Source organism: Nocardia sp. NRRL WC-3656 (genome assembly GCF_000720265.1).
GTDB lineage: Bacteria > Actinomycetota > Actinomycetes > Mycobacteriales > Mycobacteriaceae > Nocardia > Nocardia nova.
On the sequence record NZ_JOJF01000001.1, the window covers coordinates 284,609 to 514,060 of the forward strand.

Genomic DNA, 229,452 nt, shown 5'->3' on the forward strand with positions numbered 1-229,452 from the left:
GGGCGTCCAGCAATCTGGTCGATTCGGCGACGGACTCGTTCTCCGATCTCGGTCGTCGCGACGCCTACATCAGCCCCACCTCGCTGGCCGAATTCCCCACGGGTCCGATCCTTCCGCCGGATCTGAAGGAAACCGTGCGCCGGGTTCCCGGCGTCGCCGACGTGGGGTCGGCCCAGATGGCCTTCGCCACCGTCGGCAGCGATCGGGTGATGCTGCAGGCTTATCAGCCCAATATCCGGTCGTCGGTCCTCGCCGATCTGGGACCCGATGTGTTGCAACGGATGTCGACCGGCGAGGGCGTCGTGCTGTCGCGCGACGTGGCGCGCTCGCTGGATGTCGGCGAGGGCGCGCAGCTCGAGCTGCCCACGCCGACGGGCATCCATTCCGTGCGGGTCCTGCGGGTGATCCCGTACTTCTCGGCGCTGTCGGGCATCGTGCTGATGGATCTGGACGTCCTGCGGCAGTGGTACGACCGCCCGGGAGAGACGATCCTCGGCGTCAACTTCGCACCCGGCGTCGACAAAGCCCAGGTGATCGACGCGATCCGCGCGGTGGTGCCGCCCGCCCTGCACGTGGACGCCGGTGCTCAGGCGCTCGCGGCGGTATCTCGAGGGGTACAGCAGGGTACGTCGCTGTCCGGTTCGATTCTGTGGATCGTGGTGCTGGTTTCGACCGCGGCGCTGCTGAATACGCTGATGCTGTCGGTCCTGGAACGCCGCCGCGAACTCGGCGTGCTGCGCGCCATGGGCACCAGCCGCCGATTCCTGCTGCGCACGGTGCTGACCGAGGCCGCCGGCATCGGATTGGCCGGTGCCGCACTGGGTTTGGTGACCGGCGCGGCCGTGCAGTATCTGGCCACCGTGGCGATGGGTCACGCGATGACCATCGACGTGGTGTACCGCCCGAGCCCGATGTTGCTGGTCTACGCCGCCGCCGCGCTGGTCCTGGCCCTGCTCGGCTCGATTCCGCCGTCGCTGCGCGCGGCCCGCATGCCGATCGTCGAGGCCATCGCCGTCGACTGATCGTGTCAGGAGGGGAAGTCCCACGCGGCCGGGCGCGTGGGACTGCTCCGATTCCGGGTCGGCGCAGCGTCGTCGGCACCCTTACATAAACTGGTGGCCATGACTGCACCCACGGTGGACTTGATGGACTATGCCGACGTCATCGACCGGTACGAGCCGGTGCTGGGCATGGAGGTGCACGTCGAACTGGGCACCGAAACCAAGATGTTCTGCGGGTGCCCGACGGCCTTCGGTGCCGAGCCGAACACACAGGTCTGCCCGGTATGTCTGGGCCTGCCGGGTTCGCTGCCGGTGGTCAACCAGCAGGCCGTCGAGTCGGCGATCCGCATCGGCCTGGCGCTGAACTGCTCGATCACCCCGTGGGGCCGGTTCGCGCGCAAGAACTACTTCTACCCGGATCAGCCGAAGAACTACCAGATCAGCCAGTACGACGAGCCGATCGCCACCGACGGCTACCTCGATGTGGTGCTCGACGACGGCTCGGTCTTCCGGGTCGACATCGAACGTGCCCACATGGAGGAGGACACCGGTAAGTCCCTGCACGTGGGCGGCGCCACCGGCCGCATCCACGGCGCGAGCCATTCGCTGCTGGACTACAACCGGGCCGGCGTGCCGCTGATCGAGATCGTCACCAAGCCGATCACCGGCGCCGGTGAACGCGCCCCCGAGGTGGCCCGCGCCTACGTCACCGCACTGCGCGATCTGCTGAAGGCGCTCGACGTCTCCGACGTCAAGATGGAGCAGGGTTCGCTGCGCTGCGACGCCAACGTGTCACTGATGGCCAAGGGCGCCGAAGAATTCGGCACGCGCACCGAGACCAAGAACGTGAACTCGCTGCGCAGCGTCGAGGTCGCGGTGCGCTACGAGATGCGCCGCCAGGGCGCGGTGCTCAGCTCCGGCGGCACCGTGATCCAGGAGACCCGCCACTTCCACGAGGGCGACGGCTCCACCTCCCCGGGCCGCGTCAAGGAAACCGCCGAGGACTACCGCTACTTCCCGGAGCCGGACCTCGAGCCGATCGCGCCGGACGCCGACTGGGTCGAGAAGCTGCGCGGCACCATCCCCGAATACCCGTGGCTGCGCCGCGCCCGCATCCAGGCCGAATGGGGTCTGGCCGACGAGGTGTTCCGCGATCTGATCAACGCCGGTGCGCTGGATCTGATCATCGCCACCGTCGACGCCGGCACCACGGTCGACGCCGCCCGCGCCTGGTGGGTCAACTACCTCACCGAGCAGGCCAAGGAGCGCGAGGTGGCGCTCGAGGATCTGCCGATCACGCCGAAGCAGGTCGCCGAGGTGGTCGCGCTGGTCGACGCGAAGACCATCAACTCCAAGGTGGCCCGCCAGGTCGTCGACTTCGTGCTGGCCGGTGAGGGCGATCCGGGACAGATCGTCGAGGCCAAGGGGCTGGGCATGGTGTCCGACGACTCCGCCCTCCAGACCGAGGTCGACAAGGCCCTGGCCGCCAACCCGGACATCGCCGACAAGATCCGCTCCGGCAAGGTCCAGGCCGCAGGCAAGATCGTCGGCGACGTCATGAAGGCCACCCGGGGCCAGGCCGACGCCGCCCGCGTCCGCGAACTGGTGCTCGCCGCCTGCGGCGCCGCCTGAGTGTGACTGTGACGAATGCCCGGTCCGGTGGGACCGGGCATTCGTCTGTGCGCGCCTAGTCCGGACCGCCGCCCGCGCCGCCCTTGGGCGGTGGGATGCGCACGATGCGGTCGTCCAGCGGGCCCGCGGCGGCGGGTTTGTTGACCGTACCCACCCAGACATTGCCGTCGCCGCCCAGCGCGGCGCCCCCGAGCGAACCGTATTTGTCCTGCGCCACCATCGTCGGGGCGGTGGTCACCGCGTGCGTGGTCGGATCGGCGTCGGCGAAGGCCAGCGCCTTGGCGCCCGACATCGAGATCGCCACGCCGTCCACGGCGGCCGCGCAGCCGCCCGCACCCGGCTTGTCCGGCCAGGTCCATGCCGTGGCGACGGCGCCGTCGGGTCCTAGGCGCTGCAGCCGGTCCTCGGTGGCGGTGCGGTCGGTGAACCAGATGGTGTCCTTGTGGTCGGGGCACACCCCGCCCGCGGTGCCGATGCCGGACGCCACCACCTTCGGATTCGCGTTACCCGGCGCCGGATCGTCGATCTCGAGCAATTTGCCCGCCAGCGATCCGGGATCGTTCGCCGCACCCGGATTGCCGGCGTCGCCGGTCAGCACCGCCAGTTTGGTCGGTGAGACGAACGCGAGCGAGCCGTGGTTTCCGTTGGCGCCCTTGGGAATTCCGGTGAGAATCGGCTTCGGATCGCCGCCCGCGCCGATACGGACGACGCGATTGTCCGAGGCGGTGGTGATGTAGGCGTAGACCAGGCCGTCCTCGCCGTAACTCGGTGAGAGCGCGACATCGCTGAGCCCGCCGTCGCCGGCCGCGTCGACATCGACCCGGGTGACCTCGAGCGGCTGCGGTGGCGCCTGGCTCGGATCGACGGCGGTGACCTTCAGGATGCGGCCGGTGGTGCGTTCGGTGACCAGCGCCTGCTGCCCGTCCGGCAGGACCGTCAGCCCGCCGGTGGTGTCCAGGCACGACACCACGACCGCGGGATCGGGATCGATACACGGCCCGGTGGGGCGCTGCCCGGTCGGCGGCGGAGTCTTCGGTTCGCTGGTCGGGCCCTGCCCCTCGGGTTCGATGGTGGGCGCGGGAGTGAACGGTTTGGACGCGGAATCGTCGAAGCGAGCACAGCCGACCACCAGGCCGGCGGTGACGGCGAGGATCGACGCGACACGGCCGACGACAACCACACTCATTGCCCAAACGTTACGGAAATACCGCCGCGCGCGCTCGCAGGGGTCCGGACCACACCGCGCGGGCTGTCCCGGCGGCTACGGTTCGTGCTGGCGAGGCGCGCCGCGGGACCGGCCGGGCGGGGCTGACACGCCGGGAACAGACCACGCGCCCACGCGTTTGGCGTCATACTCTGTGCCCGTGACGGACAAGCCGAATCAAACACCGGAATCGAATCAGCCGTCGGGGCGGCCGTCGGGCTCCGGACCGACGGCGGGCAGCCCCTACGACAATCCGACCGGCGAATTCCCCTCGGTGAAACCCGCGGTGGGCAAGGATGTTCCGCGGACCGAAGACGATCTCGGCCTGGACCCGGACGTACCGTCCGCGGGTGCCGAGCACACCGGCGCCACGAAGAGGACGCAGCACACCGGCGCCGCAGCCGCCGGCGCTACCGCCGCGAGCGCAGCGCACCCCGGCACCGAGCACCCCGGTACCGAACATGCCGGCGCTGATCACCCCGGCACCGAACATCCCGGCACCGAGCATCCTGACACCGTGCCGCCCGGCGCCGAGCCCGCAGCCTCGGAAGCGCCCACCTACGCCTTCGCCACCATTCCGCCCGCGCGGGCCAACGGCGAAACCGAGCGGCTGCGTCGCCCGCGCGAATATCGCCGCGGCACACTGGATCTGGGTCTGCTGGGCCTGCGCCTGACCGTCGGCCTCACCTTCCTCTACCACGGCCTGCAGAAGCTGGCGGGCTGGTTCCACGGCCCCGGTCTGGACGGCACCCGGCACATGCTCGAGCAGGGCGGCTGGAAGCACATCGAGCTGTCCACCGCGATGCTCACCGTGTCCGAGGTCGGTGGCGGCGCGCTGATCATCCTCGGTCTGGCCACTCCGCTCGCGGCCGGCGCCGTCCTGGCCTCGATCTCGACCGCGTGGCTGTGGAAGCAGGGCATGGCTCCCGACTTCCAGTACCGCCCGGTCGAATTGGAGTCGATCCTCGCCGGCGCGGCGGCGTCGCTGATCCTCACCGGCCCCGGCCGCCTGTCGTTCGACCGCAACCGCGGCTGGGCCGTCCGCCCGTCGTGGGGTTCGTTCGTCTGCCTGGTCCTGGCGCTCGGGGCAGCGGCCGCTGGGTGGATTTTCCTGCACGGCGGCAACCCGTTCGTGGGAATCTTCTGAACCGTGCGTGATTCCGCAATACCGAGTTACCGAGCGATCGAACGCCTGATCGCCGACTACGCCCTCCTGGTCGACCAGGGCGATTTCGCAGGCGTCGGCGCCCTGTTCGCCACGGGCTCCTTCGGGTCCAGCGCCGGAATGATCGAGGGCAGTGCCGCCGTGGAAAAGATGCTGTCCGGCACCGTGATCCGCTACGACGACGGCACTCCCCGCACGAAACACCTGGTCACCAACCTGGTGATCGAGGTCGACGAGGCCGAGGACACCGCGACCGGCAGGTCGTACTTCACCGTCCTGCAGGCCACCCCCGACCTACCGCTGCAACCCATCGTCAGCGGCCGCTACGACGACCGCTTCCACCGCCCCGCCGGACAGTGGGCATTCGCACAACGTGCGGTCACCATGGACCTCATCGGCGACGTCAGCCACCACCTGCGCGGATAACTCCGCGCCCCATTGACGTTCGAACGGAAACGGCCGCTCCGATCGGAGCGGCCGTTCTCGTCTGCCGGCGTAGTTCAAAAGCTAGGGCACGCGGCGCACGGCGCCCTTGTCTGCGGAGGTCGCGAGTGCGGCGTACGCACGCAGCGCGGTGGTGATCGGCCGATCACGCTGGACCGGCTGCCACGGCCGCTCCCGCGCCTCCATCTTGGCGCGGCGCTCTGCGAGCACCTCGTCGTCGACCAGCAGTTCGAGCGCGCGGGTGTGCACGTCGATGCGGATGCGGTCGCCGTTCTCGATCAGGCCGATGGCGCCACCGCTGGCCGCCTCGGGGGAGATGTGCCCGATGGACAGGCCGGAGGTGCCGCCGGAGAAGCGGCCGTCGGTGATCAGCGCGCACACCTTGCCCAGGCCGAGGCCCTTGAGGAACGAGGTGGGGTGCAGCATCTCCTGCATACCGGGGCCGCCGGCGGGGCCCTCGTACCGGATCACGACGACGTCGCCGGGGGTGATCTTCTTGCCGAGGATCGCCGAGACCGCATCTTCCTGGGATTCCAGCACCACGGCCGGTCCTTCGAAGGTGAACAGGTCCTCGTCGATACCGGCGGTTTTCAGGATGGCGCCGTCCAGGGCGATATTGCCCCGCAGCACGCACAGCCCGCCCTCGACGGTGTAGGCGTGCGCGATATCGCGAATGCAGCCGCCCTCGGCGTCGGTGTCCAGCGAGGACCAGCGGTTCTCGGTGGAGAACGGCACGGTGGTCCGCACTCCGCCGGGCGCGGCGTGGAACAGTTCGATCGCTTCGTCGGAAGCCTTGCCGGAGCGGATGTCCCAGGTGTCGAGCCACTCGTCGAGGGTGGCGGTGTGCACGGTGGTCACATCGGTTTCCAGCAGTCCGCCGCGGCGCAGTTCGCCCAGGATGGCGGGAATGCCACCGGCGCGGTGCACATCTTCCATGTGGTAGTCGGAGTTGGGGGAGACCTTCGACAGGCAGGGCACCCGGCGGGAGATCTCGTCGATGGTGGTGAGGTCGAAATCGATCTCGCCTTCCTGGGCGGCGGCCAGGGTGTGCAGCACTGTATTGGTGGAACCGCCCATCGCGACGTCGAGGGCCATCGCGTTGCGGAAGGCCTTGGCGTTGGCCACGTTTCGCGGCAGGACGGATTCGTCGTCGTCGCGGTACCAGCGGTTGGCGATCTCGACGACGGTGCTGCCGGCCCGCTCGAACAGCGCGCGCCGCGCCGCGTGGGTGGCGAGGGTGGAACCGTTGCCTGGCAGCGCGAGGCCCAGTGCCTCGGTGAGGCAGTTCATCGAGTTCGCGGTGAACATGCCGGAACAGGAGCCGCAGGTCGGGCAGGCGCTGCGCTCGACCTCGCTCAGCCCCTCGTCGCTGACCTCGGTGGAGGCGCTGGCGGCGATCGCGGTGATCAGATCGGTCGGCGCCTGCGCCACACCGCCGACGACCACGGCCTTGCCTGCCTCCATCGGACCGCCGGAGACGAACACGGTCGGGATGTCGAGCCGCATGGCGGCATTCAGCATGCCGGGAGTGATCTTGTCGCAGTTGGAGATACACACCAGCGCGTCGGCGGTGTGCGCGTTGACCATGTATTCGACCGAGTCCGCGATGATTTCGCGGCTGGGCAGCGAGTAGAGCATACCGCCGTGACCCATCGCGATCCCGTCGTCGACGGCGATGGTGTGGAATTCGCGCGGCACACCACCGGCGGCGCGCACCGCGTCGGCGACGATCTCGCCGACATCCTTCAGATGCACGTGGCCGGGCACGAATTGGGTGTAGGAGTTCGCGATCGCGACGATCGGCTTACCGAAATCGGAGTCGGTCAGGCCGGTGGCCCGCCAGAGTGCGCGTGCGCCTGCGGCATTGCGTCCGGCGGTGGTGGTGCGTGAGCGAAGCGGTGGCATGAATTCGGTCCTCGGTGGTCGGCGCGGTGGCCGGAGCGGCTCTACTCGGGCAGGGCTCTGCTCGTCGGTGCTCATCGTCCGGTGGGTCGCCGGGGCCGGGGCCGAGGGCTGGTCGGCCGCCGTGCGGAGCGTCTCTTCGGCGAGTGGTGTCGTCGGCAGAGGTGTCTGTTCGCAAGAGCAGAGTGTCTGTTCGGCGCTTCAACGTTACTCCCGCCACCGGAGCGTGCTCACCGGAGGCGGGTGGTCGTGCGGCCGCGGGGTGGCGCGGCGGCACGACGCACGTCGAGCCGGTCCGAGCGGCCGTCACCGGGTGGGGTCTCGACCACGAACCCGCACCGCGACGCGATGATCGCGGCGACTGCGCCCCGAGTGGGGACGTAGTCAGGGCAGCATCGCGAAAGCGCGGATTTGTTCCCCGAGTTCGAGGTTGGGGGTGAGAGTGTGAAACATCCCACTCGAGGGAGGGGCCGCTCAGTCCTCCGTGGAGGTGTCCGGCTTGTCAGCGGCTTCGGTCGACGAGTTGTCCGCGGCGCCGGATTCGGTGGCCTCGCCGGTGCTCTGGCCGCTCGTCTCCTCCGTGTCCGCCGCGCTCTTCTCCGGCCCCGCGAACGGATCCGGAATCCGCCCGTCCGATGCCGCGACCAGATCCTTCAGCCGGTCGTAGCTCACCGCCGGCAGGGCCACCTCGGAGTCGTCGCTCAGATGCGCTCGCATCCAGCCGCGCTTGGGGATCCGCAGTCCCTGGATCTGCGACCAGTCGAGGTGCCGGGAGCCGAAGGTCGTGCGCAGGTCGAGTCCGCTCGCCGATACCGTGGTGCGGGACCGCTCCACCCACCACGCGACCGCGGCCGGGATGAGAAACAGGATCCACAGCACCGCGGGCCAGCCGAAGAACGGGAACGCCGCGCAGAACAGCAGAATGAACACCCCGAGGTGCGCGAGCCGGGGGATATGGATCACACGCCCCGTATCGGTTCCGCCCTCGGCGGTGTGGGACGATTGAGCTGGTGGCACGGACTGCTGCGGCGATGACACACCCCCATCCTCGCATCATGGTGAAGCGACACTCGAACCGCCCCGTCTCACATAATGAGACACCGCACGTCAAGTAATTTGACTCATCGACTCTCGCGCGCATACCGTCGAGCGCGTGAATCGAAACGAGCTTCTCGTAATCGGCCGGCGCGTCCAGCGCTGAGCCTGACGACTCGAGGTCGACTACGTCAGCTCGCAACTGCGACGCGCCACCCTCGCTCAGCCATCGGCTGACGGGGGCTTTTTTGTGTTCGGACAAGTTGTGTTCATGGCTTCGGAGGTCGCTCGAGCGCCGCGCAGGCGCCGCGTGACAGCGAAGCGGTGAACGACAAGCAGTAAGGAAAAAGACGGTGAGCGCACCAACTGCACGGCCCGGGCCCTCGGCCCGCAGGCCAGCGCCTTCGGCCTCCCAGCCGACCCCCGCGGCTGCCGCCGCGGCCGGAAACCGCCGCCAGGTCCCGCCCGAGAAGGTGACCGGCGCCCAGTCCGTCGTCCGCTCCCTCGAGGAGCTCGGCGTCGACACGGTATTCGGCATTCCGGGTGGTGCGATTCTCCCCGTCTACGACCCGCTCTTCGATTCCACCCGCGTGCGCCACGTCCTGGTCCGGCACGAGCAGGGCGCCGGTCACGCTGCGACCGGTTACGCCCAGGCCACCGGCAAGGTCGGTGTGTGTATGGCCACATCCGGTCCGGGTGCGACCAACCTGGTCACCCCGATCGCGGACGCGCAGATGGATTCGGTGCCGCTGGTGGCGATCACCGGACAGGTCGGCCGCGGCCTGATCGGTACCGACGCCTTCCAGGAAGCCGACATCTCCGGCATCACCATGGCGTGCACCAAGCACAACTTCCTGGTCAACGACGCCATCGACATTCCGCGCATCATCGCCGAGGCGTTCCACCTGGCCTCGTCGGGCCGTCCGGGCGCGGTGCTGGTCGACATCCCGAAGGATGTGCTGCAGGCGCAGACCACCTTCAGCTGGCCGCCGGAGATGCGGCTGCCCGGCTACCGTCCGGTGACCAAGCCGCACGGCAAGCAGGTGCGTGAGGCCGCGCGGATGATCGCCGAGGCCAAGGCGCCCGTGCTCTATGTCGGCGGCGGCGTGATCAAGGCCGATGCCTCGCCCGAGCTGCTGGAACTGGCCGAGCTCACCGGCATCCCGGTGGTCACCACCCTGATGGCGCGCGGCGCGTTCCCCGACAGCCACACCCTCAACATGGGTATGCCCGGTATGCACGGCACCGTGGGAGCCGTTGCGGCCCTGCAGAAGTCGGACCTGCTGATCACGCTGGGCGCCCGCTTCGACGACCGCGTCACCGGCCAGCTGGACTCCTTCGCCCCGCACGCGAAGGTGATCCACGCCGATATCGACCCCGCCGAGATCGGCAAGAATCGCCACGCGGATGTGCCGATCGTGGGTGACTGCCGCGAGGTCATCACCGAACTGATCGAGACCCTGAAGTCCGATCCGGCCTTCACCAACGCCGAGGCGCCGCTGCTGGACCTGGAGTCCTGGTGGACCTACCTCGACGGTGTGCGCAAGCAGTACCCGCTCGGCTACGGCCCCACCTCCGACGGCTCGCTGTCGCCGGAGTACGTCATCGAGACCCTGGGCCGACTGGCCGGGCCCGATGCCATCTATGTCGCCGGTGTCGGCCAGCACCAGATGTGGGCCGCGCAGTTCGTCAAGTACGAGAAGCCGCGCACCTGGCTGAACTCCGGTGGTCTGGGCACCATGGGCTACGCCGTGCCCGCGGCGATGGGCGCCAAGATGGGCGCGCCGGACAAAGAGGTGTGGGCGGTCGACGGTGACGGCTGCTTCCAGATGACCAACCAGGAGCTCGCGACCTGTGCCGTCGAGGGCGTGCCGATCAAGGTCGCGCTGATCAACAACGGCAACCTGGGCATGGTCCGGCAGTGGCAGACCCTGTTCTACGAGAAGCGCTACTCCAACACCGACCTGGGCACCCACACCCTGCGCATCCCCGATTTCGTGAAGCTCGCCGAAGCGCTGGGCTGCCACGGCATCCGGGTGGAGAAGGAAGAGGACGTCGAGGCCGCGATCCGCGAGGCGCAGTCGATCAACGACCGCCCCGTGGTGATCGACTTCATCGTCGGCAAGGACGCGCAGGTGTGGCCGATGGTCGCCGCCGGCACCTCCAACGACGAGATCATGGCAGCGCGCGGCATCCGCCCGCTGTTCGACGAGGACGAGCAGGCCTCCGAGCCGGCCGTCATCCATGAGGCCATGTCCCACGACAAGGCGACCCTGGCGGCGCACGAACGGGCCTCGCAGAAGGAGACCAACCTGTGAGCACGACCCATACCCTCAGCGTGCTGGTGGAGGACAAACCCGGCGTGCTGGCCCGGGTGGCGAGTCTGTTCTCCCGGCGTGGATTCAATATCGAATCCCTGGCCGTGGGTGGCACCGAAGTTCCGGACATCTCGCGGATGACCATCGTCGTCACCGTGGAGGATCTGCCGCTGGAACAGGTGACCAAGCAGCTCAACAAGTTGGTGAACGTCATCAAGATCGTGGAGCAGGACGCCGGCGCCTCGGTGGCCCGCGAGCTGATCCTGGTGAAGGTGCGCGCCGATGCCAGCGTGCGCACCCAGGTGATCGAATCGGCCAACCTGTTCCGGGCTAAGGTCATCGACGTGTCGCCCGACGCGCTGACCATCGAGGCGACCGGCACCCGGTCCAAGCTCGAGGCGCTGCTGCGGATGCTGGAACCGTACGGCATCCGTGAGATCGTGCAGTCCGGCGTGGTGGCCGTCGGCCGCGGGCCGAAGTCCATCACCGCGACCCGCTAACACTTATTCAGAAGAATCAACGAAGGGACACAACCACAGTGGCAGTCGAGATGTTCTACGACGACGACGCCGACCTGTCGATCATCCAGGGCCGCAAGGTCGCCGTGATCGGCTACGGCTCCCAGGGCCACGCACACTCGCTGAGCCTGCGTGACTCCGGCGTCGAGGTGCGCATCGGCCTCAAGGAAGGCTCCAAGTCGCGGGCCAAGGCCGAAGAGGCCGGCCTGACCGTCGGCACTCCCGCCGAGGTCTCGGAGTGGGCGGACGTCATCATGCTGCTCGCCCCCGACACCGCGCAGGCCAAGATCTTCACCGAGGACATCGAGCCGAACCTGAAGGACGGCGACGCCCTGTTCTTCGGCCACGGCCTCAACATCCACTTCGGCCTGATCAAGCCTCCGGCCAACGTGACCATCGGCATGGTCGCCCCCAAGGGCCCCGGCCACCTGGTGCGCCGCCAGTTCGTCGACGGCAAGGGCGTTCCGGCCTTGATCGCCATCGACCAGGACCCGAAGGGTGAGGGTCAGGTCCTGGCGCTGTCCTACGCCAAGGGCATCGGCGGCACCCGCGCCGGCGTCATCAAGACCACCTTCAAGGAGGAGACCGAGACCGACCTGTTCGGTGAGCAGGCCGTCCTCTGCGGTGGTACCGAAGAGCTGGTCAAGACCGGTTTCGAGGTTATGGTCGAGGCCGGCTACGCGCCGGAGATGGCCTACTTCGAGGTGCTGCACGAGCTGAAGCTGATCGTCGACCTGATGTACGAGGGCGGCATCGCCCGCATGAACTACTCGGTCTCCGACACCGCCGAGTTCGGTGGCTACCTGTCGGGCCCGCGGGTCATCGACGCCGACACCAAGGAGCGCATGAAGGCGATCCTGAAGGACATCCAGGACGGCACCTTCGTCAAGCGCCTGGTCGCCAACGTCGAGGGCGGCAACAAGGAGCTCGAGAGCCTGCGCAAGCAGAACGCCGAGCACCCGATCGAGGTCACCGGCAAGAAGCTGCGCGACCTGATGAGCTGGGTCGACCGGCCGATCACCGAAACCGCGTAAGGTTTCACACCCGAACGACCCGCTGGGCAGTGTGCCCGGCGGGTCGTCGTGTATGTAGGGCCGCTCGCCCGCGCCGGTTCCCGGTGCTGTCTCGGCGGTCGCTGCTAGCTCCCGGCGTCCACGGTGGCCGCTGCCGCCCACAACACCGGCGACTCCTCGACGGCGCCGGTCTCGCGCCAGGCGGTGAGCCGCTCCCGCTGCCAATTCGCCAGGGCGGCAACCGGTTCGGCCTGTTCGTGTGCGGCGTCGACCGCGCAGATGACATCCTGCAGCGGCGTCGCGGTGGCGCCGGCGAACCGTTCGAATGCCAGGTCGGTGGGCAGCGGCCAGCGGGTGGCGGTGACCAGTTCGGCGCCGCCGTGGATCATCGCGGCGACCAAGCCCAGTGCCTCGGTGAAGCGCAGGTCGCCGCCGCTCTCGCACGCGATCAGCGCGACTCGGCTCGGGATCGGCCAGAGTTGCGGTCCCGCAACGGGTTCGGGCTCGAGCGTATGAGTACCCAGCAGCAGATCCTTGGCCGACAGCGGGCGATGCGTGCGCAGCGGCCGGGCGAAACCGGTGGTGTCGGCGGTGCAGGCGAGGTGCAGTCCGGCGTTCTCGCTCAGACCGGATTCCGGACGTTCGGCGGTGACATGGCCGACATAGAGCAGCCGGGCGGCCCCGTTCCGCAGTAGCGCGCTCAGGCCGGCCCGGTCGAGATCGGTGCGCCGGAAGGCGCGCAGCGGGTCGTCGATCAGCGGTCGAAATCGCTGTCGCGCAACATATTCGGATACCCGCTCGGTGAGTGGCGAGCTGGAGTTCATCCGCCCGAGCACCGAACCGAGTTCGGAATCGGCCCGGAATCCGGGCACGCGCGGATCGAGCACCGCGACCACGGGCAGCGCATGGTCGTCGGCCCATCGGCGCGCGGTGCGGCCGGGCGCGTGGACGATGCTCGCCGGTGCGAGCAGGCTGAGATCCGCGATCTCGATCAGCCGCAGGGCCGGATCGGGGGCGATGATCTCCCACGGCAGCTGCGCGACCCGCGGTGACGGCTGCAGCCGGATATGCGGGCGGATTCCGCGCACGAGCAGGTCGTGCAGTTGGATCGCGAGCGCCTGCGGAAGCAGCGCACGGCTGAGTGCCTGCGCCAGTGCGTATTCCGATTCGCGATCGGCGAAAGCACCTGTGGTGAGCGCCTGTTCGAGTCCGCCGGGACGAGCGGGATCGGGCAGCGCCGCCGCGAGCCGGCGCACCGCGGCGTCGATGTCGGCGCCGGGCAGCATGGCCACACCCGCGCTCGCGGTATCCCCGAGCCAGCGCCAGGACATGTACAGATCGCCCGCATCGGCCATCCGCACGATCACCGTCGGTCGCGCACCGGGTGCCTCGTTCATATCGCCAGTACCCGATCGTCCCGGACGGTCCGGCCGTACCGGTGTTCGGCGGCGGTGATGTAGGTGTCCAAGGCGATGTGACCATCCGGGGACACCGACAGCCGTGGCGGTGGCGAGACGGGCAACCCGGCCGCGGCGGCAACCTGGGCCAGCGCCGAGCCCAGCTGCAGGGAACCGGCGCCGGAACCGTCGAGTGCGTCGCCGGGTGCCGGTATCGGGTCGAACGGAAGTCTCGGCGGTCCGCTGTCGGCGGCGGTATTGCTGTCGAAAGAAGTTCCAGCGCATACGGTTTCGACCAGATCGGCGATCAGCTCGCCGTTACCGCACAGGTAGGCGAAGCGGAACGCGAGTCGCACGGCGGGCGCGGCCATCTCACGGTTCCACCGCTCCCGCTGGGTTCCGTTGGTGAAGCTGTAGCGCACCGCGTCGATGGCGATGGCGGAGGTGACGGCCAGATCCCGAGCCAGGGCGAGTACCTCCGCGGGCGGCGGCGTGACCATATCGCCGATGAGCGATTCCCACAGCGCGGCATGCCAGTAGTCGACCCGCGCGCACTGCAGGCCGAGCCCGCGCACGGCGTAGATCTCGTACGCGGCCGCGAGCTGTGCTTGTCCCTCATCGACTCGGCCGTGCGCGAAATCCAATGTCGCCAAACGGATTCGAATGCCCGCGGTTTCGAGCGCGGCCCCGGATTGCTCGAACGATGTCAGCGCCCGGCGATACAGCTGTTCGACGTGGTCGAGGTCGCCGTGCCGTTCGGCGAGATAGCCCATCAGCTGCAGCCCCAGTCCGGCGCGGTAGCCGAGGCCGGCCCGTTCGACATACTGCTGGGCGGCACGAAGATGCGGCTCGGCGTCGTCGGGGCGGCCCAGCCGGGCGTACATCATCGCGAGCGTCTGCCGGGATTCGGCCGCCGCGTTCCCGTCGCCGGCCGCCTCGAATGCGGCGAGGGACTGGTGGGCGAAGTCGAGCCCGAGCTCGCCGCGACCGGATTCGAAGTGGGCGGCCGCGAGATTGCCGAGCGGGTAGCCGCGCAGCTGCGACGCGAAGCGCGTGGCGAACTCGAGTGATTCGGTGGCCAGCTCGATCGCCCGCGCCCACTGACTGCGATGCATCGCGACGGCGGTGAGCGAGACCATGCACGACACCTGCAACGTCGACAGTTCACGGTGGCCGGTGAGGAGGTCGCGCGCCTGTTCCAACGCCGTGTGCGCGGCGTCGAGATCACCCACGTGCTGCAGTGCCTGCGAATAGTTGACGAGCGTGGATGCGCGCTTTTCCGTCGCGTCGCCGGGGATTTCGGTGAGCGCGGCGCGGAATCCGGTGATGGCGCCCGCGTGGTCGCCGAGTTCGTCGCGCATACTCGCCGCATTGACCAGAGCGCTGACCCGGACGCCGCCGGTGGTGATGTGTGCGGCGTGCTCGAATATTCGCAGGGCCTCGGTAACCTCGCCGCGGGCGTAGGCTGCGGCGCCCTCGTGGAGCAGTTCGAGGCCGGGCGGGGGAGTGTCGGCCATCAGAAGTCCGTATCCGATGCGGCGGCCACGCGCTCGGCCTCGAGCAGCAGCCCGGACCGATCGGGCGAGCGCAATCGCGCCACGACGAATTCCCTGAGCCGCTGCCGCTGTGCCGGGCCGTACCCACTGTCCGCCGCGCCGATGGCAGGCCCGACGCCGGGCACGTAGATATCCACGCGCACAACATTGTCCGCGTCGATGGGCGCCCCACCGACCCAGGTATCACCGTTCGGCTGCAGCCCGAACTCTGTCGGCGCGGCGGTGGTCACCACGCGAGCCCGGGGCCACAGATGCCCGGGCAGAGCGACATCGAGGTCCGGCGCCGCCGCCGCGCGCACTTCGACCGACGTGCTGCCGGACTCTCTGGTCAGACGCCACGAGACGGCGAATTCCGAGGCATCCAGCACGCCGGGGGGACACCGGCGCCAATCCCAGCCCGAGGTGCCGGTGGCCAACACCAATCCGGTGCGCCCGGGACCGGCGGGACCGGCCGCCAAGGCATAGTCCTGCAGGCGCGCCGCAGTCGTATCGAACGGGGGAGCCACCGGCGACGGTTGTGCGTCGGCCCCGTCGACGATCGATTCGCAGACTTCGGTGAGAGACTCGATGTCCCCGCCGAGCACCTCGGAATCGAGTGCGGGGATGCCGTCGATGGTGGAGGCGGGCCACCAGTGCGCGGCCCAGTGCGCATAGCCGAGTTGCCGTGCGGCCTCGGCCAATTCGGGACGGGCGGGCGTCGCGAGCAGCTCTTCCGACCGGCCGTCGGCGACAGCGAGTGCCACCGGTTCGCCGTACACTGCCCACAGCCACTCCTGTGCGGCATCCGGATCGTGCAGCACCGCCGCCGGAACTGTCTGCTCGGACAGCAAACCCCACGACATTTGACCGCCGATCACCTCGAGAACCAGCGTATCGAGTCCGGGCATCGCGTCGTGGACGGTGGGAGCACCGGCCGGTGAGATGACGACGACCTCGTCGTCACTGTGCAGGAATACGTTCTCGGGCATCATCCCGCCCTCGATTCCAGCGAATCATCCATGTTTGCAAAGGAATTGGCGGTCAGTGCCTTCCGCACCCGGGCTCGGTGATCGAGGATGACCGAGCGTGCGACCCCGTCGAGCAGATCCCACAGCTCGGCTGTCTCCGGCGCGGTCGGTGACATGGATGCGCCGCGAACATCGCGGCCGTGCAGGCGAACCCACAGCCGCCGCAGATACGAACGCCAGGGACGGCGAAGCTCGGCCGCGATCACGGCGAGCGGATCGGACGGCTCCCCGGTGTCGTGCACGGCGAGGCGGCGTGCCTGCAGTACATACGCCTCGCGCCGCCACCTCCCGTTGATCGCCCGATGCGCGGCGGTGCTGCCGCGCAGGACAGAAATGCCTTGGCGTGCAGAATCTTTCGTCTCCATGTCGCCGCCGCTCGAGGCCACCGGCTCGCTATCGGGCGACCCACCGGTTCCGGTGACAGGCGCGAGCCCCCGTGCCAGTGCCACTCCCGCCGCGGCTGTCACCCGGAGTGATTCGTCGAGCAACGCCCACGGCGCGCAACTCCGGGCGATCTCCTCGGTCACCAGTTCCGGGATCGTAGGCAGGTCCGAGCGCTCGGTGGAGGCCTGCAACACCGTGAAGACACGTTCGTAGATGGTGCGGTCGAACGGCAGCGCCAGTGTCGCGGTCGATGCCCCGGTGCCGAGCGCGGGGGCGACCGGCAGGCGGTGCACGGTCAGGCCCAGCTCCTGTGCCGAGTCTTCGGAATCATTGTGCCACAGTGCAATTCCGGTGTGCGTCCCTGCTCGCTCCGTGATCAGGGTGCGCAGTTCCCGGGCGGCATCGTCGGCTCGGGCGGTGGCGCACGAATCGAGTAGTGCGGCGAGGGCGGTGGTGTGGTCGGCGATCGCGGGCGCGGAATGCGGTCGCCGGCGCCACGCGGTATCGATCAGCGCCGCGAGTTCGCCGGCCGTGGACCGATCGGTGAGATGGTCCTTCAACGCCTGCGTGGTGCGCCCGGCCGTGAGGTGATGGATGTCGTGCAATGTGGCTGTGGCGGTGGGCCGGTCGCGTACCGGATCCGGTGCCCCGGACACCGTCGCCAGTTCGAAACAGCGCTGGAAGTACAGGTCCTGCGGATTGCCGTCGGTGATGCGCAATGCCCGTCGGACCTGCTTGAGGAGGGTGAACCAGGCCGCGGTCGCGCGCAGGACATCGGCGGCGGCATGGACGCGGGCGGCGAGCAGCGTGGCGCCGTCCGCGGTGAGTATCGGCCCGGCGCAGGCGGGGTGCTGGACAGGCCGGATCACCAGCGGGTCGAGGATCAGTTTCACGGTGCGGCGCAACGGTGCGCCCTGGGCGCCGCTGAGCGCCTCGACGCCCTCGATACCGCGCCACACCCCGTCGAGCACCATGGCGCGCGGTCGTCGCATTCGGTCAGATTAACCGACCGCCGCTGCCGCTGCCCGGGCCCGAAACCTGGGATCGGTAGGCGGCGAACCGTTCCTACTTTGTGAACAACGGCCCGATCACAGGGCCGGACTCACCGAGAACGAAGGAACGAACACCATGCGTACCAAGCAGATCCGGATCGCCGCCGCCACCCTCGCCGCCGCCGGTCTCACCCTGGCCCTCGGCGCCTGCGGCGACGACTCCGGCACCGCCGCCCCGGCATCGACCACCGCGGCGCCCGCGACCCAGGCCCCCTCGGGCGGCAAGTCGGCGGCCCTCGTCGACGGCAAGGCGCTGAGCGCGAACTTCGACACCACCTGCGCCCAGCACGCCGGAACCCTCGCACTGGCACTGAACGATGCCGCCAACTCCACCTACGGCCGGCTGACCGTCAGCGCCACCCTGACCGCGGGCGGCGACACCGTGCAGGCCGTCGCCATCGGCGGCAGCAAGGGCGGCGCCTCCGGTATGCCGTATGCCGTCGGCTTCGGCAACGGCCAGCCCGGCGGCTCGGCCACCGTCAGCAAGGACGGCAAGACCTACAAGATCACCGGTGAGGGCGTCGCCGCCCCGGATATGACCAACCCGATGGCCGGCCCCGCCACCGCGAAGTTCGAGCTCACCTTCGCCTGCCCCACCATCGTCAACGGCTGAGCAGGAGAGGAATCGTCATGCGCACCACAGCACGAGCCGGGGCCGTCGCATTCGAGGTCTTCGCGGTCGGCGTCTACCTCTGGCACGGGCTCACCTATCGAGCCGACAGTCCGTGGGAACCGGGTTTCGCCGCTTGGCTCAACGGTTTTCTGGCACTGCCGATCATCGCGTTCACCACGGTGGTGATGGTCTTCGTGTTCACCGGCGAAGGCGTGCTGTCGGCGCTCACCGGCCGCAACAGCGCGGAGTTCCGCGATGGCCTGCTCGGACTGGGAACCGTCAAGTCGGTTCGCGAGACGGGGGTGAGCGTGAACGATCAGCCGCAGCTGCGCATCGAGTTCAGCGTCGAGGGCGCCCGGGGCGAGATCTTCGACTCGACCGCCAAGATGATCGTGCCCTTCGCCGAACTGGCCCTGCTGCGCCCCGGCGTCGTGCTTCCGGTGCGCTATCTGCCCGGACGGACCGACAAGGTGGAAGTCGACCGATCCGGCGACAGCGCCTCGGCGCAGCAGGCGATGAACGAATCGCTGATCCGCAAGGGCGTGACCACGCGGGCCAAGCTCGACATCGCCGGCCGCGGCGTCGCCGCGCAGGCGGTCGTGCAGTCGCTGTCGGTGCCCGGCGAAATCCGCAACGGTTACGCGAAAATCGACCTCGGCCTCGCGGTCACCCGCCCGGACGGCAGCACGTTCAGCACCCACGCGGAGAAGTTCCTTCCGCCGGCGAGCGTCTCGAATGTGCAGGTAGGGCGGATCGTGCAGGTGCACTACCTGCCGGAGAACGAGCAGGAGGTCGTCATCGCCATTCCGCTCAACGCATGACCCGCGCGGTGTGCCGCCCTTCGCAGAACCAGTGCTGCGGAGGGCGGCACGGTCGTGTCGGCGGCAAGCGGATCACGGTGGTCGCCAGATGGTTGCCACAAACGCGTTCCGGGGCAAAACTTGGTGGATGACGAATACGGTGGCCGGCCCGGTTCCCAGCGAATCCCTCTCCGTGGGACGTGCGGTACGAGCCGACGTCCCTCGCTCGTCGCTCGCCGAATTCCATCCGGCACCGGATCGCGATCCCGTCGCGATTCTGCAGCGGCAGGCGGAAACCCGGCTTCCGGACCTCGTCCCGATCCGCTATGCGCGCATGGCGGCCGGCGAGTTCCCGTTCCTGCGCGGCGCTCCCGCGATCATGGCGGCCGACCTGGCCACCACCCGCGACACCGGTCTGACCGTCCAGCTCTGCGGTGACGCGCACCTGTCCAACTTCGGGGTCTTCGCGTCACCAGAAAGATCACTGGTGTTCGACCTCAACGATTTCGACGAAACCCTGCCGGGGCCGTTCGAATGGGATGTGAAGCGCTTGGTCGCCAGCATCGCCGTGGCCGCCCGTGCCAACGGCTACGAGGACGGCGACGCCCGCGAACTCGCGCGCACCGCCGCATCGGCCTACCGGCAGTGCATGCGCCGCCTGGCCGGTCTCGATTCGCTCGAGGTGTGGTACGAACGGGTCGAGGCCGACACCTTGACCGATTTGGTACGAAACCCCAAGCAGCGCAAAGACGTAACGAAATCTCTCGATGCCGCTCGCAAACGCACCAGCTTGCAGGCGTTGCGCAAACTGACCGAGCCCGGTCCCGGCGGTGAGCCCCGTATCCGATTCCAGCCGCCGCTGCTGGTGGCCCTCGACCCGCCCGAGGCCGGCGCCGTCGACAAGGTCTTCGCCGCGTACTGCCGGACGCTGCCCGAGGAACGCCGCGTGCTGGTCAACCGCTATCGCATCGTGGATTTCGCGCGCAAGGTGGTCGGAGTCGGCAGCGTCGGGACCCGCTGCTACGTGCTGCTGCTGGTCGACCGCGATACCGGTGGACCGCTTTTTCTCCAGGTCAAAGAAGCGGAGTCATCCGTGCTGGCACCATATCTGGCGCCCAGCCCGTTCCACCAGGAAGGTCACCGGGTGGTCCACGGCCAGCGTCTGTTGCAGACCGCGAGCGATATCTTCCTCGGCTGGACCACCGGCCCCGGCGGCCGCTACTTCTACGTTCGGCAGTTGCGGGATATGAAAGGCAGCGCCGATATCGAGAACATGACCCGAACGGGCCTGCGCGACTACAGCGCCCTGTGCGGCTACACCCTCGCCCGGGCCCACGCCAGATCCGGCGACCGCATCGCGATCGCCGACTATCTCGGCGGGGGAGAGAGCTTCGATAAGGCGATGGGCGAATTCGCCCTCACCTATGCCGACCAGACCGCCGCCGACCATCGAGAACTGTTGCGCGCCATCGACTCCGGACGGGTGCAAGCAGCGGCGAACCCATATTGAGACTGCGCGCGCCCGGCTCCGTTGATCGAGGGTGGTTCGGGTCTCGGCGCGGCGGACGTACGCAGTCGGGGCGTGTTTCGCCTGGGAAGTCGGTTACTCGCCCGTATGGCATGCGGCCTCTACTGTGCTCCAGGACAACGGTGTCAGCGAATCGACCGCACGTCCCCCGAACGGAATTGTCGCTGTGCCCGACACACTCACCGCTACCGCGCCCGCCGCCCACTCGACCGGATCTCGCGCCGAGGTCATCCACCGCTTCCTGGTCAAGCCGACCGACGCCGGCATCGTCGGCACGGTGGACGGCGGCAAGCTTCTCGAATGGATCGACAAGGTCGCCTACGCGGGCGCTGCCCGGTGGAGCGGTCACTACTGCGTCACCGCCTACGTCGGCAATATCCACCTCGACCGTCCCATCGAGGTCGGCGAGTTGGTCGAACTGCACGCCAACCTGGTCCATACCGGCCGCACCAGCATGCACATCCTGGTCACCGTCTATTCGACCGACCCGACCCGCGTGAAGCCGGTCCAGAGCGCCCAGTGCCTGACGATCTTCGTCGCCGTCGACGACGAGCGACGCACCGTCGAAGTGCCGCAATGGAATCCGACGACCGCTCTGGAACTGCGTCGGCACCGGCAGGCGAAGGTCAGGATCGCCGTCCGTAAGGAAATCGAAGCCGCGATGGCCGCCCAGCGCTACACCGCCGAAGGGACAGCGCCCAGCGCGACCCTGCGCTTCCTCGCCGCCCCCTCCGACATCAACTGGGGCGGCAAGGTCCACGGCGGCCGCACCATGCAGTGGATCGACGAAGCGGCCTACGTCTGCGGCGCGAAGTGGGCCGGCCAGCACGTCCTCACCTCGTACTTCGGCGGCATCCGCTTCTACCGCCCGATCGTCATCGGCCACGCCGTCGAGGCGACGGCCCGGCTGATCCACACCGGACCCCGCAGCATGCACATCAGCGTGCACGTCACCTCCACCGATCCGCATTCCGGCGAACCGGAACTGGCGGCCCACGGACTGGCCGTGGTCGTGGCCCTGGACCCGGATGCCAAAGCGCGCTCGATCCGGCAGTGGATTCCGGCCTCCGACGAGGACGTCGCCCTGGACGCCCACGCCCGTCACCTGATCGGGTTGCGTTCGCTGGTCGAGGATTTCACGCCCGCAGACGCCGTTCCGGAAGACGCCGAGCCCAACCATTTCCGGATCGCGCCGAACTAGGACGGCGTCCGGAGGCCGTCCATCACGATGTCGAGCATGCGTCGGGTGCGGTCCTCCCACATGTCGTCGAGATCGATCCGCCACAGGAACCCGACCATGAGCAATACCTCGTCGGGCGTGACGTCGGGGCGCAGCGAACCGTTACGCACGCCTGCGTCGAGCAGCGACCTGATCGCGGCGACGACCGGTCCGTAACCTTCGTCGGCGAGTTCGGCGTGCATCGCGGTGTGGAGCGCGCCGGCGAGGCCGTGCTTGATGCGGCCGTATCGCGCGAGCCGGTCGAACCAGAGGCGCAGGGCAACTGCGGGCGGGTGATCGTCGAGAAGCTGTGGAGCGGCGTCGACGAGTTCTCGGACGTCGTTTCTGTGCACGGTCATGACGAGCGCTTCGCGGGTGGGAAAATGCCGATACAGCGTGCCTTGCCCGACGCCTGCGGCCTTCGCGATCGCGTGCATCGAAGCGTCGCCGTCGGCATCGAGCGCCGCTCGCGCGGCCTCGATGATCAGTGCGCGGTTGCGTTCGGCGTCCCGGCGTCCCGACCGCGCCGCGCGCACGGGAGATGCGTTGTGTGCCGCCTGTTCTGGTCGACTCGCCTTCGTCATCACCGCTCCGTCTGTTTCGGTAGCACCCTATATCGATTGCAAAACGGACAGTTGTCCGTTACATTTGAGGACAGTTCCGGACAATTGTCCGTTTTATCGTACCGGGAGGTCACATGACGGAACCGCACGCCGGCGGCGGCATCCAGGGCAAGATTGTCGCGATCACGGGAGCGAGCAGTGGGATCGGTGCGGCGATCGCCGAGTACTTGGCCGAACGGGGCGCGGCCGTCGTGCTCGGTGCGCGACGCCAGGACCGCCTCGCCGAAGTGGTCGCGCGCATCCAGGCGAGAGGCGGAATGGCATTCGGCCTCGGTGTGGATGTGCGTCGCAGGGAGGATCTCGCGCGGCTCGTCGCGGAGGCGCAACAGCGGTACGGGAGCCTCGACGTACTCGTCTCGAATGCCGGCAGCATGGCGATCTCCAAATTCGACGAGCTGCGACAGGACGACTGGGACGACATGGTCGCCACGAATCTGACCGGAGTGCTCAATGGGATCGGTGCGGCCCTGCCCGTGTTCCGTGCGCAGGGGGCGGGGCATTTCGTGCACATGGCGTCGACCTCGGCGCATCGGATCGTTCCCACGCAGGGCGTATACGCGGCGACGAAGACCGCGGTCCGCGTGCTGTCGGAGGCGTTGCGGCAGGAGGCCGGTCCCGGCCTGCGCGTCACAGTCGTGTCGCCGGGCATGACGAATACCGAAGGAGTGCGTTCGGGTTCGATCGACGACGAGTACGCCGCCCGGATTCAGGCAATCGCGCAGCCACCAGCCGCGATCGCGCGTGCGGTGGCGTTCGCGATCGAACAGCCCGCCGATGTGGATGTGGGGGAAGTGATCGTCCGCCCGACCGCGCAGAGTTAGCTACGCGATCACAGCGGCCCCCAAGCGAACTCGGTCCCCTCGCGAAACGCTCCGAACGATTCCGCGAGTTCTCCGGTGGCGCTGCACATCACCTGAGTCCGGTTCTCGATGTCGAGGGCGTGGCGCAGACTCGGCGCATCCACCGTCTGCCACATCGTCTCCTTGGTCATCCACACCGCGAGCGGGGAATGGGCGGCGATCTCCTCCGCCTTGGCGATCGCCCGGCCCAGTAGTTCGTCCTCGTCGACGACCTCGAGTACCAGCCCGATCCGCTCGGCCTCCTCGGCGTCGAAAACCCTTCCGGTGAGCAGCAATTCGGCCGACCGTGACGCGCCCACCAATCGCGGCAGGTGATAGCTGGTGCCCATATCGCAGGCCGAGATCCCGTGTCGGATGAACACCGCGCCGAAGCGGGCACTACGACTCGCGTACCGGATATCGCAGGCCAGCGCGAGCGCGAACCCACCACCGACCGCGGCCCCGTTCACCGCCGCGATCACCGGCTGCCGCAGCCGGTGGATCTTCTCGAACGCCGAGGCCATCAACTCCTGGCTCGCGTAGATCTGCGCGACCGGCGACTGCGCCGCACCCAGCAGCGCCGCGGTCGGACTCGCATCGGTGGCCGTGAAATCCTCCGGCTTCGACTTCAGATCCGCTCCGGAGGAGAACCCGCCTCCCGCACCGGTGATCACCAGCGCCCGCACCTCCGGCTTCCCGTTCACCTCGTCGAGCACCCGATGCAATTCGGCGACGGTCTGGTTGTCCAGCGCATTGCGCCGGTGCGGCCGGTCGATGGTCAACACCACGACGCCCGACGGCCGGTATTCGATATTCAGCGCGGCCATACCTGCCTCCTTCGCGTTCAGCGCGGAACGGTGCCACCGTCGATGACGAATGTCTGTCCCGTGATGAAACTGCCTGCGTCCGAACACAACAGCAGCGCGGGCCCGACCAGCTCGTCCGGCTCACCGAGCCGCCGCAGCAACGGCGCCGCGGCCATCGCGTCCACCACTTCCTGCGGATTGTTGCGGACCATATCGGTATCCACCGCACCCGGCGCGATGGCGTTCACCCGAATCCCGTCGGCGGCGAATTCGGCGGCCATCGAGCGAGTGAACGACAGCAACGCCGCCTTCCCCGCCGAGTACATCGCCAGCCCGCCGGAGAACCCGAACGCCCCGATCGACGCGAAGTTCAACACCGCCGCATGTTCGCTTTCCCGCAGATACGGCAGTGCGGCCTGCACCAGGAACAACGGCCCCTGCACATTCACCGCGAACGACTTGTCCACCGCCGCCTTCTGCATCACCGCCAACGGCTGAGCCAGCGCATTCGCGGCATTGTTGATCACGATGTCGACCCCGCCGAACCTCTCCACCGTCTGCGCGACCAACGCCTGCACCCCCTCGACCTCTCCCAGATGAGTCGGCACCCCGATAGCCTCGGCCCCCAACTCCCGCAACCGCTCCACCGCCTTCTCACAAGCCTCCGGCTTCCGACTGGCGACAACGACATTCGCCCCCGCACAAGCCAACCCCTCGGCCAGCGCGAGCCCGATACCCCGAGTACCGCCGGTGACGATCGCGGTCCGCCCGCTGAGGTCGAAGAGTTTCTGGAATGAGTCGCGGTCCACGGGATGAGCCTCTCTGCTGGTGTCGCTCTGCCGAGCAGAACTGACGACGGTCGCAGTCAGTTCTATCAGGCGAGTCGCGCGGCGTGTTCCGAACGGCGGGGCTCGCCGCGCGGGTCCTCGCCCCTGTCGCCCGTCCGAGGTTCCGTGCACCGTCGGCAGACCGACGTCGGGCGACTCGCTCCCGCGGAGTTGTCGGTGGGCTCCGCAATACTGATCGTGGGGAGAGGCGGGAGGACTCGACATGAACTTCGTGATTACGCTCGTGGCCTCGGCGATAGCGTCGGGAAGCTCTGAATATGTTGTGGCACAACAGGTCACGGACTCGTACAACGATTTGAAGCGGCTGATCATCGATAGGTATCCGGACGTCGACGTTTCGGCCCTGGAGCGGAAGCCGCATTCCGAAGCCAAGAAGGCGTCGCTGGCCGAGGATCTCGACGACGCCGGCGCGGCGGATGATCGTGCGTTGGAGGCAGCGGCCCTGCGCGTTCTGCGCGCGCTGCACAGGGTGGACGCGGCGCCACTGGAGCTTCCGGGCGCAGCGCCTGCCGGAGCGGAGAAGCCGACAGGATCCGATGCCGCTGCCCTGTTCGGCGGGGCCGTCGCCGCTGAAGACGCGGGGCGTACACAGGAGGCCGAAGCCCTGTACCGCCGCGCCGCAGACCTCGGCCACGTGACGGCGATGAACAATCTTGCCCTACTCCTGGAGGCGGAACGTCCGGAATGTGCCGAGGAGTGGTTCCGCAAGGCAGCCGACGCCGGACACACCGGCGCGATGACCACGCTGGGCGTTCTGCTGGAAAAGCGGGGACGGGTAGAGGAAGGCGAGGCCTGGTACCGCCGAGCTGCCGACACCGGCGAGCCCAACGCGATGTTCAACCTGGGGTTGCTTCTGGAAGACGCCGGCAAGTCCGAGCCGGCCGAGCTGTGGACCCGCCGCGCTGCCGACGCCGGCCATGCCACTGCGATGTTCAACCTGGGCGTGCTCGCGGATGACTCGGGCCGGACCGAAGAGGCAGAAGCCTGGTGGCGCAGGGCCGCCGCCGCCGGGCATCCCAAGACGATGTTCAACCTGGCGATCACGTCGGAGGAGGCGGGCAGGTCGGCGGACGCCGAAACCTGGTATCGGCGGGCCGGCGAAGCCGGGCATCCGGCCGCGATGTTCAACCTGGCCTGCACATGCGGCAGGCGGGTAGGCAACAGGAGGCCGAGACCTGGTATCGAAAGGCCGCTGATGCTGGGAACGTGGCCGCGATGTTCAACCTGGGCTTGTTACTCGAAGCTTTCGGCGAAGTGGGGGAGGCCGAGTCGTGGTACCGCAAAGCCGCCGAGGCGGGTGAAGCCGTTGCGATGACCAACCTGGGCGCACTGCTGATGGAATCGGGCCGGTCCGAGGAGGGCGAGTGGTGGTACCGCAAAGCCGCCGAGGCGGGACGTCCCGTCGCCATGTGCAACTTGGCGGTAGCGATGGAGAGGACGGGCCGTATGACGGAAGCCGAAACGTGGTACCGCAGCGCCGCCGAGTCCGGTCATCCCAGAGCGATGTTTCTCCTCGGCGGCATCCTCGAACAGCGAGGACGAACCGACGAGGCCGAAACATGGTGGCGCAGAGCGGCCGACGCCGGCCACCCCGGCGCAATGTCCGGTCTGGCCTACCTACTCGCGATGGCCGGCCGTGTCGACGCCGCCGAAACCTGGAGGCGCAGAGCCGCCGCCGCGGGCGAGCCCGGCGCTACTCCCATGCGGTGACGAGTCCCGTTCCTCTCGGCATCCCTGATCCGAACAGCAGTCCGGAGCGGCCGCCGCCTGGTCTACGGTGGATACCGGCCATTCCACTCGTCACCCGGGAGGTGTCTTGCGCTCCACCCGCATACTGCCGGTCCTGCTCGTCCTGGTAGCCGCGGCACTCCTGCTGCCCACGCGCGCAAGCGCCGACGCCGCCATCGACGACACCACCTCCCACCGCATCGACGAACTCGTCGCATTGCGCGCCGGCGTGACCGGAGCGAGCAAAGGCGAACTCCTCGACCTGCTGTCCCGACAATTCCTGGGCACCCCCTACGCCGCGAACACCCTCATCGGCTCCGCAACCCAGCCCGAACAACTCGTAGCCGACTTCCGCCAAGTGGACTGCTTCACCTTCCTCGACTACATAGAAGCCCTGAGCCGAACCACCGACCGAAACCGCTTCGAAGCCAACCTGATCGACACCCGCTACGCCGCCGCCCAAGTCGACTACACCCACCGCAAACACTTCTTCACCGACTGGGCGCAGGTCGCCGACGTCGCCGCCACCGACATCACCGGGAATCTGTCACCCGCCGCAATCACGGTCCCCAAACACCTCAACGCAGAGGGCGACGGAGCTGTCTACCTGCCAGGCATCCCAGTAGTCGACCGCGCCATCACCTACATCCCCAGCGCAGCGGTCGACGAGGGCGTCATCAGCGGGCTCCGAACCGGCGACTACATCGGCGCCTACGCCGACCAACCCGGCCTCGACGTCACCCACGTCGGAATCCTCATCAACACACCGACCGGCCCGGTCTTCCGAAACGCGTCCTCCCTCGCGGCCAACAACAAGGTGGTGGACACACCGCTGGGCGAGTATTTGCAAAGTGTTCCCGGGATAGTGGTGTTGCGCCCACGACCGGCGTAGATCGCCAACGGATCCGTTGGACGCAGTCAGTCCCACCAGTTGAAGATGGCTTGCCCGAGGGTATGCGGGTTCCAATACCGGACTTGTTCGAGTTCGGCTGGTCCCAGCTCCGAGAGATCGAAATCCGTTAGCAGCCGGCCCAATTCATGTCGTGACAACACCTCGAACCGGGAGAGGGACTTGAACGCGCCGGCAAGGTCCGGATCGTCGGCGAAGGTCAGCGTCAGCTCATAGGAAGGCATCGGCTCGGCGATCGCGACCAGCGGCGCATACATGTTGCATACTACGGTTCGTTCAGTACCCGAGTAGGCGATGGTGCACCGAAAGAAGTTGCCGGACAGGTTAGTCGACGGCGGAGGGGAGACGACCCCTCCGGCTATTCGTGCCACTGCGTAGCAAACATTGCGGAACTCGCTCTCGTCCAACCGATCGAACGGTGGTTCTCCGAGCTGCCGGAAGCCGGTTATTCCACGAGGTAGGCGCATCAGTACCGTCTTCCGCGGTACTATGCCGCCCGGAATGCCGCAAAGCGCTCGGCGAGGCGCTCTTTCGAGGGCCTTTCGTCTCGGTGGGCCGGAACTGTTAACGGCCGTCGGTGCATCTCCTGCAGCCCGTGCTTCAACATGGGGCCATCAGTTTCGTTCAGCAAGTCACTGTTGATGTGCACGAGGTAATCAGGTGATATACCGAGGTAGTTGACGTCATACGCTGCATGGTGAATCTTGCATAGAGTGAGTCCATTATCCACGGTGGCCGTCCCGTTAGGGTGGCCATCAGCAGTGATGTGGGCGGCGTCGAGCAGCTTGATCCTCTTGAGGCTGCACACAGCACATTGGTTTTTATATGCCGTCAGTACGCGGCTGCGGAACTCAGGTTGATGAAGCCGCTGCTTGGTTACTCTGTCTACATAACGGCGCTCGTCCGGCTTCAGGTCGAAGGGGTCATCGAATCGGCGAATTTCCTCGTCGATTGCGATCAGGAACCTCCTGTTCGGCCTGTCATCAGCAATGACATAAACAGGGAATACGGGCATGTACACGCTCGGACGGATCTTGCGGAAGAGAATGAGCGGCAAGCCGAGATCGAGCGCTCGGCGTAGCTTCGTGTTGTCGCCCTCCACTGCGTCTTGTTGGTAGTCGTACGAGAGCAGGGAGTCGCTGATCTCCTGGTCGGCGTATCGGCGGCCGGTAGGATCGGACACGATGGCAAGCGTCGCCAGGAGGTCCCTGGGATTCCAAATACCCTTTGCAACGTCGATTAGTCGCCGATGGCGGTCGCCAACCCAGAAGGAGTTCAACTCTTGGCGGGTGAATGCCCGATCTCCCCTAGCCTCGATGGCTTTGTTGAGGTGATCGAACACCATCTGGCGAAGTTGCCTTTCGACGTCGCTTGTCATGTGTGAAGTGTGCCATGTTCGGTTCGCCGGCGTTGGTCGTCGTTGGTCACGAGTCTGTTCCAGACCTGTTTGGGCACAGCGAATCTCGACGATTTGCTCTGTTGGACGTTACAAGACGACTCGTTGCTTGTTCCGTTCGTAGATGAGGACGTCGAACCGAGGTGCCGAAGGCCAGTCCGGCCTAAGTGCCCCAACCTTCTTCCAACCCCATCGCAGGTACGTCTCGTAAGCTCGGGTGTTGTCGGGGCGTACGAGCAAAGTTGCGCGGCCTTCGGCCCGATTGTGAAGAAGTTCATCGTGCAGGGAGCGGGCAATCCCCTTGCCCGTAAATCTCTTACGCACCATGAGCTCGCTCAACGCGAACGTCCGGCCACCGGTTTCGCAGGTAAAGGCCTCTGCATCGCCCTCGTCCAGTTGCAGTCCCGACCACCACTTGCTGTTGACTCCCAGCGGCCATCCCCACGCCTGGCCGACGGGTTCGTCGGCTGTACGCGCCATTACGAGTTCAAAGCCCGTTCGGCTCGGGTCGGTGTAGGTGTCGAAGCGGTGCATGAATGCTTCGGGCGCTTCGAATTCCTCGCCGGATTCGATGGCGTCGATGTAGGAATCACGGAAGATCTGCTCGACTTGGTCTCGGACCGCTCGTGCTTCGGCGGCCGTGTAGTGCTGGAAAGTCAGGCCGTCGATCGAAGGTGGGTCGACACTCATGAGACGCCTATCGCTTGGCGCTGAAGGCTGTCGTAGCGCTTGGCGAATTCGTCATCGGGGATGCTGTCTGTGATCGCGCGGACCGGGGCCAGCAGTCGTAGGGTGCGTGTGGAGGATACGGTGCTCTCCAATTCGGTCAGGACGGAAAGGCCGTGGGCCACGGCATTGTTGATGTCGCCTGTCCTGCCGAGTGCTGCGGCTAAACCCGCGCGGTAATTGGCGCGGTTGCGGATTCCGGTCTCCGCTGTGTCTTCGTCGGCGACCAGCAGGGCCAGTGCCTTCTCGGGCTCGCCGAGGTCGCCCAGCCCGCGGGATTCTTGTGACCGAATCTCGCTCGCGTTGACGAATCGTAGCCATCGCGGGCATTCGGAAAGTGGTTCGTGGGCGATGGCGGCGTCCAGTTCGCGCCACGCGGTCGCAACTGCACGATCGAATGCCACCTTGTCGCGCAGGATTGCGTGGGCCAGTGCTTCGCGGATCGCGATCAGGGCGTGAATTCGGCCGGGCGGTCGGCCACGGGTGAGTTGGCGTGCGCGCTCCAGATGGGCAAGTGCACGGTGCGGGCTGCCATCCCCGGTTCGGCTGAGTGCAATCGATTGATGTGCGGCGTTGAGGCATACGTGGACTGTCAGATCGTTGTCACCGGCCTGATTGGCCAGCGCGAACGCGTCGGCGTAGCACTGGCGGGCGAGTGGGTGGAGGTCGGCGTCATAGGCCATCCAACCGGTGATCGTTGCCAATTCGCCGGCAGCACTCATGAGCAGGCAGCCAGCCCGATCGGAAAAGGCGCCGGTTTCGAGCAGCCGCTTGGCGATCGCGAGGTCTCGGAGGCCGGTCATCACAAGAGGGGTGCCGCCGACAGCCTGCTCGCGCCGAGCGAGTTCAGTCACGCGTTCGGCCAAACGGCGGGCGTCGCCTACCCCCACAGTGTGGGAAAAGCGTGGCGTGTCGGCGGCTGCTGTCAGGGCAGCGACACCCATGAACACTCCGAATTCGCGCCGCTTCACCTCGTCCTCGATTCCGTAGGTGCTCAGCTCATCGTGCTCACCCAGGTTATCGGTTGTGCGGGTCGGAATCGCGGTGTCGCGAACACGATGCGGGACTTCGTCAGGTGCGACGGCGACGGTGAAGCGATCGCGTTGCTCATCGGTGAGCCGGGACAACTCCACATCCAGCGCTGCGGCCGAATCGCCGCGCACCGGACGCTCATGAGTTGCCCTCTCCCACTTGCGGATGGTCGGCGGTTGAAACCCCAGCCGTTCCGCGAACTGTTCCTGCGTAAGTCGAAGTGCGACTGTGCGAAGGGCACGTACCTCCGCGCCGGTCCATGTGCTGACGATCATCATTGCCCCCCCGATCGACACCCTCAACGGCCAGTAGCGGAAGCGTATTACTTCGGTGCGGTTCCATGCCTTCGGTTTGCGGCGTTTCTCCGTGAAGCTCGAATCGGCCCCGCCGCCGGGTCGATGTCCGGATATCTGTGACGCCATCCACGACCGGCGGTGATCCTCGGCGGCGGGTGCTTGCCAACGAAAACCGAAGGAGCCGAATGTATCTCATTGTGACCATGGGGAGGTCGGTATGACGCTTCCTACCGCTTATGTTGCGTCGGGTGAACTGCCGAAGGGGCCGCCTCGCGCTCTCGGTTATATCGACCGGACCTTGCCGGGATGGCCGGCGAATGAGCAGCTGGTGCTCGCGCATGCGGTGAAGTTGGGGTACGCCTTGGTGCGGGTGGTGTTTCGGACGGCTGGGGATATCGACGATCCGATCATGCGGCTGCTCGATCGGATCGGTGGGTACAACGTGGCGGCGGTTGTGGTTCCGAGCGTCGAGCATCTCGGGAAGCGGCTCCGAATTGTGTGCGCGGCATGCGATGTGGAGGCGGTCGAGCCGGAGGTTACCTACGCGAGGGCACGGCCCACGATTTCTTCGGAGCTGGCCTCGGCTCCGCGTGATCCGAGGGCCGAGTCTGGTGATTGAGATGTCGGGGTTGATCGCTTCGGTTGTGACCGTTGTCGGTGTGGCGGTGTTGGCGGTTGCCGGAGTTTCCTGTGCTTGGCCGGATGTCGGGGGCGATCGGAAGCTCGGCGAAGCAACTTGTCCCACTGTGAAAGCCATTGTGCGTCCTGACATCCTGTGTTTTTCGTTGTCGCACGATGCCCGGTCATCGGTGCCGACAGTGGTGGAGGCGCACGAGGATATGCAGCTGCACTTGGAATGTGATCCCGGCTTGTGCGCTGCGAAGGCGGTAGCGATGAGGACTCTCGTGGCCGCCGGGCGGGTGCGGCCGGACCGATCCCGGCGGCTGTGAGTCAGAGTTTTCGCGTACGGCGGTGCGCCCGGCCGGGGGCGGGTGTCAGGCCGCGCTGGTGTCGGGTGGGTGCGAACGCGACTGCAACCAGCGCTCGTGCTGTTCGCGTTCGCGTTGTCGGCGTTGCAGTCGTTTCCGTTCGTCGCGTAGGTGGATGCGCGTGAGTATCGCTGCCAGGAGTTCGTCGGGGTGGTGGCGGTGGTTGATGCAGGGTGTCCGACTGGGGTCGATGTGTTCGGGTGCGATCCAGGCGGTGCGGCCCGGGAACGGGGAAAGCTCGTTCTGTGCAACGGTTTTCCAGCCGCCGGGCCCGTCGTGGATCAGGGCGTGGCAGGCGTCGCAGGCCAGGACGAGGTTGGTGATATCGGTGGGGCCGCCTTTGGCGTAGTCGCGGATGTGGTGGGCGGCGCAGAGGCTTGCGGGGGCGTCGCAGCCGGGGCGGGAGCAGCCGCGCAGGGCGGCGATCAGCGCCAGGCGTTGAGTTGGGGAGGCGAGTCGTTTCATGCGGCCGAGGTGCAGGGGGAGTCCGGCGTGGTCGAAGACCGCCAGGTAGGGGCGGGATCGTTCGGCCAGTCGCAGCGCCTCGCGGATCGGCACGACGCCGCCGGTGGCTGTGGTCGCCGAGCCCGAATCCTTCTCCAGGTCTTCGAGTTTCATCGTCAGCACGGTGGTCACCGGCATGCCGCGGTGGCGACCGAGGTCTTCGGTGATCAGGCCCGAGCGCAGGATCGCTGTGAGTGCGTCGTGGTTGCGTTGGGCGGCGCTGCGGTGATCGGATCGCGCTGCCTCGGCAAGCATCGCCGGGTCGGCGGTGTCGATATCGACGGCGGGGCTGTTCGGGTCCTCCGGGTTGCAGACGCCGGGGCGGGCGTACTTCGCCAGGAGTGGGTCCAGCAGGGCACGCAGCACCGGGTCGATGTCACCGCGCACGGGGGACATGCCGTCCGGGCGTTGCCGGCCCACGACGATGCCTCGCATTCGTGCGCGGTCGTGGTCGGTGGTGAGGCGGCCGTCGGGGTCCAGGTGGGCCAGGATTCGGTCGCCGACCTTGCCGATGTCGTCCGGCGAGCCGGATCGCGCGAACTCCGCCAACAGGTGTTCTGCGGCTTCGCGATCCGCGTCGGCTACGCCTCGGGGCACTCGGTTCATGACCTGCGCGATCCCGCGCACGTGATCGGCGGAGACCTCACCGTGTGCCAAAGCTGCTGCGGTGCACGGCAATTGCGGGTCTCGCGCCTGGCCGTCGAGATCGTGGAAGGTTCCTACCCAGCGCACCGCGTTGACGCGGCTGCCGGCGTCGGCGCTGGATATCCGCAGCGTCTCCATCAGGAACCGCTTCACCGTCTTCGCGCCGGTCCGGGACGGCAGGGATCGCTCCTCGGCTTCGATCAGCAGGCGATGGTGCATCGCTGCCAGTCGGCGCGTGCAACTCTCCACATCCCGCATCGCCTGTATCAGTTGTTCATCCGACAGTGGTATCAGTGCTTGTTCGGACAGCTGGGAAACCGCAGCGAGCAGCGGTCTCGCGACCTGCTCGACGTCCTCCCCGGCGTTCGAATGCATGTTCGAATTCTATCAAGAAGGGGAGGGGTGTGCACCCCTTCGGTCTGTGTGGATTTCGGAACACATTCTGAACAAGTGACCGAAAGAGCTTGTGTCGCAGATGGATTCACACACGAAAAGGCGCAAGAGCTCGAAGTCATCGACAACGCTCAGTGCCCCCAACCCACGTCTCAGAGCGGAATAACCCGGCAGTCGTTGCCGCATTCGCCCTCGGCAGCCACCTGCCCGGGTGCGGCGACGCGGTGCAGGATCGCCCGCGTGGGCGCGATGACGAGCTGGTCGTCTTCCAGTGTGCCGAGACCGTCGACGATCAACGAGTAGCCCGTCGGTTCTCGCGGCGCCCACACCAGGCTGACCGCCGGGCGGGCCGCGACGTTGTCCCGGGTATGGCTGCCGGGCGCGGCCACGTGCAGTCGGCCGGAGTGTGGAACCGGATGCACCGGCACGACGCGGGGAAGGGAATTGTCGCCGATGGTGATGAGGTGGGCGAGGTCGTAGTCGGCAATTATCTGCGCGAGCTCATCCGATTTCACCTCGGGATTCATATGTCGAGCGTACTGCGGGAACGGGCGGCGAACCGCTCGGTGAAGCGGGCCAAGCTCTCACGCGAGCTGCGTCAACAGCACTACCCCGAGCGTGCACATCGTCCCCGCCACGAAGACGTCGAGCACTCGCCACGCCGCGGGCAGCGACAGCACCGGCGCGAGGAGCCGAGCCCCGTAGCCGAGCCCGGCGAACCACACTCCGCTCGCGACCATCGCGCCGACGCCGAAGGCCCACCGCAACGACCCGTGCCCGGCGGCGACCGAGCCGAGCAGCAGCACGGTGTCCAGGTAGACGTGCGGGTTGAGCCAGGTCAGGGCCAGGCAGACCAGGATCGCGGTGCGGAGGGATGCGGTGGCATCGCCGGTGGTCGCGAGGGCGGCGGTGGCGGGGCGCAGTGCGCGGCGAGCCGCGAGAGCGCCGCAGGCGATCAGGAAGCATCCGCCGGCGAGCCCGGCGACGGTCAGCACTGCCGGATACGCGCTGATCAGCGCACCGAGTCCGCCGACACCGCACATGATCAGAATGGCGTCGGAGACGACGCAGATGACGACCACGGCCGCCACGGCTTGCCTGCGGACGCCCTGGCGCAGGACGAACGCGTTCTGCGCGCCGATGGCGACGATCAGGGATAAGCCGGCACCGAATCCGGCGAGGGCCGCCGAGAAGATACCGCTGTTCACGTAGCCGACGGTATGGGTCTTGACGTAATCAGTACAGCTAAAGGTTCTTAACTATCATTAGCAACCGTGATGTCCGAACTTCCGGTCGATCAGGTCCGCACACTGCTCGCCGTCGTGGACGAAGGCACATTCGATGCCGCCGCGGCCGCGATGCATTTGACGCCCTCGGCGGTGAGTCAGCGGATCAAGGCGCTCGAACAGCGAACCGGCCGCGTGCTGCTGATGCGCACGAAACCGGTGCGGCCCACCGAATCCGGCCAGGCGGTCGTGCGTTTCGCGCGGCAACTGGCCGCCTTGCAGGACGCGGCGCAGCGAGAGTTGGGGATCGCCGGAGATGCCGAGTCCACCACGCTGTCCATCGCGGTCAACGCCGATTCACTGGCGACCTGGTTCCTGCCCGCCCTGTCGCAGGTGCCGCAGGATCCGCCGGTCTGCTTCGATCTGCATCGCGAGGACGAATCCCACACCGCCGCTCTGCTGCGGGAGGGCACGGTGATGGCGGCGGTGACCTCGCTGGCCGAACCGGTGACCGGATGTACGGCACGGCTGCTGGGTCTGGCGCGGTACCTGCCGGTCGCGAGCCCGGAATTCGTCGAGTGTCATATCGCAGCAGGGCCCCTGGAGCAGCGGCTTCCCGAGGCGCCGGTCATCGTTTTCGATCGCCGGGACGAGTTGCAGGATCGCTACGTCCGCACCGTCACCTCCGGCAAGGCGGGTGCGAGCCGGCTCCGGCATTACGTACCCACCTCGGAAGGCTTTCGCGACACCATCGTCGCGGGGCTCGGGTGGGGATTGGTCCCCGAAACGCACGCCGACCCACTGCTGCGTGCGGGCGCCTTGAGGAATTTCGCACCGGAGCAGTGGGTCGATGTGCCGCTCTACTGGCAGCAGTGGAAGTTGGACGTGCCGGCCCTCGCGCTGGTCGCGCAGACGATCGGCATGGCGGCGGCCGAATATCTTCGACAGTGAAAAGAATTCACCCGCAGGCGTGTTCGAAGCCGAGCCCGGGCGGCTTCGTCAGTCGATCAACTGCGGTGCCACCGTCCGCGAGCCGTCCGCGGCGAGAACGGCTTTCGGCGATGCCGAGGTGAGCAACGCGATTCCCGCCGCGAGCAACCAGATGATCGTGAACCCGGAAACCGTTGCGGTAGTGCCCCATCCGTTCGCCGCGTAGAAGTTCGCCGGAGTGTTCCCGAAGAACATCGACGGTGCGAACGCCACGTTCACCACTGCCAGGACCGCGGCCGACCGCCCCGCCCACGCGGGCAGAATCCGCGTGCGCAGAATCGTGACGGCGGCCGTGGTCATGAACAGGGCGGTCAGGAGCCGGCTGACCGTTCCGTACAGCACATAGGTGCCGGACACGGTGACGGTGGGATCGATCGGTTCGGTTGCCTGGATCGTGGCGCCGATCTCGAGGCCCATGGAGACGAAAGCGATCGTGGCCCAGATCAAACCGGCGGTCGAGGCCAGTGAGCCGAGCCATTCGTAGCGTCGATCGGCGGCTTTCGCCAGGTGGGCGAAGGTGGACATGAACACCACCACGCCGAGGAGTCCGACGAGGCCGATCAGGCCGCGGGTCAGGATGTTCCAGTCCGGGGGCGGGCCCTCGTAGACGAAGTAGAGCGGCAGTTCGACGAGCATGAGCGCGGCGCCGCAGACAGCGGCGATACCCGCCGTGCGGCGGAGGGTTTCGGTGTGCACGGATCGTCCTTCCGATCGGCGGCAATAGTAAGTATATGACTTATACTATATCGACCATACTAAACTCTGGAAGGATGATTATTCGACGACGGGATGTGTGCCGATGACCGATCGGGAGGTGCCCGACCATCTGGCCCGGCTGTGGCGGCTGCCGGCGGACACCAAACTCGGCCGTCCGGCCGCACTCGATGTGGACCGGGTAGTGGCGACGGCGGTCCACCTGGCCGACCGAGACGGTCTCGCCGCCGCGACGCTGCCGAAAATCGCTGCGGCTCTCGGTGTTACGCCGATGTCGCTCTACCGCCACATCGGATCGAAGGACGAACTGCTGGGCTTGATGTCCGATGCCGGAATGGGTGCGCCACCCGAATTGCCCAGCGGCTCATGGCGTTCGATGCTGCGCGCCTGGGCGTTCGCGCAACTCGAGCGGCACCGCGCCCGTCCCTGGCTCACCGAGCTGCCGATCACCGGACCGCCGAGTGGACCGAACACTGTGGCCTGGATGGACGCCGGGCTGCGCGCACTGCGCGACACCACGCTGGACTGGCCGGCGAAGGTCGGGGCGATCATGGTGGTCAGCGGATACGTCCGCGAGGCGTTCGTCACCGCCCGCCAACTCGAACACGCCATGGCGGCAGCCGATCTCGACCCGGCCGGCGCCTTGCACGACTACAGCCGTAATCTGCGCGCACTGGTGGATCGGGAGCGGCTGCCCGATATGGCCGCACTGCTGGACTCGGGACTGTTCGACGCCATCCAGCCCGCCGAGGCCGACCCCGCCTCCGACTTCACTTTCGGTCTCGACCTGGTCCTCGACGGTGTGGCGGCGACGATCGCCGCGAACAGCCGGTAACGACAAGCGGCCCGGCGCCGTAGGGGCGCCGGGCCGCGAATCAGCTGCCGATCAGCTGCTGCCGAACCATCCCGGCGGAACGACCTGACGGAAACCGTTCCAGCCGTTGCCGTGCCGGTCCCACGGGTTGCAGTCGTCGCCGCGGTGGTGGCGGTCCCAATCGCCGCGGTGGTCCCAGTCGCCGCGGTCGCCGCGGTCGCGGCCGTCCCACGGGCCGTGCCCGTGACCCGGATGTGCGATCTCGGTGGCCGCCGGGGCGCTCACGACCTCGGCCTGGGCCGGAATGGCAAGCGCGGCAAGCGGCGCGGCCACGATGGCGCCGGCAACGGCGATGCGCGCCGCCGTGCGCTTGGTGCGATGTTCGGTTCTGGCAATCACGGTGAATCCTTCCAATCAGTTACACCGCACGCAGTCTCTCGCAAATCGGACACCGCGTCACGGGTGGTGGTACGAGGTTCAGGGCGGAATCGGCCGCGAGGATGACGGGGACTCAGGGTTTACCCTCAGTCCTGCGATTCAGCTGCTGCCGAACCACCCCGGCGGGTAAACGGGCCTATACCAGGAGTAGTACGGCCGATACCACGAATTCCAGCCGTACAGATAGTCCAGCGGTATCGGATCGAACGGCGTCACTTCCGAGTAGTACCAGCCGACCGAACTCGGCTCGCTCACCGGCGCCTGCGCCGAACCCTGCCCGGCGGTCGCGGTGACCATGCCGATCAGAATCAAGCCCGCTATCGCCGTCCTCGCCAGGATTCGGCGTACCCGGACGGACGTGGCAGTCGCGAACACGACCAGCCCCTTTCAACTCGCTTGTCCCGCAACCTTCGCCGATTTCGGCGGGAACGTCACGGCCGCGATACGCCCAGGGCTGAGAAGAGACTCAGCTCACATCCCGCGCCTGGCCGTCCGGATTCGCGGGGTCGATGTGCCAGCTGCGGATCCGCCGCGGGTGAATGCGAATGATGGTGTGCGCGAACCAGTCCGGCGCCACCGGAGGCGTCTCGACATCGAGGATCTCGCCGACGCCACGGATCTCCACTCCACGCCCCCAGCCGGGCTTCACCTCGGCCGGATCGTCCGGCGTCATATCGTCGACGACCAGGCTCACATTCGGATTACCCCGCACATTGCGGTAGCGCTGCGCGCTCGGACTCGGTCCGCCGATATCGATCGTGCCGTCGTCGTTCACCCGAAATCCCACCGGAACCAACTGCGGCCGCCCGTCCGCCGTCACAGTGGCCAGCCGGCCCAGCGACTGGGAGGTCAGATAGGTGCGTTCGGCCGCGGTGAAAGTCATGCCGCCACGCTAAGAGCTCGAGTGCGGTTGAGGTCAAGGGGTGTGCGGGGTCGGCTGGTCGGCCACTTTCATGAGGTGAAAGTGGGTGACGTTGTCGCCTTGGCGGGCGGGGGACGCGGTGTAGCCGGGAAGGCGGCCGAGGCCGTCGTAGAGGCGTTCGCCGGCGCCGAGGAGAGTGGGGACGAGAGCCAGGTGGAGGTCGTCGACGAGTCCGGCCCGCAGGAAGCGGCGGACGGTCGCGGCTCCGCCGCCGAGGCGGACGTCCTTGCCTCCGGCGGCGGAGACGGCTCGTGCCAGCACGTTTTCGGGGGTGTCGTCGACGAAGTGGAAGGTGGTGCCGCCGTCCATCTCGAGCGCCGGGCGCGGGTGGTGGGTGAGGACGAAGACCGGGTGGTGATAGGGCGGGTTGGGCCCCCACCAGCCGGTCCAGGAATCATCGGGCCATTCCCCGCGAACGGGCCCGAACATGTTGCGGCCCATGATGGTCGCGCCGACATTAGCTTCACCGGCGGCGAGCTGTTCGTCGTCGATTCCGGTGCTGCCGCCGTCCTGGCCGATCATCCGCCGGCCGGTGCGGGTGACGAAAACCCATTCGTGCAGGCGTTCGCCGCCGACGCCGAGCGGATGATCCGGACCTTGGTCGAGACCCGCGACGTACCCGTCCAGTGAGATCGAGAGATTGTGGACACGGAGACGGGGCATGGCGGGTCCTCTCACGGAGTGCTTGCTGATTGCAATTGCTCTGTACTCTATCGCCGGTGCTTGTCAGCTGCAATCAGTTGTCAGGCCGTGTGCAAGCCCGCCGACCACGCGAATGCGGTCAGCGTGGGGTCGAGTGGCGCGGCGGTGAGCCGATTGCCCAGTGTGGACAGCGTGTAGGTGCCGATTCCCAGCACCACCTCGAGGGCCTGTTCGGTGGTGTAGCCGTGCGAAAGGAAATCGCTCGCTCGTTCGTCGGGGACGTTGCCGGCGGTTTCGACGACGGTGAGGGTGAACTCCTGGAGTGCGGCCAAGCGGGGATCGGGGAGGGGGCGCTGTTCGCGCAGCGCGGTGATCAGTTCCGGGTCGGCGCCGATCTCGGTCAGCTTCGCGGTGTGCATGGCGACGCACAGGTGACATTCGTTGCGCGTGGCCATGGTCATCACCAGCACCTCGCGCGACAGTTGGTCGAGGGTGCTGCCTTCGAAGAGCGCGTTGAGTTTCATGAAGCCGTCGAGCAGTCGTGGCGACGTCGCCATTTTCCCCACCGCGGCGGGGAGGTAGCCGAAGTGCGCGGCGGTCGCGGTCATCGTGCGACGGGCCTCGGTGGGTGCGGAGTCGAGGGTGTGGGTGGGGAAGTGCATGCGTCGATCCGTTCGAGTTAGACAACCAAGTTGTCTAAACAGTAAACCGGGTTGTCGAATTGAGCAAGCCTGGACGGCCGCCGGGGCGGAGCCGGTCAGCTCCCGAACCACCCCGCGACATCGAGCCGGAACGATTCCGGCGGGACCATGGTGCGCAACGCGGCCTCCATATCGCGCACGCGTTGGGCGCCCAGCTCGTGCACCCAGCGGCGTCGCAACCGCTCGAAGATCTCGGCCGACTGCCGCAGCGCGTCGATTCCGCGCGGGGTCAGGCAGACGATCTTGCGCCGGGCGTCGTCGGGATCCTCGACACGCTCGGCATAGCCCAGCGCGGTCAGCTTCTCGACCGTCTTGCCCGCCGCCTGCTTGGAGACGCCCAGCTTGCGGCCGATATCGCTGGCCGTCGCCCCGTGCACTCCGATCGCCTGCATCGCGAATCCGTGGGCCGGGCGCATATCGGGATGCCCCCGCTCCGCCAGCTCGGCATGCAATTCGTCGATGAGCGAGCGGAACCCGGCGAACAGCAGCAGCGGCAGCTCGAAGCCGGGGCTGTCGACCGGGGCCCTCCCGCGTTTTCCGACAACCATGTTGACGAGGGTAGTCGCCGTGGCGGAGGCCGACGCGAGGCGCCACCCGTGGGCGCGTGTCACCGGTCGCGGCCGGTCCGGTGGTGTTCAATACACCTGGAGTGCTCCGGAACGAGTACCCGCCTTGTTCTGCCGAATGCCCGGAGGCGCGATGACCACACGGCCACAGCGGATTCCCGCCCGCCCTCCCGCGCCGCGACATGCTCGCGGCCTCGCACGCCGGCTCGCGCCAGGGCTGGCTCTCACCGCGATCCTCGCGGCGTGCAGTGGACCTGGCGCCGATGTCTCCGAATCACACACTCCCGCAACGGTGTCGACGGCTCCGCTGAGCTCGGTCGCGGTGGTCACGCACGGCAGCCCCGGCGACGCGTTCTGGAATGTGGTGAAGAACGGCGCCGAGGCGGCCGGTAAGGATCTGGGCATCCGGGTCGAATACAACTCCTCGGGGGATCCGGGGGAGCAGGCCAAGCTGGTGGACAACGCGGTGGCCCAGCATGTGGACGGGTTGGTGGTGTCGATGGCCAATCCGCAGGCGCTGCGCCCGTCCGTCGAGCATGCCGCCGCGGCGGGAATTCCGGTCGTCACGATCAACTCCGGCGAAGCCGAGAGCGCGGCCGCCGGTGCGATCGGGCATGTCGGGCAGAGTGAGCGACAGGCCGGGACCGCCGCCGGCAAACGCCTGCGTGAGGCCGGCCGGACCAGGATGCTCTGCGTCATCCACGAGGCCGGCAATATCGGCGCCAACGACCGCTGCGCCGGCGCGATCGACGGATTCGGCGGAAATGCCACCACCTTGCAGGTCGACATCAACAATCCGGCCGATGCGCAGTCGCGGATCAAGGGAGCGTTGGAGGCCGACCACTCGATCGACGCGGTGCTGACCCTCAATTCGCAGATCGCCGCCCGCGCGGTCGACGGGGTTCGTGAATCCCATTCCCGCGCCGCCGTCGCCACCTTCGACCTGAATTCCGATGTGGTGAGCGCGATCCGGGCCGGCACCCTGCTGTTCGCGGTCGACCAGCAGCAGTACGAACAGGGGTATCTGCCGGTCGTGATGTTGCAGCTGTATCGGCGCAATCTCAACACGGTCGGTGGCGGGATGCCGGTGCAGACCGGACCCGCCTTCGTGGACAAGACCAACGTCGACGCCATCGCCGCCCTCGTGGCACAGGGCACGCGCTGAGCAGGGAGCTGTCATGACCGACACCGCAACGGTTTCCGAAGCCACCGCCCCCGCAGCGATCCGGCCGTCGCTGCTGAACCGGCTGATCGTCCGGCCCGAAATCGGCGCCGGTCTGGGCGCGCTGGTGGTATTCGTCTTCTTCGCCGTGATCACCGACCGGTTCCTCAGCCCTCTCGGGGTGGCCACCTGGCTCGACGACGCCTCGACGCTCGGCATCATGGCCGTCGCGGTGGCACTGCTGATGATCGGCGGCGAATTCGATCTGTCCGCCGGGGTGATGACCGCGTCGACGGCCTTGGTGACCGCCATGCTCGCCGTACACGCCGGATGGAATGTCTGGTTCGCGCTGGGTGTTTCGCTGATCTTCGCGCTCGCGGTCGGCGCGCTGAACGGGTGGGTGGTGATGCGCACCGGCCTGCCCAGTTTCATCGTCACCCTGGGTACCTTCCTGGCTCTGCAGGGCCTCAACCTCGGCGTGACACGGCTGGTCACGGGGACCGTGCAGGTGTCGGGCATCCGTTCGGCGCCCGGATACGCCTCGGCCGGATGGGTTTTCGCGGCGACGACGAATCTCGGTGACGCCCGCATCCAAGCGTCGGTGCTGTGGTGGATCGCCGTCACCGCGGTGGCGACGCTGGTGCTGGTGCGCACCCGCTTCGGCAACTGGATCTACGCGGTCGGCGGTTCGCTGCCCAGCGCTCGTGCCGTCGGTGTCCCGGCGGCGCGGACCAAGATCCTGCTGTTCATGGGCACCGCCTTCGCGGGCTGGATCGTCGGCTCCTGCAATCTGCTGCGATTCGCGAGTGTGCAGGCGAACCAGGGCGTGGGACTGGAATTCCAGTACATCATCGCCGCGGTCGTCGGCGGCTGCCTGCTCACCGGCGGATTCGGATCGGTGCTGGGCGCGGCCATCGGCGCGCTGATCTTCGGCATGGCCCGGCAGGGAATCGTGTTCGCGCGCTGGGACAGCGACTGGTTCATGCTCTTCCTCGGGGTGCTGCTGCTCGCCGCGGTTCTGGTCAACAACGCCTTCGCCAAGCGCGCGGAAAGGTTGCGCCGATGACTCCTCAGCACACGGCGGCGCAGACCACAGCCGCGCCGCTGATCGAGACGGTGAACATCGGGAAGAGCTACGGCGGCGTCGTCGCCCTTTCGGATATCTCGATGGTCGTACGCGCCGGGGAGGTCACGTGCGTACTCGGCGACAACGGCGCCGGGAAGTCGACCCTGATCAAAATCCTCGCCGGCGTTCATCGCCACGATGCCGGTGAGCTGCGCATCGACGGTGAGCCGACCCGGTTCTCCTCGCCACGCGAGGCATTGGACCGCGGTATCGCCACCGTCTACCAGGACCTGGCGGTCGTACCGCTGATGAGTGTGTGGCGCAATTTCGTCCTCGGCTCGGAACCGACCCGCGGCGCCGGGCCCCTTCGCCTGCTGGATCGAGCGACCGCGCGCGAGATCACGCGAACCGCGTTGTCGGACATGGGAATCGAAATTCGCGATCTCGAGCAGCCGGTCGGCACGCTGTCGGGCGGGCAGCGGCAGTGTGTGGCGATCGCCCGTGCGGTGCATTACGGCGCGAAGGTTCTCATCCTCGACGAACCGACCGCCGCGCTCGGCGTCAAACAATCCGGTGTGGTGCTGCGGTATGTCGCGCAGGCCCGTGATCGCGGCCTCGGAGTCGTGCTGATCACGCACAACCCGCATCACGCCTATCCGGTCGGCGACCGATTCCTGCTGCTGCGGCGCGGCCGCGCACTCGGCGGCTACGACAAGTCGCAGATCGACCTGCCGGAGCTGACCCGGCAGATGGCCGGCGGCGCGGAACTGGAAGCGCTGCAACATGAATTGCGTCGTCCGCTGCCGGAGTGAGCGGCGGGTCGGCGCGGCGGGCGCGAGCGCTGGACTGTCGGTGGGGGTCCGGTTACCCTCTGCCTGGCCCGACGTCGAGAAGTAAGTGAGAAGCGTAGTTGCACGGCACGGTGAAGTGGTTCGACAGTGAGAAAGGCTTCGGTTTCATAATCCCGGATGCCGGCGGGGCGGAAGTTTTCGTCGAATACACCGAGGTTCACGGCGACGGTTTCCGGCGATTGGTGCAGGGCCAGCGCGTCGAGTTCGACGTACGTCACACCAAGGCGGGCCCGGAAGCCGAGGGCGTCCGAATCGAGCCGATGCGCCGACTGTGGCCCGACCCACACGAACTGTGACCTGTCGGGCAGATCACTATTCCCGAAAACGGGTTAACGCGCCTTTATGGGCCCTCGATATGTTGATCGTCAGTTTGTACGACTGAATTGAAACAACGAAGAGGTATTTATGATCCCCGTTATCATCGACACCGGTAGTGCTGCTGTGAACGGCCTGTTCGACACCCTGGGTGCCGCCTTCCACGGCCTGGTCAACACCCTGTGGACCGGCTCTTTCGGTGGCTGATCACTGATTTCGGTCGCATGATGCGACCTCGGGTCGACCCCGGACCGCAGTTGTCCGGGGTCGACCCATTTCTGCGTCCGGACGACCGCACACGCACGATTCCCGCCGCTCGCCGCGACGCGACGAGCGCGGCCCGCCGCGCTATCACGGGACAATCACGGCATGCCCCAGGCGAAAAGGTGAATTTTCGCTTCGAGTGCGGTTTCCCTCCCCCGGGGTGACCACTGTGGTGGCGCGACGGCGCAGTCCGTGGCAGGCTTGATCACTGAGACCGGCCCGACCGTGAAGTTGGTCGGTTCGGCTCGTCTACAGAAGGTATGAAATGGCGCAAGGCGTAGTGAAGTGGTTCAACAGCGAGAAGGGCTTCGGGTTCATCGCTCAGGACGACGGTGGTCCCGATGTGTTCGTGCACTACTCGGCTGTGAGCGGTAGTGGATTCCGGTCCCTCGACGAGGGGCAGCGCGTGGAGTTCGAGATCGGCCAGGGCCAGAAGGGCCCGCAGGCCCAGAACGTAAGCGTTCTCTGATCGAGTCCGCTGACTGCGCGCCACTTTACGTAGCGTGAACTGTCCGCGACTTACACTGGGGCCCCGTATCTTTCGAGATGCGGGGCTCTTTCGCGTCCGGGGCCGGATGCGGTGTGGCCCGGGTTCGGCGGCGGTGTGAGGGCGGCTGCCTACCGGGCGGTACACCGGCGCCGAAGCGCGACCATTAAGCTGGTCCGCGGTAAATGCCGACCTCTTTCCCCAGGAGTGCCCCACAGTGAGCCAAAATGGCCGTCCTGTTGTTCTGATCGCCGACAAGCTCGCCCAGTCGACCGTCGATGCGCTCGGTGACGGTGTCGAGGTTCGCTGGGTCGACGGCCCCAATCGACCCGAGCTGCTGGCCGCCGTGCCCGAGGCCGACGCGCTGCTGGTCCGTTCGGCCACCACCGTCGACGCCGAGGTGCTCGAGGCCGGCAAGAACCTCAAGATCGTCGCCCGCGCCGGCGTCGGCCTCGACAATGTCGACGTGCCCGCGGCCACCGAGCGCGGTGTCATGGTCGTCAACGCGCCGACCTCCAACATCCACACCGCCGCCGAGCACGCCGTCACCCTGCTGCTGGCCGCCGCCCGCCAGATCCCGGCCGCCGACGCCACCCTGCGCGAGCACACCTGGCAGCGCAGCAAGTTCAACGGTGTCGAGATCTTCGGCAAGACCGTCGGCGTCATCGGCCTGGGCCGCATCGGCCAGCTGTTCGCGCAGCGCCTGGCCGCTTTCGAGACCAAGGTCATCGCGTACGACCCCTACACCTCCCCGGCCCGCGCCGCCCAGCTGGGCATCGAGCTGCTGAGCCTGGACGAGGTGCTCGAGCGCGCCGACTTCATCTCCATTCACCTGCCCAAGACCCCCGAGACCAAGGGCATGCTGAACAAGGAGACCCTGGCCAAGACCAAGAAGGGCGTCATCATCGTCAACGCCGCCCGCGGCGGTCTGATCGACGAGCAGGCCCTGGCCGACGCCATCACCTCCGGCCACGTGCGCGCCGCCGGCATCGACGTGTTCGAGACCGAGCCGTCGACCGACAGCCCGCTGTTCGAGCTGCCGCAGGTCGTCGTGACCCCGCACCTGGGCGCCTCCACCGCCGAGGCCCAGGACCGCGCCGGAACCGATGTCGCCAAGTCGGTGCAACTCGCCCTCGCCGGCGAGTTCGTGCCCGGTGCGGTGAACGTCGCCGGTGGCGCGGTCACCGAGATCGTCGCCCCCTGGCTGGACATCGTCCGCAAGCAGGGTGTGCTGCTGGGCGCTCTCGCCGACGAGCTGCCGGTCTCGCTCGAGATCCAGGTGCGCGGCGAGCTGTCCTCGGAAGAGGTTGCGGTGCTGGAACTCTCGGCGCTGCGCGGTGTGTTCTCCGCGCACGTCGAGGACGCGGTAACCTTCGTCAACGCCCCGTCGCTGGCCGCGGAGCGGGGTCTCGAGGCCTCCGTCACCACTCATAGCGAGAGCTCGACCCACCGCAGCGTGGTCGACCTGCGCGCCGTATTCGGCGACGGCCGCACCCTGAACGTCGCCGGTACCCTGACCGAGCCCGCTCAGGTCGAGAAGATCGTCAACATCAACGGCCGCAACTACGACATGCGCGCCGAGGGCCTCAACCTGGCGATCCTCAACTACGACGACCGCCCGGGTGCCCTGGGCAAGATCGGCACCAAGTTGGGCGAGGCGGCCATCGACATCAAGGCCGCTCAGCTGAGCCAGGACATCGACAAGGAAGGCGCGACGGTCATCCTGCGCGTCGAGGAGTCCGTCCCGGCCGAGGTGCAGTCCTCGATCGCCGAGGCCGTGGGTGCGGCGAAGGTCGTTCAGGTCGACCTGAGCTGAGCCGTTCCGGGCCGGAATCGGCTCGGCCGCAATACGTTACAGTGCGCGCGAATCCAACCGCCATGGTGCGGAGCGGGATTCGCGCGCATTGTGCGTTTCGGCCGATGTGACCGGTTGTGTGCCGGTGAGATTCGTGCTGGTGATTCGGGGGAGCCCGTGCCTGCCGATCTCACTCATTGGGAGCGGCTTGCCCTGGTTATCGGGGTGATTCGGGAGACCGATAGTGTGACGGTGTCGGCGATCCGGCCGGGCGCAACGCCGCCGATCGACCGCCCTTGGCTGATTCGGCCGCATACGTGTTGCGAGCCGCGAGCAGGAACGAACGGAGCGTTGTCATATGAAGCTGGCTGTCATCGCCGGTGACGGTATCGGGCCCGAGGTCATCGCCGAGGCGCTCAAGGTACTCGACGTGGTCGTGCCCGGGGTCGAGAAGACCGAGTACGACCTGGGCGCCAAGCGCTACCACGCGACCGGTGAGGTGCTGCCGGAGTCGGTGCTGCCGGAGCTGAAGCAGCACGACGCCATCCTGCTGGGCGCGATCGGTGATCCCTCGGTCCCCAGCGGCCTGCTCGAGCGCGGTCTGCTGCTGCACACCCGCTTCGCGCTCGACCACCACGTGAACCTGCGTCCGTCGAAGCTGTACCCGGGCGTCACCAGCCCGCTGTCCGGTGATCCGGAGATCGACTTCGTCGTCGTGCGTGAGGGCACCGAGGGTCCGTACACCGGTACCGGCGGCGCGATCCGCGTGAACACCCCGCACGAGGTGGCCACCGAGGTCTCCACCAACACCCGCTTCGGCATCGAGCGGGTGGTGCGCTACGCCTTCGACAAGGCTCAGCAGCGCCGCAAGCACCTGACGCTGGTCCACAAGACCAATGTGCTGAGCTTCGCCGGTTCGCTGTGGCAGCGCACCGTTACCGAGGTCGGCGCGGAGTACCCCGAGGTCGAGGTCGCCTATCAGCACATCGATGCCGCGACGATCCACATGGTCAACGATCCGGGCCGCTTCGATGTGATCGTCACCGACAACCTGTTCGGCGACATCATCACCGACCTCGCCGCGGCGGTGTCCGGTGGCATCGGCCTGGCCGCCTCGGGCAACATCGACGCCTCGGGCACCAACCCGAGCATGTTCGAACCGGTCCACGGCAGCGCACCCGATATCGCCGGCCAGTCCAAGGCCGACCCGACTGCCGCCATCCTCTCGGTTTCGCTGCTGCTGAACCACCTCGGCCGGTCCGAGGAAGCCGCCCGCATCGAAGCCGCGGTAGCCAAGGACCTCGCCGCCCGCACCGGCACCGCCTCCACGGTCGAAATCGGCGACCGCATCGCCGCATCCCTCTGAGCTTGTCCCGAACGATCCCCCTGTCGCGAAACGTATTGCGCGACAGGGGGATCTTTCGTAGCGGGATCCGCCGCGTTGCGGCCGGCTCGGTGCCGGGGAGCGACGGAGCAGCCGGAGGCGACCCCACTCCACCGCGGCGGTTCGGATCGTCGCGCTGGTTGCCGTCGACCGCCACCGGCTAGCATTGAGCGCAACTGATGCAGGCCATCGACGTGCGCAAAGACCTGGAGGCGGTATGACGGCGGAGCACATCGGGGGTGCCGTCGGATTCGGTCCGTACACCGTGCTCGACTTGCACGACCAACCGGAAGACGGCAAAGGGCTGGAACTCGAGGACGGGTGGTTGATCGAGGTGGCGGCGGGGGCTCGGCACAACTACATCAGCTGGAGGCTGGCTGGAATTCTGCGCAATAGTCTCAGCGAGGCGGATGTCTTCGTGTGTGACGGCGCGGAGTGGGAGATCAGCACCCCCAGTGGTGTGCGCAAGCCCGATGTGTTCGTCATTCCGCGTGAGGTGGCGCGTGCGGCGATCGTGGATGAAACGCCGAAGCTGATTCCTGGGACGGAGTTGCTGCTCGCCGCCGAAGTCGTGTCGCCCGGAAGCGGAAGCGAGCGCACCGATCGGGTGCGTAAGGTCCGCGAGTACGCAGCACTCGGGATCCCGCAGTATTGGATCATCGAGCATCAGCCGCATATTCGAATTCATCGCTCCGTACTCGGCGACGACGGCTACCAATGGGAGCCGACGGTCGCCGAGGGCAGCAGGTTCCTCGCTGATATCGAGGCGGACAACGTTTTTCGGGTCGAGTTCGATCCTGCCGCGCTGATCGAGTTCTGATCGGGCGGTCCGCATCAGAGCGCGGGCGTCGATCGAAACGGTTCGCCCTTGCCGTTCGGACCTCGCCTGTAAGCGATGACCGGACACGCTCAGGTTGTAGGTACAACCTCGAAAGTTGTTGGCGGCGTGACGTTTCCCCACGGCCGCACTCCGTACTGTGACGGAAAGGGGTGCGGCCGTGGGGAACCCGGATGTCAGCGGTTGCGGACGATCGGCACCACGGGGACGGCGGCTGCCGCGACGATCGCTGCGACCAGATAGGTCACCGGGAAGCCGGCGGCGGTGATGAGAGCGCCGAAAATCGGTGCGACAGCGGCGGATGCCAGGTTCTGGCCGGTGTTCTGGATGCCCAGGCCGCGGCCGCTCCAGTACGGGCCGGCGATTTCGGCGACGGCGGTGAACGCCAGGCCGTTGTCCGCGACGGTGATCACCGACGCGGCGAACAGGATCGGGATCGCCGCCCACCACCAGTGCAACCAGGCGGCACCGGCCAGGGCGGCCATCGAGACCACGGCCGCGATCGCCACGGTGTGCAACGGACGCAGGCGGCTGGCGACACGGTCGGACCATATACCGGCGCCGATGCGCCCGGCGGCGCCCAGAATCTGGGTGGCGGTGACGATCGCCCCGGCCACCGGTAGCGACAGCCCGGCATCGCGATGCAGCCACAGCAGGGCGAACGTCCACAGGGTGGCCTGCGGAACCACCAGCAGCACCGAGACCGCGTGGATGCGCCACAGCGTGGAATCACCCCGATACGGGTTGTCCGGATGCGCGCCGCTGCTCGCCGGGCGGGGCGGGTCGACGATTCCGATCAGACAGCCGATCGCCGCGACACCCGCCATCGCCGCCGGAACCAGAATCGCCGTGGAAAACCCGTGTGCGGCAGCGACAGCCGGTATCGACATCGCCGCGATCGCGACACCCAGCGGTTGTGCGGTCTGGCGGATACCCATCGCGAGCCCGCGCTGATCGACCGGGAACCAGCCGACGATCACCCGGCCGCTCGCGCCGTTGGTACTGGCAGCGCCCATACCGGCCAGAAACAGCAGCACGCCCAGGAAGCCGTAGTTCGTCACCGTCGCAGCAGCCACACCTGCCACACACATCACGACCGGACCGGCGACCAGGACGGTGCGCTCACCGACCCGGTCCACGATGTATCCCCAGGCGATCAGCGTGCACACCAGGCCGACCGTCGGCATCGCGACCAGCAGACCCGCTGTGGCCAAGGGCATTCCGCGATCGGTCAGCGCCGGCAACAGGAACGGGGTGCCGTGCACGATGACCGCGCTCGAGGACTGGGCGAAGACTCCGAGCGCGAGCATGGTCCACCGCCGGGTCGCGCGCACGTCTGTCACGGTGGTCATCGCCCTCACCTCGAATCTCATATGTTGGGATCAGAGTCTTACTCTGTGAACCGGCTCTTACCGTACACCCAGGATGCGGCGGGTAGGCAAGTCGAAATTCGTCACATGCGCCCGTCGCAGACCGGGTGGTCGGCCGCGTTCGGGCAGGTGGATAGACTCTTCGCCATGCGTCTAGGTCGTGTTGCCAGCCCCGATGGGGTCGCGTTCGTGAGTATCGAAACCGACGGTTCCGACGAGATCGCTCGTGAAATCGCCGAGCATCCGTTCGGTACCCCGACATTCACCGGCCGTACCTGGCCGCTGGCCGATGTGCGACTGCTGGCCCCCATTCTGGCCAGCAAGGTCGTGTGCGTCGGAAAGAACTACGCCGCGCACGCGGCGGAGATGGGCGGAGCGGCGCCGGAGGATCCTGTGATCTTCCTCAAGCCGAACACCTCCATCGTCGGGCCGAACCTGCCGATCCTGTTGCCGCCCAATTCCTCTCAGGTCGACTACGAGGGGGAGCTGGCGGTGGTGATCGGCCGCCCGTGCAAGGACGTGCCGGCCGCCCGGGCCGCCGACGTCATTCTCGGCTACACCGTCGCCAACGACGTGACCGCGCGTGACCAGCAGCGCCACGACGGACAGTGGACGCGCGCCAAAGGCTACGACACCTTCTGCCCGCTGGGACCGTGGATCGAAACCGAACTCGATCCGGGCGATCTCGAGATCACCACCGAACTCGACGGTGAGGTGCGCCAGCGCAGCCGGACTTCACTTCTGCTGCACGACATTCCGACGGTGATCGAGTGGGTCACCAAGGTGATGACCTTGCTGCCCGGCGATGTCATCCTCACCGGAACGCCGGAAGGTGTAGGACCGATGACGGATGGGCAAACCGTATCCGTGACGGTTCAGGGTATCGGCACCCTCACCAATCCTGTTGCCGCCAAACGTTGATCGAGAGAAGGAATATGACTGACGTACGGGTCCGATTCTGCCCGTCACCCACCGGCACACCGCATGTCGGCCTGATCCGGACCGCGCTGTTCAACTGGGCGTTCGCTCGCCACCACGGCGGCACCTTCGTCTTCCGTATCGAAGACACCGATGCCGCACGCGATTCCGAGGAGTCGTACCACGCGATTCTGGACGCGTTGCGGTGGCTCGGGCTGACGTGGGACGAGGGGCCGGAGGTCGGCGGGCCCTACGCTCCCTACCGTCAGTCGCAGCGGCGTGAGCTTCATCTCGATGTCGTCCAGAGGTTGCTGGCGGCCGGTGAGGCCTATGAATCCTTCTCCACCCCAGAGGAAGTCGAGGCCCGTCACCGGGCCGCCGGACGCGATCCGAAGCTCGGTTACGACAACTTCGACCGCGATCTGACCCCCGAGCAGATCGCCGCCTACAAGGCCGAGGGCCGCCCGGCGGTGGTGCGCCTGCGGATGCCCGGGCACGATCTGGTGTGGAACGATCTGGTTCGCGGGGAGATCACTGCCAAGGCCGGGACGGTGCCCGATTTCGCGTTGACCCGCGGCACCGGTGATCCGCTCTATACGCTGGTGAATCCCGTCGACGACGCGCTGATGAAAATCACACACGTGTTGCGCGGGGAAGACCTGCTTTCCTCCACTCCGCGCCAGTTGGCGTTGTATGCCGCATTGCAGCGGATCGGGGTGGCGGAGTTCACTCCGCAGTTCGGTCATCTGCCCTTCGTGATGGGCCAGGGCAACAAGAAGTTGTCCAAACGTGATCCGGAGTCGAATCTCTTCGCGCACCGGGATCGCGGGTTCATTCCTGAAGGTTTGCTGAATTACCTGGCTTTGCTCGGATGGAGCCTCGCCGAGGACCGCGATGTCTTCTCCATGGCGGAGATGGTCGATGCGTTCGAGATATCGAAAGTAAATTCGAACCCGGCCCGCTTCGACCAGAAGAAGGCGGATGCGATCAACGCCGAACACATTCGTTTGCTGGACACCGGGGATTTCGCCCGTAGGTTGCGGGAGTTCCTCACCGCGCACGGTCACATCGGCGCCGAAGTGGACGACCGAGTTTTCGCCGCGGCGGCGGAGTTGGTGCAGACCCGGATCGTGGTTCTCGGTGATGCGTGGGATCTATTGAAGTTTCTGTTCGTGCCGGCCGAGGAGTTTGCTGTCGACGAGGCCGCGGCGCAAAAGAATCTGGGGCCCGATGCGGCGCCGGTGTTGCAGGCCGCCGTGGCGGCGCTCGACGGTGTTTCCGAATGGACGCCGCCCGTGCTCGAGGAAGCGCTGAAAAAGGCTCTGGTGGACGATCTGGGGCTCAAACCGCGTAAGGCCTTCGGTCCCGTGCGGGTGGCGGTCACCGGCTCGCACATCAGCCCGCCGCTGTACGAATCGCTGGAACTGCTCGGCCGTGAGGTGACCATGCGGCGGCTGCGGGCGGCGCTGGCGTAGCCGGACCGGCCCCGGTGCCCGCCCAGTCGGGGGCCCGGGGCCGCGCAGGCCGTGAAAAACGGCTCTGACCAGACGATTTGTATAAATGCGGGAGGGGTTTGGTACTCTTCTTCTCGGCCCGGAACGAGGGCCTCGAACCGGCAGGGGAGAGGCTGAAAGCCCAGGTCATTGGGGTATGGTGTAATTGGCAACACAGCTGATTCTGGTTCAGCCATTCTAGGTTCGAGTCCTGGTACCCCAGCGGAGAATGTTGATTCGCTTCGTTCGGTCGAGTCGGAACAGCATCCCCGGCGATTTGGTCGCCGGGTCTCGGCCGGTTAAGCTTGCCGAGCCTCCTCGATCGAAAGATCCACGGAGTCTCCCTTCGGGGAAGTCCTCTGGCCCCGTCGTCTAGCGGCCTAGGACGCCGCCCTCTCAAGGCGGTAGCGCGGGTTCAAATCCCGTCGGGGCTACATTCGAAAGCCCTCCAGCGCGAGCTGGAGGGCTTTTCTCGTTCCGGGGGCAGATCAGTCCTGCACCGACCAGGTGGATCCGCCCGGCGGCATCGCGGGCATACCGAGCTTGCGGTGATCCCAGCTGCGCACCCGTTCCGGCACCACGCGGATCGCGACGCGCTTGTTGAGCATCGCCTCCACCATCGGGCGCAATTCCTCGGTGTAGGGGCCGGTGTAGCGCTCCCAGACGCTGACGCCGACCTTGAACAGCGCCTCCGGGTCCTCCACGATCTCCGCGCGGCCCTCGATCGACACCCCGCGCAGCTGATCGTAGGTGTCACCCGCCTCGACCAGCACGGTGACGCGGGGATCGCGCCGCAGATTCACCGCCTTCTGCGACTTACCCTTCGTCTCGAACCAGATTTCACCGTCGACCAGGCCGTACCACATCGCCGTGAGATGCGGCGTCCCGTTCTTGCCCAGGCTCGCCAGCGTCATGATGCGGCTGCGTTCCAGGAATTCGGTGATCTCCGTCTCGGACATCACGATCTGTGCGCGTTGGTTCACTCCCATGCGGTCACGATACTTTACGGCGTATGGTCAGGGTCACAGCTCGTGATCGGGATCAGAGTCGCTTGTGCAAGGCATCGGCGGCGGCGACGAGGTCGGCGGCCCAGCGCGCGCCCGGGCGCCGCCCCATGCGGTCGATCGGGCCGGATACCGAGACCGCGGCGATCACCTGGGACGACCCGTCGCGCACCGGCGCGGAGACGCTGGCCACACCCGCGGACCGTTCCGCGGCGCTCTGTGCCCAGCCGCGGCGGCGGACCTCGGCCAGGGCGCGCTCACCGAAGACCGCATCGGCCAGCACGCCTCGCTGCAGTTCCGGATCGGCCCAGGCCAGCAGGACCTTCGCGGCCGATCCGGCGGTCAGAGGCAGGCGGGCGCCGACCGGGACGGTGTCACGCAGGCCGGAGGTGGGCTCGAGCGCGGCCACGCAGATGCGGGAGTGCCCGTCGAGCCGGTAGAGCTGCACGCTCTCGCCGGTGATCTCGCGCAGCCGGGGCAGGATGACGGCGGCGGCGTCGAGCAGCGGATCCTCGGCGGTGGTGGCCAGTTCCGACAGCGCCGGGCCGGGCCGCCAGGAACCGGCGGCGTCGCGGGCCAGCATGCGATGGGTCTCCAGCCCCACGGCCAGCCGATGAGCGGTGGCCCGGGGCAGTCCGGTGCGGGTGCACAGCTCGTTGAGTCCACACGGTTGTTCGGCCACGGCGTAAAGCACGGCCATGGCTTTGTCGAGCACCCCGATACCGCTATGCTGTCTCATAGAACGATATTAGCGTCTCGCATAGTGAGATTGGCAAGTCCGATCGCACTCCGCGAGTACGCACCTCCGGTGGACCTTGGATAGGGGATCCACCTGCGAGTTCGCGACGGCGAAGCCGTCGCAGATAACACAGAGAGGTGGTTGTCATGGCCGAACGGCCACGCACGCTGGCGGAGAAGGTCTGGGATCAGCATGTCGTCGTACGGGGTGCGGGTGAGGGTGCGCAGCGCGAACCCGATCTCATCTACATCGATCTGCACCTGGTGCACGAGGTGACGAGCCCGCAGGCCTTCGACGGGCTGCGGGCGGCGGGTCGCCCGGTGCGCCGGCCGGATCTGACCATCGCGACCGAGGACCACAATGTGCCGACGGTCGATATCGATAAGCCGATCGCGGATCCGATCTCGCGCACCCAGGTGGAAACCCTGCGGCGTAATTGCGAGGAATTCGGCGTGCGGCTGTATCCGATGGGTGATATCGAACAGGGCATCGTGCACGTGGTCGGTCCGCAGCTGGGTTTGACGCAGCCGGGCATGACCGTGGTGTGTGGTGATTCGCACACCTCGACCCACGGCGCATTCGGCGCGCTGGCGATGGGTATCGGCACCAGCGAGGTCGAACATGTGATGGCGACGCAGACGTTGTCGCTGCGCCCGTTCAAGACCATGGCGATCAATATCGATGGCGAGTTGCCGCCCGGCGTGACGAGCAAGGACGTGATTCTGGCGGTCATCGCCAAGATCGGCACCGGCGGCGGGCAGGGGTATGTGCTCGAATACCGCGGCGAGGCCGTGCGCGCCATGTCCATGGAGGCGCGGATGACGATGTGCAACATGTCCATCGAGGCCGGCGCCCGGGCGGGCATGGTGGCCCCCGACGAGGTCACCTACGAATTCCTGAAGGGCCGCGAACATGCCCCCACAGGCGCGGACTGGGATGCGGCGGTGGCCGCGTGGGAGGCGCTGAAGACCGATCCGGACGCCACCTTCGACGCCGAGGTGCACCTGGACGCCTCGACGTTGACGCCGTTCGTCACCTGGGGCACCAACCCCGGTCAGGGCGCCCCGCTGGGCGATGTGGTGCCGAATCCGGAGGATTTCGCCGACGAAAACGAGCGATCGGCCGCCGAGAAGGCTCTGACTTACATGGATTTGGAGCCCGGAACTCCGCTTCGTGAGGTGCCGGTGGATACGGTTTTCGTGGGTTCGTGCACCAACGGCCGGATCGAGGATTTGCGGGCGGTGGCGGACGTTTTGAAGGGTCGCAAGGTCGCCGACAGCGTGCGGATGTTGATCGTTCCGGGCTCGATGCGGGTGCGCGCCCAGGCCGAATCCGAGGGTTTGGGCGACATTTTCACCGCGGCGGGCGCGGAATGGCGCCAGGCCGGCTGCTCGATGTGCCTGGGAATGAATCCGGATCAGCTTTCTCCCGGTCAGCGCTGTGCTTCGACATCGAACCGCAACTTCGAGGGACGCCAGGGTAAAGGCGGTCGTACGCATCTGGTTTCGCCGCAGGTCGCGGCCGCGACGGCGGTCCGGGGCCGGTTGTCGGCGCCGGCGGATCTGAACTGACCGGCCGGAATTCACCTCAGGACTACAGGAGCAACTATGGAACCGTTCAAGGTGCACAAGGGGATCGGCGTGCCGTTGCGCCGGTCGAATGTCGATACCGACCAGATCATCCCGGCGGTCTATCTGAAACGGGTGACCCGAACGGGATTCGAGGACGGTCTGTTCGCCGCCTGGCGTTCGGATCCGGGCTTCATTTTGAACACCAGCCCGTTCGACCGGGGAAGTGTGTTGGTCGCCGGACCGGATTTCGGTACGGGATCGTCGCGAGAGCATGCGGTTTGGGCATTGATGGACTACGGCTTCCGGGTGGTGATCTCTTCCCGCTTCGCCGACATCTTCCGGGGCAACGCCGGTAAGGGCGGCTTGGTGGCCGCGCAGATGTCACAACATGATGTCGAATTGCTCTGGAAGTTGATCGAAGAACATCCCGGCCTGGAATTGATCGTCGATCTCGAGGCACGCACTGTGGCCGCTGGAACCACCGTGTTGCCCTTCGATATTGACGACTACACCCGGTGGCGGCTGCTGGAAGGTCTGGACGACATCGGACTGACACTTCGCCAGGAAGAGGCCATCGAGCAGTTCGAAAAGGCAAGGCCGTCTTGGAAACCGATCACCATTCCAGCGGCTATTTCACGGGACTGAACAGTCTCGAGTGTTAGCTGAGAGCAACCAATCGAGGTTGCTGCGCGTGTGCCACGCCACATGAAATTTGGCGTGGCACATAGACTCTTGCCCATTCAGGGTTTACCGTGGTACCTAGTCGGTCCGACGACGGGCCATTAGTCTGCGGAGGATTCAATGAACAAGGCGGAACTGATCGATGTTCTGACCGAGAAGTTGGGTACTGACAGGCGCACGGCCACTGCGGCAGTCGAGCACATTGTCGACACGATCGTGCGTGCGGTGAACAAGGGTCAGAGCGTCACAATCACCGGATTCGGTGTATTCGAACAGCGCAAGCGGGCGGCACGGGTGGCGCGTAATCCCCGAACCGGCGAGACGGTGAAGGTGAAGCCCACTTCGGTGCCCGCGTTCCGCCCGGGTGCGCAGTTCAAGGCGATCATCTCGGGCAAGCAGAAGATCGCGGCGGCCGGTCCGGCCGTGAAACGCGGTGTGGCAGCGCCGGTGTCGGGTGCGGCGAAGAAGACCGCCGCCAAGAAGACCACGGCCAAGAAGACCGCCGCGAAGAAGACCACGGCCAAGAAGGCGGCCCCGGCCAAGAAGACGACCGCCAAGAAGACGGCCGCGAAGGCGCCTGCGAAGAAGGTGACCACGGCGAAGAAGACGGCTGCGGCCAAGACGGCTGCGGCCAAGAAGGCTCCGGCCAAGAAGACCACGGCCACCAAGGCGACAGCCAAGAAGACCGCGGCCAAGAAGACGACCGCGGCAAAGACCGCGGCCAAGAAGGCGCCTGCCAAGAAGACCGCTGCCAAGCGCACGGCAACCAAGCGCACCACGCGGCGATAGCGAGTGACGCGACGACAATGACCCCGGTCCTTTCGGTCCGGGGTCATTGCGTTTTCGGGTTCGACGCGTTTTCGGGTCGACCGTGTTTTCTCGGATTCAGTGGGTACGCAGGGACCGATCGAGATGATCGGCGGCGACCAGCCGTCCGTCGGCGATCGACAGCACCCAGACGCTGCCCTTGCGGTTCCGGGCCGGCGGCAGGGTGAGACCGTCGTCGTCCGCCCAGCGCTGCAGCAGATCCGGAATGACCTTGCCCTGACTGCACACGAGCGGAACGATGTCGGGCGAGACCAGTTCCCGCAGCCGGTCCACACCGTCCTGCGGTGCTGCGGCATAACCGCTTTCCGACAGCAGCGGCTCCGGGGTGATATCGAGGCCGAGGGCCTCGGCGACCGGCGCCACGGTCTGCACACAGCGCAGCGGAGGCGCCGAATGGACCGCTCCCGGCCCGAAGGCGAGCAGATTCGGCGTCAGCACCTCGACCTGTGCGCGACCGGCCTTTTCCAGTGGCCGTTGGTCGTCGGGACCGGTGAATCGGTCGCGGCGGCCCGCTTTCGCATGCCGCACCAGCACCAGGGTCGCGGTATCGGGCGGCAGACGCAGGAAATTGCGGATGATTCGGCGATCCATCGGGTAGGAGAGTTGGTCCATCACCTGGTCCACCCGGTGCCACCGCAGCTGGTCGACTTCGGAATTGGTGACGAACTCGCCGCCGACGGGTGTGGCCGCCCAATAGTCGACACGCTTGAGTTTGCGATGTCCGGGCACCGGGTATGTGACCCGACCGAGATAGCGCCCCAGACGGCAGTTCAGGCCGGTTTCTTCGGTCACTTCGCGCACGGCCGCGACCATTGCGGTTTCGCCCGGGTCGAGCTTTCCTTTGGGCAGCGACCAATCGTCGTATTTCGGCCGGTGTACGAGGGCCACCTCGACCGGTCCGCCGTCGCGGGGCCGCCGCCACACCACGGCGCCCGCGGCGATGATGTTGGCGGTCACCCGCGGATCCGAGATGGTGTCGCCCGAGCCGCTCTCACCTGTACCCACCTCGTCGTAGCTGATCGAACCGCCGGTGTCGCCGAGGCGATCGAGGGCGGTGCCGCCGTCGTCCGGGGACCGATCGAAATCTCGTGTCGCCGAGGATTTCACTGCTGATCCGGCCTCCGCAGTCGCATGAGGAACTCCTGATGGTCGCGCACCTGCACGCCGCGGCTGTCGGCGTCGGGGCTCGGCTGGGCCGCCCAGCTGCCGTCGGGCTGCAGCACCCAGCACCGGGTCGCGGGATCGAGTGCGGAATCGAACACCACCGCCAGCCGCTCGCGCAGCTTCGGATCCTTCACCTGCGCCATGACTTCCACGCGCCGGTCGAGATTGCGGTGCATCATGTCGGCACTGCCGATCCAGTACTCGTCCTGGGCCTGGAAATGCAGAATGCGCGAATGTTCCAGGAATCGGCCGAGAATCGAGCGCACCTCGATGTTGTCGCTCATCCCGGGCACACCGGGACGCAGCCCGCAGATGCCGCGCACCACGATCTGCACCGGAACCCCGGCCTGGGACGCGCGATAGAGCGCGTCGATGATCTGCTCGTCGACGATGGCGTTGGCCTTGAGGCGAATACGGGCCGGCACGCCCTGGGCGGCCAGCTCGGTCTCGCGGCGGATACGCTCCACGATGCCCGAGCGCACGCTGCTCGGCGCGACCAACAGGTTGCGGTAGTTGGCCTTTCGCGAATAGCCGGTCAGCGAGTTGAACAGGTCGGTCAGGTCGGCGCCGATCTCCGGTGCCGCGGTGAGGAGTCCGACGTCCTCGTAGAGCCGCGCGGTCTTCGGGTTGTAGTTGCCGGTCCCGATATGGCAGTAGCGACGGATGGTGGCACCCTCGCGGCGCACCACCAGACAGGTCTTGCAGTGCGTCTTCAGGCCGATGAGGCCGTAGACCACGTGCACGCCCGCCTGCTCCAGCGCGCGTGCCCATTTGATGTTGGCCTGTTCGTCGAAGCGGGCCTTGATCTCGACCAGCGCGACGACCTGTTTACCGGCCTCGGCGGCGTCGATGAGCGCGTTGACGATGGGAGAGTCGCCGGAGGTGCGGTAGAGGGTCTGCTTGATGGCCAGCACCTGCGGATCGGCCGCCGCCTGCTCGATGAAACGCTGCACGCTGGTGGAGAACGAATCGTAGGGGTGATGCACCAGCACGTCGCCCTCGCGCAGGGCGGCGAAAACGTTTCGCGGCGTTTCTCTTTCACCGAACGCGGGCGGTGTGGCCGGAACGTAGGGCGCGTCCTTGAGCAGCGGCCGGTCGACGCCGTAGACCTGCCACAGGCACGACAGGTCGAGCAGGCCGGGCACCTGGATCACGTCGCCGGGGTCGACGTCGAGTTCGCGCAGCAGCAACTCGAGCATGTGCTCGGTCATATCGTCGGAAACTTCCAGGCGCACCGGCGATCCGAAGCGGCGGCGGGCCAGTTCCCGTTCGAGGGCCTGCAGCAGATCCTCGTCGCGGTCCTCGTCGACCTCGAAGTCGGCGTTGCGGGTGATGCGGAACGAATGGTGTTCCACCACTTCCATTCCCGGGAAGAGCTGATCGAGGTGGGCGGCGATCAGATCTTCCATCGGCAGGAAGGCGGCCAGCCGGGGGACAGCGGTGATGTCGGAATCTCGGCGGGCGCCGGGGTTTTCGTTGAAGGTGCGGCGCACCCGGACGAAGCGGTCGACGTTGTCGGGCACCTTCACGCGGGCGAAATGTTCACCGCCGGTCTCGGAATCCTTCACCGTGACAGCCAGATTCAAACTCAGGCCGCTGATGTAGGGGAAGGGATGGGCGGGATCGACGGCGAGCGGGGTCAGCACCGGGAACACCTGGTCCAGGAAGTAGCCGGACAGCCGGCGGCGTTCGTCGTCGTCCAGATCGGCCCAGCCGATGATGGCGATACCCTCGTCGGCCAGTGCCGGGCGCACCTGGTCGAGGAAGACCCGCGCATGGCGTCCGGCCAGTTCCTGGGTGCGCTCGGCGATGAGGGTGAGTTGTTCGGTGGGGGACAGGCCGTCGGCGGAGCGGACCGAGAGTCCGGCCTCGGCGCGGCGTTTGAGGCCGGCCACCCGCACCATGTAGAACTCGTCGAGATTCGAGGAGAAGATGGCCAGGAATTTGGCGCGTTCCAGCAGCGGTTCCGAGGGGTCCTCGGCCAGGGCCAGCACGCGGGCGTTGAAATCCAGCCAGCTCAGTTCTCGATTGAGGTAGCGATCGGCGGGCAACTGTGCCGCGGCGGCCGGGGTGGGCGGTGGCGTGGCCGCCGGCGGGGCCGCCGGTAGCCGGGGCTGTTGCGGGACGGTCTCCGTTTCGCTCACGCTCACGATCATTCCTTACGGCTCGGGTGGTGTCGCGCCCGACACCACCGTTGTGCGGCCTCTCATCGAGGCCTGGCGATCATCTAGCACACATGTGACGGTGCGGCACACCTCCGAATGAGGTTCTCGTGAACACCTACCGGCCAGCCGATGTCGCGCACCAGCGCCGCGGTGGCCGTGCCGACCCCGAGCGACAGCGCGCGGTCGAGATCCTCGGCGGTGTCGACGTCCAGGCGCAGACCCGGCCAGTGCCCGCCCACCTCGACCGCACCCGATTCCCGGTGGCGGCGCGCGGAATCTGCTCCGAAGCGGGGCATCAGGGGCGCGGAATCGCCCGTCGCCGACGGTGCGAGCGAATCCGGCGCATGGGTGTGGCCCGCCGCGCGGACGAGCAGGGCCGCGGTGCCCCGGCCGGTGTGGTCGACGATCACGGAGCGGCCGCTGCCGGGGGCGGCGGCGAGCATCGATCGCAGCTCGTCGGCGTGCACGGCCGGCAGATCGGCTTGCAGCGCAAGCAGATCGACGGCGCCGTGGCGCTCGCGTACGGCGGCGGCGGCCGAGGCCAGTGCGGTGTTCAGGCCGTCGCTGTCCGCGAGCGGCCGTGCGGTATCGGCGGGCGCCGGTGTATCGGCGAGGGCCGGCGCGGACGGGTCCGGATGGACCGTCGCACCGAGCTCGCGCACGACCGTCGCGACGCGCTGGTCGGGTGTCACCACCGTGACCGAGCCCAGTCCGGCGGCCAGGGCGGCGGCGACCGTATCCGACAGCATGGCCAGCACCAGCCGCGAGCGTTCACCGGCCGGCAATCGGTCGGCGAGTCGGCTCTTGGCTCGGTCGAGGTGCTTGACCGCGATCACGGCGTGGACGGCATCCGGACGCATGCGTTCATGGTCGCACGTTCCGGGTGGTCGCAGGCTGCGAGCAGTGACCGATCGAACACGCGAACCCCCGAGTACCGGATACTCGCGCGGCGGCGAGTGGCATATTGAAACGATGACGAGGGCGGCAGTGATGGGTGCGGGATCCTGGGGTACCGCATTCGCGAAAGTGCTCAACGACGCGGGTACCGAGGTCACGATGTGGGCGCGACGGTCCGAGATCGCGAAGGCCGTGGCGACCGAACATCGCAATCCCGCCTACCTACCCGACGTGTGGCTCGACGGGATCGCGGCCACCGACGATTACCGGGTGGCCCTCGACCACGCCGACATCGTCGTGCTGGCGGTTCCGTCCCAGTCCTTGCGTCCCAATCTCGCGCACTGGCGCGCGGCGATCCGCTCCGATGCGACGCTACTGAGTCTGGCCAAGGGCATCGAGACCGGAACCCTGATGCGGATGAGTGAGGTCGTCGCGGAGGTGACCGGCGCGGATCCCGGGCGCATCGCGGTGCTGTCGGGCCCGAACCTGGCCCGCGAGATCGCCGCCGAACAGCCGGCCGCCTCCGTGGTCGCCTGCTCCGACGCCGCACGCGCGGAGGCGGTGCAGCATTCCTGCGCCACCGGCTATTTCCGGCCCTACACCAATACCGATGTGATCGGCTGCGAGATCGGCGGCGCGTGCAAGAACGTGATCGCATTGGCCTGCGGGATCGCCGCGGGCATGGGACTGGGCGACAACTCCGTCGCCAGTCTGATCACCCGCGGGCTCGCCGAGATCATTCGACTGGGTGTGGCCCTGGGTGCGAATCCGGTCACGTTCGCGGGTCTGGCCGGCGTCGGCGATCTGGTGGCAACCTGCACCTCGCCGCTGTCGCGCAACCGGTCCTTCGGCCATGTGCTGGGTACGGGCGGGTCGATGCGGGCCGCGCAGGACGCGACGCACGGGCAGGTCGCGGAGGGTGTGAAGTCGTGCACCTCGATCCGCGCGCTGGCCGAGACCCACCATGTGGAGATGCCGCTGACCACCGCGGTGCACCAGGTCTGTCACGAGGGGCTCTCGGTTTCCGATGCCGTCGGGCAATTACTCGGTCGGCGGATCAAACCGGAATGAATGATTTCGGTCCGGCCGGGGTACGGTTCGGACTATGACAAACCGGATCAGGGTTGCGGTGGTGTTCGGTGGCCGCAGCAACGAGCACGCGGTGTCGTGCGTTTCGGCCGGCATGGTGCTGACCAACCTGGATCCCGAACGCTACGAGGCGGTGCCCATCGGCATCACCCGCGAGGGCGCCTGGGTGCTCAGCGGCGCCGATGCGCGCGCACTCGCCATTCGCGAACGCGCGCTGCCCACGGTCGACTCGGCCGGTACCGTGCTGACCCTGGCCGCCGACCCGAGCCGCTCGGGCGCCCTGGTCGCGCTCGACGGCGCCGAAGCGGTGCTCGGCGTGGTCGACGTGGTGTTTCCGGTGCTGCACGGGCCGTGGGGTGAGGACGGCACCCTGCAGGGGCTGCTGGAGCTGGCGGGGGTGCCCTACGTCGGCCCCGGCGTGCTGGCCAGCGCCACCGGCATGGACAAGGAGTTCACCAAGAAACTGCTTGCCGCGGAAGGACTTCCGGTCGGCACGCAGGTGGTGTTGCGCCCCGGCACCGACACCGTGAGCGAGGCCGACCGGGACCGGCTCGGCCTGCCGGTGTTCGTCAAACCCGCGCGCGGGGGTTCCTCGATCGGCATCACCAAGGTCGAGGACTGGATCGATCTCGATTCGGCGATCGCCGCGGCACGTCTGCACGATCCGAAGGTGATCGTGGAAGCCGCCATCGTCGGCCGCGAAGTCGAGTGTGGCGTACTGGAATTCCCGGACGGCCGGGTGCAGGCCAGCGTGATCGCCGAGATCCGCATGCCGGGCGACGACGTTTCCGAGAGCGAAACCGCTTCCGGCACACCGCAATTCTACGATTTCGACACCAAATACCTCGACGACGTGTGCGAGTTCGATATTCCGGCCAAGCTGGACGACGATATGTCGCAACAGATCCGGGAGCTTTCGGTGCGGGCGTTCCGCGCGCTGGACTGCCAGGGGCTGGCTCGGGTCGACTTCTTCGTCACCGAGTCCGGACCGGTGATCAACGAGATCAACACCTTGCCCGGATTCACCTCGATCTCGATGTATCCGCGCATGTGGGATGCCACCGGAATCGACAATCGCACCCTGATCACCACGCTCATCGAGACGGCACTGACCCGGGGCACCGGACTGCGCTGAGCGGCGGCGCGGCCCGCGTAATCTGGGTGGGGTGATGCTCGCGATGACTCTGCCCGGGTTGGCGCTGCTGATCATCGCGGTCGCCTTCGCCGAGGTGGGCTACCGGAAGATGACCGGCCGCGCCGCGCTGCCGTGGATGCGGGATTCCACCGGGCCGAGTGCGGCGGGTATCGGATTCGAGCAGTTCGACGCGTTGTTCGACGCGGGCAAACGGCACGAATTCCAGGAGCGGCAGACGGTTCTCATGCACCGGGAGAATCCGGGGGACGGGACTCCCGGTGAGGCGGAGACAGATCTGAGCACCGGCCGGGCCCGCCTACCGCGCGCCTGATCCGCGTCACCGTCCGGTCCGCGTCCGGCCCAGCCGACCTGTGCGGCAACGGCTTTCAGTTCGGAACAGGGTTCGGATCGAGCGGCTTCGCCGGCACGGTCTTGGCGATCGTATTCGAAATCTCCTGCAGCGGAGAGGGTCCCGCCTTGGCGGGCATGGTCACGGCGATATAGGTGCCGCGGTCCACCGCGTACCAGGTGCCGGAGGTCACGCCGCTGGTCTGATCGCGCACCTCGAACCAGTTCACGCCGTTGACCACCTGCAGGGCGGACGCCTTGTCGAATTCCAGGGGCCGGTCCAGGCCGCAGCGCAGCACGATCGGATCGCCGCCGCCCGACAGCCGCCAGGCCGCGGTCGCGGGCGGAGCCGGTTGGGCGAGTTCGGATTTGGTGTAGTCGTCGCCGAGTGACTCCGGCAGTGCGGCCAGCAGAGCGGTGCAATCCTGGCTCGACGCGGCGGGCGCCGGTACCGAGCCCAGCGCCAGCGGCTCGCGACCGGCGGACTGCCGCGACATGGCCGCGATGACGAGGACGACGACGATCAGCGCCACCGGAAGTGCGACGGCGGTCGCGATCAGCGCCGGATGCAGTTGCGGGCCGGAGTCGTCGGAGGCCTGCTGGGCGGTGGATGCGGTGTCCGACGAGGCGTCGCGGTCCAAGTCGCCGCGATCGGTGGGTTCGGACTCTGCCGGCTGCGACTTCGAAGACTCGGCCTCATCCGCGTCCGTGCGGCCCGAGCCGTCGGCCGCATCGGACTCGGGGGTCTCGGGGGTCTCGGCCGCGGTCGGCGCGGAGTTCTCGGGCCGGTCGGTAGCGGGTTCCGGGTCGGCCGCGGCCGGAAGGCCGGGCTCGGACTCCGGTCGGTCGGGCTGCGGGGTGTCCGCTGTCGGCCGGTCCGTCTCGCTACTCATCCGGGATTCGTCTCCACTCGTGCCGGGTGGGCGTCGCGCCCGGCTGGTTGTCTGGAAATGCGTGTTCGAGGGTATCGAACGGCCGTCGGCGCGCTCCCGCGGCATCCGGGCGCCGCCGCGCCCGAGAGGAGGCCACAGCGGGCCGGTGCGGCTGCCCGGGCACAGGGTAGCGTCGGAGTGTGGTGTCCCCGGTGACGTGACCGGGTGTGAAGAAGGAGAGCGACATCACCGAGAGCGGCCCGCGCACCGTGCGCGACCTGGGCGAATTCGCATTGATCGAACGGATGAACGCCGGGCGTTCGTTCGGTGGCGGCGTCGAGCTGGGGCCCGGCGACGATGCGGCGGTGGTGGCGGCCCCGGCCGGGCGCTATGTGGTCAGTACCGACATGCTCGTACAGGATCGGCATTTCCGGCTGGACTGGTCGCGGCCGCAGGACATCGGGGCGAAGGCGATCGCGCAGAGTGCCGCCGACGTTGTCGCGATGGGTGCCGCGCCCAGCGCGTTCGTGGTGGCGCTGGGCTGTCCCGCCGAGACACCGGTGGCGTTCGTCGACGGGTTGGTCGACGGTATGTGGGCGGAGGCGCGGCGGGCCGGGGCCTCGATCGCCGGGGGCGATGTGGTGCGCAGCCCCCAGGTGGTGATCTCGGTGACCGCGTTCGGTGATCCGCGAGGCCGGACCGTGCTGCGCTCGGGGGCACGCGACGGCGATATCGTCGCGGTCGCCGGCCGGCTCGGCTGGTCGGCGGCCGGACTGGCGGCCCTGTCGGCCGGCGCCGAGCGGTTCGCCGATGTGATTGCCGCTCATCGGGTTCCGCGACCGCCGTACTCCGCCGTGCTGGAGTTGCCGGATGCCACCGAGATCACCGCGATGACCGATGTCTCCGACGGACTGCTCGCCGATCTGTCTCATATCGCCGAATCTTCCGGTGTGGCGGTCGATGTCGACTCGGCGGCCGTGGCGGATCCGGCGCTGTCGCCGGTCGCGGATGCGCTGCACGCCGATCCGCTCGGCTGGGTGCTCACCGGCGGTGAGGACCATGCCTTCGCCGCCACCTTCGGGGCCGGTACCGCGATCCCGCCGGGCTGGCGGGCGATCGGCCGGGTGTGCACCGGCTCCGGCGTTTTCGTCGACGGAGCGCGGTGGCCGGGGCCGCTGGGCTGGGAGTCGTTCGGAGGGGGCGAACAGCATGCGGCCCGATGATGCGACGGCGGGTGGGCGGCGTGACGACGCCGAGCCGCGGCGACTATCTTTTCCCGACATGGGCGCGAAACCACTGCCGCAGATCATCGATACGGGCTGGGCCGAGGCATTGGAACCGGTGGCCGACCGGATCGCCGAGATGGGCGAGTTCCTGCGGGCGGAAAATGCCGCTGGACGCGGATACTTCCCCAAGGGCGAGAACGTCTTACGCGCCTTCACCCGCCCCTTCGACAAGGTGCGCGTGCTGATCGTCGGACAGGACCCGTATCCGACCCCCGGTCATGCGATGGGCCTGAGTTTCTCGGTGGCGCCGGATGTTTCGCCGGTACCGCGCAGCCTGGCGAACATCTTCTCCGAGTATTCGCGCGATCTCGGCCATCCGACCCCGTCGTGCGGTGACCTCTCGCCGTGGTCGGATCAGGGTGTGCTGCTGCTGAACCGAGTGCTGACGGTCTCGCCCGGCCAGCCCGCATCGCATCGGGGCAAGGGCTGGGAAGCGGTGACCGAGCAGGCAATTCGCGCGCTCGTGGCCCGCGAGCAGCCGCTGGTGGCGATTCTGTGGGGCCGCGACGCCTCGACGTTGAAGCCGATGCTCGGCGATGTCCCGATCATCGAATCCGCCCATCCCTCACCGCTGTCGGCCTCGCGCGGTTTCTTCGGATCGAGGCCTTTCTCCCGCACCAACGAATTGCTCGGTACATTGGGGGCCGCCCCGGTCGATTGGCGCTTGCCCTGACCGTGGCGTAACAGTTCGAGCGAAACAGGAGCAGATGCATGCAGATCACATCCGTGCGCGGTGCCGTAGTCGCCGTCGCCGCCGGTGCGGCGGTCCTCGGCGCACCCGCGATAGCGCAGGCCGCGGGCCTGCCGCTGGAGCCGGCCACCCCGCAGGAAGAGGTCACCACCACTCAGCACGCGGGACCGGTGCTGGCCCTGTGGGATCCGCAGACAGGTTCGTCGTCGCTGTCGTCCAACGTCAATGCGCGCGGTCTGTGCATCTTCCAGAGCATCAGCGCGCAGGGCGGACTCGACTGCTTCAACGGCGCCCAGTAATCGGGCGGCGGGCGATCATCCGGATCTCGCTCGCCAGGGAGAACGGTTCGATTCGGCGGGCCTCGTCAGCGGCGAATCCGAACTTTCGATAGAAATTCCGGGCGCGTGGATTCTCCTCGAACACCCATAACGCGGTGTCGGTGTCGGGGAGGAGAATCGCACGCAGCAATTCCTGCGCGATGCCGGTGCCGTATCGGTCGGCCCGGACGTAGAGCGCATACAGTTCCCGATCGGCGACGCGCGGTTCGTCGCGAGGCGGGCCGGCGTGTGCGAATCCGAGGACGCGATCGCCGGGGGCGCGGGTGTCGTCGAGGGCCAGCACGATGGTGTGGGCCGTTCGGTCGGCCGCCGCGCTCTCGTCGATCGAGTCGATGAGCGCGGCCCACCGGGCGGCACGGCGGTCGATGTCGAAGGCGGCGAGCACGTGGTCGGGCACCAGGCCGCGATAAGCCTCCCGCCACGATTCGATATGGCAGACCGCCAGATCACGGGCGTATTCGGTGGACGCCGCCGCGATCCGCGGGCGGTGCGGGTTCACCATCGCGTCCCGCCGGGTGACGACATGACGCCGGGTGACCACATGACAACGCCCCGGTCACCCTGTGGGTGCGCCGGGGCGTCGAAGATGTCTACGCAGCTCAGCCGCGAACAACCTTTCCGGCCTTCAGGCAGGAGGTGCAGACGTTCATGCGGCGGGTGTTGCCGGGGGCAACCTGCGCACGAACGGTCTGGATGTTCGGGTTCCAGCGACGGTTGGTGCGCCGGTGCGAGTGCGAAACCGACTTACCGAAGCCGGGGCCCTTGGCGCAGACGTCGCAGACGGCAGCCATAGTCGCGAGCTCCTTCATGTCATGGGGGACCGCTGTCGGGGAGACAGCCTGTCCGGAAACTTTATCCTCAATGCCTACCAGCGCTACCGCCGGTCAACGCAACCGGGCAGCGGCCGCGTGAGGCAACCCTGCAAGAGTAGCGGCCGGTCGTATTCGATGTCCAATCGCCCCGGGGGGCGCCGCATGCGCCGATCCGCGGACGCGGCGCCGGCGCCGCCGGATCCCCGTCCTCACCGGGCTTCGCGTGTCGAGGCTGTCGGTGTGGACGACTACCCTGGCTGGCGGGTTCGACGGTGTGATCGCGGTGGCGGGAAGGACGGTGACGTGCGCGGGGTCCGGGAGAGGCTCGATGCGGCCGCACTGCGGCAGTGGGGCGCGCTGTGTGTGGAACACCTGCTCGCCCATCGCGAGGAGATCAACGCGCTGAACGTCTTCCCGGTGGCCGATTCCGACACCGGAACCAATCTACTCATCACCATGCGCGCCGCGCTCGCCGCGACGGAGATGCCCGACGACGCCGATCCGCCCGACGATGCCGCCGATCTGCTCGCTGCCACCGCCCGGGCCGCGACCGCCGCGGCGTGCGGGAATTCGGGCATCATCCTGTCGCAGGTCCTGCGAGGGCTGGCCGAATCGGCCGATCGGGACGGTCTCACCGCGGCCACGCTGCGTACCGCGTTGCGCCGGGCGGCGGTACTGGTCCGGGAATCGCTGAGCGAACCGGTCGAGGGCACCATGCTCACCGTGCTGGAGGCGGCGGCGGACCGCGCCGAGGACTGTGCGGAGGAGACGGTCGCCGCGGTGGCCGTGGCCGCCGCCGACGGCGCGGTGAAGGCGCTCGGCGAGACCCCGTCACAACTGGTGGTGTTGCGTGCGGCCGGTGTGGTCGATGCCGGGGCGCGCGGGCTGCTGGTCCTGCTGGACGCCCTCGTGGAGGTGTGTACCGGGAGCGCACCGGCGCGTCCGGTCTACCGAGTGACCGATTCCGCCCCCGCGCCGCGGGCCGCCGGGCCGGTGCGACGCGATGCTCCCGATGTCGATTCGCCGACCGCGCCGACGAACGACACTGCGGCGCAGACGGATTCGCCGGTTCGCCCCGAGACGATCCGGCCGGAGGCGCTCGCGGGCGACGGCTCCGTCGCGAGTCGCGGGGCACCGGCGGGTTTCGATCGCGCGCACATCACGAGTATGCGATCGCGAACCAACGATGCTGCGCTGTCGATGATCTCGCCGCAGAGTGAATCCGGCACGGAGGCCGTCCGGCACGCCGGGGCAGAGTCCGGCCGGCGAAATCGCGCGAGCGTGCCGCACTACGAGGTCATGTACCGGATCGGCGAGACCGATCCGGCGCGCATCGACCGGTTGCGTCGCGACCTTGCCGCGCTGGGAGATTCGGTGGTCGTCGTCGGCGACGGCGAGGGCAGCTGGTCGGCGCACGTGCATTGCGCCGATGCCGGCGCCGCGGTGGAGGCGGGCCTCGCCGCCGGCGCCCTGGGCAGTATTCGGATCGAGGGATTGTTCGGCACGTCCGTTGCCACGCAAGGACAGTCCGATCGAGGCATTCTCGCGATCGCCACCGGCGCCGGGGCGGTGCGGTTGTTCGAGGACTCCGGTGCCGTCGTGCTCACCGGTGCGGTGACCGCCGACCGGCTGCTGGCCGCCATCCGCGCGATGCCGCAGCGGGAGGTGCTCGTGCTGCCCAACGGGGCGCTGCCCGCGCCGGAGCTGGTGGCGCTCGGTATGGCCGCCCGGGACGGGTGGCGCGAGGTGATGATGCTGCCCAGCGGCTCCATGGTGCAGGGGCTGGCGGCCCTCGCCCTGCACGACAGCGGCAGCCTGGCCGTCGACGATGCGCTGACGATGTCGCAATCGGCGGCCAGCACCCGGTGGGGCGCGGTCCGCGTCGCCACCGAACGCGCGCTGACCATCGTCGGCACGTGCGAACAGGGCGACGGTCTCGGCCTGGTCGGCCACGACGTGGTCGTCATCGATCCGGACCTGCGCCGGGCCGCCCGCACCCTGCTCGATCGCATGCTCGGGCTGGGCGGGGAACTGGTGACGCTGCTGCTGGGCGCGCAGGCGCCCGCCGGATTGGCGGATGAACTCACCACACACATCACCACGGAATTTCCCGGCGTCGAAGTCGTCACCTACGACGGCGGACAGGCCGTGGACCTGGTCCAGATCGGGGTGGAGTAGATGGCGACACTGAGCGACCGGCTCGACCACGTGCTGGGGGTGAAGGCGGCCGAACCGCTGGCCGACGCCTTCGATATGCATATCGTCGAGGATCTGCTGCGCCACTATCCGCTGCGCTATGCCACCCAGGGGCAGCCGCTCACCGAGGAGGCCCCCGAGGAGGGCGCCCACATCACGGTGGTGGGCCGGGTGAGCAAGACCGAACTGCGGCCGATGCGGCAGCGCCGCGGCAAACTGCTCAAGGTGGAACTGGACACCGGCTCCGCGAAACCGGTGGAGATCACCTTTTTCAACGGCGACAAGGTGAGCTACCTCGTCAAACAGGGTGTCCGGGCCATGATGTCGGGCACTGTGCACTGGTGGCGGCCGGATCGCTGGAATCTGTCGCATCCGTCGTATCTGATCCTGCCCGAGACCGCCGAATCGGTGGACAGTCTGACCTCCGTGCGCGGCGGCGGCGCGCTGCGCGGTCTGGCGGAGAGCGCGAAAGGCGCCGGGGGAGTGGACATCTCGTTCTTCGAACGGGAGTACATTCCGGTGTATCCGGCGACCGCCAAGGTGCAGAGCTGGGACATCCTGGCGTGTGTGCGGCAGGTGCTCGACCAACTCGATCCGATCGACGATCCGCTGCCGCGGGATCTTCGCGAAGACCACGAACTGCTCCCCGTCTCGGATGCGCTGCGGCTGATCCATCTACCCGAACGGAAATCCGATATCGACCAGGCCCGGCAGCGGCTGCGTTTCGACGAGGCGCTGGCACTCCAGCTGGTACTGGCCCAACGCCGCCACGACGCGGCCGGGCGCACCGCGCGGCCGTGCCCGCCGCGTTCCGACGGCATCGCCGCCGAATTCGAACAGCGCCTGCCGTTCGAGCTGACGGCCGGCCAGAACAAGGTGATCGCCGAGATCTCCGGCGACCTCTCGCGCCCGCATCCCATGCACCGGCTGCTGCAGGGTGAGGTCGGTTCCGGTAAGACCATCGTCGCCCTGCACGCGATGCTGCAGGTGGTCGACGCCGGACTGCAGTGTGCGCTGCTGGCGCCGACGGAAGTCCTTGCCGCCCAGCACTATCGGTCGCTGCGGACCATGCTCGGCGATCTCGGTGCGGCGGGCGAACTGGGCGCCGCCGACCGGGCCACCAAGGTGGTGCTGCTGACCGGTTCGATGTCGGCGAGTGCGAAGAAGGCGGCACTGCTGGACGTGGTGACCGGGACGGCCGGCATCGTGATCGGCACACACGCGCTGATCCAGGACGCGGTCGAATTCTTCGACCTCGGCATGGTGATCGTCGACGAACAGCACCGCTTCGGCGTGGAGCAGCGAGATGCCTTGCGTGCCAAGGCGAAAGACGGCATCACCCCGCATCTGCTGGTGATGACCGCGACGCCGATTCCGCGCACCATCGCGATGACCACCCTCGGCGATCTGGAAACCTCCACCCTGACCGAGCTGCCGCGCGGGCGCTCACCGATCACCACCCGGGTAGTGCCCGCCCGGATGAAACCGGCGTGGGTCGAACGCGCCTGGGAACGGATCCGCGAGGAGGTGGCGGCGGGCCGGCAGGCGTATGTGGTGTGCTCCCGCATCGGCGACGAGGAGGACGACGGCGCAGCGAAGAAGGGCGCCAAGTCGAAAGGCAAGAGCCGGAAGCAAGCCGACGACGACACGGGCGAGGCGCCGACCACCCACGCCGCGATCGACGTGTTCGAGACGCTGCGCACCGGGCCGCTGGCCGACCTGCGGCTGGGCTTGTTGCACGGCCGGCTGCCGACCGACGACAAAGACCGCGTGATGCGCTCGTTCAACGACGGCGATATCGACGTGCTGGTCTGCACCACGGTCGTCGAGGTCGGCGTCGACGTGCCCAACGCGACCGTCATGGTCATCGTGGACGCCGATCGGTTCGGCGTCAGCCAGCTGCATCAGCTACGCGGCCGAGTCGGCCGGGGCAAACATCCGGGACTGTGCCTGCTCATCACCGAAACCTCGCCGATGGGCACGGCCATGGCGCGACTGGAGGCGGTGGCCGGCACGCTGGACGGCTTCGAACTGTCGGTACTCGATCTGCGACAGCGCCGGGAGGGCGATGTGCTGGGTTCCGCGCAGTCGGGTACCGCGCGCAGTTTGAAACTGCTCTCGCTGCTCGACGATCTCGACGTCATCACCACCGCCCAGGTGCTGGCGCGGGAGGTCGTGGACGCCGATCCGGGGCTGACCGACCATCCGGGCCTGGCGAATATGATGCATGCCGCCGTGGACTCCGAGCGACTGGAATATCTGGCGAAGTCCTGATCACCGGACCGCGGGCGGATACGGCAGATCGACGCTGGAGTTCTCGGTGACCGCCAGCGGGCGGCCGATCTGCGGGAACGCGCGCTGCGGACAGGCGGGCCGCTCGCACACCTTGCATCCGGCGCCGATCGGCACCGCGGCGGCCGGTTCGTCGAGTTGCAGGCCTTGCGAGTACACCAGCCGATCGGCGTATTCGATATCGCAGCCCAGCCCGACCGCGAATTCCTTGGTGGCGGTGCCGAAGCCGTGCGGACTGGGATAGGTCGTGCGCGCGATCCACAGATAGCGCCGGCCGTCCGGCATGGCCGCGACCTGCGTGAGGATCCGGCCGGGATGGGAAAACGCCTCGTGCACCACCCACAGCGGGCAACTGCCGCCCACCCGGGAGAAGTGAAACGCTGTGGCGGACTGGCGTTTCGAGATGTTGCCCGCGCGGTCGGTGCGGACGAAGAAGAACGGCACCCCGCGCTGTCCCTGCCGCTGCAGGGTGCTCAGCCGATGGCAGACCGTCTCGAAGCCGACCTCGAATCGCAGCGAGAGCAGGTCGATGTCGTAGGACAGTTCCTCGGCCGAGCGCAGGAACTTTCCGTACGGCAGCACCACCGCACCCGCGAAATAGTTGGCCAGTCCGACCCGGGCCAGGGCTCGCGATTCACCGACCAGCGACGGGGTGGCGTCGAGGACCTCGTCGAGCAGATCGCCGTGTAGCAGGAAGGCCAGTGTGGTGGCGATCTGGAATGCCCGCTGACCCGGGCGCAGCCGGCGCGCGAGGATGAGGGTGCGGGTCTCGGGGTCGTAGCGCCGTTTCGGGATGGCCGGGTCGGCGCCGTCGCCGCGGACCAGCACGGTGACACCGGCCCGCTCCTCGGCGACGCGGGCCAGTTGGCGATCGATCGATCCGATGGTCAGACCGCATTCGTCGAACAGCCGTTCGGCGGCCAGATCCAGCTGGGGAATGTGGTTGTGGTGGTCGTAGAAGAAATCGCGCACATCCTCGTATGGCATCGGGACACCGGGCGCACCGGTGGGGGTGGCGACCTTCGACGACAAGAGATCGAGCTGATCGGTGGTGGCGCGCAGGCGGCGATGCATGGCGACGATGGTCTTGGCGACCTCCGGTAGCCGGGTGGCGAGATCCTCGACCTCCGCGGCGGGTGGGGCGGTACCGCCGGCCGCTTCCACGAGCACCTCGTGCAGGTCCGAGACCAGCCGCGCGTCGGAGTCGGCGGCGAAGAACTGCACATCCAGATCGAAGGTTGAATTGAGTTTCAGGAGAACGGGAATCGTCAGAGGCCGCTGGTCACGTTCGAGCTGATTGAGATAGCTGGGCGAAAGCTCCAACGACTTGGCCAGGGCGGCCTGGGTCATCCGTCGTTCTTCGCGCAACCGCCGTAACCGGGCACCCGCATACATCTTGCGCACGCCGCAGATGCTACCTTCACGCCTTCGCAATCATTGCAATTTCGCTACTAGGCGCGCACAAAAATCTGCTGTTGCAAGGAGTTTTGATCAACTTCGATGATGCGTAGCGTGCGAAGTATGCGGCCGGATCCGGTAGGCCCGCGATAGCGGAAGTGCTGCTCGGCGGTGGTGAACTACCGGGTGGAAAAGGTTGCCGGAAAAGCTGCTGGGCCCCGAATTTTTCCGGCGGGCCGTCCGGTCGGCGACTCGCGTCCGGGCGAGTCGCCGACCGTGCGGCAGTAGCGCGTCACATTCGGCAGCACGCCACATGCAGCGGCGCGTCACTGCATCAGCGCACCAGCGCGGCCGCCTCGACCATATTGCGCAGCGACGCCTCCACCTCGGCGCGGCCGCGGGTTTTGAGGCCGCAGTCCGGATTCACCCACAACCGCTCCGCCGGAACGGCTTTCATCGCCTCACGCAGTGAATTCTCGATTTCGGCCACACTCGGAACCCGCGGTGAGTGGATGTCGTAGACACCGGGCCCGATACCGAGCGCGTACCCGGCGGCGGTGAGATCATCGAGGATCTCCATATGCGAGCGCGCCGCCTCCACCGACGTGACATCGGCGTCCAATGCCGCGATCGCGCCGATGATCTCGCCGAATTCGGAATAGCACAGATGAGTGTGGATCTGGGTGTCGTCGCGAACCCCGGCGGTGGCCAGGCGGAACGCGCCCACCGCCCAGTCCAGGTACGGCTGCTGATCACCGCGGCGCAGCGGCAGCAGCTCGCGCAGCGCGGGCTCGTCGACCTGGACGATACGGATTCCGGCGGCCTCCAGGTCCACCGTCTCGTCGCGAATGGCCAGCGCCACCTGCCGCGCGGTCTCGGCCAGTGGCTGATCGTCGCGCACGAACGACCACGCCAGAATCGTGACCGGGCCCGTGAGCATGCCCTTGACCGGCTTGCCGGTCAGCGATTGGGCGTAGGTGATCCACTCGACGGTCATCGGCGCGGTGCGAACGACATCGCCGTAGAGGATCGGCGGGCGCACGCAGCGGGTGCCGTAGGACTGCACCCAGCCGTTGTCGGTCGCGGCGAATCCTTCGAGTTGTTCGGCGAAGTACTGGACCATGTCGTTGCGCTCGGGTTCACCGTGCACGAGGACGTCGAGCCCCAGATTCTCCTGTAGCGCAATCACATCCGCGATCTCGGCGCGCATCCGCTCGCGATACTGCGCGTCGTCGATCGTGCCGGCGCGCAGCTCGGCGCGGGCGGTGCGGATCGCGGTGGTCTGCGGATAGGAGCCGATCGTGGTCGTGGGCAGCAGCGGCAGGCGCAGCTGTGCGCGCTGCAGCTCGCGACGGCGCTGCGCCGGTGCCCGCTGCGCCCGATCGTCGCCGAGGCCGGCGAGCCGGGCCCGCACGGCCGCGTTGTGCAGGCGCGGATCGCGGCGGCGGCTCTCGATCGCGGCGCGCGATGCGGCGAGCTCCGCGGCGACCGCGTCGGTGCCGGCGCCGACCGCGTGCGCCAATATCCGCACCTCGTCCATCTTCTCGGCGCCGAACGCCAGCCACGATCGCAACACCGGATCCAGGCCGGACTCCGCGGCCAGCGAATACGGCACATGCAGCAGCGAACTCGAGGTCGAGACCGCCAGCGCGCCGACCGAACCCAGCAGGGTCGCCAGCTCACTCAGCGCCGATTCCAGGTCCGTGCGCCAGATGTTGCGGCCGTCCACCACTCCGGCGACCACCAGCTTGTCCGCCAAGGCGGGAACCGCCGCGACCTCGGAAACGGTGGTGCCGGAACGGAAGTCCAGCGCCACGCCCTCGACCGGCGTGGCGGCCAGGGCGCTCAGTGCCGCGCCCGGGGAGCCGAAGTACGTGGACACCAGGATGCTCGGCCGGAGGTCCCCGGCGCTCACTTCGGCGTAGGTGGTGCGCACGGTGGCGAGCTCGGCCTCGGAGAGGTCACGCACCAGGGCCGGCTCGTCGATCTGGACCCAGGCGGCGCCCGCGTCGGCCAGCCGGTCCAGCAGCTCGCGGTAGAGCGGGATCAGCTCGGCCAGCCGGTCCATCGGCACGACGCCGTCGACACCCTTGGACAGGGCCAGGAAGGTCACCGGCCCGATCACCACCGGCCGTGCCGGGACGCCCAGCTCACGCGCCTCCCGCAGCTCGCCGAGCAGGGCCGACGGGTCGAGGGCGAACCGGGTGTCCGGGCCGATCTCCGGCACCAGATAGTGGTAGTTGGTGTCGAACCATTTGGTCATCTCCAGTGGTTCGATGCCCTCGGCGCCGCGCGCGGCCGCGAAATAGCGGTCCAGCGGATCGCCGAGGCCGGCGACCCGCGGCGGCAGCGCGCCGAGCATCGCCGCGGTATCGAGCATCTGGTCGTAGAACGAGAAGGTGCCCACCGGTACCGCGTCGAGTCCGGCGGCCTGCGCCGCCGACCAGCCCTGCGCGCGCAGCTGCCGGGCGACGCGCTCGAGTTCGGCGGCGTCGATCCGTCCGGCCCAGTAGCTTTCGACGGCACGTTTGAGTTCGCGCCGCGGCCCGATGCGCGGCAGGCCCAGAACCGTTGCGGTGAAGCGAGTATGCGTTGTGACAGTCACGGTGTTCTCCAAACTGGAAGCCACAGATCACCGCCGCACGACGGACGAAGCCCCGAAAAACACTGCCGCACCGGGGTATCCGGTGTGCCACGGGTCCGCCCACCCGATCCACGAGGCGGTGACCGCCGGATACGGCGTATCCGGCACAGCCGGCAGGTCTTCGGACTCACAGGCATCGGTCGTGCGGACCGGTCCGGAGAGGGCCCCGGATGTCGCCTACTGGCCGTCGCTTCCCGGAATGAATCCAGTGCTCATGACGGCGGTCGTTCCTGTTCACCGCTGCGGGACAGTCCCGGATTCTCACCGGGTTCCCTCTCGCCGGCCCGCGAGGACCGGTTTCGACGCTGCGCGCGACGCTCGGGGCTCCAACTCGTCGACGGCAGCGAACCAGCTGCGTTCCCGAGCGTAATCCACCGCGAGCGGCAGGGGAAACGCCGCCCGCCCGGCCGCATATGTTTCCGCTGGAAGAACACAACTTCGCAGACTCGCCGATCCGGTTTGTGAGGATGGCTGCGAAGCCGTATTCACTGTCCGGCCCCGCTCGCCGGGCAGGTACCTTTATCGAATGTTCTCCAAAGTGCTGGTCGCCAACCGCGGGGAAATCGCCATCCGTGCCTTCCGCGCCGCCTACGAACTCGGCATCGGCACCGTGGCGGTCTTTCCCTACGAAGATCGCAATTCGGTGCATCGCCTCAAGGCCGACGAGTCGTACCAGATCGGTGTCCCCGGACATCCGGTGCGCGCCTACCTCTCGATTCCCGAGATCATCAGCGCCGCCAAGTCCGCCGGCGCCGATGCGGTCTACCCCGGCTACGGCTTCCTGTCGGAGAATCCGGACCTCGCCGCGGCCTGTGCGGCCGAGGGCATCACCTTCATCGGCCCCTCGGCCGAGGTGCTCGAACTGACCGGTAACAAGGCGCGGGCCATCGCGGCGGCGAAGGCGGCCGGGCTCCCGGTGCTGAACTCCAGCGCCCCCTCGGCCGATGTCGAGGAGCTGCTGCGGGCCTCGGAGGAGATGGACTTCCCGGTGTTCGTGAAGGCCGTCGCCGGCGGTGGCGGTCGCGGTATGCGCCGGGTGGCGGATCGGGTGCAACTGCGCGAGGCGATCGAGGCCGCCATGCGCGAGGCGGAATCGGCGTTCGGAGACGCGACGGTCTTCCTCGAGCAGGCGGTGATCAACCCGCGGCATATCGAGGTGCAGATCCTGGCCGATCAGCACGGCAACGTCATGCATCTGTTCGAGCGCGACTGTTCGCTGCAGCGGCGGCATCAGAAGGTGATCGAGCTGGCGCCCGCGCCGAATCTGGAACCCGCACTGCGCGAACGTATTTGCGCCGACGCGGTGGCGTTCGCGCGCCAGATCGGGTACTCGTGCGCGGGCACCGTGGAGTTCCTGCTCGACGAGCGCGGCCATCACGTGTTCATCGAGATGAACCCGCGGATCCAGGTCGAGCACACGGTGACCGAGGAGATCACCGATGTGGATCTGGTGCAGTCGCAGTTGCGCATCGCGTCCGGCGAGTCGCTGGCGGATCTGGGGCTGAGTCAGGACAGCGTGTCGATTCACGGTGCCGCGCTGCAGTGCCGGATCACGACCGAGGATCCGGCCAACGGATTCCGTCCCGACACCGGCCGCATCACCGCCTACCGCTCGCCCGGCGGCGGTGGCATCCGGCTCGACGGCGGTGCGAATCTCGGCGCCGAGGTCGGCGCCCACTTCGACTCCATGCTGGTCAAGCTGACCTGTCGCGGCCGCGACTTCGGCGCGGCGGTGGCACGGGCCCGGCGCGCGGTGGCGGAATTCCGCATCCGCGGCGTGGCCACCAACATCCCGTTCCTGCAGGCCGTGCTCGACGATCCGGATTTCCGCGCCGGACGCATCACCACCTCGTTCATCGACGAGCGGCCCGAGCTGCTGACCCAGCGCGGTTCGGCCGACCGCGGCACCCGCATCCTGCGCTATCTGGCCGACGTGACGGTGAACAAGCCGCACGGTGAGCGGCCGACGGCGGTATATCCGCACGACAAGCTGCCGGCGATCGATCTGAGTGCGCCGCCGCCGGACGGCACCCGCCAGCGTCTGCTCGAACTGGGACCCGAGGGTTTCGCGCGGTGGTTGCGGGAGCGCGACGCGGTCGGCGTCACCGACACCACGTTCCGCGACGCCCATCAGTCGCTGCTCGCGACGCGGGTGCGCACGCGCGGACTGCTGACCGTCGCCGGGCACGTGGCGCGGATGACCCCGGAACTGCTCTCGGTCGAATGCTGGGGTGGCGCGACCTACGATGTGGCGCTGCGCTTCCTGTACGAGGACCCGTGGGAGCGGCTGGCCGCGCTGCGGGAGGCGATTCCGAACATCTGCTTGCAGATGCTGCTGCGCGGGCGCAACACCGTCGGGTACACACCGTATCCGGAGCAGGTGACGCGGGCGTTCGTGCGCGAGGCCACCGACACCGGTATCGACATCTTCCGGATCTTCGACGCACTGAACAATGTGGATCAGATGCGGCCGGCGATCGACGCGGTACGCGAGACCGGCACCGCGCTGGCCGAGGTCGCGATGTCCTATACCGGTGATCTGTCGAATCCGGGCGAGAACCTCTACACCCTCGACTACTACCTGAAGCTCGCCGAGCAGATCGTCGAGGCCGGCGCGCACGTGATCGGCATCAAGGACATGGCCGGGCTGCTGCGGGCGCCGGCCGCGCACACGCTGGTGACCGCGCTGCGCAGTAACTTCGACCTGCCGGTGCACGTGCACACCCACGACACTCCGGGCGGGCAGCTCGCCACCTACCTGGCCGCCTGGCAGGCCGGCGCGGACGCCGTGGACGGGGCGAGTGCGCCGATGGCAGGCACCACGAGCCAGCCCGCGCTCTCGGCGATCGTCGCCGCGGCCGCGCATTCGCCCTACGACACCGGGCTGAACCTCGATGCCGTGTGCGATCTCGAGCCGTACTGGGAGGCGCTGCGAAAGGTGTACGCGCCCTTCGAATCCGGGTTGCCGGGGCCGACGGGCCGGGTGTACCACCACGAGATCCCGGGTGGGCAGTTGTCGAATCTGCGGCAGCAGGCCATCGCACTCGGGCTGGGCGACCGGTTCGAAGAGGTCGAGGCGAAATACGCGGCCGCCGATCGGCTGCTGGGCCGGCTGGTGAAGGTCACCCCGTCCTCCAAGGTGGTCGGCGATCTGGCCCTGTCGCTGGTCGGATCGGGCGTGGACGTGGACGATTTCGCCACCGACCCCGCGCGCTACGACATCCCGGACTCGGTTATCGGTTTCCTGCGTGGCGAACTCGGTACCCCGGCGGGCGGCTGGCCCGAACCCTTCCGCAGCCGCGCCCTCGAAGGTCGCGGTCCGGCGAAGCCGGAAGTGCCGCTGACCACGGAAGACGCCGCGGCACTGGACGGTTCGTCACAGCAGCGCCGAGAGACGTTGAACCGGTTGCTGTTTCCCGCTCCGACCGCGGAATTCCTAGCGCATCGGGAGAAGTACGGCGACACCACCGGATTGTCGGCGAACCAGTTCTTCTACGGTCTGCGCCACGGTGAGGAACACCGCGTCGAACTGGAGAAGGGCGTCACTCTGCTCATCGGCCTCGAGGCGATCTCGGAGCCGGACGAGCGCGGCATGCGCACGGTGATGTGCATTCTCAACGGGCAGCTGCGTCCGGTACAGGTGCGCGACCGCTCGATCGCCAGCGAGGTTCCGGTGGCGGAGAAGGCCGACAAGAACAACGCCGGCCACATCGCCGCACCCTTCGCCGGTGTCGTCACCCTGACTGTCGGCGAGGGCGACACGGTCGCCGCCGGTGACACGGTCGGCACCATCGAGGCCATGAAGATGGAGGCCGCCATCACCGCATCCCGCGCGGGAGTCGTCGCCCGCGTGGCGATCGGCACGGTGCAGCAGGTGGAAGGCGGCGACCTGCTGGTGGAACTGCGCATGAACGAGACATCGGCCGAATGACGGTGCCGGTCAGCCACATTCGCGCGCGGGGCGAGGGCCGGCCGTGATCGGTCACGGACCGGCTCGCGCTTGCCCTCGGCTTGCCGTGGCGGAGGGATCGCGGTGACCCGGATCGTCGCGGGCACGGCCGGCGGTCGGCGGCTGCGGGTTCCGCCCGCGGGGACCAGGCCGACCTCGGACCGGGTGCGGGAAGCGCTGTTCAACGCGCTTTCCGCGCGCATGGATTTCGACGGCATCCGGGTACTCGACCTCTATGCCGGGTCCGGGGCCCTCGGTCTGGAGGCGCTGTCGCGCGGTGCGTCCCATGCGCTGCTGATCGAATCCGATCGCAAGGCGGCCGCGGTGATTCGCGGCAATATCGCGGATCTCGAGGTCCCGGGCGCCGAATTGCGCCCGGGCACAGTCGCTTCCGTCCTCGCGACGGCACCCGCCGAACCGTACGACCTGGTGCTGTCCGACCCGCCCTACGCAGTCGCCGACGCCGCTGTCGAGGCCGACCTGCGGGCGTTGTCGGCCAACGGCTGGCTGTACGGGGACGCGCTGATCGTCGTCGAGCGGTCGGCGCGATCAGCGGAAACGGCATGGCCCGCAGGTTATTCGGCGTTGAAGTCGCGCCGATACGGCGAAACTCGCGTCGATCTGGCGGAATACCACGGGTAATCCCCGACCCCGGGCTCGGTCGACGGTCGTTCCGCCGGCAAGGCCTGCCGCCGCGGTGGCTCCCGCCGCCGCGACGACCGACTCAGCCGCGGCGTTCGGCGATGCGGGCGAGCAGACGTTTGTGCACGGCCGGCGGCAACATGCCGGTGACGTCGCCGCCGAAGGTCGCCACCTCCTTGACCAGGGAGCTGGACAGGAAGCTCAGCGCCGGGTTGGTTGCCAGGAAGTAGGTGTCGACGCCCGAGAGGTGCTTGTTCATCTGGGCCATCTGCATCTCGTATCCGAGATCGGTGGCATCGCGCAGACCCTTGACCATGGCGGTGATGCCCTGTTCGCGAGCGAAATCGACCAGCAGCCCGTACCAGGACTCGATCCGTACGTTGGGCAGATCGGCGGTCGCCTCGCGCAACATCTCGATCCGCTCGTCGACGCTGAACATGCCCTGCTTGCTCTTGTTGATCATCACGGTCACGACGACCTCGTCGAACTGCGCGGCCGCGCGCGAGATGACGTCGATATGCCCGTTGGTCACCGGATCGAAGGACCCGGGGCACAGTGCTCCTGCCATGCAGCGACGCTAACAGGTCGGGGCGGGCCGAGCCGATCGTGGTCGTCACAGCGCACGCAGCCGCAGTGGCGTCGGCGCCGGGAGGGGCGCGGGGCGAATGTAACCGCGGGGGCGCTGCTCGCGGGCCCGGCTCAGCGCGGCGTGTACGTGCTCCGCGGTGCCGCCGGTACTCAAACCGCGCCAGGTGGTGCGGACCGGCTGAAATCCGTAGCGCCGCAACACCGCATCCGGCGGGCGGCGCGACGGGCCGCCATGGGCCCACGCTCTGCTCGGCCGGTTTCCGTCGACCTCGAGCACCACCCCGGTTCGGCCGAGATACAGGTCGGCCGTCCCCAGCACTCTCCCGTCCTCGGCATGGATCACTCCACCCGCGGCCGCCGGCGGGAAGCCGAGCAGCCGCAGCAGCACCCGGATCCGGGAGTGGTCGACTCCGGCGCTGCGCGGATCGAGGAAACCGATCACGTGCCGGGCGCCGTCGACGCCGCGCCGGCCCCGGGCACAGGCCAGTTCGCGTGCCAATGCCGGTGCGGTGATGCCGAATTCGCGAGCGAGGGCATCGCCGACGACGACCGCCGATTCGAACGGAAGGGTGCGGGCCAGATCGATGACCGTGCGGGCGGGACTGGTCACCAGCAGCCCGTGCCGTTCGGCCACTACGGTGACGGGTGCGCAATGCACCTGCAGATTCGGTTTGATGCGCCCGCCGTGGCGTCGATTGCGTGTCACGTGCACACGGTCCAGCAGTGCCGGCGACATCGGCGCACCCAGCATGACCGCCGCCGATTGGTGGCTCACCACGGCATCGGCCGCCATCTCCGGCAGCAGTGCCGCCACCGCCAGCCGGTGCCGTGCCACGCCGTCCAATTCCGCGAGTAGCGAGGCCTCGGCGTACGCCCCGCGCCGCACCCGCCGCCAACTCCCGATCGCGCACCGCCGCCGGATCTCGTCGTCGCCGACCCCCGCCGAGACCGCGTCTCGGCGCCGGTGCAGCCCGGCGACCCCGCCCTGCACCGTTGACCGGCTTGCGCGGCACAAGGTTTCGGCACGCGTGTCGCGGTGCGTCATTGCGGGTCCTGGTACGGCCGGGTTCGGCGCGGGTGCGGGAGAAGAGGACAGGGGACCGGTACCCGCGGGCGCGGGGAAGTGGCCGAGCGCAGACCCGCCCGCCAGATGGTGGGGCTTCCCGGACAGTGGTTCTCCGAACGGTGGTGCATTGCCGAACCTCCCACGATGAGAACTCGCAACGACGTTTGCTGAGTTAGGACGTGGGGTAAGGAGACTCGGTTCCTTGCACAGATGACCAGGTTGCAGCCGCACCCCGTGCAGGAATGCCCGGCGATCGGAACACCGCGATCAGAACAGTCAGAACACCCAGAGCCGCAGCGTGAGGAAGCGCAGGGTGCCGACTCCGGCGGTGATGCCGATGACGGCGATCGCCTCGGCGACGTCGTCGAGGCCGGGCGCCGCGATGTCGAGCACCGCCAGCGCCCCCGAGGTGATGGCGAGTCCGGCCAGCGCCAGTCCGCCGCCCTCGAGTTGGGCGGCGAGCCAGCCGACCCGGTCGGCGGCGTGGAAGGTGAGGCGGCGGTGCAGTTCGTTGGCGAGTGCCGTGCTGACGATGGATCCGGTCAGGTTGGCCAGCTGCGGCCCGCCGCTGTAGCAGGCCAAGAAGAGCAGGAAGTAGCCGATATTGCTGAAACCGCCGACCAGCGCGAACCGGACGAGTTGCGACAGCCAGTGGTCCCCGCGCAGGTAGTCGGCGAAGCGCGAGGCTAGGCGGCGGACAACGGGCGGGGACTGCTGCGGCTCCGGCGTCTCGGCCGGCAGTTCGCTGCGCACGATGGATACGCCCGGATCGGGCTGTGGGTTCACCCACATACCCGGAGGTGCCGGATAAAGGACAACCATGGTCGTTCCGATCGCACAGTGCCGGACTCCGAGGGCGACGGGTTCCGGCTGGTCTACCGCTCAGTAGAAAAAGATAGCACCAAGCGGAGAGATTTCCTCCACTTGATTTGTGTGGGATAGGAAACACCATCCGACACACCGAAGGTGATCTGGGCAGACACGCGGGATGCGGGCACACTGGGCCGAGAGCAGTAGTTCGGCACGAGAGTGGGGTCAGCAGGATGTATCGCGTATTCGAGGCACTCGACGAACTGGTCGCGATCGTCGAAGAGGCGCGGGGTATCCCGCCGACTCGCAATTGCATCGTGCCTCGCGGTGATGTGCTGGAACTGCTCGACGACGTGCGTGAGGCGCTGCCCGGCGAGCTCGACGACGCCCAGGACGTGCTCGACCACCGCGACAAGATCGTCTCCGATGCCCGCAATACCGCCGACGCGACGGTGACCGGCGCGAACGACCAGGCCGAACAGACCGTCGCCGGCGCCCGAGAGGAGGCCGACCGGCTGCTTGCCGACGCCAAGGCCCACGCCGACCGGATGGTCGCCGAGGCCCGCGCGCACGCCGATCACCTGGTCGCGACCGCACAGGCCGAGGCCGACCGCATAGTGAGCGACGGTAAGGCCGAGTACGAGGCGCTCACCGGCCGCGCCCGTACCGAATCGGAGCGGATGATCGCGGCGGGCCAGGCCTCCTACGACCGATCGGTGGCCGAGGGGCAGGCCGAACAGGAGCGCCTGGTCTCGCAGACCGAGGTGGTGCGGGCCGCGCACGCCGAATCCGCGCGCCTGATCGACGCCGCGCAGACCGAGGCCGACCGGCTGCGCGAGGAATGCGACCACTATGTCGATTCCCAGCTCGCCGATTTCGAGGAGACGCTGCACTCGACGCTGCGGACGGTGGGCCGTGGTCGTCAGCAATTGCGTTCGGGGACCGGCATTCCGGACTACGCCGCCGACTTCCGGCGCTGATCTGCCCGCGCTCGTTCCGGGATTTGGGGGGATCGGCGCAGTTCGCGTACTGTGGAGTGGTTGCCCAAACCCCCTCGAAACGTGAGTGAGTGTCCGATGTCCGCCCAGTCCGGTCCCGGTTCGCGTCGTCGTCAGACCGACGCGGATTTCGTGCTGGACACCCGCAGTCTGGGGCGCGCCCCGGGCTCGATCCGGCAGGTGCATCGGGTCGTCACCGCCGCCGAGAAGATCGGCTTGGACCTGATCGCGATCCCGGCCGGTGCCGAGATCGACCTCGATCTGACCCTGCAGGCGGTCTCGGAGGGTGTGCTGGTCACCGGTTCGGTGTCGGCGCCGATCGAGGGGGAGTGCTCGCGCTGCCTGGAGTCGTTCACCGACGATCTGGAACTCGAGATCACCGAACTGTTCGCCTATCCGGACAGCGCGACCGAGCAGACCACCGAGGAAGACGAGATCTACCGGCTCGTCGACGACATGATCGACATCGAGCCGGTGGTCACCGACGCCGTCGGTCTGGAATTGCCGCTGCAACCGCTGTGCGAACCCGATTGCGCCGGGCTGTGCCCGGAATGCGGTGTCCGGATGGCGATTGCGGGTCCGGATCACACGCATGAGATACTGGACCCTCGCTGGGCGGGGCTTGCGAAACTCGCGAGCGAAACCCCCAGCTCCGGCGTCTCCGACGCCCCATCAGACGTAGACCGATCGCTTGCCGACCGCCATGGTTCGGCAAGTTCGACGACAGAGGAGAAGTAGTCGTGGCCGTTCCGAAGCGCCGGATGTCTCGTGCCAACACCCACTCGCGGCGCAGCCAGTGGAAGGCCACCGCGCCGACCCTGATCACCTGCCCGAACCGGGCGTGCGGTCAGAAGACCCTCCCGCACATCGCGTGCCCGAACTGCGGTACCTACAAGGGCCGCCAGGTCACCTCGGCCATCTGATCTGCCGATCGGGTAGCCGCGAAGTGACCGCCGGTAAGGACGAAGCGGACGCACCCGCAGCGGGCGATACCGCTGACCACGCCAGCCTTCTGGAAGCGCTCGGCGTGGAGGTGCGCCCGGACCTGCTCCGGCTGGCGCTCACCCACCGTTCCTACGCCTACGAGAACGGTGGGTTGCCGACCAACGAACGCCTGGAATTCCTGGGCGATTCGGTTCTCGGTCTGAGCATCACCGAGCGCCTGTACCTCGAGCATCCGGAGAAATCCGAGGGCGAGCTCGCCAAACTGCGCGCCAGTGTGGTGAACATGCATGCCCTGGCCGAGGTCGCGCGCGGCCTGGGTGAGGGCGGCCTCGGCCGTCATCTGCTGCTCGGTAAGGGCGAGGAACTCACCGGCGGCCGGGACAAGGCGAGCATTCTCGCCGATGGGATGGAGTCGCTGCTGGGTGCGGTCCATCTGCAACACGGCATCGAGGTCGCGCGCGGAGTCGTGCTGCGGCTGTTCGCCGAACTGCTCGAACGCGGTCCCCGGATGGGCGCCGGCCTGGACTGGAAGACCAGTCTGCAGGAGCTCACCGCGGAACGCGGCATCGGCGTGCCCAGCTACGAGATCACCTCGACCGGTCCCGACCACGACAAGGAATTCACCGCCACCGCGGTGATCGGCGGCCAGGCCTACGGGCAGGGCGTCGGCCGGTCCAAGAAGGAAGCCGAGCAGAAGGCCGCGGGCGCTGCGTGGCAGGCGCTCACCGCGGACGGTTCCGCCGAAGCCGGTGACTGATGCCCGAACTGCCCGAGGTCGAGGTGGTCCGGCGCGGACTCGAGGAGCACGTCGTCGGCCACGTCGTGGAATCGGTCCTGGTCAAACATCCGCGGTCGGTGCGCCGCCACGAACTCGGCGGTGACGATCTGGCCGGCCGGATGGCGGGCCTGCGGATCGAATCCGCCCGCCGCCGCGGCAAATTCCTGTGGCTGACCTTCGACGACCCCGATGCCGCACTCGTCGTCCACCTGGGGATGAGCGGGCAGATGCTCGTACAGTCCGCGCAGGCGCCGCTGGAGAAGCACGCGCATATCGTCGCCGGACTCGACAACGGCACCCAGCTGCGGTTCATCGATCAGCGCACCTTCGGTGGCTGGGCGCTGAACCGGCTCATCGCTCTCGACGGTGAGGAACTGCCGGAATCGGTCGCCCACATCGCGCGCGATCCGCTCGACCCCCGTTTCGACACCGAGGCCGTGGTCGCGCGGATGCGGACCAAATCGTCCGAGATCAAGCGGGTGCTGCTGGATCAGACGGTGGTCTCGGGCATCGGCAACATCTACGCCGACGAGGCGTTGTGGCGAGCGCGCATCCACGGCGAACGCCCCGCCGCCGCGCTCACCCGGCCCGCGCTGCGGCGGCTGCTGAGCGAGGTGCAGGCGGTGATGGGTGCGGCCCTCGACGCCGGCGGCACCTCCTTCGACGCGCTGTATGTCAACGTCAACGGCAATTCCGGATACTTCGAGCGGTCGCTGGCCGCCTACGGCCGCGAGGACGAACCGTGCCGTCGCTGCGGCGCGCCGATCCGCCGCGAGAAGTTCATGAACCGCTCGTCGTACTCCTGTCCGCGCTGCCAGCCGAAGCCCCGGCGATAGCGGCGAGCACGCGCTAAATTTGCGGTGTGTCCGATAAAGCCACTTCGTACGAAGGGAGAGCGGATGCGCAAGCTCACCTACTTCGTGGCCTCGACCATCGACGGGTATATCGCCACCTCGGACGGATCGGTCGACTTCTTCCCGGTCGGCGGTGACCACGGCCCCGCCATCACCGCGCAGTATCCGGAGACGTTACCGACCAAGATCCGGGAATCGCTCGGGATCGACAGTCCGGGCGAAAGTTTCGACACCGTGATCATGGGACGCAAGACCCACGATTTCGGGGTGCGGACCGGCACGTCGAGCCCGTATTCACATCTGCGGCAGTTCGTCGTGTCGACCACCCTGCCCGGCGATCCGGATCCGGACGTCGAGCTGATCTCCTCCGACCCGCTGGGGCGCGTGCGCGGGCTCAAGCAGGAGAAGGGCTCGGGTATCTGGTTGTGCGGCGGCGGTGAACTGGCACAGGCGCTGCTGCCGGAGATCGACCAGATCTTCCTCAAGTTGTATCCGATCGTGCTGGGACACGGCCGGCCGCTGTTCGGCGCGGGACCGAGGCTGCCCGAGCCGGCGCTGTTCCGAGTGCTCACCGGCCGGGTGTTCGAGGACGGAGTGTCGTTCATCAAATACAGCCGGTTGCCCTAGTGGGCGGCCAGGTTCCGGATCCGGTGGCCGCGCTGCGCGAGATCGCGTTCTGGATGGAACGCGATCGCGCGCAGACCCATCGGGTCAAGGCCTACCGGCGGGCGGCCGATGTGGTGGCCGAGCTCTCGGACGCCGATTTCGAGCGTTACCGCGAATCCGGTGCCTGGCAGGAACTTTCGGGCATCGGCCCGAAGACCGCGGCGGTGATCGAACAGGCCTGCACCGGCGCCGTACCGCAGCGACTGGCCGAATTGCGTTCCGCCGCAAAGCCGATCGCGCCCGCCGGTGGCGAGGTCCGCGCATTGTTGCGGGGCGATCTGCACACCCACTCCGACTGGTCCGACGGCGGCAGCCCGATCGAGGAGATGATGCGCACCGCGCAGGCCCTGGGCCACGAATACTGTGCGCTGACCGATCATTCGCCGCGGTTGAAAGTCGCCAACGGACTCTCCGCGGAGCGGTTGCGCCGCCAGCTGGACGTGGTCGCCGAACTCAACGAGCGGCTCGCGCCGTTTCGCATTCTCACCGGTATCGAGGTCGACATCCTCGACGACGGCACCCTCGACCAGGAGGCCGAGCTGCTCGCTCGCCTGGATGTCGTTGTGGCCAGCGTGCATTCGAACCTCCGCGCCGACTCGGCGACCATGACCAAACGCATGGTGTACGCGGTGGCGAATCCGAACGTGGACATCCTCGGCCACTGCACCGGGCGGTTGGTCGCCGGTAATCGCGGTATCCGGCCGGAATCGTCGTTCGATGCCGAACTCGTCTTCGAGGCCTGCCGCCGTTACGGGACGGCCGTGGAAATCAACAGCCGTCCCGAACGGCTCGATCCACCGAGCCGGCTGCTGCGCCTGGCCGTGGAGAGGGGCTGCTATTTCAGCATCGATACCGATGCGCACGCCCCCGGGCAGCTGGACTGGCAGGGCTACGGCTGTGAACGTGCCGCGGCGAACGAGGTCCCAGCCGATCGCATCATCAACAGCCTGCCACTGGATGAACTTTTGGCGTTCACCGCGCGGTGACCCCTCACGGCGAACCGGGCCCGCTCAGAGGATCGCGAACGCGACGACCATGCCGATCGCCAGATGGGCGGCGGCCACCAGCAGCGACTGAATCTGGTAGCTGGACGATTTCAGCAGATCGCCGATGTGCAGGCCGACCAGCCATTCGAGCAGCCGGATGGAGACCACCTGCGCGATGATGCCCACCAGCCCGTAGATGCCGGTGGCGACCAGGCCCTCGACGAGCCGGCCGCCGGAGGAGTAGATCGCCAGCACCACGATCAACGCCATACTCACCATGCCCGCGGAGGCGATGACGACCGCGTTCGGATTACCGGCGGCGACCATCTTGCGCAGCGGTCCGGGCGTGGAACTGTCGATGGCCTGGAATCCGATCAGCATCAGGGCCAGACCCAGCACCGCGTACAGCGCGATCGCGCCGACGCCGTGCCCGACGGAGCTCCAATACCCTGATTCGAGCGCGAGGGTGGACGACACAGATTCCTCCGGTGATGTTGATCGAGTCGCTGAATGCTACTTGGTCGGAATGCGATGCGGAACGAAGGTGGAGCCGTCGTCGGTGATCAGGCCGGGGGATTCGCGGATGCCGAGACCGGCCGAGGTGTCGCCGACGATCCAGGCGCCCAGGACCGGCCGCAGGCCGTCGAAATCCGGTAGCGGATCGAGAAGTTGGTAGACGAACCCCTCCTCGCCGTACACGCCGCCGGTCGAGGTCTCCATCCCGGCGCCGACGATGGTCATATTGGCGCCCTCGCGGCCCAGCTTCGGTTTGCGGATGTACTCGGTGAGCTCGTGCGGATCGTCGAGATAGGCCGGCAGCAGATTCGGATGCCCGGGATACATCTCCCACAGCACCGCCAGCAGCGCCTTGTTGGACAGCAGTGTCTTCCAGAGGGGTTCGACCCAGGCGGTCTCGGGGATGGAGTCCACCACGCGCTTGCCGAAATCGTCGTCGAGCGCCCACTCCCACGGATACAGCTTGAAGATCGAACCGATCGGCGCCTCGGCCAGATCGACGAAACGCTCCAGCTCGGTATCGAATCCGATCTCCTCGATCGGCAGCGCGATGGTGTCGAAACCGGCCTCGGCGGCGGTCTCCTGCATATACGCGGTGGTCACGTTGTCCTCGCCGGAGGCGTCGGCCGAGGACCAGGTGAAGTGCAGCTGATTGGTGGGCAGCTGGTCGAGCAGCTCGCCCCAGCGCTCGACCAAGCGCTCGTGCAGCGAATTCCACTGGTCGTCGTCGGGGTAGAGGTCGGTGAGCCAGTGCCACTGCACGATGGCCGCTTCCAGCAGCGAGGTCGGCGTATCGGCGTTGTACTCCAGCAGTTTCGCCGGGCCGCGGCCGTCGTAGCGCAGATCGAAACGCCCGTAGACGTACGGGTCGCTGCGATGCCACGACTTCTTGATCGGCTCCCAACTCCATTCGGGCAGACCGAAATCGGCGAAGCGCTCGGTGAGCACGATCTGCTCGACCGCGTGCAGGCACATCGAATGCAGCACCTCGACCTGGGCCTCGAGCGCGAGGATCTCGTCGAGATCGAATTCGTAGTGCACCGATTCGTCCCAGTACGGGCGCGACTGTCCGTTCGCGTCGCGGCCGGGCGAGCCGAATACCAGCCCTTGATCGGCGATGATCTTCTGCCAGCCGGTACGTTGCCGGTTGCGCATCCGACGCATCTAGGAGCCTCCACTGGTGGAACCGGATTTACTGCCGAGACCGCCTCGTACGACGGTCCCGCTCTTGGTGCTGACGGTGGTCTTCTTCGGCGCGACCGTGCTGCCGCCGACGGGCGCGCGCCCCACGGTGTTGTTGCCGCCGTAGTAGTAGCGGTACTGGTGGCCGTTGTAGAGGAAGATGCCCGGCCCGAGGCCGCCGCCGCCGTAATAGCCGCCGGTACTCGCGTAGGACTGGGCGCGCACACAGTCGTCGTCGGGTACGACCTGCTGTTGCCCGTTGTCGTCGGTGATGCAGTAGGCGGTCACATTCGCGGGCCGGTGTGCGGCCTGGTAGGCGAGATATCCGGTGCCGACCACCGCGGCGATGCCGGCCACCGCCACGCCGCCGATGAGCAGCCGTTTGCGCTTGCGCCGCTTGGTTTCCGCGGCCTCCGCCGCGGCCCGCTCCGCCTCTTCGGCGCGTTTGCGGGCCTTGTCGCGTGCCCGCGCCTCGGCCACCGTCGGCGGGCGGGGCTGGGTGACGCCGGCCTCCTGCCGCTGCATACTCCCGCGCATGCGCCGGGGCCTGTCGGATTCGCCTGCGGCGCCGGAATTTTCACCCTCGGGATCGGCCGGCCCACCGGCGTCGGCGCCGAAAGCGTTGTCCGACAGCGGGTTCGGCACACCGGGGGTGGCCAGGCCGGGAATCGTCGAGGCCGGGTCGGGGAAGCCGGGCAGGATGGGCGTGCCGGGCAGAGTCGGCGCGGTCCGCGGATTCGGGAGGGTGGCGTCCGGTTCGCTCAGGCGTCTCGTCGGTTCCGCCTCGGATGCGCCGGTTTCGCGCTCGCCTTCGGGCCGCGCGCCGAAACGCACCGTCGGATCCGACTCGCCGGATTCCGTGCCGCCACCGGTGCTGTCTTCCCCCGCGGACGGGGTGTCGCGGGGGTCGTGCGAATCCCGATCCCCGGGTCCGCCGCCCGGCTCATGTGTTGCCAACGATCGACTCCTGTATCCCCGCCGCTACCGTTCCTCGAAGCCTGTGATTCCGCCGAGGGCGGCGCCCCAGTTTTCCACAACCAGGTCGACTCGACCAGGCGTGTCACCCGACCGCAACAATGCCAGCAAACGCTCGCACGCCGGTCGCGGGCCCTCGGCGACCACGTGCACGCGGCCGTCCCGGGTGTTGCGGGCGTGGCCCACCAAACCGAGCTCCAGCGCCCGCGCTCGCGTCCACCAGCGGAACCCGACGCCCTGCACCAGGCCGTGCACCCAGGCGCTGAGCCGGACGGGGTCGGGGCTCACGAGTCGATCTTGTCGATCTGGAACGTCAGATTCACCGTGGTGCCCGCCTTCAGCGTCCGTCCCACCGTGCACACCTTGTCGATGGCGCGCTGCACGGTGACCAGCAGGCGCTGGCGCCCGGCCTCGTCGAGTTCGGACAGGTCCAGTTCGACGATCTCGTTCAGTTCCGGATACACCTCGTTCTCGCGGTCGGCGTCGCCGGAGACGCGGATCGTGGTGTCGTAGGTCTCGCCCAGCCGGTTGGACAGCGGGAAGTCCGAACTCATCCCGGTGCAGGCGGCCAGCGCGATCTTCAGCAGCTCGCCCGGGGTGAAGACGCCCTCGACGCCGTCGGAGCCGATGAGCACCTCGGCTCCGCGCGAGCTGCGCCCGGTGTAGCGGCGGGTGCCGGTCCGCTCCACCCACAATTCGGTCACCGGCTTCGGCGCCTTGGCCTGCGGGGCGGCCGCGACGGTCGCGGGCTGCGCAGCGGCGGCGGTGGGTGCGGCGGAGTTGGCGGTCTGTTCGGACATACCGTCGATCCTGCCATCGTGCCCGGCATATCCGCACCGGACACCGGCTTTCACCACGGCGTGCGGAGGCCGTTGTGTCCGATATCACCGGTTCTGCCGGGCGTCGCCGGGCCCGGGTCAGGCTTGGAATCGGTACCCCATACCGGCCTCGGTGAGCAGATGTTTCGGCTGGGAAGGGTCGTCTTCGAGCTTGCGCCGCAGCTGCGCCAGATACACCCGGAGATAGTGGGTTTCGGTCGCATACGTCGGGCCCCACACCTCGCGCAGCAGTTCCCGGCGGCCCACCAGCTTGCCCTGATTACGCACCAGCATTTCCAGCACCCCCCATTCGGTGGGGGTGAGGTGGACATCGCGGCCGCCGCGGACGACCTTCTTCGCCGCGAGATCGACGGTGAACGAGGACGTTTCCACGATGGGCGCCGACTCCTCGGCCGTCGAGGCGGAACGCCGCACCGCCGCCCGCAGGCGGGCCAGCAGTTCGTCCATGCCGAACGGTTTGGTGACGTAGTCGTCGGCGCCGGTGTCGAGGGCCTGCACCTTGTCCGAGGAATCGGTGCGGGCGGACAGCACGATCACCGGCATCGAACTCCAGCCGCGAATTCCGGCCAGTACCTCGACCCCGTCGATATCGGGCAGGCCGAGATCCAGCACGACCACGTCGGGGTGTTTCTCCGCGGCCGCCCGCAGGGCCGCCGCGCCGGTGGCGGCGGTGATCACCTCGTAGCCGCGCACCGACAGATTGATCCGCAGCGCGCGCAGGATCTGCGGTTCGTCGTCGACGACCAGCACGCGGGTCGCGGCCGGCGGTCGTTCGGCCGATGTCACGACGCCTCCTGTGTCTTGCGGGACACCCGCACCCGGTCGGCGGCGCGAGCGGGCTGCGCAGTGTCGCTCACGACGCCTCCTGTGTCTTGCGGGACACCCGCGCCCGGTCGGCGGCGCGAGCGGGCTGCGCAGTGTCGCTCACGACGCCTCCTGTGTCTCTTCTGCCGGCAACTCGATCACCATGGTCAGCCCACCTCCCGGCGTCGGTTCGGCGTGTACGGTCCCGCCCATCGCCTCGACGAATCCGCGGACCACCGACAGGCCCAGGCCCACACCGGTCGAATTGTCGCGGTCGCCCAATCGCTGGAACGGCTCGAACATCTGGTCCTCTAGTCCGGTCGGAACGCCCGGACCGTAGTCGACCACTGTGATGGATACCCGGCCGCCGTCGCGTTCGGCGCCAACCCGCACCGGTGTGTCGGGGACCGCCGTTCCGGCCGGCGCCGAGTAGCGCAGCGCGTTGTCGATCAGATTGGCCAGCACCCGTTCCAGCAGGCCGCTGTCGGCATAGACCGACACCTCGCCGACCTCGACCTTCACCCGGTCCATCGCCGCCTGCCGCACGCCGCGGGTCCCCATCCCGACGCCGACGACCGCGCGGTTGACCACCTCCTCCAGGTAGACCTGTTTGAGGTTCGGTTCCACCGCGCCGGCCGCGAGCCGCGAGGAGTCGAGCAGATTGCCGACGAGCGCGGTGAGCTGATCGGTGGATTCCTCGATGGTTTCCAGCAATTCGGCGGTATCGGCGGGGGAGAACTGCACGTCCTCGCTGCGCAGACTCGATACCGCCGCCTTGGCCGCCGCCAGCGGCGTGCGCAGATCGTGGCTGACCGCCGACAGCAGCGCGCGGCGCAGCCGGTCGGCCGCCATCACACCGGCGGCCGCCTGGGCCTGGTCTGCGAGTTCACGCTGGCGCACGAGCCCGGCCGCCTGCCCGGCCACCGCAGCGAGCACCCGGCGGTCCCCGGGTGTCAGCGCGCGCCCGCTGAGCAGCAGCCAGTGTTCCTCGTCGCCGGCTCCGATCGCGGTATCGGCGGCGCCGGGTGTGCGCGCCGGATCGTCACCGACGCAGGCGATCACCTCGGCGTCGCTGACGAAACTCACCGCCCGCTGACGGTAGATCTCGCGGGCGCGCTCGAGCAGATCGGGCAGGTCGGCGCCGTGCAGGATCGCGCCGGCGAACAGGGTCAGCAACTCGGCTTCGCGCGAGGCCGTGCGTGCCTCGCGGGTGCGATTGGCCGAGATGTCGACCAGCGCCGCGACCGCCACGGCGACCCCCGCCATCACGACGATGGTGAGGAAATTGTTGGGTTCGGCAATGGTGAGGCTGTGGCGTGGGGTGGTGAAGAACCAGTTCAGCAGCAACCCGCCCAGCACCGCCGACAGTGCGGCCGGCGCGACACCGCCCAGCAGCGCGACCGCGATCACGCCGATGAAGTACATCGCGCTCTCACCGGCCAGATCCAGTCGCGAATCCAGCCACAGATAGCAGACCAGGGTGATCAGGGTGGGCACGACCAGCGCGGCCAGCCACGACACGGTCGGTCGCTGCTGCCGCAGCAGGGCCGACCAGCGCAGTCCCCGTTGCGCCTCCTCGTGGGTGACCATGTGGACGTCGATCGTTCCCGAGCGCTGCACCACGGTCGCGCCGATGCCCTGATCGAGAATCCGTGCCCACCGCGAGCGCCGGGAGGTGCCCACCACCAGCTGGGTGGCGTTGACCTGCCGGGCGAAATCCAGCAGGGCGTTGGGGACGTTCTCGCCGGTCACCGTGTGCAGGCTGGAACCGAGTCCGGCGGCGAGCTCGCGCAACCGGTGCAGCCGTTGCGCCGACACTCCGGCCAGCCCGTCGCCGCGCACCACGTGCACGACGATCAGCTCGGCACTGGATTTGGTGGCGATGCGGCTCGCGCGCCGCACGATCGTCTCCGATTCCGGCCCGCCGGTCACCGCGACGACCACGCGTTCGCGCGCCTCCCAGGTCGCGGTGATCTTGTGGTCGGCGCGGTATTTGGCCAGCGCGGCATCGACCTGATCGGCCAGCCACAACAGGGCCAGCTCGCGCAGCGCGGTGAGGTTGCCCGGCCGGAAGTAGTTGCGCAACGCCGCGTCGACCTTGTCGGCGGTGTAGACGTTGCCGTGAGAAAGCCTGCGCCGCAACGCCTCCGGGGTGATGTCGACCAATTCGACCTGGTCGGCGCCGCGTACCACCCAATCCGGGACGGTTTCGCGTTGCACCACGCCGGTGATCTGCTCGACGACGTCGTTGAGGCTGTCCAGATGCTGAACGTTGACCGTGGAGACGACATCGATACCGGCGTCGAGCAGTTCGTGGACGTCCTGCCAGCGCTTCTCGTTCTTCGATCCCGGCACGTTCGTATGCGCGAGTTCGTCCACCAGGGCCACGGCCGGCGCCCGCCGCAGCACCGCGTCGAGATCCAGCTCGGGCAGGGTCGTGCCGCGGTAGGTGCGCATCGCCGGCGGTATCCGCTCGATGCCCTCGAGCAGTTCCGCGGTCTTGCTGCGGCCGTGGGTCTCCACCACCGCGGCGACCACGTCGCGGCCACGGCTGAGCCGCCGATGCGCCTCGCCGAGCATCGCGTAGGTCTTTCCCACGCCGGGCGCGGCCCCGAGGTAGATGCGTAGTTGTCCGCGCTTCACAGGTCCATCATCGCGCGATTCGGACGACGTGGACGGCGCGAAACCCGGACGACCCGGGTGGTGCGCCCGCCGGCCACGCGCAAACCCAGCGCGCAGCTGACGAAGACGATGATCACCATCGCCGCGACCGCGAAATCCGGCACTGTCTTCTCCTCACGACCCGGTGATTGCCGATGTGCCGGTCGACTGGGCGAACCGGACAACACACTGTGCACCTGCGCGGGTGATCCTTCGCCGATCTTGACGCTTTCTTGACGGGGCCGGTGCCGACTTTGACGGCGCGTTCGCGGACGCCGGAGGGACGTAAGCACCTCGTCAAAGCCGTCGTCCGCGCCGCTAAGAAGCCGTCAAGGCCGTCGAGAACGGACCGTTCGAGACGCTTGACTCTCTGGCGGCGCATCCGCTCCGGATGCCGTCAACAGAGAGGTTTGCACTTATGTCTGTCGCGGTGTTCACCGTCGTGACCGTGGCGATCTTCGCCCTGCTCGGCCTGCTCCAACGGGGGGTGGAACGGCTGTGATCGAGAACATCGTCGGTCTGATCCTGGCGCTCGGCGTCGCCGTCTACATGATCGCGGCGCTGCTGTTCCCGGAAAGGTTCTAGGTGAGCACAACCACTGCCGGGGTCGTCTTCGTGGCGACCCTGATCATCGCGCTCGCGGCGGTCCACATCCCGCTCGGCGACTACATGTACCGGGTGTATTCGGGCACGAAACACTCGCGCGCCGAACGCATCCTCTATCGCGCCATCGGGGTCCAGCCCGGAGTGGAGCAGACCTGGGGCGTCTACGCCCGCAGCGTGCTGGCCTTCTCCGCGGTGAGCGTCTTGGCGCTGTTCTTCCTGCAGCTGATCCAGGGCCACCTGCCGTTGCATCTGCACGAGCCCGGGACCGAGATGACCGCGGCGCTGGCGTGGAATACCGCGATCAGCTTCGTCACCAACACCAACTGGCAGAACTACGCCGGTGAGTCGACGCAGGGGCATCTGGTCCAGATGGCGGGCCTGGCCGTGCAGAACTTCGTCTCGGCCGCGGTCGGGATGGCGGTCGCGGTCGCGCTGGTGCGCGGGTTCGCTCGCCGCCACACCGGCGACCTCGGCAACTTCTGGGTCGATCTCGTGCGCGGCACCCTCCGGATCCTGCTGCCCATCGCGTTCGTGTTCGCGGTCGTGCTCATCGCCGGTGGCGCGATCCAGAACTTCCACCTGCACGACCAGGTCGCGCAGACGATCACCGGTGCGACGCAGACGATTCCGGGCGGCCCGGTCGCCTCGCAGGAAAGCATCAAGGAGCTGGGCACCAACGGTGGCGGCTTCTTCAACGTCAACTCCGCGCACCCGTTCGAAAACCCGACGGCCTGGACCAACTGGGTCGAGATCTTCCTGATCCTGCTGATCGCCTTCTCGCTGCCGCGGACCTTCGGCCGCATGGTGGGCAGCACCAAGCAGGGTTTTGCGATCGCGTCGGTGATGGGCGTGCTCGCGCTGATCAGCGTGACGCTGACCAACTTCCTGCAGTTGCGCCATCACGGCACCGTGCCGACGGCGGTCGGCTCGGCGCTCGAGGGCGTCGAAACACGGTTCGGCGTAGCCGATTCCGCGACCTTCGCCGGGTCCACGACGCTGACCTCCACCGGTGCCGTCGACTCCGCCCACGATTCCTACACCAGCCTCGGCGGCATGATGACCATGGTGAACATGCAGCTGGGCGAGGTCGCGCCCGGCGGTGTCGGATCGGGTCTGTACGGGATGCTGATCCTGGCGGTGATCACCGTGTTCGTCGCCGGGCTGATGGTCGGGCGCACACCGGAATATCTCGGCAAGAAGATCACCCCGCGCGAAATCAAGTTCGCCGCATCGTATTTCCTGATCACACCGCTGATCGCGCTGGTGGGCACCGCGATCGCGATGGCGTTGCCGGGCGAGCGCGCGGCCATGGCGAATTCCGGTCCGCACGGCCTGTCGGAGGTGCTCTACGCCTTCACCTCGGCCGCCAACAACAACGGCTCGGCCTTCGCCGGGCTCAGCGGCAACACCGTCTGGTGGAATACCGCCCTCGGCCTGGCGATGGTGTTCGGCCGATTCGTTCCCATCATCCTGGTGCTCGCGCTGGCCGGATCGCTGGCCGGCCAGGGGCATACGCCCGAATCGATCGGCACGTTGCCGACGCACCGGCCGCAGTTCGTCGGCATGGTCGCCGGCGTGACGCTGATCCTGGTCGCCCTGACCTTTCTGCCCATGCTGGCGCTCGGGCCGCTCGCCGAAGGAATCCACTGACATGACCGCTCCGACAACCGATTCCGTGGCAACCTCGCGCGGCGCCGAACCTTCCTCGCGCAGGAAGTCTCGGGGCATGTTCGATCCGGCGCTGCCGGCGCGGTCGCTGCCCGAGGCCCTGCGCAAACTGGATCCGCGCACGCTGTGGCGCACTCCGGTGATGCTGATCGTGGAGATCGGCGCCCTGTGGTCCACGATCCTCGCCGTCGCCCACCCCACGGTCTTCGCGTGGGCGATCGTGATCTGGCTGTGGCTGACGGTGATCTTCGCCAACCTGGCCGAGGCCGTCGCCGAGGGCCGCGGTAAGGCACAGGCCGATACGCTGCGAAAAGCCAAGACCGACACCGTCGCCCGGCGGTTGGTGAACTGGCATCCGGGCGCCGAGGCGCCGGTCGAGGAACGGGTTCCCGCACCCGAACTGCGGCGCGGCGACTATGTCGTGGTCGAGGCCGGGCAGGTGGTGCCGGGTGACGGCGACGTCGTCGAGGGCATCGCCTCGGTCGACGAATCGGCGATCACCGGCGAATCCGCGCCGGTGATCCGCGAATCCGGCGGGGACCGGTCCGCGGTCACCGGCGGTACCACCGTGCTCTCGGACCGCATCGTCGTCGAGATCACCCAGGAGCCGGGCGGCAGTTTCATCGACAAGATGATCGCGCTGGTCGAGGGCGCCAGCCGGCAGAGGACACCCAACGAGATCGCGCTGAACATCCTGCTGGCCGCGTTGACGATCATCTTCGTGTTCGCGGTCGTGACGTTGCAGGCGCCGGCGATCTTCTCCAAGGCGAACAATCCGGGGGTCGGCGACAGCGCGGCGCTGAACGCGCACGGCATCACCGGCATCGTCATGGTGTCGCTGCTGGTCTGCCTGATTCCCACGACGATCGGCGCATTGCTGTCGGCGATCGGCATCGCGGGCATGGACCGCCTCGTTCAGCGCAATGTGCTGGCGATGTCGGGTCGCGCGGTCGAGGCCGCCGGCGATGTGAACACGCTGCTGCTCGACAAGACCGGCACCATCACCCTCGGCAACCGGCAGGCGTCGAGCTTCGTCGCCATGCCGGGCGTCACCGAGGACGAGATGGCCGACGCCGCACAGCTTTCCAGCCTTGCCGACGAAACACCCGAGGGCCGCTCGATCGTGGTGTTCGCGAAATCCGCATACGGCAAACGCGAACGCACCCCTGGTGAGCTCGCGGGCGCGAACTGGGTGGAGTTCACCGCCCAGACCCGGATGTCGGGCGTGGACCTGCGGGATGGACATCAGTTGCGCAAGGGCGCCGCGAGTGCGGTCACGGAATGGGTTCGGGTCCATGGTGGTTCGGTGCCGGAGGACGTCGGGCGGACCGTGGACGGCATCTCCGCCTCCGGCGGCACACCGCTGGTGGTCGGCGAATTGCTCGACGGGAAAGCCCGGCTGCTGGGTGTGGTCCATCTGAAGGATGTGGTGAAACAGGGCATGCGGGAGCGCTTCGACGAGATGCGCCGCATGGGGATTCGCACCGTGATGATCACCGGCGACAACCCGCTGACCGCCAAGGCGATCGCAGACGAGGCCGGAGTCGACGACTTCCTGGCCGAGGCCACTCCCGAGGACAAGCTGGCGCTGATCAAGAACGAACAGGCCGGCGGGCGCCTGGTCGCCATGACCGGCGACGGCACCAACGACGCTCCGGCGCTGGCGCAGGCCGATGTCGGCGTCGCGATGAACACCGGAACGTCGGCGGCCAAGGAAGCCGGCAACATGGTCGATCTGGATTCGGATCCGACCAAGTTGATCGAGATCGTCGAGATCGGCAAACAGTTGCTGATCACCAGGGGCGCGCTGACGACCTTCTCCATCGCCAACGACATCGCCAAGTACTTCGCGATCATTCCCGCACTGTTCGTGGCGTTGTTCCCCGGTCTGGATGTGCTCAACGTGATGCGGTTGCACAGTCCGCAGTCGGCGATCCTGTCCGCGGTGATCTTCAACGCGATCGTCATCGTGGCGCTGATCCCGCTGGCTCTGCGCGGCGTCGACTATCGCCCCTCGAGTGCGTCGAAACTGCTCAGCCGCAATCTCGCCATCTACGGGGCGGGCGGCATCGTCGCCCCGTTCATCGGCATCAAACTCATCGACCTTGTCGTCCGATTCCTGCCTGGGATGTCCTGATATGCCTTCGTTCTCGATGCGATACACCACCTGGTTCCGTCAGCATCTGGCCGCCGTGCGGGCGCTGCTCGTGCTGACGGTGATCACCGGAATCGCCTATCCGCTGGCCGTTTTCGCGGTCGCGCAGTTGCCGGGCCTGCACAACCGGGCCGAGGGTTCGCTCGTCCACCGCGACGGGAAGCTGGTGGGCAGCAGCCTCATCGGTCAGGCGTTCACCGACGGCAACGGCACGGCGCTGCCGCAGTACTTCCAGACCCGCCCGTCGAATTCCGCCCCGGCCGACGGCAGCCGCCCCGACGGCTACGACCCCACCAACACCGGCTTCGGCAACAAAGGTCCCGAGGACGTCGTCGACACCCTGGCCGCCGACCCGTCGCAGACGAAGACCGGTTTGCTGACCACGGTCTGCACGCGCAGCAAACAGGTCGGCGAGCGCGAGGGCGTTTCCGGGGCGCGACCGTTCTGCACACCCGGCGGGGTCGGTGCGGTGCTGGCGGTCTTCGGCCCCCGCGACAGCCACGGGCAGGTCACCGCCCCCACGAAGGTCGTCAGCGTGAACGAGGCGTGCCCGGCGACGCCGTTCCAGGACGCCTACCGCGGGGTCCGGGTGGACTGTGCCGAGCCCGGAACGGACTATTCGGCCGGGCTGATCGTCCCCGTCCGCGGTGATGCGCCGGCCGATACCCCGGTGCCCTCCGACGCGGTCACCGCGTCGGGGTCCGGGCTGGATCCGCACATCTCACCGCGCTACGCGCAGATCCAGAGCGCGCGGGTGGCGGCAGCGCGGGGTATCACGGCCGAACAGGTCGCCGCTGTGGTGGCGGCACATTCCGACGGTCGGGACCTGGGCTTCCTGGGAGAGCCCAGGGTCGACGTCCTCGGCCTGAATCTCGAGCTGGACCAGCGCTATCCGGTGCGGCGCTGAGGCTCGGCGCCCGCGAACACGACGTGCCGTGGCGATCGGGGCCGGTGGCGATCAGGAGTGCAGCGCGCTGCCGGCCACCCACTGATCCCACGGCACGATCCAGTCCCCGTTGTTCCACGACGGCAGCGGCGGGCCGCTGGTGTTGCGGACCTCGACCACGTCACCCGGAACCGCGAAGTTGTAGAACCAGCGAGCGTTGTCGAGGTTCAGGTTCAGACATCCGTGCGAGGTATCGGTATTGCCCTGCGCCCAGACCGTGGAGTCGAGCTGGTGCAGGTAGATCCCGTCGCCACTGATCTGGGTGGCCCAGCCGATCGCCTCCTTGTAACCCAGGCGCGAGTTCACCGGCAGGCCGTAGCTGGAGGAATCCATGATCACCGGATTGCCCTTGCCCATCACCGTGTAGATGCCCGCGGGGGTGTTGAAGTAGATCGTCTTGCCGCCGACCTGCTCGCTGCCGCCGCGGCCCATCGAGGTGGGCATGGTGCGGATCAGTTTGCCGTTCTCGAACACCTGCACTTCATGGGTGTTGTCGTCGGCGATGGAGACGTGCGAGTCGCCGATGGTGAAGCTGGTCTTGGAGTCCTCCTGGCCGAACAGGCCGGGACCCAACTGCGCGCCGAAGATGTTCGCCGCGACGGTGACCTTGGTGCCGGGCTGCCAGTACTGCTGCGGGCGCCAGTGCGCGTTCTTGTCGTCGAGCCAGTACCACGAACCCTGGACCTGCGGTTCGGTCGTGACAGAGAGCCGCTTCTCGGCCGCCGCACGGTCACCGACCGCCTCGTCGAAGTGGGCGACGATGACCGTGCCCACACCGTAGGTTCCGCCCTCGGCCAGCGGCTGTCCGCCGGTGGTGGTCAGATACGCCTTGACCTGGTTGCTGGGAGTGAGCGTGGTGAACGACGACGTCATCGGACCGCTGGGTCCGGTGACGGTGATGCCCTTGGCGGTCATGGTGTAGTTGTGCCCGTAGCCGAGCGGAACCTTCGGTTTCCACGCGGTCCGCTCCGGATTGAGCGTGCCGTCGACCTGTTTGCCTTCTTCGTTGGTCAACGTCACATCCGTGAGGATGCCGTCGGTTGCGCTCACCTCGATGGTGCCGAGCGGATCGACGTCGGCACTACCCGTGGCCGGGACCATCGCAATGGCCGGCGCGGCGGGCCCCGGGGTGCCCCGCGTCGGATTCGACGCGGGATCCGGGGATGACGAGCACGCGGCCATCAGCGTCGTCACCAGGGCGATAACCCCGAGCGCAACACTGAATCGGCAGCGGCGAGTGGACATGGTGTCTCCTGCGTTAGCCGTGCGCCTGGGCAAGCCCCCGCAGCGCACCAATCGCCTTACTGTCTCGGTACGTAGTTTACGGGGCTTTTTCAGGTGCTTGCACCTCGGTGGTGTTGCCCCGTGTTTACGCATCGTCGCGCCGGGTACTCCAGTTACTGTTGTGTGCCCAGTGGGCGCTCAGTGACCGATCGACCGGCGTGCCCGGCGTCGTGTGGTCCGCCACCGATGTCTGTTAGGGATGTGTGGTTATGAGAGAACGGTGCGAGACCACAGGCTGCGCGGCCGCTCGCACTGCTGAGGAACGGACGGGTCGGGGAACCACGCTCCGATGACGCGCAGCTGGACGAGGTGTGACGATGAGTGCAAATTTGATGATCGTAGAGGACGACGACCGGGTCCGCAGTGCGCTGCGGCTGGCCATGGAGGACGAGGGCTACGACGTCGCCGAGGCCGAGGAGGCCGAGGATGCGCTCGAACATCTGCGTGACAACGGCGCACCGGATGTGATGATCGTGGATCTGATGCTGGGGGAGATGGACGGATTCACCTGTATTCGTGAGATTCGTCGCGATCACGACGTGCCGATCATCGTGGTCAGCGCGCGTGACGACACTCACGACGTGGTGGCCGCCCTGGAGGCCGGCGCCGACGACTTCGTCACCAAGCCGTTCGAGATCAAGGAGATCACCGCCCGGATGCGGGCGCTGCGCCGCCGCGCCCAGCAAACCGTGGAGCCGCCGGCCCCGCAGGAGGTCGTGCTCGACGCCTATCCCGAAGCGCCGCTGGTGCTTTCGGCCGACGGCGGCACCGTGCACCGCGGCGACGAGGAGTTGCACCTCACCCTCACCGAATTCCGGCTGCTGTGCGAACTGGCCGAGACTCCCGGGCGGGTGCTGTCGCGCAGCGTTCTGCTCGAAAGGGTCTGGGACCGTGGGTTCTTCGGTGACGAGCGGATCGTGGACGTGCACGTCCGGCGGCTGCGGACCAAGATCGAGCGCGACCCGTCGGAGCCGGCGATCGTGGTAACCGTGCGCGGGCTCGGCTACCGCCTCGATGTGCAGCGCTAGATTTCCGCGCCTGCCCCGCCGCCAGATTCTGCGCGGTCGCGTGATCGTCGCTTTCACCGTCACGGGCCTGGTCTCGGCGTTGCTGGCGGTGCTGATCGCGAGGATCGACGGCGGCGGATGGGGCACCGCACTGGCCTGCGCGCTCGGCGGCACCGTGATCGGCGCGATCTTCGGAATCTGGCTGTCACACCGTTTGCTGGAACCGTTGCGCCAGGTCACCGGCACAGCGGCCAAGATCGCCTCCGGTGAGCTCGGCACCCGGTTGCCCGATACCGACGATCCCGATCTCGCCCCGACCGTGGACGCGTTCAACACCATGGTCGACTCGCTGCAGAACCGCATCGATCGCGAACGCCGGCTGGTCGGTGACGTGAGCCACGAACTTCGCACCCCGCTGACCACGCTCACCACCAGCGTCGGAGTGATGTCGCGCTACGAGGATCAACTGCCGGAACGGTCGCGGCGGGCGCTGGAGCTGGTCCGCGCCGAACTCGACCATCTGCGCAGACTGCTCGACGATCTGCTGGCGCTGGCCCGGGCCGAGGCGCGCATGCACGGCGCCGACGCCGAACCGCTGTCGGTGCGCGAACTGCTCACCCACACCCTCGCGGAAATGCATTATTCACCGGAACTGCTGACCGTCGCCGACGACGGAACCGTGACCGGGCGAAAGCTCGAACTCGAGCGTGCCCTGGTGAATTTGCTCGAGAATGCGCAACGGCACGGTGGCGGAGTGATCGCGGTGGGCGTCGCGCGCGCCGGCGACGAAATGGTGATCACGGTCGACGACGCCGGTCCGGGAGTCGCCCCGCAGGATCGGCAACGCATCTTCGAAAGATTCGTGACCGTCCGCCGCGGGAAACGGTCGGGCACCGGCATCGGATTGGCTTTGGTGGCCGAAACCGTGGCCGCCCACGGCGGCCGCGTGAAATGTGACGACCGTCCCGGCGGCGGGGCGCGATTCATGGTGTGGTTGCCCACCGTGACGAAATTCACCGATCATACTTCTGTAACACAACCGTAAAGTAGTCGCACGATAGACCTCAACGTTCGCGGGCAATTCTGAAGAGGTGATGCAGACCCGAACGCGGAGTATGTCGTTCAGTTCTCCGGCAACCGACGAGCGGAACGGCCGTCGGAACGTTTCGACCCAGACGCTGATTCGTCGGCCGCGGGTGGACGACGGAGCGCGGATGTGGCGAATCGCAGTGGATTCCCAAGTGCTCGACGCCAATTCGAGTTACGCGTATCTGCTCTGGAGTCGTGACTTCGCCTCGACCACCGTCGTGGCCGAAATCGACTCGGAGATAGCAGGATTCGTCACCGGATATCTGCGCCCGGAATCGCCGGACACACTGTTCATCTGGCAGGTAGCCGTCGATCACGCCTTCCGCGGCCGCGGAGTGGGCGTAGCAATGCTGGATCGGCTCGTCGAAGACGTTGCCGACCAAGGTGTTTCGAAGTTGGAGACAACCGTTTCGCCGGACAACGAAGCCTCGCTGGCAATGTTCGCGTCACTGGCCCGGCGCCGTGACGCGGAAATGACGCGAGAGACGTTGTTCGAGCCAGAAGATTTTCCGGACGGGCACGAATCAGAGGACCTGTACCGGATCGCGCCACTGCAGGGTGACGCAAAACGATAGGAAGGATCATCGATGACCACCGCTGAGATGACCGTTTTCGAATCGCTCGAATCGAATGTCCGTGGATATTGCCGTTCCTGGCCCACGCTGTTCGACACCGCCTCCGGCGCTTGGCTGCGCGACGGTAGCGGACGTGATTACCTCGATTTCTTCGCGGGCGCCGGAGCGCTCAACTACGGGCACAACAATCCCGTTCTCAAAGAAGCATTGATCGATTACATCGCCCGTGACGGAATTACGCACGGACTCGATATGTCGACCGTCGCGAAGCGTGAATTGCTGGAGACGATCAACAAGGTTCTGCTGGATCCGCGCGGCCTCGATTACAAGGTCCAGTTCCCCGGCCCCACCGGTGCGAACGCGGTGGAATCGGCGCTGAAACTGGCCCGCAAGGTGACCGGCCGCACGTCGATTCTGAATTTCACCAACGCATTCCACGGTATGACCCTCGGTGCGCTCTCGGTGACCGGTAACGCGACCAAGCGCGCGGGCGCCGGAGTACCGTTGAATCACGTGAATCCGATGCCCTACGACGGGTATCTGGACGGCACCGACGATCTGGCATGGATGGAGCGGGTCCTCGATGACAATTCCTCCGGTGTGGACAAGCCCGCGGCGGTGATCGTGGAAACCGTGCAGGGCGAGGGCGGCGTGAACGTCGCTCGGGCGCAGTGGCTTCGGCACCTGTCGGAGCTGTGCGCCGCGCGCGGAATTCTGCTCATCGTCGACGACGTCCAGATGGGCTGCGGCCGTACCGGTCCGTTCTTCTCCTTCGAGATCGCCGGCATCACCCCGGACATCGTCACGCTGTCGAAGTCGATCGGCGGCTACGGCCTGCCGCTGGCGCTGGTGCTGATGAAGCGCGAGTTGGACCAGTGGGCGCCCGGTGAGCACAACGGCACCTTCCGCGGCAACAACCCGGCGTTCGTGACCGCCCGCGTGGCGCTCGAGCACTACTGGACCGACGACCGTCTCGAGGCCTCCACCGCCGCCAAGGGCGAGAAGATCCGAAAGTCGTTCGAGGCGCTCTCGGAGAACTTCGAGGGTGTCTCGACCCGCGGACGCGGGCTGGTGCAGGGACTGGTGTTCGACGACGCCTCGGAGGCGGGCAAGGTCAGCAGCATCGCCTTCGAGGAGGGCCTGCTGGTGGAGACCTCCGGCGCCGAAGACCAGGTGGTCAAGCTGCTGCCGCCGCTGACCATTACCGACGACGAACTCGACCATGGCCTGGGCATCCTGGACCGGGCGGTCGACATGGCCCGAGGAGGCAACTGACCATGATCGTGCGTACCACTGCCGAGATCACCGGAACCGACCGCGACGTCGCGGCCGAGGACTGGCGGAGCAAGCGGATCATCCTCGGCGGCGACGGGGTGGGTTTCTCCTTCCACGAGACGACCATTCAGCCGAACACCGTGCACGAGTTCCACTACCAGAACCACGTCGAAGCGGTGTGGCTGGTGGAGGGCGAGGGCACGCTCACGGATCTGACCAACGACGTCACCTACGACCTGGCGCCGGGAACGATGTACCTGCTCAACGGGCACGAGCGGCATCGGGTCGAGACCCGCACGCTGATGCGGATGCTGTGTGTGTTCAATCCGCCGGTCACGGGCAAGGAAGTTCACGACGAGAACGGTGTCTACCCGTTGGTGGCCGTAGGCGAGTAGTGATGTAGTGAGGAGGACGACGCCGCGATGACGTTGGCGGAGAGTCGAATCGACCGCTATCGGACCAGAACGGCCGTAGCGGTACCGCCGGTGGAGCGCACCGACCCCACGGTGTGGGGCACGGTGACCTCGCCGGAGCTGCAGAATTTCGATGCCGATGGGTATGCGATCCTCGACGAATTGCTGACTCCGATGGAGGTGGCCGATATCGCCGCCGACATCGATCGGCTGGCCGCCGATCCGGTGTTGCGTGCCGACGAGCGGGTGATCATCGAGAAGAAGTCGAACAGCGTTCGCTCGATCTTCGAGGTGCACAAGATCAGCGCCGTGGTGGCGGAGCTGGTGCGCGACGAGCGGATCGTCGGGATGGCTCGCCAGATTCTCGGTTCCGAGGTCTACATCCACCAGAGCCGGGTCAACTACATGCCCGGATTCGAGGGTGCCGGTTTCTACTGGCATTCGGATTTCGAGACCTGGCACGCCGAGGACGGGATGCCCTCACCGCGCGCGGTGAGCCTGTCGATCGCGCTGACCGACAACTACCCGTTCAACGGCAGCCTGATGCTGCTGCCGGGCTCGCACCGGCTGTTCATGCCGTGGCAGGGTGAGACTCCCGACGAGCACTACCGGGAATCGTTGCGCGAGCAGCGGATCGGTGTGCCCGCGCAGGAGGATCTGGCCCAACTGGCCGACAAGTACGGCATCGCGCAGTTCACCGGCGCACGCGGTTCGGCGCTGCTGTTCGATTCCAACATCATGCACGGCTCCTCGAACAACATCACGCCGTTCCCGCGCTCGAACGTCTTCCTGGTGTTCAACAGCGTGGAGAACACCCTCGAAGAACCGTATTCGGCCGGGCATCCGCGGCCGACCTACATCGCCTCGCGCGATTTCACCCCCGTGCGCTGAGCGGGGGTGACCCGATCACGTCGGGACCGATGATTGGCACGGGTTCGCTCCCGACGGTGGCGGGGCGAGCCCGGCATCCCCGGCGCGTTTTCGGCCGGAATCCGGATCGGATTCCGGCCGAAAACATGTCCGGGGCGCGGCGGTATGGGACCGCGTCCCGGCGATCGTGCGCGCCGCTCAGGCCCGCGTCAGCGCGGCGTAGCGGGCGATGTGCTGGTCCGCCGAACCCCATTCGGTGCGAATCGCGGTGAGCCGCTTGAAGAAATGTCCGATCGCGAGTTCCTCGGTCATGCCCATCGCGCCGTGCAGTTGCACCGCGTGCTGGCCGATGAAGCCGGCGGCGCGGGCGACGGTGGCCTTGGCCGCGGCGGCGGCCCGGGCGCGGACCTTCGGTTCGGCGTCGAGCTTCAGCGTCACCAGATAGGTGGCGGCCACGGCCTGTTCCAGCTCCAGACGCATATCGACCATGCGGTGTTGCAGCACCTGGAAACTGGCGATCGGCACGCCGAACTGGCGGCGCTGCTTGCTGTATTCGACGGTGTCGGCGAGCACTCGCCGCATGCCGCCCACGGCCTCGGCGCAGATGGCGGCGATCGCCTCGTCGATCGCGCGCTCGACCGACGCGTCGGCCGTTCCCTCGCCGCCCAGCAACGCATCGGCGGGAACCCGGACGGCGTCGAGAACCAGATCTGCCGCACGGCGTTCGTCGATCGTGCGATACGGATGCTGCGTCAGACCGGCCGCATCGGCCGGCACCAGGAACAGCGACAGCCCCGCCGCGTCGGAGGTGCGTGCCGTCACCAGCAGGTGGGTGGCCAGCGGCGCAGTGGTCACGACCACCTTGGCGCCGTCGAGGACCCAGTCGTCGCCGCCGCGGCGGGCGGTCGTGGCGACGCGCGCGGGGTCGTAGCCGGAGTCGGTTTCCAGGGCGGCGAAGGCCGTGATCACGGAACCGTCGACGATGCCGCGCAACAGTTCCTCGGCCCGGGCACCACCCGCGCGGCGCAGCAGTCCGCCGCCCAGGACGGCGGTGTCGACGTAGGGTTCGACGACCAGGGCGCCGCCGAGCGCCTCGGCGATGATCATGGTCTCGATGGCGCCGCCGTCGAATCCGCCCACGCTCTCGGGCAGGGCGGCGCCCAGGATGCCGATCTCCTCGGCGAAGCCGCGCCAGATCTCGGGCTGGTGACCGGCGCCGACCCGTGCCGCGGCCCGGCTTTTCTCCAGATCGTAACGGGCGGCGAGAAATTCGGTGACCGTGTCACGGAGCAGTTGCTGTTCGGCAGTGAATTCGAAGTCCATCTCTCACAGTCCCAGGGTTGCCTTGGCGATGATGTTGCGCTGAATCTCGTTGCTGCCCGCGTAGATCGAGCCCGCGCGGTCGTTGAAGTACCGCAGCGGCGCGACGGCCTGCCACGGTTCGCCGCTGAGATATCCGTCGGCGGGAGCGACGAAGTCGGCGACCGGACCGCCCGGCATGGCCGCGTGCGGCTGATAGGCGCGCCCGCGCGGACCGGCGGCCTCGAGGGCCAATTCGGTGAGCCGCTGGCTCAGTTCGGTGCCCAGGATCTTGATCGTGGAGGCGGCCGGACCCGGATCCTTACCCCGCGAAATCGCCGACATCGTGCGGTATTCCAGGATCTCCAGCACGTCGGCGCGGATGCGCGCGTCGGCCAGTTTCGCCGCGAAGGCCGGTTCGTCGAGCAGACTGCCGCCGGCGAAGCCGGGCTGTCCGGCGGCGTGCTCGGCCAGCGATTCGGCCAGCACCTGCAGCGCCGGGCCGTAGGCCGAACCGCCGCGCTCGAAGTTCAGCAGGTGTTTGGCGACCGTCCAGCCCTCGTCGATGCGGCCGATGACGTTGGTCTTCGACACCCGCACCTGATCGAAGAACACCTGGTTCTGGACCTGCTCGCCCGAGGTCATGACCAGCGGCCGGATCTCGATGCCGGGGGTGTCCATCGGGATCAGCACGAAGGTGATGCCCTGCTGTTTGCGTTCCAGTTTCGAGGTGCGGACCAGGGCGAAGATCCAGTTCGCCTCGGTCGCGTGCGTGGTCCAGATCTTGGAACCGGTGCACACCAGATCGTCACCGTCGGACACCGCGGCCATGGTCAGCGAGGCCAGATCGGAACCGGCCTCCGGCTCGGAATAGCCCTGGCAGAAGAACACTTCGCCGGTGAGGATGCGCGGCAGGAAGTAGTCCTTCTGTTCGGGGGTGCCGAAGGCGATGATCGCGTGCGCGACCATCCGGATGCCCATGGGCGAGAGCGCGGGCGCGCCCGCGAGGGTGGATTCACGATCGAAGATGTAGTGCTGCGTCATGCTCCAGTCACAGCCGCCGTGGGCGACCGGCCAGGCCGGCGCGGCCCAGCCACGGGCGTGCAGGATGTGCTGCCACTGCATGCTGGCCTCGTGATCCGGGTACACGCTGGTGGCGAGCTGACCGGCGCGACGTAGTTCCGGGGTCAAATTCTCGTCCAGGAAGCGCCGCACCTCGTCGCGAAACGCCAGATCGGTGGGCGACCAGTCCAGATTCACGAAGAACTCCTTGTGCGATAAACGGGCCTCTACCTTCTCATTTACTCCGGGTCGAGCGCAAATGGTCGTTAACTTATTGCGATTGCGGGCGGTGTGCCGGGGCGGTGGCGGGCTGGTGGGCGACGGCGTGTCGGAACGCGAAACCCGTGCCGGGACTTGCGATCTTGCGCATGGTGTGAGGAAAGATGTGGGTCCATGTACGCATCTCGAGTACTTCGTCTGTTCGTGCGCGCCGTTCCGGCCGTGCTCGTCACGCTGATCGCCGCGGCCACCTTCGCGGTCGCCGGTGGCGTCGCCTCCGCTCAGCCGCTGCCGGGCGTGCCCGCGCTGCCCGGCGCCGTCACCCGACTGGTGATCGCCCCCGGCCAGAACAGCACCGGCGGTAGCGGCACCGTGGCCGAGGGCAAGTTGGACAACTACTCCATCGCGTCCGCGCAGGGGCAGAAGCTGATCTTCGACGTCACCTCGAACAACGGCAACGCCCGGGTGACCGTCGGCCCGCTGGTCGGCCCGATGGCCGCCACCGAGGTTCCGCACGCGGAGATCGTCGCCGACGGCCTCGACTACCAGATCACGGTCACCTCCGCCGACGGCTCGCCCAGCGACTACACGCTGACCGTCACCGCCGCCTGATTCCGGTCCCGATTCGGCGGATGCCGGGCGAACACGTTCGCCCGGCATCCGTCCGGCAACGCGGCCCGACCGGGTAGCCTGACCGACTGTGCACCTGAAGAGTCTGACGCTGAAGGGATTCAAATCCTTCGCGTCCGCGACGACGCTGCGGCTCGAGCCCGGCATCACCTGTGTGGTGGGGCCGAACGGGTCCGGTAAATCGAACGTCGTCGACGCGCTGACCTGGGTGATGGGGGAGCAGGGCGCCAAGGCGCTACGGGGCGGCAAGATGCAGGACGTCATCTTCGCCGGCACCGCCGGACGGGCGCCGCTGGGCCGCGCCGAAGTCACGCTGACCATCGACAATTCCGACGGCGCACTGCCCATCGACTACTCCGAGGTCTCGATCACCCGCCGAATGTTCCGCGACGGCGCCGGTGAATACGAGATCAACGGCAACTCCTGCCGGCTGATGGATGTCCAGGAACTGCTCTCGGACTCCGGCATCGGCCGGGAAATGCACGTCATCGTCGGCCAGGGCCAGCTGTCGGCCATTCTGGAATCGCGCCCCGAGGACCGCCGCGCCTTCATCGAAGAGGCCGCGGGCGTGCTCAAGCACCGCAAGCGCAAAGAGAAGGCGGTGCGCAAACTCGATGCGATGCAGGCCAATCTGGCCCGTCTGACCGACCTCACCACCGAACTGCGCCGTCAGCTCAAACCGCTGGGCCGCCAGGCCGAGGTGGCCCGGCGCGCGGCCACCGTTCAGGCCGAATTGCGCGATGCCCGGCTGCGGCTGGCCGCCGACGATCTGGTGGCGCGCCGGCGTGAACTGGAAAGTCAGCAGAGCAAGGAAGCCTTCGCCCGCGAGCAGCAGATCAACGTGCAGGCGGAACTGGATGCCGCCAATGCGGCGCTGGCGCAGCAGGAATTCCAGCTCTCGCGGCTCACTCCCGGCGCCGAGGCGGCCGCGCAGACCTGGTTCCAGCTCTCGGCGCTGGTGGAACGGGTCAACGCGACCATCCGGATCGCCCGGGACCGGGCTCGCAACCTCACCATCGAACAGCCCACCGGCACCGGCCGCGATCCCGAACAGCTCGAGGCCGAGGCGGATCGGGTGCAGGCCGAGGAGGCCGAACTGCTCGAGGCGGTCGAGGTGGCCACGGCGACCCTGGAGGCCGCTCGCGATCAGTTGCTCGATCGTGAGCAGGCCGCCAAGGCCGCCGAACAGGCCCACCTGGCCGCGGTGCGCGCCATCGCCGATCGGCGTGAGGGCCTGGCCCGCCTCGCCGGTCAGGTGGATACGCTGCGCCACCGCGCCCAATCGGCCGACGGCGATATCGCCCGGCTGTCGGAGTCGCTGGCCGCCGCCCGGCAGCGCGGGGATGCCGCCGAGGCCGAATTCGAGGCCGTGCAAGCCGAATTGAGCGAACTCGACGCCGGTGAGGAGGGGCTCGACGCCGCCTACGAACACGCCGCCCAGGCGCTGGAACTGGCCGATGCGCGGGTCACCGAACTGCGCGAACGCGACCGTGAGGCCGGAAAGAAGGTCGCCTCGCTGACCGCCCGCATCGATGCGCTGACCATGGGCCTGGCCCGCAAGGACGGTGGCGCCTGGCTGCTGGACAACCGCGCCGGCGGTTTGCAGGGCCGGCTGTCGGCGATGGTGCGGGTGCACAGCGGTTTCGAGGCCGCCGTGGCCGCCGCGCTCGGGCCGCTGGCCGATGCCATCGCCGCCGACGCGCACCCCACCGCGCAGGCGGCGGTGCGGGCGCTGAAGGAGGCCGACGGTGGCCGCGCGGCCGTTGTCTACGGCGGTGCGGCGCAACCCGGTGGCGAGATCGGTGCTCTGCCCGCGGGTGTGCGCCCGCTCGTCGAGGTGGTCGATTGTCCCGACCGGCTGCAGGGTGCGGTCGCGGCCCTCACCGCCGGCACCGTGGTCGTCGACGATCTGGCGCAGGCGGCCGAAGTCCTCTCCGCCCGGCCGGAATTGCGGGTGGTGACCCGCGACGGGGATCTGAGCGGTTCGGGCTGGGTGCTCGGCGGCTCGGACCGCGCGCCGAGCCAGATCGAGGTGCAGGCCGAGATCGATGCCGCCGCGGCCGAACTGGTGTCGTGGCAGCGGCAGGCCGAGGAGGTCGAGGCCGCGCTGTCGGGTGCCCTGGCCGAGCAGAGCGATCGCAAACAGGCCGTCGACCAGGCGTTGCTGGCCTTGCACGAATCCGATCAGGCGTTGGTCGCGATCTACGACCGGCTGGGCCGCCTCGGCGCGACGGCGCGCAGCGCCCAGTCCGAATACGAGCGGCTGCTGGCCCAGCGCGCCGAGGCCGAAACCGCGCGCGACCAGAATCTGACGGCCCTGGCCGAACTCGAGGGCCGGCTGCGTCATGCCGAATCCGAACAGTCCGATCTGGACTCCGATGCCGACGCGGGCACCGACACCGCCGGGCAGGAGCGTGAACAGGCCGCCGCGGCGCTGGCCGAGGCCCGTGCCATGGAGGTGGAGGCCCGGCTGTCGGTGCGCACCGCCGAGGAGCGCGCGGAATCGGTACGGGGCAAAGCGGATTCGCTGCGGCGTGCGGCCCGCGCCGAACGCGAGACCCGCGCCCGGGCCGAACGAGCCCAGGCCGCCCGCCGCCGTGCCGCCGAGGTGGCGGCGGTGGTCGCCGAATCGGCCGAGCGGATCGCCGCGGAGCTGGAAACCGTGGTGGGCGAAGCGGCCGCGCGGCGCGACGAGCTGGTTCGCCGACGCACCGAATGCGCCGGGCAGGTGGATCAGATCAAGGAGCGGGTGCGGGCGCTGACCACGCAACTGACGCAGCTGACCGATGCCGTGCATCGCGACGAGGTGGCGCGGGCCCAATCCGCGCTGCGCATCGAACAATTGGAGACCACCATCGCCGAGCAGTTCGGCATCGCGCTGGACGAACTCGTCGCCGAATACGGTCCGCACGTGCCGATGCCGCCGACCGCACTGGAGATGCAGGAGTACGAGCAGGCCCGCGAGCGCGGCGACCAGGTGAGCGCGCCGCAGGAAATGCCCTACGACCGCGCGACCCAGGAGCGCCGCGTCAAACGCGCCGAGAAGGATCTCGCCACCCTCGGCAAGGTGAATCCGCTGGCGCTGGAGGAGTTCGCGGCGCTGGAGGAGCGCTACAACTTCCTGTCGACCCAGCTCGAGGACGTCAAGAAGGCCCGTCAAGACCTGCTCGATGTGGTGGCCGAGGTCGACGCCCGCATCCTGCAGGTGTTCACCGAGGCCTACGAGGACGTGGAACGCGAATTCGTGCAGGTGTTCGGCCGCCTCTTCCCCGGCGGCGAGGGACGGCTGCTGCTGACCGACCCCAGCGATATGCTCACCACCGGCATCGAGGTGGAGGCCCGGCCGCCGGGCAAGAAGGTCAAGCGGCTCTCGCTGCTGTCCGGTGGCGAGAAATCCCTTGCCGCCGTGGCGTTTCTGGTGTCGATCTTCCGGGCCCGGCCTTCGCCGTTCTACGTGATGGACGAGGTCGAGGCGGCGCTGGACGACACCAACCTGCGCCGCCTCATCGGCCTGTTCGAACAGCTGCGGGAGAAGTCGCAGCTGATCGTCATCACCCACCAGAAGCCGACCATGGAAATCGCCGACGCGCTGTACGGGGTGAGCATGCGTGGCGACGGCATCACCCAGGTCATCTCGCAGCGGATGCGCGGGGAGAATCTGGTCGGCGCGACGACCTAGTCGCCCGCCGCGAACCGGGATTTCAGGACCGCGGCGCCGGTGCCGGCCAGCCACGTTTCCAGGCTCTGCAGCCCGGGGTGGATCGAGCGGATCTGCTCGATATCGGCATGCCAGCCGTGGCCTCGATGGGCCAGGCGCCAGGTGTTGCCGATCTGTTCACCCAGTGCGTCGGCTTCCGCCTCGGTGATTTCGCGATACCGCACCGGATATCCGGTCGCGCGGGAGATCAGTTCCGCGGCGGCAGTGGGGGCCACGGCGTCGCCGGCGAGTTCGAGTGTCCGGCCGGAGAATCGTCCGGGATCGGCGAAGGCCAGCGCGGCCACCGCGGCGATATCGTCCACCGTGATCATCTGGGCCGGCCGATCGGCCGGAAACAGGTGGACGTTCACGCCGTCGACGAAGCCGTCGAGCGGCATACCCTGCGCCAGGTAGTTCTCCATGAACCGGACCGGGCGCAGCACGGTGTAGCGCATGCCGCTGTCGGCCAGTGCCTGCTCGATCTGCCGCTTTCCGGAACTGCCCCAGGAGATCTCGTTGTCGAAGGAGGCCACGCCGGTGAACACGATGTGGTCGGTTCCGGCGTGCCGGGCGGCATCGATCACGGCGGCGCCGCGGGTCGCCTCCAGGTCGACATCCCAGCCGTCGGGCCCGAAGGCCGCCGGTGGCACGAGGAAGACGCCGCGAGTTCCGGTCACCGCCGCGGTCAGGGTGGCCGGGGCGTCGAAGTCGCCGACGGCCACCTGCGCGCCCAGTGCGGCGAGTTCGCGCGCTCCGGCGGCGGCCGGATCGCGGACCAGGATGCGGACCGGGACGTTGCGGGCGAGCAGCGCGCGGGCTGTCGCGCCGCCCTGTTTGCCGGTCGCGCCGGTGACGAGAACGAGGTTGTCGTGGACGGTCATGTCGGAGGAACCTTTCGATAGAATCGGGTTGGTCGACCCGTATTCGCACGATAGGAACAGCGTTGTCGTCTCCGCCATCCGCAGATGTGGGGTTTCGTTACGACCTGCGCGCACCGGCGCCAGGAGTACCGGGGACCCGAATCGACGCTCGCCGCAACCGCGCTCGCGTCCTCGCCGCCGCGCAACGAGCCTTCGCCGAATCCGGAACGTCGGTGTCGCTGGCCGAGATCGCCCGCCGCGCGGGTGTGGGGGCCGGGACCGTGCATCGCCATTTCCCGACCAAGACCGACCTGCTCGAGGCGGTGCTACAGCAACGGATCGATCGGCTCACCGCACGGGCGCTCGCACTGCGCGACGATCCGGATCCCGCGGCCGCCTTCCTGGGATTCTGCGCCGAGGTCGTCACCCGCACTCCGGGGAACAAGGCGATGTGCGATCTGCTCGACGCCGACGACGGCTGGCCACGGACGCTGCTGCGGGATGCGGGGGAGCGATTTCACCTGGCTCTCGGGCAGCTGCTGGAGGCGGCGCGGCGCTCGGGCGGGGTACGTGCCGACCTGACTCTCGCCGACGTGCTGGCCATCTTCACCGGATGTGTTGCCATGCAACGCGTCTCGAACACGCGGGACGAACTGTCCCGCCCCGCCGCCATGCTGCTGGCGGCGATGCGCACCGAACCGGCCGTAACGAAACCGGACAACTCTTCACTCGGGCGTAACGAAACAGCGGCGGACACCGCGAATCGTGACGGCCGCAGTTGTCCGATCTGCGGGGCGGAATTGGCGCATGCGGAGACCGGACGTCCGGCCCGGTACTGCTCGTCCGCGTGCCGGCAGAAGGCTCATCGGCTGCGCCGGGCGGCGCGTGCGACGGGAAGAAATCCAATAGCTGCCGAGTGATCCACGGCCTTGTGGATTCATTCCTCGAAGGAGAACCGGCCCTTACGCCTCGCTGCCCGGAATGTCGTGTGCCGTGCGCCGAGTGGACGACAGCCCGTCGAACACGATGGCGAGCACTCGGTCCACCGCTGCCGGATAGGACTCGCCCGGCTGGGCGTAGACCTGCAGGGTCATGATGAGACCGACTTCGTTGGAACCGATGTCGGTACGCAGGTCGCCGTCTTGCTGGGCGCGCCGAATCAGCGCGTCGATGCGATCCAGAACGGAGGCGCGCACCGCGCCCACCCGCGGATCGGTGCGGACCATCGCGTGGACGGCCGGTTCGATGGCCGCGGCCAGTGCGCCCAGGCGCAGCAGCGCGCACTCGCGCAGGAATCGGCACAACCCGGCCCATGCGGTCGCCTCCTGCGCACCGGCCGATTCGGCCATGCGGGCGAGGCGGTCCAGGTGTGCCTGCGCGGTGGCGACCGCCAGGGCGTCGCGGTCGGGAAACCGGCGATACAGCGTGCCGACTCCGACCCCGGCGCGATCGGCGATCAGCTTCATCGGCACATCGGTGCCGCGTTCGGCGAAGACGTCCAAGGCGGCGAGCAGGATGTGATCGCGATTGCTGCGCGCGTCGGCGCGCAGGGAATCCGGGTGGGTCGGCTCCGGGCCCATCGGCGGCTCCAGTCGTACGGCAACAAGTGGACGAATTACGTCCACTTAATCTACCATCGACCTAAGCGGACGAAATTCGTCCACTTGAGAGAGGTGACGACATGGTCGAGGTGCTCGTTTCCGGAGCCGGAATCGCGGGATCGACGCTGGCCTATTGGCTGAGCCGACACGGATTCGAGGTGACCGTCGTCGAGCGGGCCGCCGGATCGCGGTCCAGCGGTAATCCGGTCGATGTGCGCGGACCGGCGCTCGAGGTGGTGACCGCCATGGGCGTCCTGCCCGAATTGCGCGCGGCCGCAACGGATGTGGACCGGTTACGGTTCGTCGACGCGCGCGGCCGGCGCCGCGCATCCATGCGGGTGGGCGATCGAGACCGCGGGGAGGTGGAGCTCGCCCGCGCGGATCTGGCCACCATTCTCGCCGCCGCCTCCGGCGACCGCGTCCGGATGCGGTGGGGCGACGGTATTTCCGAGATCGAGCAGTCCGCCGCGGGGGTCACCGTCGGCTTCGAATCGGGGGAGCGAGCGCACTACGACTACGTGCTCGGCGCCGACGGACTGCATTCGGCGGTTCGGCGGCTGACCTTCGGCGACGACCGGGAATTCGTGCGGCACATGGGGATCTACATCGCCACTGTCCCCGTCACGCGGTCCGCGAGCGAGATCGAGGTGGTCATGTACAACTCGCCGGGCCGATCGATATCGGTCCATCCCGCGGGCGGCCGTCCGATCGCGGCCTTCATGTTCCGGCGGGCGCCGGTGGCCGGTCTGGACCACCGCGACAGCGAGGCGCAGCGTCGATTGCTGGTCGCGGAATTCGCGGGGCGGATGGGACCGTTCGAGGATGTGCTCGACGAGGTGCGCGCCGGCGGTGACCTCTACTTCGACGCCGTCAGCAAGGTATCGCTGCCGCGCTGGTCGCGGGGCCGGGTCACCCTCGTGGGAGACGCGGCCTCATGCCTGTCGCTGTTCGGCGACGGATCGAGCCTGGCCATCGCGGGTGCGCACACCCTGGCCGAGGAGCTCGCGACAGCGCCGCAGGACCCGGCCGCGGCATGGGGACGCTACGAGCAGCGGCATCGCGATCGGATCGGCGCGGCACATCGAGGGGTTCGATTCGCCTCGGCGCTGATGGTGCCGGGATCGCGTCCGGCGATCGGGCTTCGCAATACCGCGGTCCGCCTGTTCGCCGCCGCCTGACCCTCGCGCCGTGCGCCGAACCTCTCGGTCGCCGGACGCGCGATGCTCAGGCTCGATCGCCGGGCCGGTGAGCGATCACAGCAGATCGCTGACGTCGTCGGGGACGTCGACGGCGTATTTGCGCAAGGTTTCCATCGGCACGACCTCGAGCGCGTTCTCGTGGGTCGCGGCCAGAACGACCGGCGCGGCCACCCCGTCCTCGTGGGCGTGCAGCCACCGGACCGCGACCACACACCAGCGGTCGCCGGGTTGCAGTCCGGGGAAGTTGTTCTCCGGACGTGGGGTGAGCAGATCGTTGCCGATCGATTTCTGATGCTCCAGGAACTCCTGGGTCACGACGGTGCAGACGGTGTGGCTACCCAGATCCTCGGGGCCGGTGCTGCAGCAGCCGTCCCGGTAGAAGCCGGTGAGAGGATCGGTGCCACACTCCTCCAGCGGTCCCCCAAGCACATTTCGATCGGTCACGAGCCGATCCTATTGTCTCTGTGTCGGATTCGCCGCGCCTTGGGCGGTTGGTATCGGGACGGTTGCCGGTGATGCGTGGCCGGACGCCCTATCGTCCGACGTCGTCGGCGTGTCGGGGGGTTCGCGGATAGTTGCGCGGAGAGTGACGAATCACCCGTACCGCCGCAGGCGCAACACCTGCCTGCCGCCACGCGGGGGCGTTCGCGGGTTCTGACAGGATGGGAGCCGTGACTGCGCAAGCCTGGATTCTGATCGCCGCGATCGTCGCCGTACTACTGGTGGCGTTCGTTGCCGGATTCGTCCTGTACAAGCGCCGCCGAGTGAGCATCACCCCGGCGGAGGAACAGGACAAGCAGCTGACCGACCGGTCGGGTGGCTATACCGCAGCCGGTGGGTTCAACTTCAGTCAGGGCGGCGCGAGTTCGGGCACACTGACGCCACCGCGCCCCGAACCGGTCCCGATCGAACGCACCGACGACGAAGGTCAGCCGCACGTCGGCGACGACGCCGCCATCCCGCGCGACTCCGTGCGCCGGACCATCACCGACGTGCGGTTGCCCGAACCGGAGACCCTCGCCGACCGCCCGGCGGACGGGGCGAGCGCGACCGCGCCGACCGTCGAGCCGGAAACGACGGAAACACCCGGCGACGGCGTGGCCGCGCCCGAAGCACCGGCCGAGGCGGCTCCGGTGGAAGCCCCGGCCGAAGCTCCCGCCGCGCCGCCCTCGACCGACGGGGCAGCAGCCACGATCACGCCCGCACCCGTCGAGACGCCCGAGACCGCTCCGGCGGATTCGGCCCCGACCGCACTCGCCCCGACCGCGCCGGCGCCCATCGCACCGACACCCACAGCCCCGGCGCCCGAGCCAGCCGCGGTGGAGGAGATCGAACCCACCGCCGGGCGCCTCACCCGCCTGCGTGGGCGGCTGTCACGGTCGCAGAACGCGGTCGGCAAGAGTCTGCTCGGTCTGCTCGGCGGTGGCGACCTCGACGAGGACTCGTGGGAAGAGATCGAGGACACCCTGGTCATGGCCGACCTCGGCACCTCGGTCACGACGACCGTGGTCGAGCGACTGCGCGAGGAGTTGGCCGCGCGCAGCGTGCGCACCTCCGAACAGGCCCGGCAGGTGCTGCGGGATGTGCTGATCGAGGCCCTGCGCCCGGACCTGAATCGTTCGATCCGGGCGCTGCCGCATGCCGACCACCCGTCGATTCTGCTGGTCGTCGGCGTGAACGGCACCGGTAAGACCACCACTACCGGCAAATTGGCGCGCGTGCTCGTCGCCGACGGCCGTCGCGTACTGCTCGGCGCCGCCGACACCTTCCGCGCCGCCGCCGCCGACCAGCTCCAGACCTGGGGCGAACGCGTCGGCGCCGACACGGTGCGCGGCCGCGAGGGCGCGGATCCGGCATCGGTGGCCTTCGACGCGGTCAGCGCCGGTATCGAGGAGGGGGTCGACGCGGTCCTGGTCGACACCGCCGGCCGGCTGCACACCAAGACCGGTCTGATGGACGAGCTGGGCAAGGTCAAGCGCGTGGTGGAGAAGAAGGCCGCCGTCGACGAGGTCCTGCTCGTGCTCGACGCGACCGTCGGGCAGAACGGGCTCACCCAGGCCCGGGTCTTCGCGGAGGTCGTCGACATCACCGGCGTGGTGCTCACCAAACTCGACGGCACCGCCAAGGGCGGCATCGTCTTCCAGGTGCAGCACGAGCTCGGTGTGCCGGTGAAACTGGTCGGACTCGGCGAGGGCGCCGACGATCTGGCCCCCTTCGAACCGTCCGCATTCGTCGACGCCCTCCTCGGGTAGCGGCGAGTAGCAAACCGGCAGTTCCTCCTCATTTCGACACGGTCCTCACAGTGCGCCGACATGCGCTGTGTGCGCGCCGAAACCTGGTAGCAACACGGGAAGCTGATCCGTTCACGCATGCGAAACATCGCGGCGGCACGGATGAAACACCCGATCGCGACCCTTCTGTGCAGGCTCGTTTGCCGCAGTTCGGCCGGGCCCGAGATGAGGAGGAACAAGGTGGCGTATCCCTTGCTCGGTGTGCCCGACACCGGCGACACCGCGTGGATGCTGGCGAGCTCCGCGCTCGTTTTGTTGATGACCCCGGGGCTGGCGTTCTTCTACGGCGGCATGGTCCGCTCGAAGAACGTGCTCAACATGATCATGATGAGCATCAGCGCGATGGGCATCGTCGGCGTGCTGTGGTCGCTCTACGGCTTTTCCGAGGCATTCGGTGACAACAAACTAGGCCTGATCGGCAACCCTGCCCAGTTCTTCGGGCTCAAGGGCCTGATCGGCACCAACGCCGTCAAGGCCAGCCCGGCAGACCCGTCGACCGGTGCGTCCGCGGTGGATCAGGTGAACATTCCGCTGGCCGGCACCATCCCGATGACGGTGTTCGTGGCCTTCCAGTTGATGTTCGCCATCATCACCGTGGCTCTGATCTCGGGTGCGGTCGCCGACCGCATGAAGTTCCGCGCGTGGGTGGTCTTCGCGATCGCGTGGTCGACCATCGTCTACTTCCCGGTCGCGCACTGGGTCTTCGACTTCGACGTCAAGGACGCCGCGGGCAACATCGTCCACCACGGCGGCTGGATCGCGAACAAGCTGCAGGCCATCGACTTCGCCGGTGGTACCGCGGTGCACATCAACGCCGGTGCTGCGGGCCTGGCGCTGTGCCTGGTGCTCGGCAAGCGCAAGGGCTGGCCGAAGACGCCGATGCGCCCGCACAACCTGCCCTTCGTCATGCTCGGCGCCGGTCTGCTGTGGTTCGGCTGGTTCGGCTTCAACGCCGGTTCCTCGGTGAGCTCCAACGGCCTGGCCGGTTCCACCTTCCTGACCACCACCTTCGCCACCTGCGCCGCGATGCTCGGCTGGCTGGTCGTGGAGAAGTTCCGCGACGGCAAGCCCACCAGCCTCGGCGCCGCCTCGGGCATCGTCGCGGGTCTGGTCGCGATCACCCCGTCCTGCTCGTCGGTGAACGTGCTGGGCGCGCTGGTGATCGGCGCGGTGGCCGGCGTGCTGTGCGCGCTGGCGGTCGGCCTGAAGTTCAAGCTCGGCTTCGACGACTCGCTCGACGTGGTCGGTGTGCACCTGGTCGGCGGTGTGGTCGGTACGCTGCTGATCGGTCTGTTCCTCGCCCCGGAATCGGGCGCGGCCTCCGGCGGCGCGAAGGGCTTGTTCTACGGCGGTGGTTTCGACCAGCTCGGCAAGCAGGCCGTCGGTGCCTTCACCGTGCTGGCGTTCTCCTTCGTCGTCTCGCTGATTCTGGGTCTGATCATCAAGTACACGATCGGCATTCGTGCTTCCGAGGAAGACGAGTTCAAGGGTATGGACGAGTCGGAGCACGCGGAGACGTCATACGATTTCGCTGCTGTGGGTGGCACGGCACGTACCGCCGTCAAGGAGGCATGACGCAATGAAACTGATCACTGCAATCGTCAAACCGTTCACACTCGAGGACGTCAAGTCCGGGCTCGAGCAGGCCGGTGTGCTGGGAATGACGGTCAGCGAAGTCCAGGGGTACGGCCGCCAGAAGGGGCACACCGAGGTTTACCGCGGCGCGGAATACTCGGTCGATTTCGTGCCGAAGGTACGGGTCGAGGTCGTCGTGGACGACGCCTCGGTCGAGAAGGTCGTCGAGGTGATCGTCGAGGCCGCGCGCACCGGAAAGATCGGTGACGGCAAGGTCTGGGTGACCCCCGTCGAATCGGTGATCCGGGTCCGAACCGGTGAACGCGGTGCCGACGCACTATAGGAGATGAACGATTCGGGCAGCCCCGCTCCCTGGCACCGGCCGGGGACGGGGCTGCCCGCATGAACGGGTGGTGGTTGCGGGTATGAGTGCAGACGAATTGTCCCAGGGCGCCAAGGATCTGGTGGCCGCACGAGATCAACTGCTCGACGGTGGTGATGCCCGGCGGCCCAGGCTGAGCGCCGAGGCGCTGCGGCAGGCGCTGGTCGACCTGCACGAGCTGTGGTTGACCACGAAGGGCGCGGAGCTGGGCATCACTGCCGACAGCGGGCTGGCCGTGGTGGCGGTCGGCGGACTGGGACGGCGCGAGATGCTGCCGTATTCCGATCTGGATCTGATGCTGCTGCACGACGACGTGGACCCGGCGCGGGTCGCCGAGGTGGCCGACCGGCTCTGGTATCCGCTGTGGGACGCCCACATCAAGCTCGACCACAGCGTGCGGACCGTGCCGCAGGCGCTGCGGGTGGCCGCCGACGATCTCACCGCCGCGCTGGGCATGCTCGATGCCCGCCACATCGTCGGCGACGCGGAGTTGAGCAATCTGCTCATCGGTGGCGTGCGCCGCGAATGGCGGACCGGAATCCGTTCCCGCTTCGGCGAATTGGTGGAACAGACGCAGGCGCGGTGGAAGCGCAACGGTGAGATCGCGCACCGGGCCGAACCCGACCTCAAGAACGGGCGCGGCGGATTGCGCGATATCCAGCTGCTCGACGCGCTGGCCATCGCCCAGCTGACCGACGCCATGCCCGGCCTGGGACCCGACGTTCCCGGCGGTGGTCTCGAGGTCGCCCATCGCCGGTTGCTCGACGTGCGTACCGAACTGCACCGGGTGGCCGGGCGTTCCCGTGATCAGCTGCGCGCCCAGGACGCGGACGAAATCGGCGCCGCCCTGCGCATCGGCGATCGATTCGATCTGGCGCGCACGCTCAGCGATGCGGCGCGCACGGTCGTCTATTCGGTCGACGTCGGCCTGCGCACCGCGGCCAACGCGCTGCCGCGCCGCGGTCTGGCCCGATTGCGGCGCCTGCCCGTGCGCCGCCCGCTCGACGAGGGCGTGGTCGAACATGCCGGTGAGGTGGTGCTGGCCCGCGACGCCCGGCCGCAGCGCGATCCCGGCCTGATCCTGCGGGTCGCCGCCGCCTCGGCGCGCACCGGCCTGCCGATGTCGGCGACCACCCTCAACCGCCTCTCCGAGGATGCCCCCGAGCTGCGCGAGCCGTGGCCGCGGGAGGCGCTCAACGACCTGCTGGTGCTGCTCGGCGCGGGCCGCGGGGCCATCGACGCGGTCGAGGCCCTGGATCGAACCGGCTTGTGGGGCAGGCTGTTTCCGGAATGGGGGGCAGTGCGCGATCTGCCGCCCCGCGATGCCGTGCACACCTGGACCGTCGACCGCCACCTGGTCGAGACCGTCGCCTACGCCGGTGCGCTGAGCACCCGGGTCGCCCGGCCGGACCTGCTGCTGCTCGGAGCGTTGCTGCACGATATCGGCAAGGGCCGCACCGAGGATCACAGCGTGGTGGGTGCCGAACTGGCCGACCGGATCGGTCAGCGGCTGGGCCTGTGGCCCGACGATGTCCACAGCCTGGCGACGATCGTGCGGCATCATCTGCTGCTGCCGCAGACCGCGACCCGGCGCGATCTCGACGATCCGGCGACCGCCGCCGGTGTGGTCGAGGCGCTGGGCGGTGACCGGCAGCTGCTGGATCTGCTGCACACCCTCGCCGAGGCCGATTCGCTGGCGACCGGTCCGGGCGTGTGGGGGGAGTGGAAGGCCTCCCTGATCGCGGAACTGGTGCGCCGCGGCCACGCCGCGATGGCGGGAGAGCCCGCACCACAACGGGTTTCGCCGACGCCGGCGGTGGTCGACGCGGCCGTGCTGGACAGGGCCGCGGCCGGTGGTGTGCACGTGGAACTGACTCCCGGCGACGGACGCTACATTCACCACGTGACGGTCGTCGCCCCCGATACTCCCGGTCTGCTCTCGGAGGCGGCCGGGGTGCTCGCCCTGCATTCCCTGCGGGTGCTGTCCGCGACGCTGGCGGCCTCGGGTGACACCGCGATCGACACCTTCGTTGTGACACCGACCTTCGGCAATCCGCCCGACGCCGGACTGCTGCGCCAGGAGCTGATCCGCGCGATCAACGGCGATCTGAAGCTGGCCTCCGTGCTCGCGGACAAGGAGCGCGACGCGGCGGCCCGAACCAGTCCGTACGCCCAGGCCGAGCCGAGGGTGATCTGGATCGAGGTCGACCGGCCCGGTGAGGTGGTGCTCGAACTGCGTGCCGAGGACCGCATCGGCCTGCTCAGCCGGTTGGCCGCGGCATTGGCCGCCCAGGGCGCGGATGTGCGGTGGGCGAAGGCCGACACGATGGGCTCGGTGGTGGTCGACTCGTTCGGCCTCGGTCTGGGCGAAGACGACACCCCGCTGCGTCGCCGTGCCATCGAGGCGGCACTGCTGGGGGTCGTCCCGCATCAGGAGCCGAAGAAACCGAGCGAAACGGACACCGCCACCGGTGCCGGTTAGGTTTACCAACCTTCGCCCGGTTATCGGGGCAACCTGGTCGTTTGGTCCGTAATGCGGTAACCAGATCGTTGCGGCAACCTCTGCTGGATGTGATGTCCGCCACTCTACGATCGGTGTAGATCGTGAAGTTGATCGTGATCGCAAGCTGTTCGAGCTGTTGCTGTACCTGTCCGGCGAGTTGGGTGCGTTGAGGGGAGCAGGTCGATGGCAAACGAAGTCGTGTCCTCATCCATGATCACCAGCGATTCGACCCACCACATCGCTCGCTGTGTCGGCGGCGACCACTGGGTGGTGTCCTGGCTTCCGGGCCGCACGCTGACCGGCGGGCAGGCGGTGGCGGCCATGAAGCTGGCCGGCGCGCTCGTCGACGGCGCACCCGGTGACGCCGACTGGGCGACCCTGGACGCCATGGCACTGCCACTGGGTCTGACCGGCCGTGAGGCCGTCTATCTGGTGGCCTACGAACAGCACGAATTCAGCCGGGCCCCGCGGCCGCGGCACAGCGCGCTGTCCTGACCGCAGGGCCGGTGACGAGCCCGCCGCCCGGCCGGCGGCAGGGCTTCGACTAGGGCGAATCCACCGATCGCGGAGTTGCCCGTACCCTGGTAACCCGAGTGACGTCCCTCGACGAGACCAGGAGCGCGATCGGTGTTCGAATCCCTTTCCGACCGGTTGACCGGTGCCCTGAAGGATCTGCGTGGCAAGGGGCGTCTGTCACCGGCCGATATCGACGCGACCGCGCGCGAGATCCGGCTCGCCCTGCTCGAGGCCGACGTGGCGCTGCCGGTCGTTCGGGAGTTCATCGCCCGCGTCAAGGAACGCGCCAAGGGCGCCGAGGTGTCGGCCGCGCTGAACCCCGCGCAGCAGGTTGTGAAGATCGTCAACGAGGAATTGATCGGCATCCTCGGTGGCGAGACCCGGCGCCTGCAGTTCGCGAAGAACCCGCCCACGGTCGTCATGCTCGCCGGCCTGCAGGGTGCCGGTAAGACCACACTCGCGGGCAAGCTCGCGAAATGGCTGAAGGGCCAAGGGCATACGCCTTTGCTGGTGGCCTGTGACCTGCAGCGGCCGGGTGCCGTCACCCAGCTGCAGGTGGTCGGCGAACGAGCCGGTGTGCCGGTGTTCGCCCCGCATCCGGGCACCTCGATCGGTGGCGGCGACAACGCCCTGGGCGTCACCGCCGCCGACCCGATCCGCGTCGCCGAGGCCGGTGTCGAGGAAGCGAAGCAGAAGCACTACGACATCGTCATCGTCGACACCGCGGGCCGCCTCGGTATCGACGAGGAGTTGATGCGCCAGGCCGCCGGCATCCGCGACGCGGTGCACCCGGACGAGACGCTGTTCGTCCTCGACGCCATGATCGGCCAGGACGCGGTCAGTACGGCGGAGGCCTTCCGCGACGGTGTCGGTTTCACCGGCGTCGTGCTCACCAAACTCGACGGTGACGCCCGCGGTGGCGCCGCGCTGTCGGTCCGCGAGGTCACCGGCGTCCCGATCCTGTTCGCCTCGACCGGTGAGAAGCTCGAGGACTTCGACGTCTTCCACCCCGACCGCATGTCGAGCCGCATTCTCGGCATGGGCGATCTGCTCACCCTGATCGAGCAGGCCGAACAGGTCTACGACCAGCAGCAGGCCGAGGAGGCCGCCCGCAAGATCGGCTCCGGCGAGCTCACCCTCGAGGACTTCCTCGACCAGATGCTGGCCATCCGCAAGATGGGCCCGATCGGCAACCTGCTCGGCATGCTGCCGGGCGCCGGCCAGATGAAGGATGTGCTGGCCCAGGTCGACGACAAACAGCTCGACCGGGTGCAGGCCATCATCCGCGGTATGACCCCCGCCGAGCGGGCCAACCCCAAGATCATCAACGCCTCCCGCCGCCTGCGCATCGCCAACGGTTCCGGCGTCACCGTCTCCGACGTGAACCAGCTGGTCGACCGCTTCTTCGAAGCCCGCAAGATGATGGCTGCGATGGGCCGGCAGATGGGCCTGCCGGGGTCGCGGCGAAACGCCAAGGGCAAGAAGGGGAAGAAGGGCAAGAAGGGCGGACGCGGCCCGACTCCGCCGAAGGGCATGCGCGGAGGATTCCCGGGCATGCCGGGTATGCCGGGCGGAATGCCGGGGATGCCCGCCGCGGGGATGCCGGATCTGTCCAATATGCCCAAGGGTCTGGACGAACTGCCGCCGGGGCTGGAGGGTTTCGACCTGTCCAAGCTGAAGTTCCCCAAGAACTGAGCCCTATCGACCCGCTCCACTCGCCGCGGCGTGACGCCGCGGCGAGCCGGATGTCATAGTGCGTGCCGGAGGAAGTCGCGGATGTATGCCGCTATCTCGTCGCCGTGTGTCTCCAGTGCGAAATGTCCGGCGTCGAGCAGATGCAGCTCGGCATTCGGTAGATCACGCAGGTAGGCCTCTGCCCCGGCGGCACCGAACACCTCGTCGTTACGGCCCCAGGTGATGAGGGTCGGAGGCTGGTGGGTGCGAAAGTACTGCTGATAGGCGGGATACCCGTCCAGATTGAACTGGTAATCCCAGAACAACTGCAGCTGAATCGCGTCGTTGCCGGGCCTATCCAGCTTGGCCTGGTCGAGTTGCCAGGCTTCCGGAGCCAGCCGGTCCATCCGGTCGGCGGGTACGCCGTGGGTGTACTGCCATTGAGTCCACTTGGGCTCCAACAGTTCTCGGACCGCCGCTTCGTTGGCTGCCCGGTCCTTCGCATGGGCGAACAGGACATCCCAGAACGGGGTGAAGCCTTCGAGGTACGCGTTGCCGCTCTGTGAGATCAGCGCCGTCACCCGCTCTGGATTGCGGCTTGCGATCCGCAGCCCGATCGGGGCGCCGTAATCCTGGATGTAGAGCGAGAAGCGCCGCACGCCCAGCTGATCGAGTAGCTCTTCGGTGATGTCGGCGAGCTGGTCGAAGCTGTAGTCGAATTCGTCGACGCCCGGCGCGGCCGAGTTGCCGAACCCGATGAAGTCCGGCGCCACGAGGTGGAACTCGTCGGACAGCTCGGATATGAGGTGGCGGAACATGTGCGAGCTGGACGGGAAGCCGTGCAGCAGCACGAGGGTCGGACGGTCCGGATTTCCGGCTTCCCGATAGAACACCTCGAGTCCACGGACCGTGGTCGTGTGCTGTCGGGTGGCGAAGGCGGACATGGTGATTCCTTTCGATCGGAGGATCTGTCACCGCGAGAACGATCGTTCTCAGCGGACTTCGGTAGCATAGGAGAACGATGGTTCTCACGCAAGGGAGACGGTTGTGCAGGGTGAAGCGGATGCCGCGCGGGTCCTCGACGCGGCCGACCGGCTGTTCAACGAACGCGGAATTCAGGGCGTCGGTATGGACGCGATCCGAGATGCTGCGGATGTGCCGCTGAAACGGCTCTACCGCGACTTTCCGTCGAAGTCCGATCTCGTGCACGCGGTCTTGACGCGGCGCGACAACGACGTGCGCACCGCGCTCGCGCAGTACGTCGACGACAACGCGAGCACTCCCCGGGAACGGGTGCTCGCGGTGTTCGACTTCCTGTACGAGTGGTTCAGCGCGCCCGATTTCCGCGGCTGCCTGTTCATCAATACGGTGGGGGAACTGGGCGGCACGTCCGATGAGGTCGGCCGGATCGCCGCCCGGCACAAGCGTGCGGTGCGTGACTATCTGGCTGATCTCGTGACCGACTGTGCGCTGCCCGAATCCGTGGCCGACCAGTTGCTGATCATCGCCAACGGCGCGATGGTCACGGCCGCGATGCACGACGACCCCGAGGTGGCGCGACAGGCGCGAGCCGTCGCCGACATCCTGCTGCGCGCCGCCCGCCCCGTCGGCGAACGAGGCGACGACTATCGCCGATCGGCCTCGCCGCGGAAGTCCCGGTAGGTTGGGATCGGGCGGCGATCGGCTTCCGGCGATGTGGTGAGGAGCGATATGCGGATGCATCTGCGTGGGGTGGTCCTTCCCGGCGACGAGGTGCGCGACCTCTGGGTCCGCGACGGGGTGATCTCCTTCGAACCGGTGCGTGACGCCGAAACCGTGTGTGACACAGGGTGGATCGTGCCGGGGCTGGTCGACGCGCACTGCCACGTCGGCATTCGCTACGGCGGCGGGCACGAGGATCGCGAGGGCGCGATCGCGCAGGCGGAGGTGGAACGGGATGCGGGTGCGCTGCTGCTGCGCGATGCCGGATCCCCCATCGACACCCGCTTCATCGACGATCATCACGAACTGCCGAAGATCATCCGGGCCGGCCGCCACATCGCCCGTCCCAAGCGGTATATCCGCGAACTGGGCATCGAACTGGACGACGAGCGCGACCTGCCCGATATCGTCGCCGAACAGGCCCGCTTCGGCGACGGCTGGGTCAAGATCGTCGGCGACTGGATCGATCGGGCCGCCGGTGATCTGCGGCCGTTGTGGAGCGACGCGATCCTGAAGGAGGCCATCGACGCCGCGCACCGGGAGGGAGCCCGCGTCACCGCGCACGTCTTCGGCGAAGACGCGCTACCCGGCCTGATCAACGCCGGAATCGACTGCCTCGAGCACGGCACCGGACTCACCGACGACACCATCGAGATGATGGCCGAACACGGCACCGCTCTGGTGCCCACGCTGGTGAATATCGACACCTTCCCCGACATCGCCGACAGTGCGACCAAATTCCCGGTCTACGCCGCCCATATGCGCGATCTGCACCGCCGGGTCCGCGACACCGTCGCCGACGCCCACGCGGCGGGGGTGCCGATCTACACCGGCACCGACGCCGGCGGTTCGATCCGGCACGGCCGCATCGCCGACGAGATAGACGCGCTGGCCGGTGCCGGGCTGTCGCGTCACGAGGCGCTGGCCGCGGCCTCGTGGCGGGCCCGGGAGTGGCTCGGCCGACCGGGTATCGAGGACGGCGCACCGGCCGATTTCGTCGTCTACCGCACCGATCCGCGGTCGAGTCGCGATCCGCTCGACGCCCCGGCCTACGTCGTCCTGCGCGGGCGGGTGTACCCGGGCCGGGATCCGGTCACCGGACACCGGTAGGGCCGTCGGGGCGACGAACGGCCCGGCAACGGTGCTGGTCACCGACCTGCGCGTGCTCGGGGAAACGGCCCGCTCGATTCGGGGCGATTTCTCCGGGCGCGGGCGCGTCTGGCACAATGAACGACCGTCCTCGTCGACGACCGCGACTCGCTCGCGGTTCCGTATTCGGGGACAGTGTCAGCCCGTCTCCGGTTACGTACCGCGCGGCGGTCACACACTCAACGCAAAACCGGGTCCGCACCCCGTGCGGGCTGCTGAATTGCGCCGTGACCACTCAGGCTGCCCTCGGGCGGCCGCCATCGAAAGGCATTGATACAGCCATGGCTGTCAAGATCAAGCTGACCCGTCTGGGCAAGATCCGCAACCCCCAGTACCGCATCGTCGTCGCCGATGCGCGCACCCGCCGCGACGGCCGCGCCATCGAGAACGTCGGCAAGTACCACCCGAAGGAAGAGCCCTCGCTGATCGAGGTCGACTCCGAGCGCGTGCAGTACTGGCTGGGCGTCGGCGCGCAGCCGACCGAGCCGGTCAAGCGTCTGCTGGAGATCACCGGCGACTGGCAGAAGTTCAAGGGCCTGCCGGGCGCCGAGGGCACCCTGAAGGTCAAGGCCGCCAAGCCGAGCAAGCTGGACCTGTTCAACGCTGCCCTGGCCGCCGCCGACAGCGAGCCGGTCGCCGAGGCCGTCACCCCCAAGAAGAAGAAGTCCAAGGCCGCCGAGGGTGAGGCCGAGGCCGCGACCGAGGCTGCCGAGTAATGAGTGCGGTCGTCGCCGATGCCGTCGAGCACCTGGTGCGCGGCATCGTCGCCAATCCGGACGACGTGCGCGTCGATCTGATCACCAACCGGCGTGGACGCACCGTCGAGGTCCACGTTCACCCCGATGATCTGGGCAAGGTGATCGGCCGCGGCGGTCGTACCGCGACCGCGCTGCGCACCCTGGTCGCGGGCATCGGTGGCCGCGGTATCCGGGTCGACGTGGTCGATACCGATCAGTAGATGGAACTGGTAGTCGGGCGGGTCGCCAAATCGCACGGTGTGCGCGGCGAACTCGTGGTCGAGGTACGTACCGACGAACCCGAACTCCGCTTCGCTCCCGGCGCCCGCCTGCGTGGCCGGGCGCCGAGAAGCGAAGCGGTGGACATATTCACGGTGGAGTCGGCCCGAGAGCATTCGGGCCGGCTTCTCGTTCGTCTCGAGGGCGTCGGCGACCGTACCGCCGCGGATGCGTTGCGCGGCACTCTGTTTCTCGTCGATACCGCGGAACTTCCGCCGTCGGAGGATCCCGACGAGTTCTACGACCACGAACTCGAAGGCCTGAGCGTGCGGCTCGCGGACGGCACCGAGATCGGCACCGTGAACGAGGTCTTGCATTCGGCCGCAGGCGAACTGCTGTCGATCCGGGCCGGTGCGGGCGCCGGCGGGCGTGCCGGCCGGGAAATCCTGGTGCCCTTCGTGACCGCGATCGTGCCGACCGTGTCGATCGCCGAGGGCCTGATCGTGATCGACCCACCCGAAGGCCTGCTGGACGAGGAGTAGCGATGGGCACCGGAGCCGACGATCCCGCGCAGCGCTCGTCAGCTCTGCGCATCGACGTCGTCACCATCTTCCCCGAATATCTCGAGCCGCTGCGGACGGCGTTGCTGGGCAAGGCGATCGAGAAGGGCATCGTCGAGCTCGGCGTGCACAATCTGCGGCGCTGGACCCACGACGTGCACCAGTCGGTCGACGACGCTCCCTACGGGGGCGGGCCGGGCATGGTCATGAAACCCGTCGTCTGGGGTGACGCGCTCGACGAGGTGTGCCCGGACGAGGCATTGCTCGTCGTGCCGACCCCGGCCGGAGTGCCGTTCACCCAGGAAACCGCCCAGCGCTGGTCCGCCGAATCGCATCTGGTCTTCGCCTGCGGCCGCTACGAGGGGATCGATCAGCGCGTCTTCGACGATGCCGCCCGCCGGGTCCGGGTGGAAGAGGTCAGCATCGGCGACTACGTCCTGATCGGCGGGGAAGCCGCCGTGCTGGTGATGGCCGAGGCGGTGGTGCGCCTGATCCCCGGCGTCCTGGGCAATCAGGCCTCCCACCAACAGGATTCGTTCTCCGACGGGCTGCTCGAAGGCCCCAGCTACACCCGGCCGGTGAGCTGGCGCGGACTCGATGTGCCCGAGATTCTGCTCTCGGGCAATCACGCGCGCATCGACGCGTGGCGCCGTGAACAGTCACTGCGGCGCACCCGGGAGCGCCGCCCGGATCTGCTGCCGCCGGAGTAGCCGAAAACTCTGCGCGACAGGACTTCACCGGTCGAGGCGTCGCATTCGCCGTGTCGCCGCATCGCGTGCCGGACGTGGCCGACGCGCCCGTGACGGGGTGCGGATGTGTGGTCGCCGGGGTTGCCGAGTTCGTCGCCAGTCACAAGGTCGGCGAGGCTGTGGCCAGCCGGTTTTCGGCCATTTCCGTTCGCGGCGCGCCGGCACCGGGTGCGGCTGCGTGCGCACCGGGCGCTCCACCTGGTCCGCTGTCGGAGGCCGACGGTAGTGTCAGCCAGCGTGACGACAGCCTCCGAACCCGTCAGCACCGAAGCAACCACCGGCACGGAAGCCGCCGCCCCTGGAAAGGTCCGCCTGGCCAGTGTCGGCAGGCGGATCGCCGAGGAGCTCTCGGTCCGTGACGAACAGGTCCGTGCCGCCGTAGAGCTGCTCGACGGCGGGTCGACCGTGCCGTTCATCGCCCGCTACCGCAAGGAGGTGACCGGCGGGCTCGACGACGCGCAGCTGCGGCAACTGGAGGAGCGGCTGCACTACCTGCGCGAACTCGACGAGCGCCGGAACTCGATCCTGGAATCCATTCGCGGACAGGGCAAGTTGGATGCCGCGCTGGAACAGCAGATCATGCTCGCGGAGACCAAGGCCCGCCTCGAGGACATCTACCTGCCCTACAAGCCGAAGCGGCGCACCAAGGCGCAGATCGCCCGCGAGGCCGGGCACGAACCGGTCGCGGACGCCCTCATCGGCGACCCCACCACCGATCCGTCCGGCTACACCGCCGAACAGCTCGACGGTGCCCGCGCGATTCTGGTCGAGCGATTCGCCGAAGACGCCGACCTCGTCGGTGAACTGCGCGAATTGATGTGGGAGCGCGGCCAGGTCACCTCGCGGGTCCGGACCGGCAAGGAAGAGGCCGGGGCCAAATTCGCCGACTACTTCGAGTTCAGCGAACCGTTCGCCAAACTGCCCTCGCACCGCATCCTGGCGCTGCTGCGCGGTGAGAAGGAAGACGTGCTGAGCCTGTCGCTCGAATCCGATACCGAGGAACCGGAGCCGGGGCAGCGCACCATCTACGAGGGCCGGATCGCGCACAAGTTCGGCATCGCCGACCAGGGGCGTCCGGCCGACACCTGGCTGCTCGACACCGTGCGCTGGGCGTGGCGGACCAAACTGCAGGTCAGCCTCGGCATCGATATCCGGATGCGGTTGCGGCAGTCCGCCGAGAAGGACGCCGTCGACATCTTCGCCGCCAATCTGCGTGACCTGCTGCTCGCCGCACCCGCCGGCACCCGCACCACCATGGGCCTGGACCCGGGCTACCGCACCGGCGTGAAGGTGGCCGTGGTGGACGGCACCGGCAAGGTGGTGGCCACCGAGACGATCTATCCGCACAAACCGCAGGGCCAGACGGAGAAGTCGCTGGCGGTGCTCGGGGCGCTGGTGGCGCGGTTCGACGTGGAGCTCATCGCGATCGGCAACGGCACCGCTTCCCGGGAGACCGATGCCCTTGCCGTGGAACTGATTTCGCGGATCGGTGCGACGCCCGGCGCGCGGAAGCCGACCAAGATCGTGGTCTCGGAAGCGGGCGCCTCGGTGTATTCCGCCTCCGCGTACGCCTCGCAGGAACTGCCGGAACTGGACGTCTCGCTGCGCGGCGCGGTTTCGATCGCACGGCGGCTGCAGGATCCGCTGGCCGAACTGGTGAAGATCGAGCCGAAGTCCATCGGCGTCGGTCAGTACCAGCACGACGTCTCCGAGACCCTGCTGGCCCGGTCGCTGGGCGCGGTGGTCGAGGACGCGGTGAACGCGGTCGGTGTCGACGTCAACACCGCCTCCGTGCCACTGCTTTCCCGTGTCTCCGGCATCGCCTCCTCGGTCGCGGAATCGATTGTCGCGCATCGCGATCAGAACGGCCCGTTCCGCAGCCGCACCGCGCTGCTGGAGGTGCCGCGGCTGGGCCCCAAGGCATTCGAACAGTGCGCGGGCTTCCTGCGCATCCGCGGCGGCGACGACCCGCTGGACTCCTCGGCCGTGCACCCCGAGGCCTATCCCGTGGTGCGCCGGATCCTGGAGGCGACCGGACGCGACGTGCCCGGCCTGATCGGCAACACCTCGGCCCTGCGGGCACTGCGGCCGGGCGAATTCACCGACGAGAAATTCGGTGTGCCGACCGTCACCGACATCATCGCCGAACTCGAGAAGCCCGGCCGTGACCCGCGCCCGGAATTCAAGACCGCCGAATTCGCCGCCGGCGTGGAAAAGGTCGCCGACCTCGAACCCGGCATGGTGCTCGAAGGTGTGGTGACGAACGTGGCCGCCTTCGGCGCCTTCGTCGATGTGGGTGTCCATCAGGACGGTCTCGTCCACGTCTCGGCCATGTCGCATTCGTTCGTCCGCGATCCCCGCGAGATCGTGAAATCCGGTGACGTCGTGAAGGTGAAGGTGCTGGAGGTCGACGTCGCCCGCCAGCGCATCGGTCTGAGCCTGCGTCTGGACGACGAGCCCGGCGCGGGCAAAGCCGAGAAGGGCGGCGCGGGCCAGCGCGGCGGGCAGAACCGGGGTGGTCAGCCGCGCGGCGGCCAGGGCAATCAGGGCCGCGGCGGCCAGGATCGCGGTGGCCAGGATCGCGGCGGACAGAACCGTGGCGGCGGCCAGAACAAGGGGCAGGGCCGCAATCAGCAGCGTCGCAGCGCGCCCGAACCGTCGGGCTCGATGGCGGATGCGCTGCGCCGCGCCGGTTTCGGGCGGTAAGCCTCGGCGGCCGCCGCATTCGGGTTTGCCCCGACTGCGGCGGCCGGGTACGGGACAATGGAGTCGCGGGGCCAGGTCTCGATGATCGGCCTCGCGGGGCATCACTACCCCGACCCCGGTTCCGAATGAGGGGACGACGGCTGTGCGGCGCTGGTTCGACGACGCGATCCTCGCGGAGGGACGCCTGCCGTTGCTGTGCTTCCTGCTCGGCTTCATCGTCGGATTCCTGCTGATCCGGCTCAGTGTGCGGATGATTCGCAAGCAGGTGCGCTGGTGGCCGGGCAACCTGCGCGCCGGCAACGTGCACATTCACCACATGGTGTTCGGTGTGGTGCTGGTTCTGGCGTCGGGACTGGGATTGGTCGCGACCTACAACAGCGGGGTCGGCACGATCTCCGCGCTCGCCTCGACCTTCGGTGTCGGCGCGGCGCTGGTGCTCGACGAATTCGCGCTGATCTATTACCTGCGCGATGTGTACTGGGAGGAACAGGGACGCACCTCCGTCGATGCGGTGTTCGTCGCGGTCGCGGTCACCGGGTTGCTGTTGCTCGGCTTCCACCCGCTGTGGCTGCTCGACGTCAACGACATCCGGCACGACAACAGTGTCGCGGGACGCAGTTTCCTCGGCATCTTCGCGCTGGTGAATCTGGTGCTGGCCGCGATCGTCATCGCCAAGGGCAAGATCTGGACCGGATTGTTCGGCATGTTCTTCCTGCCGCTGCTGGTCGTGGGCGCACTGCGGCTGAGCCGGCCGGGTGCGCCGTGGGCGCGCTGGCGCTACGGCGAGCGCCGCCGCCTGATGTACCGGGCGGTGGTGCGCGAACGCCGGTACCGGCGGCCGGTGATCCGGGCCAAGATCTTCGTGCAGGATCTGGTTGCCGGCAAACCCGATGTCGCGCACGTCCGCAGTGCGGCCGAGGAAGAATTGGCGCGTACCGTGGTCCCCGCTCCGCCCGCCCACCTGCGGACCAGAGCGATGCGGGCCACCATGCACGACGGACCGGACCGCACCGGCCCTGCCGACACGCCGCCACCGGTGGATACGCCGGGACCGGCCGACGCGGGCGACCTGACGGCGGCCCACCCTCAGCACACCGGACATTGACGCCGGGACGACGCGGATCCCGGGGGCGATTTTTCCCGCAGCGGCCTGATCTGGCACAATGCTCAGGTTGCTCTGGGCGCATTCGACCCGGCGCACCGCCCAATATCCGGAGCACGAACCGGCCGAGCAGTTGCCGCCAGGTTCCTCTGTTCACGCGAACTTCCAAAAGGACGGAAATGAACACCCTCGACTTCGTCGACGAAAAGTCGCTGCGCACCGATATCCCGGACTTCCGCCCGGGTGACACGGTGAACGTGCACGTGAAGGTTATCGAAGGTAACAAGGAACGCATCCAGGTCTTCAAGGGTGCGGTCATCCGCCGCCAGGGCGGCGGCATCCGCGAGACCTTCACCGTGCGCAAGGTGTCGTTCGGCGTGGGTGTCGAGCGCACCTTCCCGGTACACAGCCCCAACATCGACCACATCGATGTGGTGACCCGCGGTGACGTCCGCCGGGCCAAGCTGTACTACCTGCGCGATCTGCGCGGCAAGGCCGCCAAGATCAAGGAGAAGCGCTGAACATCAGGGCTCTGCCCGTTCACGCCCGCCCCCGGTCCTCGCGACCGGGGGTTTTCCTTTTATCGGGCGGGATATGCCCGCCTTCTCGGCACGCAGGGTGCGCCGGGGCGACGACGAACATGGCTGCGGGATAACCTGTTCGGCGTGGCAGACGAAAGCGAGTCGGTGGCGGTGCCCGGAGCCGATGACAAACGTGCCGGTGGCGAACGCAAAGACGAGTCCGCATCGCGCAGTCGGCGCGGCAGGCGCAAGCGGAAGCAGCGGCCCTTCTGGCAGGAACTGCCGATCCTGATCGTCATCGCCGCCGTGATCGCGGCGCTGGTGGTGAATTTCATCGGCCGGCCGTATGTGATCCCGTCACAGTCGATGGAACCGACGCTGCACGGCTGCACCGGCTGCACGGGCGACCGGATCTATGTCGAGAAGCTGAGCTACGACTTCGGTGATCCCAAGCCCGGCGACGTCGTGGTATTCGTCGGCCCGAGCGGTTCGTGGAACAAGTCCTACCACTCCAACCGCTCCAGCAATGTCGTCGTGCGCGGCGTGCAGAACTTCTTCTCGTTCTTCGGACTGGTGCCGCCGGATGAGAACGACTTGGTCAAGCGCGTGATCGCGACCGGCGGCCAGACCGTGCAGTGCTGCGATGCGCAGGGCCGGGTGATGGTCGACGGTAAACCGCTCGACGAGCCGTACGCGCACTACATCTACCCCTATCAGCCGGGGCTGGCCTATGCGACCAAGGTGGCCGGCGGGCTGTCGATCGACCCGCGTGGCCGCGAATTCGGCCCGGTGAAGGTGCCCGAAGGCAATCTGTGGGTGATGGGTGACAACCGCAACGAATCCGCGGACTCGCGCGCCCATGTCGACGACGAGTACTCCGGCACCGTGCCGATCGACGATGTGCGCGGTAAGGCGGTGTTCAAGATCTGGCCGCCGAGCCGGATCGGCCCGGTCCGGTCACAGAATCCGCAGACGAACTGAGGCGCGCGGCGCGAGATAATCGAGTCACGGGATAGTCGAACGGTAGGTGCAGTGGCGGAGACATCGCGACGCACGACGCGCAACGGTAAGGGCGGCAAGATCATCCGGCCGGTGGTTCGCACAGGAGACTGGCCGCCGCGAGTGGTGATGCGGCGAGCCGGTGGCCTGCGCACGCTGGAAGCGGCGCTGATCCGCAGTGGTCTCGGTCCGGTCGCCGGTGTCGACGAGGTGGGCCGGGGGTGCTGCGCCGGTCCGCTCGTGGTCGCGGCCTGTCTGCTCGCGCCCAAGGCCTACGATTCCCTTGCGGGACTGGACGATTCGAAGAAGCTGACCGAGGCCGTGCGCGAGCAGCTGTATCCGGTGATCGTGCGCCGGGCGCTGGCCTGGAAGGTCGTGGTGATTCCCGCGTGGGAGATCGACGTGATCGGCATCCATGTCGCCAATATCGAGGGCATGCGCCGGGCGGTGGCGGGGCTGGAGGTGCGGCCCGGCTACGTACTCACCGACGGCTTCCGGGTGCCCGGTATCAGCGTCCCGTCGCTGCCGGTGATCGGTGGTGACGCGGCGGCGGCCTGTATCGCCGCGGCCAGCATTCTCGCCAAGGTGACGCGCGACCGCATCATGGTCGAGATGGACCGTGACCTGCCCGGATACGGCTTCGCCGCGCACAAGGGCTACAACACGCCCGAGCATTTGGCGGCGCTGGAGCGGCTCGGGCCCAGTGACGAACACCGCCGGTCGTGGCGCAACGTCCGGGGCACCGAGGCCGCGGAGACCGGGCGGGTGGCTGCCGATACCGCCCATGCGGGATGATGTGAGCACGCTACACGCGTTCGTGGCGATAGAGGAGGATATTCCACCCGATGAGCAAGCGGAGCGAGGCATGAGCGCCGAGGACCTCGAGAAGTACGAAACCGAGATGGAACTCTCGCTGTATCGCGAGTACAAGGACATCGTCGGTCAATTTTCGTACGTCGTCGAGACCGAACGCCGCTTCTATCTGGCCAATTCTGTCGAGTTGCGCCCGCAGAACGCCGAAGGTGAGGTGTATTTCGAGGTGCGGATGTCGGATGCGTGGGTGTGGGATATGTATCGGCCCGCCCGCTTCGTCAAACACGTCCGCGTGATCACGTTCAAGGACGTGAACATCGAGGAACTGGAGAAGCCGGACCTGCGCCTCCCCGAATAGCGCGCCGGCAGCGAGAGCGGGCCCGACCTGGGGAGATCGGTCGCCGGCCCGGCTGGTGATCCACAGCCCGGGGTTCATCCACAGGCTTTCTGTTTCCGCAGGTGAGACCGGTGGACCGTAGTTTCGCCGACGGCATGCTGAGCGGGTGGCACACAATCTGGCGCTCGGCGCCCACGGAGAAGAACTGGCCGCGCAGTTCCTGCAGGGGGCCGGGATGCGGATCGTCGAACGAAATTGGCGGTGTCGCTACGGCGAATTGGATCTCATCGCCCGGGAAGCGGACACCACGGCCTTCGTCGAGGTCAAGACTCGTTCCGGGCTGGGGTTCGGCACACCGGCCGAGTCGGTGACCTTCGCCAAACAGCAGCGTATTCGCCGGCTCGCGTTGCTGTGGCTGGCCGAACAGAGCGGACCGTGGCGGCGGGTCCGCTTCGATGTGGTGTCGGTCTTACTGCTCCCCGGCCGGGACCCGCGGATAGAGCACGTCCGGGCGGCGTTCTGATGGCCCTGGGACGCGCTCATTCGGTGGCCGTGACCGGGGTGGACGGACAACTCGTCGAGATCGAAGCCGATATCGGGCAGGGATTGCCGTCGGTCCATCTGGTCGGGCGCCCGGACACCACCTTGCAGGAATCGCGGGACCGGGTCCGGGCCGCGGTCGCGAACTCGGGGGAGAAGTGGCCCGACGGCCGCGTCATTCTCGCCCTGTCGCCCGCCACGTTGCCGAAGGTCGGCAGCGTGTACGACCTGGCATTGGCCGCGGCCGTGCTGCACGCCGGTGATTCGGTACCGGGGTCGAAGCTCGCCGGTACGGTGCTGCTCGGCGAACTGGCCCTCGACGGCCGCGTACGGCGGGTGCGTGGCATCCTTCCCGCGGTGCTGGCGGCGCGGACCGCCGGTCGCAGGACCGTTGTGGTGCCCGAGTCGGTGCTCGGTGAGGCCGGGCTGGTGGACGGGATCACCGTGCTCGGGGCGCCGACACTGCGCGCGCTGATCGACTGGTTGCGTGGTGAGGGCGAACTGTCGGCGCCGGACGGTAGCTACACCGCCCCGCGGCGAAGTATCGGCGATCTCAACGAGGTGGTCGGACAGGACGAGGCTCGCTGGGCATTGGAGGTGGCCGCGGCCGGCGGCCACCATCTGTTGCTGACCGGCCCGCCCGGCATCGGCAAAACCATGTTGGCGCAACGTCTTCCAGGGCTGTTGCCGGCGTTGACGGAATCCGAGTCGCTGGAGGTCACCGCCATCCATTCGGTGGCCGGGACGCTGTCGGACGATCATCCGCTCATCACGACGGCACCGTTCGTGGCACCGCACCATTCGACCTCCGTATCGGCGATGGTCGGTGGTGGTTCCGGATCCGCACGGCCGGGTGCCGTCAGCCGGGCGCATCGCGGCGTCCTCTTCCTCGACGAATGCGCCGAAATCGGCACCAAGGTGCTGGAGGCGTTGCGAACCCCGTTGGAGGAGGGCGAGGTTCGCATCGCCCGCCGGGACGGCGTGGCGCGATACCCGGCGCGTTTCCAGCTCATCCTGGCGGCGAATCCGTGTCCGTGCGCTCCGGCCCGCGACGTCGACTGCATCTGTGCACCGCTGGCCCGCCGCAGGTATCTGGGCAAACTGTCCGGCCCGCTCATGGATCGCATCGACATCTGGGTCCAGATGCATGCGCACGCCGCCGGGACGTTCACTCCCTCCGCCGCCGAATCCAGTGTGGTCGTGCGGGAACGGGTCGAGCTGGCGCGCCGGGCCGCGGCGCTGCGCTGGTCCGAGTACGGGTGGACCGTCAACGCCGAGGTACCGGGACATGTGCTGCGCCAGCGCTTCCGGCTGCCGGCCGACGCGTTGGCGCCGGTGGAGAGCGCGCTGCGCCAGGGCCGGATGTCCGCCCGGGGTGCGGACCGGGCGATCCGAGTCGCCTGGACCGTCTGCGACCTACACGGGGGAGAAGTGCCGTCGGCGCAGGACGTGCTGCAGGCGTTGAACTTTCGGCAACGCGGCGTGTCCTGAAGCGTCGAGAGTTGCCTGTCGACGCTCATCGTATGGGCGTGGGCGTGGGCGTGGGCGTGGGCGTGGGCGTGGGCGTGGACGTGGGCGTGGGTACGGATGACCGAATGCGCAGTTAGGGAGGGAATTGATGATCCGTAGATCGATGTGCCGCGTGGGGACCGTGGTCGCCGAACGCGATAGGAGTCGGGAACGAGCGGAGAGCCACAGCGTGTTTCGCAGGTCGGGCGACGACACGACCGCGACGCGGGCCTGTCCGGTTCCGCGACACCACCCGCGACATGCGGGCCGCTTCCGCGGCGAGGCGGAGGTGTGGCGGTGACCGGTCACAGCGTCGGCGGGGGCGGCGATTCGTGTGGTGGTGTCGCGTCCCTGGTGACCGTCGACGCGGACGAACAACGGCTGGCATGGGTCTATCTGTCCCGTGTGGTGGAGGGCCCGTGTCCGGCGTTGTCGGCGCTCATCGCACGAGTCGGCGTGGTGGAGGCCGCGCGTGCGGTGCGGGAATGCGATCTGCCCGCATCGCTGCGCGGTCCGACCGAACGCCGGCGCGAGATCGACCGTGCCGAACGCGATCTCGAGCTGATGGCGCGCATCGGCGGACGGGTGATCACGCCGGACGATCCGGAGTGGCCGCAGTGGCGCCTGCTGGGCCTGACGCAACTCGACCCGGCCCGCGACGCCGACGCCGCGGTGCCGCTGGTGCTGTGGGCCCGCGGTCCGTTGTCGCTGCAGCAGTACACCGAACAGGCCATCGCCGTGGTCGGCGCTCGCTGCTCCTCGGGATACGGCGAACAGGTCACCGCCGAACTCGCGGGCGAACTGGCCGCGCACGGCTGGACGATCGTGTCCGGTGCCGCTTTCGGCATCGACGGGATGGCGCATCGCGCGGCGCTGGCCGTAGGTGGCAACACGATCGCCGTGCTGGCCTGCGGGATCGACCGGCCCTATCCCGCTCAGCACGAACGCCTCCTGGCCGAGATCGCCGAAACGGGTGTGGTGGTGAGCGAATATCCGCCCGGCGCAGCCGCTCACAAACACCGGTTCCTGGCTCGGAACCGCTTGATCGCCGCCCTGTCCGACGGGGTGCTGGTGGTCGAGGCGGGCATGCGCAGCGGCGCGCGCAATACCGCGAAGTGGGCGCGGCGCCTGGGCCGTCCGGCCCTCGCGGTGCCGGGGCCGATCACCGCCGCGGCGTCGGTCGGCTGCCACCGCATGATCCGTGACCGGGAAGCGATTCTCGTCACTCGGGTCGACGAAATCCACGACGAGGTCGGACCGCTGCGACTGTCACTGCCGGGGAGCAGCGAAGCCGGCGCCGATCTGGCCGGGGACGAGGCGGCCGTCTTCGCCGAACTGCCGGTGGCCGGTTCGCGACTGCCGAAACAGATCGCCGACGAGAGCGGCCTCGCCATCCACGCGGTGCGCGCGGCACTGGTTGCCCTCGAGGTCGCCGGGTTGGTCGGGTCGGACAGTTCGGGCTGGTTCCGCACCGCGCGAAAGGAGGCGTGAACGGCGAAGATGACGTGCGCGCTCCGCGGTGATCTGCGGGTCCTTCCGCACTGCTGTCGGCGCGGTGGCTTGCGCGCGGGCCGGGCACCGGTGAACGTGGAGAAATGGACGGATTACCGGGCGATCTCGTGGATCTGCTCGAGCAGTACGAACGGCATCTGCTGCTGGGACGCAACCGGTCCGCGCACACGGTGCGGGCCTATCTCGGGGATGCGCGATCCCTGTTGGAGCATCTGTGTGCCCGGTCGCCCGATGCCGCGGTGGGAGAGATCGATCTGCCGCTGTTGCGATCGTGGCTGGCCGAACAATCGGCCGGGGGCGCCGCCCGGACCACCATGGCGCGGCGTGCCTCGGCGGCGCGGACGTTCACCGCCTGGCTGACCCACACCGGCCGCCTCGCGGCCGATCCCGGTCCACGGCTGGGCTCGGCCCGTGCGCACCGGGTGCTGCCCGCCGTGCTGGGCAAGGATCAGGCCGATGCGGCCATGAACGCCGCGGAATCCGGTGCGGCGCAGCGTGACCCGATGGCTCTGCGGGATCGTCTCGTCGTGGAGATGTTGTACGCCACCGGAATCCGGGTCAGCGAACTGTGCGGACTCGACATCGATGACGTGGACCGGGGCAGGAGGCTGGTCCGGGTATTGGGCAAAGGCAACAAGGAGCGCTCGGTGCCGTTCGGCCTGCCCGCCGACCGGGCACTGGAGAATTGGCTGAACTTCGGGCGCCCGCACCTGGCCACCGCCGAATCCGGGCGAGCGCTGCTGCTCGGCCGGCGGGGGCGCCGGCTGAACCAGCGCCAGGCCAGAACCGTTGTCCACGAAGTCGTTTCGGCCGTACCGGGAGCGCCGGACCTGGGTCCGCACGGCCTGCGCCACACCGCCGCGACCCATCTGCTGGAAGGCGGGGCCGACCTGCGCGTGGTCCAGGAACTGCTCGGTCACGCCAGTATGGCGACCACCCAGCTCTATACCCACGTCTCGATCGAACGGCTGAAGCGGGTGCACGACCAAGCCCATCCCCGCGCCTGAGGGGCGGAATCGCCGAGGCAGCGGCGCGGCGCGACCGTGGCCTCGTCGTAGGGTGGCCATGTCCCGACCGCAGGGTGGCCGTGTTCCGCTGAGCCGCCGGGCCGGAACACGTTGTCATGCAAGATACTGCGGTGTCGCACGCCGATGTGACGTCCTTATCGCCGATCCGACGATCGCCGGGCATGCCCGCCGGGCCGATAACGGAAGTCGTCTACGGCCGGATGGCGTCGATGTAGCGGCCCGCGATGTAGTGCTGCACCGCGCGGACCACGGGGCCGCCGAGTTTCGTGTACCAGGCGGCGGGACGCGAGAAGGCGGCCACGACGCCGTAGACCGTCTCGTCGGCGGGGTCGTATTCCACCGCGAAGAGTTCCTCGCCGATTTCCGGGTGGCCCGGCAGGGTGCCGTAGGCGAAGCCGCGGCGGGTCGGCTCGTCGACGACGTAGATCACCCGGCAGGGCGCCGTGATGCCGATACCGGCGATGCCCAGGCGCACCGTCAGAGCCGTTCCCGGTTCGGCGGCCGGGGTATCGGCGTGTTCGAAAATGCCGGTGCCGCGCTGCATGTGGTAGGCCAGGATCTGATCGCCGGCGGATTCGAACAGCGCCCGCCCGCTGCCGATGCGACGGCGCAGCCGGAAGTGGTGATAGCCGGGCGGGAATTCTCCGGCGGTCGCTCCGACTTCCGGATAGGTGAACGGCTCGGCGGCCGGGGAATTCGCCATAACACCATCCTTACCCGCAGCGCAGTGCCGCGACAGGGCGCATCGAAGCGAGATCGTCCCCTCGACATCATCGCCGATATACTTCGAGCTATCGGAGATAAGTCGTGCTACCCTTCCTTAGGTAACCCTAATATCGGAGGAATCGCACTGTGGCTCGTACTCGTACCAAACTGTCCTTCGAGGTCAGGCGCACGCGACGCCTGACCGACCACATGATCCGGGTGTATCTGGGCGGCCCGGGTTTCACCGGTTTCCAGCCCAACGGATTCACCGACGCCTACGTCAAACTGCTGTTCCCCGGCCCGGACGGCGAGACGACGCGCACCTACACCGTGAGCGCCGTCGACCCCGAGGCCGAGGAGATCGCGATCGATTTCGTCTACCACGGTGACGAGGGGGTCGCCGGGCCGTGGGCGGCCGCGGCTCGACCGGGCGACCGCATCGAACTCTTCGGGCCGGGCGGTGCGTATTCCCCCAAGCCGGAGGCGGATTGGCATCTGCTGGCCGGTGACGAGGCGGCTCTGCCCGCCATCGCCGCGGCGTGTGCCGCGCTGCCGTCCGACGCCCTCGGCCGGGTATTCGTCGAAATCGCCGGTTCCGCAGAAGAATTGGATTTTCCGCGCCCCGCCGCGGTCGAACTCGCGTGGGTACATCGTGGTGATCGCGCCCCCGGCGAAGCGCTGGCCGCCGCGGTCCGTGCCGAGCCCTGGCGCGAAGGCCGCGTGCACGTCTTCATCCACGGCGAGGCCGACAAGGTCATGCACGATCTGCGGCGCTACGTCCGCACCGAGCGCGGGGTGCCGGCCGATTGGGCCTCGATCTCCGGATACTGGCGACGCGGGCGCACCGAGGAGGGCTTCCGGCAGTGGAAACGTGAACTGTCCGAACAGGAATCCGCCGCCGAGGCCGTTCGCTAGGTCGGCGCGGGCCTCCGAGGGCGCCGGCGGTCGCACCGGTTTCAGGCGCACGGGAGCGTGGCGCACCAGGCCGAGCGGGTCGAGATAGTCACGGCCACGCCGCAGACCCCAATGCAGACAGACGCCGGGACAACCGGCATGTCCGGATTGCAGCGTCCCCAGCACCGCCCCGCGCTCGACCCGGCGACCGACCGGCACGCCCGCTCGCACCGGTTCGTAGGTCGTGCGCAGTCCGCCCGGATGGTCGACCGAGACGACCGGTCTGCCACCCACCTCACCCGCGAAGACGACGATTCCGGCACCGGCGGCGAGTACCGGCTGCCCGTCGGCACCGGCGAGATCCACTCCGCGGTGGCCCGGTAGCCAGTCGTGCGGCGGTTTGTCGAAGCCGCGCACGACCGCCGGGCGCGGCTCCAGCGGCCAGCCGAATCCGGCCGGGGGCGCGGCGGACGCGTTCGCACCGCCGCAGCTCACGGTCATCATCACCACTCCCGGAAGAAATCTCGACAACCAGCGCATGCGTCCCACCCTCGCCGCAACCGACGGGCATGGAAAGATCGGTCTCGGCGTGTGTGGACAACTCGCAAGCATGTGAACAGGGCGCGTTCCCGGTGGGACGCCGCGGTGGTCGCTCGAGCCCGCCGGACTCGCCCGAGGAAGGTGCAGTCGATGGTCGCGTGTCGTGATTCCGCCGAATCGGTCACGGCCGTCCCGAGAACCTCTGCAGCGCATGTTGTTTCGTTCGGCAGCCGGGTGATCGGCCCGTCCGTGACCGACAGTCGCCCGGCCGCCTCCTCCGTAGACCGCGTTCGCCGGTGGTTCGGATCATGAGCGCCGAGACGCCCGACTCCGCCCCGGCCACACCGCCGGACCCGCGCACCGCGGACTCGAACCCGCCCGGTGCGCCCGCCGCCGCATCGTCGGCGCCCCACTCCGCCCGCGCGGGCACGGACACCGGCGGCGAATCGGCTGCGTCCGACGCGACCGAGGGCCCCGAACTCGACTATCGCTTCACCCTCGCCGGTGAACGCACCTTCCTGGCCTGGATCCGCACGGCCCTCGGCCTGCTCGCCGGTGGGGTCGCGGTGCACGAGTTGGTGCAGCCGTTCGGGCATCACGACATCCGATCGGCGCTGGCGATCAGCTGCATCGTGCTGGCGGCCGTGATCGCACTCGGCGCCCTCGGTCGCTGGCGGATGGTGGGGGCGGCGATGCGGGAGGGCCGTCCGCTCCCGCACACGGTGATGGTGCCGATTCTGGCGATCGGTATCGCCGTGATCGCCGTGCTGGCCGGCATCGGACTGCTGCTGTCATGACCTCGATCCCGCCGGATCGCCCGCCCGCCGTGCAGGCCGATCGCGGTTTGCAGGCCGAGCGGACGGCGTTGTCGTGGTGGCGCACCGCCGTGGGGGCCATGGCCAACGCGCTGCTGTTCCTGCACGTGGCCTTGACCAGCGGCGACCGTGCGGCCCTCGTGCTCGCGCTGGTGGCGATCGGTGCGCTGGGCGTGGTGGCCACCGTCTGCGTGGCGCGCAGCCGGACCCTGCACACTCATGCGTGGGGAAGCTGGAGCGACGGACGCGTCGCGATGTCGACCACGAGCGTGGCGATCTGCGTGGTGGCGCTGGCTGCGCTCGTCGTGGCGTTGCTGGAGTCGATGCCCGGTTGGCAACTGTGAGCTGATCTGCGGATCGGCGGGTTGCCCGGCGTCCGCTGAGCCCGCCCGCGAAACCGGGCGCTGACCACCCCGTTTATGTTCTCACCTGCGCTGGTCGTAGACTGGCCACGCGGTTCGCTGTACGCGGATCGACTTCGCGCGTCCGATCACGATGCCGTCGGCTGGTCCTCCCGAAAATTCTTCCGGAAGGTCCGGCGGCCACGGACGCCAGGGCAGAGACCGACCCTCGGTTTCTGCGTCAACCGGCACAGGAAAGGCGGATACGCGGCTATGGCTGTCGTAACCATGAAGCAGCTGCTCGACAGCGGCGCACACTTCGGTCACCAGACCCGGCGGTGGAACCCGAAGATGAAGCGGTTCATCTTCACCGACCGCAACGGCATCTACATCATCGACCTGCAGCAGACGCTGACCTACATCGACAAGGCCTACGAGTTCGTCAAGGAGACCGTCGCCCACGGTGGCACCGTTCTCTTCGTCGGCACCAAGAAGCAGGCTCAGGAGTCGATCGCGGCCGAGGCGACTCGCGTCGGGATGCCCTACGTCAACCAGCGCTGGCTGGGTGGCATGCTCACCAACTTCTCCACCGTGCACAAGCGGCTGCAGCGCCTGAAGGAACTCGAGGCGATGGAGCAGACCGGTGGTTTCGAGGGCCGCACCAAGAAGGAAATCTTGATGCTGACCCGCGAGAAGAACAAGCTGGAGCGCACCCTCGGCGGTATCCGCGATATGGCCAAGGTGCCCTCGGCCATCTGGGTCGTCGACACCAACAAGGAGCACATCGCCGTCGGTGAGGCTCGCAAGCTGAACATCCCGGTCATCGCGATCCTGGACACCAACTGCGACCCCGACCTGGTCGACTACCCGATTCCGGGTAACGACGACGCGATCCGCTCGGCCGCGCTGCTCACGAAGGTCGTCGCTTCCGCGGTCGCCGAGGGCGTGCAGGCCCGTGCCTCCCGCGCCTCGGGCGATGTGAAGCCCGAAGCCGGCGCCGGCGAGCCGCTCGCCGAGTGGGAGCAGGAACTGCTGGCGCAGGCGACCCCGGCCGCCGAGGGCGGCGAGGCTGCCGCCGAGGCTCCGGTCGAGACCGCCGCCGAGGCGGAGCTGAAGGAAGAACCGGCCACCAAGACCCCGGCCGACTTCTGATCCGGCGCGGTTCCCACCGCGATTGTCTGTTCACCTTGCCGGCCCTTCCTGTTCGGAAGCGGTCGGCATGGTGGTGCTAGAGACCTGACAACTTTCGTAAATCTTCGAGGAGGCTCGCCACGATGGCGAACTACACCGCCCAGGATGTGAAGCGGCTCCGCGAGCTCACCGGCTCCGGAATGATGGACTGCAAGAAGGCTTTGGAAGAGACTTCGGGCGATTTCGATAAAGCCGTCGAGGTTCTGCGGATCAAGGGCGCCAAGGATGTCGGCAAGCGCGCCGAGCGCGCCACGGCCGAGGGTCTGGTCGCCGCGCAGAACGGCGTGATGATCGAGCTCAACTCCGAGACCGACTTCGTCGCCAAGAACGACGAGTTCCAGAACACCGCCGGCGACATCGTCGACGCCGCCGCCAAGGTGCGCCCGGCCGATCTGGAGGCGCTCAAGGCCGTCGACGTCAACGGCAAGACCGCCGACCAGGTCGTGCAGGAGCTGGCCGCCAAGATCGGCGAGAAGCTCGAGCTGCGTCGCGTCGTGTCCTTCGAGGGCCCGGTCGCGACCTACCTGCACAAGCGGTCCTCGGACCTGCCGCCGGCCGTCGGCGTGCTGGTCGAGTACCAGGGTGAGGGCGACGCCGCCGCCGAGGTCGCTCGCGCCGCCGCGATGCAGATCGCCGCGCTGAAGGCCAAGTACCTGACCCGCGAGGACGTCCCGGCCGAGGTCGTCGCCAAGGAGCGCGAGATCGCCGAGGCGACCGCCAAGGAAGAGGGCAAGCCGGAGGCCGCGCTGCCGAAGATCGTCGAGGGCCGGGTGAACGGCTTCTACAAGGACGTCGTCCTGCTGGAGCAGTCGTCGGTCACCGACAGCAAGAAGACCGTCAAGCAGCTGCTGGACGAGGCCGGTGTCACCGTCACCCGCTTCGCCCGCTTCGAGGTCGGTCAGGCCTGATACACCGCAAAGGCCCCCGGTGCGACGAATTCCGTTGCGCCGGGGGCCTTTCGGTATCGATCAGCCACCGGTGCCGCAGTGGCCCGTTCCCGGCATGATGCAGTCGCTGCTCCCGGTGATGGCCCAGTTCGCCAGGAGCGGTATGACGGGGAGCAGGCTGATGATCGGCGTGCTGTTGTCCACGCTGCCGAACGCTGCCGCGGTGCTGCCGGTCGGGATCGGTTCGGTGAAACTGGTCGGCGTCGCAGAACCGGGGTTGTCCGGCGCCGCCGTGGCCTCCGGTGTCAGCGGAACGACCGCCGCCGTGGCGGGAGAGATGACGGCGAGGGGTGCGGCGCCGAGCAACGCTGCGGCGCAGAGAAAGTGAACCGTCCGGCGGGTGATCTTCATGCGGCCGCACCTTATTTGAAACAACAACGTTTCGTAGTGGGATCCGGGAATTGCGGCGTATTCGAGGGTCGGCTCACCGGCGCGACCTCGCGTGGTGCAGGATGGATGCAGCGTGTTACCGTCCCGCGCGAACAATCGCGCCCGGGAGGGTAATTTCCCGTGCGTGCGCTCGCTCGACTGCCGAGGACTAGGAGACCGATGACGGACCCGGATACGGCGCCCGACCGCAAGGGCTATCGCCGAGTACTCCTCAAATTGGGTGGGGAGATGTTCGGCGGCGGCGAGGTCGGGCTCGACCCGGATGTGGTCCAGACCGTAGCCGAGCAGATCGCCGAGGTCGTCTCGACCGGCGTGCAGGTGGCGGTGGTCATCGGTGGCGGCAACTTCTTCCGCGGCGCCGAACTCGAGGAGCGCGGCATGGAGCGGGCCCGCTCCGATTACATGGGTATGCTCGGCACCGTGATGAACAGCCTTGCGCTGCAAGACTTTCTGCAGAAGCAGGGTGTCGACACCCGGGTGCAGACGGCCATCACCATGGGGCAGGTCGCGGAGCCGTATCTGCCCCTGCGGGCGAAGCGGCACCTCGAGAAGGGCCGCGTGGTGATCTTCGGGGCCGGTATGGGCATGCCGTACTTCTCCACCGACACCACCGCGGCGCAGCGCGCGCTCGAGATCGGCGCCGAGGTGGTGCTGATGGCCAAGGCCGTCGACGGCGTCTTCACCGCCGACCCCAAGGTCGAGGCGGAGGCGATCATGTTCTCCGAGATCACCCACAAGGAAGTCCTCGAGCGCGGACTCAAGGTGGCCGATGCGACCGCGTTCAGTTTGTGTATGGACAACCAGATGCCGATGCTGGTGTTCAATTTGTTGATCAAGGGCAATATCGCCCGCGCGGTGGCCGGTGAGAAAATCGGCACACTGGTTCGGTCCTGAACCCTGCGGGGATCGGTCCTCGCGAATTCCGGGCCCCGAAACGATGCTGTGGAGGAAACGGTCGTGATTGATGAAGCGCTCTTCGACGCCGAGGAGAAGATGGAAAAGGCTGTCTCGGTGGCGAAGGACGACCTCGGAGGTATTCGGACCGGCCGCGCCAACCCGGGCATGTTCAACCGGGTCGTGGTCGACTACTACGGCTCGCCGACGCCGATCACCCAGATGGCCAGCATCAACGTGCCCGAACCGCGCATGGTCGTCATCAAGCCCTACGAGCAGGGGCAGTTGCAGACGATCGAAACCGCGATCCGCAATTCGGATCTGGGCGTGAATCCGACCAACGACGGCACAATCATTCGCGTGATGATTCCGCAGCTGACCGAGGAGCGGCGGCGGGAATTGGTGAAGCAGGCGAAATCCAAGGGTGAGGACGCCAAGATCGCCATTCGCAATGTGCGGCGCAAGTCGATGGACGAGCTGAACCGCATCCAGAAGGACGGCGAGGCCGGTGAGGACGAGGTCGGTCGCGCCGAGAAGGAACTGGACAAGACCACCCAGAAGTACGTGGCCCAGATCGACGAGCTGGTCAAGCACAAGGAATCGGAACTGCTCGAGGTGTGAGACTCGGCCCGGCGCGACGATGCGGCACGGGCCCGGGGACGGAGTGGACGAATAAGTGAGCGACGGGACAATCGTGGCCGAAGACGCCGCAGCCGGCGAGACGATGCCGGTGAGCGACCCGGCCGGTGCAACACCGGCTCCCGACACGCCCTCGGCGCAGCCGAGCGGTAAGCCCTCACGCGCCGGTCGCAACTTACCGGCCGCGCTGGCGGTCGGTGTCGGCCTCGGCGCATCGCTGATCGCGATCCTGCTGTTCGTTCCGAAGGTTCTGATCGGAGTCATCGCGGTCGCGATGGCGATCGCCACCTGGGAGGTCGCCAAGCGGCTGCGCGAGGCCGATGTCCTGGTGCCGCGGGTGCCGCTGATCGTCGGCGGGCAGGCGATGATCTGGCTGGCCTGGCCCTACGGCCCCCAGGGCGTGGCGGGTGCGTTCGCGGCGACCGCGCTGGTGTGCATGGTCTGGCGGCTGTTCGACCACGGTCTGCAGGCCACGCCGCGAAACTTCCTGCGCGACACCGCGATCACGGTGTTCGTGGCGTCCTGGATCCCGCTGCTGGCCTCGTTCGCGGTGTTGATGCTGCAACAGGACGACGGCAATCTCCGGGTGCTGACCTTCATGATCCTGGTGGTCTGCTCCGATGTCGGCGGTTACGTGGCCGGGGTGCTGTTCGGCCGCCATCCGATGGTGCCGGCCATCAGCCCGAAGAAGTCGTGGGAGGGTTTCGCCGGATCGCTGGTGTTCTGCATCATCGGCGGGCTGCTCACGGTGACGCTGCTGCTGCAGGCCAATTCGATGATCGGCGTGCTGCTGGGCATCGCGGTCGTGCTCGTGGCGACCTGCGGGGATCTGATCGAATCGCAGATCAAGCGCGAGTTGGGCATCAAGGACATGGGCACGCTGCTGCCCGGACACGGCGGCATCATGGATCGCCTCGACTCGATGCTGCCCTCGGCGTTCGTCTCCTGGCTGGTGCTGACCGCCCTGCTCTGAGACCCTGCCTGCTCCGGGTTCAGCGCCGCTTCGCCGCGCGCCGCAACTGCATGATCCGCCAGCCGCCGGCCAGCGCCATCACCAGCGCTCCGGCGATCACCGACAGCAGCAGCGTGACGCCGAGCGGCAGGTTGAACTGCCAGAAGAACAGGTGGATCCGCACCTGATCGAGGTTCTGCAGGATGAAGATCAACAGCAGAACCCCGATGACCGCCGCCGCCACCAGCGCCACCCAGGTGTAGCCCGCGCGGGTTTTCAGGGCTCGGTTGCGCCGCACGGGTGCGGTCGAGGGCGGAGTGTCGACGCGCGGGGGATCGGTGTGCGGGACCGGATCCGGTCCGTGGCTCGGTACTGCGTCGCTGGTCATATTTCGATCATTCCCGATCGCTATGGCGGATATGCGTATCTCCGGAATACCCGTTCGGCCGCGCCGTAACTGTGATCGGGTTATCCCTGCCCGCAGGCGGCGGGCCGGTACCGGCAATGCGACACTGGAAGGGTTATGACTACCTCCCTGCCGCTCGTTTTCGATGCCCCGCGCCGTGGAATGCCGCCGCGGCATCTCGCCGACCTCGATTCGGCCCAGCGGCGGCAGGCGGTGGAGGAGCTCGGACTGCCGAAGTTCCGGGCCGATCAGATCGCCCGGCAGTACTACGCGCGGTTGCAGGCCGATCCGCGGCAGATGACCGATCTGCCCGAGCCGATGCGGGAGAAGATCGCGGAGGCGCTGTTCCCGCCGCTGCTCAGCGAGGTGCGGCAGGTGGTGTGCGACGAGGGCACCACCCGCAAGACCCTGTGGCGCGCCGGTGACGGCACCCTGCTCGAGAGCGTGCTGATGCGCTATCCCGACCGCAACACGCTGTGCATCTCCAGTCAGGCCGGCTGCGGTATGGCCTGCCCGTTCTGCGCGACCGGCCAGGGCGGACTGAACCGCAACCTCTCGACCGCCGAAATCGTCGACCAGGTGCGCGCGGCCGCCGCGGCGTTGCGTGACGGCGAGGTGGCCGGTGGTGTCGGCCGGCTGTCGAACATCGTGTTCATGGGGATGGGTGAGCCGCTCGCCAACTACAAGCGCGTGGTGGCGGCGGTCCGGCGAATCACCTCGCCCGCCCCGGACGGCCTGGGTATCTCGCAGCGCAACGTGGTCGTGTCGACCGTCGGCCTGGCGCCCGCGATCCGCAAACTGGCCGACGAGGGCCTGTCGGTGACGCTGGCCGTCTCCCTGCACACACCGGACGACGAATTGCGAGATACGTTGGTGCCGGTCAACAATCGCTGGTCGGTCGCCGAAGTACTCGACGCCGCACGGTATTACGCCGACAAGACCGGCCGCCGGGTCTCGGTCGAATACGCACTGATCCGCGATATCAACGACCAGCCGTGGCGCGCCGACATGCTGGGCTCGAAACTGCACAAGGCACTCGGCTCCCGCGTCCACGTCAACCTCATCCCGCTCAACCCGACCCCGGGCTCCAAATGGGACGCGTCGCCGAAACCCGTCGAGCGGGAATTCGTGCGGCGAGTGGAGGCACAGGGTGTGCCCTGCACGGTGCGCGATACCCGGGGGCAGGAGATCGCCGCGGCCTGCGGGCAATTGGCGGCCGAGGGTTAACTCGGTGCGCTGTCGGTCGAGCCGGTAGCGCCGCTTCCGGATCGCAGGGCGAACACGCCGAGACCCGCGAGCACCATCGATGCCCCCACCACCCACAGCCCCGCGCGCTGGGTTCCCGTGAGGTCGGCCAGCCAGCCGGTGAGATACGGCGCCGCGAACCCGCTGACATTGCCGAGCGAATTGATCAGGGCGATCCCACCGGCCGCGGCAGCTCCGGACAGGAATGCGCTCGGCAGGGCCCAGAAGGTGGGCAGCGCGGCGAGCACACCGACGGCGCAGACGGTGACCGCGGACATCGCCGCGAACGGATTGTCCAGGTACAACGCGACCGGAATGGCGAGGCCGCCGATGATCGCGGGCAGGGCGACGTGCCGGCGGCGTTCGCCGGTGCGATCGCCGTGGCGGCCCCACCACACCATCGCGACCGCGCCGATCACATAGGGCACAGCGGTGATCAGGCCACGCTGCACCACCGAATAGTGCGTCCCGTACTGCTGCTGGAATCCGGCCACGATGGTGGGCAGGAAGAAGCCGAGGGCGTAGAGCCCGTAGACGATGCCCGCGTAGATCGCGGCCAGTCCGAGTATGCGCGGATGGGTCAGAGATCGGCGCACCGTCCAGTGTTCGGTGCGCTGAACCGAGCGCTGCTCCTCCGCGAGTTCGGTTGCCAGCCAGCTCCTTTCCTCGGCCGACAACCATCGGGCCTGCTCCGGCCGATCGGTGAGGTAGAACCAGGTCGCCGCCGCCAGCAGCAAGGCCGGCAGGCCCTGCACGAGGAACATGAACCGCCAGCCGCTGAGCCCGAAGACGTTGTCCCCGTACTCGATGAGCAGGCTCGACAGTGTGGATCCCAGAGCGGTCGACAGCGGCACCGCGGTCATGAACAGGGCGACGATGCGGGCCCGGTCGCGCTGGGGGAACCAGAAGGTCAGATACAGCAGAATGCCCGGGAAGAATCCGGCCTCCGCCACGCCCAGCAGGAAGCGCAGCACGATGAGGACCGTCTCGTTGGGCACGAACGTCATCGCGGTGGCGACGATGCCCCAGGTGAGCATGATGCGGGCGATCCAGCGCCGCGCACCGAACCGGTGCAGCGCCAGGTTGCTCGGCACTTCCAGCACGAGATAGCCGAGAAAGAAGATGCCCGAGGCGAATCCGAACGCGGTCTCCGACATGCCGAGGTCGGTCTTCATCCCACTGGGCCCGGCGAACCCCACGTTCACCCGATCCAGGTAATTGACGAAGTACAGCAGGCACAGAAACGGCACCAGCCGAATCGTCACCTTGCGTACGGTCGCGGTGGCGACGTCGGCAGGGGCGATCATCATCCGTACTCTGCGCATTCGCGGCCGGCCAGTCAAATCGGGTTCGCGGGCGCGCTCGCCGCTCAGCTCAGCAAAGCTCGTGCGTACCAATCCTTCTCGTCACGCACCCCGGGCAGGGCGAAGAAATAGCCGCCGCCGAAGGGCTGGACGTAGTCGGTGAGAGGCTCGTTGATCAGCCGGGTCTGGATGGCCTCGAACTGGCGGGCGACGTCCTGCTGGAAGCAGGTGAAGATGTGGCCCGAGGCCATGTTGCCGTTGCGCTCCACGCCGAGGTCGTAGTTGTAGGAACGGCGGACCAGCTGCTGGCGTGCGGTTTCCGGAGTGCGCGGATTGGCCAGCCGGATATGGGAATCCAGGGGGATGACCGAACCCTCGGGGTCGGCGGCGTAGTCGGGGGTGTCGAATTCCTGATTGCCGTCGAGCGGGGCGCCGGAGTCGCGGCGGCGTCCGAACATGTTCTCCTGCTCGTTGATCGAGACCCGGTCCCAGAATTCGACGAGCATGCGGATCAGCCGGACCACCTGGTAGGTGCCGCCTCGGGTCCATTCGGGTTCGCCGCCGCCGTCGGTCCAGATGAGCGATTCGGCGTCGGCGCCGGTCGGGTTGGCCGTTCCGTCCTTGAAGCCCAACAGGTTCCGGCCGGTGCCGGAGGGGCGCGGCGGGGAGTTGTAGCCGTCGATCTTCCAGCGCAGCTGCAGTGCGCCGCGGGTCTGGCGGGTGATGTCGCGCAGCGCGTGATGGACGGTGTCGGGGTGATGCGCGCACAGCTGGATCAGCAGGTCGCCGTGCATCCAGGCCGGATCCGGGGTGTCGTTGGGGAAGGTCCGCATCGGCGTGAGCTTGGCGGGTTTGGCCGCTGCCAGCCCGAAGCGGCCATCGAACAGGCTCGCGCCCACACCGGTGGTGACGGTGAGCCCGTCGGCGATGACCTCCGGCCCGAGCACCGCGCTGTCGGAGGGAGGCTGGCCGAGCCCGAGGTCGGTCGGGGCGCCGCCGGCGGTGAGAAAGCGGGCGCGTGCGGTGAGGGTTTTCATCGCCTCCACCAGTTCCGCGCGGTGGGTGGTGGTGACGTCGAAGGCAGCGAAGCAGGCGGCATTCTGTTTCGCCGACGGGCCCGGGGTGAGGATGCCGGACTGGTGTTCACCGTGGAAGGGGTAGCTCGCCTCGGCCTTCGGGGTGCCCACGGTGGCGGCGTCGGCGTCCTTGCGGGCGCCCTCGGCGAGGATGCCCGCGGTCAGCGCGGTTCCGGCGGCACCGGCGGCAGCGCCGGAGAGGAAGCGGCGGCGGCTGACGTTCATCGTGAAGCCTTACTGGTCGGTCGGTGGTTCGGCATGTCAGTGGGAGATCGGCACTTCGAGCAATCGCGGCACCTTGGCGAGTTCCTCGAGGGCGGCGCCGAGGCGCGCGTTGACGGCTTGCCGGGCGGCCGGCGGGGTCCGGTCCGGCGACTGCCAGTGCCCGTGGTCCTGGGTGGCGAGCAGGGCGGCCTGCAAGTCGTCGAGGCGGGTGCGCAGGGTGGCGCGCAGTTGTGGCGCCCGCGGGTCGATCAGCGGTCCGAGCTGATCGAGGACCGCGCGAGTCACGTCGATATCGGCGAGCGTCATCGGATACGCGGCGCCCGCGCCTTGGTCGTCGATGCCCGAAATATGGTCGCGCAGGGCGTCTTCCAGGATTTCGTGCCCGCGCAGCGGGAGTTTCTTCGGATCGCCGGCGAGATCGTCGCTGCCGAGATTCTTGCGGATGTTCGCGATATCGCCACCGAGCCGATCGACCACCGGCAGCAGCTGATCCGGCCGCTGGCCGTGCCACAGGCCGTATTCCAGCCGGTGCAGACCGGTGAATCCGGGATCGTTCACCCCACCCGGCAGGCCGTCGGGCAGACCCGAGACCGCGGTGCCGGCGTCACCGAAGCTGTTGTAGGAGGCGCCGACCCGTTCCCATTCCAGCTGGGCGTTGAGCCAATCCGCTTGTGCCGCAGCGATATTACCGCCGCGCAGATCGTTGCCGATCGCGGTGACGGCGCCGGAGAGGCGGGTCAGCACGCCGGCGGCATACGCCTGATAGGCGTCGTTGGGTCCGCGCAGATCGTCCTCGGTGACGCGTTTGACGGCCGGCGGGGTCTCGCCCGCCTCACCGCTGACCTGCACTGCCGCCGACGAGGTCACCGGCTTACCGGACATCAGGCATTGCATGGTGTAGCTGCCGCTGCTCAAGGTCGCCGTCAGATTGGCGGTCGTGGCCGGGCCGATCGTCTCGATCTCGCCGACGACGGCGCCGCCGGAGTTGACCAGGTTGATCTCCCCGGCCTTGGACGTCTTGTTCTGCACTTCGAATGTCTGCGTCCCAGCCCGCCCGGACTTCCATTCCGGGGCGCACGAACTGTCGGTGACCGACACCGCCTGCGCCTTACCGGAGCCGCTCGACGGCAGCAGCGCGATCGCCACCCCGGCGGCCACCGCGGGAACCACCACCAGCACCGCACCGACGAGCAACGGCCGCGGTCCGGCGATTCGCTCCCACCAGTCGGGCGTGTGCTCGGAGTCGGCTGGAGCCGATGCCGACGTTGTCGCTGCCGCCGGGAGAGGCGCCGACGCTGTGTTTCGCGGACCCTGGCCGGTCGCCCCGGTGGCCGGTGTGCCCCCGCCACTCGCCGTGGCGGTAGCCGTCACGGGCGCCGCGGCCGCCGGCTGCGCCGCCTTCGCCGGGGCCTTCGCGGGCGCCTGGCGTCCCGCTCGGACGAACAGCGGGATCACCACCGCCAGGTAGACCACCCACGCCACGACCTGCAACACGGTCATCCGCGGCGTCAGTTCGGTGATGCCGGTGATGATCGAGACCCACCAGGAGTTCGGGTCGATATGCGCCGACAGGTCGAACGCGACCCAGTGGCGGCCGGGCAGAATTCCGGCGTCCTGCAGATCGCCGAGGCCGTAGGACAGCACGCCGGCGGCGATCACGATCAGCGCGAGCGCGGTGCGGTTGAAGAACACGCCGAGGTTGAGTTTCACCGACTGCCGATACAGCAGCCAGCACAGCACCACCGCGGCGGTGAATCCGAGCGCGGCGCCGATCAGCGGCGCGACGGTGGTGCCGGAGGCCTTCACCGCGGTCCACACGAACAGCGTCGACTCCAGGCCTTCGCGCCCGACGGCCATGAAGGCCGTGATGGCCAGCGCTCCCGCGCCGATCGCGGTCGCGCGGGCGACCTCACCGCGAAGCTGGCCCGACAGCGACGCGGCGGTACGCCGCATCCAGAAGACCATGGCCGTCACCAGGGCGACCGCGATCACACTCAGGGTGCCGCCGACGATTTCCTGGCCGGAGTTGGAGAGCACGCTCGTCGAGTAGGTGAGCACCGCCGCGAAGCTGGCCGCCACCGATACCGCGCCGAGCAGGCCGAGCCAGACCGGGGTCGAGGAGACCGGGCGCTGCGGGGTCGACGTTTTGCGCACGGCAGCCAGCAGGATCGTCACCACGAGTCCCGCCTCGAGACCCTCCCGCAGGCAGATCAGTAGATTCGGTACAGCCTCGGCCCAGCTCACCGTCCAAAGGTAAGGCATACCTATACCGCAGGTCCAATCCTGCATGCCTGTAGCGAGTAACCCGTTACCGCAGATGGGGTGGTATGCGAGTAATGTCCGGATTTGCTGGCGCTATCCCTCCGGCGCATCCTCGACCAGTGTCAGCGCCTCCTCGAGCAGCGCCTCCACGATCATCGATTCCGGCACCGTCCGCACCACCTCGCCGCGGACGAAGATCTGACCCTTGTGATTGCCCGCCGAAACCCCGATATCGGCTTCCCGCGACTCGCCCGGACCGTTGACGATGCAACCCATCACCGCGACGCGCAGCGGCGCCGGGAAATCCCGGAAGGCCGCCTCGACCTTCTTCGTGAGCTCGAAGACGTCGACCTGGCAGCGGCCGCAGGTCGGGCAGGACACGATGTCGAGGGTGCGGGGGCGCAGTCCGAGCCCGGCCAGGATGTGGTGACCGACCTTGACCTCCTCGACCGGCGGCGCGGACAGCGAGACCCGGATCGTGTCGCCGATCCCCTCGGACAGCAGGATCCCGAACGCGGTGGCCGATTTCGCGGTGCCCTGCAGCGGCGGACCCGCCTCGGTGACCCCGAGATGCAGCGGATAGTCGCAGCGCTGGGCGAGCAGCCGGTAGGCCTGGATCATCGTCAGCGGATCGTTGTGTTTCACCGAGATCTTCAGATCGGCGAAACCGTGCTCCTCGAACAGCCTCGCCTCCCACAGCGCCGATTCGACCAGTGCGGAGGCCGTGGCGCGACCGCCGTGCCGGTCCAGGATGCGCCGATCGAGGGAACCTGCGTTGACGCCGATGCGGATCGGCACCCCCGCCGCACCCGCCGCGGCGGCGATCTCGCGGACCTTGTCGTCGAAGGTGCGGATATTGCCCGGATTCACCCGCACGCCGGCACAACCGGCATCGATGGCGCCGAAGACGTAGCGCGGATTGAAGTGGATGTCGGCGATCACCGGGATGGCCGAGCGGCGGGCGATCGTCGGCAGTGCCGCGCAATCGTCCTGGGTGGGCACCGCCACGCGGACGATATCGCAACCGGCAGCGGTCAATTCGGCGATCTGGCGCAGCGTCGCCTCGACATCGGCGGTGACGGTGGTGGTCATCGACTGCACCGAAATGGGTGCGCCGCCGCCCACCGGCACCGAGCCGACCTGGATGCGCCGGCTCTCCCGGCGCGGTCGCAGCGTCGGAGTCGCGGGCTCGGACAGGAATACGGCGGTCATCGGATCCTCTCGGTCGCGGGTAACCATTCCGCGCAGGCCGCGGCGATGCCCTCGCCGGTGAGTCCGTACTCGGCCAGGATGCTGTCGCGGGAGGCGTGGGGGATGAATGCGGTGGGCAGGCCGAGCGCGCGAACAGGGGCGGCGTCGGGGTCGCGGGCGATCGCGTGGACCAGGTGGGAGCCGATCCCGCCGGCGGCGATACCGTCTTCCACACAGACGGTGAGCCGATGCCGTGCCGCGATCGCCGGCAGCCCCGGATTGATCGGCCACACCCAGCGCGGGTCGATGACGGTAGCGCCGAAACCGCCGTCGGCCAGCAGCTCCGCCGCGCGCAGGCACGGCCCGGTCATCGGGCCGACCGCCACCAGCAGAATATCGAGCGGACTGCGCGGCCCGCGGTACAGAATGTCCATCCCGTCCATCCGTGCCAATGGCGAAATATCTTCTCCGGCAGTGGCTTTCGGATAACGCACGGTGGTGGGCCCGGCCGTGGCGACGGCTTCGCGCAGGAGTTCGCGGACCCGGTCGGGATCGCGTGGACACGCGATCCGCATCCCCGGTACGCAGGTGAGCAGCGCCAGATCCCACATCCCGTGATGGCTGGGGCCGTCCGGACCGGTGACGCCGGCGCGGTCCAAGGCCAGTGTGACCGGCAGTTCGTGCAGCGCGATATCGAGCAGTACCTGATCGATCGCGCGGTTGAGAAAGGTCGAGTACACCGCCACCACCGGATGCATACCGGCCGCCGCCAAGCCCGCGGCGGAGGCCAGCAGGTGCTGTTCGGCGATCCCGGAATCGAACACCCGCTCCGGTGCGCTCCGGGAGAATTCGCCGAGTCCGGTGGGCAACCGCATCGCCGCGGTCATGGCGACCACCTCCGGATGGTCGCGGGCGATGGCGGCCAGTTCCGATTCGACGATATCGGTCCAGGTGGGGGCGGGCTGTGTGCGCGGCACACCGGTGACCGGATCGATCACCCCGCACGCGTGCATGCGGTCGGCCTCGTCCGCCTCGGCCGGGCCGAAGCCGCGGCCTTTCACCGTCACCGCGTGCACGACAACCGGTTTGGCGAGTTCGGCGGCCTTGTGCAGGGCCGTGCACAGTGCGCCGATGTCGTGGCCGTCCACCGGGCCCAGATAGGTGAAACCCAAGGCGTCGAACAGATTTCCGGAGACGGTGTCGCCGTCGCGCAGTCCGGTGAGATGCCCGGCCAGTGCGCCGACGGTCGGATCGTAGGAGCGCCCGTTGTCGTTGAGCACCACCACGACCGGGCGCCCGCCCGCGCCCAGATTGTTCAGGCCTTCCCAGGCCACACCGCCGGTCAGCGCGCCGTCGCCGATCACCGCCACCACCCGGCGCTCGTGTTCGCCGCGCAGCTGGAAGGCCTTGGCGATGCCGTCGGCCCACGCCAGGCTGACCGAGGCGTGGGAATTCTCCACCCAGTCGTGCGCGGATTCGGTGCGGTTCGGATACCCCGCGATCCCACCGGCCTGCCGCAGTGTGTCGAAGGTGTGCGACCGCCCGGTGAGCAACTTGTGCGCATAACTCTGATGTCCGGTGTCGAAGACGAGAACATCGGTGGGCGAACGGAAGACGCGATGCAGCGCGATGGTCAGCTCCACCGTCCCCAAGCTGGCGCCGAGATGCCCGCCGGTTCCGGTGACGGTCTCGACGAGGCGATCGCGTAACCGCTGCGCCAGCGCGGGCAGTTCGTCGTCGGACAACGCGGCCAGGGAGTCGGGTCCGGTGAGGGCGGCGAGCGGGTCCGGCCCGCGCGGCGAGGGTTTCATGCGTGGCTCACCTTCCGGTGTGGGAATTCGACCCGGTGTCGATTCGGCTCAGCTGACGGCGGCGCGGATCGTCTCCTTCAGCGAACCCAGGGTCGCGACCACCGCGGTCGGCTCGTAGCCACAGTGCGCCATGCAATTCGAGCAGCGCGGATCGTTGCCGCGGCCGAAGGCGTTCCAGTCGGTGTCGTCGATCAATTCCCGATAGGTGGCGACATAACCGTCGTCGAGCAGATAGCAAGGCCGCTGCCATCCCTTGAGCGAATACGACGGAATCGCCCAGGCGGTGCAATCGAAGTCGACCTTGCCCTCCAGGAAATCCAGGTACAGCGGAGAATGATTCAACCGCCACTTCTTGCGGCGCCCGTCGGCGAACGCCTTCGCGAACAGCTGATGGGTTTGCTTCACCCCGAGCCAATGCTCCTGATCGGGGGCCTTCTCGTAGGCGTAACCGGGCGCGATCTGCATGTGGTCGATCTCGAGTTCGTCGTTGAGATAGTCCAGGACGTCGATCACGTCCTGTGGCGAATCCAGATCGAAGAAGGTGGTATTCGTCATCACCCGGAATCCGGCGGCCTTGGCCTCGCGGATCGCCGCGACGGCCTGATCGAAGACGCCGTCCTTGCAGACCGAGGCGTCGTGGCGTTCGCGCAGACCATCCAGATGCACCATCCACGCGAAATTGCGGTGCGGGGTGAACTTGTGCAGATGTTTGGGCAGCAGTACCGCGTTCGTGCACAAAAAGACGATCTTGTTACGGTCCAGCAGTTGCCGCACGATCTCGTCGATCTGCGGATGCATCAGCGGTTCGCCACCGGCGATCGAGACCATCGGGGCGCCACATTCCTCGATAGCGCCGACCGCCTGTTCGACCGGCATGCGCTGTTTGAGCAGCGTATGCGGATGCTGAATCTTGCCGCAGCCCGCGCATTTCAGATTGCAGGCGAACAACGGCTCCAATTCGACCAGGATGGGGAACTTCTCGCGGCGCAACAGCTTCTGTTTTGCGAGATACGCTCCCAGACGTACGGATTGACGGAATGGCATGGCCATTCAGCTCACCTCCCGAGGCAGGTTGAATCGAATACTCTCTTCGGTCACGGTGGTGTGGCGGACCCGGAGGGCGCCGAGCCCGGACAGGGCCTCGACCAGGTCGTCCACCAGATGCGGCGGTGCCGACGCGCCGGCGGTGACGCCGATGCGGCGGGTGCCGGCCAGCCAGTCCAATTCGACCTCGCCGGCGTCCTCCACCAGATGTGCCGCCACACCCTCGGCCGCGGCGACCTCGGCCAGCCGCAGCGAATTGGAGGAGTTACGCGAACCCAGCACGAGCACCAGGTCCGATTCCCGGGCCACCGCCCGCACCGCCTCCTGGCGGTTGGTGGTGGCATAACAGATGTCGTCCTTGCGCGGCCCGCTCAATGCCGGAAACCGTTGCCGCAGAACATCGGCCGTGGCCTCGGCCTCCGCGACGGCCAGGGTGGTCTGCGTGACGTAGGCGACCCGATCGGGATCCGGTGGCGACACCCGGGCGGCCGCTTCCGGATCGGCGACCACGATCACATTGCCGGGCGCCTCGCCGCGGGTGCCCACCACCTCCTCATGGTCGGCGTGACCGATCAGGAAGACGGTCTTGTCGGCGGCGGCGAAGGTGCGCACCTCCGCGTGCACCTTCGACACCAGCGGACAGGTGCCGTCGACCACGCGCAGGCGGCGGCGTTCGGCCTGGCGGCGGACGTCCGGGGTCACGCCGTGCGCGGCGAGCACGACCACCGCGCCTTCGGGCACATGATCGAGCTCCTCGACGAAAACCGCTCCGCGCCCGGCCAACTCGCGCACCACATGGCTGTTGTGCACGATCTGACGCCGCACGTACACCGGTGCGCCGAAGCGGAGCAACGCCTGCTCGACGATCTCGATCGCCCGCTCGACCCCGGCGCAGAACGAGCGCGGCCCGGCGAGCAGGATCTCGCGCTCGCCAGTCGCCGCCGACCATCGGTCCAGCGCCGGCGTCGCCGCCCGCAGCGAACGCAGTGCCCGTATTCCGCGCCACATCGTGCCGGGGCGCAGCAGCGGCGCGTCGGGTGTGTCGACGATCGCCCGGAGCGCGACGGCCTGCCCGTCGGGGGCATCGGCGGCGAGGAACGCGGTTTCGGTGTCGACCGCGAGCGCACCGGTCTCCGCCAGTTCGGCGCGCGCCCGGCCGGTGACCACGTGCTCGGCGGAATACACCGGCCCGAGCTGTGCGGGCAGCCCCAGGCGCAGCAGTTCACCGTGCAGCAATACCGCTGCGGGACTGGGTAATTCGGTACCGTTGCGCCGGATCTCGCTGGCCACCACGAGATCGCCGGGGCGCAGCTCCGTGGTCAGCGCACCCGCGACTCCCGCCACCGCGACCGGTCCCGCCGCCGCGGCGTCGTAGCGCCGCCGCGGACCGCGCCCGGTGTGCACCACGGGCGCCGTGGCGGCGCCGCGCAACGCGGCCCACTCCGAACGCAACGGGGCACAGACGGTTCCGGGGCGGGGCATGTCGTCAGCTCCCGTCTCGCTCGGCGGTGGCCGTTCGCCGCCGCAGGTACCGCCCCAACGCCCAGACCGGGAACACCAAGCGGTACAGGTGGTAGTTGATGTAGAAATCGCCGGGGAAGCCGGTGCCGGTGAACAGGTCCTCGTCCCAGCCGCCGTCGGGTCGCTGCGTGCGCACCAGCCAGTCGATGCCGCGGCGCACGGCGGGGGAGTCGTGTTCCTCGGCGGCCAGTAGGGCCAGCAGGGCCCACGCGGTCTGCGAGGCGGTGGAGTCGCCGCGGCCGACCCATTCCGGGTCCCGATAGGAGCGCAGATCCTCACCCCATCCGCCGTCGGCGTTCTGATGGGCCTCCAGCCAGCGCACCGCCGCCCGGATCGCCGTCGACCGCGGACTCGTACCCGCCGCGACCAGCGCCGGAACCGCCGCGCCCGTGCCGTAGACGTGGTTGGCGCCCCAGCGTCCGAACCAGGAACCGTCGGGCTCCTGATGGTCGAGCAGCCAGCGCACACCGCGGCGGCATGCGCGATCACCGCCGCGGCCGAGGACCGCCAGCATCTCCACCACGTGCGCGGTCACATCGGCCGAAGGCGGATCGGTGACGGCGCCGAAATCGCAGAACGGCAGTTTCGTCGGCAGGATCGAGGTGTTGTCGGCGTCGAAGGCGCCCCACCCGCCGTCGGCGGACTGCATGCCGACCGTCCAGCGCACCGCGCGCTGGATCGCCGCATCCAGCCGCGGGCGATCCGGATGCGAAACCTGATGCAGCGCAATGACGATCTCGGCGGTGTCGTCGGTGTCGGGGTAGACGTCGTTGGCGAATTCGAAGGCCCAGCCCCCGGGTTCCAGATGTGGCCGGCGCACCTGCCAGTCGCCGCCGGCGGCGATCTGCTCACCCAGCAGCCAGTCGGTGGCCCGCAGCACCGCCGGATCGTCGGGCGCCACCCCGCCGTCCAGCAGCGCGGCCGTCGCCAGCGCGGTATCCCACACCGGTGACTGACAGGCCTCGAGCCGCCGAACCTCACCGTCCGGGGTTTGTTCGCGGACGACGAATCCGTCCAGGCCCGCGATGCCCGCCCGCATCGCCGGATGATCGAGCGGATAGCCCAGCAGGTGCAGTGCCAGCAGCGAATACACCCACGGCGGCTGAATTCCGCCCCAGCCGCCGTCGGCCTCCTGGCGGGCCAGAATCCACTCCGCGGCGTGCCGCATCGCCACATCGCGCAGCGGATTCAACGGCAGCCGCGCGTAGGCGTGCAGCACCGTGTCCACGCGCTGGAACACTCCGGCGAGGGAGGTGATCGGCGCGCGGCGGGCCGGGGCCGCGCCGGTACGCAATTCGTCGATGCCGAACGGCAGCGGGCGGCACGGCCGCAGCGTGGCGACCACGGTCAACGGCACCACGGTCTGGCGGGCCCAGCATCCCCAGTCGTAGATGTTGAGCGGGAACCAGGACGGGAACAGCACGAGTTCGGGTGGCAGATTCGGCAGATCGTCCCAGGACCACAAGCCGAACAGCGCCAACCAGATTCGGGTGAAGACCCGCGACGCCTCGATCCCGCCTTCGGCACGCACGAATGCGGCCGCGGCGCGCATATGCGGCGCGGCCGGGTCGTCACCGGCGAGTCGCAACGCCACCCACGCCTCGGCGGTGGTCGACAGATCGCCGGGGCCGCCGTGGAAGGTCGCCCAGGTTCCGTCGGCGCGCTGCTGTGATCGGATCCAGCGTGCCGCCGGCTCGGTCACCTCCGGGGTGGAGATGCCGAGGAACTCCCGCAGTAGCAGGTCTTCGGCGTCCATCGTCACGTTGGTCGCCAATTCGCCCTTCCACCAGCCCTGTTCGTGCTGGGACGAGCGCAGCAGCCGCACCGCCGCGTCGGTGGCCGCGCGGACCGCGCTCAGTTCGTCGGCGCCGCGCGCCGGATCGACCGCTGCCCGCCGGTTCGCTGCCGCATTGCCGGTTTGGGTGACTGTCATTCCTATGCACTCCGTTCCACGATGAAATCCGCCAGGTCACAGAGCTCCCGGCGGTATTCGGGGGTGATGGTGACCGCGGCGAGAGCCTGCTGGGCGGTGCGCACCCGCCGCCGGGCTTCGGCGCGGGCCCAGCGCCGGCCACCGGCGGTCTCGACCATGTCGGCGGCGGCCCGCAGATCGTTCTCGCTCGGTTCGCCCGATTGGGCGAGCCACTGCGCCAGCGCCTGACCGGCCGGGCGGCCGGATTCCACGCTCCAGGTGACCGGCAGCGACTTCTTGCGCGAACGCAGATCCGAGAACACCGGTTTGCCGGTCACTGCCGGATCGCCCCAGATGCCGAGCAGATCGTCGACGAGCTGGAAGGCCAGACCGATGTTGTCGCCGTAGGTGCGCAGCGCCCCGACCGTCGCCGGCGGCGCCCCGGCCAGCACCCCGCCGACCGCGGCACTCGCCGAGAGCAGCGCCGCGGTCTTGCCCATGGCCATGCGGATACATTCGGCGAGGGTCACGTCGTTGCGGTGTTCGAAGTCGACGTCGGCGGCCTGGCCGATGATCAGATCCTGGGTCGCCTTCCCGACCAGCCGGGCCGCCGCCACCGCGTGCGGTGAGCCGGAATCGAGCAGCACCTCGTGCGACAGCGAGAGCATCGCGTCGCCGGCCAGCACGGCGACCGGATCGCCCCACACCGCCCAGACCGTGGGCCGATGCCGGCGGGTGGCGTCGCGATCCATCAGGTCGTCGTGCACGAGCGAGAAGTTGTGCACGAGTTCGACCGCCACCGCGCCCGGAATCCCGCAGAGCTCGTCGCCGCCGGCGGCGTGGGCGGCGAGCATGGTCAGCCGCGACCGCACCGATTTTCCGCTGTCGGCGACGGCCGGACGGCCGCGTTCGTCGCAGAAACCGAGGTGATAGGCGACCACCGGCCGGATCGCGTCGTCGAGCCGTCCGACGGCGTCCGACAGCGCCGACCGGACGGCCTGGCCGTCGGCGTCGACCGTGGACAGGATGGTTACCGTCATCTGATCACCTCCGATATCCGCGTGCGGGGTTCGGGCATACCGGTGCGCTCGGCGGCACCGGCGCGGGGCCGAAGCCCCGACGGATGCGAAATGATCTCGGCCGCAGCGGATTCCCCGCTGCGCACGGCGCCCTCCATGGTCGCGGGCCAGCCGGTGTCGGTCCACGCTCCGGCCAGCGCCAGGCCGGGCAACGCGGTGGCCGCGGGCGGCCGCAGCCGCGCGCTGCCCGGTGCGGGCCGGAACGTCGCATGGCGTTCGCGAGTGACGAAGAAGTCGACCACCTGCGCCGTGCGGGCGGCGGGCAGCAACTGTTCGAGGGCGGGCAGGAATTCCCGGCGCAGCTCGGCGACGGGGCGATCGACGAATGCGTCGGCGGCGGAGACGGAGACGGCCAGATATTGCGCGCCGGTGGGAAACCGGGCAGGTGCCACCGATGTGCTCGGTGCGGCTGCCGCGACCGGCGCCGAACTGTCTTGTGGCCCGTCGGTGACGTCCGATCTCCGGCGACCCGCCGCCGCGCGCAAGCCCGAGGCTTCGGTGCGGTCGAAAACCCACTGCACGACCGAGCCGACCCCCGCTCGCAGGGGTTCGTTCATCACCGGCCGGTCGTAGACCACGTGGATGTTGACGATCGGCGAACTGCCCAGGCCCACAGCCCAATTCGCGGGCAGATCCACCGCGTCGGCGGGCAACAGCGCCTGAGCCGCGGCAGGGGGCACGGCCGAGACGACGGCGTCGGCGGCGCAGTCGCCGTCCCGGGTGCACACCGCCCACCCGTTCGCTACTCGCCGGACGGCCGTGACTCGCTCGTGGACGACCGTAACCCCGGCCGCGGTGAGGGCGGTCAGCGCGGCCTCACCGTGCAACTGCCGCAACGGGATCCGCGACCACCCGGTATCGGCGGCATCGGCATCGGTGAGCAGGCCGATCCGGAAGACGGTCGCGGCCAACGCCAGCGATACGTCGTCGGCGCGCGCGTTGAGCGTGGCGATGCCGACCAGGTCCCACAGACTGTCCACGGCGTCGCGATCCTGGCCGTGCGCACGCAACCAGTCCCCGAAACTGGTGGTGTCCGTCCGTGGATCGGCGGGATCGACCGCCCGCAGAGCAAGTGCGGCCCGGACGAACCGCACGCGCGCGCCCTGCGACAACCACGGATAGCGCAGCAGCGCCCAGCTCAGATGCAACGGTGCCGGCAACGGCAGCCGCCGCAACCTGCCCGCGCGGCCACCGCCGGAGACGGGGATGTCCAAGCGCGGTTGCAGGTGCACCGCATCCCGCATGCCGAGCCGATCCAGCAGTGCGAGATAGCGGTCGCAGCACCGCAGGAAGACGTGTTGTCCGTTGTCGATCCACAGATCGCCACGGGGAAACGAATGCGTCAGCCCGCCCAGCCAGGGCCGGGATTCGTACAGCCGCACCGCATATCCGGCGTCCGCGCAGCGCAGGGCCGCGGTGATCCCCGCGAGCCCGCCGCCCACCACGGCCACCCGCGCCGTCATCGCGGTCCCCACCCGAATGCCGTCATCGAGTACTGCAGCAGGGCGCCGGAGGCGACGCGGGTCTTCTCCCGTGCGCTCAACGACAGCCGCCGGTCGTAGACGGCCACCGGATTGGCGCGGATGCGCTCGTTGAGCCGCCGGTAGATGCCCGCCATCGCCGCGCAGCAGGCGGCACTGCGGCCGTCCAGATGCGGAATCAACCGCAGTCCCAGGCAATACCAGTTCTCGGCGCGCTCGGCGCCGGCGCGGATCAGCGCGGCCAGTCCGCCGTTGGGATCGTCGAGCGCTCCACCGGCGTCGAGTTCGAGCCGGACGCCGAAGCGCAGCAGCTCGTCCCGGGGCAGATAGACCCGACCGTTGCCGAGGTCCTCGCGGATATCACGCAGAATGTTGGTCTGCTGCAACGCGATTCCCAGCTGATCGGCATACAGCGGCGCGCACGGATCACCGCCGGAGCCGAAGATCGACAGGCACAGGCGGCCCACCGCCCCGGCCACGCACCGGCAGTAGTGGGTCAACTCGTCGAAGTCGGTGTAGGTGACGCTGTCGACATCGGCCTGCACGCCGTCGATCAGTTCGCCGAACGCGCCCAGCGGCACCGGATAGCGCCGCGCGGTGTCGGCGACGGCGAACAGCACCGGATCATCGGTGCCGGCGCCGCCGGTGACCTTGTCCAATTCCTTGCGCAACAGGGTCAGCGCCTCGGTTTTGGCGGCCGGTTCGCCCTGCTCGTCGCCGATATCGTCGATGCGGCGGGCCAGCGCGTAGAGCGCGCACAGCGCCGTGCGCTTCTCCGGGGGCAGCAGCCGGATGCCGTAGTAGAAGTTCTTGGCCTCGGTGCGGGTGATCCGTTCACAGGTCTCGTAGGCCGCCGCGGTGGTCGGCCCGGTCGCGATGATGCTCACTGCGGCACCACCGTGGCCTTGCCGAGCAGCGTGACCATCGAGGCCACGGTGTCGACGTGGCGGGGCCGCACCGGCTGGGTCCACACGTCGCCCTCGGCCGCGCGCAGCGCCTTCGCGGTCGCGCATCCGCCCGCGAGATATCCCGCGACCGCGAGCCGGGCCCATCCGGTGAGCCGGGCGACCAGCGGAGCTCCTTCGCCGAGCATCGCTTCGCAGCGTTCGACCTGGGTCAGGACCACCGCCCGGCACGCCGGATCACCCGGTCCGCCGGTGGCCAGCGCCGCTTCCGGCACCCCGGCCGCGGCCAGATCGTCCTGCGGCAGGTAGATGCGTCCGGCCGCGTGGTCCTCGGCCACGTCCTGGCAGTGCTCGAGCACCTGCAGTGCCGAACACACCCGATCCGACAGTGCCAGCGTGTCCGGCGTGGACTGGTCGAAGACCGCAAGGACCAGGCGGCCCACCGGATTCGCCGACAGCCGGCAGTAGCCCAGTAGATCCTCGAAGGTGGCGTAGCGGCCGACGCGTTGATCGAGCAGATTGGCCTCGATCAGCTCCTGGAACGCCTCCTGCGGCAGATCGCACGCCGCCACGGTGGGGGCGAGCATCTGAAGCACCGGATCGTCGGGCGTGCGACCCTGATAGAGACCGGCGAGGTCGGCACGCAGCGTCAGCAGTTGCGACACACGATCGCCGGGGGCTTCGTCGCCGACCTGGTCGATTAACCTGGTGGCTGCGTAGACCGCGTGCAGGTGTCGGCGTGGCTCGCGCGGCAACCACCGCAGCGCGACGGGAAAGTTCTCTTCCTTTTCACGGGCCCGCAGCCAGCGGGCCGGGGCTGTCGCTGCGTCCATGATTCGATGGTGAACGCAACACAGGGCTCAAATCTTCAACCGTCGAGGTGATTCCGGTTGGTGTTTTTTGTATCCGGAAGATAATCGAGTCGGAAAGGACTCGAATGAGCGATTCCCATAATGAAATTCCGATAACACCGGAGGCATTGGAGCAGCTTTCGGAGGAACTCGACGCTAGAATGCCCGATCTCCTGGACGAGGTCCGTGATCTGCTCGCCGCGGAGTGGCCCGACTACGCGCGCTATCTCGACGACCATCGCCCCGAGGTCGCCGAGGTCGGGGTGTTGTTCGTCCATCGGCTCCTGGACCTGGCCGAACACGGCCCCCGCACAGGCGATTCCGCTGGTGAGGGCGTCACGCCGCCGACGCAGCTGGTCTTCGAACAGGTGGGCCGCCAGCAACTGCACGACGGTGCGGACCTGTCCGATCTGCTCGGCGCCTACCAGGTCGGCGCCCGCGCGGCCTGGCATCACGTCGCGGAAACGGCGCTGAAACTCGATCTCGGACCGGAGGTGCTCGCGGTGCTGGCGGAGGCCGTTTTCGCCTTCGTCGACGAATTCTCCGCGGCCTCCGCGCACGGTTATGTGCTCGAACAGTCCGCCTCCAGCGCGACCCGGGAACGGCACCGCGAGGAATTGGCGGAAATGTTGCTTTCCGGTCGTTCCGACACGGTCGGAATCCGCTTGGCCGCCGAACGCGCGGGCTGGCAGCTGCCCCCCGAGGTCGCGGTAGTGCTCGCCGATCCGGCCGACGCGCGCTCCTGCGGCGTGGTGGAACATCTCGGCGGTCACTGCCTGCCGATCCGGCGTGACGACGCGGTCGGGGCGATCGTGCCCAGTCCGATGCTGGGCGGGCGGATCACCCGGCTGATCGCCGCGCTGCGGGGTTGTAACGCGGTGATCGGTCATCCGCTCACCTTGGACCTACTGCCGACCGGTATGCGGATCGCCCGCACCGCGCTGCGGTTGCGCAAGGCCGGCGTGCTGTCCGGCTCGCCGGTGGTGGTCGCCGACGAACTCGACACCATCATCGCCAACCGCGACGAATGGCTGCTGGAAACGCTGCGTGCCCAAGTGCTGCAACCACTTCGGGAACTGCCCGACGGTAAGCGCGACCGGCTGGTCGAAACGCTGCGCAGCTGGCTCTGGAACATGGGCGACCGGCACGCGGTCGCCGACGATCTGCACATTCACCCGCAGACCGTGCGCTACCGCATGGACCGGCTGCACGACCTGCTCGGCGAGCGCCTGGATTCGCCGCGCGAGCGGGCCCGGATGTATCTGGCGCTGGTCTGGGATCAGCCGCACGGACGCGCCGGTTGAGTCGGCGATATCGGCGATATCCGCGAGATCTCAGCCGACCAGCGCGTGCGTCACGGCATAGCCGAGCAGCGCGGCGCCGAGTCCGGCGATCACGCTGATCACCACGTTCATCGCGGCGTAGAACACGGAGCGTTGCTCGAGCAGCCGGACGGTCTCGTAACCGAAGGTGCTGTAGGTGGTGAGCGCCCCGCAGAATCCGGTGCCCGCGAACGCCAGCACCGGACTGCCGGCCGCACCGCCGGTGAGCGCGCCCAGAATCAGGCAGCCGACGATGTTGACCGTGAGCGTGCCCCAGGGGAACAGACTGTCGTGGCGTGCCTGCACGAACCGATCGGTGAGGTAGCGGGCCGGGGCGCCGAGCACCGCACCGGCGAAGACCAGGACGACGGTCATCGTGCCTCTCCTCGAATCACCTTGCGGAGCAGCGTCATTCGCGCCAGCGTCACCCCGGCGAGGACCGCGAGCAGCGCGCTCAGCAGGGTAGCGGCCAGATACACGAACGCCGTCACGGCCGAACCGGGTTGCAGCAGATTACGGATTTCGACGGCGTAGGTGGAGAAGGTGGTGAACCCGCCCAGAAATCCGACCCCGAGGAACGGCCGCACCAGTCGATGCGCCGACCAGACCTCGGTGATCAGCACCATCAGCACGCCGATCGCGAGGCAGCCGAGCACATTCTCGGTGAAGGTGCCCCACGGGAACTGCCCGGGGCGTGTCGGCAGGAGCTGGGTGAGGCCGTAGCGGGCCAGACCGCCCAATCCGCCACCCAGCCCGATCACCGCCAGCACCGCGCCGTGTTCGCGCAGCAGTTCGCCGCGTTGCGACGGGACGTGCAGATCGATATCGGGATCGACGGGCCGGTCGGCGGATTCGCCGGGCCGGGGCTCCTCACGGCGTAGCTCGGTCAACGACGGACTCCTACTCGAACACGAACATGGTGGTACCTCGAGTAGGGACTGTTGGCGATCGTCCGATCACGGTTGCTCCGGCCGCTGCGCCGAAGTGGCGAGCCCCACCGCCACGTCGGACAGAATAGCGAATGCCGCCCGACGGTTACCGGGGCTGTGCGCGGCCTCACCGAGAACTTCCTTCGCGATGCTCACACCCGGGATGCCGGTGCCGTCGAGGCGTCGGCGACCAGCGGCGCCAGTGCGGAGGACCGCATGCGCGTCACCACCGCCGTGGCGGGGCGGGCCAGCAGCAGACTGACTGCCGCGGCGACCGGAATGGCCAGGATCGCCGACGCCACGACGTCGTGCGGGTAATGACCGCCGACATAGACCCGGCTGAAGGCCAGCACGATCGCGAAGACGGCAGTGATCCAGCCCAGCCGCCGATTCAGCAGATACAGCGCCGCGACGGTCGCCGCGGCGGTGGTGGTGTGACCGCTGGGAAACGAGTAGTCGCTCGGCACCGGACAGGTTTCGATGATGTAGGCGGTCGGCACGCCCCGGCACGGGCGCGGTTCGGCGACGATCACCTTCACCACCTCGGCGACCAGATAGGCGACCACCACGCTGACCGGAGCCAGCAGCGCCAGCGCCATCGACCGGTCGTCGCGGCGCCGGGCCTTCCACCAGCCGATCACCATCAGCACCGCGAACACCGCCAAACCGGCGTCGGTCCACCAGAGCATCGCGTCGTTGAGCCACCGGGTGTGGTCGGCGAAATCGGTGACGGTGGTGAACAGCGGCCGATCGAATCCGGGGCCGCCGGATGCCATCGGGGCCGGGGAGGGGGTCGTCAACGCATATCCGATCTGGTCTGCCCGGGACGCCGGGGGAGGATGGGAAACGTACTGCGATCATTTCTACCGTGTTCGCCCGGTGGGCACGGTTTCGACCACTGCCGTCGAACTCCGCGTCACCTGGATCGCGTATCGGGTCGCCGCGGTTCGCGGTGGATGCCGGACCGGCCCGCCCGGTGCCATACGCTGACCGCATGACCGACTCTGCTCCCGCCGCGCTGCGCATCGGCTACGTCCCGGGCGTCACCGTCGCCAAGTGGGCGCGGGTGTGGGCCGAACGGTTCCCCGACGCCCCGCTCGAGTTGATCGCCGTGCCGCAGGCGCAGCAGCGCGACGCCCTGGCGCAGGGACGGGTCGACATGTGCTTCGTCCGGTTACCGATCGATCGGGACGGGCTGCACGCGATTCCGCTCTACCACGAGGTCGCCGTGGCGGTGGTGCAGAAGGATCATCCGATCGGGCTGTTCGACGAGGTGAGCCTGGCCGACCTGGAGGGCGAGCGGATGCAGGACGCGACCGATCTCGACGCGGTGGGCGACACCGTCGAATTGGTGGCCGCGGTCGGCGGGGCGGCGGTGGTGCCGCAGTCGCTGGCACGGCTGCATCACCGCCGCGACCTGATCTATCGTCCGCTCACCGATGTCGATCCGACCCAGGTCGCACTGTCGTGGCCGGTCGAGGACGCGGTCGAACTCGCCGAGGAATTCATCGGCGTCGTGCGCGGCCGCACGGCACGCAGTTCCCGGACCGCCGGTGAACGCGATCGGCGCGGCCGGCAGGATTCCGGTGCGCGCGCCGAAGGCGTTGCGGCACAGCGCGGTAGGGGCCGGGGCGACGGTGGTGCGAAACCGGCCGCACGCCGGGGCGGCGCGGCGAAGCCGGGACGGGCGGGCAAGACCGGCGGCCCGCGGAAACGACGCGGCCGCTGAGGTCAGCACCTCAGCGGCCGGTCGAATGATGCGCTACGCGACGGTGATTCAGCGCGGCTTGCGCCGGATGATCGAATCGCGGATCAAGATGCCCGCCAGCGCGACGGCGAAACCGATCAGGAAGATGTATCCGGTGTAGCCGGTGCCCGAGGTGTGGCCCTGCTGGTTCTCGAACAGCATGGCCAGCAGGATCAGGAAGACGACCCATCCGGCGATACGGAAGGTGCGCCGCGATTCACCACTCCAGCCCCAGGCGGCGGAGGGAACCTCGGCGGGATCGACCTTGGTGACGACGCCGGCGCTCTTGGCGGGTTCCAGTTCCGTGGCGGCCACGTTCGCTCCCATCATTTCCGTGTTCGCTGCGGTTCGGGTGCGCGGAGTGCACCGTGAGGTCCGCAGGTCGTGAAGGTGACTGTCGAGAATATGTTTGCATACGACCGGGCGTCGTAGCCAGCGGGGTGACGTGCGCGGCGATTCACCGTGGACAATGAGTGCGTGTCCGACATCGTGAAAGTTCTGCTGCTGGGCAGCACCGGCTCCATCGGCACCCAGGCATTGGAGGTCGTCGCCGCCAATCCGGACCGATTCCAGGTGGTCGGACTGGCCGCGCGCGGCGGCAATACCGACCTGCTGGCCGAGCAGATCCGCGCCACCGGTACCGACAACGTGGCCGTCGCCGATCCGGCCGCCGCCGCGAAACTCGGTGTGGGCCTGGCCGGTCCGGACGCGGTGACCGAACTCGTGCGCCGCACCGACGCCGACGTGGTGCTCAACGCCCTGGTCGGCGCGCTCGGGCTGCGGCCGACGCTCGCGACTCTGGAATCGGGGCGGCGCCTGGCCCTGGCGAACAAGGAATCACTGGTGGCGGGCGGCAGTCTGGTGACCCGGGCCGCCACTCCCGGGCAGATCGTCCCGGTCGACTCCGAACACTCGGCGATGGCGCAGTGCCTGCGCGGCGGGCGCGCCGACGAGGTCGCGCGGCTGGTGCTCACCGCCTCCGGCGGCCCGTTCCGGGGCTGGACCGCCGAGATGCTGGAATCGGTGGGCCCCGACGAAGCCAAGGCTCATCCCACCTGGTCGATGGGTTTGATGAACACCCTCAATTCGGCCACGCTGGTGAACAAGGGCCTCGAACTGATCGAGGCGCACATGCTGTTCGGCATCGACTACGACAAGATCGACGTCACGGTGCATCCGCAGTCGATCGTGCATTCGATGGCGACCTTCACCGACGGTTCCACCCTCGCCCAGGCCAGCCCGCCCGATATGAAGCTGCCGATCGCACTGGCCCTGGGCTGGCCCGACCGGGTGCCGGGCACCCTCGCCCCGATCGACTTCGGCACCGCGTTCACCTGGGAATTCGAACCGGTCGACAACGAGGTCTTCCCCGCGGTCGAGCTGGCTCGCGCGGCGGGTAAGGCCGGTGGCAGCGTCACCGCGGTGTACAACGCCGCCAACGAGATCGCGGTGCAGGCATTCCTCGACGGTGCGCTGCGATTCCCGGATATCGTGCGCACGATCGCGCGGGTCGTCGAGTCGGCCGACCGCTGGGCCGCAGAACCCAGTACCTTGGACGAGGTGCTCGCGGCGGATGCGTGGGCGCGACAGCGTGCGCGCACGCTCGTGAGCAACTGATTCAGGAGGGTTCCATACCGCATGGGCTTCGCGATCGGATTCGTGCTGTTCGCCCTCGGCATCACGGTATCGGTGGCGCTACACGAATGTGGCCACATGTGGGCGGCTCAGGCCACCGGCATGCAGGTGCGCCGCTACTTCGTCGGCTTCGGGCCGAAGGTGTTCTCGTTCCGCCGCGGTGAGACCGAATACGGCCTCAAGGCGCTGCCGCTGGGCGGTTTCTGCGATATCGCGGGGATGACCGCGCTGGACGAGGTTCCACCCGAGGACCTGCATCGCGCGATGTACCGGCAGGCCACCTGGAAGCGGCTGGTGGTGATGTTCGGCGGCATCGCGATGAACTTCATCCTGGGCTTCCTGCTGATCATGCTGCTCGCGGTGGCCTGGGGGCTGCCGCGGCTGGATTCGCCGCCGGCCACCCAGATCTACCCGGCCGGCTGCGTGCCCGCGCAGAACCCCGACGGCTCGATGCAGAAGTGCACCGGCCCCGGCCCGGCCGAACGCGCCGGTCTGAAGCGCGGCGATCTGGTGACCGCGATCGACGGTAAGCCCGTCAAGACCTGGAACGACTTCCGCTCGATCACCGAGAAGGCCAACGGCCCGGTCGTCTACACGGTGAAACGCGACGATCAGACCCTGCAGATTCCGGTGACCCCGGAGCGGGTGGCGACCTATCCGCTGAAGTCCACCGACAGTTCCGAGCGCGTCACCACGCCGGTGTACGTGAGCAAAGTCGGTGTGGCACAGGATGTGTACAGCCCGGTCAAATACAACGTGATCGCGGCGGTTCCGGCGTCAGCGGCCTTCACCGGCGATATGTTCGGCCGTACGTTCGCTTCGCTCGCGCAGATGCCGGGCAAGGTGGTCAGTCTGTGGCATGCCGTGACCGGCGGCCAGCGCGACGCCGACACACCGGTGAGCGTCTACGGCGCCAGCAAGATCGGCGGTGAGACGGCCGAACACGGATACTGGAACATGTTCGTGCTGGTGCTGGCCAGCCTGAACTTCTTCCTCGGCGCGTTCAACCTGCTGCCCCTGCTCCCGCTGGACGGCGGCCACATCGCGGTGGTGATCTTCGAGAAGCTGCGCAACATGTGGCGCAACCGCAAGGGCCTGCCCAACGGCGCTCCGGTCGACTACCTGAAACTGCTGCCCGCCACCTACGTGGTGGTGGTGATCGGCGGGGCATACATGATCCTCACCCTGGTCGCCGACATCGTGAACCCGATCAAGCTGTTCCCGTAGCGGATTCGGCGCGCGCGCGACCGAGCGCCAGGTCGCGCAGGCGTAGCCAGTCCAGAGCGGCTGCGGCAGGGCGGGTTCCGGGGCGGTTACGCGGTACGCGCACGCGCAGCGCGCCGGGTTCCACGACGCATCGCACCGGTGTGTCGAGGAGCAGCGATTCCCCGTCGACGCCGACGGGGATCGGTGAGCTCTCGGCCTCGACGACGACTTCGGATGCGGTCTGCTGGATCAGTCCGTGGCTGTGTTTGCGACGGATCAGACCCAATGCCGCGCGGGTATCGGAGACCGAGACCGTGACCGCCCCGAGCACGCCGCGGTCGAGGCGGTCGCGGCGGCTCAGCCCGGCGAGATCGCTGGTGCCGTAGGGGTTGTTGCTCACCAGCACCGCCTGCGGGCCGGTGACCGTGGTGGCGCCGATACGCGCGACCAGCGGGGTCCCGCTGTGGCCGGCGAGCAGATCGGGGAGCAGGCGCAGGACGGTCGCGGTCTTGTCGTCGCGATAGGCGGGGCTGCGCACGATCTCGGCGTAGACGCCGAACGAGGCGTTGTTGACGAACGGCCGGCCGTTGATCCGGCCGAGGTCGACGCGCATCTCCACGCCGTCGTGCAAGGCGTCGAGCCCGGTCGCCGGATCGGTGCGGTCGAGCCCGAGGTCCAGCGCGAAATGATTGCGCGTGCCCGCGCTGAGCACGAGGAACGGCAGGTCGTGCGCGGCGGCGACCCCGGCCACGAGCGCTTGGGTCCCGTCGCCGCCCGCGACGCCCAGCAGGTCCGCGCCTCGTTCGACGGCCTCCTGAGCCAGGGCTGCGACATCGACGCGCCCCTCCATCAGCACAACCTCTGCGCCCAGCTCTTCGGCGCGGCGCCGCAGATCGAACTTCGCGACTTTCCCTCCCCCGGAGCGGGGATTCATGATCAGGAACGGTCGTCGCGGTGGCGGCGCGGAGTATTCGATCGCCGTCGTGTGGGAGTCACCCGGCCGTAGCGCGGCGCGAGCACAGAACATGGACGCGAAGGCCAGCGCGCCCGCCACCAGGACGACCCACAGCAGGCCGGTGCGCACGAACATGACGAGAACCACGATCGGCGCCGCCACCGCCACGATCGCCGACACCCACCGAATGGCCCCACGGTCGCTCACGAACCAGTACAGCGCGGCCACCGTCACCACCACCCCGCCCGCACCGACGATCAGCAGCGCGAGGGTGCCCAGCACGTCGGCGAACACGACCGGCACCACGACGGCCGCACCGGCGAAGACGAATGCTGTTCGCGCCCAGCGTGATCGGCCGCGCAGCGTGCGACCGCCGTTGTTCGCGGCGTCGCCGGATCGGCGGTGCGAGGGTGGCTCTTCGGCGTAGATGTTGTTCATGGCAGGCCTCGTCCCGGGCGCTCAGGTATCGGTCGTGTGATCGGATCGGTGCTGGAAGGCATCGACCGCGGCGTCGACGGTGGGGTAGAAGTGCGTCGCGTCGAACCGGTCGCCGACGCCGAAGCGGATGATCGTGTCCTTGATCGGCCCTTTCATCTCCGCGAAGGCCAGCCGGATCCCGCGGCCCTCGAGGTACCGGTCGAGATCGACGAGTTCGTCGACGGCCGTGGTGTCGAGGCCGGTGATCGGTTCGGCGGCGACGACCACCCATTCGACCGGGTACGGAGCCCGCGCGACGAGCGAGCGCACGTAGTCGTCGAAGATCTGGCCGTTGGCGAAGAACAGGGGCGCGTCGAAACGCACCAGCACCAGGCCGGGGAAGCGGTGTCCCTCGGGGTGGCGTTCGATGTCGTGGAAACCCGGCCGGTCCGCGGTGGCGACGAGTTCGGTGCGGTACGGCTGCCAGGCCCGCGCGACCACCGCGACGAACGACAGCCCGATCGCGACCAGAATGCCCTGCAGGACGCCCACCAGCGCGACGCCCAGGAACGCGGCCACGGCGAGGCCGAATTCGACCGTGCTCATCCGCCACATCCGGACCAGGCCGCGAACATCGATCAACGCGGTGGCCGCGACGATCACCACCGCCGCGAGCGTCGCGTCGGGAAGGTAGGCCGTGAGTCCGGGGGCGATGAGGACGAACAGCAACACCGCGGCCGCCCCGACCACACCCGCCAATTGCGTATGCGCACCGTTCTGTTCGGCGACGGGAGTGCGAGAGCCGCTGGCGGACACGGGAAATCCGCCGAACAGCCCGCCGGCCACGTTGGCGACCCCGATCGCTTTCATTTCCGTACTGCCGTCGACGTCCTCGCCGTGGCGCGAGGCGAACGTGCGCGACAGGACGCCGCTGTCGGCGAAGGCGATCAGCGCGATACCCGCCGCGGGCCCGATCAGGTGAGCGATCTCGTGCCGGCCGACCCCGCCGACCGAGGGCAGCGGCAGACCCTCGGGCAACGCGCCGACCATCCCGATCTCGTCGGTGAGCCCGGCGGCCGCGGAGATCACGATGCCGGCGACGACCGCGACGAGCACACCGGGCACGATCGGCAGCCACATCCGGAAGATCACGATGACGGCGAGTGATCCGATGCCGACGGCCGCTGCGACCGGGTCGATGCCGGAGTGGAAGACCGCCCGGACGATGGCCGCGATCTCGGCGAGCAGACCGGTCTCCTCGACCGAGAATCCCAGCAGTTTGGGCACCTGCCCGACGACGACGATCAGCGCGATGGCATTCAGATATCCCAGCCGGATGGGTTTGGACAGCAGTTCGGTGACGAATCCGAGGTGCAGGAAACCGCCGACGAGCAGGATGAGGCCGACGAGTACGGCCAGTACGCCCGCCAGTGCGAGGGCGCTGCCGGGATCACCGGCGGCCGCCAGCGGCAGCACCGCCGCCGCGATCAGCGGCGCCAGCGACGAGTCGGGGCCGAGGACGAGGATGCGCGACGGGCCGACCACGGCGTAGGCGAGCAGCGGAACGATGGTCGCGTACAGGCCGGCGTAGGCGGGCAGCCCGGCGGCTTCGGCGTAGCCCATGCCCGCGGGAATCAGGAGCGCGGTGAGGACGAGGCCCGCGGTCACATCCGCGCGCAGCCAGTCGCGGTGATATCCACGCGCGGTCGCGATTCCGGGCAGCCGGCCGATACTGTCTCGCCAGCCCACGGCCGCGCCTCAGTGAGCCCGGGCGCGCAGCGGCGTCACCGCGGCCGCAGTGTCGAGCGGAATTTGCGGTGCGCTGTGGCGGATGCGCCTGCGCCGCAGCGCCTTCTCCGCCTCGATCGCGATCGGGATCAGCACCGACCAGCCGAGACAGGCCAGCCACTGGCCACCCGTCAGCGATGTCGTCATCAGCAGATCCTGCAGGAAACCCAATTCCACGGCAAGCACGGTGACGACGACCGGGATCGACAAGATCTTCAGCGCACCGAGAATCGGTGCGCTGAAACCGGATTCGGGATCCCGGCGCATTGCGAGCCCGGCGAGGACCGAACCCAGGGACAGCACCACGAAGGTCGTCGTCATCGGCACCGCGGCGGTGTCCGTGCTCATCTCGCCGGGAGCCAGCAGCATGGCGGCAAGGGCGACCGCGAACTGCAGCACACCGTAGGCCAGCCACTGCGCGAACGCGGTCCGGTTGGCGATCGGCATCGTCGGATCGCGCGGCGGCTTGTTCATCAGATTCGCCGGCGGCGGGTCGGTCATGATGACGGCGACCGGGAACAGCGTGATGAAGAAGTGCTGGAACAGCACCATCAGCGGGGTCAGCGCGACGCCGTGGTTGATGTCGAAGATGCTGGCTACCAAGAACAGCAACACCAGGGAGAACAGTTTCGACATCTGATACCGGATGTAGGACACTATCTTGTCGTAAATGGCCCGGCCGAGGCGGATCGCGGTGATCAGCGTCCCGAAGTTGCCGTCGGTGAGCACCATCTTGCCGGCCTGTTTGGTGACCTCGCTGCCCGAACCCATCGCGACGCCGATATCGGCCTTCTTCAACGCGGCCGCATCGTTGACCGCGTCACCGGTCATCGCTACCACCGCGCCGCCGCGCTGCATCACGCCGGCCAGTCGCAGCTTGTCCTCGGGGGTCACGCGGCCGAACACGTGCAGATTCGGCAGCGCCTCGGCCAGCTGCTCATCGGTCATGGCTTGCAGTTCCGCGCCGCCGACCGCCCCCGGCCCCAGCCCGAGTTCGGCTCCGATCGCGGCGGCGGTGATCGCGTGGTCGCCGGTGATCATGCGCACGTCGATCCCTGCCTCGTGGGCGATGCGCACCGAATCGACCGCCTCGGGCCGCAGCGGGTCGATGATGCCCACCATGCCGACGAAGGTGAGATCTTCGACCAGCGACATGGGATCGGCCCGCGCGGCGTCCACCTGGCCGTCGAGGATCCGGACGGCGAAGGCGAGAACGCGCAGACCCAGCTCCGACATGGTGTGCATCGCGGCGGTGATCTCGGCGCGCGCCTCGTCGATCGGCACCTCGATGCGGCCGGGGCGGTAGGCGCTCGCGCAGCGGGCCAGGACCATATCCGGTGCGCCCTTGACCAATTCGACGAATCGAGTCCGATCGTCGACGCGCAGATGGTGGAAGGTGGCCATGAATTTGTAGGCCGAGTCGAAGGGCACCGCGGCGATGCGCGGGTAGGCGCGGCGGGTGAGCGGAGCGTCGATGCCGAGCTTGGCCGCCAGTACCACCAGCGCCGCCTCGGTCGGATCGCCGACCACCTCTCCGGTGTCGGACACGGTGGCGTCGCTGTCCAGGCACAGACCATAGGCGAGCAGGCTGAAATCCGGGACGCCCTCGCCGGCGGCCTCGGTGACCGTTCCGTATGTGCTGTAGCCCTCGCCGGTCACGCCGTACCAGCGGCAGTGGAAGAACAGCGATCGGACCGTCATCTGGTTCATGGTCAGGGTGCCGGTCTTGTCCGAGTTGATCGCGCTGGTCGCGCCCAGCGTCTCGACATCGGTGAGGTTCTTGACCACGGCCTTGGCGTCGGCGAGGCGGCGTGCGCCGTAGGCCAGCATCGCCTGGACGAAGGTCGGCAGCCCGGTGGGAATCGCGGAGACGCCCATTGAAATGCCCAGCAGCAGTACCGCTGTCACATCCTGGCCGCGCAGCGCGCCGATCACCACGATGATCGCCACCGCCGTCCACGCGATCACCCCGAGCAGCTTCGTCAGCGAATCCAGCTCCCGCTGCAGCGGTGATCTCGACGGTGGGACCGCCGACAGCATGGACGCGATCCGGCCCATCTCGGTGTTCATCCCGGTTTCGGTGACCACCATGGTGGCGGTCCCCCGGGTGACCGAGGTGTTCTGATAGACCATGTCGCCGCGGTCGCCGAGCGGCACGTCCGCGGCGGCGAGAGTGCCGGGATCCTTGGCCACGGGGGCGCTTTCACCGGTGAGCGCCGCCTCCTGGGTCTCCAGCGTCGCGGAGGTGACGAGTCGGCCGTCGGCGGGGACGATATCGCCCGCTTCGAGCTGGACGATATCGCCGGGCACCAGCTCGAGCGCGTCGAGCTGGGTCAGCACTCCGTCGCGTACCACCCGCGCCTGCGGCGACTGCATCTTCGCCAGCGCGTCCACGCTCGCGCGCGCCACGAGTTCCTGCCGCGTGCCGAGTACGACGTTGAGCACGACCAGCACCCCGACCACGACGGCCGTCGGAATCTCGCCGATGACGACGCTGACCACCACCACCGCGACCAGCATCAGGTTCATCGGATCGCGGAGCTGTCGCAGCGCGGCGGTCCACGGCGCCGGTGCGGGCTCGGCGGCTATCTCGTTGGGGCCGTAGCGTTTACGCCGCTGCTCGGCCGAGGCGGTGGTGAGTCCGGCGTGCCGGTCCGAGGACAGCGCGGCCACCACCGCGTCGGCGTCGCGGGCGTGCCAATCGGCAGGTTCGGGTGCCGGTGCACCGGCGGACGGATTCCGGGGCACCGCTTGTGTGTCCGCCATAACGCTCGTCCTCTCCCTCGGCTCGCAACTCTCAGTACGGCGTCGGAATCCAGTGCAGCGGCTGCGGTGGGACGCGATAGCCGTTCGCGCTCTGCCGATCCGGTAGCACGACCTGCGGCCGATCGAGCGGCTCGTAGTCGATCCGGCCGAGGAGGTGACTGATGATGTTGAGCCGGCCGCGCTTCTTGTCGTCGGTGGCCGCGATATACCAGGGCGCCCAGCCGGTGTCGGTGAAGTGGAACATCTCGTCCCGTGCCCGCGAATAGTCGTACCAGCGGCTGTAGGAGCGCAGATCCAGATCCGACAGTTTCCAGATCTTGCGGGGGTCGTCGATGCGGCTCTGCAGCCGCCGTGTCTGCTCGTCCTGACCGACCTCCAGCCAGTACTTCAGCATGATGACGCCCGAGTCGACGATCTCGCGTTCCACCGTCGGAATCAGCTCGAGGAAGTGCCGGGCCTGCTCGTCGGTGCAGAAACCCATCACCCGTTCGACGCCGGCCCGGTTGTACCAGCTGCGGTCGAAGATGACGACCTCGCCGGCGGCCGGCAGATGCGGCAGATAGCGCTGGATGTACATCTGCGACTTCTCCCGCTCGGTGGGGGCGGGCAGGGCGACGACCCGGAACACCCGCGGGCTCACGCGCGCGGTGATGGCCTTGATGACTCCGCCCTTACCGGCCGTGTCGCGGCCCTCGAAGACGAGGCAGATCCGCGCGCCGGAGTCCTTCACCCACTCCTGCAGGGCGACCAGTTCGGCCTGCAGCGGCCGCAGTAGCCGCCGGTACTCCTTGTTCGACATCGGCTTGTTCGATATCGGCTCGTTCGACCTCGCCGCCGCGGATTCCTGCGCGCCGGACAGCTCCGCCGAGCTTCGCGGCGGACGGTGGGAACGCTCGGTGAGCGTGTTCCCCGGGTTGTCGGCCCGGCGCTTGCCGTGGCGGGACTTCTTCCCCACGTACTCGTCTCCTCAGACGACCGTCACTGCGCGCGTGCCGCGCGGACGGGTGCGAGACGTGGGTGCCGGTGTTCCTGCGCCCCGGATGCTGATCGCTTGCCGGGCTGCCTTCTCGACGAGTAGAGGGACGAAGTCGTGTACTCGCGCATCGGAGAAGCGCTTGTGGATGTCGCGCACGATGAGTTCTATGTCGCCGGGCGGGACGGACGGGTGACGCGCGATCATTCGCTCGATGACTTGTTCGACCTGAATCAATTCCTCATCGCCGGTCATCGGTCTATCGTCTGCCCGGCGGCGATGGTCGTCAAGGCACGAATCGGGCGCGAAATTCGACGGCGCCTTGCTCTTTCGTGATTCGTCATATCCGCCTCCAGTGGCCGTTCCCCTGTCGCGCCGTCTGATCTGCGGTGTTCGTCTTGAAATGCAGTGTTCGTGGCGATCGGACGCGGCCGACGCGGATCGGAGTAAAGGGTTCGCGTCCGGTGGCGATCGGCGAATCGTGATCGGATTTCGGCTACTTCGATCGGGTACGACGAAACGGAAAACAATCGACCGCATTAGGCGCGATCGCAATTCGAGAACGAATATCTGAAACGAGGTGACATTCGCCTCTGGCGCCGCCCGGACACTGATGTCCGTCGCTCCGGGTGGCGGTGGCGTTCGGCGAATCTCGCGGGTCCGCGCAACGCGAATCATCAATTAGCGATGAAGTTGCCGATGGTCGTCTTCGTGGGCTGGTTCGATGCTGCCACCCGGCGCTCCCCGCCCGCTGTGCCCTGGCGCTTCCCTAGCCGCGAGCGACGGTGTCGCGCAACAAGGTTCGGCACAGATGGTCGGCGCGGCGGGTGGTTTCCGGCTGGCGGTACTTCGGTGCGAGCGCGAGAACCTGGGCGCAAGCGGTGTCGAGGGAGATGCGATGGCCCACCGACACGTATACCGGTTTGATCCCGGGCTGGGTGCGCAGCGCCCGGCCGACCACCTCGCCGTCCACCGTGATGTCGGATACCGAACCCCGCGCGGCAGCGGGCTCGTCGCATCGACCCCACACCGTCTTGGCGACGCCGATCGACGGCAGGCCGGTCAGCACCCCCAGATGGCACGCCAGCCCGAAGCGCCGCGGGTGGGCGATGCCCTGGCCGTCGCAGATCAGCAGGTCGGGCGTGGTCTCGAGGCGTTCCAGCGCGGCCAGGGTGGTCGGCAGTTCCCGGAACGCGAGCAGGCCGGGCACGTACGGAAACCGCGTCGTGCCGCGGGCGACGGCGGTGTCGACGGTCGCCATCGTGTCGATATCGAGGACCACGACGGCGGCGACGACCGCGCCGGACTCGTCGTAGGCCGAATCCAGGCCCGCGACGGTGCGAAAGCGCGGCGGCCGCGGGTCGTGGGTGAGCACCGAATCGCGCAATCGTTCCTGCAGTGCCGCAGCCCCTTCCGGGTCGGCGGGCAGGTCGGGAGTCATCGCCAGGCGCACGGTCAGCGCCGCCCGACACGCGGTCGCGGGATGTACATCCGGTGAATCCTCCTGAACGCGACGGTGCTTGCCGGTCTTCGGCTCGTCCACGGTAACCACCTCGGCATCCGAGCGGAAAAACACGGATGACCGGGCATACCGGGTGTGCCGGGCAGCTCGGCCCGGCGACGGTACGGTCCTGGTCACAGTCGTTCGGCGGTGGTGGCGGACCGTGAGTGCGTCGTTCACCGGCCGGGGTGTCGGTGCTCTCACAGGTCGCTCTCATACCGCCCGCACTAGACTCGGCAACGAACGGGTGCACCAGACGCAGACGAAAGTAGGCAGCCGAACGTGAGCACAGCCATCACCCTGGGGATGCCGGCCGCACCGGCGGCGGTCCTCGCACCGCGGCGTAAGACGCGACAGCTGATGGTGGGCACGGTGGGAGTGGGCAGTGATCACCCCATCTCCGTCCAGTCGATGACCACGACCAAGACCCACGACGTGAACGCCACGCTGCAGCAGATCGCGGAACTGACCGCCTCGGGCTGTGACATCGTGCGCGTGGCCTGCCCGCGGCAGGAGGACGCCGACGCGCTGCCGATGATCGCGAAGAAGTCGCAGATCCCGGTGATCGCGGACATCCACTTCCAGCCCCGCTACATCTTCGCCGCGATCGACGCCGGCTGTGCCGCCGTGCGCGTCAATCCGGGCAACATCAAGGAGTTCGACGGCCGGGTCAAGGAGGTCGCCAAGGCCGCCGGTGCCGCCGGGATCCCGATCCGGATCGGCGTGAACGCGGGCTCGCTGGACAAGCGCATGCTCGAGAAATACGGCAAGGCCACCCCCGAGGCGCTGGTGGAGTCGGCGCTGTGGGAGGCGAGCCTGTTCGAGGAGCACGGCTTCGGCGATATCAAGATCTCGGTCAAGCACAACGATCCGGTGGTCATGGTCGAGGCCTACCGGCAGCTGGCCGCACAGTGCGACTACCCGCTGCACCTGGGCGTCACCGAGGCCGGGCCGGCCTTCCAGGGCACGATCAAATCGGCGGTGGCCTTCGGCGCCCTGCTCAGCGAGGGCATCGGCGACACCATCCGGGTCTCGCTGTCCGCGCCGCCCGCCGAGGAGGTCAAGGTCGGCGGGCAGATCCTGCAGTCGCTGAATCTGCGTCCGCGCAAACTCGAGATCGTGTCCTGCCCGTCCTGCGGACGTGCGCAGGTCGACGTCTACTCCCTCGCCAACGCGGTCACCGCGGGTCTGGAGGGTCTAGAGGTGCCGCTGCGGGTGGCGGTCATGGGCTGTGTGGTCAACGGCCCCGGTGAGGCTCGTGAGGCCGATCTGGGGGTCGCCTCCGGCAACGGCAAGGGCCAGATCTTCGTGAAGGGCGAGGTCATCAAGACCGTGCCGGAACACCAGATCGTGGAGACGCTGATCGAAGAGGCCATGCGCATCGCCGACGAGATGGGTACCGACGCCGAGAACGGCGAGCCCGTCGTGACCGTCGGCTGACCGCCGGACGCGGACAGGGGAGCGGGCGTGTTGCGCGCCGGGCGCATTCTGCCCTTGGAGCCGAGCAAAGCCCCCGCACGCAGGCGTCGTTCATGGCAGGCTGGGAGCGTGCGGAGTGTGCTGGAACCGTCGCGCCGGTCACGGATTTCCGGTGCTCGTCAGCTCGCGGATCGCGATCTGGCGCAGGTGCTGGAAGTGCTGGACACCGATCCGGTGGCCGGGTGCATGGTTGCCGCGCGTCTGCAGGAATACGGCCTGGACAACCGCGGCGGCGGGGAACTGTGGACGCGGGGCACCCCGGCGGATTCGCTGTGTTTCTCCGGCGCCAATCTGGTGCCGTTGCGCGGAACGACCGACGATTTGCGGGCCTTCGCCGACCGCGCGGCCCGGTGGCCGCGGGTGTGCTCCTCGGTGGTGGGCCGCCAGGAATTGGCACTGCCGCTGTGGGAGACGCTGGAACAGCGGTGGGGTCCGCCGCGTGAGATCCGCGCCGATCAGCCGCTGCTGGCCCTCGACGGCCGCGCCCACGCCATCCCCGATCCGAAGGTGCGTCGCGTGCGCAGCGACGAGCTGGAACGGTATCTGGTCGCCGCGGTCGCGATGTTCACCGAGGAGATCGGCGTCGATCCGCGGGCCGGCGACGGCGGGCGCGGATACCGGCGTCGGGTGGCGAGCCTCATCGAGACGGGCCGCGCGTGGGCGCGCTTCGAGGACGGCCAGGTCGTCTATAAGGCCGAGGTCGGGGCGATGTCGCGGCGGACCGGTCAGATCCAGGGCGTGTGGGTCCATCCGCAGTGGCGGGGTCGCGGTCTCGGCACCGCGGGGACGGCCGCGGTCGCCGACGCGGTGGTCGCGGCCGGGCGCACCGCGAGCCTGTACGTGAACTCCTACAACGAGGTCGCCCGCCGCGCATACGCCAAGGTCGGCTTCCATCAGGTCGCGACATTCGCGACGATCCTCGTGGACTGAGCGCGCGGGTTTCCTCGCTTACCGTGCAAAACCAGTGTGTCGCAACGTTTACCAGCGACCGGCTGGCTACCATCGGTGGCAATGTGGAAGTCGAGATGTGCGCCGCGCGCACTGGTGCTGGGTGCGGCCGCCGCCGTCGTGGTGACGGCGAGCGCGTGTTCGTCCGGACCGCAGGGTCCGGTCGCCGCCGCCGACTCCTTCCTGTCCGCCTTCGCCCGGCAGGACGCGGCGCACGCCGCCGATCTGACCACGCAGCCCGAGAAGGCCTCGGCGGCATTGGCTTCGGCGTGGCAGAACCTGCAGGCGCAGCACCTGACCGCGCACACCGGATCCGCGCGCGTCACCGGCGACACCGCCACCGTCGACTACACCTACGAGTGGACCCTGCCGAAGGACCGCGCCTGGAGCTACTCCGGCCAGTTGCAGATGGGGCGCAGCGGCGGGCAGTGGAAGGTGCGCTGGAGCGCCTCGGACATCCATCCGAAACTGGGTGACACCCAAAGCCTGCACCTGCGCACCACTCCGGCTCCGAGGGCCCGGGTCAACGAACGATCCGGCAGCGACGTCCTGGTTCCGGGTGTGGTGCACCGGATTTCGTTCGCGGTGTCCGACGCCCCGGATCCGGGCTATGTGGCCGGAGCGCTGTCGGCCGCGCTGAAACAGTTCGACGACACCCTGACCACCGACGCGATCCTGGCCGCCGCCCGGAAACAACACGGTCCCACTCTCGTCCTGGGCCTCAGCGATTGGGAATTCGACCAGGTCAGCGGACAGTTGCTGGGCCTGCCCGGGGTGACCACCGACCGGCAGTGGGATCTGCTTCCCACCGACCGGCATTTCGCGCCCGATCTGACGACGCAGATCCGCAAGACCGTCATCGACGAGGTCGACGGCAAGGCGGGCTGGAGCGTGGTCACCGTCAATGCCGACGGCGTCGATACCGATGTACTGAAAGAGGTTGCGCCGCAACCGGCCCCGTCGTTCTCGCTGAGTATCGACCGCACCGTGCAGAACGCCGCGCAGCGGGCCGTCGACCCGCGCCGCGAGCAGACCATGATGGTGGTGATCCAGCCCTCCACCGGAGCGATCCTCGCGGTGGCGCAGAACGAGGCCGCCGACACCGACGGGCCGGTCGCGACGACCGGGCTGTATCCGCCCGGCTCCACCTTCAAGACCGTCACCGCCGCCGCCGCGATGACCGCGGACATCGCGAATCCGGATACCGTCGTGCCGTGTCCGAGCCGAATCGTGGTGGGGGAGCGCACAATTCCCAACTACGATCTGTTCTCCCTCGGCGATGTGCCGATGTCGACGGCGTACGAGCGGTCCTGCAATACGGCCTTCGCGAAATTGGCCAGCGAACTGCCCGGTGCGGCCCTGACCGACGCGGCGGCGCGGATGGGGGTGGGCCCGGACTACACCGTGGCCGGGTTGCCGACCGTGTCGGGTTCGGTGCCGCGCGCCGACGACGAGGTGGTTCGCACCGAGGACGGGATCGGCCAGGGCAGGGTGGTGGTCAGTCCGTTCGGCATGGCGCTGGTGGCGGCGACGGTCGCGCACGGGTCGGCGCCGACGCCGTATCTGATCTCCGGGCACGAGACGGCCGTCCACGGTGATCGGCCGAGCCTGTCGCCGCAGGTGGTGGAGGGCCTGCAGGCGATGATGCGCAAGGTGGTCACCGGTGGTACCGCCGAGCGGATCGCCGATCAGGGCGAGGTGTTCGGCAAGACCGGTGAGGCGGAGGTCGACGGCGGATCGCATTCGTGGTTCATCGGCTATCGCGGCGATCTGGCGTGGGCGACGCTGCTGGTCCGCGGCGGGAGTTCGGACAACGCGGTCGCGGTGACCAGGGATATGCTGGCGGCTCTGCCGCCGGGGAGTGCCTGAGCCGGGTGTGTGCGCGCCGCGCGGACGAAGATTCCGGCGAGCCCCCCGAATACACGTGACCGGACGCTCGGTGGCGTCCGGTCACGGGGGTGAAAGCGGTGACGTTCGTGTGCCGTTTATTGTCCCTGCACCTCCGTTCCACCGACGGTGGCCGAGGTCGCGTGCTCGGTCGGGGGTGACGCCCCGGCCGAACCGTCTCCCAGAATCTCCACGGCCCCGGTCCCGGCGAGGATCATCCCCGCGGTGATCAGCGTGAGCGTCGAACGCTTCATGGTCTTCTCCCTTATCGGTGAGTGAGAGCCACTGGCATCGAACCATCGGTTCGCCGACTATTAGCCGACCCGGAAAACCGTAAACCGGAGAACCGCGCGCCGACAACCCCCTGCGCCGGAACGTGCAGCGGAAAAGGCTATGAAAAGCCTGGTTATACCGTCAATCTTTAATGCTGTTCAGCTCGGCGCAAGCTGGCTGACAGATGGTGTTGAATCGGTTGCCCGACGGCCGCCATTCGCAGCTTGTAGTCGATCGTGTCCCCGGACAGATGTATCGAGCGGCCCAGCGCGGTGACCGATTTCGCCGTACTAGAGGTGCCGATATGAGTGGAATCGAGTTCGAGCCGCAGTCCGTCCTCGGCGACCGCGATGCGCCCCTCGCAGATCTCGGTGATGCCGGTGGGGTGCGCCAGGATCAGCTCCACCCGGTCCGCGCCGGTCGCGCGCAGGTAGCCGGTTTCGGCGTGCAGCGAGCGGCCGTCGCCGGCGTGGCGGGTGCGCTGCCGATAGGTGAGGAACGGCCGGCCGACGTGGCCGAACCGGATCTCCTCGTGATAGTCGAACGGCTCGATGGTCGGATACTCCCCGTGGCCGGAGCCCCGCCAGGTGCCCAGCAGCGGAGCCAGATGGGCGATATCCGGATGGGGCGCGACGGCGGGTTGGGGTTCGAGCACGGCGCACAGCATAGTTCCCCGCGGCGCCGAGGGGGGGACGACCACGCGGCAGAGTCCGGTTCGTCCGGGACGAGACGGGGTAAGCCGCGACATACACCGCGAATCGGGCCCGGCTCGCGCCGAGATCGCGCCGCGGCGGCCCGGTGTCTGGTGTGATGGACGGATGCCGACCGCGTGCGAACGGAGCGGGCGATGACAGTGCGAATTCAGCCGGTGCCGCGGCGGGGCACGCATGCCGTGCTGCGCGGCTGGTGGCTGCCGTGCTGGGTGCTGACCCGCCGCCAGATCCGGCCCTCGCTGCGCAACGGCGAGGTACTCACCGCCGTGCTGGCGCCGACGGTGTTCACCCTCGGCTTCTACGTACCGCTGAATCGGGTGATGAGTTTCGCCGGGCACGGCGCGAGCAGCTACGCCCAGTTCCTGATGCCGATGATCGTCATGCAGGCGGTGTCGTTCTGCGCGACCGCGGCCGCGATGCGCGCGGCGGTCGACGCCCGCGACGGCCTCGACGCCCGGCTGGCGACCATGCCGATTCCGCCGATCGCGCCGCTGGTCGCCCGCACCGCCGCCACCGTATACCGCATCACGATCGCCTTGGTGGCGGCGCTGCTGGCCGCGCACGTGATCGGCTTCCGGTTCGGCGGAAGCTTCTGGGAAACAGTCGGCTTCGTCCTGTTCGCGGTGTCGGTCGGGCTGATGCTGGGACTGTTCGGCGATCTGCTGGGGGCGTTGTCGAAATCGCCGGAGGCCACCACCCAGGTGCTGATGCTGCCGCAGTTGATTCTCGGCATGGTGTCCACCGGGTTCGCGCCGGCCTCCCAATTCCCGCCGTGGATCCAGGGTTTCGCGCGGAATCAGCCGGTGTCGCAATTCGTCGACGCGATGCGGGCGCTCGCGGGTGACCAGCCGGGTTTCGCGACAGCGGTGGACCGGTCGACGATCGGACCGGGTGTGGTGTGGACGGCCGCCGGGCTGCTGGTCTTCGGCGGCGGTTCGGTGGTGCTGGCCGTGCGGCGGCAGCGATGACGCGGGCGGACACCGCGGTGCGCGAACTGGCGACCGTGCAGGTGGATACCGAGCGGTGGCGATATCTGCTGCCGCAGACCCTGGTGCAGACCGGCCGGCTGTTGCGGCGCTGGCGCCGCGATCCGCTCACGACGGCACAGATCCTGGTCTTCCCGGCGCTGCTGCTGGTGATGCTGAATACGGTGCTCGGCCGGCAGATCTCCGCGTTCTCCGGCGTCGACGCGCTCTATGGTTCGGTGCCGATGGTGACCGTGGTGTCGGTGATGTCGGGATCGCTGGCCGGGGCGGTGACGCTGGGCCGCGAACGGGATGCGGGTCTGCTGGGCCGCTTCTGGGCGCTGCCGGTCCATCGCGCCTCGGGGCTGCTGTCGCGGCTGCTCGCCGAGGTCGCCCGGATCGTGCTGTGCACGGTGGTGCTGTTCGCGGTGGGTATGGCGCTCGGTTTCCGGTTCCATCGTCCCGCCGCCGCGCTCACGGTGCTCGGCGTGCCGCTGCTCTACGGACTGGGATTCGCCACGATGGTGACGGCGGTGGCGGTGTATTCGGCGAAGACGTTCGTGGTGGAGGCCATTTCGCTCGGCTCGTCGCTGCTGATGTTCTTCAGCACCGGATTCGTTCCGCTGGAGGCCTATCCCGACTGGGCGCAGCCGATCGTGGAACATCAGCCGATGTCCACGGCGATCGACTCGATGCGCGCGCTGGCGCTCGGCGAGCCGGCGCGCGGGCCGCTGTGGGCGACGGTGGGATGGTCGGTCGGTGCGATGGTCGTCTTCGCCGTGCCGGCGGCGGTCGGATTCCGGCGCGCCAGCCGGCAGTGACCGGCGCCGCGCCGGCATCGCTCAGCGCAGGCCCTCGGCGATCTCGTTGATCATCTCCGCGGAGTCGCGCGGACTCAGGGCCATCGCGCGGAGCTGGTCGAACATCACGCCGAAGCGGCGAATCTCGTTGTGGCCCTCCAAAATATCGTCGCCGGCGATCCCCTCGACGTAGACCAGTTCGGGGTCGGCCGGATCGGGGAAGTCGAGGACGACGAAGGAGCCGACCATCGCCGGATGCGCACCCGCGCCGAACGGCAGCACCTGCAGGATGACATTGCGCTTGTCGGTGTCCTCGGTGAGCCGCAGCAACTGTTCGCGCATCACCTCGGGCCCGCCTACCACCCGCCGGATCGCGGCCTCGTCGAGGACCACCCACAACTCCAGGGGATTTCCGTCGCGGGTCAGCACCTTCGAGCGCTCCACCCGGGCCCGCAGGCGCTGTTCGATCACCGACGTCTCGACCTTGGGCATCGCGGTATCCAGGACCGCCCACGCGTAGCGCTCGGTCTGCAACAGGCCGGGGATGAACGAGGTCTGGAACAGTCGCGCCGACAGCGCCTCGGTCTCGAAATTGATGTAGGCGGCGTAGACCTCCGAGACGGCCGCCTCGAACGGACGCGACATGCCCGGTTTCTGCGCTTCCATGAGCAACTGCACCGCGTCGGAGCGTTGCGGTTCGCCGATGCCGTACAGGTCGAGCATCGCGGTGAGGGTGCGCCGCTGCGGGCGCGCCTGCGCGGTTTCGATCCGGTAGAGCGTGGTGACGTTGATGCCGGTGCGGGCGCTGACCACCTCCTTGCTGATCCCCGCATGCTCACGCATCTCCGACAGCAGTGCGGCCAACCGCCGCAACTGAACCGTCAGCACCGTGCGTTTACCTGCCATCGCGCGCGTACTCCTTGTGAGTTTCGGGACGCTCGAGCACGTTCCACGGATTCGGGAACGGTCGGGCGAGCATACCGCCCGTTCCGCGGGTTCCGGCGCGGTCGTTCCCACCCGGGAATATCCACGATTGCCCGGGGATTGCAGCAGGAGAACACGGGTGGAACGGAGGTCGATCGCCATGGCGCCGACAGCAGCGGAGGCGGTGCGGATCGTACGGTCCGACCAGCGATACGGCTGGCGGAACGAATGGCTCGATTCCCGGCAGTCGTTTCCCGCGACCGGAAATTTCGATCTCGCCGCCCATGCGCACGGAATGTTGCTGGTGCACAACGAGGATGTCGTCGAGGCCGGTGCCGGTTTCGACACCCATCAGCATCTGAATACCGAGATCGTGACCTGGGTGCTGGAAGGCACTGTGATGCACCAGGATTCGGAGGGACACTCGGGTCTGATCCGGCCGGGCCTGGCCCAGCGCATGAGCGCGGGAACCGGAATCCTGCATTCCGAACGCAACGGTGCGGGGTACGGCGAGCGAGCGAACCTGCACGTGGTGCAGATGTGGATACCGCCGGACGAGGCCGGTCGCGCGCCGGGTTATCAGGAATCCGACGTCGAGGCCGACCTGTCACGCAACGACCTGGTCACCGTCGCATCCGGAATACCTCGCCATCGCGCGGAGACGGCGATCACCCTCGGCAACCGCTACGCGGCCTTCCATGTCGCACGGCTGGACCCGGGCCGTTCGGTGCTGGTGCCGCAGGCGCCGTTCGGCCATGTCTTCGTGGCCCGCGGAACAGTCGTCTTCGAGGGCCCGGACGAGCAGACCGCCCTGTCTGCCGGCGATGCGGTACGCACCACGGGCACCGGCGGGCAGCGCATCACGGCCGTGGCGCCGAGTGAGGTGCTGATCTGGGAGATGCACGCGAGTACGAGCTGATCCGGCCGGACCGGCTCAGCCGCCTGCGGTGATCGAATGCTCCTCGGCGAAGGCCTTCCGGCAGCCCGGCGCGCAGAAGGCGTAGTCGACACCGTCGTGCGTCAGGGTGAAGCGCACGGTCGCCCACTCCACGGTCATACCGCACACCGGATCGATCACATGGCCGTCGGGCACGTCCCGGTGATCCTCGGCCGGGTGGTAGTCCTGGGTGATCAGCCGGGTGATCTCGGTTCCGGAGGTCGCATGTCCCAGCGTGCCGACATTGCCCTCGCGCAGGCCGATGATCTGCACCAGACAATGCGGGTCCCGGGACAGCCGGTCCGGATCCGGTTCGGTCGCGGCGACGGCCTCGGTGATCGCCGCGATCAGGTGCGCGCCGAATCCTTCCGTGTTGCTCCAGGACCCGGGTACCGTCACGCGGGCCAGATAGCGCGGTGCGGTCGAGGGATCGGGACCGCCGGTCGCCCATACCTCCGGCGTGTGGATCAGCACGTGGGTCAACTCCCGGGCGCGAGCGAGGACCTGCTCGGGTGCGGATTCGCCGGTGGTCAGGGCGTGCAGGATGCGTTCGGCCAGGGCGGCGCGGCGCTCGCGCGTCGGTGTGGCTCCGGAGACGAACAGTTCGATGGTCATCATGAGTGGAACTCCTTTGCGTAGGAGAGCAATTCGTCGACCGACCACTGGTCGTCGGCGTGTGAGCCGTAATGGGCGGCGGCGATGGAGCCGTCGGAGGCGATGAGGAAGTCGGCGGGCAGGCCGAGGCGGCCGCCCTGCGGCGTGCCGCGGGGCGTGGGTTGTTCGCCGCGTGCCATCGGGCCGACGGCGCTGCCGACCGCCAGCGCGATACCCGGCCACGCCCGCGGATGCAGCAGTGCGCGAGGTGCGGATTCCACACCGAATTCGCGATACAGCGCCTTGCCCGGATCGGCGATCAGCTCCAGCGGGATATCGGCGGCGTAGTCGGTCAATTCGTCCGCCGGGGAATGGAATACGGCGACCTCGCGGATGCCGGCGGCGGCGATCTCGGCGTGCCGGGTGATGAAGGTGCGCAGATGCCGATGACAGATGGGACATCCGGCGAACCGGCGGAATTGCAGGTGGATCAGGCGGTCGGGATCCGGGACGGGAATCTCGGTGCCGGTGACCGCGGTCAGGGTCCGGCTAGCGACGGTGGTGGGTGCCGACATGAATGCTCCTCGCTACGTAGGTGTACCTCGTACGCCTACGACCAGTATGCGCGTATCTTGTACGCTGTCAATCCGTGCCCCGTCCTCGCTCGCTGACCACCGCGGACCTGTCGGCGGCGGCCCTGGCGGTCATCGACCGCGCGGGTCTGCCCGGGCTGACCATGCGTGCGGTGGCCGCCGAATTGGGCATGGCCACCATGGCGCTGTACCGCTACGTCGCCGACCGTGAGGCCCTCGAAGTGCTGATCGTCGATCGAGTGCTCGGTGAGATCGACGTGTCCACCCCCGTCGACGCGCCGTGGCGGGCACAACTGGCGCTACTGCTCGAGCGGATGCGGGCGGCGGTCGCGGCGCACCCGGCCACGGCTCCGCTGGTGCCGCGGCATCGGCACGCGAGTCCGGTCGCACTGCGCTGGATGGACGCCACCCTCGCCGCCCTCACCGCCGGCGGCTTCACGGGGCGGGAGCGAGTGATAGCTCAGCGGACGCTGGTGGCCTTCCTGCTCGGCTGTCTGGAGAACGAACACTATGCGGCGATCGGCGGGGCGGGTACCGCGGCGATCGCGACGCTGCCCTCGGCCGACTATCCCTACCTCATCGAAACCGCCACGCAGGCCCGGGAAATCTCGGCCGAGGAGGAATTTCGAGAAGGTATGGAGATCGTTTTGCGTGGTTTGTCGCCGCACTGAGCGGGCCGCGGGAGCTCGCCGACGCGCCGTCGCGGGTTCCGGCCACCCACGGCAGTCCCGTGAAATGATTGCCGGCACAGTCGTTCTCGAGACATCACCGCACGTCGCAGGCGTATCCTTGTTCGGGAAGACTGTGACCACACCGTGATTCCGGCAATGCAGACGCAATCTTGCGTTCTTGCATATGCAAGAGCAGAATCCGATCTACCCTTAGATTCGCCACATTCGATCCGAACTACGGACGAGCGAAATCCGGAGATCAGTGATGACGGTGCGACGATGACGACTTCGATTGCCAGTGCGTTACCAGCAGCCCCGCAATTGTTGTGCGCCTTCCAAGGTCGGCGATTCCAGGACCGCGAACTGTTGCGATCCGCCCGGGCGCTGGCCGAGCTGCACACCCGGCGCGCGCAGATCGCCGACCCGATTCTCATCGCGGAAATCGACTGCCGCCGCGGTGAACTCATCGACGACATCAACGAATGGGTCGAACGCGAACTGCCGGGCTATCGCACCGGCGTCGCGCTGCGCACCGATGTCCTCGGGCCGATGGTCGACCGCATGGCCGGCAGCTGGGTCGCCGCCAACCGCGCCATCGACCGCGACGGCGCCCGCAGCGACACCACCCATAAGCACTGGTACCACCTCGCCGAACTGGTCGACGGCTACACCGACCTCGTCAGCGGCGTCGCCACGCCGCCCGCCCGGTAACCGCAGCGCACAGCGGGCGTCGCCGCCGTGGCAGCCTCCGGGGGCGGATAGTCTGAATGCATGTCTGTGCGCACCCGCAAGCCGCTCGTCCCCGGAACGCTCTCGCCCGTCCGCGAGGTGCCGCGCTCGATCGAGCGGCCGGAGTACGCCTGGAAGAAGACCGTCAACGAGGGTCGCGAGCCGTGGGTGCAGACGCCGGAGACCATCGAGAAGATGCGGCTGGCGAGCAAACTGGCCGCCCAGGCGCTGCAGGAGGCCGGTAGAGCCGTCGCCCCGGGCGTCACCACCGATCACCTCGACGCGGTCGTGCACGAATATCTCTGCGACCACGGCGCCTACCCGTCGACGCTGGGTTACAAGGGCTTCCCCAAATCCTGCTGCACCTCGCTGAACGAGGTGATCTGCCACGGCATTCCGGACTCCACCGTGATCGAGGACGGCGACATCGTCAATATCGACGTCACGGCCTACATCAACGGTGTGCACGGCGATACCAACGCCACCTTCCTCGCCGGTGACGTCGACGACGAGGCCCGGCTGCTGGTGGAGCGCACCCACGAGGCCACCATGCGGGCGATCAAGGCGGTGCGCCCGGGGCGGGCGCTGAACGTGATCGGGCGCGTCATCGAGTCGTATGCGAACCGTTTCGGCTACGGCGTGGTCCGCGACTTCACCGGCCACGGCGTGGGCCCCACCTTCCATAGCGGCCTGGTGATCCTGCACTACGACCAGCCCGCCATCGAGTCGGTCATCGAGCCGGGCATGACCTTCACCATCGAGCCGATGATCAACCTCGGCGGCATCGATTACGAGATCTGGGACGACGGCTGGACCGTGGTCACCAAGGACCGCAAGTGGACCGCGCAATTCGAGCACACGCTGGTCGTGACCGAGGAAGGCGCCGAAATCCTCACGCTCCCATGACATGCGCGGGTGTGGCCGTCGCGGTGATGCGGTGAACGGCGCGCTGTTGGTCGCCGGCACCACCTCCGATGCCGGCAAAAGCGTGGTGGTGGCGGGGATCTGCCGCATGCTGGCGCGGCGCGGCGTGCGGGTGGCGCCGTTCAAGGCGCAGAACATGTCCAACAATTCGGTCGTCACCCTGGACGGGGGCGAGATCGGCCGGGCACAGGCATTGCAGGCGCGCGCCTGCGGACTCGAACCCAGCGTGCGGTTCAATCCGGTCCTGCTCAAACCCGGCAGCGATCGCCGCTCGCAACTGGTGGTGCGGGGCCTCGCCGTCGACACCGTGGGGGCCCGCGACTATTTCCGGCACCGGCGTCGGTTGCGCGAGGTCGTCGCCGGGGAACTGGCCGCCCTGCGCGCCGACTTCGATGTCGTGATCTGCGAGGGTGCCGGCTCGCCCGCCGAGATCAATTTGCGCGCAACGGATCTGGCGAATATGGGTCTCGCGCGCGCGGCGGAGCTGCCGGTACTGCTGGTGGGCGATATCGACCGCGGCGGGGTGCTGGCCCATCTGTTCGGCACCGTGGCTATTCTCGACCCCGAGGATCAGCAGCTGATCTCGGGCTACATCGTCAACAAGTTCCGCGGCGACGTGGAGTTGCTGCGCCCGGGCCTGGAGCAGCTGACCGCGCTCACCGGCCGCCCGACGCTCGGTGTCCTGCCCTTCAGCGACGAGCTGTGGATCGACGCGGAGGACTCTCTGGGCACCGTCGCCGACGCCCCCGTCGGCCGGCCTCGCCCGCCGGTGGGCACCGAATGGCTGACCGTCGGCGCGATCCGGCTGCCGCGCATCTCCAATTCCACCGATATCGAGGCCCTGGCGTGTGAGCCGGGGGTTTCGGTGCGCTGGGTGAGCGATCCGTCGCGCTTGGCCGGAATCGACCTCGTCGTCGTGCCCGGCAGCAAATCCACGGTCTCGGACCTGAACTGGTTGCGCCGCAGCGGAATCGCCGATGCCGTGTGCGCCCACGCCGCGGCGGGCAAGCCGGTCCTCGGGATCTGCGGCGGATACCAGATGCTGGGTCGCCGCATCGACGACGAGGTCGAGTCCTCGGCCGGGCAGGTCGCGGGCCTCGGGCTGCTCGACCTCGATATCGAGTTCGCCGAACCCAAGGTATTGCGCCGCAGCGCCGGCCAGGGCGCGACCACCGGCGCCGCGGTGGCCGGAATGTCCTTGTCGGGCTACGAGATTCACCACGGCCGCGTCCGGCGCAGCGGCGATCCGGCCTGGGTCGAGGTAGCCGGAGCCGCTTCGGACGACGACCGCGGCGGCGTCGCCGAAGGCAGTGTGCGCGGTGCCGTACGGGGCACTCACCTGCACGGACTGCTCGAATCCGACGAGTTCCGCCGCGCCTGGCTGCGCGAGGCCGCCGAGCAGGCCGGGCGCACCGGATTCGTCGTCGCGCCGGACACGAGTGTGGAGGCGGTGCGGACCGCGCAATTGGACCTGCTCGCCGACCTCATCGAGAAACACCTCGACGTCGCGGCTCTCGAGCGGCTGATCAGCGGCGGGGCGCCCCCGGGTCTGCCCTCGGTGACCGTGGGCCGCTGAGCACGGCCGCCGGGTGTGCCCGCGGGCCGGATCCGGGGCCCGCGCCACCCACCTCACAGCGCTGCGATCCGAGTCATCACCGGCCGGGAACGTGGCCGAGGACATGGCGTGCGCCCGCCCGCCCCCGTGTAGCGTGGATCGGCATGGAGACCCGGCAAATCGCGGTCGGTGACCGCGCCTGGACCGTACGAGTCGGCGGGCCGGAGTCCAGGCATACGGTGCTGCTGCTACCCGACGCCGGAGCTCCGGCCGACGTCTACGACCAGGTGTGCGAGCGACTGCACAATTCCGATCTGCGCACCATCACGGTGGAGTCGATCGACGGCCTGGACAAGGCCGCGGTGTATGCGATCCTCGACGATCTCGGCGTGGCCTGGGCCAACCTGGCCGGGTACGGCGCGGGTGCGGAACTGGCCTGGCAGCTGGGCGCGCGCGGCTTCGGCCGCTTCGTCGGACTGGTGGTGGCCGGGCGGCCGCATCCGGCCGTCGCCGTGGACGGGACCGCCGTCGATGCCACCTGCCCCGCCGTGGAGCTGCCCACCACCGTCATCGCCACCGAGGACCTGCCGCGCGCGGTCGCCGATTCCTGCGGTCGCCACGTCTTCGGCGAATTCCGCGTCACCCAGGTCGACACCGCCGACGTGCCGATCAAGGCCGATCACGAATTCGCCACCGAGATCGTGCTGCGCTCCGGTCTGTGGTGACCGCCGGCCCGCGATAGGGCACGTGTCCAATGTGCTGGTTGCCGGCGCGACACTGCCGACGGACGCCCCGAATTCGAATGCGGTTCTCGCCCAGCCACGCTGGGATCGGTCGCTATGGGTGATCATTCCCTCAACGAAGCCGACTTGCTGGACAGCATGGAACGAAACCTGGCGGAACATGCCTGTCACCTGCACCGGAGTATGGCTGGTGCGACCGTCACAGAGGCTGGTGACCTCCTGGTCGCGGACAGCGGCCTGGACGACGACACTTTCAACATCGTTGCTGCGGCCCGCTTCACCGCCGCCGACGCTACGGTACGTATCACCGAGACCGCTGGGACGCTGGCTCGCACCGGCCGTCGTTTCTCCTGGTGGGTGGGACCCGCCTCGACACCACCGGACCTCACCACTCGCCTGACGGCGGCCGGGCTGCCGGCATCCGAACGCGAGACGGCGATGTGGGCCGAATTGGACGACTCCCTGCCATCGCCTGCCGCCCAGGGACTGGACATCCAGAGGGTCTCCACGCGCGAACAGCTCGCTGACTACACCACGGTTCTCGCCGCGAACTGGGACCCGCCCGCCGAAACCGTCCGCCGCTTTTTCGCCAAGGCCGCTCCGCAGGCACTGGCCGCGCAATGCCCGGCCCAGTACCTGATCGGCTATGTGGAGAACCGTCCGGTCTGCTCCGCCGAAGTGTTTCACCACGCAGGAGTCGCCGGCGTCTACAACATCTCCACCCTGGCCGCCCACCGCCGCCGCGGCTACGGCGGTGCCATCACGCTCGCGGCACTCCGCACGGCCCGCGACCGAGACCAGCGCATCGCAGTCCTGCAGGCATCAGCCGACGGTGAGCCCGTCTACCACCGCCTGGGGTTCCGCTCCTGCGGCCAGTTCACTGAACACGCCTTCAACCCCTGAGCCCCAAGGTCCACTTTCGACACACAGCCCAGCACCCCCGCAGCGATGCCGCCGGTACGGCGCGCATCGGCGAACACTCTGCGCGGCAACGTGATTCAGTGTGCGCCGCGGAAATCCCGCAACCAGCCCAGCCAGGCATCCAGTTCGGTGAACGCGTGCGCGCGCACCTCCGGCGCCGACAGGAACACGTCGTGGCGGGCGCCCTCGATCGGCACGATGTTCGTGCGGCCGCCGAGACATCCCGACCAGCGCTGAATCTGGCGAACGTCGAGCACCACATCCGACACATCGGCGGCGGGGCCGTACTCGCGCATGAACTTCGTCACCTTCGAACGCAGGATCAGCGCCGGAACGCCGACGTCGAGCCCGCGATGCAGCTCCGCGTGACCCCCGCGGATGGCGCGCAACCAGCCCAGATGGACCGGGAACCCGCCCAGCGGCTTCCAATCCAGGTTGTAATCCCATTCGCCGGAGACGCTGGTGTGCAGGCTGTCGCCGTAGGTGCTCAGCTCACCGCCGGGCAGGCGCGTCATCGCGCGCAACCGGCCGACACCGCCGATCACGGCGGTGCCGATGTGGCGGTAGTAAGCCGGGCCCTGCAGATCGAACCACGGGCTGTTGAGCACGAGGCCGGTGATGTCCTGGGCGGCGGCGTCGCGGCGGTTCAGCCACAGCGGCAGCACGAGACCGCCGGTGGAGTGAGCCATCAGCAGCACCGGCAACCCGGTCTCCTCGCGCACGATCTCGACCGCGCGGTCCAGTTCCGCGTCGTAGAGCCGCAGGTCGCTGACGTAGTGCGCGGTCTGCCCGGGGCGCCGGGAGCGCCCGCACTTGCGCAGGTCGAGGGCGTAGAAGCGGTAGCCGCGCGCACTCATGTGCTCGGCGAGGTGCTTCTGGAAGAAGTAGTCGGTGAAACCGTGCACGTACAGCACGGCGCCCGCGGCCGGCTCGGCGATGTCGGGCTCGTGGCGGACCAGGGTGGCCTCGACGACCCCCTCACCGTCGGGATCGGGGCCGAGTGGGATGGTCAGCTGCCGATATCCCTCGCCCAGGACATCGGGCTGCCAGGCGTGGGTGGTCGACGGGGCCAGCGGCGTCTCGTTCGTCACAGCTTCACGATATTCGACCCGCTCAGGGGCCTGCACGGCGAGCCGTTCCGACGGTGCGTGTGTGAGGGTTTCGGAAACGGGCATGGTGAGGGGCAGAATCAAGTTGAAGTGAACGGCGGGTAACCTCATTACCCGCCCACCAAGTGCCCGCGCTGGACAAGGAAGTCGATCACCCCGTGCCGAACGCTGCGATGACTGAAAAGACCGATGTAGTCCTCATCGGTGCCGGCATCATGAGTGCCACCCTGGGTGCACTGCTTCGCCAGTTGCAGCCCGACTGGTCGATCACCATGTTCGAGCGGCTGGACGCGGCCGCGCCCGAGAGCAGCGACCCGTGGAACAACGCGGGCACCGGCCACTCGGCGCTGTGCGAGCTGAACTACACGCCGCAGGCCGCCGACGGTTCGGTCGACATCACCAAGGCGATCGATATCAACGAGCGCTTCCAGGTGTCGCGCCAGTTCTGGGCCTACGGCGCCGAGAACGGCGTGCTCGCCGACCCCTCGGGCTTCATCAATCCCATTCCGCACGTGAGCTTCTGCCACGGCGCCGACGGCGTGGAGTATCTGCGCAAGCGCCACGCGGCGCTGGCCCGGCACCCGCTGTTCGAGGGCATGGAATTCATCGACAGCCCGGACGAGTTCACCCGCCGCCTGCCGCTGATGGCCCGGGGTCGCGACTTCTCCGAGCCGGTCGCGCTGAACTGGACCCAGACCGGTACCGATATCGACTTCGGATCGCTGACCAAGCAGCTGCTGGCCTACCTCGGTTCCTCGGGCGTGGAGATCGCGTTCGGCAACGAGGTGCGCAACCTGTCCAAGCAGTCCGACGGCAGCTGGACGGTCAAGGTCCGCAACACCCGCACCCGCACCTCCCGCACGATCAACGCCAAATTCGTCTTCGTCGGCGCGGGCGGGTATGCGCTGCCGCTGCTGCAGAAGGCCGGCATCAAGGAGATCCAGGGCTTCGCCGGGTTCCCGGTCAGCGGCCAGTTCCTGCGCTGCACCAACCCCGAGCTCATCGCCAAGCACGACGCCAAGGTCTACGGCAAGGCCGCCGTCGGCGCGCCGCCGATGTCGGTGCCGCACTTGGACACTCGGGTCATCAACGGCAAGCCGGGCCTGCTGTTCGGTCCCTATGCCGGCTGGACCCCGAAGTTCCTCAAGGACGGCAAGTTCAGCGACCTGTTCAAGTCGGTGCGGGCCGGCAACGTCACCCCGATGCTGGGTGTCGGCGTCACCGAACTCGGCCTGGTCAAGTACCTGGTCAGCGAACTGCTGAAGTCGCCGTCGGGCAAGGTGAACACCATGGAGGAGTTCATCCCGCGCGCCGACGGCCACGACTGGGAGCTGATCACCGCCGGTCAGCGCGTGCAGATCATCCGGCGCAAGGGCGTCGGCGGCGTGCTGGAGCTCGGCACCGCGGTGATCACCGCCGGTGACGGGTCCATCGCCGGACTGCTCGGCGCCTCGCCCGGCGCCTCCACCTGTGTCAGCGCGATGATCGACGTGTTGCAGCGCTGCTTCCCGAGCGAATACGCCGACTGGACACCGAAACTCAAGGAAATGGTGCCGTCGCTGGGTGTGAAGCTGTCGGAGAACCAAGCGCTGTTCCACGAGGTGTGGGACTGGTCCACCAAGGCACTTCATCTCAACGGCAGCGGCCGGGTCGACAACACGCCGATCGCCGCAGGGGTCGCGCACAGCTGAAACATGTGATAGCAAGACGCGATGATGTCAACGGTTGCGCTCAAACGGTCGTGGGCCGCGGATCTCGATACCGCGACGCTGTACAAGCTGTTGAAACTGCGCGTCGAAGTGTTCGTCGTGGAGCAGAAATGCGCTTATCCGGAACTGGACGGGCTCGATCTGCTCCCCGAGACACGCCACTTCTGGCTCGACGACGAGGGTGAGATCATCTGCACCCTGCGGCTGCTGGAGGAGCACAACAACGGCGTGAAGTCGTTCCGCATCGGCCGGTTGTGCACCACTCCCGAGGCGCGCGGTCACGGCTACACCACCCGGGTCCTGCAGGCCGCCATCGCCGAAGCCGGTTCGGCGACAGTGCGTTTGAACGCCCAGACCTATCTGGTCGACCTCTACACCAAGCACGGGTTCAAGCCCGACGGCGAGGAGTACGAGGAGGACGGAATCGCGCACATCCCCATGCGCCGGGGCTGAGTGGCGAATCCACCACGGAGATTTCGGCCCCGTACCCCTTCGTCGGGTGCGGGGCCCTCTCGTGTCGCGGGAAAGTCAGTCGCGCAACGGCTTCGGCGCCGGATCGCTGTCCGCGCCACACAATTCGCGGGCGAGCATCGTGGCGCCGGCGACCGCGCCCGGCATGAGGACCACGGCCACGAACGGCACGAGGAATGCGGCCGCCAGCGGAATGCCGAAGCCCCACACGAGCATTCGATGTGACCGCAGCATCGTGAGATGTTCGCGCAGCTCGATTCCGCGGCGCAGCATCGCGACCGCGGTCAGTTCCTGGGCCAGGAAGAACCCGGCCACGCAGACTCCGAGTACCGGGACCACCGTCTGTCCCACGACCGGCAGGAATCCGGTGCAGAACAGCACCACACCCCACACCGCCGCCCGGATCAGAATGCGCACCCCGTCGCGGACCCCGAGCCACACCTCGCGCCACAGCGGCAGTCCCGATTCCGGCGCCCGGCCGTCGGCCGACAGCGACCGATCCACCCGTTCCGACAGGGCCTCGTAGAACGGCTGCCCGATCACCAGCGTCACCGCGGTGAAGGTGATCACCGCCAGGAACATCCCGAGCAGCACCAGCAGCACGGCGAGGCCGCCGCGCAGCAGTCCGGGCCACGGCGACGTCCAGTGCGCCGCGAACGGCGTCGCCCACGCCACCAGATCCCCCGCGAACCACACCAGCGCCACCAGCAATCCCAGATACAGCGCCATCGAGATCGCCCCCGGCAGCAACCCCAGCCCCAGCTCCCGCCGATGCGCCGCAGCCCACCGCTGCCCCCGCACCAGATATCCGAAGCCCCGCACCACATCCCGCACCCGCCCAGCGTATTCGGCGGGTGGGCAGCGGGAGGTTCCGGTGCTCGCGGACGACACCGCCGAGACCTTGGCCGCGCGGGTGCTCGAGGCCGAGCATGTGGTGTTGCCACTGGTGGTGCGGCAGATCGCGGCGGGGCGGCGGCTGTAGCGCGACAGGGCAGCCCGGTGCGGGGGCGGAATGGGGCGCGCATACAGTGGGGGCGTGTCCGATTTCCGAGGTGAATCCGCATCGGCCGTGTCCGCGCATCGTGACGGTGAGGCGGGGTTTCCGTTCTCGGCGGTGGTGGGGCAGGAGCAGCTGCAGCTGGCGCTGATTCTGTGCGCCGTGCATCCGGGGATCGGCGGGGTACTGGTGCGCGGGGAGAAGGGGACCGCGAAATCGACCGTGGTGCGAGCGCTGGCGCAGCTGTTGCCGCCGGTGACCGACGAGGGTGGGCCGCGGCCGGCCCGGCTGGTGGAGTTGCCGGTGGGTGCGACCGAGGACCGGGTCGTGGGATCGCTGGATCTGGAGCGGGTGCTGCGTGACGGGGAGCAGGCGTTCCGGCCGGGACTGCTGGCGGCGGCGCATCACGGTGTGCTGTACGTCGACGAAGTGAACCTCCTGCACGACCATCTGGTCGACGTCCTGCTCGACGCGGCGGCGATGGGGCGGGTGCATATCGAACGCGATGGCGTGTCGCATTCGCATCCGGCCCGGTTCGTCCTGGTCGGCACCATGAATCCGGAGGAGGGCGAACTCCGCCCGCAGCTGCTGGACCGGTTCGGCCTCACCGTCGACGTCGCGGCTTCGCGCGATGTGGACGTGCGGATGGCGGTGGTGCGCCGCCGGCTCGACTACGAGGCCGATCCCGACGGCTTCGCCGCCGCCTACGCCGCGGCCGATCGCGATGTCGCCGAGCGCATTCTCGCTGCCCGCGAACGCCTCGCCGAGGTGGCGCTCGACGATATCGAACTGCGCCGGATCGCCGCGCTGTGCGCCTCCTTCGACGTCGACGGCATGCGCGCGGATCTGGTGGTGGCGCGGACCGCGACGGCCCACGCCGCCTGGCGCGGAAGTGACTGCGTGACAGCCGAAGACGTGCGGATCGCCGCGGAACTGGCGCTGCCGCACCGCCGCCGGCGCGATCCGTTCGACGAACCGGGCATCACCGACGAACAACTCGACGACGCCATGCGGGAAGCCGAACAGGAGGCCGAGCGGGCCCGCTCCGAGCAGAGCCGTGCGGAGAACGAATCTGCGAGCGGCGCAGCCGATTCGGAGAACGACCCCGAGCATGAGTTCGAGGGCGATACGGACACCGACGGAGGCCCCGAGAACAACGGTTCCGACGGCGGCCCCGACGACCAGGGCCCCGACGACGACGGCCCGGACTCACCGGGCGGCGGCCCGCGCGGTGGCGCCCGCGAGGGCAGTGCGGGGGCGCCGGCGAAATCCGCTGCCCGCCCGCCGCACTGGGAGATACCGGGGGTCGGGGAGGGTGCTCCCGGGCGCCGATCACGCGCCCACACCCGGCACGGCCGGGTGGTGCGATCGGTCACCGACACCTCCGCGGGCCTGCATCTGCTGGGCACGCTGTTCGCCGCCGCGCCGCATCAGCATGCCCGCGGCCGCGTCGAGGGCCCGCTGACACTGGAGGCCACCGATCTGCGTGGCGCGTATCGCGAAGGGCGCGAAGGCAATCTGGTGGTGTTCGTCGTCGACGCGTCCGGATCGATGGCCGCCCGCGACCGCCTCTCGGCCGTCACCGGAGCGGTGGTCGCTCTGCTGCGCGACGCCTATCAGCGCCGCGACAAGGTCGCCGTGATCACCGTGCGCGGCAGCGAGGCCGAACTGGTGCTGCCGCCGACCTCCTCGGTGGATATCGCGGTGCGCCGCCTCGCCGGCCTGCGCACCGGCGGCAAAACCCCACTGGCACAAGGATTGCTGAAGGCGCGCGAGGTGGTGGCCCGCGAACACGTCCGCGATCCGCAGCGCCGCGCGATGGTCGTGCTGCTCACCGACGGCCGCGCCACCGGCGGTGTCGACCCGATCCCGCGGGCCCGTGCGGCCGCCCGCCTGCTGGCCCGCGACGGCGTGGCCGGCGTGGTCGTGGACTGTGAACGCGGCATGGTCCGGCTGGGTCTGGCCGCCGAGTTCGCCAGGGAGCTGCGCGCCACCTACCTGCGCCTCGGCGAGCTCACCGGCGATTCGGTCGCCGCCGCGGTGAAGTCCGGATTGCCGCATCACCTGGCGGCGTGAACGTTCGTGCCACCATCGGCGACCGTTCCGATCGTGGCACGGCTGGACCCGCGCGGCCGGGCGGGTGCGCGGATGTGGGAATGTGATGCGTAGGTGCTCGACCAGGAGGATGCAGCGATGCCGAAGGGCGTTCCGGAGACGATTCCCGACGACGGGCTGACCACTCGCCAGCGGCGTAATCAGCCGGTGCTCGCCGTGCACACCGGGCCTGGCAAGGGGAAGTCGACCGCGGCGTTCGGGATGGCGCTGCGGGCCTGGAACCAGGGTTTCGATATCGCGGTCTTCCAGTTCGTGAAGAGCGCGAAGTGGAAGGTCGGCGAGGAGGCCGCCTTCCGCACCCTGGGCCGGCTGCACGAGGAGACCGGCACCGGCGGCCCGGTGGAATGGCACAAGATGGGCGAGGGCTGGTCGTGGACCCGCAAACAGGGCAGCGAGGACGATCATGCCGCGGCGGCGCTGGCCGGCTGGCGGGAGATCGCGCGCCGGCTGGCCGCCGAACAGCACCGCTTCTACGTGCTCGACGAGTTCACCTATCCGTTGAAATGGGGGTGGGTGGACGTCGACGAGGTGGTCGAGACGCTGCGGAACCGGCCCGGCAATCAGCACGTGGTGATCACCGGCCGCGACGCACCGCAGGCGCTGGTCGACGCGGCGGATCTGGTCACGGAGATGAGCAAGGTGAAACATCCGATGGACGCCGGGCGCAAGGGTCAGCGAGGTATCGAGTGGTGACGGCGGCCGGCCGATGACCACTCCGGCCGTGGTGATCGCCGCGCCCGCCTCGGGCAGCGGAAAGACCACGCTGGCAACCGGTTTGATCGGAGCGCTGCGCCGCGCCGGACATCGCGTCGCGCCGTTCAAGGTGGGGCCCGACTACATCGATCCGGGCTATCACGGCTTGGCGGCCGGGCGGCCGGGCCGCAACCTGGATCCGGTGCTCGTCGGTGCCGAGCGGGTGGTGCCGCTGTACCGGCACGGCAGCGCGGGTTGCGATGTGGCCGTGGTCGAGGGCGTGATGGGCCTGTTCGACGGCCGGATCGACGCCGAGAACCCCGCCCCCATTGCCGAGGGCTCGACCGCGCAGGTCGCCGCGCTGCTCGGCGCTCCGGTGCTGCTGGTCGTCGACGCGCGCGGCCACAGTCAGAGCCTGGCCGCCCTGCTGCACGGTTTCGCGACCTACGACAGCGGTATCCGGCTCGGCGGCGTGATTCTCAACCGGGTCGGCAGTCCGCGCCACGAACAGGTGCTGCGCGGCGCCTGCGCCCGGGTCGGCCTTCCGGTGCTGGGCGCACTGCCGCGAGTGGACGAATTATCGGTTCCCGCACGGCATCTCGGGCTCGTCCCGGCGGTCGAGCACGGCTCCGCGGCGCATGCGGCGGTCGAGGCCATGACCGAACTGGTCGGCGCGCACATCGATGTGGGCGCGGTCGCGCGACTGGCCGCCGCCGACGTGGACGGGCCCGCGTGGGATCCGATCGGCGAAGTCGCGGCGGCGGCCCCGCACCCACAGTGGCGGGGTCCCGGCGTGAGCCGGACCGCCCTCGACGGCCCGGAGCCGGGCGAAGACACCGGCCCCGCCGGAGCCGCGCTGTCCCTTGACAGCACGGCGCCTACCGTCGGCAGGTCTGACAGCTCGGCGCCTGCGATCGGCACGTCGCGGATCTCGGCGGAGACGGCGGGGCAACAACAGTCCGGCGAGCCGGAGACGCCGATACCGATGTCCGCCTCGGGCAGCGGAGTGCGAGAGCCCGCGCCGATCATCGCGATGGCCGGCGGTCCGGCGTTCACCTTCGGCTACGCCGAACATCGGGAATTGCTGGTGGCGGCCGGAGCGCGGGTGGCGGTCTTCGATCCGTTGCACGAGCAATTGCCCCCGGGGACAGCCGGTTTGGTCCTGCCCGGTGGCTTCCCGGAGGAGCATGCCGCCGATCTGGCCGCGAATACGCCACTGCTGACCGCGGTCGCCGAGGCCGCCGCCCGAGGCATGCCGATTCATGCCGAATGCGCGGGCCTGCTCTATCTGACCCGCTCGCTGGACGGGCACCGCATGGCCGGAGTCCTCGATGCGACCGCCGAATTCGGACCGCGCCTGACCCTCGGCTACCGGGATGCGGTGGCGTTGGCCGATTCGGTGCTGTGGCGCACGGGAGAACGCGTGCGCGGCCACGAATTCCACCGCACCCGCTTGGTCAGCACGGGATCGCACCCATCCGCCTGGGGATGGCGCACCGACGACGCCGCGGTCCGGGAAGGTGCGGTGGCCCTCCAGGTGCATGCGTCCTATCTGCACACTCATTCCGCCGGGAACCCCACGGCCACAGTCCGTTTCGTCGCGATGTGCGAACAGTTCGACGCGGCGCACGCCGGCGTGTGACGGCGATGGGCGAGCTCCCGTCGGAACGAGCCGCCGGCGGACCGCTGTATCCGGCGTCGCGGCGTGCCGGGCGGGTCGACGATCATCTGCGGCGGCCGGGCGAGGAGGCCCCGATGAGCGAGGCGGTGGTCGTGGGCTTGGGGGCGCGGCCGGATCCCACGGCGGAAGCCATTGTGGCGGCAGTGCGGGAAGTAGTGGGGAACAGCGCGATTCGATGTCTTGCGACGATCGATCGGCGGGCCGAGGAGCCGGGAACCGTCATGGCCGCCGCCGCATTCGGGGTGCCGGTGATCGGATTCGGTGCGGACGAACTGGCCCGGGTCGACGTCCCCCATCCGGGTCACCGCGCGGCGGTCGCGATCGGCACGCCCAGTGTCGCCGAAGCGGCCGCGCTTCTCGGCTGGCGGCGCTGGGGAGGGCGCGGACGGCTGATCGTGCCCAAGACGGTCGTCGGCACGATCACGGTCGCTGTTGCCGAGCAAGCGTGAACACGGGCCCGGCCGTTGCGGCCCGGCGAGCAGGATCCGACGACGCTCGGCCGAATCCGCAAAGGTGCGGATTCGGCCGAGTGGTCGCGAAAGCTGTTGTCCGGCTGTGCGTTACACGCAGGCGCCGCCGAGGGTCGCCGTCGTGACGATGGTGTATCCGGCGACCGGTGACAGTTCCGGCAGGCCGTCGTAGTACACCGCGCTGACGACGTGCTCGCCCGGCCGGTCGGGCACCCAGCCGATGCTGGCGACCCCGTTGACCACCGGCGCGGTGCCGACGATATTGCCGCTGATCCCGGAGAGGTGACTGAAGAAGTCGACGTTGCCGTGGGTGACGGGGCTGCCGTCGGGATTGCGCACCGTCGCCACCGCGTTCTGGGCGCAGCCCACCAGCGCGCCGCTGACCGGGCTCAGCGCCGACCCGGACATCGATACCGAGATCGTGGGCGCCACCGTCGCACCGGCCGGGGCCGCTCCTACGACCGGAAGCAGCGCGCCCATCAGCGCACCGGCGGCCAGGGCCAACCCGGCACGCGTACGTGCGGGCCACGCCCGCCCGGAAGACAGCGCCGGGCCCGGGAAAACCTGGGAGGAACCACGCGAAACACGGAATCCGCTCATCGTGCCTGCCTCTCGCTGTGCCGTCCCGGGCCGACGGCCCGGCGTCGATCCGTCGGAGGGTACCTGAGATCCAGCTCACATCGGATACGCCACGCGGAGCCGCCCCGACATTGCGGTACGCGGAGCGGGCGCGAGTTACGGCGCGACCGAGGTCCAATCGGCGAAGCCGGTGGGGTCGTGGCGGCCGAGGCTGCCGTGTTCGAACAGTCCCCAGCCCTCGGCGTCGCCGCACCGTGCCTGTCCGACGTGGTCGATCACACCCCACGGGATGCGCCCGGCCACCGCCGGATCCGTCAGGTCGTAGCTGCTGCTCGACGACCAGTCGCGGCCCTTCCACTGGCCGTGCAGCCAATCCGGATCGCCGCCGTAGCCGCAGCCGATATGCAGCGGAATGCAGGTGTGGGCGCGCACTTCCACGGTGAGCGGCGAGCCGTCGCCGGCGGTCATATCGAGCCGCGCGGACACCGGAATGCGTGTGCCGGAACGGTATTCGATGTGCATGCGGGGCCAGCCGAGCTGTTCGACCCGCCCGTCCGGCCACACCCGCACGGCATCGTTGAGGGTGCGGAAGCCGTCCGGATTCTCCTGCACGATCACCACGATCGCGAAGTCGTCGAAGCGCAGCGGAACATACAGCCACCAGAATCCGGCCGCCGGTTCGCTCGCATCGCGCCCGGGTGGTTCGGTCTCACCGACCGGCCGGATACCCCAGGACCGGTCGCGGGTCCCCATCCAGACGTCGGGGTCCACGGCGATGTCGTCGCCGTCGACCTGCAGGGTCCCCGACCAGGAGCCGACCTGGGCGAACCGGGAGGCGTCGATGATCGGCCGGCTGCCGGTGTGGATGAGATGCGGCTGCTCCTGGACGGCGGGGAACGAACCGTCCCAGGTGAGGTCGAAGGACAGGTCGTCGTGTTCGCAGATCGCCCGGACGCGCCGCAGCGGTTCGATCACCTCGATGCGATAGCCGCCGACGCTCATGTTCAGGTCCCGCGGCGGCAGCGCGTCCGAGAACCGGACCGTCCGCAGGACATCGCCCCGGCGCACCGCGGCGTACGCGTCGATCACGCCGAGATTCGGATAGACGCCGAAGCCGGTGACCAGCATCGTGCCGCCGCTGCGGTCGTGAGCGTTGAAGTAGCTGCGATCGTAGAAGTTACGGTCGGTGGTGGCCGCGCGCGCCAGCGACAGCGGCGTCTGGTGCACCGGATATTCGTCCAGCGGAACCGGCGCCTGCTGAGCCGGATGTCCGTCGATGCCTGTCATCGGTCTCCTCGATCCCACTGGTAGGTGCCGTCGAGCAGGGCCTCGAGGGCCGCTCGGTGCATCACGTAGTCGTCCCGGTCGTCGGTGTCGGTGTCCTCGCCGAAGTGGATCATCCGCCGTTTGATGCGCGCCATCACGATGCCGTGCCGCACCGCGGCGTAGACCAGGTACCACTCCAGATCCCGCAGGCGGTGGCCGGTGAGGTCCTCGTAGCGCGCGACCACGTCGTCGCGGCGCAGATAGTCCGGCAGGCCGGGCTGGTCGAAGCGGGTGGCGATGTCCTGGAAGAAGCGATGGATGAAGATCAGCCACGCCACGTCGAGTTCCCGCGGGCCGAGCGTGGCCATCTCCCAGTCCAGGACCGCGACCGGGTCGAATTCGTCGAAGATGATGTTGCCCGGCCGGGCATCGCCCCAGTTCAGCACGTCGGGCCCCGGATCGGCGGGCCAGTGCTGTTCGAGCCAGTCGAAACCGCGCTCCAGCAACGGGATTCGATAGCCGTCGTCGGCGAGCGCCCACCGGTACCAGTGGCGCTGGGCGTCGAAATGCCGGCGCAGCGACGAGCCCGCGCCGGCCAGGGCGGGGAATGTCGCGGCCGGGTCGGCGATGGCGTGGACCCTCGCGATGATGTCGACCGTGGCGTGGGTGATCCGCATCCGCTGCTGTGGCGTGGCGTCGAAGACCCAGCCGACGAACACGTACGGCGGATTGTCCTCCGGAATCCGCCCGTTGATCCGCTCCATCACGAAAAACGGTGTGCCGAGCACGGATTCGTCCGGTTCGAACCAGCACAGTCGCGGCACCGGCACATCGCTGTGCGCGCCGACACCGGCCATCACCGCGTACTGGGTGTCGAGGTCGTAGGTCTCGAAGACCGGGAACGAGCCCTCCTCGGGTGGCATCCGTGCGACGTAGGAGCCGGTCTCCGTGCGGCCGTCGCGCTCCCAGCTCGCCTCGAACATCACCGAGGAGCTGGACATGCCGCCCGCCTGCGGCCGCGACAGCCCCGTGACCACCGGCGCGGTGGTGCCGCTGAGCTTGCCGGCCAGCCACCGGGTGAGTCGCTCGGCGAGGTCGTCGAGATCGCGAGCGCTGGTGGTCAGTTGCCGCCGCTGCCCGGGGTCGGTATCGGATTCGCCCGACATTGCGGACCTCCTGACGGGATGAAAATGTCTGTGCGCCAACTCTTTACGCACCGGCACGGCGATATCCGGCCCGGTGCGGGCGGCGTGTGGATGAAATGTAACGCGTTCTAATGCGCGGTGGCGCGAAATCGGCGGCGAATTTTTCGCCGTTCCGCTGACCGGGACCCGGTTTGCCCGCAGTGCGCGCGAACGGTGCGGGGACCACCGACCCTGACATTCGTGCTGCCACGTACGCCGCGCGGAGTATCGCCGAATCGGGGTCCGGCCCTGAGGACTTTCGCCGCAGGCCCTCGTAACGTCGGGCACCGATCCGCGCACCCCGGCCGCTTCGGCGCCGGCGGCACTGCTTGTGCGCCGGAGCATTCGGGGAGAGGAGTGGGTAGTGAGTGTCATGGTGGCGCAGGCCGAACCGCCGCAGCTGGAGCACGAATCCGAGACGGCGGCGGGCTGGAAACCGCTCACCCGGGTGGCCTTTCGGTTCACGTTCCTGTACTTCGGGTTGTTCTGCCTGATCTATCCGCAGATCGTCTTCGCCTTCACCGGCTGGCTCGGCCGCTGGCTCGACGCCGACGCGGTGCTGTGGCAACCACGCTTGCTGCGCCCGGTGCTCGAGTGGGTGGGGCGCACGGTCTTCGGAGTGCATCCGGTGCTGAGTCCCAACGGCAGCGGTGATCAGACGATTCTGTGGGTGCTGGTGTTCTGCATCCTGGTCGTCGCCGTCGCGGGCACCCTGATCTGGACGCTGCTGGACCGCCGTCGCACCTATTACCGGCGCCTGGCCGGCTGGTTCCTGCTGTTCCTCCGGTTGTGTGTGGCCGGTCAGATGCTCAACTACGGGTTCGCCAAGGTCATCCCCACCCAGATGCCCGAACCGATGCTGTCGACGTTGCTCGAGCCGTACGGCAATCTGACCCCGATGGAGGTGCTGTGGAATCAGGTCGGAATGAGCCCGGCCTACGAGATCCTGCTCGGTTCCGCGGAATTGCTGGCCGGGATACTGCTGTTCGTTCCGCGCACGGCGACGGTGGGCGCGATGCTGACGCTGGTGAGCATGGCGCAGGTCTTCGTGCTCAACATGACCTTCGATGTGCCGGTCAAGATCCTGTCCGGACATCTGATGCTGATGTCGATGGTGTTGCTCGCGCCGCAGGCGCGGCGGCTACTGGATGTGCTGGTACTCGATCGTCCGGTCGCACGCTCGACGGCGCCGTACCCGTTCCGCACCCGCCGGGCACGATGGATCGCGGCGCTGGTGCAGGTCGGCATCGGGGTCTGGGTGGCGGTGGCCCTGACCCACGTGAGCCTGCAGTTGTGGGACGAGGGTCCGGGCCGGACGAAACCGCCGCTGTACGGCATCTGGCAGGTCGACGAATTCAGTCGCGACGGGCAGCCGGTTCCGCCGCTGCTCACGGACCCGGACCGGTGGCAGCGCGCGGTATTCGACCTCGCCGGCGTCATGCAGTATCAGCGGATGGACGGGACGCTGGTGCCCATGCAGGTGCGGGTCGACACCGGCGCACATCGTCTGGACCTGCATGCCGTGCCCGCCACCGCGGGGCACTCCGTGACCGCCGGCGGCTTCGCGTACGACCAGCAGGGCCCGGACCGGCTGCGGTTCACCGGAGATCTGGACGGACATCCGGTGACGGTGAGCTTCCGGCGTCAGGACCCGGACACCTTCCCGCAGCGCAGCCGCGGCTTCCACTGGATCCAGGACGCGCCCGGGGAGTAAGGTCAGCCGGCCGCCGCGCCGATCTGGTTGGCCCAGTGCGGATTCGGGGCGTAGAACTCCCCGGTGCCGGGGGCGAAGGCGGCCGCCGCCCCGGCGCATCCCCACAGCCGGGCCACCAGCCACGCGGTCGGATAGCCGAGGTAGCCGTACACGCCGTCGGTACACGGCGACGAGGCCCGGACGCAGTCCGGTTGCCCTTGGACATCGTTGTGATTGGGGCCGACCAAGGTGCCCCACACCTTCGTCACCGATGCCGGGGTGGCCTCGTAGTAGTCCTGGTTGGACTGCAGGCCCGGAAGTGCCCACAGCTTCTGCGAGGGGGAGATCAGCGCGTCGTCGGAGCCGTTGACGAAGAACACCGAACCGCCGCCGAGGCGGCGAGTGTCGGTGCAGCTCAATCTGTTCGAGCAGAACGACTGGGCGGGCAACTCGATCGGCACGGCGGTGCGAATCAGCCCGCCGGAATCGATCATCGCGTTGAGCACCCCGGTGGCACCTTGGGAATGACCGACGGCGCCGATCGCCGAGGTGTCGAGCCGATCGTGGAACACGCTCGCCGGATCGGCGGCCCGCTCGACGAGGTATCGCGCCGCCCCGGCGATGTCGACGCCCGTGCCGGTACTGCGATTCTCGGTCGCGATCACCACGAACCCCCACGAGGCCAGATGCCGCAGCAGATGGGCGTACTGGCGAGGTTGGGCGGCCGTGCCGTTACCCCAGGTGATGATCGGATGACGAGGGCCACGCGCGGCCACATCGGTCGGATACCAGATGTCGTAGGCGGCGCCGGTGCTGTCGCAGCAACCGAATTCGTAGTGCTCGGTGACCTGCCACGGGCCGGGCTCCAGGTAGCGGGCCTCGGTCGGGCCGCTCGCGCGGTAGGGGTCGGCCGCGTACGCGGTGGCGGCCACCGCGGCGGCGACCGCGACCGTCACCAGCACCGTCAGAACCTGCAGCACGGCTCGTCGCATGTTCGCAGCATAGAACCGTGCCGAACACACCGTGACGGAACGACGGCCGGTGGGAATGAGTGTGCGTGGCAGCGGGTTGTGCCGTGTCATGGGTGTAGAACTCTCCGACGACCTGAAGAAGATCCTCGACGACACAAAGGTTTTCGCCACGCTCGCGACGATCGGCCGCGACGGGCAGCCGCATCTGACCGTCACCTGGCTGCTGCGGGAGGGGGAGGAGTTGGTGTACTCCACCACCGTGTCGCGTCAGCAGTACAAGAACGTGGTGCGCGACCCGCGGGTGACGATCATGATCAACCCGCCGGACAATCCGTACGTCTATGCCGAGATCCGCGGCACCGCCACCGTCGTCCCCGATCCGGAGAAGGCCCGCCCGATCGGCTGTCGGTGAAATACACCGGCCTGCCCTATATCGAATTCAATCCCGCCTCCGTCGACGACGCCGAGCGAGTGGTCGTGCGGGTGACGCCGGAACGGATCAACGGCAGGCTCTGATGCGACCGAATTCACCTCGTGTGATTTTGTGAGATGAGTCTCGACTGTGATACGGCGAGCGTTGCAGAGCCGGTGTAACCCCTGCAGGATGGCGGGAGCGGCAGCTTCCGTCGCGCCAACTTCGCAGGTAGAGGGAGTTTCTCTTGGCTTCGTCAGGTCGCAGACAGAGTAGACGCACAACGCGCCGGTCCGGGATGCGCGCGGCAGCCGCGGGTGCCGCCGCACTGGCGTTGCTCACCGGCACGGGTGCCGGTGTCGCCGCCGCCCGGCCGGTCGGCGCGTTCGACGTCGGCGGGGCGATCGAGAAGGAATACGACCGCGCCGGCGGCGGCGCCTTCTTCGGCAACCCGACCGGACCGGAGTCCGACGCCAACGGCGGCAAATTCCAGGTCTTCGACCGCGGCTGCTCGATCTACTGGTCCGTGGGTACCGACGCCCATGCGATCTGCGGCCTGATCCGCGACAAATGGGGTTCGATGGGCTGGGAGAACAGCGCCCTCGGCTTCCCGCTCACCGACGAGGCCCAGGCCGGCAAGGACGGCAAGGCCCGCTTCAACCAGTTCCCCGGCGGCGTGATCTTCTGGTCGGCGAGTACCGGCGCGCACCCGGTCTGGGGTTCGATCCTCGGCATCTGGAACGGCAACAACGCCGACCGCGGCCGTTACGGCCTGCCCACCAGCGACGAATACGACTACAACGGCGGCAAGGCCCAGGATTTCCAGGGCGGCCGGATCACCTGGAAGCCCTGATCTTCCGGGCCTGCGGCGTCGCGACGGGTGATTGCGGAGTTCACCCGGCGACGCCGTAGGCTGAAACCTTGTGCCGAATACGACAGACGACCAGCAATCCGGTGACCCGAACTATGTCGTCGGGCTCGATCTGGCCGGCCGCCGCGTCGTCGTCGTGGGTGGCGGCTCGGTAGCCCAGCGCCGGCTCGGACTGCTCATCGCGAGCGGAGCCGATATCGAGGTGATCAGCCGGACGGTCACTCCCGCGGTGGAGGCGATGGCCACCTCCGGTCAATTGCGCATCTCCCAGCGGGCCTACGCCGACGGTGATCTCGACGGCGCCTGGTACGCGATCGCCTGCACCGACGAGCCCGAGACCAATGCTGCCGTGGTCGAAGAGGCCACCCGCCGCCGCATCTTCTGCGTGCGCGCCGACAATGCCCGGCTGGGCACTGCCGTGACTCCGGCCAGCGCCCGTTACGACGGGCTGACGCTCGCGGTGCTGGCCAGTGGACGGCACCGTCGTTCGGCCGCGGTGCGGACCGCGCTGCTGGAAGCCCTGCAATCGGGCGTGGTCATCGACGACTCCGAGCCCGTGGCGCCGGGTGTCGCGCTGGTCGGCGGCGGCCCGGGCGACCCCGATCTGATCACCGTGCGTGGCCGCCGGCTGCTGGCCCGCGCCGATCTGGTCGTCGCCGACCGGCTGGCGCCGCCGGAACTGCTGGCCGAACTCGGACCGCATGTGGAGGTCGTCGACGCGGCGAAGATCCCGTACGGCCGGGCGATGGCGCAGGAGGCGATCAACACCGCCCTCGTCGAGGGTGCCAAGGCGGGCAAATTCGTGGTCCGGCTCAAGGGCGGCGACCCGTACGTATTCGGCCGCGGCTACGAGGAACTCGAGGCGTGCGTGGACGCCGGGGTCCCGGTGACCGTGGTTCCCGGTGTCACCTCCGCGATCTCGGTGCCGGCGCTGGCCGGCATTCCGGTGACCCACCGCGGTGTCACCCACGAATTTGTGGTGGTGAGTGGGCACATTCCGCCCGATCACCCGGATTCGCTGGTGGACTGGCCGGCCCTGGCCCGGTTGCGCGGCACCCTCGTGCTGCTGATGGGGGTGGAACGCATCGAGAAGTTCGCCGCCGCACTCGTCGACGGTGGCCGCGCCGCCGATACGCCCGTCACCGTCGTGCAGGAGGGCAGCCTGCGCACGCAGCGGATCGTGCGCGCGGATCTGTCCACGGTCGCCGAACGCGTCCGCGCCGAGGGCATCCGGCCGCCGGCGATCATCGTCGTCGGCCCGACCGCGGGCTTCACCGCGGGCGCGCCGGATACCGTCGAGGCCGGTTAGGCCCGCGGTGCGTGCCCGGGACAGGGGCACAGCCCGCTGGGGCGACCCGCGGAAAGCGCGAGTACGCGTTGGGCTGGCCGGTGCCGATATCCGTTACAGTGAGTCACTGTGCTCGATAACCCCGCTGCGACGATGCAATATCCGGTGACGAAGCGGGCCTTCGGGCTGCCGATCCTGGTCCTGTCCGGCCTGCAGTTGATGGTCGTGCTGGACGGCACGGTCGTGATCCTGGCGCTGCCGGCCCTGCAACGTCACCTGGGCCTGACCAGTTCGGGCAGTGCGTGGACGGTGACCGCCTACGGGCTCACCTACGGCGGGCTGATGCTGCTCGGTGGGCGCCTCGGCGACTCGTTCGGTCGCAAAAAGATGCTGCTGCTCGGTGTTTCGTTCTTCACCCTCGCCTCACTGCTGTGTGGGCTGGCGCAGAACGAGGCCATGTTGATCGGCGCGCGGGCCCTGCAGGGCACCGGCGCCGCGATCGCCGCACCCGTGGCGATGGCGCTGGTTGTCAGTACCTTCGCGCCCGGACCGCCCCGCAATCAGGCGATCGCCATCTTCGGGTCGATGATGGGCGTGGGTTCGGTCGGCGGTCTCGTCGTCGGTGGCGCCCTCGCCGAATGGAACTGGCGGCTGATCTTCCTGATCAACGTGCCGATCGGACTGTTGATCATCCTGGGCGCGGCGTTCCAGCTGCACGATTCGACCCACCATCGACTGCCCCTGGACGTGCGCGGCGCCTTCCTCGGCACCCTGGGCTGCGTCGGTGTGGTGTTCGGCGCGACCGAGGGCCCCGATCTCGGCTGGACCAGCCCGTACGTCATCGGCGCGCTGATCGCCGGATTGCTGCTGCTGGTCGCGTTCGTGCTGGCCGAACGGTCCGCCGTCAATCCGCTGCTGCCGCTCACCCTCTTCCGCGATCGTGACCGCTCGATCACGTTCATCGCCCTGCTGCTGGGCTCCGGCGTCCTCGGCGCGATGACCTATTTCGTCGCGCAGTTCCTGCAGAACGTCGTCGGCTACAGCCCGCTCGTCGCCGGTCTGGCCTCGATCCCGTTCACGATCGGCGCCGGCATCGGCACCGGCGTGGCGTCCAAGGCCGCGTTGGTGATCCGGCCGCGGTGGTTGCTCGCCGGTGCGGCGGCCGTGCTGGCTGGGGCCCTGTTCTTCGGCTCCACCCTGGATCGCTACGTCGAATATCTGCCGACGCTGCTGGTGCTGCTGGCGGTGGTCGGTATGGCGATCGGTTTCGTGATCGTGGTCGGGCCGCTGTGCCTGCTGGTGGGCGTACCGGTGAACGAGGTCGGCCCGCTGTCGGCGATCGGCCAGATGATCCTCACCCTCGGCACCCCGTTCGCGGTCGGCCTGCTGACGCCGCTGGCGGCCTCGCGCACGCTCTCACTCGGCGGCCGGACCGATCGGACCTCGAATCTGACGCCCACCGAGGTGGCGGCGCTGTCCAGCGGTTACACCTTCGTGTTGCTCATCTGCGCGATCGGTGCCGTGATCATCGGGCTGCTGGTGCTCACTCTGCGTTACACCCCGCAACAACTCGCGCAAGCTCAGCACGCACAGGAGGAAGCGCAGCAGGTGTAGCCGTCTCGGCGGCGCGCGCGTCTCAGCGGCGATCGAACTGTTCCAGTAATTCGGTCCTGCCGAAGACGGTCGCCGATTCCCGAGCCGACGGTGTGCCCGCGTCCGGATCGGCTCCGGCCGCCAGCAGGGCCTTCAGGATGTCGTCCTCGCCTTTGAACACCGCTCCCGCGGCCGGGGTCTGGCCGCGGTCGTTGGCGCGATCGGGATCCGCGCCGCGTTCGAGCAGTGCGGTCACCGCCGCCTGCTGCCCGTGGTAGGCAGCCAGCATCAGCAAGGTGTCGCCCTTGTCGTTGCACAGATTCACCGGGACGCCCGCGTCGATATACGCCGCGAGCGTCGCGGCCTCGCCCGTGCGGGCCAGCTCGAAGAGCTTGGTCGCCAGTTCGACCAGGTCCGGATCCACACCGTCGGTAGCCACGGGCCATTACTACCACGGCGGGGCGACGGTCCGGCGAAACGGCGACCTGCCTTTCGATCGGCTCGGCGCGCGGTGCGCGATCAGTTGTAGGAGCGCGCGACCCCGTCGAGAAGGTGTTCCAGGGTGTCGTAGGTCGGAGTGTCGACGACGTCGACGACATCCGGGGCGACCGGAATGTGGTGTTCGGCGGTGACGGCGCTGAACTGGGACGGATCGGCGGTACGGAAGCCGTGCTCGGCGGCCAGGCGCTGCAGTTCGGGATCGGTGCTCAGCAGCTGTCCGACCCGGTCGCCGGTGGCGGTCAGCGGGACCAGCGTGTGCCGGGACAGGACCGTCGGAGACGGGTACAGCATCACCGCGTCGGCGGGCAGCTTGCCGGCGACGGCGGCCTCCACGAATTGCGATTCGTAGCCCCACACCATGGGCGTGGGACCCATTCCGGCAGTGAGGTATTCGCCGAACGGACCCGCGCTGGAATTCTCGGTGTACCCCTGTTTGGTGAACAGCCGCGACACCTTCGACAGCACGAAATTCTCGGCGGCCGGACCCTGCACGATCGCGTCGTCGTTGGCGACGTAGGCGGCCACCGCCAGATACATCGCCGCCGAATTGGAGGTCCGCGGATCGGTGGTCGAGATCAACACGTTCTTGCGCACCGGATAGGAGGTGTTGGCCTCCAGCTGATCCCACTGGGTGCCCTGCTGCGTGAGATCGAGATACCGCCGCATATCGAAGGCGGGCACAGTCCCTGGACGAGCGATTCCCGCGCGTGCGAGCAGGTCCACGATCGGCCGGAAACTGGCGACCACCATCGGCGAGGAGAACGGCGTGTATTTCGCGGTGATCCCGCGTTCGCGCTGAATTCGTTCGGCGGCAAGGCTGCTCGACGGAAAGGCGAAGTCGTCACCGTCCAGCTTCACCGACGTCGCGATCTGCCGCGATCCGGCCGGGTCCACCTCCAGCCGAATTCCTTTGCGCGCCAGTGCGTCCACCACGCGGGGATCGGTGAAGAAGCCCATCTTCTCCGACCCGACCACGCCGTGCGCGGTGATCAGCGCGGGAGCCGGGGCGGGGGAGCCGCTGTCGCCGCCGCGAAAGCCGAAGGCCACAACGAGCACGACGACTACGACGACCACCGCGGCGGCTACGGCCAGGACCCGTGGCTGTCGCAATACGGTTACCAGGCCCGCTGTGCGCGCTCCACTGGAGGCCGGGCTCGTCGCGGCCGCGTGCTCCGGTTCCGGTTCTGCTGCAGCGTCACTCGCGGACGGTGTGGCGGCCACGGTCTGAGGTTTCGTCGGTTCGACGGGGGAGTGGCCGGGTGCGACGGCGACATCGGACGTCGCGGAAAGCGCCGGCGAGGCGAGGTCTTTCCGCTCGTCCGCCGTGGACTCGACCGCAGCCTCATCGGCTACGGCGGGAAGCGAATCGTTTTGGTCTGTACTGCTTTCGATGACGTCGGCATCGGGCAGGTCGGGGTCCGGGTCGCCGCTGTGTGCGATGTCGCCGGGGCGCGGCGAATCCGCCTCGCCGGGTGCGGGTTCCGACGCGTCGGCGTCTTGCGCGACGGTTTCGGTCGCCGATTCCGCGACGGCGCTCGGGACGTGATCGACGGGCGCGGGCATGTCATCGGCAGACGCGGCGTCGGCGGGCGCGGAGGTCGCATCGGCGGGCGCGGGCACGTCATCGGCGGGCGCGGGCGCGGCGTCGGTAGGCGCGACTTCGGTGGGCGCGGCGTCGGTGGCGTCCTCCTCGATCGAGGGCGCCGACACCCGCTCCGGAACAACCGGCGCATCCGCGTAGTCGAGTTCGTGCGAACGGTCGTCGGCCCTGGGCTGCGGTGGGGTGTGCTGCAATTCGCGGCGCACGATGCGTTCCACCAGAATCGGCACGAAATCGCGGACGGCGTGGCCGTCGAAGCGACGGCGCACCTGGCCGACCATTTCCTCTACCAATTCCGGGGAATGGCTGCTGCCGTAATGGCCGACCAGCCGATCGGTCAACTGACGCAGTGCCTTTTCTTCACGGTCGGTGGCGTCACCCACGCCGAACTCCTCGCCCAATCGCATCCCAACGGCAGCGGTCGGCCGGCCGCGCCGGAAATTACGATAGCGAGCCGGAATGCCCGTTCCGTGCCACCGTGTTTCGGCCCGATGACGGTGAAATGCGCTGGTGGAGGGGCATTTTCCGGCGATTGTTCCCGTGGCTGGGCAGGCGCTATTCGGCTCGAATTACGTCGGCGGTCACCGAGAATTCACTCACGTGAGGACCAGCAGTTCGCTCGACGACGCGATTTCCACACGCAGCCCGGCCTTTTCGGCGATCCGCGCCAGTGCGCGGATATCGCCGGGCTCGGCGCGAGTCGACACCAGGGCCCGCGCCAGCAGCCCCTTGTGATGTTTGTTGAAATGGCTCACCACCGTGCGGCTGCCGTCCGGGCGTTCGGTCAGTACGGTCGCGGTCACCGCGCCGGGCAGCCGCCCCAATTGCTGATAGGTGCCCGAACGCAGGTCGACGACCAGCTGACCGGCCGTCGCCTCCCGCAATGCCGGGGCCAGCACCGGTTTCCACAACGACGCCAGCGTCGGCAGGCCCGGCAGTTTCGAACCGCCCGACAGCCGATACCCCGGAATCGCATCCCCCGCGCGCACGATCCCGAACAGCGCCGAGCCGATTGCCAGCCGCGCCTCGGCGCGAGCGCGCTGCGTCTTGGTCAGCGAACCGGCGTCGAGCGCGTCGTAGAGCACTCCGGTGTAGCGCCGCAGCGCCGGTGCGGTCGCGGCGGTCCGCAGCGTCGCGTTGCGGGCGAGCGCGGTCTGCAAACCTTCCGCGCCCGCGCCGGTCGCCTTTCCCAGCCCCAATGCCACCCGTGCCGCCTCAGGGTCCGCGGACAATTCGATCAGCTCGGTGATCAGCTTGTCCCGCACTGCGGTGAGCTGCGGTAACCATAGGGAATCCAGATCGAGCGGACCGAGATTTCCGCCGTCGGACTTGGTTTCGGAAGGAGGCAGAATCACCAGCACGAGCCGATACGGTAATGCCCTGCAGGCATCCACGCAGCAGCGGCTAGTCTGTGCATCCGTGATCACCCGTCTCTCGCACCTGTTCCTGCGCACCCTGCGCGACGATCCCGCCGACGCCGAGGTGCCCAGCCACAAACTTCTGGTCCGCGCCGGATATGTGCGCCGGATCGCGCCGGGCGTCTATTCGTGGTTGCCGCTGGGTTTGAAGGTGCTGCGCAAGATCGAGGACGTGGTGCGCCAGGAGATGGACGCGATCGGCGGCCAGGAGATTTCGCTGCCCGCGCTGCTGCCGCGCGAGCCGTACGAAACCACCCACCGCTGGACCGAATACGGCGACAGCCTTTTCCGCCTGCAGGACCGTAAGGGAGCCGACATGCTGCTCGGACCCACCCACGAGGAATTGTTCGCCCTGACGGTCAAGGGTGAATACAACTCCTACAAGGATCTGCCGGTCACGCTCTACCAGATTCAGACCAAATACCGCGACGAGGAACGGCCGCGCGCCGGAATTCTGCGCGGACGCGAATTCGTCATGAAGGACTCGTACTCCTTCGATCTGGACGAGGACGGCCTGAAGGCCAGCTATGCCGCACACCGCCAGGCATATCAGCGGATGTTCGCCCGGCTCGGGATCGAATACGTGATCGTCGCCGCCACCTCCGGCGCGATGGGCGGCAGCGCCTCGGAAGAATTCCTGGCCAGCAGCCCGATCGGCGAGGACACCTACGTGACCTGCCGCGAATCGGGATACGCGGCCAATGTGGAGGCCGTGGTGACGCCCGCGCCGCCGGAGATCCCGATCGAGGGGCAGCCGGCCGCCGTCGTGCACGACACCCCGGGCACGCCGACCATCGCGTCCCTGGTCGACTGGGCCAACGACGCCGGTATCGCCGAACAGTACGGCCGCCCGGTGACCGCCGCCGACACGCTCAAGAACGTCATGGTGAAGCTGCGCCACCCCGACGGCAAGTCCGAGATCGTCGGCATCGGCGTGCCCGGTGACCGCGAGGTCGACGCCAAGCGGCTGGGCGCGAGCCTCGAACCGGCCGAGGTGGAGTTGCTCACCGACGAGGACTTCGCCGCCAATCCGTTCCTGGTGAAGGGTTACATCGGCCCGAAGGCGCTGCTGGACAACGGTATTCGCTATCTCGTCGACCCGCGCGTGGTGACCGGCACGTCGTGGATCACCGGCGCCGACGCCTCCGGCAAACATGTCGTGGGACTCGTCGCGGGCCGCGATTTCACCCCCGACGGCACGATCGAGGCCGCCGAGGTGCGCGACGGCGACCCCTCGCCCGACGGTCGCGGTGTGCTGCAGTCGGCGCGCGGTATCGAGATCGCCCACATCTTCCAGCTCGGCTACAAGTACACCGACGCCTTCGAGGTGGATGTGCTCGGTGAGAACGGCAAACCGGTCCGGCTCGTCCAGGGTTCCTACGGGGTCGGCGTCTCCCGGATGGTCGCGGTGATCGCGGAGCAGATGCACGACGAGAAGGGGCTGCGCTGGCCGGCCGAGGTCGCCCCCTTCGATGTGCACGTCGTCATCGCCAACAAGGACGAGGCGGCCCGCACCGGAGCCGAGGAGGTCGTCGCCGGTCTGGACGCCCAGGGCGTGGACGTCCTGTTCGACGACCGCACCGCCTCACCCGGCGTCAAGTTCAAGGATGCCGAATTGCTCGGCATGCCTTGGGTTCTCGTCATCGGCCGGGGCTGGGCCGACGGCAAGGTGGAGCTGCGTAACCGCTTCACCGGCGAATCCGAGGACATCCCGGCGGACGCGGCCGTCGATACTGTGCTCGCGAAGATTCGCGGCTGATCGCCCGAGTGCACCCGGTCGCTGCGACCGGGTGCATCCGGCCGGCGACCCGCGCTACGGGCAACGGAAGGCAGGAGCTAGCGGTGTTCAGGCCGCCGCTCGTGCTCAGGGCTGGCCCGGGAACGGTGTGGTCGCGGGATTCACGCCCAGAATCGACTGCCAGGTGGCCAAGCGGACGGCGCATTCGGTGAGGGCCTCGATGCCGATGCGGCGGCGATCCGGGGTGGTGGAGTGTTCCACGACCGCGCGCCAGGCCACCGCCGTGTCGGTCTCCACGGTGACGGCGAGTTTGGCCGCGGGGATGGGATCGTCGACCGGAAACGGCGGGGTGTAGGCGGCGGCGGGCGCCGGAACACTCGCACCGGCCTCCTTCAGTGCGTCGACGGTGGCGTCGCGGCGGGCACGGTGGGCCGCGGTGAACTCGGCGACGACCTTCGCGCGCTCCGGGGACGCGTAGGCCGCGATGAGGCCGTAGGCGTAGACCGCGGTGTATTCGGCGTTCAGCGCGTCGAGCAGCGCCTGCTGATCGGTACTCACGCTGTGTCCTTTCTGGGGTGTGCGGGGCGCTGCGTGGTGACGCTGCGCTGCCGCCTGCGCGCCTGACCGCTCACGCCAGCACCACCGCCACGTGGGCGCCGCAGCAGGCGCTGATCGAGGCGAGCAGACCGGCGCGATATCCGGACAGGGTCGCGGCCAGCTCGGCCGCGGAGTGCTGGGAGTCCGTCAGCCGGGCCCGCAGCGCGGCGACGCTCGGCGGCGGGGTGGGGGCGGGCGGTTCGGCGACGGGGGGCGTCGCGGACTTCGGCTTGGTGCCGTCGCCGTATACGCCTACCGCGCGGTCGATTTCGGTGCGCAGCGCATCGGCGTGCTGGGCACGCTGGGCGGCGACGACGGTCAGCGCGGCGGTGTGCTCCGGTGCGGCGGCGATGGCCGCCTTCGCCCACACGGCGTCCGTACGCGCCGATTCCTCCTGCGACACAAGCACATCCGGTATCGACGGCTTGTCGTCCGAACAGGCCGCGACCGCACTCACGGCGACGAGCGCGACCACGCCACCTCCGGCCGAGCGCAACAGCGAGCGGCGGTCGAGGCGTGGGGGAACGGTCCGATCCGGCGGCACCGGAATCACATCGAGACGGCTGGGCACGCCTACATCGTGCCAGTGATCATCACGCGCCCCCGCGCCCAGCCCGCCGACATGCCTCGCTCGCGCTCGTTCGCGGCCGGGCCGGTCGTCCGTCCGCCCTGCTGAGCCAGGGTGCCACCGGCGGTGCACGCCCGCGCGTCGCCGGCGGACCCGCCGAGGGATGCTGCCGGACGGACGCGCTGGGGCGCGGCGGCCGCTCCGTTCCGGCGCACCCGAGACCGTCCGGCGGACCGTGGGCGCGCAGCAGAACCCGACCCGGGCCGACTCGACCGGGTTGGCTGGTCCTTTACACTCTTGCAGCGCGTTACGCTAGACCTCCGGCGGAACAATCCGCGGGACATGCGCGCCGACCATGCCGTACCAGGACCAATACCGCGTCACAACTGAACCAGGAGCCGCCCCATATGCCGATGCCGACCGAGGAAAGGGTGAGCCAGCTCGTTGCTGGGCTCGTCGAACGCCGAGGGCTCGACCTCGAGGGCGTGCACATCACGGCCGCGGGCGGGCCGCAGGCGCGGGTGACGGTGACCGTCGACGGCGACGAGACCGTCGATCTGGACACGATCGCGGACGTCAGTTCCGAGATCTCGGAAGTGCTCGACGACACCGCCGATCTCGGCGAAACCCCCTATCTGCTGGAAGTCACCACTCCGGGTGTCGACCGCCCGCTGACGGCCCCGCGCCACTGGCGACGGGCTCGCGGCCGCAAGGTGCGGGTGCGGATGCGGCCGGGCGCGCAGGCCCCCGAGGGCGCGTCCACCTTCGACGCCCGCGTCGGCGCGAGCACCGACACCGACGTGGCCCTGGTGCTGGGCGGTAAGCGCGCGCCCCACCGGGTGAGCGTGGCGCTGGCGGATATCGAATCCGCGGTCGTCCAGGTGGAGTTCTCCCCACCCGGTGCGGCGGAAATGGAACTGGCCGGGGGCGTGGCCGCGGGCCGCCCGGAACCGGGCGCCACCGATCAGGCCGTCGATCCGGCCGCATCCGCCGCCGGGGGAGAACACGCCGCCAGGGGAGAACACACAGAAGTTGCGCCGACCGAAGGGATCGTGGAATGAACATCGAAATCGAAGCCCTGCGTGCGATCGTCGCCGATAAGGGAATCTCGATGGAGACAGTGCTCTCCGCGATCGAGTCGGCTCTGCTGACCGCCTATCGGCACACCGAGGGCCACGAGCCCAACGCACGCATCGACATCAACCAGAAGACCGGCGTGGTGCGGGTGATGGCCACCGAGACCGATGCCGACGGCAACGTCGTCTCCGAATGGGACGACACCCCGGAAGGCTTCGGCCGCATCGCCGCCACCACCGCCCGCCAGGTGGTGCTGCAGCGCCTGCGCGACGCCGAGAACGAGAAATCCTTCGGTGAGTTCTCGACCCACGAGGGCGATATCGTCGGCGGCGTCGTCCAGCGCGATGCCCGGATGAACGCCCGCGGCACGGTCGTGGTGCGCATCGGCAGCGAGGTTAACGGCGCCGAGGGCCTGATCCCGCCGGCCGAGCAGGTACCCGGCGAGACCTACGAGCACGGCGATCGCATCAAGTGCTACGTCTACGGCGTCTCCCGGGGCGCGCGCGGTCCGCAGATCACGCTCTCGCGCACCCACCCGAATCTGGTGCGCCGGCTGTTCGCGCTCGAGGTGCCCGAGATCGCCGACGGTTCGGTGGAGATCGTCGCGGTGGCCCGCGAGGCCGGCCACCGCTCCAAGATCGCGGTGCGCTCCACGGTGCCCGGGGTGAACGCCAAGGGCGCGTGCATCGGCCCGATGGGCCAGCGCGTGCGCAACGTGATGAGCGAGCTGGCGGGCGAGAAGATCGACATCATCGACTGGGCCGAGGATCCGGCCGCCTTCGTCGGGAATGCACTGAGCCCGTCGAAGGTTGTCTCGGTCACGATCGTCGATCCGGAGGCCCGTGCCGCCCGGGTCGTGGTCCCCGATTTCCAGCTGTCGCTGGCGATCGGCAAGGAAGGTCAGAACGCCCGGTTGGCCGCGCGATTGACCGGTTGGCGCATCGATATCCGCTCCGACGCCGCCCCCGACGTGGCCGGATCGCAGCGGCCGCACGCCCAGCACGGGTAGGCCGCGGCGAGACGGCAGCGCGAGTGCGGGGGTCAACGAGGGGCTGGATGCGGAGATCGGGACATGGCAGCGGTACAGTGGACACAGGCTCAGCGCGAGTCTTCGGTATCCGCACTTTCCGCCCAGGTCGGTGCTCGGGTGAGAACCCGAACTCCCGGCCCGGTCCGGACCTGTGTCGGATGCCGGAAACGCGAGCTGGCCGCCGATCTGTTGCGGGTCGTGGCGCAATCGCCCGGCAGCGCTCCCGACAGGGACGCCGTCGTCGCGATCGTTCCCGATCCGCGGCGCAGACTTCCCGGGAGGGGTGCCTGGTTGCACCCCGTTTCGGCTTGTCTGAGCATGGCAGAGCGGCGCCGAGCGTTCGGCAGAGCGCTACGAGTGTCCGGAAAACTGGATATCTCAGCCCTGGAGCACTACGTCGAGAACAGGCACGAGCACTCATGAGCACACCGTGAAGTACCAACGATGAACGGCCATCGAAGATAACCCGAGGTCGTGCGGGCGTCCTGACCCCTGAACGGGGAGCAAGAGACTGTCGCGCTCGACCTCTCAGTGAGGAGAGCAGTGGCAGGCAAGGCCCGCGTGCACGAGTTGGCTAAAGAACTCGGTGTCACGAGCAAAGAACTACTCGCAACGCTCAAGGAGCAGGGCGAGTTCGTGAAGTCGGCGTCGTCGACGGTGGAGGCACCCGTCGCACGCCGGCTGCGGGAGTCGTTCGCGGCGAAGTCCGCCCCGTCCAACGGCTCCGCGAAATCCTCCGCGAAACCCGGTCCCGCCCAGGCACGTCCGGCCGCCAAGCCGGCCGGTGGCGCGACCCCGGGTCCGCGTCCCGGCCCGCGTCCGGCTCCGGCTGCGGCGCA

General features: G+C 68.3%; 218 protein-coding genes, 2 tRNA genes, 2 pseudogenes and 1 riboswitch (2 of these 223 only partly in view). Of the genes and pseudogenes, 127 read left to right on the top strand and 95 right to left on the bottom strand.

What is annotated here, in order from left to right; genetic code table 11:
- Together IG65_RS0101370 and gatB are read left to right on the top strand one after the other, a co-directional pair.
- On the top strand, positions 1-1,022 hold the 3' end of the coding sequence (locus IG65_RS0101370; RefSeq protein ID WP_030512945.1) for an FtsX-like permease family protein. The gene continues 1,471 nt to the left of window position 1, outside the view; 1,022 of the gene's 2,493 nt are visible here — the last part of the coding sequence; its start codon lies off the left edge, out of view; its stop codon occupies positions 1,020-1,022.
- Positions 1,023-1,121: 99 nt separating this feature from the next.
- Positions 1,122-2,633, top strand: coding sequence for an Asp-tRNA(Asn)/Glu-tRNA(Gln) amidotransferase subunit GatB (gene gatB, locus IG65_RS0101375; RefSeq protein WP_030512946.1), 1,512 nt, complete (start codon positions 1,122-1,124; stop codon positions 2,631-2,633).
- A 55-nt stretch (positions 2,634-2,688) separates the two neighbouring features.
- On the opposite strand, the gene IG65_RS0101380 is transcribed toward gatB, so the two are convergent.
- Complete coding sequence (locus IG65_RS0101380) at positions 2,689-3,819, bottom strand: sorbosone dehydrogenase family protein (RefSeq protein ID WP_030512947.1); 1,131 nt, start codon at positions 3,817-3,819, stop codon at positions 2,689-2,691.
- Positions 3,820-3,997: 178 nt separating this feature from the next.
- Between IG65_RS0101380 and IG65_RS0101385 the strand changes: the two genes are divergently transcribed.
- Complete coding sequence (locus tag IG65_RS0101385) at positions 3,998-4,984, top strand: DoxX family protein (RefSeq protein WP_030512948.1); 987 nt, start codon at positions 3,998-4,000, stop codon at positions 4,982-4,984.
- Positions 4,985-4,987: 3 nt separating this feature from the next.
- A complete protein-coding gene (locus IG65_RS0101390) occupies positions 4,988-5,428 on the top strand; it encodes a nuclear transport factor 2 family protein (RefSeq protein ID WP_081879182.1) in 441 nt (146 codons plus the stop codon).
- 81 nt (positions 5,429-5,509) lie between these two features.
- Here the strand turns inward: IG65_RS0101390 and ilvD are convergent, their stop codons facing one another.
- Entirely contained in the window at positions 5,510-7,351 is a 1,842-nt protein-coding gene (gene ilvD / locus IG65_RS0101395) for a dihydroxy-acid dehydratase (protein ID WP_030512950.1), read from the bottom strand.
- A 471-nt stretch (positions 7,352-7,822) separates the two neighbouring features.
- A complete protein-coding gene (locus IG65_RS34255) occupies positions 7,823-8,386 on the bottom strand; it encodes a PH domain-containing protein (RefSeq protein ID WP_030512951.1) in 564 nt (187 codons plus the stop codon).
- 350 nt (positions 8,387-8,736) lie between these two features.
- Between IG65_RS34255 and IG65_RS0101405 the strand changes: the two genes are divergently transcribed.
- From IG65_RS0101405 to ilvC, 3 genes are read left to right on the top strand one after another with little or no spacing between them, the layout of a single operon-like run.
- Entirely contained in the window at positions 8,737-10,701 is a 1,965-nt protein-coding gene (locus IG65_RS0101405; RefSeq protein ID WP_030512952.1) for an acetolactate synthase large subunit, read from the top strand.
- On the top strand, positions 10,698-11,201 hold the full coding sequence (gene ilvN / locus IG65_RS0101410; protein WP_030512953.1) for an acetolactate synthase small subunit: 504 nt from the start codon (positions 10,698-10,700) through the stop codon (positions 11,199-11,201). The genes IG65_RS0101405 and ilvN overlap by 4 nt, the downstream gene beginning before the upstream one ends.
- 50 nt (positions 11,202-11,251) lie before the next feature.
- A complete protein-coding gene (ilvC, locus tag IG65_RS0101415; protein WP_030512954.1) occupies positions 11,252-12,253 on the top strand; it encodes a ketol-acid reductoisomerase in 1,002 nt (333 codons plus the stop codon).
- Positions 12,254-12,357: 104 nt separating this feature from the next.
- On the opposite strand, the gene IG65_RS0101420 is transcribed toward ilvC, so the two are convergent.
- From IG65_RS0101420 to IG65_RS0101435, 4 genes are read right to left on the bottom strand one after another with little or no spacing between them, the layout of a single operon-like run.
- On the bottom strand, positions 12,358-13,629 hold the full coding sequence (locus IG65_RS0101420; protein ID WP_030512955.1) for a CHAT domain-containing protein: 1,272 nt from the start codon (positions 13,627-13,629) through the stop codon (positions 12,358-12,360).
- A complete protein-coding gene (locus IG65_RS0101425) occupies positions 13,626-15,146 on the bottom strand; it encodes a lipopolysaccharide assembly protein LapB (RefSeq protein WP_030512956.1) in 1,521 nt (506 codons plus the stop codon). Before IG65_RS0101425 ends, IG65_RS0101420 begins: the two co-directional genes overlap by 4 nt.
- The gene (locus tag IG65_RS0101430) at positions 15,146-16,153 is read right to left on the bottom strand and encodes a hypothetical protein (protein ID WP_051755110.1); all 1,008 of its coding nucleotides are present in this window, start codon (positions 16,151-16,153) and stop codon (positions 15,146-15,148) included. The genes IG65_RS0101425 and IG65_RS0101430 overlap by 1 nt, the downstream gene beginning before the upstream one ends.
- Positions 16,153-17,550: a hypothetical protein gene (locus IG65_RS0101435; RefSeq protein WP_030512958.1), complete on the bottom strand. Its 1,398-nt coding sequence runs from the start codon at positions 17,548-17,550 to the stop codon at positions 16,153-16,155. The genes IG65_RS0101430 and IG65_RS0101435 overlap by 1 nt, the downstream gene beginning before the upstream one ends.
- A 154-nt stretch (positions 17,551-17,704) precedes the next feature.
- On the opposite strand from IG65_RS0101435, the gene IG65_RS0101440 reads away from it, so the two are divergent.
- The 4 genes from IG65_RS0101440 (at position 17,705) to IG65_RS0101455 (ending at position 21,770) form a co-directional block, all read left to right on the top strand.
- Entirely contained in the window at positions 17,705-18,241 is a 537-nt protein-coding gene (locus tag IG65_RS0101440; RefSeq protein ID WP_030512959.1) for a lipoprotein LpqH, read from the top strand.
- 17 nt (positions 18,242-18,258) lie between these two features.
- Positions 18,259-19,062 carry a hypothetical protein gene (locus IG65_RS0101445; protein ID WP_030512960.1) on the top strand — a complete coding sequence of 268 codons (804 nt, stop codon included), beginning with the start codon at positions 18,259-18,261 and terminating at the stop codon, positions 19,060-19,062.
- A 127-nt stretch (positions 19,063-19,189) separates the two neighbouring features.
- Complete coding sequence (locus IG65_RS0101450) at positions 19,190-20,551, top strand: DUF2252 domain-containing protein (RefSeq protein WP_030512961.1); 1,362 nt, start codon at positions 19,190-19,192, stop codon at positions 20,549-20,551.
- A 247-nt stretch (positions 20,552-20,798) separates the two neighbouring features.
- On the top strand, positions 20,799-21,770 hold the full coding sequence (locus IG65_RS0101455) for an acyl-CoA thioesterase (RefSeq protein ID WP_081879218.1): 972 nt from the start codon (positions 20,799-20,801) through the stop codon (positions 21,768-21,770).
- Here the strand turns inward: IG65_RS0101455 and IG65_RS0101460 are convergent.
- Entirely contained in the window at positions 21,767-22,324 is a 558-nt protein-coding gene (locus IG65_RS0101460; RefSeq protein WP_030512963.1) for a TetR/AcrR family transcriptional regulator, read from the bottom strand. The genes IG65_RS0101455 and IG65_RS0101460 overlap by 4 nt on opposite strands.
- Before the next feature lie 161 nt (positions 22,325-22,485).
- Here IG65_RS0101460 and IG65_RS0101465 point away from each other — a divergent pair, with 161 nt between their 5' ends.
- Complete coding sequence (locus tag IG65_RS0101465) at positions 22,486-23,232, top strand: SDR family oxidoreductase (RefSeq protein ID WP_030512964.1); 747 nt, start codon at positions 22,486-22,488, stop codon at positions 23,230-23,232.
- Between the two features lie 8 nt (positions 23,233-23,240).
- Here the strand turns inward: IG65_RS0101465 and IG65_RS0101470 are convergent, their stop codons facing one another.
- Positions 23,241-24,077, bottom strand: coding sequence for an enoyl-CoA hydratase/isomerase family protein (locus tag IG65_RS0101470; protein ID WP_030512965.1), 837 nt, complete (start codon positions 24,075-24,077; stop codon positions 23,241-23,243).
- A gap of 17 nt (positions 24,078-24,094) precedes the next feature.
- Entirely contained in the window at positions 24,095-24,865 is a 771-nt protein-coding gene (locus IG65_RS0101475; RefSeq protein ID WP_030512966.1) for an SDR family NAD(P)-dependent oxidoreductase, read from the bottom strand.
- 241 nt (positions 24,866-25,106) lie between these two features.
- Here IG65_RS0101475 and IG65_RS38855 point away from each other — a divergent pair, with 241 nt between their 5' ends.
- From IG65_RS38855 to IG65_RS0101490, 3 genes are all read left to right on the top strand, one after another.
- Positions 25,107-26,219, top strand: a complete 1,113-nt coding sequence (locus IG65_RS38855; RefSeq protein ID WP_051755112.1) for a tetratricopeptide repeat protein — start codon at positions 25,107-25,109, stop codon at positions 26,217-26,219.
- Complete coding sequence (locus tag IG65_RS0101485) at positions 26,111-26,614, top strand: tetratricopeptide repeat protein (RefSeq protein ID WP_231509003.1); 504 nt, start codon at positions 26,111-26,113, stop codon at positions 26,612-26,614. The genes IG65_RS38855 and IG65_RS0101485 overlap by 109 nt, the downstream gene beginning before the upstream one ends.
- A gap of 106 nt (positions 26,615-26,720) precedes the next feature.
- Positions 26,721-27,524: a DUF1460 domain-containing protein gene (locus IG65_RS0101490; RefSeq protein ID WP_036522702.1), complete on the top strand. Its 804-nt coding sequence runs from the start codon at positions 26,721-26,723 to the stop codon at positions 27,522-27,524.
- Positions 27,525-27,550: 26 nt separating this feature from the next.
- Here IG65_RS0101490 and IG65_RS34260 read toward each other — a convergent pair whose 3' ends face one another.
- The 4 genes from IG65_RS34260 to IG65_RS0101510 all read right to left on the bottom strand — a co-directional run bounded on the left by IG65_RS34260 (position 27,551) and on the right by IG65_RS0101510 (position 30,974).
- The gene (locus IG65_RS34260; protein ID WP_036522704.1) at positions 27,551-27,799 is read right to left on the bottom strand and encodes a hypothetical protein; all 249 of its coding nucleotides are present in this window, start codon (positions 27,797-27,799) and stop codon (positions 27,551-27,553) included.
- Between the two features lie 230 nt (positions 27,800-28,029).
- A complete protein-coding gene (locus IG65_RS0101500; protein WP_030512970.1) occupies positions 28,030-28,920 on the bottom strand; it encodes an HNH endonuclease in 891 nt (296 codons plus the stop codon).
- Between the two features lie 108 nt (positions 28,921-29,028).
- Positions 29,029-29,628, bottom strand: a complete 600-nt coding sequence (locus IG65_RS34265; protein ID WP_036522706.1) for a GNAT family N-acetyltransferase — start codon at positions 29,626-29,628, stop codon at positions 29,029-29,031.
- Entirely contained in the window at positions 29,625-30,974 is a 1,350-nt protein-coding gene (locus IG65_RS0101510; protein WP_197039763.1) for a helix-turn-helix transcriptional regulator, read from the bottom strand. Before IG65_RS0101510 ends, IG65_RS34265 begins: the two co-directional genes overlap by 4 nt.
- 235 nt (positions 30,975-31,209) lie before the next feature.
- Here IG65_RS0101510 and IG65_RS0101515 point away from each other — a divergent pair, with 235 nt between their 5' ends.
- Complete coding sequence (locus IG65_RS0101515) at positions 31,210-31,611, top strand: hypothetical protein (RefSeq protein ID WP_156055454.1); 402 nt, start codon at positions 31,210-31,212, stop codon at positions 31,609-31,611.
- Between the two features lie 376 nt (positions 31,612-31,987).
- Here IG65_RS0101515 and IG65_RS0101525 read toward each other — a convergent pair whose 3' ends face one another.
- The 3 genes from IG65_RS0101525 to IG65_RS0101535 form a co-directional block, all read right to left on the bottom strand.
- Entirely contained in the window at positions 31,988-33,505 is a 1,518-nt protein-coding gene (locus IG65_RS0101525; RefSeq protein ID WP_051755116.1) for an HNH endonuclease signature motif containing protein, read from the bottom strand.
- 170 nt (positions 33,506-33,675) lie between these two features.
- Positions 33,676-34,050 carry a hypothetical protein gene (locus IG65_RS0101530; protein ID WP_030512975.1) on the bottom strand — a complete coding sequence of 125 codons (375 nt, stop codon included), beginning with the start codon at positions 34,048-34,050 and terminating at the stop codon, positions 33,676-33,678.
- A gap of 57 nt (positions 34,051-34,107) precedes the next feature.
- On the bottom strand, positions 34,108-34,731 hold the full coding sequence (locus IG65_RS0101535) for a LysE/ArgO family amino acid transporter (RefSeq protein ID WP_030512976.1): 624 nt from the start codon (positions 34,729-34,731) through the stop codon (positions 34,108-34,110).
- Positions 34,732-34,800: 69 nt separating this feature from the next.
- Here IG65_RS0101535 and IG65_RS0101540 point away from each other — a divergent pair, with 69 nt between their 5' ends.
- Positions 34,801-35,700 (top strand): LysR family transcriptional regulator ArgP, encoded by a 900-nt coding sequence (locus IG65_RS0101540; protein ID WP_030512977.1) that lies wholly within the window; start codon positions 34,801-34,803, stop codon positions 35,698-35,700.
- A gap of 48 nt (positions 35,701-35,748) precedes the next feature.
- Here IG65_RS0101540 and IG65_RS0101545 read toward each other — a convergent pair whose 3' ends face one another.
- Complete coding sequence (locus IG65_RS0101545; RefSeq protein ID WP_030512978.1) at positions 35,749-36,435, bottom strand: hypothetical protein; 687 nt, start codon at positions 36,433-36,435, stop codon at positions 35,749-35,751.
- A 103-nt stretch (positions 36,436-36,538) separates the two neighbouring features.
- Here IG65_RS0101545 and IG65_RS0101550 point away from each other — a divergent pair, with 103 nt between their 5' ends.
- Positions 36,539-37,288: a TetR/AcrR family transcriptional regulator gene (locus IG65_RS0101550; protein ID WP_030512979.1), complete on the top strand. Its 750-nt coding sequence runs from the start codon at positions 36,539-36,541 to the stop codon at positions 37,286-37,288.
- A 51-nt stretch (positions 37,289-37,339) separates the two neighbouring features.
- Here the strand turns inward: IG65_RS0101550 and IG65_RS0101555 are convergent, their stop codons facing one another.
- The 6 genes from IG65_RS0101555 to IG65_RS0101580 form a co-directional block, all read right to left on the bottom strand.
- Positions 37,340-37,666: a hypothetical protein gene (locus IG65_RS0101555; RefSeq protein WP_156055455.1), complete on the bottom strand. Its 327-nt coding sequence runs from the start codon at positions 37,664-37,666 to the stop codon at positions 37,340-37,342.
- A 138-nt stretch (positions 37,667-37,804) separates the two neighbouring features.
- Positions 37,805-38,080: a hypothetical protein gene (locus tag IG65_RS0101560; protein ID WP_156055456.1), complete on the bottom strand. Its 276-nt coding sequence runs from the start codon at positions 38,078-38,080 to the stop codon at positions 37,805-37,807.
- A 91-nt stretch (positions 38,081-38,171) separates the two neighbouring features.
- Positions 38,172-38,588, bottom strand: coding sequence for a PPOX class F420-dependent oxidoreductase (locus tag IG65_RS0101565; protein WP_030512982.1), 417 nt, complete (start codon positions 38,586-38,588; stop codon positions 38,172-38,174).
- Between the two features lie 33 nt (positions 38,589-38,621).
- Entirely contained in the window at positions 38,622-39,290 is a 669-nt protein-coding gene (locus tag IG65_RS0101570; RefSeq protein ID WP_030512983.1) for a dihydrofolate reductase family protein, read from the bottom strand.
- A gap of 80 nt (positions 39,291-39,370) precedes the next feature.
- Complete coding sequence (locus tag IG65_RS0101575; protein WP_030512984.1) at positions 39,371-39,931, bottom strand: carboxymuconolactone decarboxylase family protein; 561 nt, start codon at positions 39,929-39,931, stop codon at positions 39,371-39,373.
- A 95-nt stretch (positions 39,932-40,026) separates the two neighbouring features.
- Positions 40,027-40,518 (bottom strand): MarR family winged helix-turn-helix transcriptional regulator, encoded by a 492-nt coding sequence (locus tag IG65_RS0101580; RefSeq protein ID WP_030512985.1) that lies wholly within the window; start codon positions 40,516-40,518, stop codon positions 40,027-40,029.
- 310 nt (positions 40,519-40,828) lie between these two features.
- Between IG65_RS0101580 and IG65_RS0101585 the strand changes: the two genes are divergently transcribed.
- The 8 genes from IG65_RS0101585 to IG65_RS0101630 all read left to right on the top strand — a co-directional run bounded on the left by IG65_RS0101585 (position 40,829) and on the right by IG65_RS0101630 (position 48,680).
- The gene (locus IG65_RS0101585) at positions 40,829-41,701 is read left to right on the top strand and encodes a sugar ABC transporter substrate-binding protein (protein WP_231509004.1); all 873 of its coding nucleotides are present in this window, start codon (positions 40,829-40,831) and stop codon (positions 41,699-41,701) included.
- 13 nt (positions 41,702-41,714) lie between these two features.
- Entirely contained in the window at positions 41,715-42,764 is a 1,050-nt protein-coding gene (locus IG65_RS0101590) for an ABC transporter permease (RefSeq protein WP_030512987.1), read from the top strand.
- A complete protein-coding gene (locus IG65_RS0101595; RefSeq protein WP_051755122.1) occupies positions 42,761-43,576 on the top strand; it encodes an ATP-binding cassette domain-containing protein in 816 nt (271 codons plus the stop codon). The genes IG65_RS0101590 and IG65_RS0101595 overlap by 4 nt, the downstream gene beginning before the upstream one ends.
- Positions 43,577-43,674: 98 nt before the next feature.
- Entirely contained in the window at positions 43,675-43,911 is a 237-nt protein-coding gene (locus IG65_RS0101600) for a cold shock domain-containing protein (RefSeq protein ID WP_036522709.1), read from the top strand.
- Positions 43,912-44,459: 548 nt separating this feature from the next.
- Positions 44,460-44,663, top strand: a complete 204-nt coding sequence (locus IG65_RS0101610; RefSeq protein WP_030512990.1) for a cold-shock protein — start codon at positions 44,460-44,462, stop codon at positions 44,661-44,663.
- 235 nt (positions 44,664-44,898) lie between these two features.
- Positions 44,899-46,497: a phosphoglycerate dehydrogenase gene (serA, locus tag IG65_RS0101615; protein WP_030512991.1), complete on the top strand. Its 1,599-nt coding sequence runs from the start codon at positions 44,899-44,901 to the stop codon at positions 46,495-46,497.
- Between the two features lie 337 nt (positions 46,498-46,834).
- Complete coding sequence (locus tag IG65_RS0101625) at positions 46,835-47,842, top strand: 3-isopropylmalate dehydrogenase (protein ID WP_030512992.1); 1,008 nt, start codon at positions 46,835-46,837, stop codon at positions 47,840-47,842.
- A gap of 283 nt (positions 47,843-48,125) precedes the next feature.
- Positions 48,126-48,680 (top strand): Uma2 family endonuclease, encoded by a 555-nt coding sequence (locus tag IG65_RS0101630; protein ID WP_231509005.1) that lies wholly within the window; start codon positions 48,126-48,128, stop codon positions 48,678-48,680.
- 194 nt (positions 48,681-48,874) lie between these two features.
- Here IG65_RS0101630 and IG65_RS0101635 read toward each other — a convergent pair whose 3' ends face one another.
- Positions 48,875-50,050, bottom strand: a complete 1,176-nt coding sequence (locus IG65_RS0101635; RefSeq protein WP_030512994.1) for an MFS transporter — start codon at positions 50,048-50,050, stop codon at positions 48,875-48,877.
- A gap of 165 nt (positions 50,051-50,215) precedes the next feature.
- Here IG65_RS0101635 and IG65_RS0101640 point away from each other — a divergent pair, with 165 nt between their 5' ends.
- The 4 genes from IG65_RS0101640 to IG65_RS0101655 all read left to right on the top strand — a co-directional run bounded on the left by IG65_RS0101640 (position 50,216) and on the right by IG65_RS0101655 (position 52,913).
- Complete coding sequence (locus IG65_RS0101640; RefSeq protein ID WP_030512995.1) at positions 50,216-50,989, top strand: fumarylacetoacetate hydrolase family protein; 774 nt, start codon at positions 50,216-50,218, stop codon at positions 50,987-50,989.
- Between the two features lie 14 nt (positions 50,990-51,003).
- Positions 51,004-52,461 carry a glutamate--tRNA ligase gene (gene gltX, locus IG65_RS0101645; protein WP_030512996.1) on the top strand — a complete coding sequence of 486 codons (1,458 nt, stop codon included), beginning with the start codon at positions 51,004-51,006 and terminating at the stop codon, positions 52,459-52,461.
- Positions 52,462-52,630: 169 nt separating this feature from the next.
- Positions 52,631-52,702: transfer RNA gene (locus IG65_RS0101650), tRNA-Gln, on the top strand.
- A 138-nt stretch (positions 52,703-52,840) separates the two neighbouring features.
- Positions 52,841-52,913, top strand: a tRNA-Glu gene (locus IG65_RS0101655).
- A 54-nt stretch (positions 52,914-52,967) separates the two neighbouring features.
- Here the strand turns inward: IG65_RS0101655 and IG65_RS0101660 are convergent.
- A complete protein-coding gene (locus IG65_RS0101660) occupies positions 52,968-53,468 on the bottom strand; it encodes a pyridoxamine 5'-phosphate oxidase family protein (RefSeq protein ID WP_030512997.1) in 501 nt (166 codons plus the stop codon).
- Between the two features lie 52 nt (positions 53,469-53,520).
- Positions 53,521-54,222: an IclR family transcriptional regulator gene (locus tag IG65_RS0101665; RefSeq protein WP_030512998.1), complete on the bottom strand. Its 702-nt coding sequence runs from the start codon at positions 54,220-54,222 to the stop codon at positions 53,521-53,523.
- 146 nt (positions 54,223-54,368) lie between these two features.
- Between IG65_RS0101665 and leuC the strand changes: the two genes are divergently transcribed.
- From leuC to IG65_RS0101680, 3 genes are all read left to right on the top strand, one after another.
- On the top strand, positions 54,369-55,793 hold the full coding sequence (leuC, locus tag IG65_RS0101670) for a 3-isopropylmalate dehydratase large subunit (protein ID WP_030512999.1): 1,425 nt from the start codon (positions 54,369-54,371) through the stop codon (positions 55,791-55,793).
- 36 nt (positions 55,794-55,829) lie between these two features.
- Positions 55,830-56,438 (top strand): 3-isopropylmalate dehydratase small subunit, encoded by a 609-nt coding sequence (gene leuD, locus IG65_RS0101675; RefSeq protein WP_030513000.1) that lies wholly within the window; start codon positions 55,830-55,832, stop codon positions 56,436-56,438.
- Between the two features lie 156 nt (positions 56,439-56,594).
- Complete coding sequence (locus tag IG65_RS0101680) at positions 56,595-57,263, top strand: HU family DNA-binding protein (protein WP_030513001.1); 669 nt, start codon at positions 56,595-56,597, stop codon at positions 57,261-57,263.
- Positions 57,264-57,359: 96 nt separating this feature from the next.
- On the opposite strand, the gene IG65_RS0101685 is transcribed toward IG65_RS0101680, so the two are convergent.
- From IG65_RS0101685 to cofC, 3 genes are all read right to left on the bottom strand, one after another.
- Complete coding sequence (locus IG65_RS0101685) at positions 57,360-58,259, bottom strand: NUDIX hydrolase (protein ID WP_030513002.1); 900 nt, start codon at positions 58,257-58,259, stop codon at positions 57,360-57,362.
- 146 nt (positions 58,260-58,405) lie between these two features.
- Positions 58,406-60,622: an RNA degradosome polyphosphate kinase gene (locus IG65_RS0101690; RefSeq protein ID WP_030513003.1), complete on the bottom strand. Its 2,217-nt coding sequence runs from the start codon at positions 60,620-60,622 to the stop codon at positions 58,406-58,408.
- A 71-nt stretch (positions 60,623-60,693) separates the two neighbouring features.
- A complete protein-coding gene (cofC, locus tag IG65_RS0101695) occupies positions 60,694-61,491 on the bottom strand; it encodes a 2-phospho-L-lactate guanylyltransferase (protein WP_030513004.1) in 798 nt (265 codons plus the stop codon).
- Positions 61,492-61,603: 112 nt separating this feature from the next.
- Between cofC and IG65_RS0101700 the strand changes: the two genes are divergently transcribed.
- Genes IG65_RS0101700 through IG65_RS0101710 form a run of 3 tightly spaced genes read left to right on the top strand, consistent with a single transcriptional unit; the run spans position 61,604 to position 64,083 of the window.
- Positions 61,604-62,599 carry an NAD(P)H-dependent glycerol-3-phosphate dehydrogenase gene (locus IG65_RS0101700; RefSeq protein ID WP_030513005.1) on the top strand — a complete coding sequence of 332 codons (996 nt, stop codon included), beginning with the start codon at positions 61,604-61,606 and terminating at the stop codon, positions 62,597-62,599.
- Positions 62,600-62,633: 34 nt separating this feature from the next.
- Positions 62,634-63,752: a D-alanine--D-alanine ligase family protein gene (locus tag IG65_RS0101705; RefSeq protein ID WP_030513006.1), complete on the top strand. Its 1,119-nt coding sequence runs from the start codon at positions 62,634-62,636 to the stop codon at positions 63,750-63,752.
- 34 nt (positions 63,753-63,786) lie between these two features.
- On the top strand, positions 63,787-64,083 hold the full coding sequence (locus IG65_RS0101710) for a DUF6191 domain-containing protein (protein ID WP_036522718.1): 297 nt from the start codon (positions 63,787-63,789) through the stop codon (positions 64,081-64,083).
- Positions 64,084-64,138: 55 nt separating this feature from the next.
- On the opposite strand, the gene IG65_RS0101715 is transcribed toward IG65_RS0101710, so the two are convergent.
- Positions 64,139-64,993, bottom strand: coding sequence for a DUF3515 family protein (locus tag IG65_RS0101715; protein ID WP_081879185.1), 855 nt, complete (start codon positions 64,991-64,993; stop codon positions 64,139-64,141).
- 206 nt (positions 64,994-65,199) lie between these two features.
- On the opposite strand from IG65_RS0101715, the gene IG65_RS0101720 reads away from it, so the two are divergent.
- Genes IG65_RS0101720 through IG65_RS0101730 form a run of 3 tightly spaced genes read left to right on the top strand, consistent with a single transcriptional unit; the run spans position 65,200 to position 67,248 of the window.
- Positions 65,200-66,195 (top strand): thiamine-phosphate kinase, encoded by a 996-nt coding sequence (locus tag IG65_RS0101720; RefSeq protein ID WP_255359439.1) that lies wholly within the window; start codon positions 65,200-65,202, stop codon positions 66,193-66,195.
- A 58-nt stretch (positions 66,196-66,253) separates the two neighbouring features.
- On the top strand, positions 66,254-66,931 hold the full coding sequence (locus IG65_RS0101725; protein WP_030513010.1) for a uracil-DNA glycosylase: 678 nt from the start codon (positions 66,254-66,256) through the stop codon (positions 66,929-66,931).
- 38 nt (positions 66,932-66,969) lie between these two features.
- A complete protein-coding gene (locus tag IG65_RS0101730; RefSeq protein ID WP_030513011.1) occupies positions 66,970-67,248 on the top strand; it encodes a hypothetical protein in 279 nt (92 codons plus the stop codon).
- Here IG65_RS0101730 and IG65_RS0101735 read toward each other — a convergent pair.
- Entirely contained in the window at positions 67,232-67,828 is a 597-nt protein-coding gene (locus tag IG65_RS0101735; protein WP_156055457.1) for a GNAT family N-acetyltransferase, read from the bottom strand. The genes IG65_RS0101730 and IG65_RS0101735 overlap by 17 nt on opposite strands.
- 58 nt (positions 67,829-67,886) lie before the next feature.
- The gene (gene rpmB / locus IG65_RS36600; protein WP_011210730.1) at positions 67,887-68,078 is read right to left on the bottom strand and encodes a 50S ribosomal protein L28; all 192 of its coding nucleotides are present in this window, start codon (positions 68,076-68,078) and stop codon (positions 67,887-67,889) included.
- 324 nt (positions 68,079-68,402) lie between these two features.
- Here rpmB and IG65_RS0101740 point away from each other — a divergent pair, with 324 nt between their 5' ends.
- Together IG65_RS0101740 and recG are read left to right on the top strand one after the other, a co-directional pair.
- Positions 68,403-70,277 (top strand): DAK2 domain-containing protein, encoded by a 1,875-nt coding sequence (locus IG65_RS0101740; protein ID WP_030513013.1) that lies wholly within the window; start codon positions 68,403-68,405, stop codon positions 70,275-70,277.
- Positions 70,278-72,569: an ATP-dependent DNA helicase RecG gene (recG, locus tag IG65_RS0101745; RefSeq protein WP_030513014.1), complete on the top strand. Its 2,292-nt coding sequence runs from the start codon at positions 70,278-70,280 to the stop codon at positions 72,567-72,569.
- Here recG and IG65_RS0101750 read toward each other — a convergent pair whose 3' ends face one another.
- Positions 72,570-73,982 carry a short-chain fatty acyl-CoA regulator family protein gene (locus IG65_RS0101750; RefSeq protein ID WP_051755208.1) on the bottom strand — a complete coding sequence of 471 codons (1,413 nt, stop codon included), beginning with the start codon at positions 73,980-73,982 and terminating at the stop codon, positions 72,570-72,572.
- Positions 73,983-74,319: 337 nt separating this feature from the next.
- On the bottom strand, positions 74,320-76,590 hold the full coding sequence (metE, locus tag IG65_RS0101755; protein ID WP_030513016.1) for a 5-methyltetrahydropteroyltriglutamate--homocysteine S-methyltransferase: 2,271 nt from the start codon (positions 76,588-76,590) through the stop codon (positions 74,320-74,322).
- Positions 76,591-76,723: 133 nt separating this feature from the next.
- A riboswitch (cobalamin riboswitch) is annotated at positions 76,724-76,942 on the bottom strand.
- Between the two features lie 213 nt (positions 76,943-77,155).
- Here metE and IG65_RS0101760 point away from each other — a divergent pair.
- Together IG65_RS0101760 and rsmD are read left to right on the top strand one after the other, a co-directional pair.
- On the top strand, positions 77,156-80,560 hold the full coding sequence (locus IG65_RS0101760; protein ID WP_030513017.1) for a pyruvate carboxylase: 3,405 nt from the start codon (positions 77,156-77,158) through the stop codon (positions 80,558-80,560).
- Positions 80,561-80,662: 102 nt separating this feature from the next.
- Complete coding sequence (gene rsmD / locus IG65_RS0101765) at positions 80,663-81,220, top strand: 16S rRNA (guanine(966)-N(2))-methyltransferase RsmD (protein WP_030513018.1); 558 nt, start codon at positions 80,663-80,665, stop codon at positions 81,218-81,220.
- Between the two features lie 82 nt (positions 81,221-81,302).
- Here rsmD and coaD read toward each other — a convergent pair whose 3' ends face one another.
- The 3 genes from coaD to IG65_RS0101780 all read right to left on the bottom strand — a co-directional run bounded on the left by coaD (position 81,303) and on the right by IG65_RS0101780 (position 83,666).
- Positions 81,303-81,788 (bottom strand): pantetheine-phosphate adenylyltransferase, encoded by a 486-nt coding sequence (gene coaD / locus IG65_RS0101770; protein ID WP_030513019.1) that lies wholly within the window; start codon positions 81,786-81,788, stop codon positions 81,303-81,305.
- Positions 81,789-81,833: 45 nt separating this feature from the next.
- Positions 81,834-82,853 carry a hypothetical protein gene (locus IG65_RS0101775; RefSeq protein ID WP_231509006.1) on the bottom strand — a complete coding sequence of 340 codons (1,020 nt, stop codon included), beginning with the start codon at positions 82,851-82,853 and terminating at the stop codon, positions 81,834-81,836.
- A gap of 297 nt (positions 82,854-83,150) precedes the next feature.
- Positions 83,151-83,666 carry a GtrA family protein gene (locus tag IG65_RS0101780; RefSeq protein ID WP_081879188.1) on the bottom strand — a complete coding sequence of 172 codons (516 nt, stop codon included), beginning with the start codon at positions 83,664-83,666 and terminating at the stop codon, positions 83,151-83,153.
- Positions 83,667-83,917: 251 nt separating this feature from the next.
- Here IG65_RS0101780 and IG65_RS0101785 point away from each other — a divergent pair, with 251 nt between their 5' ends.
- From IG65_RS0101785 to IG65_RS0101815, 7 genes are all read left to right on the top strand, one after another.
- Positions 83,918-84,664, top strand: a complete 747-nt coding sequence (locus IG65_RS0101785; protein ID WP_030513022.1) for a DivIVA domain-containing protein — start codon at positions 83,918-83,920, stop codon at positions 84,662-84,664.
- Positions 84,665-84,760: 96 nt separating this feature from the next.
- Entirely contained in the window at positions 84,761-85,420 is a 660-nt protein-coding gene (locus IG65_RS34270; protein ID WP_030513023.1) for a DUF177 domain-containing protein, read from the top strand.
- 2 nt (positions 85,421-85,422) lie between these two features.
- Entirely contained in the window at positions 85,423-85,605 is a 183-nt protein-coding gene (gene rpmF / locus IG65_RS0101795) for a 50S ribosomal protein L32 (protein WP_030513024.1), read from the top strand.
- A gap of 23 nt (positions 85,606-85,628) precedes the next feature.
- Positions 85,629-86,384, top strand: coding sequence for a ribonuclease III (gene rnc / locus IG65_RS0101800; protein ID WP_030513025.1), 756 nt, complete (start codon positions 85,629-85,631; stop codon positions 86,382-86,384).
- Positions 86,384-87,241: a bifunctional DNA-formamidopyrimidine glycosylase/DNA-(apurinic or apyrimidinic site) lyase gene (gene mutM, locus IG65_RS0101805; protein ID WP_030513026.1), complete on the top strand. Its 858-nt coding sequence runs from the start codon at positions 86,384-86,386 to the stop codon at positions 87,239-87,241. The genes rnc and mutM overlap by 1 nt, the downstream gene beginning before the upstream one ends.
- 63 nt (positions 87,242-87,304) lie before the next feature.
- Positions 87,305-87,886, top strand: coding sequence for a dihydrofolate reductase family protein (locus IG65_RS0101810; RefSeq protein ID WP_030513027.1), 582 nt, complete (start codon positions 87,305-87,307; stop codon positions 87,884-87,886).
- Positions 87,886-88,911, top strand: coding sequence for a PHP domain-containing protein (locus IG65_RS0101815; protein WP_030513028.1), 1,026 nt, complete (start codon positions 87,886-87,888; stop codon positions 88,909-88,911). The genes IG65_RS0101810 and IG65_RS0101815 overlap by 1 nt, the downstream gene beginning before the upstream one ends.
- Positions 88,912-88,935: 24 nt before the next feature.
- Here IG65_RS0101815 and IG65_RS0101820 read toward each other — a convergent pair whose 3' ends face one another.
- The 8 genes from IG65_RS0101820 to IG65_RS37535 form a co-directional block, all read right to left on the bottom strand.
- The gene (locus tag IG65_RS0101820) at positions 88,936-89,388 is read right to left on the bottom strand and encodes a DUF350 domain-containing protein (protein WP_030513029.1); all 453 of its coding nucleotides are present in this window, start codon (positions 89,386-89,388) and stop codon (positions 88,936-88,938) included.
- 36 nt (positions 89,389-89,424) lie between these two features.
- Positions 89,425-90,591 (bottom strand): glutathionylspermidine synthase family protein, encoded by a 1,167-nt coding sequence (locus IG65_RS0101825; protein WP_030513030.1) that lies wholly within the window; start codon positions 90,589-90,591, stop codon positions 89,425-89,427.
- Positions 90,592-91,566 carry a hypothetical protein gene (locus tag IG65_RS38860; protein ID WP_231509008.1) on the bottom strand — a complete coding sequence of 325 codons (975 nt, stop codon included), beginning with the start codon at positions 91,564-91,566 and terminating at the stop codon, positions 90,592-90,594.
- Between the two features lie 24 nt (positions 91,567-91,590).
- On the bottom strand, positions 91,591-91,872 hold the full coding sequence (locus tag IG65_RS0101835; RefSeq protein WP_030513032.1) for an acylphosphatase: 282 nt from the start codon (positions 91,870-91,872) through the stop codon (positions 91,591-91,593).
- Positions 91,869-92,384: an OsmC family protein gene (locus IG65_RS0101840; protein WP_081879222.1), complete on the bottom strand. Its 516-nt coding sequence runs from the start codon at positions 92,382-92,384 to the stop codon at positions 91,869-91,871. Before IG65_RS0101840 ends, IG65_RS0101835 begins: the two co-directional genes overlap by 4 nt.
- A gap of 117 nt (positions 92,385-92,501) precedes the next feature.
- Entirely contained in the window at positions 92,502-93,209 is a 708-nt protein-coding gene (locus tag IG65_RS0101845; RefSeq protein ID WP_030513034.1) for a response regulator, read from the bottom strand.
- Between the two features lie 138 nt (positions 93,210-93,347).
- Positions 93,348-95,870, bottom strand: a complete 2,523-nt coding sequence (locus tag IG65_RS0101850) for a sensor histidine kinase KdpD (protein ID WP_030513035.1) — start codon at positions 95,868-95,870, stop codon at positions 93,348-93,350.
- A complete protein-coding gene (locus tag IG65_RS37535) occupies positions 95,867-96,013 on the bottom strand; it encodes a hypothetical protein (protein WP_156055458.1) in 147 nt (48 codons plus the stop codon). Before IG65_RS37535 ends, IG65_RS0101850 begins: the two co-directional genes overlap by 4 nt.
- 373 nt (positions 96,014-96,386) lie before the next feature.
- Between IG65_RS37535 and kdpF the strand changes: the two genes are divergently transcribed.
- Genes kdpF through IG65_RS0101875 form a run of 4 tightly spaced genes read left to right on the top strand, consistent with a single transcriptional unit; the run spans position 96,387 to position 101,224 of the window.
- Positions 96,387-96,473: a K(+)-transporting ATPase subunit F gene (gene kdpF / locus IG65_RS37540; protein ID WP_104363013.1), complete on the top strand. Its 87-nt coding sequence runs from the start codon at positions 96,387-96,389 to the stop codon at positions 96,471-96,473.
- Positions 96,474-98,144, top strand: a complete 1,671-nt coding sequence (gene kdpA / locus IG65_RS0101865) for a potassium-transporting ATPase subunit KdpA (protein WP_030513037.1) — start codon at positions 96,474-96,476, stop codon at positions 98,142-98,144.
- Position 98,145: 1 nt separating this feature from the next.
- Positions 98,146-100,299: a potassium-transporting ATPase subunit KdpB gene (gene kdpB / locus IG65_RS0101870; RefSeq protein ID WP_030513038.1), complete on the top strand. Its 2,154-nt coding sequence runs from the start codon at positions 98,146-98,148 to the stop codon at positions 100,297-100,299.
- A gap of 16 nt (positions 100,300-100,315) precedes the next feature.
- Positions 100,316-101,224 carry a potassium-transporting ATPase subunit C gene (locus IG65_RS0101875; RefSeq protein ID WP_030513039.1) on the top strand — a complete coding sequence of 303 codons (909 nt, stop codon included), beginning with the start codon at positions 100,316-100,318 and terminating at the stop codon, positions 101,222-101,224.
- 51 nt (positions 101,225-101,275) lie between these two features.
- Here the strand turns inward: IG65_RS0101875 and IG65_RS0101880 are convergent, their stop codons facing one another.
- The gene (locus IG65_RS0101880; RefSeq protein WP_030513040.1) at positions 101,276-102,508 is read right to left on the bottom strand and encodes an Ig-like domain-containing protein; all 1,233 of its coding nucleotides are present in this window, start codon (positions 102,506-102,508) and stop codon (positions 101,276-101,278) included.
- A 356-nt stretch (positions 102,509-102,864) separates the two neighbouring features.
- Between IG65_RS0101880 and IG65_RS0101885 the strand changes: the two genes are divergently transcribed.
- The 6 genes from IG65_RS0101885 to thpD all read left to right on the top strand — a co-directional run bounded on the left by IG65_RS0101885 (position 102,865) and on the right by thpD (position 107,797).
- Positions 102,865-103,575, top strand: a complete 711-nt coding sequence (locus IG65_RS0101885; protein WP_030513041.1) for a response regulator transcription factor — start codon at positions 102,865-102,867, stop codon at positions 103,573-103,575.
- A gap of 40 nt (positions 103,576-103,615) precedes the next feature.
- Positions 103,616-104,599 (top strand): HAMP domain-containing sensor histidine kinase, encoded by a 984-nt coding sequence (locus IG65_RS0101890; RefSeq protein ID WP_051755123.1) that lies wholly within the window; start codon positions 103,616-103,618, stop codon positions 104,597-104,599.
- Positions 104,600-104,768: 169 nt separating this feature from the next.
- Entirely contained in the window at positions 104,769-105,218 is a 450-nt protein-coding gene (gene ectA / locus IG65_RS0101895; protein WP_063065010.1) for a diaminobutyrate acetyltransferase, read from the top strand.
- A 12-nt stretch (positions 105,219-105,230) separates the two neighbouring features.
- Entirely contained in the window at positions 105,231-106,493 is a 1,263-nt protein-coding gene (ectB, locus tag IG65_RS0101900) for a diaminobutyrate--2-oxoglutarate transaminase (RefSeq protein ID WP_030513044.1), read from the top strand.
- Between the two features lie 2 nt (positions 106,494-106,495).
- Complete coding sequence (locus IG65_RS0101905; RefSeq protein WP_030513045.1) at positions 106,496-106,888, top strand: ectoine synthase; 393 nt, start codon at positions 106,496-106,498, stop codon at positions 106,886-106,888.
- Between the two features lie 27 nt (positions 106,889-106,915).
- Positions 106,916-107,797: an ectoine hydroxylase gene (gene thpD, locus IG65_RS0101910; RefSeq protein ID WP_030513046.1), complete on the top strand. Its 882-nt coding sequence runs from the start codon at positions 106,916-106,918 to the stop codon at positions 107,795-107,797.
- A 177-nt stretch (positions 107,798-107,974) separates the two neighbouring features.
- On the opposite strand, the gene IG65_RS0101915 is transcribed toward thpD, so the two are convergent.
- Complete coding sequence (locus IG65_RS0101915; RefSeq protein WP_030513047.1) at positions 107,975-109,099, bottom strand: acyl-CoA dehydrogenase family protein; 1,125 nt, start codon at positions 109,097-109,099, stop codon at positions 107,975-107,977.
- A 3-nt stretch (positions 109,100-109,102) separates the two neighbouring features.
- Entirely contained in the window at positions 109,103-110,335 is a 1,233-nt protein-coding gene (locus IG65_RS0101920; RefSeq protein ID WP_030513048.1) for an acyl-CoA dehydrogenase family protein, read from the bottom strand.
- Between the two features lie 195 nt (positions 110,336-110,530).
- On the opposite strand from IG65_RS0101920, the gene IG65_RS0101925 reads away from it, so the two are divergent.
- Positions 110,531-110,968, top strand: a complete 438-nt coding sequence (locus tag IG65_RS0101925) for a hypothetical protein (protein WP_146098618.1) — start codon at positions 110,531-110,533, stop codon at positions 110,966-110,968.
- Between the two features lie 88 nt (positions 110,969-111,056).
- Positions 111,057-114,665, top strand: coding sequence for a chromosome segregation protein SMC (smc, locus tag IG65_RS0101930; protein WP_030513050.1), 3,609 nt, complete (start codon positions 111,057-111,059; stop codon positions 114,663-114,665).
- On the opposite strand, the gene IG65_RS0101935 is transcribed toward smc, so the two are convergent.
- Complete coding sequence (locus tag IG65_RS0101935; protein WP_030513051.1) at positions 114,662-115,564, bottom strand: NmrA family NAD(P)-binding protein; 903 nt, start codon at positions 115,562-115,564, stop codon at positions 114,662-114,664. The genes smc and IG65_RS0101935 overlap by 4 nt on opposite strands.
- Before the next feature lie 86 nt (positions 115,565-115,650).
- Here IG65_RS0101935 and IG65_RS0101940 point away from each other — a divergent pair, with 86 nt between their 5' ends.
- Positions 115,651-116,463 (top strand): TetR/AcrR family transcriptional regulator, encoded by an 813-nt coding sequence (locus IG65_RS0101940; RefSeq protein WP_231509010.1) that lies wholly within the window; start codon positions 115,651-115,653, stop codon positions 116,461-116,463.
- A 42-nt stretch (positions 116,464-116,505) separates the two neighbouring features.
- On the opposite strand, the gene IG65_RS0101945 is transcribed toward IG65_RS0101940, so the two are convergent.
- Positions 116,506-117,123 (bottom strand): TetR/AcrR family transcriptional regulator, encoded by a 618-nt coding sequence (locus tag IG65_RS0101945; RefSeq protein ID WP_030513053.1) that lies wholly within the window; start codon positions 117,121-117,123, stop codon positions 116,506-116,508.
- 101 nt (positions 117,124-117,224) lie between these two features.
- Here IG65_RS0101945 and IG65_RS0101950 point away from each other — a divergent pair, with 101 nt between their 5' ends.
- Positions 117,225-118,322 (top strand): FAD-dependent oxidoreductase, encoded by a 1,098-nt coding sequence (locus IG65_RS0101950; protein WP_030513054.1) that lies wholly within the window; start codon positions 117,225-117,227, stop codon positions 118,320-118,322.
- A gap of 75 nt (positions 118,323-118,397) precedes the next feature.
- Here IG65_RS0101950 and IG65_RS0101955 read toward each other — a convergent pair whose 3' ends face one another.
- Positions 118,398-118,787 (bottom strand): DUF2237 family protein, encoded by a 390-nt coding sequence (locus IG65_RS0101955; protein WP_030513055.1) that lies wholly within the window; start codon positions 118,785-118,787, stop codon positions 118,398-118,400.
- Between the two features lie 227 nt (positions 118,788-119,014).
- On the opposite strand from IG65_RS0101955, the gene ftsY reads away from it, so the two are divergent.
- The 6 genes from ftsY (at position 119,015) to ffh (ending at position 127,305) form a co-directional block, all read left to right on the top strand.
- Entirely contained in the window at positions 119,015-120,595 is a 1,581-nt protein-coding gene (ftsY, locus tag IG65_RS0101960) for a signal recognition particle-docking protein FtsY (RefSeq protein WP_030513056.1), read from the top strand.
- A gap of 204 nt (positions 120,596-120,799) precedes the next feature.
- Positions 120,800-122,209, top strand: a complete 1,410-nt coding sequence (locus tag IG65_RS0101965) for an ammonium transporter (protein WP_030513057.1) — start codon at positions 120,800-120,802, stop codon at positions 122,207-122,209.
- A gap of 4 nt (positions 122,210-122,213) precedes the next feature.
- Positions 122,214-122,552: a P-II family nitrogen regulator gene (locus IG65_RS0101970; RefSeq protein ID WP_030513058.1), complete on the top strand. Its 339-nt coding sequence runs from the start codon at positions 122,214-122,216 to the stop codon at positions 122,550-122,552.
- A gap of 82 nt (positions 122,553-122,634) precedes the next feature.
- Positions 122,635-125,073 carry a [protein-PII] uridylyltransferase gene (locus IG65_RS0101975; RefSeq protein WP_036522933.1) on the top strand — a complete coding sequence of 813 codons (2,439 nt, stop codon included), beginning with the start codon at positions 122,635-122,637 and terminating at the stop codon, positions 125,071-125,073.
- Positions 125,074-125,277: 204 nt separating this feature from the next.
- Positions 125,278-125,589, top strand: coding sequence for a hypothetical protein (locus tag IG65_RS0101980; protein ID WP_030513060.1), 312 nt, complete (start codon positions 125,278-125,280; stop codon positions 125,587-125,589).
- A gap of 132 nt (positions 125,590-125,721) precedes the next feature.
- Positions 125,722-127,305, top strand: a complete 1,584-nt coding sequence (ffh, locus tag IG65_RS0101985) for a signal recognition particle protein (protein WP_030513061.1) — start codon at positions 125,722-125,724, stop codon at positions 127,303-127,305.
- A 53-nt stretch (positions 127,306-127,358) separates the two neighbouring features.
- Here the strand turns inward: ffh and IG65_RS0101990 are convergent, their stop codons facing one another.
- Positions 127,359-128,228 (bottom strand): alpha/beta fold hydrolase, encoded by an 870-nt coding sequence (locus IG65_RS0101990; RefSeq protein WP_030513062.1) that lies wholly within the window; start codon positions 128,226-128,228, stop codon positions 127,359-127,361.
- A gap of 103 nt (positions 128,229-128,331) precedes the next feature.
- Between IG65_RS0101990 and IG65_RS0101995 the strand changes: the two genes are divergently transcribed.
- From IG65_RS0101995 to IG65_RS0102075, 16 genes are all read left to right on the top strand, one after another.
- Entirely contained in the window at positions 128,332-128,946 is a 615-nt protein-coding gene (locus tag IG65_RS0101995) for a TetR/AcrR family transcriptional regulator (RefSeq protein WP_051755127.1), read from the top strand.
- Positions 128,947-129,000: 54 nt separating this feature from the next.
- The gene (locus tag IG65_RS0102000; RefSeq protein ID WP_030513064.1) at positions 129,001-130,095 is read left to right on the top strand and encodes an amidohydrolase family protein; all 1,095 of its coding nucleotides are present in this window, start codon (positions 129,001-129,003) and stop codon (positions 130,093-130,095) included.
- Positions 130,096-130,415: 320 nt separating this feature from the next.
- Positions 130,416-130,850 carry a 30S ribosomal protein S16 gene (rpsP, locus tag IG65_RS0102005; protein WP_030513065.1) on the top strand — a complete coding sequence of 145 codons (435 nt, stop codon included), beginning with the start codon at positions 130,416-130,418 and terminating at the stop codon, positions 130,848-130,850.
- On the top strand, positions 130,850-131,092 hold the full coding sequence (locus IG65_RS0102010; RefSeq protein WP_030513066.1) for an RNA-binding protein: 243 nt from the start codon (positions 130,850-130,852) through the stop codon (positions 131,090-131,092). The genes rpsP and IG65_RS0102010 overlap by 1 nt, the downstream gene beginning before the upstream one ends.
- Entirely contained in the window at positions 131,093-131,632 is a 540-nt protein-coding gene (gene rimM / locus IG65_RS0102015; protein ID WP_030513067.1) for a ribosome maturation factor RimM, read from the top strand. It abuts the gene before it with no gap.
- Between the two features lie 44 nt (positions 131,633-131,676).
- Positions 131,677-132,360: a tRNA (guanosine(37)-N1)-methyltransferase TrmD gene (trmD, locus tag IG65_RS0102020; RefSeq protein ID WP_030513068.1), complete on the top strand. Its 684-nt coding sequence runs from the start codon at positions 131,677-131,679 to the stop codon at positions 132,358-132,360.
- A gap of 276 nt (positions 132,361-132,636) precedes the next feature.
- Positions 132,637-135,105, top strand: coding sequence for a Tex family protein (locus tag IG65_RS0102025; RefSeq protein WP_030513069.1), 2,469 nt, complete (start codon positions 132,637-132,639; stop codon positions 135,103-135,105).
- A gap of 142 nt (positions 135,106-135,247) precedes the next feature.
- Positions 135,248-136,210: a hypothetical protein gene (locus tag IG65_RS0102030; RefSeq protein ID WP_081879191.1), complete on the top strand. Its 963-nt coding sequence runs from the start codon at positions 135,248-135,250 to the stop codon at positions 136,208-136,210.
- A gap of 176 nt (positions 136,211-136,386) precedes the next feature.
- Positions 136,387-136,728: a 50S ribosomal protein L19 gene (gene rplS / locus IG65_RS0102035; protein WP_030513071.1), complete on the top strand. Its 342-nt coding sequence runs from the start codon at positions 136,387-136,389 to the stop codon at positions 136,726-136,728.
- Between the two features lie 144 nt (positions 136,729-136,872).
- Positions 136,873-137,709, top strand: coding sequence for a signal peptidase I (gene lepB / locus IG65_RS0102040; RefSeq protein WP_030513072.1), 837 nt, complete (start codon positions 136,873-136,875; stop codon positions 137,707-137,709).
- 111 nt (positions 137,710-137,820) lie between these two features.
- On the top strand, positions 137,821-138,522 hold the full coding sequence (locus IG65_RS0102045) for a ribonuclease HII (RefSeq protein ID WP_255359440.1): 702 nt from the start codon (positions 137,821-137,823) through the stop codon (positions 138,520-138,522).
- Positions 138,523-138,592: 70 nt separating this feature from the next.
- Positions 138,593-138,898 carry a DUF2469 domain-containing protein gene (locus IG65_RS0102050; protein WP_030513074.1) on the top strand — a complete coding sequence of 102 codons (306 nt, stop codon included), beginning with the start codon at positions 138,593-138,595 and terminating at the stop codon, positions 138,896-138,898.
- Between the two features lie 145 nt (positions 138,899-139,043).
- A complete protein-coding gene (locus IG65_RS0102055; protein WP_030513075.1) occupies positions 139,044-139,400 on the top strand; it encodes a YraN family protein in 357 nt (118 codons plus the stop codon).
- Positions 139,400-140,908 (top strand): YifB family Mg chelatase-like AAA ATPase, encoded by a 1,509-nt coding sequence (locus IG65_RS0102060; RefSeq protein WP_030513076.1) that lies wholly within the window; start codon positions 139,400-139,402, stop codon positions 140,906-140,908. Before IG65_RS0102055 ends, IG65_RS0102060 begins: the two co-directional genes overlap by 1 nt.
- Before the next feature lie 372 nt (positions 140,909-141,280).
- Positions 141,281-142,417 carry a DNA-processing protein DprA gene (gene dprA, locus IG65_RS0102070; RefSeq protein WP_030513077.1) on the top strand — a complete coding sequence of 379 codons (1,137 nt, stop codon included), beginning with the start codon at positions 141,281-141,283 and terminating at the stop codon, positions 142,415-142,417.
- 104 nt (positions 142,418-142,521) lie between these two features.
- Positions 142,522-143,445, top strand: coding sequence for a tyrosine recombinase XerC (locus tag IG65_RS0102075; protein ID WP_030513078.1), 924 nt, complete (start codon positions 142,522-142,524; stop codon positions 143,443-143,445).
- 211 nt (positions 143,446-143,656) lie between these two features.
- Here the strand turns inward: IG65_RS0102075 and IG65_RS0102080 are convergent, their stop codons facing one another.
- Positions 143,657-144,169: a DUF1990 family protein gene (locus tag IG65_RS0102080; protein ID WP_030513079.1), complete on the bottom strand. Its 513-nt coding sequence runs from the start codon at positions 144,167-144,169 to the stop codon at positions 143,657-143,659.
- A gap of 149 nt (positions 144,170-144,318) precedes the next feature.
- On the opposite strand from IG65_RS0102080, the gene IG65_RS37545 reads away from it, so the two are divergent.
- On the top strand, positions 144,319-145,086 hold the full coding sequence (locus tag IG65_RS37545) for a siderophore-interacting protein (protein WP_030513080.1): 768 nt from the start codon (positions 144,319-144,321) through the stop codon (positions 145,084-145,086).
- Between the two features lie 33 nt (positions 145,087-145,119).
- On the opposite strand, the pseudogene IG65_RS37550 reads toward IG65_RS37545, so the two are convergent.
- Positions 145,120-145,569, bottom strand: a pseudogene (locus IG65_RS37550) (M23 family metallopeptidase); the annotation flags it as partial.
- Between the two features lie 512 nt (positions 145,570-146,081).
- On the opposite strand from IG65_RS37550, the pseudogene IG65_RS0102100 reads away from it, so the two are divergent.
- From IG65_RS0102100 to tsf, 4 genes and pseudogenes are all read left to right on the top strand, one after another.
- Positions 146,082-146,402, top strand: a pseudogene (locus IG65_RS0102100) (YidH family protein); the annotation flags it as partial.
- Complete coding sequence (locus IG65_RS34280; RefSeq protein WP_036522730.1) at positions 146,399-146,764, top strand: DUF202 domain-containing protein; 366 nt, start codon at positions 146,399-146,401, stop codon at positions 146,762-146,764. The pseudogene IG65_RS0102100 and the gene IG65_RS34280, both read left to right, overlap by 4 nt.
- A 270-nt stretch (positions 146,765-147,034) precedes the next feature.
- Positions 147,035-147,913 (top strand): 30S ribosomal protein S2, encoded by an 879-nt coding sequence (rpsB, locus tag IG65_RS0102110; RefSeq protein ID WP_030513085.1) that lies wholly within the window; start codon positions 147,035-147,037, stop codon positions 147,911-147,913.
- A gap of 122 nt (positions 147,914-148,035) precedes the next feature.
- On the top strand, positions 148,036-148,860 hold the full coding sequence (tsf, locus tag IG65_RS0102115; RefSeq protein ID WP_030513086.1) for a translation elongation factor Ts: 825 nt from the start codon (positions 148,036-148,038) through the stop codon (positions 148,858-148,860).
- Between the two features lie 60 nt (positions 148,861-148,920).
- Here tsf and IG65_RS0102120 read toward each other — a convergent pair whose 3' ends face one another.
- Positions 148,921-149,385: a hypothetical protein gene (locus IG65_RS0102120; protein ID WP_156055459.1), complete on the bottom strand. Its 465-nt coding sequence runs from the start codon at positions 149,383-149,385 to the stop codon at positions 148,921-148,923.
- A gap of 63 nt (positions 149,386-149,448) precedes the next feature.
- Here IG65_RS0102120 and pyrH point away from each other — a divergent pair, with 63 nt between their 5' ends.
- The 3 genes from pyrH (at position 149,449) to IG65_RS0102135 (ending at position 151,795) form a co-directional block, all read left to right on the top strand.
- On the top strand, positions 149,449-150,183 hold the full coding sequence (gene pyrH, locus IG65_RS0102125; protein ID WP_030513088.1) for a UMP kinase: 735 nt from the start codon (positions 149,449-149,451) through the stop codon (positions 150,181-150,183).
- Positions 150,184-150,246: 63 nt separating this feature from the next.
- A complete protein-coding gene (gene frr / locus IG65_RS0102130; protein WP_030513089.1) occupies positions 150,247-150,804 on the top strand; it encodes a ribosome recycling factor in 558 nt (185 codons plus the stop codon).
- Between the two features lie 103 nt (positions 150,805-150,907).
- Positions 150,908-151,795, top strand: a complete 888-nt coding sequence (locus tag IG65_RS0102135) for a phosphatidate cytidylyltransferase (RefSeq protein WP_051755217.1) — start codon at positions 150,908-150,910, stop codon at positions 151,793-151,795.
- Between the two features lie 19 nt (positions 151,796-151,814).
- Here IG65_RS0102135 and IG65_RS0102140 read toward each other — a convergent pair whose 3' ends face one another.
- The gene (locus IG65_RS0102140; RefSeq protein WP_030513091.1) at positions 151,815-152,162 is read right to left on the bottom strand and encodes a lipopolysaccharide assembly LapA domain-containing protein; all 348 of its coding nucleotides are present in this window, start codon (positions 152,160-152,162) and stop codon (positions 151,815-151,817) included.
- Between the two features lie 135 nt (positions 152,163-152,297).
- Here IG65_RS0102140 and rlmN point away from each other — a divergent pair, with 135 nt between their 5' ends.
- A complete protein-coding gene (rlmN, locus tag IG65_RS0102145) occupies positions 152,298-153,407 on the top strand; it encodes a 23S rRNA (adenine(2503)-C(2))-methyltransferase RlmN (RefSeq protein ID WP_030513092.1) in 1,110 nt (369 codons plus the stop codon).
- Here rlmN and IG65_RS0102150 read toward each other — a convergent pair.
- The 12 genes from IG65_RS0102150 to hpnC form a co-directional block, all read right to left on the bottom strand.
- On the bottom strand, positions 153,404-154,735 hold the full coding sequence (locus tag IG65_RS0102150; RefSeq protein WP_051755128.1) for an MFS transporter: 1,332 nt from the start codon (positions 154,733-154,735) through the stop codon (positions 153,404-153,406). The genes rlmN and IG65_RS0102150 overlap by 4 nt on opposite strands.
- A gap of 59 nt (positions 154,736-154,794) precedes the next feature.
- A complete protein-coding gene (gene efeB, locus IG65_RS0102155) occupies positions 154,795-156,030 on the bottom strand; it encodes an iron uptake transporter deferrochelatase/peroxidase subunit (RefSeq protein WP_030513094.1) in 1,236 nt (411 codons plus the stop codon).
- 36 nt (positions 156,031-156,066) lie between these two features.
- Positions 156,067-158,292, bottom strand: a complete 2,226-nt coding sequence (gene efeU / locus IG65_RS39730; RefSeq protein ID WP_030513095.1) for an iron uptake transporter permease EfeU — start codon at positions 158,290-158,292, stop codon at positions 156,067-156,069.
- 93 nt (positions 158,293-158,385) lie between these two features.
- Positions 158,386-159,504, bottom strand: a complete 1,119-nt coding sequence (gene ispG, locus IG65_RS0102165; RefSeq protein WP_030513096.1) for a flavodoxin-dependent (E)-4-hydroxy-3-methylbut-2-enyl-diphosphate synthase — start codon at positions 159,502-159,504, stop codon at positions 158,386-158,388.
- A complete protein-coding gene (locus tag IG65_RS0102170) occupies positions 159,501-161,294 on the bottom strand; it encodes a 1-deoxy-D-xylulose-5-phosphate synthase (RefSeq protein WP_051755130.1) in 1,794 nt (597 codons plus the stop codon). The genes ispG (IG65_RS0102165) and IG65_RS0102170 overlap by 4 nt, the downstream gene beginning before the upstream one ends.
- Positions 161,295-161,342: 48 nt before the next feature.
- Positions 161,343-162,344, bottom strand: a complete 1,002-nt coding sequence (gene hpnH / locus IG65_RS0102175) for an adenosyl-hopene transferase HpnH (RefSeq protein WP_030513098.1) — start codon at positions 162,342-162,344, stop codon at positions 161,343-161,345.
- Positions 162,345-163,820, bottom strand: a complete 1,476-nt coding sequence (gene ispH, locus IG65_RS0102180; RefSeq protein WP_030513099.1) for a 4-hydroxy-3-methylbut-2-enyl diphosphate reductase — start codon at positions 163,818-163,820, stop codon at positions 162,345-162,347.
- Between the two features lie 4 nt (positions 163,821-163,824).
- Entirely contained in the window at positions 163,825-165,792 is a 1,968-nt protein-coding gene (gene shc, locus IG65_RS0102185) for a squalene--hopene cyclase (RefSeq protein WP_081879195.1), read from the bottom strand.
- Between the two features lie 2 nt (positions 165,793-165,794).
- Positions 165,795-166,811, bottom strand: a complete 1,017-nt coding sequence (locus IG65_RS0102190) for a polyprenyl synthetase family protein (protein ID WP_030513101.1) — start codon at positions 166,809-166,811, stop codon at positions 165,795-165,797.
- A complete protein-coding gene (gene hpnE, locus IG65_RS0102195; RefSeq protein WP_051755219.1) occupies positions 166,808-168,313 on the bottom strand; it encodes a hydroxysqualene dehydroxylase HpnE in 1,506 nt (501 codons plus the stop codon). The genes IG65_RS0102190 and hpnE overlap by 4 nt, the downstream gene beginning before the upstream one ends.
- A complete protein-coding gene (hpnD, locus tag IG65_RS0102200) occupies positions 168,310-169,212 on the bottom strand; it encodes a presqualene diphosphate synthase HpnD (protein ID WP_369801451.1) in 903 nt (300 codons plus the stop codon). Before hpnD ends, hpnE begins: the two co-directional genes overlap by 4 nt.
- Before the next feature lie 2 nt (positions 169,213-169,214).
- On the bottom strand, positions 169,215-170,069 hold the full coding sequence (hpnC, locus tag IG65_RS38875) for a squalene synthase HpnC (protein WP_030513104.1): 855 nt from the start codon (positions 170,067-170,069) through the stop codon (positions 169,215-169,217).
- 179 nt (positions 170,070-170,248) lie between these two features.
- Here hpnC and IG65_RS0102210 point away from each other — a divergent pair, with 179 nt between their 5' ends.
- The gene (locus IG65_RS0102210) at positions 170,249-171,391 is read left to right on the top strand and encodes a CdaR family transcriptional regulator (RefSeq protein ID WP_051755132.1); all 1,143 of its coding nucleotides are present in this window, start codon (positions 170,249-170,251) and stop codon (positions 171,389-171,391) included.
- Between the two features lie 30 nt (positions 171,392-171,421).
- On the opposite strand, the gene crcB (IG65_RS0102215) is transcribed toward IG65_RS0102210, so the two are convergent.
- The 3 genes from crcB (IG65_RS0102215) to IG65_RS0102230 all read right to left on the bottom strand — a co-directional run bounded on the left by crcB (IG65_RS0102215) (position 171,422) and on the right by IG65_RS0102230 (position 173,138).
- The gene (gene crcB / locus IG65_RS0102215; protein ID WP_030513106.1) at positions 171,422-171,784 is read right to left on the bottom strand and encodes a fluoride efflux transporter CrcB; all 363 of its coding nucleotides are present in this window, start codon (positions 171,782-171,784) and stop codon (positions 171,422-171,424) included.
- The gene (gene crcB / locus IG65_RS0102220; RefSeq protein WP_051755133.1) at positions 171,781-172,299 is read right to left on the bottom strand and encodes a fluoride efflux transporter CrcB; all 519 of its coding nucleotides are present in this window, start codon (positions 172,297-172,299) and stop codon (positions 171,781-171,783) included. Before crcB (IG65_RS0102220) ends, crcB (IG65_RS0102215) begins: the two co-directional genes overlap by 4 nt.
- Before the next feature lie 191 nt (positions 172,300-172,490).
- Positions 172,491-173,138: a phosphatase PAP2 family protein gene (locus tag IG65_RS0102230; RefSeq protein WP_036522732.1), complete on the bottom strand. Its 648-nt coding sequence runs from the start codon at positions 173,136-173,138 to the stop codon at positions 172,491-172,493.
- A 194-nt stretch (positions 173,139-173,332) separates the two neighbouring features.
- Between IG65_RS0102230 and IG65_RS0102240 the strand changes: the two genes are divergently transcribed.
- Positions 173,333-174,067, top strand: coding sequence for a LysR substrate-binding domain-containing protein (locus IG65_RS0102240; protein WP_030513110.1), 735 nt, complete (start codon positions 173,333-173,335; stop codon positions 174,065-174,067).
- A gap of 48 nt (positions 174,068-174,115) precedes the next feature.
- On the opposite strand, the gene IG65_RS0102245 is transcribed toward IG65_RS0102240, so the two are convergent.
- The gene (locus IG65_RS0102245; protein ID WP_104363070.1) at positions 174,116-174,400 is read right to left on the bottom strand and encodes a DUF2631 domain-containing protein; all 285 of its coding nucleotides are present in this window, start codon (positions 174,398-174,400) and stop codon (positions 174,116-174,118) included.
- Positions 174,401-174,562: 162 nt separating this feature from the next.
- Here IG65_RS0102245 and dxr point away from each other — a divergent pair, with 162 nt between their 5' ends.
- Together dxr and IG65_RS0102255 are read left to right on the top strand one after the other, a co-directional pair.
- Complete coding sequence (gene dxr / locus IG65_RS0102250; RefSeq protein ID WP_036522958.1) at positions 174,563-175,702, top strand: 1-deoxy-D-xylulose-5-phosphate reductoisomerase; 1,140 nt, start codon at positions 174,563-174,565, stop codon at positions 175,700-175,702.
- Positions 175,703-175,723: 21 nt separating this feature from the next.
- On the top strand, positions 175,724-176,947 hold the full coding sequence (locus IG65_RS0102255) for an RIP metalloprotease (protein WP_030513113.1): 1,224 nt from the start codon (positions 175,724-175,726) through the stop codon (positions 176,945-176,947).
- Here the strand turns inward: IG65_RS0102255 and IG65_RS0102260 are convergent.
- The 6 genes from IG65_RS0102260 to nfi form a co-directional block, all read right to left on the bottom strand.
- Positions 176,931-178,319, bottom strand: a complete 1,389-nt coding sequence (locus tag IG65_RS0102260) for a diacylglycerol kinase family protein (RefSeq protein WP_081879197.1) — start codon at positions 178,317-178,319, stop codon at positions 176,931-176,933. The two genes, IG65_RS0102255 and IG65_RS0102260, sit on opposite strands and share 17 nt — an antisense overlap.
- A 21-nt stretch (positions 178,320-178,340) precedes the next feature.
- Complete coding sequence (locus IG65_RS0102265) at positions 178,341-180,047, bottom strand: SulP family inorganic anion transporter (protein ID WP_030513115.1); 1,707 nt, start codon at positions 180,045-180,047, stop codon at positions 178,341-178,343.
- A 9-nt stretch (positions 180,048-180,056) separates the two neighbouring features.
- Positions 180,057-182,852, bottom strand: coding sequence for a cation-translocating P-type ATPase (locus tag IG65_RS0102270; RefSeq protein WP_036522739.1), 2,796 nt, complete (start codon positions 182,850-182,852; stop codon positions 180,057-180,059).
- A 31-nt stretch (positions 182,853-182,883) separates the two neighbouring features.
- Complete coding sequence (gene ppk2 / locus IG65_RS0102275; protein ID WP_030513117.1) at positions 182,884-183,807, bottom strand: polyphosphate kinase 2; 924 nt, start codon at positions 183,805-183,807, stop codon at positions 182,884-182,886.
- Positions 183,808-183,819: 12 nt separating this feature from the next.
- A complete protein-coding gene (locus tag IG65_RS36615) occupies positions 183,820-184,080 on the bottom strand; it encodes a three-helix bundle dimerization domain-containing protein (RefSeq protein ID WP_081879198.1) in 261 nt (86 codons plus the stop codon).
- Positions 184,081-184,594: 514 nt separating this feature from the next.
- On the bottom strand, positions 184,595-185,368 hold the full coding sequence (gene nfi / locus IG65_RS0102285; RefSeq protein ID WP_231509012.1) for a deoxyribonuclease V: 774 nt from the start codon (positions 185,366-185,368) through the stop codon (positions 184,595-184,597).
- A 264-nt stretch (positions 185,369-185,632) separates the two neighbouring features.
- Between nfi and ispG (IG65_RS0102290) the strand changes: the two genes are divergently transcribed.
- From ispG (IG65_RS0102290) to IG65_RS0102300, 3 genes are all read left to right on the top strand, one after another.
- Positions 185,633-186,766, top strand: a complete 1,134-nt coding sequence (ispG, locus tag IG65_RS0102290) for a flavodoxin-dependent (E)-4-hydroxy-3-methylbut-2-enyl-diphosphate synthase (protein ID WP_193615572.1) — start codon at positions 185,633-185,635, stop codon at positions 186,764-186,766.
- A gap of 108 nt (positions 186,767-186,874) precedes the next feature.
- Positions 186,875-187,735 (top strand): GNAT family N-acetyltransferase, encoded by an 861-nt coding sequence (locus tag IG65_RS0102295; RefSeq protein ID WP_030513121.1) that lies wholly within the window; start codon positions 186,875-186,877, stop codon positions 187,733-187,735.
- 81 nt (positions 187,736-187,816) lie between these two features.
- Positions 187,817-189,622, top strand: coding sequence for a penicillin-binding transpeptidase domain-containing protein (locus IG65_RS0102300; protein WP_030513122.1), 1,806 nt, complete (start codon positions 187,817-187,819; stop codon positions 189,620-189,622).
- Between the two features lie 116 nt (positions 189,623-189,738).
- Here the strand turns inward: IG65_RS0102300 and IG65_RS37555 are convergent, their stop codons facing one another.
- Both IG65_RS37555 and IG65_RS0102310 read right to left on the bottom strand, forming a co-directional pair.
- Entirely contained in the window at positions 189,739-189,894 is a 156-nt protein-coding gene (locus IG65_RS37555; protein ID WP_156055460.1) for a hypothetical protein, read from the bottom strand.
- 167 nt (positions 189,895-190,061) lie between these two features.
- Positions 190,062-190,580, bottom strand: coding sequence for a peroxynitrite isomerase (locus IG65_RS0102310; RefSeq protein ID WP_051755136.1), 519 nt, complete (start codon positions 190,578-190,580; stop codon positions 190,062-190,064).
- Positions 190,581-190,760: 180 nt separating this feature from the next.
- Here IG65_RS0102310 and IG65_RS0102315 point away from each other — a divergent pair, with 180 nt between their 5' ends.
- Together IG65_RS0102315 and IG65_RS0102320 are read left to right on the top strand one after the other, a co-directional pair.
- Positions 190,761-191,594 (top strand): ABC transporter permease, encoded by an 834-nt coding sequence (locus IG65_RS0102315; RefSeq protein ID WP_081879199.1) that lies wholly within the window; start codon positions 190,761-190,763, stop codon positions 191,592-191,594.
- Positions 191,591-192,412, top strand: coding sequence for an ABC transporter permease (locus IG65_RS0102320; protein ID WP_081879200.1), 822 nt, complete (start codon positions 191,591-191,593; stop codon positions 192,410-192,412). The genes IG65_RS0102315 and IG65_RS0102320 overlap by 4 nt, the downstream gene beginning before the upstream one ends.
- Positions 192,413-192,433: 21 nt before the next feature.
- Here IG65_RS0102320 and IG65_RS0102325 read toward each other — a convergent pair whose 3' ends face one another.
- Positions 192,434-193,297 (bottom strand): helix-turn-helix transcriptional regulator, encoded by an 864-nt coding sequence (locus tag IG65_RS0102325; RefSeq protein ID WP_030513126.1) that lies wholly within the window; start codon positions 193,295-193,297, stop codon positions 192,434-192,436.
- Positions 193,298-193,475: 178 nt separating this feature from the next.
- Here IG65_RS0102325 and IG65_RS0102330 point away from each other — a divergent pair, with 178 nt between their 5' ends.
- Positions 193,476-194,234 (top strand): pirin family protein, encoded by a 759-nt coding sequence (locus IG65_RS0102330; protein ID WP_030513127.1) that lies wholly within the window; start codon positions 193,476-193,478, stop codon positions 194,232-194,234.
- Between the two features lie 15 nt (positions 194,235-194,249).
- Here IG65_RS0102330 and IG65_RS0102335 read toward each other — a convergent pair whose 3' ends face one another.
- Both IG65_RS0102335 and IG65_RS0102340 read right to left on the bottom strand, forming a co-directional pair.
- Entirely contained in the window at positions 194,250-194,870 is a 621-nt protein-coding gene (locus IG65_RS0102335; RefSeq protein ID WP_030513128.1) for a YHS domain-containing protein, read from the bottom strand.
- Entirely contained in the window at positions 194,867-195,421 is a 555-nt protein-coding gene (locus IG65_RS0102340) for a peroxiredoxin-like family protein (RefSeq protein WP_030513129.1), read from the bottom strand. The genes IG65_RS0102335 and IG65_RS0102340 overlap by 4 nt, the downstream gene beginning before the upstream one ends.
- Before the next feature lie 74 nt (positions 195,422-195,495).
- Here IG65_RS0102340 and IG65_RS0102345 point away from each other — a divergent pair, with 74 nt between their 5' ends.
- The 6 genes from IG65_RS0102345 (at position 195,496) to IG65_RS38880 (ending at position 200,964) form a co-directional block, all read left to right on the top strand.
- Complete coding sequence (locus IG65_RS0102345) at positions 195,496-196,110, top strand: TetR/AcrR family transcriptional regulator (RefSeq protein WP_030513130.1); 615 nt, start codon at positions 195,496-195,498, stop codon at positions 196,108-196,110.
- Positions 196,111-196,389: 279 nt separating this feature from the next.
- Positions 196,390-196,821, top strand: a complete 432-nt coding sequence (locus tag IG65_RS0102350; protein ID WP_030513131.1) for a hypothetical protein — start codon at positions 196,390-196,392, stop codon at positions 196,819-196,821.
- A 60-nt stretch (positions 196,822-196,881) separates the two neighbouring features.
- A complete protein-coding gene (gene map, locus IG65_RS0102355) occupies positions 196,882-197,745 on the top strand; it encodes a type I methionyl aminopeptidase (protein ID WP_030513132.1) in 864 nt (287 codons plus the stop codon).
- A 1-nt stretch (position 197,746) separates the two neighbouring features.
- Positions 197,747-199,339, top strand: a complete 1,593-nt coding sequence (locus IG65_RS0102360; RefSeq protein ID WP_051755138.1) for a cobyric acid synthase — start codon at positions 197,747-197,749, stop codon at positions 199,337-199,339.
- 143 nt (positions 199,340-199,482) lie between these two features.
- Positions 199,483-200,043 carry a hypothetical protein gene (locus IG65_RS0102365; RefSeq protein WP_030513134.1) on the top strand — a complete coding sequence of 187 codons (561 nt, stop codon included), beginning with the start codon at positions 199,483-199,485 and terminating at the stop codon, positions 200,041-200,043.
- 114 nt (positions 200,044-200,157) lie between these two features.
- A complete protein-coding gene (locus IG65_RS38880; protein ID WP_231509013.1) occupies positions 200,158-200,964 on the top strand; it encodes a GNAT family N-acetyltransferase in 807 nt (268 codons plus the stop codon).
- Positions 200,965-201,059: 95 nt separating this feature from the next.
- Here the strand turns inward: IG65_RS38880 and IG65_RS0102375 are convergent, their stop codons facing one another.
- Positions 201,060-202,073, bottom strand: a complete 1,014-nt coding sequence (locus tag IG65_RS0102375; RefSeq protein WP_051755140.1) for an alpha/beta hydrolase — start codon at positions 202,071-202,073, stop codon at positions 201,060-201,062.
- 191 nt (positions 202,074-202,264) lie between these two features.
- Between IG65_RS0102375 and mqo the strand changes: the two genes are divergently transcribed.
- Positions 202,265-203,782 carry a malate dehydrogenase (quinone) gene (gene mqo, locus IG65_RS0102380; RefSeq protein WP_081879224.1) on the top strand — a complete coding sequence of 506 codons (1,518 nt, stop codon included), beginning with the start codon at positions 202,265-202,267 and terminating at the stop codon, positions 203,780-203,782.
- Between the two features lie 21 nt (positions 203,783-203,803).
- A complete protein-coding gene (locus IG65_RS0102385; RefSeq protein WP_030513138.1) occupies positions 203,804-204,253 on the top strand; it encodes a GNAT family N-acetyltransferase in 450 nt (149 codons plus the stop codon).
- 75 nt (positions 204,254-204,328) lie between these two features.
- Here IG65_RS0102385 and IG65_RS0102390 read toward each other — a convergent pair whose 3' ends face one another.
- Entirely contained in the window at positions 204,329-205,105 is a 777-nt protein-coding gene (locus IG65_RS0102390) for an EI24 domain-containing protein (RefSeq protein WP_030513139.1), read from the bottom strand.
- Between the two features lie 202 nt (positions 205,106-205,307).
- Here IG65_RS0102390 and IG65_RS0102400 point away from each other — a divergent pair, with 202 nt between their 5' ends.
- From IG65_RS0102400 to IG65_RS0102415, 4 genes are all read left to right on the top strand, one after another.
- Positions 205,308-207,344 (top strand): magnesium chelatase subunit D family protein, encoded by a 2,037-nt coding sequence (locus IG65_RS0102400; RefSeq protein WP_231509014.1) that lies wholly within the window; start codon positions 205,308-205,310, stop codon positions 207,342-207,344.
- A 117-nt stretch (positions 207,345-207,461) separates the two neighbouring features.
- Positions 207,462-208,076, top strand: coding sequence for a cob(I)yrinic acid a,c-diamide adenosyltransferase (gene cobO / locus IG65_RS0102405; RefSeq protein ID WP_030513141.1), 615 nt, complete (start codon positions 207,462-207,464; stop codon positions 208,074-208,076).
- A 13-nt stretch (positions 208,077-208,089) separates the two neighbouring features.
- Positions 208,090-209,718 carry a cobyrinate a,c-diamide synthase gene (locus IG65_RS0102410; RefSeq protein WP_030513142.1) on the top strand — a complete coding sequence of 543 codons (1,629 nt, stop codon included), beginning with the start codon at positions 208,090-208,092 and terminating at the stop codon, positions 209,716-209,718.
- Positions 209,719-209,723: 5 nt separating this feature from the next.
- Complete coding sequence (locus tag IG65_RS0102415; protein ID WP_231509015.1) at positions 209,724-210,206, top strand: cobalamin biosynthesis protein; 483 nt, start codon at positions 209,724-209,726, stop codon at positions 210,204-210,206.
- A 111-nt stretch (positions 210,207-210,317) separates the two neighbouring features.
- Here the strand turns inward: IG65_RS0102415 and IG65_RS0102420 are convergent, their stop codons facing one another.
- From IG65_RS0102420 to IG65_RS0102430, 3 genes are all read right to left on the bottom strand, one after another.
- On the bottom strand, positions 210,318-210,827 hold the full coding sequence (locus IG65_RS0102420; protein ID WP_156055461.1) for a hypothetical protein: 510 nt from the start codon (positions 210,825-210,827) through the stop codon (positions 210,318-210,320).
- Positions 210,828-210,962: 135 nt separating this feature from the next.
- Positions 210,963-212,093, bottom strand: a complete 1,131-nt coding sequence (locus IG65_RS0102425; RefSeq protein ID WP_051755142.1) for a hypothetical protein — start codon at positions 212,091-212,093, stop codon at positions 210,963-210,965.
- The gene (locus tag IG65_RS0102430; protein ID WP_030513146.1) at positions 212,090-213,238 is read right to left on the bottom strand and encodes a phosphotransferase family protein; all 1,149 of its coding nucleotides are present in this window, start codon (positions 213,236-213,238) and stop codon (positions 212,090-212,092) included. The genes IG65_RS0102425 and IG65_RS0102430 overlap by 4 nt, the downstream gene beginning before the upstream one ends.
- Before the next feature lie 391 nt (positions 213,239-213,629).
- On the opposite strand from IG65_RS0102430, the gene IG65_RS0102435 reads away from it, so the two are divergent.
- Positions 213,630-214,970 (top strand): hypothetical protein, encoded by a 1,341-nt coding sequence (locus IG65_RS0102435; RefSeq protein ID WP_030513147.1) that lies wholly within the window; start codon positions 213,630-213,632, stop codon positions 214,968-214,970.
- 2 nt (positions 214,971-214,972) lie between these two features.
- On the opposite strand, the gene IG65_RS35660 is transcribed toward IG65_RS0102435, so the two are convergent.
- The gene (locus tag IG65_RS35660; RefSeq protein WP_063833529.1) at positions 214,973-215,941 is read right to left on the bottom strand and encodes an alpha/beta hydrolase; all 969 of its coding nucleotides are present in this window, start codon (positions 215,939-215,941) and stop codon (positions 214,973-214,975) included.
- Positions 215,942-216,029: 88 nt separating this feature from the next.
- Here IG65_RS35660 and IG65_RS34290 point away from each other — a divergent pair, with 88 nt between their 5' ends.
- The 4 genes from IG65_RS34290 (at position 216,030) to IG65_RS0102460 (ending at position 220,105) form a co-directional block, all read left to right on the top strand.
- The gene (locus tag IG65_RS34290) at positions 216,030-216,332 is read left to right on the top strand and encodes a PPOX class F420-dependent oxidoreductase (protein WP_231509016.1); all 303 of its coding nucleotides are present in this window, start codon (positions 216,030-216,032) and stop codon (positions 216,330-216,332) included.
- Positions 216,333-216,630: 298 nt separating this feature from the next.
- The gene (locus IG65_RS0102450; RefSeq protein WP_030513149.1) at positions 216,631-217,185 is read left to right on the top strand and encodes an LGFP repeat-containing protein; all 555 of its coding nucleotides are present in this window, start codon (positions 216,631-216,633) and stop codon (positions 217,183-217,185) included.
- A gap of 70 nt (positions 217,186-217,255) precedes the next feature.
- Positions 217,256-218,512, top strand: coding sequence for a uroporphyrinogen-III C-methyltransferase (gene cobA, locus IG65_RS0102455; RefSeq protein ID WP_030513150.1), 1,257 nt, complete (start codon positions 217,256-217,258; stop codon positions 218,510-218,512).
- Between the two features lie 132 nt (positions 218,513-218,644).
- On the top strand, positions 218,645-220,105 hold the full coding sequence (locus IG65_RS0102460; protein WP_030513151.1) for an MFS transporter: 1,461 nt from the start codon (positions 218,645-218,647) through the stop codon (positions 220,103-220,105).
- Between the two features lie 22 nt (positions 220,106-220,127).
- On the opposite strand, the gene IG65_RS0102465 is transcribed toward IG65_RS0102460, so the two are convergent.
- The 3 genes from IG65_RS0102465 to yaaA all read right to left on the bottom strand — a co-directional run bounded on the left by IG65_RS0102465 (position 220,128) and on the right by yaaA (position 223,546).
- Positions 220,128-220,523 (bottom strand): ankyrin repeat domain-containing protein, encoded by a 396-nt coding sequence (locus tag IG65_RS0102465; protein WP_036522742.1) that lies wholly within the window; start codon positions 220,521-220,523, stop codon positions 220,128-220,130.
- 80 nt (positions 220,524-220,603) lie between these two features.
- The gene (locus IG65_RS38345; RefSeq protein WP_197039764.1) at positions 220,604-222,568 is read right to left on the bottom strand and encodes a three-helix bundle dimerization domain-containing protein; all 1,965 of its coding nucleotides are present in this window, start codon (positions 222,566-222,568) and stop codon (positions 220,604-220,606) included.
- A gap of 213 nt (positions 222,569-222,781) precedes the next feature.
- A complete protein-coding gene (gene yaaA / locus IG65_RS0102475) occupies positions 222,782-223,546 on the bottom strand; it encodes a peroxide stress protein YaaA (protein WP_030513154.1) in 765 nt (254 codons plus the stop codon).
- 58 nt (positions 223,547-223,604) lie between these two features.
- Between yaaA and IG65_RS0102480 the strand changes: the two genes are divergently transcribed.
- Complete coding sequence (locus IG65_RS0102480) at positions 223,605-225,362, top strand: proline--tRNA ligase (RefSeq protein ID WP_030513155.1); 1,758 nt, start codon at positions 223,605-223,607, stop codon at positions 225,360-225,362.
- A gap of 105 nt (positions 225,363-225,467) precedes the next feature.
- Here the strand turns inward: IG65_RS0102480 and IG65_RS0102485 are convergent, their stop codons facing one another.
- Together IG65_RS0102485 and IG65_RS0102490 are read right to left on the bottom strand one after the other, a co-directional pair.
- Entirely contained in the window at positions 225,468-225,899 is a 432-nt protein-coding gene (locus IG65_RS0102485; protein ID WP_030513156.1) for a ferritin-like domain-containing protein, read from the bottom strand.
- A gap of 70 nt (positions 225,900-225,969) precedes the next feature.
- A complete protein-coding gene (locus tag IG65_RS0102490) occupies positions 225,970-226,509 on the bottom strand; it encodes a hypothetical protein (protein ID WP_231509018.1) in 540 nt (179 codons plus the stop codon).
- Positions 226,510-226,913: 404 nt separating this feature from the next.
- Between IG65_RS0102490 and rimP the strand changes: the two genes are divergently transcribed.
- From rimP to infB, 4 genes are all read left to right on the top strand, one after another.
- The gene (gene rimP, locus IG65_RS0102495) at positions 226,914-227,567 is read left to right on the top strand and encodes a ribosome maturation factor RimP (RefSeq protein WP_030513158.1); all 654 of its coding nucleotides are present in this window, start codon (positions 226,914-226,916) and stop codon (positions 227,565-227,567) included.
- Entirely contained in the window at positions 227,564-228,592 is a 1,029-nt protein-coding gene (gene nusA / locus IG65_RS0102500; RefSeq protein WP_030513159.1) for a transcription termination factor NusA, read from the top strand. The genes rimP and nusA overlap by 4 nt, the downstream gene beginning before the upstream one ends.
- Positions 228,593-228,655: 63 nt before the next feature.
- On the top strand, positions 228,656-229,036 hold the full coding sequence (locus IG65_RS36625; RefSeq protein ID WP_081879203.1) for a YlxR family protein: 381 nt from the start codon (positions 228,656-228,658) through the stop codon (positions 229,034-229,036).
- Positions 229,037-229,156: 120 nt separating this feature from the next.
- On the top strand, positions 229,157-229,452 hold the beginning of the coding sequence (gene infB / locus IG65_RS0102505) for a translation initiation factor IF-2 (RefSeq protein WP_030513160.1). It continues 2,668 nt past the right edge of the window; 296 of the gene's 2,964 nt are visible here — the first part of the coding sequence; the start codon lies at positions 229,157-229,159; the stop codon falls past the right edge of the window.

Bases quoted from the DNA above. Each gene is read 5' to 3' on its own strand.
- gatB (WP_030512946.1), top strand. From the start codon at position 1,122: ATGACTGCACCCACGGTGGACTTGATGGACTATGCCGACGTCATCGAC.
- IG65_RS0101380 (WP_030512947.1), bottom strand. From the start codon at position 3,819: ATGAGTGTGGTTGTCGTCGGCCGTGTCGCGTCGATCCTCGCCGTCACC.
- ilvD (WP_030512950.1), bottom strand. From the start codon at position 7,351: ATGCCACCGCTTCGCTCACGCACCACCACCGCCGGACGCAATGCCGCA.
- ilvC (WP_030512954.1), top strand. From the start codon at position 11,252: ATGTTCTACGACGACGACGCCGACCTGTCGATCATCCAGGGCCGCAAG.
- IG65_RS0101420 (WP_030512955.1), bottom strand. From the start codon at position 13,629: ATGAACGAGGCACCCGGTGCGCGACCGACGGTGATCGTGCGGATGGCC.
- IG65_RS0101425 (WP_030512956.1), bottom strand. From the start codon at position 15,146: ATGGCCGACACTCCCCCGCCCGGCCTCGAACTGCTCCACGAGGGCGCC.
- IG65_RS0101430 (WP_051755110.1), bottom strand. From the start codon at position 16,153: ATGCCCGAGAACGTATTCCTGCACAGTGACGACGAGGTCGTCGTCATC.
- IG65_RS0101435 (WP_030512958.1), bottom strand. From the start codon at position 17,550: ATGGTGCTCGACGGGGTGTGGCGCGGTATCGAGGGCGTCGAGGCGCTC.
- IG65_RS0101440 (WP_030512959.1), top strand. From the start codon at position 17,705: ATGCGTACCAAGCAGATCCGGATCGCCGCCGCCACCCTCGCCGCCGCC.
- IG65_RS0101445 (WP_030512960.1), top strand. From the start codon at position 18,259: ATGCGCACCACAGCACGAGCCGGGGCCGTCGCATTCGAGGTCTTCGCG.
- IG65_RS0101450 (WP_030512961.1), top strand. From the start codon at position 19,190: ATGACGAATACGGTGGCCGGCCCGGTTCCCAGCGAATCCCTCTCCGTG.
- IG65_RS0101465 (WP_030512964.1), top strand. From the start codon at position 22,486: ATGACGGAACCGCACGCCGGCGGCGGCATCCAGGGCAAGATTGTCGCG.
- IG65_RS0101470 (WP_030512965.1), bottom strand. From the start codon at position 24,077: ATGGCCGCGCTGAATATCGAATACCGGCCGTCGGGCGTCGTGGTGTTG.
- IG65_RS38855 (WP_051755112.1), top strand. From the start codon at position 25,107: ATGAACTTCGTGATTACGCTCGTGGCCTCGGCGATAGCGTCGGGAAGC.
- IG65_RS34260 (WP_036522704.1), bottom strand. From the start codon at position 27,799: ATGTATGCGCCGCTGGTCGCGATCGCCGAGCCGATGCCTTCCTATGAG.
- IG65_RS0101500 (WP_030512970.1), bottom strand. From the start codon at position 28,920: ATGACAAGCGACGTCGAAAGGCAACTTCGCCAGATGGTGTTCGATCAC.
- IG65_RS34265 (WP_036522706.1), bottom strand. From the start codon at position 29,628: ATGAGTGTCGACCCACCTTCGATCGACGGCCTGACTTTCCAGCACTAC.
- IG65_RS0101510 (WP_197039763.1), bottom strand. From the start codon at position 30,974: ATGATGATCGTCAGCACATGGACCGGCGCGGAGGTACGTGCCCTTCGC.
- IG65_RS0101515 (WP_156055454.1), top strand. From the start codon at position 31,210: ATGACGCTTCCTACCGCTTATGTTGCGTCGGGTGAACTGCCGAAGGGG.
- IG65_RS0101525 (WP_051755116.1), bottom strand. From the start codon at position 33,505: ATGCATTCGAACGCCGGGGAGGACGTCGAGCAGGTCGCGAGACCGCTG.
- IG65_RS0101530 (WP_030512975.1), bottom strand. From the start codon at position 34,050: ATGAATCCCGAGGTGAAATCGGATGAGCTCGCGCAGATAATTGCCGAC.
- IG65_RS0101540 (WP_030512977.1), top strand. From the start codon at position 34,801: ATGTCCGAACTTCCGGTCGATCAGGTCCGCACACTGCTCGCCGTCGTG.
- IG65_RS0101550 (WP_030512979.1), top strand. From the start codon at position 36,539: ATGACCGATCGGGAGGTGCCCGACCATCTGGCCCGGCTGTGGCGGCTG.
- IG65_RS0101565 (WP_030512982.1), bottom strand. From the start codon at position 38,588: ATGACTTTCACCGCGGCCGAACGCACCTATCTGACCTCCCAGTCGCTG.
- IG65_RS0101570 (WP_030512983.1), bottom strand. From the start codon at position 39,290: ATGCCCCGTCTCCGTGTCCACAATCTCTCGATCTCACTGGACGGGTAC.
- IG65_RS0101575 (WP_030512984.1), bottom strand. From the start codon at position 39,931: ATGCACTTCCCCACCCACACCCTCGACTCCGCACCCACCGAGGCCCGT.
- IG65_RS0101580 (WP_030512985.1), bottom strand. From the start codon at position 40,518: ATGGTTGTCGGAAAACGCGGGAGGGCCCCGGTCGACAGCCCCGGCTTC.
- IG65_RS0101590 (WP_030512987.1), top strand. From the start codon at position 41,715: ATGACCGACACCGCAACGGTTTCCGAAGCCACCGCCCCCGCAGCGATC.
- IG65_RS0101595 (WP_051755122.1), top strand. From the start codon at position 42,761: ATGACTCCTCAGCACACGGCGGCGCAGACCACAGCCGCGCCGCTGATC.
- IG65_RS0101610 (WP_030512990.1), top strand. From the start codon at position 44,460: ATGGCGCAAGGCGTAGTGAAGTGGTTCAACAGCGAGAAGGGCTTCGGG.
- IG65_RS0101625 (WP_030512992.1), top strand. From the start codon at position 46,835: ATGAAGCTGGCTGTCATCGCCGGTGACGGTATCGGGCCCGAGGTCATC.
- IG65_RS0101635 (WP_030512994.1), bottom strand. From the start codon at position 50,050: ATGACCACCGTGACAGACGTGCGCGCGACCCGGCGGTGGACCATGCTC.
- IG65_RS0101640 (WP_030512995.1), top strand. From the start codon at position 50,216: ATGCGTCTAGGTCGTGTTGCCAGCCCCGATGGGGTCGCGTTCGTGAGT.
- gltX (WP_030512996.1), top strand. From the start codon at position 51,004: ATGACTGACGTACGGGTCCGATTCTGCCCGTCACCCACCGGCACACCG.
- IG65_RS0101660 (WP_030512997.1), bottom strand. From the start codon at position 53,468: ATGGGAGTGAACCAACGCGCACAGATCGTGATGTCCGAGACGGAGATC.
- IG65_RS0101665 (WP_030512998.1), bottom strand. From the start codon at position 54,222: ATGAGACAGCATAGCGGTATCGGGGTGCTCGACAAAGCCATGGCCGTG.
- leuC (WP_030512999.1), top strand. From the start codon at position 54,369: ATGGCCGAACGGCCACGCACGCTGGCGGAGAAGGTCTGGGATCAGCAT.
- leuD (WP_030513000.1), top strand. From the start codon at position 55,830: ATGGAACCGTTCAAGGTGCACAAGGGGATCGGCGTGCCGTTGCGCCGG.
- IG65_RS0101680 (WP_030513001.1), top strand. From the start codon at position 56,595: ATGAACAAGGCGGAACTGATCGATGTTCTGACCGAGAAGTTGGGTACT.
- IG65_RS0101690 (WP_030513003.1), bottom strand. From the start codon at position 60,622: ATGATCGTGAGCGTGAGCGAAACGGAGACCGTCCCGCAACAGCCCCGG.
- cofC (WP_030513004.1), bottom strand. From the start codon at position 61,491: ATGCGTCCGGATGCCGTCCACGCCGTGATCGCGGTCAAGCACCTCGAC.
- IG65_RS0101700 (WP_030513005.1), top strand. From the start codon at position 61,604: ATGACGAGGGCGGCAGTGATGGGTGCGGGATCCTGGGGTACCGCATTC.
- IG65_RS0101705 (WP_030513006.1), top strand. From the start codon at position 62,634: ATGACAAACCGGATCAGGGTTGCGGTGGTGTTCGGTGGCCGCAGCAAC.
- IG65_RS0101710 (WP_036522718.1), top strand. From the start codon at position 63,787: ATGCTCGCGATGACTCTGCCCGGGTTGGCGCTGCTGATCATCGCGGTC.
- IG65_RS0101715 (WP_081879185.1), bottom strand. From the start codon at position 64,993: ATGAGTAGCGAGACGGACCGGCCGACAGCGGACACCCCGCAGCCCGAC.
- IG65_RS0101725 (WP_030513010.1), top strand. From the start codon at position 66,254: ATGGGCGCGAAACCACTGCCGCAGATCATCGATACGGGCTGGGCCGAG.
- IG65_RS0101730 (WP_030513011.1), top strand. From the start codon at position 66,970: ATGCAGATCACATCCGTGCGCGGTGCCGTAGTCGCCGTCGCCGCCGGT.
- rpmB (WP_011210730.1), bottom strand. From the start codon at position 68,078: ATGGCTGCCGTCTGCGACGTCTGCGCCAAGGGCCCCGGCTTCGGTAAG.
- recG (WP_030513014.1), top strand. From the start codon at position 70,278: ATGGCGACACTGAGCGACCGGCTCGACCACGTGCTGGGGGTGAAGGCG.
- IG65_RS0101750 (WP_051755208.1), bottom strand. From the start codon at position 73,982: ATGTATGCGGGTGCCCGGTTACGGCGGTTGCGCGAAGAACGACGGATG.
- IG65_RS0101760 (WP_030513017.1), top strand. From the start codon at position 77,156: ATGTTCTCCAAAGTGCTGGTCGCCAACCGCGGGGAAATCGCCATCCGT.
- coaD (WP_030513019.1), bottom strand. From the start codon at position 81,788: ATGGCAGGAGCACTGTGCCCCGGGTCCTTCGATCCGGTGACCAACGGG.
- IG65_RS0101775 (WP_231509006.1), bottom strand. From the start codon at position 82,853: ATGACGCACCGCGACACGCGTGCCGAAACCTTGTGCCGCGCAAGCCGG.
- IG65_RS0101780 (WP_081879188.1), bottom strand. From the start codon at position 83,666: ATGTGGGTGAACCCACAGCCCGATCCGGGCGTATCCATCGTGCGCAGC.
- IG65_RS0101785 (WP_030513022.1), top strand. From the start codon at position 83,918: ATGTATCGCGTATTCGAGGCACTCGACGAACTGGTCGCGATCGTCGAA.
- IG65_RS34270 (WP_030513023.1), top strand. From the start codon at position 84,761: ATGTCCGCCCAGTCCGGTCCCGGTTCGCGTCGTCGTCAGACCGACGCG.
- mutM (WP_030513026.1), top strand. From the start codon at position 86,384: ATGCCCGAACTGCCCGAGGTCGAGGTGGTCCGGCGCGGACTCGAGGAG.
- IG65_RS0101810 (WP_030513027.1), top strand. From the start codon at position 87,305: ATGCGCAAGCTCACCTACTTCGTGGCCTCGACCATCGACGGGTATATC.
- IG65_RS0101825 (WP_030513030.1), bottom strand. From the start codon at position 90,591: ATGCGTCGGATGCGCAACCGGCAACGTACCGGCTGGCAGAAGATCATC.
- IG65_RS0101840 (WP_081879222.1), bottom strand. From the start codon at position 92,384: ATGTCCGAACAGACCGCCAACTCCGCCGCACCCACCGCCGCCGCTGCG.
- kdpB (WP_030513038.1), top strand. From the start codon at position 98,146: ATGACCGCTCCGACAACCGATTCCGTGGCAACCTCGCGCGGCGCCGAA.
- IG65_RS0101875 (WP_030513039.1), top strand. From the start codon at position 100,316: ATGCGATACACCACCTGGTTCCGTCAGCATCTGGCCGCCGTGCGGGCG.
- IG65_RS0101880 (WP_030513040.1), bottom strand. From the start codon at position 102,508: ATGTCCACTCGCCGCTGCCGATTCAGTGTTGCGCTCGGGGTTATCGCC.
- IG65_RS0101885 (WP_030513041.1), top strand. From the start codon at position 102,865: ATGAGTGCAAATTTGATGATCGTAGAGGACGACGACCGGGTCCGCAGT.
- ectA (WP_063065010.1), top strand. From the start codon at position 104,769: ATGTGGCGAATCGCAGTGGATTCCCAAGTGCTCGACGCCAATTCGAGT.
- ectB (WP_030513044.1), top strand. From the start codon at position 105,231: ATGACCACCGCTGAGATGACCGTTTTCGAATCGCTCGAATCGAATGTC.
- IG65_RS0101905 (WP_030513045.1), top strand. From the start codon at position 106,496: ATGATCGTGCGTACCACTGCCGAGATCACCGGAACCGACCGCGACGTC.
- thpD (WP_030513046.1), top strand. From the start codon at position 106,916: ATGACGTTGGCGGAGAGTCGAATCGACCGCTATCGGACCAGAACGGCC.
- IG65_RS0101915 (WP_030513047.1), bottom strand. From the start codon at position 109,099: ATGGACTTCGAATTCACTGCCGAACAGCAACTGCTCCGTGACACGGTC.
- IG65_RS0101925 (WP_146098618.1), top strand. From the start codon at position 110,531: ATGTACGCATCTCGAGTACTTCGTCTGTTCGTGCGCGCCGTTCCGGCC.
- IG65_RS0101935 (WP_030513051.1), bottom strand. From the start codon at position 115,564: ATGACCGTCCACGACAACCTCGTTCTCGTCACCGGCGCGACCGGCAAA.
- IG65_RS0101945 (WP_030513053.1), bottom strand. From the start codon at position 117,123: ATGGGCCCGGAGCCGACCCACCCGGATTCCCTGCGCGCCGACGCGCGC.
- IG65_RS0101950 (WP_030513054.1), top strand. From the start codon at position 117,225: ATGGTCGAGGTGCTCGTTTCCGGAGCCGGAATCGCGGGATCGACGCTG.
- IG65_RS0101965 (WP_030513057.1), top strand. From the start codon at position 120,800: ATGAGGAGGAACAAGGTGGCGTATCCCTTGCTCGGTGTGCCCGACACC.
- IG65_RS0101970 (WP_030513058.1), top strand. From the start codon at position 122,214: ATGAAACTGATCACTGCAATCGTCAAACCGTTCACACTCGAGGACGTC.
- IG65_RS0101975 (WP_036522933.1), top strand. From the start codon at position 122,635: ATGAGTGCAGACGAATTGTCCCAGGGCGCCAAGGATCTGGTGGCCGCA.
- IG65_RS0101980 (WP_030513060.1), top strand. From the start codon at position 125,278: ATGGCAAACGAAGTCGTGTCCTCATCCATGATCACCAGCGATTCGACC.
- IG65_RS0101990 (WP_030513062.1), bottom strand. From the start codon at position 128,228: ATGTCCGCCTTCGCCACCCGACAGCACACGACCACGGTCCGTGGACTC.
- IG65_RS0102000 (WP_030513064.1), top strand. From the start codon at position 129,001: ATGCATCTGCGTGGGGTGGTCCTTCCCGGCGACGAGGTGCGCGACCTC.
- rpsP (WP_030513065.1), top strand. From the start codon at position 130,416: ATGGCTGTCAAGATCAAGCTGACCCGTCTGGGCAAGATCCGCAACCCC.
- IG65_RS0102010 (WP_030513066.1), top strand. From the start codon at position 130,850: ATGAGTGCGGTCGTCGCCGATGCCGTCGAGCACCTGGTGCGCGGCATC.
- rimM (WP_030513067.1), top strand. From the start codon at position 131,093: ATGGAACTGGTAGTCGGGCGGGTCGCCAAATCGCACGGTGTGCGCGGC.
- rplS (WP_030513071.1), top strand. From the start codon at position 136,387: ATGAACACCCTCGACTTCGTCGACGAAAAGTCGCTGCGCACCGATATC.
- IG65_RS0102050 (WP_030513074.1), top strand. From the start codon at position 138,593: ATGAGCGCCGAGGACCTCGAGAAGTACGAAACCGAGATGGAACTCTCG.
- IG65_RS0102060 (WP_030513076.1), top strand. From the start codon at position 139,400: ATGGCCCTGGGACGCGCTCATTCGGTGGCCGTGACCGGGGTGGACGGA.
- IG65_RS0102075 (WP_030513078.1), top strand. From the start codon at position 142,522: ATGGACGGATTACCGGGCGATCTCGTGGATCTGCTCGAGCAGTACGAA.
- IG65_RS0102080 (WP_030513079.1), bottom strand. From the start codon at position 144,169: ATGGCGAATTCCCCGGCCGCCGAGCCGTTCACCTATCCGGAAGTCGGA.
- IG65_RS34280 (WP_036522730.1), top strand. From the start codon at position 146,399: ATGACCTCGATCCCGCCGGATCGCCCGCCCGCCGTGCAGGCCGATCGC.
- rpsB (WP_030513085.1), top strand. From the start codon at position 147,035: ATGGCTGTCGTAACCATGAAGCAGCTGCTCGACAGCGGCGCACACTTC.
- tsf (WP_030513086.1), top strand. From the start codon at position 148,036: ATGGCGAACTACACCGCCCAGGATGTGAAGCGGCTCCGCGAGCTCACC.
- pyrH (WP_030513088.1), top strand. From the start codon at position 149,449: ATGACGGACCCGGATACGGCGCCCGACCGCAAGGGCTATCGCCGAGTA.
- IG65_RS0102135 (WP_051755217.1), top strand. From the start codon at position 150,908: ATGCCGGTGAGCGACCCGGCCGGTGCAACACCGGCTCCCGACACGCCC.
- IG65_RS0102140 (WP_030513091.1), bottom strand. From the start codon at position 152,162: ATGACCAGCGACGCAGTACCGAGCCACGGACCGGATCCGGTCCCGCAC.
- rlmN (WP_030513092.1), top strand. From the start codon at position 152,298: ATGACTACCTCCCTGCCGCTCGTTTTCGATGCCCCGCGCCGTGGAATG.
- IG65_RS0102150 (WP_051755128.1), bottom strand. From the start codon at position 154,735: ATGATGATCGCCCCTGCCGACGTCGCCACCGCGACCGTACGCAAGGTG.
- efeB (WP_030513094.1), bottom strand. From the start codon at position 156,030: ATGAACGTCAGCCGCCGCCGCTTCCTCTCCGGCGCTGCCGCCGGTGCC.
- efeU (WP_030513095.1), bottom strand. From the start codon at position 158,292: ATGCCTTACCTTTGGACGGTGAGCTGGGCCGAGGCTGTACCGAATCTA.
- ispG (WP_030513096.1), bottom strand. From the start codon at position 159,504: ATGACCGCCGTATTCCTGTCCGAGCCCGCGACTCCGACGCTGCGACCG.
- IG65_RS0102170 (WP_051755130.1), bottom strand. From the start codon at position 161,294: ATGAAACCCTCGCCGCGCGGGCCGGACCCGCTCGCCGCCCTCACCGGA.
- hpnH (WP_030513098.1), bottom strand. From the start codon at position 162,344: ATGGCCATGCCATTCCGTCAATCCGTACGTCTGGGAGCGTATCTCGCA.
- ispH (WP_030513099.1), bottom strand. From the start codon at position 163,820: ATGCCCCGCCCCGGAACCGTCTGTGCCCCGTTGCGTTCGGAGTGGGCC.
- shc (WP_081879195.1), bottom strand. From the start codon at position 165,792: ATGACAGTCACCCAAACCGGCAATGCGGCAGCGAACCGGCGGGCAGCG.
- IG65_RS0102190 (WP_030513101.1), bottom strand. From the start codon at position 166,811: ATGACGGTAACCATCCTGTCCACGGTCGACGCCGACGGCCAGGCCGTC.
- hpnE (WP_051755219.1), bottom strand. From the start codon at position 168,313: ATGACGGCGCGGGTGGCCGTGGTGGGCGGCGGGCTCGCGGGGATCACC.
- hpnC (WP_030513104.1), bottom strand. From the start codon at position 170,069: ATGGACGCAGCGACAGCCCCGGCCCGCTGGCTGCGGGCCCGTGAAAAG.
- IG65_RS0102210 (WP_051755132.1), top strand. From the start codon at position 170,249: ATGCCCGATCTCCTGGACGAGGTCCGTGATCTGCTCGCCGCGGAGTGG.
- crcB (WP_030513106.1), bottom strand. From the start codon at position 171,784: ATGACCGTCGTCCTGGTCTTCGCCGGTGCGGTGCTCGGCGCCCCGGCC.
- IG65_RS0102240 (WP_030513110.1), top strand. From the start codon at position 173,333: ATGACCGACTCTGCTCCCGCCGCGCTGCGCATCGGCTACGTCCCGGGC.
- IG65_RS0102255 (WP_030513113.1), top strand. From the start codon at position 175,724: ATGGGCTTCGCGATCGGATTCGTGCTGTTCGCCCTCGGCATCACGGTA.
- IG65_RS0102260 (WP_081879197.1), bottom strand. From the start codon at position 178,319: ATGAACAACATCTACGCCGAAGAGCCACCCTCGCACCGCCGATCCGGC.
- IG65_RS0102270 (WP_036522739.1), bottom strand. From the start codon at position 182,852: ATGGCGGACACACAAGCGGTGCCCCGGAATCCGTCCGCCGGTGCACCG.
- IG65_RS36615 (WP_081879198.1), bottom strand. From the start codon at position 184,080: ATGACCGGCGATGAGGAATTGATTCAGGTCGAACAAGTCATCGAGCGA.
- ispG (WP_193615572.1), top strand. From the start codon at position 185,633: ATGCCGGCCGCACCGGCGGCGGTCCTCGCACCGCGGCGTAAGACGCGA.
- IG65_RS0102300 (WP_030513122.1), top strand. From the start codon at position 187,817: ATGTGGAAGTCGAGATGTGCGCCGCGCGCACTGGTGCTGGGTGCGGCC.
- IG65_RS37555 (WP_156055460.1), bottom strand. From the start codon at position 189,894: ATGAAGCGTTCGACGCTCACGCTGATCACCGCGGGGATGATCCTCGCC.
- IG65_RS0102310 (WP_051755136.1), bottom strand. From the start codon at position 190,580: ATGCTGTGCGCCGTGCTCGAACCCCAACCCGCCGTCGCGCCCCATCCG.
- IG65_RS0102315 (WP_081879199.1), top strand. From the start codon at position 190,761: ATGACAGTGCGAATTCAGCCGGTGCCGCGGCGGGGCACGCATGCCGTG.
- IG65_RS0102320 (WP_081879200.1), top strand. From the start codon at position 191,591: ATGACGCGGGCGGACACCGCGGTGCGCGAACTGGCGACCGTGCAGGTG.
- IG65_RS0102325 (WP_030513126.1), bottom strand. From the start codon at position 193,297: ATGGCAGGTAAACGCACGGTGCTGACGGTTCAGTTGCGGCGGTTGGCC.
- IG65_RS0102330 (WP_030513127.1), top strand. From the start codon at position 193,476: ATGGCGCCGACAGCAGCGGAGGCGGTGCGGATCGTACGGTCCGACCAG.
- IG65_RS0102335 (WP_030513128.1), bottom strand. From the start codon at position 194,870: ATGATGACCATCGAACTGTTCGTCTCCGGAGCCACACCGACGCGCGAG.
- IG65_RS0102340 (WP_030513129.1), bottom strand. From the start codon at position 195,421: ATGTCGGCACCCACCACCGTCGCTAGCCGGACCCTGACCGCGGTCACC.
- IG65_RS0102350 (WP_030513131.1), top strand. From the start codon at position 196,390: ATGACGACTTCGATTGCCAGTGCGTTACCAGCAGCCCCGCAATTGTTG.
- map (WP_030513132.1), top strand. From the start codon at position 196,882: ATGTCTGTGCGCACCCGCAAGCCGCTCGTCCCCGGAACGCTCTCGCCC.
- IG65_RS0102360 (WP_051755138.1), top strand. From the start codon at position 197,747: ATGCGCGGGTGTGGCCGTCGCGGTGATGCGGTGAACGGCGCGCTGTTG.
- IG65_RS0102365 (WP_030513134.1), top strand. From the start codon at position 199,483: ATGGAGACCCGGCAAATCGCGGTCGGTGACCGCGCCTGGACCGTACGA.
- IG65_RS38880 (WP_231509013.1), top strand. From the start codon at position 200,158: ATGGGTGATCATTCCCTCAACGAAGCCGACTTGCTGGACAGCATGGAA.
- mqo (WP_081879224.1), top strand. From the start codon at position 202,265: ATGACTGAAAAGACCGATGTAGTCCTCATCGGTGCCGGCATCATGAGT.
- IG65_RS0102385 (WP_030513138.1), top strand. From the start codon at position 203,804: ATGATGTCAACGGTTGCGCTCAAACGGTCGTGGGCCGCGGATCTCGAT.
- cobO (WP_030513141.1), top strand. From the start codon at position 207,462: ATGCCGAAGGGCGTTCCGGAGACGATTCCCGACGACGGGCTGACCACT.
- IG65_RS0102410 (WP_030513142.1), top strand. From the start codon at position 208,090: ATGACCACTCCGGCCGTGGTGATCGCCGCGCCCGCCTCGGGCAGCGGA.
- IG65_RS0102415 (WP_231509015.1), top strand. From the start codon at position 209,724: ATGGGCGAGCTCCCGTCGGAACGAGCCGCCGGCGGACCGCTGTATCCG.
- IG65_RS0102420 (WP_156055461.1), bottom strand. From the start codon at position 210,827: ATGAGCGGATTCCGTGTTTCGCGTGGTTCCTCCCAGGTTTTCCCGGGC.
- IG65_RS0102425 (WP_051755142.1), bottom strand. From the start codon at position 212,093: ATGACAGGCATCGACGGACATCCGGCTCAGCAGGCGCCGGTTCCGCTG.
- IG65_RS0102430 (WP_030513146.1), bottom strand. From the start codon at position 213,238: ATGTCGGGCGAATCCGATACCGACCCCGGGCAGCGGCGGCAACTGACC.
- IG65_RS0102435 (WP_030513147.1), top strand. From the start codon at position 213,630: ATGGTGGCGCAGGCCGAACCGCCGCAGCTGGAGCACGAATCCGAGACG.
- IG65_RS35660 (WP_063833529.1), bottom strand. From the start codon at position 215,941: ATGCGACGAGCCGTGCTGCAGGTTCTGACGGTGCTGGTGACGGTCGCG.
- IG65_RS34290 (WP_231509016.1), top strand. From the start codon at position 216,030: ATGGGTGTAGAACTCTCCGACGACCTGAAGAAGATCCTCGACGACACA.
- IG65_RS0102450 (WP_030513149.1), top strand. From the start codon at position 216,631: ATGCGCGCGGCAGCCGCGGGTGCCGCCGCACTGGCGTTGCTCACCGGC.
- IG65_RS0102460 (WP_030513151.1), top strand. From the start codon at position 218,645: ATGCAATATCCGGTGACGAAGCGGGCCTTCGGGCTGCCGATCCTGGTC.
- rimP (WP_030513158.1), top strand. From the start codon at position 226,914: ATGCCGATGCCGACCGAGGAAAGGGTGAGCCAGCTCGTTGCTGGGCTC.
- nusA (WP_030513159.1), top strand. From the start codon at position 227,564: ATGAACATCGAAATCGAAGCCCTGCGTGCGATCGTCGCCGATAAGGGA.
- IG65_RS36625 (WP_081879203.1), top strand. From the start codon at position 228,656: ATGGCAGCGGTACAGTGGACACAGGCTCAGCGCGAGTCTTCGGTATCC.